Raw genomic sequence first — 230,686 nt, 5'->3', positions numbered from 1 at the left:
CGATTGACCATGATGTCGTACATGTTCGTGCTTTCAACATCGCGATATTGGCTGATTTCGGTGTAACCTGGGTTGGTCATCCCGATCTCTTCACCTTGGTAAACATAAGGCGTACCTTGCATCATGTGTACCGATGCAGCAAGCATTTTGGCAGACTCGACGCGGTATTGTTCGTCGTTACCTAACCGGCTCACAACGCGTGGTTGGTCGTGGTTACACCAAAATAGCGCGCCCCACCCTTTGCCATTTAAGCCGATTTGCCAATGGTTGAAGATCTGTTTCAGTTGGATGAAGTCAAACGGCGCTTTCGTCCACTTATCACCATTCGGGTAATCGACTTTCAAGTGGTGGAAGTTGAACACCATCGACAGCTCTTTGCCATCTTGCGCTGAATACTGCTGACAATGCTCTAGCGTGGTGGACGACATTTCACCCACCGTCACGCTGCCATATTTTTGGAACACGGCTTCACTGATCTCTTGAAGGTATTCGTGCACACGTGGACCATCCGTGTAGAAACGGCGACCATCACCAATATCGTCACTTGGAAAATCTTGCTGCTTGGAAATCAGGTTGATAACGTCAAGACGGAAACCATCCACACCTTTCTCTGCCCAGAAGCTGATGACTTCTTTCACTTCTTCACGCACTACCGGGTTTTCCCAGTTTAAGTCCGCTTGCTCTTTAGCAAAAAGGTGCAAATAGTACTGGCCCGTTTTTTCATCCAGTGCCCAAGCATTGCCACCAAACTTAGATTGCCAGTTGTTTGGCTCTGCGCCATCAACCGGATCTTTCCAGATGTAGTAATCACGGTATGGACTGTTTTTGTCACCCAGTGCTGATTGGAACCACTTGTGCTCTGTCGAAGTATGGTTGACCACGACATCCATGATGATTCGAATACCCAGCTGGTGAGCCTCCGCCAACAGGGTATCTAAATCTTGCATAGTGCCGAAATCTGGGTTGATCGCATAGTAATCGGAAATGTCATAACCGTTGTCGATCATTGGTGATTGATAAACCGGCGTCAGCCAAATCGCATCCACACCAAGGTGTTTTAGATAGTCCAGCTTAGAAATGATCCCTTTGATATCGCCCGTGCCTTTACTTCCACTGTCACAAAAGCTTTTTGGGTAAATTTGGTAGATGGTTGCGGTTTTCCACCAGCTCTCATCATGCTTGGTCATTGCCATTTCTAACGCTCACTTATCATTAAACGGAAACTTAAAAATCTTAAAAAATAGAGGAGATAAACGAGGCAGCCAAATCACTGCCTCAGTTTGAATTACGCGTTAGCGGTTTCTAACTCACCTTTCATCTGTGCGCGCTTATACAACACAAGCGTCAGCGCTACTGGGACGACAATCGCCACCAACATCGCCAGAGCAAATACGCCCCAGAACTGTGGTTGGATAGACAAGATGCCCGGCAAACCGCCCACACCAATACCATTCGCCATCACACCTGCGCTGCCACAGATAGCTGCAGCAATCGCACTGCCGATCATCGCGCTTAGCATTGGGAATTTGTATTTCAAGTTGATGCCGTACATCGCAGGCTCTGTCACACCAAGGTAAGCAGAGATAGCCGCAGGCACCGAGATATCACGCTCGCCGTGTTTTTTACTGATGATAATGATGCCGACTACTGCAGACGCTTGAGCAATATTTGAAAGTGCAATCAGAGGCCAGATTGGCGTGCCACCTAGCTCTTGCATCAGTTGAAGGTCAACCGCGTTGGTGGTGTGGTGAATACCAGTAATCACCAATGGCGCGTATAGGAAACCGAAGATGGTTGAGCCAATCATTGCGAAGTCACCCGTCATGGCTGCTTTTGCTGCGAAAGCAACGCCGTCACCCAACATGCGACCGAATGGACCAATGATAGAGTGCGCAAGAATCACAGACACAATGATAGAAACAAACGGCACGACCACTAGGTAAAGGTAAGACGGAATGATGCGCTTTAAATTGGTTTCTATGAACGCCAAGGCAACACCCGCTAACATCGCAGGAATCACTTGCGCTTGGTAGCCCACTTTCTCGATAGCGAATAAGCCAAAATCCCATACTTCAGGCACTTGCTTACCAATTAGGTAGGCGTTCATTAACTGTGGCGAAACCAGTGTGACACCCAATGTAATACCCAGAATCGGAGTACCACCGAGCTTTTTCACTGTCGACCAACACACGCCAACTGGCAGGAAGAAGAAGATTGCTTCACCAATTAGCCATAAGAAAGAGTGTACCGTTGCCCAAAACTGGCTGATTTCCGTGAGCGTTTGGCCATCAAACATCTTGATGTCGCCAATCACGTTACGGAAGCCAAGAATCAAACCACCAGTGATGATCGCAGGTAACAGTGGTACAAAGATTTCAGCAAGGTGGGAAATACCACGCTCAACGATGTTCATGTTTTGACGAGCGGCGTTCTTAGATTCATCTTTGCTCGCTTCACTTTTACCACTTAACTCGATCAGTACCTTGTATACCTCATCGACTTCCGTGCCGATCACCACTTGGAACTGACCTGCGTTGGTAAAACAGCCTTTCACCATAGGCAGTGCATCTAACTGTTTGGTATCGGCTTTATCTGTGTCATTCAACACGAAACGTAAGCGGGTTAAGCAGTGGCTAACACTGGCAATATTGTCCGATCCCCCGACCAGCTCAATAAGACGCTCTACATCTTGACGCGCAATCTTACTCATAACTTTGTCCACCCTGTACTGGATACATTCAATTCGTCGTATTATTTTTATTTTGGGAACATTCCCATTTGATAATTTTAATAATGCCAGCTCGCTTTAAAAAACAAAATGGGAACAGTCCCATTGATTGAGAATGATCACAGTATAATTTTAGAGCAGATTGTCGACAGGTGGATTAATGGCGGATCGGTTGCTGGGTAAAATGCACCACAGACTCATCACCGTTTAACTGATTGATCAGCATCTTAGCGGCTTTCTCACCGGCATGTGCATAGCCCGGATCCACGCTGAAGACATTTGGAAAAAGGAACGAGAGTAGTTCGTTGCCCCCCACACCAGTGACCACCACATCTTCACGTCCGATTTCTTGCAGACGTTTGATCACACCGAGAGCGATAGTGTCACTGGCACAAGCGATGGCTTGCGTATCGGGTTGAAGAACTTGATCCACCAGCTGGTAGGCGCTTTCGTGGCTAAGTTTGCCGGTTTGAAAACAAGGTTCAACACGCTTTTGCTCACACCAAGCGTGGTAAGCATTTAGACGAGCAAGGCCCGTTGTGCGATCTTCTGGGTCAACGCCGATGTAGGCAATACGAGAAATAGATTGCTGTTCCAGATGGGAGAGCGCCATGTCGATAACACCTTGGTTATCATAGTTGATCGAAGAAACCAATTGAGTGTCCATGGCGATCACGACAATGCGATTGCCCCACTCCGCTAACGCTTGCTCATCACACCCAGTAAAGCCAAACACGATCACCCCATCGACATTGCGACGTTTAAGAACGTCCAAATGCTCGTTGGTTTTATCGCGAGCGAACTGGCTCTCCATGATCACCACGTCGTACCCTGCCGAGTACAAAGCACTAAGCATAGTGCCAACGGCACGGTTTTCTGATGGGGAATCGAGACGAGAAATGATCACGCCGACCACTTTCTGGCTGCCACCACGCATCGATTGTGCTGATTTGGATGGCACATAGCCTGATTCACGAATGATTTGTTCAACCTTCTCACGCGTTTGCGGTTTTACCTTGGGATCATTGGTAAGTACACGGCTAACCGTCGATTTGCCCACGCCAGCCAATTTCGCGATATCAAGAATGGTGAGTTTTTTGCTCATAAGTGTTCAGACTAAAAGAAAGAATCAAACAAAAGGGAAGCAGCGGCTTCCCTTATCTCAATCAGTAATGAAGATTACTTGTTTAGGTACGCAGGCACATCGGCAATGCTATCAAGTACAGCCGTAGCAATCGCTTCGCCTTGTTCCGTTACTGGTTTACCAGTACGAACCAAAATCTTAGTGCCAACGCCTGCCGCCTCTGCTGCCATCATGTCTTCGGCTTTGTCGCCGATCATCACAGATTTCTCCATGTCGATCTTCAAGAAGTCACGCGCAGAAATGAACATGCCTGGTTTTGGCTTGCGGCAGTCACAATCTTGCTTGTACTCACCGATGCCATGCTCAGGATGATGTGGGCAGTAGTAAATGCCGTCGAACTCAACGCCATTGTCAGCAAAGTTCCAATCCATCCATTGAGTCAGAGACAAGAAACGGTCTTCGCTGAATTTACCACGTGCAATGCCAGATTGATTGGTCACAAGCACCAACAGGTAGCCTTTCTCTTTCAGCGCTTTTGTCGCTTCAAACACACCGTCAATGTACTCAAAATCATGTTCATCATGAACGTAACCGTGGTCAACGTTAATCACGCCGTCACGATCGATAAAAACAGCAGGTTTTGCCAAAACGTATTTCTCTATTTACTCGGTTTCATCAGATTATTACATACCTTATAAGCACTCACACTATCTAATTGGTGTAAGTTCGCGACAAAACAGTTGATTTGCCGTCCGAGAATCGGTAAATCTTAAGTATCCCTCTTAATTGCTTCCTTCTAGCGCACATCCTCTGTTTTACGCTTCCTGCAGAACATCCATACATTTAGACGTCTAGACGTAAAAATATCTATTGACTTACTACTGCTTAACCCATAGCATCAACTGAGAATTGAGATAGAGTTCAAAATTTACTCCTGTTAAAAGCCGTTTTTAACAGCGAAGTTCCCAGTATCTCTGTGCAGGTTGAAACATGATAGAAATAAAAAACGTCAATAAAGTGTTCTACCAAGGCAGTAAGGAAATTCTTGCCCTTAAGGACATTAACCTAGATATCGCGAAGGGCACCATCTTTGGTGTTATCGGTTCATCGGGCGCGGGTAAAAGTACCCTCATCCGTTGTGTAAACATGCTGGAAGCTCCAACTTCAGGTTCCATCATCGTAGATGGCGTTGACCTAACCAAATTAAGCAAAAAGCAATTGGGAGAAACTCGCCGCAACATCGGGATGATCTTCCAACACTTTAACCTGCTGTCGTCTCGCACCGTTTTCGACAATGTCGCACTCCCTCTTGAGCTAGCAGGTAAAGACAAAGCGCAAATCACAACAAAAGTGACTGAGCTTCTTAAGCTCGTTGGTCTTGCAGACAAGCATGAAAGCTACCCAGCAAACCTCAGTGGTGGTCAAAAGCAACGTGTGGCTATCGCTCGTGCATTGTCATCAGACCCTAGCGTGCTACTTTGTGACGAAGCAACCAGCGCGCTGGACCCTGCAACGACGCAGTCCATTTTAGAACTGCTTAAAGAAATCAACCGCAAGCTAGAAATCACCATTCTACTGATCACTCACGAAATGGAAGTGGTTAAGAGCATCTGTCACGAAGTGGCGATCATCGGTGATGGTGAGCTAGTAGAAAAAGGTACCGTGGGTGAAATCTTCGCGCATCCGAAGACCGCACTGGCACACGAGTTCATTCGCTCTACTTTGGATCTTTCTATCCCAGAAGATTACCAAGCACGCTTACAAACCACGCGCGTAGAAAACAGTTACCCATTGGTTCGCCTAGAATTTACTGGCGCTACCGTAGATGCCCCTCTGATGACGCAAATCGCTCGTAAGTTCAACATCGATGTGAGCATCCTAAGTTCCGATCTGGATTACGCTGGCGGCGTGAAGTTCGGCATGATGGTCGCGGAGCTGTTTGGTAACGAAGAAGACGATAACGCAGCGATTGAGTTCCTGCGTGAGCACAACGTGAAAGTAGAGGTACTTGGCTATGTCCTTTAATACGATTTCTGAATGGCTGAGCTTAAACAGCAACCTACTTTTTGGCGCAACATGGGAAACCCTTTACATGGTTGCGGTTGCAGGCATCGTTGGTTTTGCAGTGGGCATTCCACTCGGCGTCATTCTGCACACCACTAAAAAAGGTGGCTTGCTGGAAAACACCAAACTTAATCGCGTGCTTGGCGCCATTGTTAACATCGGTCGCTCGGTTCCTTTCCTAGTACTGATGGTTGCGATTATTCCAGTAACCAAACTGTTGGTTGGCACCTTCATCGGTACAACAGCAGCGATTGTTCCTTTAACCATCGGGGCTATCCCATTTGTGGCGCGTCTGATTGAAGGTGCACTACTGGAAGTACCGTCAGGTTTGGTTGAAGCAGCGCAATCTATGGGCGCGACACCAACACAAATCATCACAAAAGTTCTGCTTCCTGAAGCAATGCCGACTATTGTTAACTCAGTAACCATTACTCTAGTAACGCTAGTGAGCTACTCAGCAATGGCGGGTACGGTAGGCGGCGGTGGTCTTGGTGACGTAGCTATCCGTTATGGCTTCCACCGCTATGACGTAGTGATCATGGCAGTAACCGTCGTGATGCTGATTGTTCTAGTACAAATTATTCAGTCTATCGGTGATGCAATCGTACGCCGCGTAGACCACAGATAAGAATTGAAAATACCAATTATAAGGAGATAAAGATGAAATTTAGCCTTAAGAGTCTTTTGACTGTTGCAACTGCTGCTTCTGCACTGGTTCTTGCTGGTTGTGGTGACAAAGAAGTCGACGTGAACAAAGTAAAAGTTGGCGTAATGGCAGGTGCGGAAGCACAGGTTGCTGAAGTTGCAGCAAAAGTTGCGAAAGCGAAATACAACCTGGATGTTGAGTTGGTTACCTTTACCGATTACGTAACACCAAACGCAGCGCTGGATGATGGCTCAATCGACGTAAACGCGTTCCAACACAAGCCATACCTAGATCAGCAAGTAAAAGATCGTGGCTACAAATTAGTGACTGCTGGTAACTCTTTCGTATACCCAATCGCTGGTTACTCTAAACAAGTAAAATCAGTGGATGAAATCGAAGATGGCGCACGCATCGCTGTTCCAAACGATCCTACGAACCTAGGTCGTTCTCTTCTGCTTCTTGAGCAACAAGGTCTTATCGAACTGCGTGACGGCGTTGATCTACTGGCAACGGTACGTGACATCGTAGGTAACCCGAAAAACATCACAATCGTAGAGCTAGATGCAGCACAGCTTCCACGTTCTCTTGATGACGTAGCGATTTCTATCATCAACACAACTTACGCAAGCTCAATCGACCTAACGCCAGAGCGTGATGGTATCTTCGTTGAAGACAAAGAGTCTCCATACGTAAACCTAATCGTTGCTCGTGAAGACAATGTTCAAGCCGCTAACGTACAAAACTTCGTGAAAGCATACCAAACTGATGAAGTTTACGAAGCAGCGAAAGACATCTTCAAAGGTGGCGTAGTTAAAGGTTGGTAATCCCCTCTTTCTACAAAACTTGAAACTTAAAAAGGGTGCTCATCGGAGCGCCCTTTTTACATCTGTTTTGATTACTGCTTTACCGCTAGAACATCTGAACTTCGTTTTTCTCAACGTCCTTTTGCATCTGTTCTGGCTGCGAATCCAATTGAGGATGCTTGAACACATAAGGCGCTAGAAACGCAGTAAAAGGAATAGTCAGCACAATCCCCACACTACCCGCCAACGCGTTCACGACTGCGAGGCCCACCAGCGGCATATTCATAAACTGACTCGCCGGCATGTTAAGCCCCCACACCATCATGATAGTCGTCAACGAACCACCAGCAAACGCCAAGATCAAGGTGTTAGTCATGGTACCCATGATGTCTCGACCAATATTCATCGAGGCTTTAACCAGTTGTTTTGGTTTAAGCTTAGGATCGGTTTGTTTGAGCTCCGCGTACGCCGATGCAATCGAAATCGCCACATCCATAACGGCCCCAAGTGCAGCAACGACAATCGTCACGAACATCAACCAACGAATACCCATCTTCACCGACGTTAGGTAAATTACGTCTTCGCCTTTGTCGAGGTAAATACCCGACAAGTGCGCCATTTCGCCAAACCACTGCGCCATGACACCCGCAGCTATCACACCCAATAACGTGCCACCCATGGCGCATAAACTCTTCCGGTTATAGCCAGAGACGAGAATAAAGCTGACCACGATGATCACAACCATCAATAAGATGCTGACCAGCATTGGATTCCAACCTGCAAAAATACTCGGCACCAACACACCAACGATCAAGGCAGCAGTGAAATAAAGCGCGACCATCGAGTTGATGCCCTCTTTCTTACCAAAGCTCAGCAGCAGCGCACAAAACAGCGCAAGCATAAGGTAAATCGCGTCTGATCGTTTGTGGTTATAAGCCCAATAGACGGTGCCATTGGTGGTTTCGCGGATCATCATAATGAAGGTATCACCTTCACTGACATACACGTTGTGCTGACGACTAAGAGGATTGGTGACTTCCACCTCTAAGCCTTCGCTCTCTCCATCAAGGATTTTTGCCATGAAGACTTGTTTACCTGTCATCACATCTGGCACGAGCGGATCTGGCGCAACATGGTTTGAGATAGAACGCGTGACGGTTGCTTCAACAAACTCTTGTTGCTGATGAGATTTAGGACGGAAATCTTCACTCCACGAAGAAGAAAACTGAAAGATAAGCGTGGAGATAAGGGTAATCAGTAGGGTGAAACCCCATCGGTTATAGATTCTTTTGATCATGAAGCACTCTTCTACATCACTCACTAAACGGGCTTTGCCTCTGGTGAGTAAAATTAGGCGCGGTAAAGATTACCGCGCCCACATGCAGGATTAATGAGTTGGGTTACAACCTGCGACTTTCTCATCAAGGGTCGCTGCGTCTTTGTTAGGGTTAACAAAGTAGCTAGACGAATCATTGATGTTCACAGACTTAACAATCGCTGGGTATTTCGGGTTTTCTAAATCAATCGAGACACAGATTTCCATGTTCTTCAATTGTTCCCACAGCGCTTTACCTTCGCCTTCACGCAGGGTCGTGATATCACCACTTGGTAGGTATTGAGTGAACGACCAGTTACCAAGACTGCCACTGAAATCTGCCACGTTGATACCTTTGTGCCCTTCAACATAAGCCGTCAGCATGTCGCGAATTGCGTAAACTTGCTCGTTCACTGAGTCATAGAACACGTCGTCTTTGCTTGCCCAGCCATACTTCTGGATTTGCGAACCAAAGCGGTAGCTGTTCATCGCCACTTTGTAGGTCGCGTTTGGATCGAACTGCTCACCACCAATGCTGGTAATATTCACACGGCTACCTTCATTCGTTACTGCGTTGTTCTCATCCATCTCAAGAGACGGCTTACTCAGATCCACAGTGAACTCGATATCACCATCGAATTGATCGTAAAGATAAGCTGGCGCGCCTTTCTTGAACGATACGGTAATATCACCCGGTTTATATTGGTTGAAGTAAGAGTACGACCACTCAATGAAGCGTTTTAGGTTCGTACCTGTCATCTCTACGCCAAGTAAGGTGTTATCGTACTTGTACAAGTTGGTCGACTTACCTTTGGTGTAAACTTCGTTGTCGATTAAGTTAGATTGATCAGAGAACAACGACGCAGCAGAGACAATCGCACCATTACCCTCACCCATCGCCTCTTCAATTTTCTGCATTTGGATTTGGTTAATCACATCCATCAATGGCGTATCAACGACTTTCGCTAGGTGAATCGTCGAGTACAAACGCTCTGCGGTGTAATTGTAATCCGTTGCTGTCGCTTCGTCTGGGTAACCCGTTGCACTTGGTGTGAAGTTACCTGTCACACGCCCCAATTCACGAGTTGCGTCTTCAACCGAGATATCGTGCACGTATTGGAATTTCGCTTGCAGTGCTTGCTCTTCTTCAACTTTCTTCGTGCCAATGTTGGTCAATGTGGTGTCTTCCATCGTCCACTTGCCATCGACTTTCTTCAATTGAATTTCAGCTTTCGCTAGGTAAGCACCCCACTTGCCCGGCTCAATGATTTTCACGCTTTGCGCGCGATTGTCTTGGTTGTATTCGCCAGACTTCGCTTTATCTTCAATCAACGTATTTTCACCGCCAATTTCTGATGTGGATTTGCTGATTGGTGTAACCGTGCCGTCTGCATTCACTTGCTCGATATAGTTGGCGTGTTCGTGGCCCGCTAGAATAACGTCGAATTTATCCGCCATTGCTGACGCGATTTCGTAAACACCCACACCACCGTCTTCTTGGCGGCCAAGGTGAAGCGCACCCACAATCACATCTGGATTGTATTTAGACACCAGTTGGTCAACCGCTTCTTTGGTTGCATCCAATTCGTTCTCAAACTTCAAGCCTTTGAAGTGATCCGGCGCTGAAGCTTCCCAGTTCGGCACGTTCGATGGCGTTAGACCAACGATCGCCACTTTCACGCCTTCCACTTCAAACATTTGGAACGCGCGAATGTAGTTCACATCGTTACTTTCCCACTTGATGTTAGAAGACAGTACCGCACCATTAAAATGATCGAGGTTGCGATCGACAAATGAACGCTCAAAGTTGAATTCATGGTTACCTGGTACCCAAACGTCAAAGCCAAGAGAGTTCATGCTCTCGACCACTGGGTGAGTTGGATCATCGTTGAATAGTTGCGCGGAGTTGCCCTGAACCGTATCACCGATATCAATCAGGATCATATTTGGATGTGCCGCTTGTTGGTCAGCAAGCAAAGTGGCTACACGAGTAATACCAGCGTCATCGTCTTCCGCGTTCAACGCGTAGTCAAAACCAAACAAGCGACCGTGTAGATCCGATGTTGCTGCGATCGTAATGGTGACTTCATCCGCTTGTGTTGCTTCACCTTTCACAACTACGTCCGGCGTGTTGGTTAATGTTTTTCCTTCTGCAACCACCGGGCTGTAATCCGATGGAACCTCTACGTATTTGGTTTCATCATCACAGCCAGCCATCAAGCCGACAACAGCAATACAGACTAAGCTTCGTTTAAATAAAGTCATCTCAATTCCTTCCAGATTATTTTTTTATATATATTTTCGGAAGGGGCCCACTTCCCAAAACCTCAAAAAGGATATGGATGTTATTTGAAATTTTTGAGAAGCAAACGTTTCAATGCTTATAAACCATGCAACTAGGTTATATTTTTCTTTGAATATGAACAAAGATCACAAGCAGGGGGGTGAGAGGAATGGCTGACAAAAATACATTTCAAATCAAAGTATTGACTGTGTCAATAATGGGTGATTTTACTGAACAGGCTCGATTCATTTAGAGCGATAGAAAAAAGCTGGCATAGACGCCAGCTTTAAAAATGGACTACTTAATGTGATCCCAAGAGATATTGGAGACAATACGGCAATCGTCACACTTGAAGTAGAAGATATCGTGCAGCGGCTCGTCAAGTAACCATTCACCACCACATTTTGGACACTTACGCCCTTTTTCCGCTTCAAGCGACTCACCGCCAACTCGGTATTGGTAGTAGTAGGTCGGGATCTTAGTGATGTATTCAATACGACCACGTAAGTCCCAACCGCGGCGGAACAGCACACTGTCAGCATCGCAGATTTCATGCAGTGCAGCGTGTTCAGCACGGCAGCCACCCGCCATTTGGATTTCATCACACGCTTGCCATTCAGTTTGCCATTTCACCACCGCTTTGTGGTCACCATTCAGCGTCGCACCATTACGGTAAAGTGGGATTGGCAATAGCGTCTCGCCGCTTCGCAGTGGAGAACAAGTATGAACGTACGTGGTGTAAAGCACTTGCCAGCTTGGTGTTTCTTCTTCTGCCGCTTCTTCTGAATTCAAATCACGACCCAACATGCGCATTTTCGGCGCAAGCAACGACGCTTCCGACAAACGATTCATACACACTTTGACGAAGTCAGAATGGTAGCGAGGATGCAAACTGTCTTGCTCTGGGCAAACCACGCGAACATAAAACTCGCCATCCCCCATTACGATAGGAAATTCACGACCCAGAACTTGCCCGTTGTAACGCAGTGCATCCATCAGACCATTAATCGCTTTATCTACGGCGCTTACGGTAGTGTTATCAAAACACTCAAACTGCAACTCAACAACGTACATGCTTACACCGCTGCCTCTAGTTTGCTCAGAAACTCAGTCAGTGTCTCGGCTAGCACATCTCTCTTATCCGAACCTAGGCGTTCAAGAATCACATTACCGGTTAGGTTACAGATAGAAATCACATCCAGCTCTGCATCAGTCGCTGCAATAAATACTGTCGGTTTTAGCTTTAGACGACGCTGAGTGACTAAGTGACCAAGAATGTTCTCTTGCAGACGAGTAAAGTCATCATCACTCCATACTTGCAGCAACGTCAGCTCATTACCTTGCCAAGTCGCGTCCATATCAGCGCTGTACTGAGAACCGAAGAAAAGCTTGATGTCTTCATGCAGCGTCAGCTCAATTGCGTTCTCAACGTTAGTGAAATCCGCCATTTCTTCACGTGGGAATGCTTTCCACAGTACTGCCCCATCGCGCTTCTCTTCTACACACGGAGAAACTAGATCAGCAAGCTCTTCACTGCGTGGCAGTTCATTGTGCTTGTCTTGCCAAGCTTGTTGGTAGCGCAGGCTAAAGTCCTGTAGAGCCTGAGGAACGGTTTGGGTCATGAAGGTCTCCTGGTTTGTTTTTATCAGGTTGCGGTGTCTGCCGGATAGCAATTAAGCAGCGGATTCAGTAAAATTCCCGCCATTCTAATCGAAAATGACCACAAAGTATGAGCAAATATTCTGACGCTAAAGAGCTTGCTGGCCTGACACTTGGTAAAAAGACTGAGTACGCAAACCAATACGACGCAAGCTTGCTGCAACCTGTACCTCGCAGCCTAAACCGTGACGACTTAGAACTGGGCGACAGCCTGCCGTTTTTAGGTCACGACATTTGGACGCTGTACGAGCTATCTTGGCTAAACAACAAAGGCTTGCCTCAAGTGGCGGTTGGCGAAGTATACATTCCAGCGGCCAGCGCCAACTTGATTGAATCAAAGTCGTTCAAACTGTACCTAAACAGCTACAACCAAACCCGTTTTGCTACTTGGGAAGAAGTGACTGAGCGTCTAACGCAAGATCTATCGGCATGTGCAGGCGAAGCGGTACTTGTGGAAGTAAACCCAGTTAACCACTACACCAACCAACCAATCGTAACGATGGAAGGTGAGTGTATTGATGATCAAGACATTGAAATCACTAGCTACGATTTTGACGCTGCACTGCTTGAAGGTGCTGCTGGTGATGAGCAAGTAGAAGAAATTCTTCACAGTCATCTACTGAAATCGAACTGTCTAATCACCAATCAGCCAGACTGGGGCAGCGTAGAAATTCGCTACCAAGGCGCTAAGCTTGATCGTGAGAAGCTGCTTCGTTACTTAGTCTCATTCCGTGAGCACAACGAATTCCACGAGCAATGTGTTGAGCGTATTTTCACTGACCTGATGAAGTACTGCCAACCAACGAAACTTACGGTATTCGCACGTTATACTCGTCGTGGTGGTTTAGATATCAACCCTTACCGCTCAACGGAACAAGACAAGCCAGCACACAATAATCGCATGGCACGTCAGTAATCTGAGTAGGTAATGAAAGTATTTGAGTTCCATACTCAAACACTAATTACTTAAATACTCAAAAACGCCCAGCTATCTGTTGGATTGCTGGGCGTTTTTCTCTACTATTGATTATTCAAAAATACGTAAATAACGACACAGTTCAAGGGAACGAAAAGGATGTTTTGGGACAGTTCGCGTCTATTTAGGCTGATTGGCTTTCTTTGCTTATTGTTAGCACAGCCACTTCACGCGACCATTTTATCTTCCGCTTTGCTTAATGAAGCTCAGCAACTGGCTGAGATCGAACCTTCACAAGCCAAACAAGCGGCGAAAAACTACCTTTTGCAACGTGAACTGACTGAGCGCCAAGAGAACGGCAGCCCTTCTGCCATGTCTCGTGAAGAGACCGACCGTAGCATCCGCACACCAAGCAGCACGATTGAAGCGCATAAAATCATCGCGCAAGCCGACTACGCCATGGGCAACATTCGCTCTGCCATCAACAACCTTGATGAAGCAAAACGTCTCGCCAAAGAATACCAACTACCGTACATGAATCTGGATGTGCAACTGATGCGCAATCAAATGATTTGGATGTACGACAAAAACTACGCCGCAGCGGAAGAAAAACTCGACCAAATAGAAAAGCAGATTGAAGAAGCAGATCCGGTTTTACAACGCACTGACAGCGTTCGCTACCGCTTAGTGATGCAGCGTGCACTGCTGGCGGCTAACAGCGGTAATTCGGTAAACGCCGAGCGCTTGTACGCAAAAGCCAAAACCATGCTAGAGGACAATCGCTCAGACCTAACTCTGATTGATTACCACACTGCCGTCGGCGAGTTTTATCTCAACAATAAGAAGTACAACCTTGCCCTGTCAGAGCTGCTATATGGTTACTGGCAATCCATTGAAAATGACAGCGGCGCAAGACTGGCGAAGGTAAACCGTCTGTTAGCACGTCTATTCCAAGAGCGTCGTGTTTACGATAAAGCCATCGAGTACCTCTCTCAGGCGGCCGACTTTTACGACAGCTACCCAAGCTCACCAATTCTGGCTGATGTGTTAGAGCAAATGGGCGATATCTACTTCTACCAAGGTAAATTCAACCTAGCACTGGTGCATTACTTCAATGTGCTTGACCACGACAGCACCAGCAAGAACATCAATCGCATCATCAAGATCCGTTTGAGTCTCGCGGCAACCTACTTACAGCTCTATAACTACGCGCTGGCAGAGCAGTACTTAGCTCGTGCTAGGGACTTGTTAGAGTATGCAGATTTACCGCAGTTAGAAGCTAAAGCGGCGCTGCTACAATCTGGCTTGGCGTACCACCAAAACGACAGTAAAGACGTCATCGTCAATGCGAAGAAAGCGCTCGACCTAATAGAGAAAGCACCAGACGAGACGGGCTTTATCAAACAACAGTCCTACCGTTTGTTAGGCTTAGGCTACGAGCAAGCGGGCGAATATCAGCTGTCTCTACAAGCGTATAAAAAGTACACCAGTCTAGTTCGACTGGAACAAAAACAACTTAACCAAATCAGTGAAGATGCCTTCCGCCAGCAAAAAGAGTTTGCTGAGCAAAGCATCCATTATGTCGGCCAGGCAGAAAAGCTGATTCAAGTGAGTATGGAGCACCGCAAGTTCCAAAAAATCTCGTTCGCATTGTTCATTATCGTATTGGTGATGTTCCTCTTCATCATGCGCCGTGGTGTCATCATGCAGCGCCAAACGACTGAAATTAAAAAGCTGCGCGATGATCTGTTTACCCACTCCCGATCGCGTCTGCGGAATCTACGCATGCTCAACGCTAAGCTGTCGCGCTCTCTGAAAAAATCAAGCGATACGTTTGAGCAGTGGCAGATGGGCGAGCTGATTCACGAGCCACTCAACGACCGTTTGCGTTTCGTGATGATTGATTTGCCATTCCTACGCAGTATGTACGTTCAGCATGGTTATAAAGCAGGCTTAGAGTTAGAGCGTGCATTTGGTGAATTCCTAGCAGAACGCATCCAAAAGCCGACACGTTTGTATCATTTCTCCGATGCTAACTTGTTGTACATCGAGCCAAACGCCGATCGTGATGCTTCTGCAGAAGAAACGTTTAACAAGTTCCAAACTTGGGTGGATGAGTTCGCGACCAAGCACGATGTGAATCGCATCATTCGTATGGGCATCAGTGACTATCCATTCTTACCACGTGCATACACGGCGATTAACGATGAAGAGTTACTCGACCTGTTACTCCTTGCCACCCACATTGCCCGTGAGGTGAGCTTAAAAGACAGACACAGTCACTGGGTATTCTTGAAGGCAATTGATAACGCACCAGCCGCGAGCTTTGCAACTGGTGACATACGAACCGCGTGTCAACATGCCATCAATCAAGGATTAATAAAGATTCATTCTTCTTATAAGAATGAGGACGACATCAAAAAAATATTAAAAAACGGATAATTAACCAACGGTTGAGCACGATCAGTGATGACGCTATAAAGTTTTTTGTTATTATCAAATAATCGTCAGTAGTACATGGACTTAACCGTAGTCGCTTCATGGGAATCTTGGAATCCGATATTCAGTCGCAGCTTCATCAGCTGAGTTGTCAACTTGACCAACTCAGGCTGACTCATCGTGATACTTCGCTCAAATTTCAACGTGAGCAGCAAGTTCTAAAGCGAGTTGTGGCATCATTGTCTTCTGCTTGTCAGGGTTCAAACTCTCAAGTAACCAACTACCTGCTCGAAATTCAGCAAGAACTTGAACATCAAAAAGATGTCAGCACGCTGATCCCTCGTTTGGCAGTGCTAGAAAGAATGCTCAAACAGCAGTCTAAGACGATGGAAAAACAGACCGGTTATCTCGACGAACAAATCAAACACAGTGGTGAAACGCTTCAACGTATCACTGGCTTGCCTGCGCAGCTAAAACGCGAGTTGCGTAACCTAATGAGCTTTTCGGAAGTTCACGCCGGGACCAAAGTCGACCAAGCAACCAAACTGCTGAGCATCTACGAACGTGCGCTCAAGATCATCACTTCCAACTCACGCCTTAACCTTGGCGAACTAGAAAACGGCCCGGATAAATCTCAATTAGAGTGCCTTGCCAGCGATCTCCAACACACCATCACCGAACTCGACTTCGAGGGTGAATCCGGTGATCAACTGTTGGATATTCGCGCCAAGTTACTGTTGGGGGTGAATGCAGAATCGCTTATCGAACTGACGTTAAATACTCTTAAACTGGTCGTGGAAGCCACTAAGTACGAACGTAAATCGTCAGAACAGTTCCTAGAGCAGTTGAACACCTCGCTTTCGAGCAACCTTAAAACCATTCACCAGAACGTCGACCAACACCAAACCTACTTTGAACATCGCCAAGAGTTAAACTCTGAGATGACCTCCTTGGTGGAACGCAGCCAGGAGTCGGTCGAACAAGCACAAGATTTAGAAGAATTGAAAGGGGAAGTGTCACCACTTCTGGCCAAAATGGCGTCACTGACCGAACGCTTAAGAATGACGGAAGAGCGTGAACAAGCACTTCAGGAGCGCTTGAGTTACAGCAAGAATCAACTGGAAGCCGTATTCGAAAGCACACAAGACTATCGCCGACGTTTGGAAGACCAAGCTCAGCGAATACTGCTTGATCCGCTCACCAAGGTATACAACCGTGCAGCATTCAACGACCGATTGGAACTGGAATATCGTCGCTGGATCCGTTCACAGCAGAACCTACGCGTGGTGCTGTTTGATGTTGATAACTTCAAAGCAGTCAATGACAGCTATGGCTACACTGCTGGCGACAAAGCACTGAAGATCATCGCTCGTACCATGAATAAGCGTATCGCCGATACAGAAACCGTAGCTCGCTTTGGTGGTGAAGAGTTCATCTTACTGATCCCAGAACAATCAGAAGAGTACACGCTAGAACTGATGAAAAATATTCAGCGTGATATCAGTAAGCTGCCATTTAAATTCCGTGAACAAAACATCATGATCACGTTGACCGCCGTTTCGACTTCATTCAGAGAAGCAGACAACCCAGAATACGTCTTAGATCGCCTTGGTAATATGCTAAAAGATGCCAAACAGCGCGGTAACAACCAAGTCAACTGGACCTAAAAGCGTTCAAAAAACAACCAAACAAACCACTTTCACCCTCTGTTTTGTCATATTGCCTCAAAATTTCAACGAGTTATCACGTTTCTCCCCTCTTAGTCTGCTAAGCTGTTTAAACGCTATAAAACAAAGTCTGCCAACCACTTGAGTAGAACGACACGTATAAACTAAGTGGGTGTGTTGGTTTCTACCCTATAAAAATGCATTAGCAAGGAGGCCTTATGATTACCCATATAAGCCCCGCAGGTAGCATGGATTTGCTATCACAACTGGAAGTTGAACGTCTTAAGAAAACCGCATCAAGTGAGCTGTACCAGCTCTACCGTAACTGTACGCTTGCGGTCCTCAACTCTGGTAGCCATACCGACAACTCAAAAGAGCTGTTAGACAAATACCTTTCATTCGATGTGAATGTAATGCGTCGTGAGCGTGGTATCAAGCTTGAGCTTGCTAACCCGCCAGAGCACGCGTTCGTTGATGGCGAAATCATTAAAGGTATCCAAGAGCACTTATTCTCTGTTCTGCGTGACATCGTATACGTAAACATGCACTTGGCGGACAACCAACGCCTTAACCTCACTAACGCCACTCACATAACCAACCTCGTATTTGGTATCTTACGTAATGCCGATGCTTTAACGCCTGGCATTGAACCAAATCTGGTGGTGTGTTGGGGTGGTCACTCCATCAACCCAACCGAGTACCAATACACTCGCGAAGTAGGTAACGAATTAGGCCTGCGTGAGCTGAACATCTGTACGGGCTGTGGTCCGGGTGCAATGGAAGGTCCAATGAAAGGCGCAGCGATTGGTCACGCCAAACAGCGTTACACCGAGCAGCGTTACCTTGGTTTGACAGAGCCTTCAATCATTGCGGCTGAGCCACCAAACCCAATCGTGAATGAACTGGTGATCATGCCAGACATTGAGAAGCGTCTTGAAGCCTTTGTTCGTATGGCGCACGGCATCGTTATCTTCCCTGGTGGTCCTGGTACAGCCGAGGAACTGCTGTACATCTTGGGTATCATGATGCACCCAGAAAATGCTGACCAACCAATGCCAATCGTACTAACTGGCCCGAAAGAGAGTGAAGCCTACTTCCGCTCTATCGATGCTTTCATTGCTGACACCCTGGGTGAAGAAGGTCAGAAACACTACCAAATCGTGATTGATGATCCCGCAGAAGTGGCTCGCATCATGAAACGCTCAATGGAAGACGTTCGCCAGCATCGTAAAGAAAAAGGCGATGCGTACAGCTTTAACTGGTCACTGAAGATCGAGCCTGAGTTCCAACTACCGTTTGAGCCTACTCACGATGCAATGGCAAGCTTAAACTTGAACATCAACCAGAAACCACAAGTTCTGGCAGCAAGTTTACGTCAAGCCTTCTCAGGTATCGTAGCAGGTAACGTCAAAGCTGAAGGGATTCGAGAAATCGAACGTAAAGGCCCGTTCACCATCAATGGTGAGCCAGTCTTGATGAAGAAGCTCGACAAGCTATTGAAAGACTTTGTTGCTCAACACCGCATGAAACTTCCTGGCGGGACGGCTTACGAACCATGTTACCGCATCGCCCATCAGGAAAATGGTGGTCGATAGATAACTCAGCTTTGGTTACACTAGGGGCATTACGCCCCTTTTTTATTGCTAAGTCATTATGTCTATTCATCTTGTTATCATTGATGCCCTAAACCTGATCCGCCGCGTGCACTCAGCGCAACCCGATCCTACTGACATAGCAAGAACCATTACCACCACAGGCAGAACACTGACTCGCATCCTGTCTGAAGCGCAACCGACGCACATCATCGCGGTATTTGATCACCATGAACAAGATCGCGGCTGGCGCGCAGAAATTCTCCCGGACTACAAACAAAACCGAAAGCCCATGCCAGAGCCTTTGATGAAGGGCTTAGATGCGATCCAACAAGCGTGGTGGGAACAAGGTATTGATTCGCTGCTGTCTGAAGGCGACGAGGCGGATGACTTGGTTGCAACTCTGGCCACCAAAGTCGCCAGTCACGGAGAGAAGGTCACGATAGTCTCGACCGATAAAGGATACTGCCAGTTGCTGTCCCCGACTTTGCAAATCCGTGATTACTTCCAACACCGCTGGCTGGATGAGCCGTTTATCGAAAAAGAGTTTGGCGTAAAACCATCCCAGCTTGCCGACTACTGGGGCTTAACGGGCATCAGTTCAAGCCAAGTTCCGGGCGTTCCCGGTGTAGGTCCAAAAGCAGCAAAGGAAATTCTCACTCAGTTTGAGGACATTGAAGCGGCATTCGCAAGTGAAGAGCTGGTACCGAAGTATCGTAAGAAGTTGGATGAACACATTGAGTCTGCGCGTCTATGCAAGCGAGTAGCAGCGCTGAAATGCGATATCGATCTCGGCTTTAACCTGCAAGATATTCGCTTTACCGGACCAAATAAAGCCGAGTAAGCACATCTCTTTATGCCGTCAGTTTTGGGTTAGACAACACGTTTATAAAATTTGTTGTGTAACCCTTTACATTCACAGCAATGATATTTACCCCATTATTAACCTACAAGGTACTGATTAATTTATAAGCTAATTCACAGTCTTAGTAAGTAATTTCATTATTTTCAGATCTCCCTGTAACGGAGAAAAATAATGAAAAACATAATCTTAGTCTCTTTAGTAACACTCCTATCCCTCCCTGCTCTTGCTGAAACTTGCGGTCAACACCTTGATAAAGGCATGCCTTCAACCAACAGCGATCAGTTCCTTTGCCGAGATGGCTATGCGGTTGGGTACAACTATGACACCAAAAACGCAGACTGGGTTGCTTACCACATCACCGCGGAAAGCGTGAACATCACCAACAAACGCAGCAACGCCTTCAAAGAAGACTCCGAAATGCCGGATTACGCACGCTCTACCCTAGCGGACTACAAAGGCTCAGGGTACGACAGAGGACACCTTGCGCCATCAGCGACAATGGATTTCAGCCAAGAGTCAATGAAGCAAAGCTTTTTGATGAGTAACATGTCTCCTCAACTTCCGGGGTTTAACCGAGTTGGTTGGCGAGTTTTAGAAGAGCATGTTCGTGATCTCGCCAATGAATACAACGAGCTTTATGTGGTAACTGGGCCGATTTATCAAGGCAACGAGGGAACAATCGGTAATGGCGTGGTGATCCCAAGCGCGTTTTACAAAGTCATTCTTGATCCAAGCTTTGATGAAGCCATTGCGTTCATTGTCCCACACCGTGATGTTTCAAGCTCTGAGTTAGCCAACTTTATTACCACCATTGACGAAGTTGAGCGTCAAACTGGATTAGACTTTTTTGCTCAAACGCCAGATAGCATCGAAGACAACATGGAATCATTAAGATGGGAAGAAATGTGGCCTACCAGCAACTAAATAACGCTCACGGTTCTTAGACCGCAATAAAAAAGCGCCCTACTGTAGGCGCTTTTTTGATTCTGCTCTATCGCATAGTAACGCGTAGATTAGTGTGGAGAGATGTTAGACAAACACTGAATGTGAATCGTGATCTCTTCGCGGTCATGGTACAAGTGCTTCGCTTGCAGCTTGAATTTCACCTTGTTCTCAATCAGGAACGTTTTTAGGTTCTCAAGATCTTGCAGCACTTCGTCGTAGCGACCTTTCATTGGTAGCTTAAGGTTGAAAATCGCTTCTTTCGCCCAACCTTTTAGCAGCCACTGACCCATAAGGTGTGCAACGCGTGCTGGCTTCTCAACCATGTCACACACAATCCAAGTCACGTTTTTACGGTCTGGTTCGAATTTAAAGCCATCCACCATGTGGTGTTTAATTTGACCCGTTTCCATTAGGCTATCCGCCATCATGCCGTTATCCACACAGTGAACAAACATCGAACGTTTCACCAATTGGTAAGTCCAACCGCCCGGACATGCACCTAGGTCAACACCCCACATACCAGGAGCTAAACGCTCATCCCACTCCTCACGAGGAATAAAGACGTGGAACGCTTCTTCCAATTTCAGCGTAGAACGGCTTGGCGCGTCTGCAGGGAACTTAAGGCGAGGAATGCCCATAAAGAACTGCGAGTTGTTGCCCGGGTATGAGTAGCCGACGTAACAATGACCCGGAGCCACAAAGCAGATATGCAGCACTGGCTTCTTCGCGTTGTCTTTGTTCCACATAAGACCTTTACCACGCATCGCTTGACGCATTGGTACCGTGAACTTTCGGCAGAACTTCAGTAGTTCTTTCGCTTCGTTAGTGTCTGGGGTTTCAATACGCAGATCACCACAACGCGGGAATGCTTCAATTTCAGACAGTTCAGCCAAAATAGGGCTGATACGGTCATCGCTTGGTAGCGCTTCAAACTCAGCAGCCACTGCAAACATCTGACGTGCAAAAATCAGTGCGCTAAAGTCGATGCCTTTTGCTAGTTTGTCTGCGTCTCCATCTTGGTAACACTCGAAGACAACATAACCTGAGTTTTTCCTCACACGAGGGAAGCCATACACTTCCAGCTGTGTTGCTTTGTCCTGAATTTCACCAGCACACTCTTTCTCAAAGCCAGAACGGCAATAGAGCATTAGTTGTTTCACTAGGAGACCTCTTTGATATTAAACGCAGCAAAAAAGAACAGACACCAGCCGATCATGAACAACAATCCTCCCATTGGAGTAATTGGTCCAAACCACTTAATGCCCGTCAGCGCCAGCGCGTAAAGACTGCCGCTAAAACAAAAGATGCCGATGATAAAGCAAATCGCCGCGATGAAAAAATACTTTTGTGCTTTTTGTCCCAAATTGAGCAACAGCAAAATTGCACAAAATGCGATAGCCAAAGTATGGATGAACTGGTACAGAACGCCGGTTTCAAAGACGCCGAGCACATAAGGCGATAACTTCGCTTTCAAACCATGTGCAGCAAATGCACCTAGAGCTACTGATATCAAGCCAGAAAGACCAGTAAACGAGAGTAACCACTTACTTTTCACGGTACACCTCTTTAATAAATACCGCTAACTGCTCCACTGTCGAGGCAATGTTATCTGCTTCTGTATAACCTGATCTCTTGCGTGGCTTAAAACTGTGGTCACCGTCTGGCAGAAAGCTCACTGTAATCTGCTCTGATAATGCAAAGCCTTCGAACTCTTCGCGCTTACCGAATGTATCGCGCTCACCTTGTAGAATTAAGGTTGGCTTGTCGATGCTAGCTAAATGCTCACCTTTGTATTTCTCTGGCTTACCGGGTGGGTGAAAAGGAAAACCTAAACAAGCAATACCCGCCACCAGCGCATTGTCAGCAAGTAAGCTCGACATACGTCCACCCATCGACTTGCCACCAATCACGATAGGTCGAGTAGTAAAGTGAGCGATCACTTCTTCATAGGCTTCAAGAAGCTTTGGCGCACGATCTGGCGGACGCTTCTTACCGTCTTCCGCTCGCTTAACCATATAAGGGAAATTAAAACGCACCACGCGTATACCCTGCTCAACTAATCCTTTGGCAACAGCAGTCATGAAATCGTGCTCCATACCTGCCCCTGCGCCGTGAGCAAAAATAAACAGCGGTCCGTTTTCAGGTCCCTCAGCTATCCAATGGCTCATCCAATACTTCCTCTTGTTCTTTTCTCGCAGTAGCCAGCATCCAGTCTCTAAACGTCGCGATACGTCCCATGTCCGCTTGCTGTTCGTGGCACACTACGTAGAAGGCATTCTTCGACACCAACACTTCATCAAATGGCGCGATTAAGCGTCCCGCTTCCATTTCAGGTTTGGCGAGTACGTTGTTTCCTAGGGCGATACCTTGTCCGTGAGCAGCAGCTTGTAACACCATGGTCGAGTGGCTAAAAATCGGTCCATGATTCACATTGATGCCTTCGATGTTCTGCTGGCGAGCAAACTGCTTCCAATCTTTACGAGAAGTATCATGTAACAAGGTGTGTAATTTGAGGTCACTTAGAGATTCTAATGGTTTGTTACCCAAAAGTAACGAAGGTGAACAAAGTGGGATCAAAAACTCTTGGTAGAGTTTATCAGCACGTAAACCAGGCCAGTTACCTCGACCATAATAGATAGCCACATCAACATCATCAGTCAGTGAACCTTCATCCATATCAACCGCTTTGATACGCACGTCAATGTCTGGTTCTTGGGCATTAAAATCGGCCAAACGCGGCACCAACCACTGGATAGCAAAACTTGGTGGCAAACTGATGGTCAGCGCCCCTTTTTCACTACGTTCCAATACTTTATCGGTCGCTTCAGCTATCGAAGTGAAGATATCTTTGATGTCCAGAAAGTAACTTTGCCCCTCTTCTGTCAGCAACAATGAACGATTGCGACGACGGAAGAGTTTCAACGATAGGAACTCTTCAAGAGCCTTAATCTGATGACTTACAGCCGCTTGAGTAACAAACAACTCTTCAGCGGCACGGGTAAAACTAAGATGGCGAGCAGCCGCTTCAAAAACGCGAAGTGAATTCAACGGAGGCAATCTGCGAGACATTATGGGACCTCAAGTAGGATTAGTTTTTTTTATCTGAAACATTATAAAATGTCCGTTGCCGAACAGCCAGATAAATTCTATATTTCACCCCGCAACACGAGCCTGAACGGCTTGATTCAGTTTGTGAATCAATTGGCTTCGTTGTTGCGATGTTGTGTTTGCAAACTCGTATTTCGAGTTAGGTAGATTTCTACCATATGTTTTGTCCACACTCTCTGTGACAAAACAGATACTTCCTGTATTTATTTTGACCTGTCTGTCAAATTTCTTGCACCGCCTTATTAGGCGGTGTTTTTTTATCTGAAAAATCCCACCGTCCCTCTTCTCCAGGAATTGGTATCCACATCACCTTTTCAGCCGAACTTCGGATTAATTATCGTTATATCAATACCAATTACGAAGTGTGAGATTGAGTTCAATATTATCACTTTATAAAACAAAATTTTGCACGAGTTAAAACTAAAAAAGCGCAAGCTGATTTCTCAGTCTACGCTTTGTGATTCTCTGCTTTGCTACGCGGTTGAGAGCGCGCGATTAAGGGCGGTAAACCTTCACGTTGTTGAAGCCTTGCTCTTGCAAGTAAAGCGCTTGCAGACGGCTCATCACGCCACGGTCACAGTACAGTAGGTATGTCTTCGCTTGGTCTAGATCGCCAAACTGAGTACCCAGCTTGTAGAACGGAATGTGTTTTACTTCAACGCCATCGATTTCTAGTGAGTTATCGTCTTCCTCTTCAGGGCTACGAATATCCAGTACGATTGCGTGCTCTTCTACAGCTTGTACTTGCTCAACTTCTGGAGCCGCTTGCTTAGACTCTTTCGCGATATCACGGATGTCCATCATACGAGCGTCTTGAACCACTTGTTCAAGGATGCTGAAGTCGAATTTCTGCTCTTCTGCTTCGAGCTTGCCTTTCACCGCTTTCACAGTTGGCTTCTTAGAGATAACACCACAGTATTCTGGCATTGTCTTCGCGAAGTCTTCAGTGCCGATTTCACGCGCTAGGTTAACTATGTCTTCTTTGTCCCAGTTGATTAGCGGACGCAGGATAAGAGTATCTGTTACGTTATCGATGTGGCGTAAGTTAGTTAGTGTTTGACTTGATACCTGACCTAGCGCTTCACCTGTCACTAATGCTTCGATCTTCATCTTCTGAGCAATCATGCCTGCGGCACGCATGAACATACGCTTCAGTATCACGCCCATTTGGCCGTCATCAACTTTCTCCAGGATTTCAGCCACTACCGGTTCGAAATCAACTGAGATGAAACGTACTTTTGCTGAAGAACCGTATTTGTTCCATAAGTAGTGAGAAACCTGCTTAACACCGATTTCGTGCGCTGGACCACCTAGGTTAAAGAAACAGTAATGCACTTTAGAGCCACGTTTGATGTGTAGGTAGCTTGAAACACCAGAATCAAAACCACCTGAGATCAGGCTGAGTACGTCTTCTTGTGTACCTAGTGGGAAACCACCTAAGCCTTTGTGACTTGCCAATACTTGGTTTAGCCTGTCGTTAGTTACTTCAACGTTGATCGTTACATCCGGCTTGCTGAGCTTAACGCGAGCGCTTTCTACGGCTTGGTTAAGACCGCCACCTACGTAACGCTCTAGCTCAATAGAAGTAAAGTCGTGTTTACCACGACGCTTTGCGCGCACAGAGAAGGTCTTGCCTTCGATCAGTGAACCGCTTAGCTCTAAAACCTGCTCGTAAATATCGTGCAAGTCTTTGAATTCAGTTTGCTTTACTTCAAGGACGTGGCGAATACCTGGCGTGTGAGTCAGGATTTCTAAAACTTCAGCGTGGAACTCATCACTCTCAGAGGTCACTTCAATGTGATCACGACGGTTGAATACCGCGACAGATTCCGTACGGCTCTTAACGATGTTACGAATGTTGCACTCTAAAATCTTTGTGAAGCGCTTACGCACAGATTCACTTTTTACAAAAATTTCTGGATGGGGCTTTACAATAAATTTCATAGTCTAGTTCGCAGGTTAGTTTCGCAATCAACAATGAGTGAGGCTCCACCTAGATGCTTCGCACGCAGAAAAATTGCGTTTTGGTCATAAAGGTAGCCTGAGCTCACTTCAAAGGCGCAAGATTATACACCTAAGCGAAATGGAATGACAAAAAAAGCGAGCTAACGCTCGCTTTTAGTATAGAAACAAATATCCGCTTATTGAATTACGGGCACTTCTTCGCTGTAAAGTGGCTCACCTTGCATGATGCTGATTTCAACACGGCGGTTAAGTGCACGGTTCGCATCAGAATCGTTTGGTGCTAGCGGTTCGGTATCGGCCATGCCTCGCACTCTTAAGCGTTGGTGCGAGAAGCCTCTTACTTTCTCCATCTCTTGAGCAACAGACACCGCTCTTTGCGACGACAAATCCCAGTTAGAACGATACAGCTCAGAATCCAACGGTTGGTTGTCCGTATGTCCAGACACTCGAACAATGCCTGGTACGTCTTTGACCAGTTCGGCAATCTGGCGTACCAGCGGTCTGAACTTCGGCTGCAAGAACGCAGAGCCTTCAGGGAAAGCACCTTTCTCACGCATTCGAATCACGATCTGCTGACCGAGATTTTCGACCTCAATTGCGCCTTGCTCAATTTCACGCTCCAACGCTTTCTTGATGCTTTCCATCAAGGTTTCCATCTCTTGCGATGTTTGTTCAGACTGCTGTTGTTGCATGTCTGATTCCGCCGATTGGTTGTTATGCGTTGACGTTTCTGGCGATTGACCACCCGTTAGCTTACCTTGGTCTCGCTTAGTACCACCCGCTCGGTCAGATTCTCCTTCATGGAACTCCAACGTCTGCTGAGTGATGTCCATGGTTTGCTGCATGATGACATCAATAGGTGTTGGCTCTGGTCGGCCCGGTCGAAACTCTTGCGCAATGATGCTGGTGCCCTTTGGAATGTCCTTCACTTCAAGTTGGTTCTGAACACCAAAAGCAAACTTCATCGAACCCGCAATCTGTTTGAACTTCAGTACGTCCATTTCCGAGAACGAAAGCAGCAATACGAAGAAACACATCAGAAGTGACATTAAGTCAGCGAATGTCCCCATCCACAGCGGGAGGCCGGGTGGTGGACAATCACATTTATTATCTTCATCCATCAGATGACCTCCGGATTACTCATCGATCTCGAGAGCGCGTTTACCCTCGTTGAGGTAGTTCTTCAGGTAACTGTCGATAACACGTGGGTTCTGACCATCTTGGATTGCCAAAACGCCATCCATAATCAAACGACGGTTTAAGGTTTCTTGATCGCGGCGCAGTGAAAGCTTATCGGCAATTGGGAAAAACACCATGTTAGAAAGCACCGCACCGTATAGTGTGGTCAAAAGCGCTACCGCCATCGCAGGGCCGATCGCTTTTGGGTCATCCATGTTTGAAAGCATGGCTACCAGACCAACCAGTGTACCGATCATGCCCATCGCAGGAGTTACGTCACCAAACGCACGAAATACACCGGTACCTTGAGTATGACGCTCGTCGGTAAGTGCAATGTCTTTCTGTAGTGCCGCACGTACAACGTCGGCATCATGTCCATCAACCAGTAAGTCGATGCCTTTCTGCATAAAGCTGTTGTTGATTTCCATCTCTTCAAGAGCAAGGAAGCCACCTTTACGTGCCGCGTCTGCCATTTCAACAATCTTAGCGATCAGGTCTTCTGGCTCATCCGCTTTAAACATGAACGCTTTACCAGCGATCTTAGTCGCGCCAAAGAACTGCCCCATGGTGAACTTCATCAGCACAACAAATGCCGAACCACCAACTACGATTAGGATTGAGGTGACGTCTACGAACATGCCAATGCTGCCACCTAGCACCATCGCCATAATGACGAATGCAAAACCACCAATCAAACCTATTAGGGTTGCTAAATCCACAAAGCACTCCTTTCGCTATACTTAAATATTGCCTAGTCAGGCGAATTATTACTTGTATCGACAACTAGAACAGTTTTTTTAGAAAAATCTTGGTCAATACATCACAAAAAGATCGTTTAGGCTCGAACTAAATGATCGAGATTGTCTCATCAGACCCGTTGAGAGCTAATTTTGTGACAATTATATAAGGTTAAATTTGACCAACTTAGTAGGCTAAGGTAACTTGCGTGCATTCTATTAGAGGCTTGATTAAGGCAGATAAAAGATGGCGGTCAAGAAACCAGAAAACATGACCTTCGAAGCAACCATTGAAGAGCTAGATAGCTTGGTTGATCAACTAGAGAATGGCGATCTTGCCCTAGATGATGCCCTACGTAAATTTGAGCGTGGCATTGCACTGGCTCGTGCTGGTCAAACTAAACTGAGCGACGCCGAACAGCGCGTTAGCATTCTTCTTAGCGAAGATGATGAAGCACCACTGAGTGACTTCAACCCTGAGTCAGAATAATTATCAGTAGTGAGCAATGTGATGCAAGAGACATTGACGTCTTATCAACAAAGAAACAACCAACAACTCAATCAGTGGCTTGAGCAACTGCCTCATCAAGAACAGCCGCTGATTCAAGCGATGAAATACGGCCTACTACTAGGTGGCAAACGTGTTCGTCCTTTCCTTGTTTACATCACAGGTCAAATGCTGGGTTGTAAGCCAGAAGATCTTGATACGCCCGCTTCTGCAATAGAGTGTATCCATGCCTATTCTCTGATTCATGATGATCTACCAGCCATGGATGATGATGATTTGCGTCGCGGTCAACCAACTTGTCACATCAAGTTTGACGAAGCGACAGCCATCCTAACTGGTGATGCACTTCAAACGCTTGCCTTCACCATTCTTGCCGAAGGCGAACTGAATCCGAACGCAGAGAACCAGCGTATAAAAATGGTACAAGCTCTAGCGCAAGCCTCTGGTGCTGGCGGTATGTGTCTTGGCCAGGCGTTGGATTTGGGTGCAGAAAATCGTCGTGTATCCCTCGCAGATTTGGAAGAAATTCATCGCAATAAAACTGGTACACTGATTAACTGTGCCGTAAAACTGGGCGCGTTAGCCGCAGGCGAAAAAGGCCTAGAAGTTTTGCCACACTTAGAACGCTACTCAAAAGCGGTTGGTTTGGCGTTTCAGGTTCAAGACGATATTCTTGATATCATCAGTGACACAGAAACACTGGGTAAGCCTCAAGGTTCAGACCAAGAGCTGAATAAGAGTACTTATCCATCTCTACTGGGTTTGGAGGGAGCAATGGAGAAAGCTCACACTCTGCTACAGGAAGCGCTTCAAGCATTGGAAGCAATCCCATACAATACTCAGTTACTCGAAGAGTTCGCCCGATATGTCATCGAGCGCAAGAACTAAACTATAAGCGCGCATTTATATGACTCTTGATATTTCAAAGTACCCAACACTGGCGTTAGCAAATACACCGGAGGAGTTGCGTCTTCTTCCGAAAGAAACATTGCCAACATTGTGCGATGAACTACGCACGTATCTGCTAAATTCAGTGAGTCAGTCTAGCGGACACTTAGCGTCTGGCTTAGGCACAGTAGAGCTAACCGTAGCTCTGCATTATGTATACAACACACCCGTAGATCAGTTGATCTGGGACGTAGGCCATCAGGCGTACCCACACAAGATTCTCACTGGTCGTCGTGATCGAATGCCAACTATCCGTCAGAAAGACGGCCTTCACCCATTCCCATGGCGTGAAGAAAGCGAATACGACACCCTTTCTGTTGGCCACTCCTCCACTTCTATCAGTGCTGGTCTTGGCATGGCCATCAGTGCGCAAAAAGAAGGTGAAGGTCGTAAAGTGGTCAGCGTTATTGGCGACGGTGCAATCACCGCTGGTATGGCTTTCGAAGCGATGAACCACGCTGGTGACGTTCACCCAGATATGCTGGTGATTCTGAACGATAACGAAATGTCGATCTCAGAAAACGTAGGCGCACTGAACAACCACCTTGCTAAAGTCCTTTCTGGCAGCCTATACACCTCTATTCGTGAAGGCGGTAAGAAAGTGTTGTCTGGCGTTCCACCAATTAAAGAGCTGGTTCGTCGTACGGAAGAGCACCTAAAAGGCATGGTTGTTCCTGGCACGTTATTCGAAGAGCTAGGCTTCAACTACATCGGCCCTATTGATGGACACGATGTGAATGAGCTAGTCAAAACGCTGAAAAACATGCGTGAGCTGAAAGGCCCTCAATTCCTGCACATCATGACCAAGAAAGGCAAAGGTTATGAGCCAGCAGAAAAAGACCCTATTGGTTATCACGCTGTGCCAAAGTTTGCTCCCTCAAACAATAGTTTGCCGAAGAGCAGCGGTGGCAAGCCAACCTTCTCTAAGATCTTTGGTGATTTCCTATGTGACATGGCAGCGCAAGATCCTAAGCTGATGGCGATTACGCCAGCAATGCGTGAAGGCTCTGGTATGGTTCGCTTCTCGAAAGACTACCCAAGCCAATACTTCGATGTTGCCATTGCAGAGCAACACGCTGTGACTCTCGCGACAGGTATGGCAATTGCGGGCGATAATCCGATTGTAGCAATCTACTCTACCTTCCTACAGCGTGGTTACGATCAGTTGATTCACGATGTGGCGATCATGGACTTGCCGGTGATGTTCGCTATCGACCGTGCTGGTCTGGTTGGTGCAGATGGTCAAACTCACCAAGGTGCGTTCGACTTAAGCTTCATGCGTTGTATCCCGAACATGGTGATCATGGCTCCAAGTGACGAAAACGAATGTCGTCAAATGCTGTACACGGGTCATAAGCACACAGGTCCAAGCGCGGTTCGTTACCCACGCGGTAGCGGCATGGGCACAAACATCGAAAAAGACTTCACTGCACTTGAAATCGGTAAAGGTCGTATCGTTCGTAAAGGTGAAAAAGTGGCAATTCTTAGCTTCGGTACCTTCTTAGGTTACGCGCTAGAAGCAGCTGAAAACCTAAACGCAACGGTAGCAGACATGCGCTTTGTTAAGCCACTTGATGAAGCCTTGATCCGACAGCTAGCAGCTGAGCACGATGTGCTAGTTACGCTTGAAGAAAACGCGATTGCTGGTGGTGCTGGCGCGGGTGTGGTTGAGTTTATGATGCAAGATAAGATCATCATGCCTGTACTCAACCTTGGCCTGCCAGATCGCTTCGTTCCTCAAGGCACACAAGACGAGCTACACGAAGATCTTGGCTTAGATGCGAAAGGCATCGAGAAGTCGATCAACGATTACTTAGCTAAGTAAGCGTACGTAATACAACAAATTAAATACAGAAAAGGGATGCCGTAGCATCCCTTTTGTTTATTTGTCGATTGTCAGTACTATGCCACAAGTACTACGCGATAAGTACTACATCCAGCCTGCGTATTTCGCCAATAAAAACAGTGCGATACCCGCCATAATGCCTGCCACGATATCATCAATCATGATACCTAAACCGCCGTGAACACGTTTATCCAACCAACCTATTGGCCATGGTTTTACCATGTCAAAGAAGCGGAACAAGATAAAGCCAGTTAGTAGCCACTTCCATTCCGTCACTGGAATATTCAATGCTGGCACAAGGCTCATAGTGATCCAAAAGCCCGCAAACTCATCCCATACGATAGAGCCATGGTCGTGAACGCCCATGTCATCTGATGTCACTTGGCAAATCTTAATGCCAATCACGCAGGAGAAAAGCACGACAACCACATAAAGTGGAAAAGGCAGTTGTGCCAACAGGAGGAACAACGGCACTGCCGCAAGCGTCCCCATTGTCCCAGGCACTACTGGTGATAAGCCGCTACCAAAACCTGTCGCCAAAAGATGCCACGGGTTCTTTAATGAAATCAGAGAGAGAGGGTTGGTCATTTCCTTAAACCTATACTGCAAGTTTGGTATCAATCTTAGGCTAACGCCTAGCTCAGATTATTTAAAGTGGTCAAAGCCGCTGAGATCCCAATCAAGAGGTTGATTGTTATCGTGCAGCTCAAACGTGCCTCTTGGTCGAATCTGGCCAATACACGTGACTTTACATCCCGTGTGCGACAGTGCGCTTTGCAATGAACCGTGGTTCTGCTCTGGCACAGTAAAACACAGCTCGTACTCTTCACCACTTGATAAAGCATACTGCTGAGCGCTGACCTTATCATCTAAAAACTGAACTAATTCTGAAGATATCGGCAGCTGGGAGACATCCAGGCTAACCCCCACATCAGAACGTTTGAGAATGTGCTTGATATCAGAGATCAAACCATCAGAAATATCAATCGCCGACGATGCCAACCCAATCAGTGCTTGTCCGGCTAATACGCGAGGAGTACTGAGATAATGTGCTTTTTCAAGCTCTGGCGCTGCAATGCGTGAGCGCAGTGAATCATCCAAAATCACATCCAGACCAGCTTTGGCATCACCAAGGTTACCTGTCACATACACCCAGTCACCGACTTTTGCTCCAGAGCGAGTCAAAGCTTTGCCCTCTGGTACAAAGCCTTGCACCGTAAGTGTCAGGCTCAGTGGACCTTTGGTGGTATCACCGCCAATGAGTTGAATACCAAAGTAGTCTGCCAGCTCAAAAAATGCATCACAGAAGGGCGCAAGCCATGCTTCATCTGGCTCAGGCATGGTCAATGCAAAGCTCACCCAAGCTGGGGTTGCACCCATTGCAGCCAAATCACTGATGTTAGAGGCCAGCGCCTTATGCGCGACCCAAGCAGGATTGGCATCGGCAAGAAAATGAGTACCAGCCACCAGCGTATCGGTGCTAATGGCAATTTGTACGTTGTCTGGCGCTTTCACTAACGCACAATCGTCACCTGCCGCTAGGTGTACGTCTTTGCGCTGGTTTTGGCGTCCAACAAAGTACTTGTCGATCAGATTAAATTCACCAGACATTGTTCACTTACTGTTTGATGTAAAAGCTTTTGATACAAAAAAGGTCAGCATCTGCTGACCTTTTTAATGAAGAAATCGTTATTTCTTACGTACGTGTGGCGCCGCTTTATCTAGCACACCATTCACAAATTTGTGGCTGTCTTCTGCCGCGAATACTTTTGCAAGTTCAATCGCTTCGTTGATTACCACTTTGTAAGGAACATCTTCGCGACGAGTCATCTCGTACATAGCAAGGCGAAGAAGAGCAAGTTCCATCATGTCTAGGTCCTGCATTGGACGTGACACGTATGGACGGATTTTGCTATCTAGCTCAGAGTGGCTAAGTACAACACCGCTTAGTAGTTCACGGAAGTAAGCTACGTCTGTTTCTGGAGCAGCTAGTGCAGGCTCAGATGCGTGAAGTTCTTCTTCATCGTATTTGTCGCCAGACAAAAACTGTTCTTCGATCGTGGCAACATTGTCTTTAGTAATTTGCCATGAGTAGATCGCTTGTAGCGCGAATTGACGTGCGTTACGACGTGCGGCTGGTTTCACACTGGCCCCCATTAGGAATCAATTTCAGATAGTACGTTAATCATTTCAAGTGCGCTTAGTGCAGCCTCTGCACCTTTATTACCAGCCTTGGTTCCTGCGCGTTCAATCGCTTGATCGATAGTATCAACAGTCAGTACGCCAAACGCCACTGGAAGACTGTATTCCAGAGAAACTTGTGCAAGACCCTTGTTACACTCACTACAAACATAGTCAAAGTGTGGTGTACCGCCACGGATTACTGTACCTAAAGATACGATTGCATCGTACTTACCAGTCTTAGCAACACGTTGAGCTACTAGAGGTAGTTCTACGGCACCTGGACAACGAACAACAGTGATGTTGTCTTCGCTTACTTGTCCGTGACGCTTTAGTGTATCGATCGCACCAGATAGTAGGCTTTCGTTAATAAAACTGTTGAAACGAGAAATAACGATAGCAATTTTTGCATTTGGCGCTGGGAAGCCACCCTCGATCACTTTCATAAGCTTTCCTTTAACTCTATTTATAAGTGAAAATTGTTCATCAAGTGAGAATCGCCGGATTCTATCACAAATTTGTGAGCAATATCTAATGGAAATTGGAGACGAATCACGAGTTCCTAGCCTTAACGATGATAAGTACTCGCAAGACTAGGAACCTGTAAGTCAGTTGTTATTCGCAGACGTACTCAACTACGTTCAGGCCAAAACCGCCTAGCGCGTGGTACTTTTTGTTGGTCGAAGAAAGCAGACGCATATCGTGCACGCCTAGGTCAGCAAGAATTTGCGAACCAACGCCTACACGGCGAGAAGTGCCTTGTTTCTTCGCAAGTGTTGGGGCTTCACCTTTATCTTGCGCTTCAAACATCTTAACGCGGTGAACAAGTAGATCGGTTGATTCTTCATTGCCAAGTACAACCAATACACCACCCTCTTCGCCAATGCGCTTCATTGCCTTCTCTAGTGTCCAACTGCGCTCTGCATTGCGGTCACTACGAAGTACATCGGTAAAGACATCTTGTAGGTGGACACGAACCAATGGTGCATCTTTTGTTAGGTCATCTTTACACATAGCGTAATGTACTTGGTTATCGATAGTGTCTTTGTACGTCACCAGCGTAAACTCGCCGAACTCCGTTGGTAGTGCGCATTCTGCCACTCGCTCAATGGTCGTTTCTGTGTTGTTGCGGTATTCGATAAGATCCGCAATGGTACCCAGTTTCAAACCGTGCTTTTCAGCGAACACTTCTAAATCTGGGCGGCGCGCCATCGTGCCATCGTCGTTTAGGATTTCAACGATAACCGACGCAGGCTCAAGACCTGCCAGACGAGCCAAATCACAACCAGCCTCAGTGTGGCCTGCGCGAGTTAGAACACCACCATCTTGTGCTGCTAGAGGGAAGATGTGACCCGGTTGTACTAAGTCCGCCGCTTTTGCGTTTGGCGCGACTGCAGCTTGTACAGTGCGAGCGCGGTCCGCTGCAGAAATACCCGTTGTTACACCTTCAGCGGCTTCAATAGAAACCGTAAAATTGGTGGTGTATTGTGCGTTGTTGTCTTGCACCATTGGCGGAAGGCCAAGGCTCTCACAACGAGTTTTTGTCATGGTTAGACAGATTAAGCCACGGCCATGCGTAGCCATAAAGTTGATAGCTTCCGGCGTAATGTGCTCGGCAGCCATGATCAAATCACCTTCATTCTCGCGGTCTTCATCATCCATTAGGATGACCATTTTGCCTGCGCGAATGTCATCAATAATCTCTTGAGGCGTGCTGATAGGCATATTCTGTTTCCCGTTATTCAAAAATTTATTATTGCAGCAGCAATGCGTTTAACGTTTCGTTGAGTTACGTCTACTGGCTTGGGTCAGCAAAGCAGTTTGAAGCCAACCTTTATTAAGTCAATTAACCTGATAACGTTCTGTGATTGTGGTCGGTTTCGTTTAAGCAAAACCATTTTGCTGCAAGAAATCCATGGTAATTCGTGATTCTTGCGACTCTTCTTTTTGACCTTGTAGCAAACGCTCCATGTAGCGAGCTAACACGTCCACTTCGAGGTTCACTTTACGACCAACTTGGAACTGATCGATGGTCGTCTCTTCACTGGTGTGAGGAACAATCGTTAATTTAAAACTATTCTTACGTAGGTCGTTGACGGTCAGACTAATGCCATCCACTGTGATAGAGCCTTTTTCTGCCACGTACTTACAAATTTCAGCTGGCATCTCAACCCAAAATTCAATCGCACGGCCGACTTGATTACGTTCAACAATCACCCCCACGCCATCGACGTGACCAGACACTATGTGGCCACCAAAACGAGTGGTCGGTAGCATGGCTTTTTCGAGGTTCACTTTGTCACCAACTTGGTAAGCAGCAAAACCGGTTTTGTTCAGCGTTTCCAGTGACAAATCCGCACTGTAGTAGTGACTACCGAAGTCGACGACTGTCAAACACACACCATTGGTCGCGATACTGTCGCCTAACTTAACGTCAGACATATCCAGCTTGCCTACTTCTACCGTCACGGTGATGTCTTCGCCTTTTGGCGTAATAGCAGTCAGCTTACCAACTGCCTCTACAATTCCTGTAAACATAATGCTTCTTTCTAGCTTTGGTTGCGTTTGACGGTTGCGGTAATGCGAATATCCACACCCACCATTCGAACATCGGTAATAGTTAAATCGATAACTTGGGCCATCTCAGTTAACCCAAGTGCACCAATCAAGCCTCGTCCATCGCTGCCCATCAATTTGGGTGCAAGATAAACAATCAGTTCATCTACAAGGTTAGCTTTGATTAACGAACTCGCGAGCGTCGCTCCAGCCTCGACCCACAAGTGATTGATATGGTGTCCGCTTGCTACATTTCTTAGTGTCGCCGCTAAGTCAATTTGGCCGTTTTCACCCAGTTCAGGGACCATATCGCCACCTTGGCTGACAATGATACGCTCACCATCAGTATTGAATAGCTTTAGATCATCACTAAGTTGAGACTGGCGATCGAAAATAACGCGCGGAGGCTGACGGACATCCTCTTGGGGATATTGCGTTTGCACGCTTTTTGGCAAATCCTCCCAGCGAACGTTCAATGACGCATTGTCATCAATCACGGTTTTGCTGGTTGAGAGAATCCCACCGCTCAATGCACGATAACGCTGTACATCCTGGCGAGCCTTTGGGGAGGTGATCCATTGGCTTTGACCATTACTGAGTGCGCTTTGTCCGTCTAAACTGGCCGCCATTTTCAACTGAATGTATGGCATGCCCGTTTGCATGAATTTGATGAAGCCTTTGTTCAGTTCAATAGCTTCGCTTTCTAACAAGCCGACCTGAACTTCTACCCCTGCATCACGCAGCATTTGAAAACCGCGCCCAGCGACTTTCGGGTTGGGATCTTCCATCGCACAGACAACGCGCGCGACTTTGGCTTTGATGAGTCCTTCAGCACAAGGTGGCGTGCGGCCATAGTGAGAACAAGGCTCCAACGTTACGTAAGCTGTCGCACCTTGGGTTTTATCCCCCGCCATACGCATGGCGTGGACTTCGGCATGAGGCTCGCCTGCACGGTGATGATGACCTTCGCCAACTATCTCACCGTCACGGACAATAACACAGCCTACATTAGGATTCGGAGCCGTCGTATAAATGCCGCGTTTCGCCAGCATGAGCGCACGCGACATCATTTCGAAATCTTGAGAGGTAAATGGTGAAGAAGTGTTGTGTTGAGCCATGATTCAATCAGTCTTCTAGACGTGCAATTTCTTCGCCAAATTCACGGATGTCTTCAAAGCTGCGGTAAACCGATGCGAAACGGATATAAGCGACTTTATCCAGCTCTTTTAATTGGTCCATAACTAGATTACCAATCATCTCGCTAGGTACTTCACGCTCACCAGTGGCACGTAGTTGTGACTTAATCATGCTAATCGCTAGCTCGATAGAATCGGCACTCACTGGACGTTTTTCTAGGGCACGCTGTATACCACCGACCATCTTGTCTTCATCGAAGGGTTCGCGGTTACCGTTTGACTTAATCACTTTCGGCATCACCAACTCTGCCGTTTCAAACGTAGTAAAACGTTCGCTACATGCAAGACACTGGCGACGACGACGAACCTGATGGCCGTCCGCAACTAAGCGGGAATCAATTACTTTTGTATCGTTCTCAGAACAAAAAGGACAATGCATATCACCTCCAAATAGCGTGCGATTGGGTTCGTCCCAAAAGCAAGACTAGTGTAGCGGAATTGCTATGTTAGAGAAAACAAAAAGGGGCACTACTGCCCCTTTTTCAATCAATATCAGACGTTTTCTGTTAACTGCGTGCTAGGTAGTTTGCTTTACCAACCCATTTGTAGCTGGTTAGCTCTTCCAAGCCCATAGGACCACGTGCATGCAGTTTCTGAGTGGATACCGCTACTTCTGCACCAAGACCAAACTGAGCACCATCCGTAAAGCGTGTTGCCGCATTGACGTAGACTGCGGCAGAACCCACTGAGTTGATGAACAACTCTGAGTTTTCTAGGCTGTTAGTCATGATCGCATCTGAGTGACTCGCGTTGTGAACACGCATGTGATTGATCGCTTCTTTCACATCAGCAACCACTTTTACACCAAGCGTGTAACTTAGCCATTCCGTATCAAAATCGCCTTCACCCGCATCACGAATTTGCTTTGCTTGCGCCATGAGCGCTTTTGCTTTTGGCTCCGCAACGAAGGTCACTTTGTCGTTCATGCGTTCTACAATCATTGCTAGGAATTGCGCTGCCACTTTTTCATGAACAAGCAGAGTATCTAACGAGTTACATGCTGAAGGACGTTGAACTTTTGAGTTCTCAACAACATTCAATGATTTTTCTAGATCCGCAGACTCATCAACAAAGATGTGGCTAATCCCAAAACCACCAATGATCACTGGAATGGTGCTGTTCTCTTTACACATTTTGTGTAGACCAGCGCCACCACGTGGAATGATCATATCGACGTAATCGTCTAGTTTTAGCAGTTGAGAAACCAACTCGCGGTCTGGCTTTTCAATGTATTGAACAGAAGCCGCTGGCAAGTTAGCTTTCGCCAGCGCAGATTGAATAACCTTTACCAATTCCATATTAGAAAAGAACGTCTCTTTGCCACCACGAAGGATGCTTGCGTTACCTGTTTTTAGACACAGTGCAGCAATATCGATGGTTACGTTTGGACGCGCTTCGTAAATCACGCCAACCACACCAAGTGGTACGCGACGACGAGACAGAGACATGCCGTTTTCTAGCACTTTGCTGTCAATCTCGCTGCCCACAGGGTCATTTAGACTGATTACGTTACGCACGTCATTGGCAATGCCTGTTAGACGCTCTTCGTTCAATAGAAGTCGGTCAAGTAGAGCTTCGGTTAGACCCGCTTCGCAGCCCAGTTCGATGTCTTTTGCGTTTGCAGCCAAAATAGTTGCTGCGTTAGCTTCTAGCTCATCAGCAATGATCGCTAGTGCTTGGTTCTTTTGTGCGGTTGACGCTGTCGCCAATTCGAAAGCTGCATCTTTGGCAGCTTTACCCATATTCGTTAAATCCACGTTGCTTCCCTCAATTTCTATTCTTGGATGACGACAAGATCATCGCGATGAATCACTTCTGAGCCGTAGTCATGACCCAAAATAGAGATGATATCTTTACTGTGCTTACCGGCGATTTTCGCGAGGTCTTCACTTGAGTAGGCGCTGATACCACGAGCAACCAGTTTGCCGTGAGAGTTTGTTACGCGTGCCACTTCGCCACGAGCAAAGTCACCGCTTACCTTAATAACGCCTTTTGCAAGCAAGCTGCTACCTTTGCCAACAACCGCATTCACTGCACCATCGTCGACAATGATGTCACCAGATGCCGCAGGGCCCGCTAATATCCAGCGTTTACGGTTTTCTAGCGCTTCTTCACAAGGAAGGAAACGCGTGCCTTGTGGCTCTGAGCTCAATGAGTCAAAGATAACATTTGGTGCACTACCTGCTGCGATAATCACCTCAATGCCTGCACGTCGAGCGATGTCTGCCGCCTGAAGCTTGGTTGCCATGCCGCCAGTACCTAGCGTTGTGCCGCTACCACCCGCAATCTTACGCAAAGTATCATCGATGGTTTTCACTTCTTTGATCAGTTCGGCATTTGGATCTTTACGAGGGTCTGCGGTAAACAAACCTTTTTGATCTGTTAGCAGCAGTAATTTGTCTGCACCACACAAAATCCCCACCAAAGCAGACAAGTTATCGTTGTCACCAACTTTGATCTCGTTGGTTGCTACTGCATCGTTTTCGTTCACGATAGGAATAATGTCGTTTGCAACCAGAGCATTGATGGTGTCACGCGCATTTAGGAAACGCTCGCGATCGTCCAAATCCGCACGAGTTAGCAGCATCTGACCAATTTTGATGCCATAAATGCCAAACAAAGACTCCCATGTTTGAATCAAACGGCTCTGGCCCACAGCAGCAAGCAACTGTTTGCTCGCCATCTCGTTGGGCAGTGCGGGGTATCCAAGATGCTCACGGCCTGCTGCAATCGCACCAGACGAAACCATTACTACTGAATGGCCTTGTTTTTTTAGCTCAGCACATTGACGAGCCAGCTCTACCATATGAGCACGGTTTAACGCCAAAGTGCCGCCTGTCAGCACACTTGTACCCAGTTTCACAACGACGGTCTGTGGTTGCGAAACAACTGCATTCTGTTGATTCGTTGTCATGATGTCTTCTGAAATGAAAAACAAATAAAGAGTGGATGTTTTAGCAATCAAATGGGGATTTAACAAGCAGAAAAGGTGCGAAAACGCACCTTTTTGTCTTATCGAGGAGGAAAACAGCCAAATTAGGCGAAATCAAACGATTCAGTGTGATATTCAACTTCCAGTTTGAAATGCTCAGCTACTGTGTCTATCAGCTTCTGGTGGAAGGTACTCTGCGTCAGGTACACTTCTTCCGTCACCTTGGCGGGTAGTGGTTCTGAAGTCCAGTCCCCTTCTTTGTTGTATTTACCAATATGGTATTTTGCCGTAAAGCCACCTTCGATGGACTCCAAGTCCATCCACCAGCCCCAAAATTCACGTTTTTCAGGTGACTTTTTATCGTCTACACAGACTGATAAACAGTCAAAATAGTAGTGACCTTCTTGTGATTGTGGTTCGCGCAGGTATGGACCTATTGCCTTCAACTTTGACATCAAGCGAAAGTGAGTCGGTCCCTGTGTCGTCTCTGACATAAGAATCTCCGTTTCCATAGTAAGGATATTTAGCTATCCAAGAATGATTATTATTTTTAATTATCATGAGCTTATTTTTTGCTCACATATATCACTCTTAACTAAATTAGGAGCTTTGTCACCTTAATAATTCCTCCTCCAACCACTTTATGGCTAAATCGAGGGATTGCTCATACCCTTTTGTAATTGTCTTGGAACTGATTTTCTTCGCCTGTCCATACTGGCTAAACAGTGCAACAAGTTGGTTGTCACTATGAGGAGAAACTGGGTCACCTTCTAGGCTCAAGGCGAGAATAGGCACCTTGGTTTTACGGCTGGTCAGGAAGCCTTGCACCTTCAAAGACCACGCCATCATTTGGCCTGCCATGCTATTGATGTCGACAGCATTTTTACCTAAGCGAGAAGCGAGTAAATCTAGATACATCTTCGGCATTTGCTGCAACTTCTTCGGAGAAGTAAACACATCATGCACTGGCGCACCTAAAGCAACACACGCTTTGATCTTCTCTTGCTCAACGAAAGAAAGACGAATCATGGCATTGCCACCAAAGCGGAAACCAATCAAACCTACCTTATGATGATCAACCCAAGGCAGTGAGAACAGCTCATTCAAAACCGCTTGGTGAAGGCAACTGGAGTTTTCCGTCAAAGGCCAATGCGAGCTGTGACCAACCGAAGGCATATCAATGGTCAACATCGCAATGTCTTTTGGCGCAAGGTGATTGCGGAACAAACGCCACATATCCGTTTGTAAACTGTCCAAGCCCGCACTCACCATCACGACCGGTAACTGTTTGTCGGTGCGTGGCAGATGCAAGTTCGCGATGATCTTGCGCTTCTGGTAGGGAATCTCAATCTGCTTGATCACATATTGCGTTTTCTCAGAACCTTCGGTGTAGGCTTTGTTCGCGAGTACTTGCGCTTGCGTCGCCAAGTTGTCGTTTTTCAAGTGCGGATAGCCAGCGATACTGAAACATAATGAAGCGGTAAACAGCTCATCTGCCGCCTCTTCACCTTTCATCTCATTCGAGCGACGTTGGTGCTCCATACCCAGCTTGATCCACTCAAATGCCCAGTTACCACTGTGGTATCCCATAACAGTATCAAGCCACTTATCTTCGGTGCGAGAGTGCTTCGATGATGCAATTTTAGCGATCACCGCTTCCATTTCGATCGGTGATACCCCTTGCCACGCCCATTGAAGACGTCTCAAATGACGATACCAAGCACGCTCGCCATGTTCTTCTCGCTCATCAAGAATTTTTTGGCTGGTCGGCATGTATTGAGTAAGTGCAGAGGTTTCTTTCGCTTGCTTGTGTTTCACGAACAAAGTTTCGGAAAGGTTTTTACTGACGTCTTCTGACATAGGAAGAACTCTAAGCTGGTTGCAATAGCGTAATAATAATAAAAAAAATGCCCCTATAAAGGGGCATTTCTCAATATTCTTGTGCAAACTTATTTTTGTTTGCGATTCACTGGCTCAACAAACTGGATAGACATATCCCAAGGTTGCTCGATCCAAGTGTCTTGAGCGATATCTACTACGTAATCGTCTAGTAGCTCAACACCTGCAGGCTTAGCACATACTGCGATAAGCTTCGCTTTCGGGTACATTTCACGTAGCTTGCGTGCTGTGTCACCGCTATCTACTAGGTCTTCAACGATTAGGAAACCTTCGCCGTCACCTTCTGGTGCTTTAACTACTGTCATATCACGCTGGTGATCGTGGTCGTAGCTAGAGATACAAATAGTATCAACGTGACGAATACCCAGTTCACGCGCTAGGATTGCACCAGGAACTAGACCACCACGGCTTACCGCCCAAATACCTTTCCATTGCTCAGCTGGCATTTGCTTCTCAGCCAGTTCACGGCAGTAAGACTGCATCGCATCCCAAGTGATAATGAATTTTTTACTCATTGTAATAACCTAATAATTTCAAAATATGCATCCCCTCTGCTTAGTTGATGGCGCTGAATTGGACTCAACAAACTAAACTTTCCACACCAGAGGAAATGGGGGTTTCAAGCTACGCAAACGATTATTCTACCGAAAGCCATGGCTAATACCAACGCTGATATCAAATTTCTCCGTCTATTACGCAGAAAAATCGAATTCGGTGAACAACACAAAACAGAGAAGTGAATGAATTCACGTAGAAACGAGTCACAAACGATTCGTTCTTAAGAAGGTTCGTTCTAAAACGCTCCTTGCTCAAGCAATCCACTCTCAAAGAACTCGCAAACAAAAAGCCAGTGTGAGTTTTGGCTCACACTGGCTTTTTAAGATTACGGGAATTAGCCCAGAATGTACTTCGCGATGAAGATTGCAGACATCACCCACACGCTCATCGACACTTCACGGCCTTTACCACTGAACAACTTAATCGCAGCGTAAGCAATGAAACCTAGCGTGATACCTTCTGCAATCGAGAAAGTCAGAGGCATTACCAAGCACGTTACTACTACTGGCGCTGCTTCTGTTAGGTCACGCCAGTCAATACCCACAAGGCCAGAAAGCATAAGGATTGCTACGTAGAATAGCGCACCAGACGTTGCGTAGGCTGGAATCATACCCGCTAGTGGCGAGAACAATAGAGCTAGAAGGAACAATACACCAACAACCACAGCCGTGAGACCTGTACGGCCACCAGCTGCAACACCAGAAACACTCTCGATGTATGAAGTGGTGTTTGATGTACCTAGTAGCGCACCCACTGACGTTGCAGTTGAGTCCGCAAGTAGCGCTTTGTTTAGACGAGGAATGTTGCCGTTTTCATCAGTTAGGCCTGCTTTTTGCGAAACGCCAACTAGCGTGCCTGCAGTGTCGAACAAGTCAACGAATAGGAAAGCAAATACTACCGAGATCATGCCAACTTCAAACAGACCTGAGAAGTCTAGCTGCATGAAGGTTGGTGCAATGCTTGGTGGAGTCGACATGATACCGCCCCACTGAACGTCACCGAAGATAAGGCCAAGAATTGTCACACCTAAGATAGCAATCATAACCGCACCTTTCACACCACGGTGAACCAATGCAATCGTCATGAAAAAGCCAATCGCAGCAAGTACCGATTGCAATGACGTAATGTTACCCATTGAAACTAGCGTTGCTGGGTTATCTACTACGATGCCTGCGTTTTTCAGTGCGATGAACGCGAGGAAAAGACCGATACCGGCAGAGATACCTGTACGAAGAGAAAGCGGAATGGAGTTGATGATCCACTCACGGATTTTGAACACACTCAAGACAATGAATAACAAACCAGACACAAACACGGCCGCTAGCGCTAATTGCCACGTATAGCCCATACCCAACACAACAGAGTAGGTAAAGAACGCGTTTAGACCCATACCTGGAGCCTGAGCGATTGGGTAGTTTGCTACTAAGCCCATGATGAAACAGCCAATAGCTGCAGCAAGACACGTCGCAACGAACACGGCACCACGATCCATACCAGTATCTGCAAGGATAGCTGGGTTTACAAAGATGATGTAAGCCATAGTTAGGAAGGTAGTGATACCTGCGATGATCTCAGTGCGCACGTTGGTGCCATTTTCACTAAGTTTAAAGAGCCTTTCGAGCATGATCGAATCCTGTAAAAGGTAAAAGGTAAAAGGTAAACGGTTGCGTGATCGATTGGCTCGAATTATAAAGTTATCAAATAACAAATTCCAGATAGAATTTTCACTCTAATGGGATTTTTTTCGCTGGATATGAAACCTATTCGCTAGTGTTTTAAACAAGACAAGAATTTAGATCTTAATAAACAACAACTAACAGAATTGTATTTTGCTCGGCTCAACGTGTACAAACTGAGCAATGTATTAAACTTTCAAACGTAAACCTGAGGTTTTGGACGTTAAATACCCACAAATTAGTCAGAAAATGAAATAAGTTGAAGATGCGTTAGTAGAATGGAAGCTTGGTGGCGAGAAAGTAGTCGAAGTTTGATACTGCAGATAAAAAAACGCCACTCAATTTGAGTGGCGGTGAATCATGTCAGCACTATGCACTGAAAAAAAATTCCAATTTATAGGGGTGAACAAACTTGTTCGAGTCACATGCGTTGGCTTCAATTAGTAACCAAAGCTTGTTGGGTATACAAAGTTACCGGTGTAAATAGATTTGCTGTTCCAGAACATTGCACTTGGTAAACCTTTCATAAATATCACCTTCTAAATCAATTAATACTGTTAATTTGGTTGATTTCTCGGTTCCTTGGAGGCGATAAACGGACTCATCCTTTGAGCATTTCGTTCTTCTCTCAGAAGCTGGTTACAAATATACCACTGAGAAATTTAATTACAAGCATTTTAGTGACCAAAATCACAAAAAATTAATAAATTGATCTTCATCAAGAATTAGTTGTAATTAAATTACAGTTTAGTAAATTAAAAAATAGTCAAACTTTCAATTCATACTAAGTGCGTTGCATTAGTGTATTGCATTGTGTTCATAATCTGTGACAGTTCTAGGGCAAATCCTTTTCACCACAACTACTAGAACGGCTTTTGTGGTGGTATGCTGATGGCAATTTCAAGCCAATACCGATTAGCACTTACTGCTAAACACTCATTAAATTTACGGTTTAAATTTGGCAAAGCACATCAAAAGGAGTCTTCCGTGTCTGAATTCCATTCTGAAATCAGTACCTTATCACCTGCTCCACTTTGGCAGTTTTTCGATAAGATTTGTTCAATCCCTCACCCTTCTAAACATGAAGAAGCACTAGCACAGTACATTGTTACTTGGGCGACAGAGCAGGGTTTTGACGTACGCCGCGATCCAACTGGCAACGTGTTCATTAAGAAACCAGCAACGCCGGGCATGGAAAACAAAAAAGGCGTGGTTCTTCAAGCGCACATCGACATGGTGCCGCAAAAGAATGAAGATACTGATCACGACTTCACAAAAGATCCTATCCAGCCATACATCGATGGCGAATGGGTAACCGCAAAAGGCACAACACTTGGTGCGGACAACGGCATCGGTATGGCTTCTTGTCTTGCAGTTCTTGCTTCTACTGAAATCAAACACGGCCCTATTGAAGTGCTGCTAACGATTGATGAAGAAGCAGGCATGACTGGCGCATTTGGCCTTGAAAAAGGTTGGTTAGAAGGCGACATCCTTCTAAACACGGATTCAGAGCAAGAAGGCGAAGTCTACATGGGTTGTGCTGGCGGTATCGACGGCGCAATGACATTCAACATCACTCGCGATGCCATTCCAGCAGGCTTTGTTACTCGTCAGCTAACGTTGAAAGGCCTTAAAGGTGGTCACTCTGGTTGTGATATCCACACAGGTCGTGGCAACGCAAACAAACTGATTGGTCGTTTCCTTGCTGGTCACGCACAAGAGTTGGATCTTCGCCTTGTCGAGTTCCGTGGTGGTAGCCTACGTAACGCTATTCCTCGTGAAGCATTCGTTACGGTTGCTCTACCAGCAGAAAACCAAGATAAGTTAGCGGAATTGTTCAACTACTACACTGATCTACTAAAAACTGAGCTTGGTAAAGTTGAAACTGACATTGTGACTTTCAATGAAGAGTTCGCGACTGACGCACAAGTATTTGCAGTAGCAGATCAACAACGTTTCATCGCGGCGCTTAACGCGTGTCCAAACGGCGTAATGCGCATGAGTGACGAAGTTGAAGGTGTGGTTGAAACGTCACTTAACGTTGGCGTTATAACAACAGAAGAGAACAAAGTAACCGTACTTTGCCTAATTCGCTCACTGATCGACTCAGGTCGTAGTCAAGTTGAAGGCATGCTGCAGTCTGTGGCTGAACTTGCAGGCGCGCAAATTGAATTCTCTGGTGCTTACCCAGGTTGGAAACCAGATGCAGATTCTGAAATCATGGCTATCTTCCGTGATATGTACGAAGGCATCTACGGTCACAAACCAAACATCATGGTTATTCACGCAGGTCTTGAGTGTGGTCTATTCAAGGAACCTTACCCGAACATGGATATGGTTTCTTTCGGTCCAACCATCAAGTTCCCGCACTCTCCAGATGAGAAAGTGAAGATTGATACCGTTCAGCTGTTCTGGGATCAAATGGTTGCACTTCTAGAAGCGATTCCAAAAAAAGCGTAATCCTAACCAGATTCGATAAATACGAAAAAGGGTGCCGAGGCACCCTTTTTATTGCGAGCTCAGAAAAAGTCGCAACTTATGCACGAGTTTGCGCGTATGACGCTAGCTCATCTATAGAAGTCTTAGCAACAACTTCACCATCGATGTAGTAAGTAACAAACTCACCTTCACGAACACCCATTAGTGTCGCTTTTTCACCGTTGTTGTAAGTGATGTCCATTTGAACTGTGTTTTCGTCGATCTGTTGCATTTGACCTTGTTCGATAACACGGTTATTCGTAATAGGACCAACAGGAGCTGTCGTTAGAGACTTATCTAACTGGTGGTTTACGTCGATGTAAGTGTCCATCTTCTTATCAAAGATGTGTGGCTTACCGTTTAGCGGGTTTTTACCAGTCCAGAACTCTAGCGAGTTGAACACAATGTAGTCAGCCGCAATCGCAACACCGTAAACTGGCGCCATTAGCATGTTTAGACCACCACGAGCGTAACGGTTATCAACGGCTTTCAAGTTGAAGCCCATAACGTAACCCGTTACTGCGTTACTGCCTACACAGCCAGAAAGAGAAACTGCTACTGCAGTCAGTGCGCCAATTTTAGCGATCGCCTTTTTCATTAAAACCTCTAGTTAAATAGTATTAGGTCAAAAATTCGGCGGGGATAGTAGCGGATAAAAACAAGAGGTAAAAGACAGTTTTTCGCCAAAAAATATTAGTATTAAATTTAACACAGCCTTATTTTTTCTGTGAATATAACACATCAAAAACCAAGGCAAGGCTACTCAATCTATACTAGATTTCACCCAATAAACTTACACAAGCCATACATTCGGTGAATTTTTGATCTTTTCAATAAAAATTATTGTTCGTCACATCAAGAAGAATGATTAGTGTGATTTTGAACCAGTTGTTACATTGTTGCTAACGTATTTGACAGAGATGGTTTATGGCCAGAAGTAAAAAAAGCAAAGTATTTGAGCTGCTCGGGCACCAAGTACAACCAGGACAACGACTAGAAACCGAATTTGAAGCGGCACAGCTTTACACGCACTCGCCTCTTTCTATTCCTGTGGAAATTATCCACGGTAAACAGGAAGGCCCTGTTTTAATGGTAAATGCAGCGATCCATGGTGATGAGCTTAATGGCGTAGAGATCGTTCGTCAGATGATTAACCAATTGGATCCAGCCAAACTAAAGGGCACGGTGATTGCGGTTCCTATCGTAAACGTGTTCGGCTTTATCCATAAGTCGCGCTACCTTCCAGACCGTCGCGACTTAAACCGCTGCTTCCCAGGTAGTGAGAAAGGTGCGTTGGCATCACGTATGGCGCATGGTTTCTTCAATAACATCGCTAAACGTTGTGACTACATTTTGGATCTTCACACGGGTGCAATTCACCGTACTAACCTACCTCAAATTCGTGCGAACTTGAGCAACCCAGAAACACTGCGTATCGCAAAAGCGTTTGCAACACCAGTGATCGTTGACTCTGCTCTACGTGACGGTTCTCTGCGCAGTGAAGCTGAAAAGTGCGATATCCCTGTTTTAACGTATGAAGCAGGTGAAGCACTGCGCTTTGATCCACTGTCGATCAGCGCTGGTGTATTAGGTGTTCAACGTGTCATGCAAGCGATCGGCATGCTGCGCGCAAGCCGCAAAAAGCTACCAGAGCCAATCATTGCCAAATCCACCAGCTGGGTACGCGCATCTGGCAACGGCATCCTACGCACTGTCGTGAACTTAGGTGATAAAGTAGAAGAAGGCGAAACGCTCGCTTACATCAGCTCACCGCTTGGCCATGACGAACTAGAGCTGGTTGCACCAAAAGGCGGTATCGTGATCGGTCAGCAAACACTGCCTCTAGTTAACGAAGGTGATGCTATTTTCCATATCGCTTACTTCAAGCAAGACGACGAGATGGTTGAGCAGACGGTAGAGAGCTATATTGAAGAGCTAACTGAGTTTGATGTCGACCAAGTGACCACTGGCCAAATACCGCTAGAAACTCAGCAATAATTCTCAACGAATAAACTTAAGCCCAGATTCTCTATCTGGGCTTTTTTATATCCATACTTTTAAAAACAAAAGGTTGAACCAGAAGTTCACATAAAGCATTCACACAACAAATTAATTGCAATAATTCTCATTCACAACCAGGGTGTCTTCCTTTTGCTTGTGAACCACTATGAATAATACTTATAAACAACTTCTTATTGCAGGAGCCATCTTGCCCTGCTTAGCTCACGCTCAACCATCTGGAGAGATTGCTGAGTACTTACAAGAACAAAGTAACCAACATCAAATCGAAGATCACTATGCTCAAAAAGTCCACGATGGTTTAAATCTTGATGCTAAGCCAGATATGATTGCGTGGAAAAACGATGAAGCACTCACTGGATGCCAATATGCAAAAGGTGAGATTACCGAGGCAAGAGATTACGACTACGGTGAAGCTACTGATTTGTCAGATGGATTACGCCACATTGATTTGCAGCCAGTTCACACACCTAAAAAACTGCGCAAAGACCATACGTACAATACCGCTTCATCAGGAAGTTCCGTGACATTCTCTGTTTCCTCTGACTGCTTATAACGACACAAATAAAAATGCCCCGAGATTAACTCGGGGCATTTTCAAATTCATTGTCGATGGTTCCAATCACCATCAAACACACTGCGATTATTCTTCGTCAGTGTCTACGTCTGCTTCACGAGCTTTACGAGCTTCTTCTTTGCGAACTTTTGCCGCTAGTTGCTCTGCTTCGCGCTCTTGACGTTGTACTGCTTTACGCTCGTTACGAACTACTTGGTTTTGTACAAAACCTGCTAGTTCCTGCTCAGCCCAAGCTTGTGCTTTCTCTTCGCTGTCAAAACCAGTTTCACGTTTTGATACTACTACTTTACGAGAAGTCACCTGACGAGTGATCTCTGCGCTCCAACCGTTACGTTTTTCAGTTACGCGGATAGCAAATTTTGGATTTTTAGCCATTTCTTTCATTTCCTAAGGGATTAATCAGGGATTCGGTCAACTTGATAACTCCATCTAAGCTGAGCTGTTTAACACCATCCCTTGGTAAGCGCGGTATTAGAGCATAAAAGTTAGCGAAACGCTGCAAGTTTTTTATGGGAGACGGGAGACGGGAGACGGGAGACGGGAGACGGGAGACGGGAGACGGGAGACGGGAGACGGGAGACGGGAGACGATTTCATTTTGTCTATTTAGGAATTAATACTGTCAACACCTTATGAGTCCAACGCAATTTAATCGTCATCCTCAAGAACAAGGCACGAGTGAGTTGGGGATCTCTCCCTATTCATTGTTCAAAAGAGATTTCCTACTCCTTCCTTCGTCAGTCTAGGAAATGACGCCGCTATTTTTCCCGACTCTCGAAGCGCAGCGTCCTATAGGGCGAAGTCTATTCTCGATTCCCTAAAATAAAAAAGCGCCGGTCTCTCAACCAGCGCTTTACTATTTTCGTTAACCGTTGACTAAGTCATGGTTAGCCAATGTTCTTACGTGCGTTTTGGAACAAACGCATCCAAGCACCGTTCTCACCCCAACCTTCTGGAGACCATGAGTTCGCTACTGTGCGGAATACACGCTCTGGATGCGGCATCATGATAGTTACGCGGCCATCAGCAGTCGTTAGACCTGTGATTGCGTTTGGCGAACCGTTCGGGTTGTTCGGGTATTGCTGAGTTGGGTTACCGTGGTTATCCACGTAACGAACTGCAATAGTACCTGATGCTTCAATCGCCGCTAGGTGGTCTGCGTCACGTACTTCTACGCGGCCTTCACCGTGAGACACTGCGATCGGCATACGAGAACCTGCCATGCCGTCGAAGAATACAGAGTCAGACTTTTGTACTTCAACTAGGCTAAAGCGAGCTTCAAAACGCTCAGATTCGTTACGAACGAAGCGAGGCCATAGGTCTGCACCTGGGATTAGCTCTTTCAGGTTCGATAGCATCTGACAGCCGTTACACACACCTAGAGAGAACGTATCTTCACGCTTAAAGAAGCCTTCAAACTGGTTGCGCGCTTGCTCATTGAACAGGATTGATTTAGCCCAACCTTCACCCGCACCAAGTACGTCACCGTAAGAGAAGCCACCACACGCCACTAGGCCTTGGTATTCTTCTAGAACCGCTTGACCCGTTAGGATGTCGCTCATGTGGATATCCGTTGCTTCAAAACCTGCACGGTCAAAGGCTGCTGCCATCTCAACGTGAGAGTTAACGCCCTGCTCACGCAGAATTGCCATCTTAGGCTTCGCGCCAGTATTTACCATAGAACCCGCAATGTAAGGCGCTGCGATGTCTTCATTTACATCGAAGCTTAGCTTGACGTTTAGGCCTGGGTCAGAGTTGTCTTTCTTCGCTTCGTGCTCTTGGTCAGCACATACTGGGTTATCACGTAGACCTTGCATCTTGTGCGTTGTCTCTGCCCAGATAGTGCGTAGTTCAGTACGGTTACGCTCAAGAACTACTGTCTCACCAGAAGTAATCACTAGCTCATCAGATGCTTCTACAGAGCCAATTACGTGTGAACACGCTTCAAGATCGTTTGCTGCTAGCGTTGAAAGTACAGCGTCTAAATCTTCATTCTTAACCTGAAGGACCGCACCTAACTCCTCGTTGAATAGCGCCGCTAGTGCATCTTCGCCCTTCTCTTCTGAATAAAGGTCAGCGATGTCAGCTTTAACGCCACAGTGACCCGCGAATGCCATCTCAGCTAGAGTAACGAATAGACCACCGTCACCCTTATCGTGATAAGCCACTACTTGGCCGTTCGCTACTAGAGTTTGAACGCCCTCGTAGAAACCTTTTAGCTGCGCTGCGTTGTCTACGTCTGCTGGCTTATCACCAAGCTGCTTGTAAACCTGTGCTAGAGCCGTTGCACCTAGACGGTTCTGACCGTTACCTAGGTCGATAAGAACTAGTGATGTAGCACCTTTGTCAGTACGAAGTTGTGGCGTGATTGACTTACGCACATCTTCAACACGAGCAAACGCAGTGATGATTAGAGATAGCGGAGAGGTTACTTCTTTCTGCTCACCGTTCTCTTCCCACTTGGTCTTCATCGACATTGAGTCTTTACCCACAGGGATAGTCAGGCCAAGTGCTGGACATAGCTCTTCACCTACAGCTTTTACTGCTTCGTAAAGACCTGCGTCTTCACCCGGGTGGCCAGCTGGAGACATCCAGTTTGCAGACAGTTTAATGTGTTTGATATCACCGATGTTTGTCGCTGCAATGTTTGTGATTGCTTCACCAACCGCTAGACGAGCAGAAGCGCCGAAGTCTAGTAGAGCCACTGGTGTACGCTCACCCATCGACATCGCTTCACCGTGGTAAGTGTCGTAGCTTGCTGCGGTCACTGCGCAGTTAGCAACAGGCACCTGCCAAGGACCAACCATTTGGTCACGAGCAACTAGACCCGTTACTGTGCGGTCACCGATAGTGATAAGGAATGTTTTCTCTGCAACCGTTGGTAGACGTAGAACGCGATCCACTGCTTCGTTTAGCTCGATACCGTCACGGTTAACCGCTGGGTTGTTCGCTTTAAGCGTTTTCGCATCACGGTGCATCTTAGGCGTCTTACCAAGAAGCACATCCATTGGCATGTCGATTGGCGTATTCTCGAAGTGTGAATCTTCAAGTTTCAGTTCACGCTCTTCAGTTGCGATGCCTACTACTGCGTATGGTGCACGCTCACGCTTACAGATTGCGTCGAATACTTCCATATTCTCTGGCGCAACCGCCATTACGTAACGCTCTTGAGATTCGTTACACCAGATCTCAAGTGGGCTCATGCCTGGTTCATCATTTGGTACATCACGCAGTTGGAAGATACCACCACGTTCGCCATCGTCCACAAGCTCTGGAAGTGCGTTCGAGATACCGCCCGCGCCCACATCGTGGATAAATGCGATAGGGTTAGCATCACCAAGTTGCCAACAACGGTCGATCACTTCCTGACAGCGGCGTTCCATCTCTGGGTTTTCACGCTGTACTGAAGCGAAATCTAGGTCTTCGGCTGATTGACCAGATGCCATTGAAGAAGCTGCACCACCGCCAAGACCGATGTTCATTGCAGGACCACCCAGTACGATTAGGCTTGCACCTACTGGGATCTCTTTCTTCTGAACGTGCTCGTCACGAATGTTACCCATACCACCAGCAATCATGATTGGCTTGTGGTAACCACGAACCTCTTCACCTCCGTGAGAGTTAACTTTCTCTTCGTAAGTACGGAAGTAACCAAGTAGGTTTGGACGACCAAATTCGTTGTTGAACGCCGCACCACCAAGTGGGCCTTCTAGCATGATGTCTAGAGCGTTAACGATGCGACCCGGTTTACCGAAATCTGTTTCCCATGGCTGTTCAAAACCAGGAATACGTAGGTTAGAGGTTGTGAAACCAACTAGACCTGCTTTTGGCTTACCACCGATACCAGTCGCGCCTTCATCACGAATTTCACCGCCTGAACCAGTAGAAGCACCCGGCCAAGGAGAGATAGCAGTTGGGTGGTTGTGCGTTTCCACCTTCATTAGGATGTGCGCTTTCTCTTGGCTGTAACCGTACTGGCGAGTTTCTGGGTTCGGGAAGAAACGACCTACATCAGAACCTACCATTACCGCTGCGTTATCTTTGTATGCAGACAGTACGTTTTCAGGCGTAGTTTCGAATGTGTTCTTGATCATCTTGAACAGAGACTTCTCTTGCTTAACTCCGTCGATAGTCCAGTCTGCGTTGAAGATCTTGTGACGACAGTGCTCTGAGTTCGCTTGTGCGAACATCATTAGTTCGATGTCAGTCGGGTTGCGTTCTAGCTTATTTACGAACGCATCGTAGAGGTATTCAATTTCATCATCTGCAAGTGCAAGACCTAGGGTAACGTTTGCGTTTTCAAGCGCAGCACGGCCGCCTTTTAATAGGTCAACGTCTGCTACAGGCGCAGGTTCTGCCGCTTGGAATAACGCGTTTGCCGCATCAAAATCAGTAAATGTCACTTCCATCATGCGATCATGGATGAGTGCTTTTACATCAGCCATTTGAGCATCGTTAAGAGGCGTCGATGTCTCTACGTAGTATGCCGTGCCGCGCTCAAGACGTTTTACTTTGTCTAGGCCACAGTTGATGGCGATATCAGTAGATTTAGAAGACCAAGGCGAAATAGTGCCCGGACGAGGCGTAACAAGAAGTAGAAGACCTTCTGGCTCATGCTCTTCGATCGTTGGACCGTAAGTCAGCAATTTTTCCAGTTTTTCCAACTCTTGAGCATCAAGGTCAGACTTTAGATCCGCAAAGTGCATGAACTCAGCGTAAATGCCAGTGACAGGCAGATCTTGTTCACGACAAAGTTCCAGTAGTTTATTAACACGAAACTCAGAAAGAGCTGGGGAGCCACGCAAAATTCTCATGTGCTTAGGTCTCTTATTGCAAGTGATTAAGGTGATATTGGAATAAATTCAGTGGGTTATACTGTTTTCTTCGAAGCTATTCCCGAAGGTTTTTCAAACCTATGCCGATGCCACCTCTTCGTTGCGAGCGCATTATATAGCAATTGTTTTTGTGATGTAACACTAAAAGCAACCGTTTGCGTCATTTTTTTCGTCAAATTTGAATTCCGACTAAAATGTCGATAAATCACACAATGTCGCACTCTATCTGTCTGATTCACTTTGCCCCACCAGCTCGCTTTGATATAAAGGCAACTAGAAAATTATCGAGACGTACCGAATTAATGCAAATAAGTCAGTTCAACCGACTCAAGCGCAGCGCCCTACTTTTCGCCTCTGTGCTTTTACTCTCTGCCTGTCAGATTGAGTCGGAACCCAAAAGTGAATTCGAGCAAATCCAAGAGCGTGGTGTCCTACGTGTTGGCACGCTAAACAACCAACTCTCCTACTACATTGGTCCTGATGGTCCTGCTGGCTTGGATTACGAACTGGCGCGCAAATTTGCAGAGCAACTCGGCGTGAAGTTGGAAATCAGACCCGCTTTCCGCCAAGCAGAGTTATTCCCTGCTCTAAAAAAAGGCGATATTGATATTATCGCGACAGGTTTAAACCAAACTTCTCAAGCGGTTCAACGCTTCCGTCCCGGGCCTGCTTACTACTATGTGAGCCAGCAAGTAGTGTACAAAAAAGGCCAGCTTCGCCCTCGCGATGTAGACCAGCTCATCAAGTATCAAGAATCAAAAGATGAGAAAGCCGGAAACGAAGACAGCAATGCAGGAGCAGAGACGCTGCAAATTGTTGAGCAGTCACAATTTGTTCCGACATTAACCGCGCTACAGAAAGAACACCCAGAGCTGCAATTCGAAATTATTGGCGATGCCGATACTCGCGACCTCTTAAAACACGTATCAACAGGTGAGTTGCGTTTTACAGTAACTGACTCGGTGGAACTGTCTTTGGCGCAGCGCCTATACCCAGATTTAGCTTTGGCTTTTGAGCTCACCGAAGACCAACCTGTCTCTTGGTTTACTCGTCGTTCTGAAGATGAAAGCTTGTATGCCATGTTGATCGAGTTCTTTGGCAACATTAAACAGTCTGGTGAACTCGCGACACTCGAAGAGAAATACATCGGTCACATTGAAGCTTTCGACTACGTAGACACGCGTGCCTTTATTCGAGCTTTGGATAACACCCTGCCGAAATGGTCACCACTGTTCCAAAAGTACAGTGAAGAGTTCGACTGGCGCTTGATCGCCGCATTGGCTTACCAAGAGTCCCACTGGAAACCAAAAGCAAAATCACCGACGGGTGTACGTGGAATGATGATGCTTACATTGCCTACTGCGAAGAGCGTTGGGGTAACGGACCGACTTGACCCAGAACAGTCTGTTCGAGGTGGTGTGGAATACCTGCGTCGTATTGTCGCTCGTGTACCAGATTCCATTAATGAACACGAAAAGATTTGGTTTGCGTTGGCATCTTACAACGTTGGCTATGGTCATATGATGGACGCACGACGCCTGACTAAAGCGCAAGGCGGCGATCCGAACGCATGGGCAGATGTAAAAGAGCGTCTACCATTGTTGCGTCAGAAACGTTATTACAGCCAGACTCGTTACGGTTATGCCCGTGGTGATGAAGCACGTAACTACGTAGAAAACATCCGCCGTTACTATCAATCGATCATTGGCCATGTAAGCCAAAAGCCTGCTATCGACGAGGATACAGAAGACCTGCAGGTTATCCCGCCACTCGATCCTAATCTATTAGTTTCTGGTGCTGTGGAGACCTTGGCTGAACAGGTTTCAGGGGCAGTTGAAGTAACACCACCACCTGAAGAAAATGCGCCTCAAGAAGCAGAGCAAACACCAGTGCCAAAAGCAGAATAAAAACTTCGAAAATAGCGAGCCCTCAGCTCGCTATTTTTTTGAGTCAACAGATCAAGTTATCCAGAATCCAGTCTTTCGGGCTTATCTAGCTTGTGATGCTCATTGGTGCCATACCAATATTAGGCTTGCATAGCAGAGAAGTTCTTTTAGTCACTTCTCCTCAAACTGATGCCACCTTCATCCGTAGGCGTGCCTCATCAGAATGTCATCGATTGATAGTATGTCAGACGCTTTGCTATGCGAGTGTCGGAGAGTGTGTTCGTTGTCTGCAAGAGGTTCTGATTATGAGAAAGCGCAGAGTGCAGTCAAAACGTTTGAATAAGACAGTGGCTGCTAACCGCCGCAAGCGTAAGCTGACGAGTATGAAAAAGAAAGTCAGTGCACGTAACCGTGTTTTCGTTCACCTAGTGAATCACTGAGAATGTGAAGCAAACATCTACTCTTAGGTAGGTGTTTGCTAAAAATACTTCTAGCCGAAAAAACTAATTCTCCTTTCAACTTACTTATCTTTATTTTCCCGCTCGTTTTCCAACGCCTTTTGCGCTTGTTTCTTCGCTTTAATTTCTTTGCGGCGACGTTTAAAGAATGCTTGCAACTGAGAGCGGCATTCTTCTTCCAGCAGCCCATTTTCAACTGTTGCGTAATGGTACGCTGCTTGGCTTTCAAACAAGTTTAATACCGTTCCTGCAGCGCCTGCTTTTAAGTCAGGCGCACCGTAAACGACGCGTTTCACTCGGCTGTGTAACAATGCCCCAGCACACATTGGGCAAGGCTCTAGCGTGACATACAAAGTGGTATCAAGCAGTCGATAGTTTCCTAGAGCTTCACCCGCTTTACGCAAAGTTTGGATCTCCGCATGCGCCGTCGCATCATGAGCGCAAATAGAACGGTTCCAACCTTCCGCAATGATCTCTCCGTCTTTCACTAGAACAGCACCAACCGGCACTTCCCCTTCTGCTTCTGCTTGCTCTGCAAGCTCCATCGCACGGCGCATAAATAGTTCGTCTTGAGGGGAAAACTGAGAATCTGACAAAAGGAGGCTCCGGTATTTGGGATAGGTCGTAATTGAAAGTGGATTTTAACCTTCAAAGAGGGGAAGTGGAAGCGGATGCGGGATGCGGGATGCGGGATGCGGGATGCGGGATGCGGGATGCGGGATGCGGGATGCGGGATGCGGGATGCGGGATGCGATTTATTTTGTTTTTCTAGGAGCACATTCTGTCAACGCTATTTGAACTGAGTTTCTTTCACTAATCTTTCAGCACACACCTCTCGATTCCTAGAGCTGCGCGTTCCCGACTCTGGAAGCGCAGCGTCCTGTAGGACAAAGTCCGTTCTTCAATTCCCGAAAACAAAAAAAGCGCCAGTCTCTCGACCAGCGCTTTCTAAATTTACTTAATAGCTTTAACGTTCTTACATAGTGTAAGTGTATGGCGCTTGAATACCTAGAGGAATATTTAGCATCCAGTAAACCACTAGGAAGATAGACCAGCCGATTAGCATTGCAATCGAGAATGGCATCATTAGCGATGCTAGTGTACCGATACCTGTCGATTTCACGTAACGTTGACAGTAAACCACTACTAGAGGGAAGAATACCATCAGGGGTGAAATGATGTTCGATACAGAGTCACCTACACGGTAAGCCGCCTGAGATAGCTCAGGAGAGATACCCACAGCCATTAGCATCGGAACTAGGATTGGACCGATAAGAGCCCATTTCGCTGATGCAGAACCGATTAGAAGGTTTACAGAAGCTGTTAGAAGAATCATACCGATGATAGTTGCTTCACCTGGTAGGTTCATCGCTTTCAGGCCTTCAGCACCGTATAGCGCTAGCATCGTGCCGATGTTTGATTGCGCAAATGCAGATAGGAACTGTGCACAGAAGAACGACATTACGATGTATGCGCCCATAGTAGACATGGTATCCGCCATCGCTTTGATGACGTCGTTACTTGTCTTGAACGTGCCAGAAACTCGACCGTAAACGTAACCCGGAATGATAAACAGGATGAAGATCAACGGAACGATAGACTTCATGATTGGCGCAGAGAACGCAGTGATCTCACCCTCAGGTGAACGCAGTGCAGAGTTTTCTGGAATAAGCGCCACAACAAGAAGAGCGATACCCGCCATCATTGCCCAACCAGCGTAACGGAACGCTTTAGACTCAAGCTCAGTGAAAGAACCTAGATCTGGTGCTTTCTCTGCGTCTTCGTCGATTGGTGTGTTCTTTAGGCGTGGTTCGATGATTTTCTCAGTTACGTACCAACCGATAGCAACAATGATTACTGAAGATAGACCAGTAAAGAAGATGTTTGCTAATGGGTTAACCACGTACTCAGGATCTAGAACCTGTGCAGCTGTTTGTGTGAAACCAGCCAATAGAGGGTCAATACCTGAAGGAATAAAGTTAGCAGAGAAACCACCTGATACACCTGCAAACGCTGCTGCGATACCCGCTAGAGGGTGACGACCAGCTGCGTGGAAGATGATACCACCAAGAGGAATAACCAGAACGTAGCCCGCATCCGCCGCTGTGTGCGATACGATTGCTACAAGAATTAGCATTGGAGTAAGAAGTTTTGCTGGCGTGAAGTTCAGCATCTTCTTAAGGCCAGTCGTGATGAAGCCAGAAGAATCGGCAACACCTACACCCAACATCGCTACTAGAACGATGCCAAGTGGCGCAAAGCTAGTGAACGTTGTCACCATATTAGCAAGGAAGCTTGCCAGTGCTTCACCTGTTAGAAGGTTAGTAATAGTAAGAGCTTCGCCAGTTCGAGGGTTTAGAAGGTCGAAAGAAACATTCGACAAAAGTGCAGACGCAGCCCAAGTAATGATTAGTGCCCAGAAGAACAGAATCGCTGGATCGGGAATTTTATTACCTACTCGCTCGATAAAGTTCAGAAAGCGATCCATCCCGCTCGGCTTCGGTGATGGTGCCTTATTTACTGCTTGGTTACTCATGGTAACTCCATATGAATGATGTTGGTTCCATAGCCTATTTTCAGTAGAGCATTCTATTAAATAGATATTAAGAAAGCACAAGATTCTACGCTTTTTTCCATATTTGGAGACATATTTTGCAAAAATCCATATCAATTAAACATAAAAAAAACAGTAGTACACCATTGCATTAACAGTTGCAAAACCACTTATTAACCACCTAACCAAGCATAAAGGTTGTAGATACTTACGACAAAAGCAATTGCAAAAGGAATATAAAACACGTTAGTTTTCAAACTCACTGTAACGCGAAATCATTGTTTTTAGCTCAATCGATTGCGTTTCCCCCATCCTATCTTTCCAGCTAGAAGTTATCGTGATGGTCTTGAGAGATTCGGAGATCGTTGCTGCAGGCACTTCCCACTCAACGATATAAGATCCAGTAGCAGAAGATCCTGTTGCAATAGCAGCGAAACTGGCCGGTGTCATAGTAGACATTGCCTCAGAAGCACCTCGAGTGCGGAACAGCTCAAGTTGATTTTCGGCCAGTCGCAGTGCCTCGATACTTTGAATCACGTAATCCGATTCACGTTCCATGTAGATTTGTAGCTTAGTTAAACCAAGTGCGCCAATACCAAGCAGCAGAAACGAAATCAGCACCTCGATTAAGCTAAAGCCTTTTTGTTTAGAGATCATTCCAAGAACCCTTTTTCCATTTAATTTTCTTGTGATCATTGGGTACGGATGTGGAATCAAATTCCAAGTTAACTGCGGCACCAAAAACACTTAACCCACCAGGGGTGTCGAAAACATACCCACCTACAGGCTTGAAAGCGCCACGGGAAAAAAAAGTAAGTTTTTTTATTTCGTCTGTCGAGAGTCCTCCTATAAATGGAGTGACTGAGACATCTGATGTCCATCTTGCGGTCATGTCACTGACTGTAGAAGTAAACAATTGGTAAACAGTTCCGGGAAAAGAGTCAGCACCATTAACCGACAATAAGCCATTCTCGATAACAAGAAGCTTAGGGCTAGCATTAAGGTTGATTCCGATACCGGTTTCTAGGTCACAATCACCAACCACCCACACTTTATCGCTCACAGAAAACGCACTGATTATCCTGTCAACACAAGATTGAACTGTTGACGAGCTACTTGCCACACTCCCATCAATCACCACGAATCCATTTTTTATTTGAGTTAATTGGGAGCGAGGGTAACCAAAAAACGCTTCAAAAGGGTCAAGGTTTGGGTCATGAATAAAATCATGCTCAAACATCTTTTCGTCGCCAATATAATCTTGATTGTTACCAATGACTTTCACTTTATAGTCGTTTATGCCAGCAGAATCATCACAGTTAGAGTCACCAGAAACGCATAACCCTGAGCGCGCAGTATTCGTCATATGAGATGAACTACACGTTTTTCCAGAAGGGTGTGTAGTAACAAAAGCGCCCTCCATTGCTACTGAAGTCATAAATCGAACAGATACACAAGTGTCTGGCTCGACAAATTCCGGCGTAAAAAGATAGGACCCCATTAACTTCAAATCAGAGCGAGCCTGTATAGCACCAGTGGGTCTGCCAATTACTTCAATACTCTTGAAGGTCTCAACTCGGTTGTTTACGCTCGAAGATAGCTCGTAGAGTTTCGGGTCGACCAAAGATTGAGTTGCAGTAACGGTACTTTGCAAACAACTAGAGTAGTCTTGCGTATTTGGTGTGACCGACATATCCGCTTTATTTATCGCGTAGCCACACTCCAATCCCCCCTCAGCACGCCAGTGCTCTTGCCGCGCTTCAATTTGGTTATTGGCACGCTTGATCTGATAAAAAAGAGACTTGTAGCTACCAAGCGACATCATTAACGCAGCGACAAGTAATACACTGACAACCAGTAACGCTGCTGCACCTTGTTGTTTATTCATTATTGCCAGTTCCTTTGTTTCACAGTAAAGGACTTCTCCGTACGAATATTCGTCGCATCTTTCAATTCAGTCCCCAAGGTAACGGTTATTAGGGCACTCTTGGCGTCAGTGTTTTCTAAAACCTCACTCACAAGATCAAACCGATTAACGTGGATCGCCTTTTTGTCGAAGAGTGTGTTACACGTCCCTGTACCGGAGAGGTTGGCCACATCATTGATATTCCATATAGTGGCTTGCTTCTTTTGACACACAAAGAGCGATTCAGGCGTGCCATCCCGTTGCTCATACACCACGTTTTTATACAAAGACGTAGCTCCAGAAACCCCAACGTTATAAACGTATGCCATAAGCCCAGAGTCAGCGCCACTAATGGTATAAAGTGTGTTACTTGCACCGGATATTTTGACCGAATTTCTATCGCTACCATCAAATCCTGCTCGCTGAATATCGCTCTTCATCATCTGCAGAACACTGGCTGTGTTTTGCAGTAACATCAGCTCTTTAGAGCGCTCCATCGCCACCTTTTGGCCACTGATATAAAGCGAACCGACAATAGCGAGAGAGATCAGCCCCAAAGAAGAGGCAATCATAAACTCAACGAGGCTGGCACCTTTTTGGTTAAACATATTCATCCCTTAAGAACAGGTTGAGTACCCAAAGAACTCGGTATTGTTGTTATCACTACATACACGAACGCGAGCAGAAAGAGTGTGAGAGATGAGTTTGAGTGCTTTTGTAGATTCTCCTACCGGATAAAATTTGATATTACCGGAGGAAGGGCGACCATGAACGTCATCGAAACTGATTTGAGTCGATGAATAACTTGGCGTAACCACAATTCCGTTGTAAGCCTCTCCCGAAAATGACAACAAAACCGTACCAGCTCCTTCGGTTCCGTTATTAGTAAGTTCTATTCGCCAATTACCATCACTTGATGAAGCCCCAGACATAATAATGTGGGCCCAGAGTCTTTCTCTGCGTAAAATCGCTTCCGACTTACCTTGAAGAACAAAACCGTGTAGCTCACCAGCTAAGCGCTGCATTTTGTTGGTTTCAAAAACATTTTGGAAAGATGGTGCTGCCGCCGCCAGTAAAACACTCATTACAGCGATGGTGATCAGAAGCTCCAACAACGTAAACCCGCGAGGCATTTCCCAAATTCCTATGCAAACGGCAAAAGGGCCGTAATTCATCTTGCGCTGATGCTATCACCTAAGAAAAATAGGCGGAAAAGTGAAAAGGGAACTACTCGTCATGATTCGAATTTCTGGTTGTAACGGATACAACAAACGATTTAGAGGGATGACATTGATCGAATTACTAATAGCCGTTGTGATCGTCGGTATCATTGCCGCTATCGCCTATCCGTCTTATTCCAACCACGCGATCACTGCACATCGCACTGTTGCATTGAGTGACATTAGTCGTATTCAGTTAGAACTCGAAACCACTTACAACGGTGGCTATGACTGGAGCGGAATTATATCTGGGGGTAGTTGTACGATTTGTGATTCGGACGCAGACCGCTTCTCATTTTCCATCGCAAGCTCAGCAACAGCAGCATACACAATTACAGCAACTGCAAAATCTGATCGTGGACAAGATGGGGACAGCTGCTTTCCGAGCAGCCAAGATAAAAAAATAACCCTCACTTCAACCAATATTGAATCGCCAAGCGAGTGCTGGAACTGATTAAGCCACCTTCCCTTCTCTGGCTAAAAGAAAACAGATACGAAAAAGCCCGCATCAATGCGGGCTTCTTATTAAATTTTAACTTAGTCAGCAATTAGCTGGTTAAGTCATCAAAGAACTTCTTCACACCGTTGAAGAAACCTTCGGATTTTGGCTTGTGCTTAGTTGCAGCATCGCCACCACAAGACTCATCAAACTCTTTCAGCAATTCTTTTTGACGAGAACTTAGCTTAACTGGAGTCTCAACCACTAGCTTAACGATTAGGTCACCCACACCGCCGCCACGAACGCCTTTCACACCTTTACCACGCATGCGGAACATGCGGCCAGTTTGCGTTTCTGTCGGTACTTTAAGATTCACACGACCATCTAGCGTCGGAACCTCAACTTCACCACCTAGAGCTGCCATAGCAAAGCTTACTGGCACTTCACAATATAAGTTGTTGCCTTCACGTTCAAAGATATGATGCTCTCTCACGTGAACTTGTACGTAAAGGTCACCTGCTGGTGCGCCCATTTCTCCCGCTTCACCTTCGCCAGATAGGCGGATACGGTCGCCAGTATCAACACCAGCTGGGATCTTAACGTTAAGTGTCTTAGTTTTCTGCTTACGGCCTTGACCATGACATTCATTACATGGGTCTTTGATGATCTTGCCTTTACCGTGACAGGTAGGACAGGTCTGTTGTACTGCAAAAAAGCCTTGACGCATCTGAACTTGACCGTGACCATGACAGGTACCACACGTTTCAGCTGACGAGCCTTTCTTCGCGCCGCTACCATCACAAGTATCACAGTGAACAAGCGTAGGTACTTCGATCTCTTTTGATACGCCACGAACCGCCTCTTCTAGCGACAGTTCCATGTTGTAACGCAGGTCTGCGCCACGTTGCGCGCGTTGCTGACCACCGCCACGACGGCCGCCACCAAAAATATCACCGAACACATCGCCAAAGATGTCGCCGAAGTCAGCGCCACCGCCACCAAAACCGCCGCCGCCGCCGCCGAAGCCGCCACCGCCTTGTTCAAAAGCAGCATGGCCGTATTGATCGTACGCCGCTTTCTTTTGAGGGTCAGTGAGAATTTCGTACGCTTCTTTTACTTCTTTAAACTTGTCCGCTGCAGACTGATCACCCTGGTTACGGTCTGGGTGGAATTTCATCGCTAGACGCTTGTACGCCTTTTTGATATCGCGCTCAGAGGCATCACGGCCTACGCCTAATACTTCGTAAAAATCACGTTTTGACATGTTCTTCGTCACCAATTAATTACTGCAAACGGCATGATCTACCGCTTGGTGTTTGTATCGTTCTAGGTAAGTGCACTCATTGCAAAATACTTAACTAGAAAGACAGCTTGGACAAACAGACGGGCGTAAGAGTTACCCCAAACGCCCGCACACAAAAGTCTTATCGACTCTAGGCGACCATAAGTCGCCTAGTTAGAAATATTATTTCTTGTCGTCTTTAACTTCTTCGAACTCAGCATCAACTACGTCGTCTTCTTTAGACTGTTGAGCATCAGCGTCAGCACCTTGTGCTTGTTGCGCTTGAGCTTGTTGTTGAGCGATTTCCATTAGCTTTTGAGCTGCCGTCATTAGCGCTTGAACTTTAGCGTCGATCGCTTCTTTGTCATCGCCTTTACGTGCAGTTTCTAGCTCAGAGATAGCTGCTTCAATCTTCTCTTTCTCTTCTGCAGGCAGAGCTTCACCAGCTTCTTCTACTTGCTTCTTAGTACCGTGAATCATTTGGTCAGCTTGGTTACGTGCAGTTACTAGCTCTTCGAACTTCTTGTCCGCTTCTTTGTTAGCTTCTGCTTCTTGTACCATTGCTTCGATCTCTTCCTCAGACAGACCGCCTGATGCTTGGATAGTGATCTTCTGTTCTTTACCAGTCGCTTTATCTTTCGCAGATACGTTTAGGATACCGTCAGCATCTAGGTCGAAAGTTACTTCGATTTGTGGCATGCCACGTGGTGCTGGTTGGATACCTTCTAGGTTGAACTGACCAAGAGACTTGTTGTAAGTCGCTTGCTTACGCTCACCTTGTAGTACGTGGATAGTTACCGCGCTTTGGTTGTCTTCAGCTGTAGAGAACACTTGATCCGCTTTTGTTGGGATAGTTGTGTTTTTCTCGATTAGCTTAGTCATTACGCCGCCCATCGTTTCGATACCGAAAGATAGAGGAGTAACGTCTAGAAGTAGTACGTCTTTAACGTCACCAGCTAGTACACCACCTTGAACTGCAGCACCCATTGCTACTGCTTCGTCAGGGTTTACGTCTTTACGAGCTTCTTTACCGAAGAACTCAGCAACTTTAGCTTGAACCATAGGCATACGAGTTTGACCACCAACTAGGATAACGTCAGTGATTTCGCCTACAGATAGGTCAGCATCCGCTAGAGCAACTTTTAGAGGCTCAAGAGAACGTTGTACTAGGTCTTCAACTAGAGACTCAAGCTTCGCACGAGTCACTTTGATGTTCATGTGCTTAGGACCAGTCGCATCAGCAGTAACGTAAGGTAGGTTTACGTCAGTTTGAGTAGTAGAAGAAAGCTCGATTTTCGCTTTTTCTGCTGCTTCTTTAACACGCTGCATTGCTAGTGGATCAGTTTTAAGGTCGATACCTTGCTCTTTCTTGAACTCATCTACTAGGTAGTTGATCATGCGGTTATCGAAATCTTCACCACCAAGGTGAGTGTCACCGTTAGTTGAAAGAACTTCGAAAGTCTTCTCGCCTTCTACTTCATCGATTTCGATGATAGAGATATCGAATGTACCACCACCAAGGTCGTATACAGCGATAGTGCGATCACCGCCTTGCTTGTCTAGACCGTAAGCTAGAGCAGCAGCAGTTGGTTCGTTGATGATACGTTTAACATCTAGACCAGCGATACGGCCAGCATCTTTAGTTGCTTGACGTTGAGCATCGTTAAAGTAAGCAGGAACAGTTACAACTGCGCCAGTTACTTCTTCGCCTAGGAAGTCTTCAGCTGTTTTCTTCATTTTCTTAAGAACTTCAGCAGATACCTGAGGAGCAGCCATTTTTTGGCCTTGCGCTTCTACCCATGCATCACCGTTGTCAGCCTTAACAATATTGAAAGGCATGATTTCGATATCGCGTTGAACTTCTTCATCTTCAAAACGACGACCGATTAGACGCTTGATAGCGAACAGTGTGTTTTGAGGGTTAGTAACAGCTTGACGTTTTGCAGGTTGACCAACTAGCGTCTCGCCTTCTGTGTATGCGATTACTGATGCTGTTGTACGTTCGCCTTCAGCATTTTCGATTACGCGTGGTTTGTCGCCGTCAAGAACAGCAACACAAGAGTTAGTAGTACCTAAATCAATACCAATGATTTTACCCATCAGGCTATCTCCGAATAAATTCTATTTTCGTTTTGCTATATCCCCTATGTGGGGACGTAGAATCGGGTTTCAACCCTTACTCACAAACTAAAATAATGTTGTTTGCTTCTCTTATGCCCAATAGATAAGGGCTGCAAATGGCTTTTCAAGGGAGAGAGCAAAAAAAATTGAAAAAAGTTGCGCAAAAGGTGGGGCGGGATTCTCAAATCTCGGAGCGCAGCGTTCCATAGGACGAAGTCCGTTCCCGAAGCGAAGCGTCTCTAAAAAGAAAAAGCGAGGCCCTAAGACCTCGCTTTGAATTCGATTGAGTGAGCAATTATCAATTATGCACTTGCTTGTGCTGGCTCAGCATCCACGATTTCTTCTTTACCAATCTCGCCTTCAGACTTAGCAACAATCGTGTTTACTGCAGTGTCGCCGACTACGTTAGATGATGTACAGAACATGTCGTTAATACGGTCAACCGCAGCAACGATTGCTAGACCTTCTGGTGGTAGACCCAATTGGTGAAGGATAACACCAACCATTACTACACCACCGCCAGGAACACCGCCAGCACCGATAGACAGTAGCAGAACCGTGAAGCCTAGAGTCACTAGGTCAGATACCGCGATAGGCTGACCAAATGCGTTCGCACAGAATACCGCTGCGATTGCGATGTAGATTGAAGCACCTGCCATGTTCATCGTAGCGCCCAGTGGTACACCAAAACCAGCTACCGACTTAGACACACCGATCTTGTCAGTAAGAGTGCGCATCGTTACAGGAATCGTCGCATTTGAACTTGCTGTAGATAGAGAGAACAGCACTTGCTCACGCGTCTTACGAGAGAACTCACGTGCAGAGATACCTGTAAACATTTGAACCGCTAGTGGGTATACAACGAAGATCCAAAGCACCAGCATTGAAACCACAAGAGCAACATAACCTGCTACCGATGCAAGCGTGCCTGCATCCAGTGTTGCGCCAAGTTGAATCATCAGAGCGAATACACCGTATGGCGCAAGGCTCATAACAAGGCCAATCAGCTTCATCATGATTTCGTTCGCCATCTTAAAAGTACGAACCGCAGGGCCGCCTTTTGAATCAAGCGCTTGGATAGCAAGACCTGTCAGAATTGCCATAAAGATGATCTGTAGCATGTCGCCATTTGCAAACGCCTGTACCGGGTTGCTCGGAACGATGTTCACAACCATAGAGAAGATATCCGGCGTTTCTGTTGACTTAAGTGCCACAGAGTCAGAAATCGTACCCGCTAGGTTTGCGCCAGCACCAGGCTGAACAATCATAGCAACAGTAAGAGCAGCAATAATCGCAACGACGGTATTCAAAATGTAAAGAGTAAAGGTTTTACCACCTAAGCGACCAAAAGAACGAATGTCTTTAAGCTCAACAATGCCACATACAATTGATACATAAACCAAAGGAACAACCAGAAGTTTAATCAGCGAAACGAACATGCCGCCTGCCCCTTCTGCCGTACCTAGGATATAGGTATCAAAAATCGCAATACCGCTAAATAAGTACTGAATAGCTGTACCCAGCACAAGGCCGGCGAACAAACCAATAAAAATCTTACTAGAAAGCGATTTATCCATCATAAATCTCCGAAATGTTGTGTTTGCTATTTATATTTTTATAGTTACATCTGCTGATTTTTACGGCAGACATCGCGAATAATACACACCAGAGTTACAAAATAAAGACTTTCTTTACAGAAATGTTAATAGATAACATTAAAAGTAAATCACTAGATCCACATTCATATTCAGAATTAAATCTCGAAGGAAAGTCAGAACAGCCACTTATAGACACAGCATTCCATAAGTAAGCGATATAAAGAAAGGATGTATCCTATGAGAAAAATATTTCCCAATAAGAAAAACTTTGAAGAGGATCAAATTTCAAATTCATCGCATATTCAGAGGAGTGAATATGATGAGGGCATGTTTGAAACAAAAACGCCCGCTATTGAATAGCGGGCGTTTTAATATATTTATATCAATGGGTTAACTGATTACTTAGCAACCATAACCATTGCAGGACGTACAACACGGCCGTTTAGCTCGTAGCCTTTTTGCATCACAAACATCACTGTGTTCGAGTCGTGATCTGGGCTCTCTTGAATAGACATCGCTTGGTGGAATTCAGGGTTGAATGCTTCACCTTCTGGGTTGATCTCTTTCAAACCAAATTTCGATACTGCGTCTACAAATGTCTTATGCGTTAGCTCAACACCTTCAAGAATTGGCTTAACCACTTCGTGCTCTGCATCTGCAGCTTGGATTGCACGCTCAAGGTTATCGATAACTGGAAGTAGTTCTTCAGCGAATTTGTTCAGAGCGTACTTACGAGCTTTATCGATTTCTTGCTCAGTACGACGACGCATGTTTTCTACTTCAGCTTTAGCGCGAAGAACCGCATCTTGCTGGTCTTTCACTTTGGTTTCGCTAGACAGTAGTGCTGCTTCTAGTTGAGCAATCTTAGCGTCTTTCTCATCACCAATGTCTTCAAGTTCTGCTTCAGCTTCTTGTGCTGCTGCTTCTACTTTCTCCGCTTCTTCGATGATTTGATCAAGCTCTTCTTCTGTAACTTTGTTTTCTTCGTTGCTCATGATATCTCCAGAATTCAACTTAATGTCCTTAAAGCCACTCACGTTTTGCGGGCTTTAACCACATAAAAATTCGCATATTTAGGTAACTTGCCATTATTATGGGGATGAAGATTCCTGATTCAAGCCTCTTTAATGCGGAAATGCTATGAAAAACCCATGTAACGTGATCGCGATTATCGGAAAACCACGAGATCAGCAGGCAATACAAACTCATAGAGAGTTGTACGAATGGCTGACATCCGAGGGTTACCAAGTGTTTATCGATGATCGCCTTGCTGCAATTTTAGACGAAATCCCGCAAAGCCAATTTGCTAGCCTCGTTGAACTGGGTAAAAACGCGGATCTCGCTATCGTTGTTGGCGGTGATGGCAACATGTTGGGCGCTGCGCGTATTTTGTCGCGCTTTGACGTGGCCGTCATCGGTGTAAACCGTGGTAACTTAGGCTTCTTAACGGACTTAAATCCAGATGACTTCAAAGAAGCATTAAAGGCTGTACTGAAAGGCGAGTACATTGAAGAAGAGCGCTTTTTGTTAGAAGCAGAGATTCATCGCCACGGACAAATCAAAAGCCACAACGCGGCCTTGAACGAAGCAGTGCTTCACCCAGGGCAAGTGGCGCACATGATTGAATTTGAAGTCTACATCGATGACAGCTTTGCGTTTTCCCTACGTGCTGACGGCTTGATCGTATCGACCCCAACAGGTTCGACTGCCTACTCGCTTTCTGGTGGTGGTCCAATTCTGTCGCCAAGCTTAAACGCGATATCTTTGGTGCCAATGTTTCCACATACCCTTTCAAGCCGACCACTAGTAGTAGATGGTAAGCGCCGTATTAAGCTGATCGTGTCACCAGAAAACCGCGGAACACAAGAAGTGAGCTGTGACGGGCAAGTCTCCCTACCAGTGTCTCCGGGTGATGAAATACATATCTATCAAAGCCCAAACGTGCTCAAGCTAATTCATCCAAAAGACTACAGCTACTACCACGTACTAAGAAACAAACTTGGTTGGTCAAGCAAACTGTTTTAATAAACAAAGGTTGATGTGAAAGCATCAACCTTTTTGAAAAAAGCGGAAATAAGCGCTCAACTATCAGTTGTATGCCATCACTTTTCGAGTCACTAACCCAATTATCGATGCTATTCCCGATGCTCCGCCTATCACACCGGATGACTTTGTCGATAATTCTCCTTCCTGATGTAGGCACCTCTGAATGTCGCTCGCCTAGAAGCAACAACTAATACCGTAGCCGTTTTTGAGCCGCTCACAATTAATCCAAATCGACCGTAACTTATTCAATTTAAATAAATCGTTTTATTTTACGAGACCTATTTTTCCTTTATCCATCACAAAAAAGCGCTTCTTTCATAAAAAATACCGCCCCCACCTTTACTGTATAAAGAAACAGTATATACTGTTTTCTTATACAGTATTGTTCAGTTATACAGGTAAATAAAAATGCTGGCTCATCTAAGTGTTAATAATTTTGCGATTGTTAAGTCTTTACAGCTCGAGCTTTCAAAGGGCATGACCACCATCACTGGTGAAACAGGTGCAGGTAAATCCATTGCAATTGATGCTTTAGGTCTTTGTTTAGGCGGGCGTGCCGATGCAGGCATGGTGCGACAAGGCGAAGAAAAAACAGAAGTCAGCGCTGCCTTTTTACTGGACAACAATCTACACGCAACGCGTTGGCTAGAAGATAACGACCTGCTGGATGGCAGCGAATGTATCTTGCGTCGCATCATCACCAAAGAAGGCCGCTCTAGAGCCTTCATCAACGGCAGCCCAGTCCCACTTTCACAACTCAAATCTCTTGGGCAGTTGTTGATCAACATCCATGGACAGCACGCACATCATCAATTGATGAAAAGCGAGCATCAAATGGCCATGCTTGACCAATATGCAGGACATTTAAACCTATTGAAAAGCACACGCAGTGCTTACCAGCATTGGCGTCAGGCAGACAATAACCTTAAGCAGCTAAAAGAGAACAGCCAGCAAAACCAGGCACAAAAACAGTTGCTTGAATACCAAATCAAAGAACTGAATGAGTTATCGCTAGGTGAAGAAGAATTCGCAGAGCTCGAGCAAGAGCACAAACGACTGTCCAACAGCGGTGAACTTGCCGCTACCTGTCAGCAAGCCATCGAACTTATTTACGAAGGTGAAGAAGTCAATGCGCTTGGTATTTTGCAATCGGCCAATCACTCCCTAATACAATTATCGGAATTAGATGAGAAACTCGCTGAACTACCAAACATGCTGTCAGAAGCAATGATCCAGCTAGAAGAAACCAAAAACGAACTTCGCAGCTACCTTGACGGCATTGATGTCGATCCGGGTCGTATGGCTTATGTCGAAGAACGTTTTTCTAAAGTGATGTCGATGGCTCGCAAACACCATGTGATGCCTGATGAGCTATACCAGCACCACCAAGATCTGCTGGCACAAATCGAAGCACTAGATTGCTCTGATGAACGCTTAGATGAGTTAGCACAAGAAGTGGAGCAGAAATACCAAAGCTTCTTAACTCAAGCAGAAAAACTGCACAAATCACGCAGCCGTTATGCTAAAGAATTGAACAAGCTGATCACCCAAAGCATGCACGAGTTGAGCATGGAAAAAGCCGTGTTCAGTATCGAAGTGAACAACGAAAACGCGCATCCATCTCCGCTAGGCATGGACAGCGTATGCTTTTTGGTTTCAACCAATCCAGGCCAACCATTACAACCTACCGCTAAAGTCGCGTCTGGCGGTGAGCTATCACGTATCTCCTTAGCGATCCAAGTGATCACAGCGCAGAAAGTTGACACACCAAGCTTGATCTTTGACGAAGTGGATGTAGGTATCAGCGGCCCAACCGCCGCCGTAGTTGGCAAGATGCTGCGCAAACTGGGCGAATCAACCCAAGTTATGTGTGTTACCCACTTGCCGCAAGTTGCTGGCTGCGGTCACCAGCAGATGTTTGTAGCCAAACACACCAAAGGCGGCCAAACTGAAACACAAATGCGCTCACTAGATGAAGAACAACGCGTGGCAGAACTCGCTCGCCTACTTGGTGGCAGCCAAATCACTGACTCTACATTGGCAAACGCAAAAGAACTGCTTATCGCGGCTTAACAGATCGGCGAGGGATGAGAAATGGATATCAGAGCAATCAACAAAACCAACTGCTTAGATCTTGTCCCTATTTTTGTTGAGTTGGAGCAATACTATTTCAACGAGCAAGCTGCCTCCGAGAAAGAACTGACTCATTATCTCAAGTACAAAGTCTTTTCAGAGTACTCTGGTGTCAAAGTTATTGCTGCATACAATGACGACACCATAATGGGGTTTGCAACCTACACCGTGATGTTTCCTGCACCGAAACTCTCTGGTCAAATGTATTTGAAAGACCTATTTGTGTCCTCTTCTGCGCGAGGAAAAGGCGTAGGATTAAAGTTGATGAAATATCTCACGTCTCTTGCCGTCAATCATGGTTGCCATCGATTAGATTGGACAGCAGAAAGTACAAATCCTATCGCAGGTCGGTTTTACCAATCGATTGGCGCTGAGCGAGTCACCGAGAAAGAGTACTATCGCTTTTCCGGCGATACTCTACTTGAGTTTTCACAAGCCAAATAATCGCTGAACTTTCTCCCTCATTGGCCTGACAAAAATGCCATTATTTTGCGTGACAAACTGTTCAGCTCTAGGTTTACGCGAATTTGTGAGTCATGTTCCGTCATTTAGCGTGCAATATCGATGAATAAATGCAACTCAACTCAAAATTCGTTGTCAGAGTTCCTACCATACGACGCATAGCTTTTTACATCTGCGTCGAGCTTGTTTATTATCAGCGCAGTATTTTAAAGGTTACTAAGAAATTATTATGCAATTAAAGAAGTGGTTAGTTGCCGTACCATTAGCAATGACATTGCTGACAGGATGTTCGGTATTGGAAAAACTGGTTTATCGTATTGATATCAACCAAGGCAACTATGTAGAACAAAGTGCGGTTGATAAATTAAAGTTTGGGATGACTAAAGCACAGGTTCGCTACGTTCTTGGTTCACCTATGTTGATTGAAAATGGCTACCCAAATACGTGGTACTACATTTACCACCACACTCCAGGTCACGGTGAATCAGTGCAAAAAGATCTTATCGTTAACTTTAACGACCAAGGCACACTGGCAGACATCACTGGTGACTACCCGAAAAGCGATGCGTTTTACGAGAAGATTCAGTAAACAACCTTTATTTTCGCAGTATTCCTAAAGCCTCCGCACGGAGGCTTTTTTATTTCGGCTGACGCGCACAGAGCGAGAAAAGTAAGCTCCAAAAACAACAAAACCTCCCAGTTGGGAGGTTTTGTTTTATATCTTCAAGCATTATTCCGCTGATTTTCTCAAGGCGTTTGGCTTACCACCCGTCACAGGATCTGCGTTGCCAGCCACTTTTGCTTGCTCAGCTCGTTTACGACGAATCTCTTTTGGATCCGCCAATAATGGACGGTAAATTTCGATTCGGTCTTTGTCTCGAACTGTCGCATCTAGTCGAACGTTGCGGCTATAAACACCCACTTTGTTCTTCTTCAAATCAATCTCTGGGTACAGTTCAAGCACACCGGACTGGCGAATAATCTCTTCAACAGTGGCATGGTTATTCACCACCAAGTTAAACACTCGCTGCTCTTGAGGCAAGGCATACACCACCTCAACGTGAATCATGTCCGACTCAATACTCATAGCACTCGTATACCTGTTTCGCTCGATTGGTAAAAGCATTCACCATGTTACTGGTGAGCTCGTTGAAAATCTTGCCGAAAGCCATTTCGATCATTCTGCTTGAGAATTCAAACTCAAGCTTAAGCTCGACTTTACACGCTTGCTCGTCAAGTGCGGTAAAGATCCAGCCACCACGCAATGTCTTAAATGGTCCATCAACCAAATTCATCATGATAGCCTGGCCCGGAATAAGCTCGTTAGACGTGGTGAATGTCTTGCTGATACCTGCTTTTGCTACATCGACAGAAGCCACCATGCCCTCGCCCGAAGACTCAACGATTCTTGAACCTGAACAACCAGGTAGGAACTCAGGATACTTCGAAACATCATTGACTAGATCGAACATCTGCTCTGCACTAAAAGACACTAAAGCAGAACGGCTGATTTGCTTCATACACACTCCTATCGATACGCGTACATGTTTAAGACTTGTGCCAATTGTACTTTTATTCCACGATAGAGCAAATAAAAGGATTTCCTAACGTATATCCAACCCGTATAATGAGTTCATTATGGTAAAGAAAAAATCAAAGCAAAAAGCGGGTAGTAACACTATCGCGCTTAACAAAAAAGCTCGCCACGAATACTTCATTGACGATGAAATTGAAGCCGGCATGGAGCTACAAGGCTGGGAAGTGAAAGCACTTCGCCAAGGCAAAGCCAACATCGCTGAAAGCTACGTTTTCATGCGTGACGGCGAAGCTTTTGTCAGCGGAATGACGATCACACCTCTTAACCAAGCTTCTACTCATGTTGTCGCAAACCCTACACGTGTGCGCAAACTATTGATGAGTCGTCGTGAACTCGACAACCTTCTTGGTCGCATCAACCGTGAAGGTATGACGCTAGCCGCGTTGTCACTGTACTGGTCTCGCTCTTGGGTAAAGATCAAAATTGGTGTTGCGAAAGGTAAAAAGCTTCACGACAAACGTACCGATCTTAAAGAAAAAGATTGGGCTCGTGAAAAAGCGCGCGTAATGAAGAGCTCACTGCGTTAAACTTGACCACTTAGACGCATAGTACTGGACAGCCTAGACTTTTCTGTTACTATGCCGATATTACCTCTGGGGCTGATTTAGGATTCGACGGGAATTCAGAAGTCTGAGGTGCATGCCGAGGTGCGGTAGGCCTCGTTAACAAACCGCAAAAAAATAGTCGCAAACGACGAAAACTACGCACTAGCAGCTTAATAACCTGCTCAGAGCTCTCTCGCCCTAGCTTCCGCACGTAAGACGGGGACCAACGAGGGATCAAACCCAAACGCGCTAGCCCGGATTCTCCCGCCTGAGAGATGAACGGTGAATTTTAATTCAGGATAGTCATTTACTAGCGTGTCGGTTCGCAGGTGGGTGGTGAATTTAAAGATCGACTAAGCATGTAGTACCAATGATGAAAGGTTTTCGGACGCGGGTTCAACTCCCGCCAGCTCCACCAAACGTTTGGAAAGGGCCAACTCGAAAGGGTTGGCCCTTTTTGTATCTGCAGTTTGCATCCCCCCTCAACTCATCGCTTTGATTCCAAGCCAAAATCTCTTAGTCTGTGGTTAAGCATTCATCAATGGACGTGAGTTTATGCTAAAAGGCAGTGAATACCCTTCTATTCGTGCACTTAGAACCTTTGTTGCGGTTGCTAACCATCTGAGTTTTTCTAAAGCGGCAGAAAGTTTGTGCGTGACTCAAGGTGCCGTGAGCAAACAAATTGCGACGTTAGAGCAACTGGTTGGGCTGCCATTAATTCAGCGTGGTCTCAATGGTATTGAGCTCACAGAAGAAGGAAAACGTTACTTACCCAAGGTGACCGAAGCGTTGGAGATCATCCAACATGCCACGGCAAGCTTGATTCAAACCGACACAGAGCAAGAATTATTGGTGGTCGATGTCACGCCTTCTTTCGCCAGTTTGTGGTTGGTACCGAACATTGATGCCTTCCATCAAAACCATCCTGATATCCGCGTTAAAGTTCGTACCAGTGATGGTCCAATAAATCAGTTAGATGTAGACAGCGACATCACCATCCGTTGCCTTCCTCTTTCTAGTCACTACGAACATGGTCGATTGTTGCGTCAAGAAATGCTGCTGCTAACGGGCTCATCAAGTTCTTCAACGTGTAACGACAAACAGTCCATTGCGAATTTCGCTTTTATTCCTCAAACAACGCGCCCGCAGTTGTGGGAGCAGTTCAAACTAGAACAATCTCTGCAAAGCGCGATTCATTATCACCCTGTCGGTCATGAGCATTTCTATCTTTCTTATGAAGCGGTAAAGCTTGGCAAAGGGCTTGCCCTCCTGCCTGATTTTATGGTGCAACAGGCGATGTCGAGAGGTGAGGTCCACCACATCCAACAATTGAGTATGCATAGCCATTATGGCTATTACGTATTTGTGCCGAACTACCGTCTAGCGGCGCGAAAAGTCTCGCTGTTCAATGATTGGCTATTTACTCAGCTTGGAGAAGGCGTCGGTTAGATAACGACTCCGCCTCAATTTTTCAATCTGTGGTTGAAGCCAGCACATCAAAAGATATTCGCGTTACACTGAAGGTGTTGCCAACTGTAATGAGGGTTTATGACGTTATCTCCTGCCTTTCTGCGTAAAATCTGGTACTCCCCTTCAGTGAACCTTGGTCTGCGTGCCACCAGCGCGATTGTTCTGTTCATGGGGTTGGGTGTGCTATTCAACCAAATCAATCTCGCCATGACGGCTTTAATGACCATGCCTGCAGCATTGATCAGTGGTTTAGACACTGCCGGTCCTAGGCGTTGGACACGCTTTGCAATTACCGCTTTCACGTGGAGCATTACGCTTGTCATCAGTTATGCCCTGCTGAATATGGGCTTACCACTGTGGCTGACTTACGGCGCGATGGGAGCAGTATTGGCGAGTGCAGCAGTGAATGGTCCGTTTTGGGGACGCCTTGGCATGTCGAGCTTACTGATCGCGGTCGTGAGCTTGTCACTACATAGTTCCAGCGCGGTACTTGGTCTCTATCCTATGTTGGTGTTGGGACCACTCATTTTTGCGCTGTTCAGTTGGCTTTGGTTTGCCTTATGGAAACATTACGCGCTGCGTGTTTGTCTTTCTGCGATTTACGAGACGCTAGCGGACTATATTCAATATCGCCAAGCTTTCTTGCTTGGAAGCGAAAACGATGCCCCGAAACGACGCATCAAATATCAGTTGATTGAACTGTTTCAGCAAGCGCTGCAATCAGAATCTTTTCGCTCTAAACATGAAGATGCCAACTCTCTACGTCAGGCTTTGTTTTTAGCGCTCGATACGTTTGAAGTCATCTTGAGCAGTCATACCAGCAACCCTGATCTACTCAAGCAATTTCAATCCAGCAAATCGAAACGAGATCTACTCTTGGTTTGGAGCCAACATTGTCAGCAAAGATTAAGACACAAAGCCAAGCAGCTTTTGCATAACACGCATGAAGAGATGGAACACTTAAGCTCACTGGAGCAGGAAGCCCATGATTTGATTGAGGCAGTGAAGCTAGAAGACCAACCTCGTTTTCGCTACTGGGCATACGCGGTCAAGCATATTTCTCGTCGTATTGAGCTTAATGAACCTGCTTATGAACGTTCCTTTGAGGTACAACCATTCGAACTGTCTTTCCGTTTACCAAGTCGAGACAACCCGATTTGGCGCCACGTGACTCGCGTTGGTTTGATGTTTGCTCTTGGCGCTGGGATTGCTGAATACTTTGAATTGATTCGCCCGGATTGGGTATTAATTTCCATGTTGATGGTGATCCAGCCGAGTTTCTTGGCCACCCGCAGTAAGACTTGGCAACGCTGTTTAGGTACGGCGCTTGGGGTATTGTTCGCCACTTCATTGATTCATCTAGGCGTACCAACGAACATCCTGTTTGTGTTGATCGCAGTTCTATTACCTGTCGCAATGCTCAATATTATGCGTCATTATTCGCTGGCGATTGGCTGTATTACCGCACTGTTGATTTTGGTTTATCAGACCATGGCACACCAAGGGCTCGACTTTGCCGCTCCGCGCTTGATCGACAATGTCGTCGGTGGCGCAATTGTCTTGCTCGGTTATGGCTTATTGTGGCCGCAGTGGCGAGGTAAGGAGATTCATACCCAAGCATTAAAAGCGCTCGATAGTTCAAAAAGCTTATTTGTGTATTGCTATGAGCAGTTACAAGTCGACACTGAGCAACGTGATCACATGGCGCTCACTAAGCAACGTGCCGCTATGCTCACCGCTGAAAGTGACCTTGAACTGATTTACAACGAGATGCAACAAGAGCCAAGGCACACTCGTGCCGATCCACATTATTATGAAGATATGTTGAGCCATTATCGCTTGTTGAGTCACTACCTTTGCTTGCTGCTCCCTCTAGTGAGAGCGGGCACCTATTACCAAGGCTCACCGCAAGTCGAACGCCTTATTCATGATGCGATGGATGCGTTGATCAGTACGATTCGTGACAATCGCGTGCATGAACTGCCAGCGCTGAGCAATAAAACCGATGCCGATCATCCCTCCTCAAGGGCTGGTCAACGATCTGTCGAAGAGATCATCTGGTTAGCATTGATGACCATTAAACAAATGCACGACTTAGTAAGGCGTAACCTAAAAGACTAAATACGCAGCACTATTATCAACGGCGTGTCAGATTTTACTGACTGAGAACAACGTCGATTGACCAAGCTAACTAACAGGAGTATCACTCCAGCTTCGTTCCACTTTTGTTAGAGGAAAGCGTTTGGAACACATAAATGAACTATTGATGGCGATGAAGCCGCTGCTTGAGCAATATGGCTATCTCGCCCTTATCGTCAGCATCTTTCTTGAAGGCATTGGTATTCCGATGCCGGGGCAATCGCTGATGATTGCGGCGTCTATCATCTCATCAGAGCATGTCATGAACCTGAGCCTAGTGATGATAGTCTCTTGGTTGAGTTGCTTTTTTGGCAACACGTGCGGCTACCTGATTGGCTATTACTTTGAAGGTTGGTTAGATAAGAAAGGCTATATTTCTGGCCCCAAAATGCAGAAGCTACAAAGTACGATTCAAAAGTATGGTCCTGCTTGTTTAGTTGTCAGTCGCTTTATTGAAGGGATGAAGCAGTTTATGCCGCTTGCTTGCGGTATTGCTAAGATGCCGCGCAAAGAGTTCTTGTTGGGTAACGCGCTTGCAACCACCATTTGGGTTGCCGTGTTCAGTTTGCTCACCAACTTCACGTTTGAGCACTTGAGCGTCCTTAGCCAGTTCTATACCGATCATCGCTACGTGGTTTGGTCTAGTGCAGCACTGCTGTTCTCACTGATGATCTTCGCACTTCTCAAACGAAAAAAAGCGTAAATGCTCTAAACCAATGTAATTCCGCAAAGGCTCACGGTATCAATAAGATATGTTATGTGAGCCTTTTTTATTGGTCTTTTAGATTAAAAATAGCCAGCCATTTAGACGTCTAGACGTTGACAAGTCTTTGGTGTCAGATTAGTCTGCTCGCCTTATTTATTGATTATGTTGTCGTTCACATGTCTGGTTCTAAAAATTCTAATAAAGCAATCGCACCATCAGCGGTCGCACTTTTACCTTTAGTGTTATTCCTTGCGCTGTTTATTGGCGTAGGCACTTATCTTTCTTTTCAGGGTGTCGCTCTGGCATTCTATCAATTCCCAGCACCAATCGCTGCTTTGCCAGCGGTGATTCTCGCTCTTATTCTAAGTAAAGATAAGCTCAATAAAGCAATTGAACATTTTATGCAGGGTGTTGGTCATTCAGACATCATCGCCATGTGCATGATCTACTTGCTTGCAGGCGCTTTTGCATCGGTAGCAAAAGCATCTGGCGGTGTCGATGCAACGGTTAATTTTGGCTTGGCTACCTTACCCTCTGGCTTAATCTTACCGGGTATCTTCGTGATTTCTGCATTTATTGCGACCGCGATGGGTACGTCAATGGGCACCATTGCCGCTATAGCTCCAGTAGCATTGGGTATTGCGCAGTCTGCTGGCATGAGCATTCCTCTTACCGCAGGTGTAGTACTGAGTGGAGCCATGTTTGGTGATAACCTGTCGATAATTTCGGACACTACAATTGCTGCAACACGCTCTCAGGGATGCCAAATGAAGGATAAATTCAGAGAGAATGTCCGCATAGCAATACCAGCAGCCTTAGTCGCTATTGCAATTTTTACTTACTTTAGTACGGAAGCGGTATTACCAGAGACTGGGGCTATTGAATGGCTTAAGATTTTACCTTACATCTCTATTCTTGTACTAGCCGCTTCCGGAGTGAACGTCTTCGTCGTATTGACAATAGGGATAGGCTTAGCAGGAATTAGCTGCTTGACCTTTGTGAAAGATTACGCCGTTGCTAACCTTGCAAATGATGTTTATTCTGGATTCACTAATATGCAAGAGATCTTCTTACTTTCGATGCTAATCGGTGGTTTAAGTGAACTCATGCGCCGCCAGGGTGGCTTAGCATTTCTGACAAATCTTGTAAGTAACATGATAGCTAAATTTAGTTCAAAGCATTCTCTGAACGTCAGTAGCCGCGCAAGTGAGTTAGGTATTGCTGGCCTGGTTGCGATGGTGAATACCTGTACCGCCAACAACACCGTTGCCATCATTGTATCAGGTAGCGTGGCTCGTCAACTGGCAGAAGAGAACAACGTATCACCACGTCGCTCTGCAAGTTTGTTGGATATCTTCTCGTGTGTTATCCAAGGTGTATTGCCATACGGCGCACAAGTTCTGCTACTGGGCTCGGTATTTCACCTTTCTCCACTAGAAGTTGTCGCGAACTCTTACTACTGTTTCGCGCTTGCAATTGCAGCAATCGTGGCGGTGTTTATCAAGCATCCAGCGCGTCAGTCTGTAACTCAGACTGAAAGCTAAAATTAGATTTGAAGAAGGCTCCGATTGGAGCCTTTTTTATGTCCGTGACTAAATGGACTCTCGAAAACTTTCTGCATCATGCAGTGGCACATCGAGCAATTCAAAAATCTCTTTTAATCGCCGAACTTGCTCTGCATTGCTTTTTGCAAGTTGACCATCCGAACTCAAATGGTTGTTCTCAAAGCCTACCCGAACATCCAATCCCAGTAACATTGCATGGGTTAAACAGTCTTGTTCTCTCGCGCCAAACGCGCACACGGCACATCTAACCTTCTCTTCGATAAAGCGCTCTAAATGCATTGCTCGTAAATCCCATGGCGAAGATTGTTGAGCCTCATGATATCGACCAAGAACCACTAACGCGTGTTGGTTGTGCTTGGGTAAAACGCCTCGCTCTCGTAGGGAGAAATAGCGCTCGATGTCTGCCTGATCATACAAAATGATTTGACTGAGAATGCCCTGAGCAGCGACCCAATCGAAAAAGACAAAACCTTGCTCTTCACTCTGCTCATCAGGAATCAGTTCACGCAAAGCAAAGGAAGCGGCTTCTGGTTTTACCGCTTTAACCAGCGCCATTTGTTGTTGTGGTGAATACATTCCAACAGCCTCAGTCGTGAGCTGAACAATCATCGAATCCCCCACCGCAGCTTTCACCGCGTGGTAGATTTCTAAGTTGTCATCTAACTCTAGAGAATGTCTGCCTTGCGCATCTCTCGCGTGCAAATGAATCATGGTAGCCCCTACCGTTTGACATGCTTTCGCCTCGGCAACCATTTCTTCAGTATTCATCGGCAATTGAGCATGGTATTGCTTAGTTTTTCTCGCCCCATTGGGCGCAACAATAATCGCGATTCGAGCCCTTTTAGTTTGGGAGTTCACTACCATTTCTGCGACACCTCTCTAAGTGAACGAGTGAGCTTATCCACCAGCTCGTCAATATGGCTTCGTTCGATGATAAAAGGCGGTGCAAGAAGGATATGATGCCCATTTATACCATCAATCGTGCCGCCCATTGGGTAGCACATCAGTCCATTTTTCATCGCTTGTTGCTTGACCTTTTTGTCTGCCAAAGTTGAATTAGGCAGCGGGATTTTACTTACTTTGTCTGCTACAAGCTCAATGCCAAGAAACAGCCCTTTACCACGAATATCCCCAATATATGGGAAGTCTGAAAGCGCCGATTCGAGCTCTCTTTTTAACATCGCCCCTTGTTGATTGACGGCTTGCAAGAGCTTTTGGTCACCGATGGTTTGAATGGTTGCAACAGCTGCTGCGCACGCAACAGGGTGCGCCATAAAGGTATGCCCATGCTGAAAGAAGCCACTACCAGACGCGATTGCATGATAGATTTTATCGTTGGCAACAACGGCTCCGATTGGTTGATAACCCGCCCCTAAACCTTTCGCCATACAGACTAAATCTGGGACGGCCTGCTCTTGTTCAAAAGCAAAAAAGCTACCGCAGCGTCCAACACCACACATCACCTCATCCATGATCAGCAACACATCATAGCGATCGCAAATTTCTCGTATTCGTTTGAAGTGACCTTGAGTGGCAGGTACTGCACCAGCTGTTGCGCCAACAATCGGCTCTGCAACAAAAGCCATGACGTTATCCGAGCCCAGTTCTAAAATTTTAGCTTCAAGCTCATTGGCCGCTCTCAGTGAATAATCGAGTTCTGATTCGCCTTGCCTTTGATGACGATAGGCATAACACGGCGCAATGTGATGGCTTGGGTGTAAGATAGGTTTGAAAGGTTCACGCCGCCATTCATTTCCACCAACAGCCAACGCACCAAGTGTATTACCGTGGTAGCTTTGTTGGCGGGCAATAAACTGCTTTTTCTCAGGTTTGCCACATTCCACAAAGTATTGCCTTGCCATCTTTAGTGCAGATTCAACCGCTTCAGAGCCCCCACTGACTAAGTAGACATGATTGAATTGCGATGGCATTTGCTGGCAAATCAGCTCAGCCAACTGCTCACTTGCTTCACTAGTAAAAAAGCCAGTGTGAGCAAAAGATACTTTTTCGATTTGGTCGAGCATGGCTTGTTTAACAGCTTGGTGGCTGTGCCCAAGGTTTGATACGGCAGCGCCACCGCAAGCATCGAGATATTGGTTGCCTTGATTATCGAACAGATAAACCCCTTCCCCTCTGGCGATAGTGGGCAATTTGGCGTGGCAATGACGGTGAAACACGTAAGACATGAACGTCCCTTCCTAGTGACTATTTTCTAAGCATAGTCAGGAAGATACGATTTATAAGCAAGGTAAGAAAAGTGCACCGCCATGAGCATTTGGAATACCATAACCCAAATACTAAAAAAACCTTACAAATAAGAACCTTAGAAAAATATACTCAGCTTTATTCAAGGGAGGACTATAGGTGACCGAAAGCTATATTAATAACGGATTAAGCCACTTCGTTTCTCTTCTAAAACTAAGCTTCTAAAACTCAGTGCTTGCTAGCAAATTCCACATAAGCATCACTCATTTATCTGATCTGGATTAAAGATCAAATCAACATCGCAACGCTCTTCTTCAATGTGCACTAGATTGATTAAAGCATATGCCATAACGGCGCCTTTATATGAAATCAACATGGATTCCTTTCGCCCTCTCCAGTCTTGCACTAACGGGCTGTTTTTCAGACGAAACTAAACAAGCAGAAGCCGTTGCCGAGCCAATTAAAGTGACCGCTGCCGATAAGATATTCTTTGGTGGCGATATCCTCACGATGGCCGGAGATACCCCAGAATACGCCGAAGCGATTGCAACATTAGGAGAGAAAATTATCTATGTCGGCAGCAAAGAAGACGCAATGGAGCATAAATTTGGCAAGACCCAGTTGGTTGATTTAAAGGGGAAAGCTTTACTCCCTGGCTTTATTGATCCTCACAGCCATGTTTATGGTGTTGGCTTGCAGGCAATGGTGGCAAATGTGCTTCCTTCTCCTGATGGGCAAGCAGACGCAGTAAATGACGATTTGGCCAGCATATCAACACGTTGAGGAAACAACAAAAGGCAGTTTAGAAGTCGGTAAAAACGCTGATTTGATCATTTTAGATAAAAACTAACTAAAGGTAGAACCTGACACTTTGAAGGACTTAAAAGTCCAACAAACTATCAGCAGAGGTGAAACCGCTTATCAACGTTAAAGCTATCAAACGTTTGAATCAACACCGCCTCATCTGAGGCGGTTTTGTTAATCAGTCACATATCAATTAGCTCGTAATCTACACGAGAGAATGCGGCCCTTTGTTATCTAAACTAATATTTTAGCTAAACTTATTAGGACAAAAAACCAAGGCTAGGAAAGGCACATGACAAAAATCGCATCATGGATGATGGGAGCTCTGCTCTTGTTCTGCAGTCATTTAACTCAAGCAAGTGATCCTTTTCCACTTTCTCCCCCAAACCTTTCAACGCCACAACAAGCGATAATAAGCTTCAATGATCTAGTGGCTGAAGCGAATCAAGAGCTTAATCTTATACTGGCTGATCAAAAGCACAACACTGAGCCTAATCGACAGAAAGTGTATGCACTTTTCGATAAAGCAACTCAAGTCTTTGACTTAAGTGATGTGCCTGATTCTAGCCAAAATAAAGTGGCACTCGAGTCCGTGATGTTAATGAAAGAAATTCTCGACCGAGTGCCTCTCATTGAGCTTTCCAAAATTCCAAATAGCAATGCACTAGCACAGTGGAGAGTGCCAGAAACCAGCTTAGAGTTGGTGAAGCAGGCCGATGGTCAATATCGATTTTCCCAGCAAACCGTAAAAGGGTTGTATCGCGACTATCTTCTAGTCAAGCACTTACCGTCTCATTCCGAAGCATCCCTCGACTACTTTAAATACTACTCACTGAGTGCTGGACGTTTAATTCCGCCACACTGGTTTTATCTTATCGAAGCCTTGCCGAGCACATTTATGGTCGAATATTGGAACCAAGCCCTATGGCAATGGTTGGGGTTAACCATATTGTTCATTGTAATGAGCGGCGTTCTCATTCTTCTGTTCCACAATGTTAGTGCGCCTGTCACAAGATCAATTCTTGCCGTATTAACCTTGAGCGGTTTTCTATACCTTGCAGACTACCAACTTAATTTAACGGGCACGTTAATGTCGACGTTGAATATAGTTATCGAACTCATCTGTTGGCTCTTGCTCAGCCAAGTCGCTTACCTTGTTATCTATCAAGCTTGTCGCCTACTGATGAAGAAACAACGCTCGAAATCAACATTACGTCATAGCCTGGCACAAATTATTGGTACTCTTTTTGGCTCCATGGCTGCGATCGCTTGCCTTGGTTACGGTTTAAATCGATTAGGGGTACCTGTATACGGAATCGTAACAGGATTGAGTCTTGGAGGGATGGCCATCGCACTCGCAATTCGTCCCACAATGGAGAACTTAATTGGTGGTGTCATTTTGTTTTTGGACAAATCTTTGTCGGTTGGGGATTACTGCCAAATTGGTAATCAATCAGGCGTTATAGAGCAAATAGGAGTGCGCTCGACTCGTATCAGGGCAAAAGATAGAACCCAAATTACCATCACCAACGGGGACTTGATTAAGCATGAAATCATCAACTTTAGCCGTCGAGACCGTTACCCGTTCAAGACAACCATTGGGCTACGGTATGAGACCAGTATGTCTCAACTCCAAACGATCACGAAGAAGATAACAAACTTGCTCCAAGAGCACCCTAACGTTTTAGATTCACCTATTCGAGTACACTTTGATACCTTCAATGCCTACAGTTTGGATATTAAAGTTCTCGCTCATCTGAATACAACGAGTAAAGAGACATTTCTTAATTTGCAGCAATCGCTACTGATATCGATTAATCAGATTATTGAAGCGGAGGACACAAAGTTCGCCTTGCCTTCTCATACCACTTATCTCGCCACCGATTCTGTACAGCCGGCAGCTACAGCCCAAGTTCAAATTAAAGCTCAAGTAATAGATCAAAACACATAATGTAAAACCGCCTCAGACGAGGCGGTTTCTACGAGACTAGAGTGTGACTTTCCGTTTCCCCCAGCGGTAAACCTAAGTCCAATAACACCCAAAGCTATCTACTGTAGTCGTTATTACCCTTTATCTACACTCAAATTAAAGGTGATGAGTTTCATCATTGCGTAACGAACTTAATTATTCTCAAAATCCAAGATGGCTGGTTAAAAGAGCCTTTTTAGCTTTATTAGGGCTGACATTTTACTGATAAAAACTTTTCATCAGAATGACTTAAGAAAGCACTCTTAATGGAAGCATTACCCGAACGTAGTGGATGGCGTTCATTTCAGAATAATGACTATACTCTTCATTGCGTAGCTAAAAACACGAAAAAGATAAAAATGAGTAGATTAACGTTCCCAAATCACACAAAAAAGCTTTGCATTATTTTTACAACTCTCGCTCTTATGATTTCAGCAGGGTGCACTTCGACGTCAGCGGTCGGTAACTCTAAAACAAAAGGTTATGCTCAGTCACATGCTCTTAATGGCAAAGCGTCTTGGTATGGAGATAAGTTCCATGGGAAACTAACTGCAAGTGGTGAAACATATGATCTAAATGCCCTTACCGCAGCGCACAAAACTTTGCCTTTTGGCACTATCGTGCGAGTAACCAACACCGCCAACAACAAGTCTGTTAATGTAAAAATTAACGACAGAGGCCCTTTTGTGCGAGGTCGAGTAATTGATCTTTCACGCAAAGCTTTTGCAAAGATTGGCAACGTTGGACAAGGTACAATACCTGTAAGAATAGATATTGTTGATGACAGCAATACGTTTAGGTACAAACATTAACTCTCCTCCCAAGTTTAATCTAATCAGACTCTACGACAACGCTGTGATTCTCGGAGATGTTTAGGGCTGATCAACTAATCTACGTTGACTACTTGTTTCGTGCATTATCCAATATCTAAATCTCGCCGTCTGCTCACTTTGGTTGTTGATAATCAGATAGTAACCTGCGCTAGCATCCACAGGTTCAAATGGCGAGACTAGGCGACCAGATGCTAACTCGTCTTCCACCAGCGCCATGCGTGCCATTGCGATACCCACTCCGGCTTCGGCCGCTGACATTGCCATATCAGTACGATTAAAGAAGTGCCCTACATCTGTTTTAAAATCGAATCCCATACTTGATGCCCAATACAGCCATTCATAGTCACGCGGAGCCTTATCCCATGGCATAGCATCGTGCAGTAACGTCGCGTCTCGCCATTTTTCTGGCGACGCTTTAAGAGTTTTTAGCCACCCATGATCCTCAAGGTATTTTGGACTCATGACTGGCAAAAGTTGTTCATCGAGAATCCGCTCTGCACTTTTATCTCGATAGGGATGAGAACCGTAGTCTATCGCAACGTTATAGTCCTTTAGCTCACTATTCACTAGTGCTCCCTCTGCAAAAATCTGCACTTGGAGATCGGGGTTTTCTAGATGAAAGCTTTCAAGACGTGGGACCAACCATTTAAACGCAAAAGAAGGCGTCAGCTTGAGGCGAATTTCATTGTGGGGCTTTTCAACTTGTAGATCTTTAAGTGTCTTTCCTAGTTCTGAGAAGTGAAATTGCGTAGATTGAGATAATTGTAACCCTTTGGGTGTTAGTCGGATGCCACGCGAATGGCGTTCAAACAAAGTAAAACCTAGCTGCTCTTCTAATTGAATGATTTGCTGACTGATCGCACCGGTCGTCAAGTGCAATGCTTTTGCAGCACTGGTGAAACTGCTATGTTCTGCCACTTGGTTAAATAGCCACAGCCCGCTAACAACACTACTTTTCATTCTTGAGCCTATAGTTTTTCTAAACGCTGAATGTAATTTATATCGATTGTTAACAAAAGGTAAAGAAGACAAACTGCGCAACATAGAAAATGTGTGGAGTGCATCAATGGAAGTCATCGTGTTAGGCAGTGGTGTTATCGGTTTAACCTCAGCTTGGTATTTATCTCAGGCTGGCTATCAGGTCACCGTTATCGATCGCCAAGCAAATAGTGCGATGGAAACCAGCTTCGCTAACGCGGGACAAATCTCTTACGGTTATTCTTCACCATGGGCTGCGCCAGGGGTACCACTCAAAGCCATAAAGTGGCTCACTGAAGAACATGCACCACTTAAAATAAAGCCATCTCTCAGTCCAGAGCTAATTCGCTGGGCAACGCAAATGGTGTCGAACTGCACCTTATCCCGCTATCAGATCAACAAAGCAAGAATGCTCTCTATCGCCAATCACAGTCGCGCGTGTTTGGAGCAGTTACGCCGTGAGCATGCGCTTGAATACCAAGGACGCCAATTGGGCACCCTGCAAGTATTTCGCTCTCAACAGCAGCTCGATGCCATAGAAAAAGACCTTAAGCTGTTAGAGCAAAGCGGTACACGCTTTCAGTTAATGAATGTCGAACAGTGCATCAAGCAAGAGCCAGGATTGGCATTAGTAAAAGAAAAATTGGTCGGTGGGCTATATCTACCCGATGATGAAACGGGAGACTGTTTCCAGTTCTGTCAGCAGTTAACAGAGCTTGCGAAAGCCCATGGCGTCAGGTTTGAATTCAATACGGAGGTGAGTAATTGGGTTGCTGTAGGCAAAAAGATCATGGGTGTCCAAACGGACCGTGATTTGTTTAGAGCAGACCAATTTGTACTTGCCTCCGGCAGTTACTCGACAGCGTTACTCAAACAGCTTGAGATCGACATCCCTGTTTATCCCGTCAAAGGCTATTCACTGACGGTGCCGATTAAATGCGAGCAATTTGCGCCACGTTCTACCGTCATGGATGAAACCTATAAGGTGGCCATGACGCGCTTTGATGATCGCATTCGCGTCGCAGGAACCGCAGAGCTAGCAGGCTTTGATCCTTCGTTACCACAAAAGCGCAAAAATACGATTGAAATGGTGATTCGTGATCTGTTTCCGCAAAGTGCCGACTTCACTCAAGCCGAATTCTGGAGCGGTTTTCGCCCCATGACACCAGATGGTACGCCTATTATTGGTGCAACACCATACGAGAACTTATTTACCAACACGGGGCATGGCACCCTCGGTTGGACAATGGCGTGTGGCTCAGGGCAAATACTTGCAGACATCATGCTGAATTCGGATACCAAAGTAACAAATCACTCAGAATTAAGCTTGAACCGTTACGCCTAAACACCTGCAATCCATTTCAAATAGCGTATTACTCTACAAGTTGAATAAAATTTAGAAGATATGACTTTCTATATTAGCAGTAAATTTTCATGACAATATGCTGCATATTTAATCAACTCATTGCAACTTCCAATAAAAAACCACCCATATACATAACAAGAACCAACTTTTAACAATATTTAAGCATTCTGTGCCCACCATCACGCTACAAAGGATTCTCAGTCAAAAAAGTTAACAATTACATTACAAAAAAGGTTAATGTGTTGTATGAAAAACAACCACAAACATAACAAACAGGGAAAATACTCATGCAGTCATTAGTTGATTTTCTGAATGGAATTATCTGGAGTCCGGTACTAATTTATTTGTGCCTTGGTGCTGGTTTGTTCTATTCGGTCATGACGCGCTTTGTGCAGATTCGCCACTTCTTTGAAATGTGGCGCTTGCTACTTAATGGAAAGAGTTCAACCAAGGGGATTTCATCATTTCAGGCATTGGCCGTTTCACTATCTGGCCGTGTAGGTACAGGCAACATTGCAGGTGTTGCAGCTGCTATCGGTTTCGGTGGTCCAGGTGCGGTTTTCTGGATGTGGGTCGTTGCCTTCTTTGGCGCAGCAACGGCATACGCAGAGTCAACGCTCGCACAGATTTATAAAGAAGAAGACGAAGGCGAATTCCGCGGCGGTCCAGCTTACTACATTGAGAAAGCGATGGGTCAGAAGTGGTACGCATGGATCTTCGCAATTGCAACCATATTTGCATGTGGTGTTCTACTTCCTGGTGTCCAATCGAACAGTATTGGTAACGCTGTAGAGGCAGCCTTTGGCTCAGGTGACATGATTGAAACTGCTATTGGTACCTTCAGTTTCGCTAAAATTTTCACTGGTACGGTTGTCTGTGTCATTCTTGCATTCATCATCTTTGGTGGCGTAAAGCGCATCGCGAACTTCACTCAAATTGTCGTTCCGTTCATGGCGCTGGCTTATATCATCACCGCGTTCGTTATCATTCTACTTAACATCGGTGAGATTCCACGCATCGTTGGCATGATCATTGGTGATGCATTCACACCGATGGCTGGAGTTGGTGCTGCGATTGGTTGGGGTGTAAAACGTGGTGTTTACTCTAACGAAGCAGGCCAAGGTACAGGCCCTCACGCAGCAGCAGCGGCAAGTGTTGATCACCCAGCACAACAAGGCCTAGTTCAGTCGTTCTCTATCTACATCGATACGCTGCTAGTATGTTCTGCAACCGCGTTTATGATTCTTATCACTGGTGCTTACAACGTACAAGGTGCGGTGGAAGGAACATTCCTCGTACAAAACCTACCAGCAGACATCGGTGCGAACGGTCCTGTATTTACGCAAATGGCGATTGAAAGTGCCCTACCTGGCGTTGGTAAACCGTTTATTGCTATCGCACTGTTCTTCTTCGCTTTCACAACGATTCTGGCTTACTACTACATTGCAGAGACCAACATCGCATACATCCGCCGTACATTCAAAGTTAACGGCTTAATGTTCGCATTGAAGCTTGTGATTGTCACAGCCGTATTCTACGGCACGGTTAAAACAGCTAATCTTGCTTGGGCAATGGGTGATGTCGGTGTTGGTCTAATGGCATGGCTGAACATTGTCGGTATTATGATCATCTTCTTCATGTCGAAACCAGCCCTAAAAGCACTCGCTGACTACGAAGAGCAACAAAAACGCGGTGTGACTGAGTTTACGTTCAACCCAGTAGCACTTGGTATTAAAGGCGCGACTTACTGGGAAGAGAAGTACAAACGTAAGACAGGAAAAGCACCAACTGCGGACAGCGATGCAACAGAAACGGTAGAGCAACCATCTACCTAATGCTTCACTTAGCGTCCTCTCCCAACAGGTTAGCAGGTATATAAGAAAAAGCAGTGGTCCGAATAACGGACATTAAAAAAGGGTTAGCCAGTGGCTAACCCTTTTCTTTTGCATTCAAATCAGAGCGATTAAGCTGCGATTTCTTGCGTTGCAACTTGAGGCTTTTGCTTTTCGCCGATTGGAAGCACTGTACGACCGTATTCGTTGTTCAGTACTTGAGCCATTGCAAAGTAGATTGCGCTCGCGCCACAGAAGATACCTTCGAAGCCTGCGATAGTGCCGATAACTGTGCTGCCAGTGAAGTCACGTGCCGCAAGTAGGAAGAACAGGATAGTAAGAGAACCAAACACAACTTGCTTCGCTACTGGGTAACATAGAGAACCAATAAACATGAAGCCAGTGAAGATACCCCATAGTAGTAGGTACCAACCCATGAAGTGTGCTGGGCTAGCTGGTAGGCCCATGTATGGCATTACGATTAGACCAACTAATGTTAGCCAGAATAGACCGTATGAAGTAAACGCAGTTGTACCGAAAGTATCACCACGTTTGAAGCACATCATGCCAACAATAACTTGGCTAAGACCACCGTAGAAGATACCCATTGCTAGGATCATTGAGTCAATTGGGAAAAATCCTGCGTTATGGATGTTAAGCAGAATCGTGGTCATACCGAAACCCATTAGGCCTAGCGGCGCTGGGTTAGCCAGTTTAGTAGACATGTAAGCGTACCTGTTTTCAAAAATGTTGATAAAAATTGCGCGCGAATTTTAATGGACAAAAAATCAAAAGAGAAAAGACGTTATTGAAAACTTAGATTGCATAAACAGGCAAACAAACGAATAAAAAAAGACCCTGCTAAAAAGCAGAGTCTTTATAGTTACTTAGACTATTTATTGTTCAATTACTGGCAAGAGATCTCATCCCAGAACCAATTGCTCTGAGTTGGCGTTTCCCATACTCCTGGGCCATTTTTCGCAATAAAGCATTTACCTTGATAAGTCACTTTGTCGCCATTCGCTACTTGAGTGACACCCGGTTCCCATGCAATAAAGTCACCTGATACTGGTGGTTCAGGTTCTGTGACTGGTGGCTCTGTCACTGGCGGTTCAGTAACAGGAGGCTCAGTGGCCGGTGGTTCTGTTGCTGGCGGCTCTGTTGGTGTACCTGAAACTAACTTCCAAGGGTCTCCTTTCGTAGGCTCATTGCCTTGTGACCACCACTTCGCTTCATACACAGCACCTTGATAAGAAACTTGATCACCCGTGTTGTATACCTTGCCTGAATCCCAAGCAGCGATACCATCCACTGGCGGATCAACCGGATCGACTGGGTCTAATTTATCCACAACGCGAACTTCAGGCCAACCAGCATGAGATTGGTAGAAGTTGGTAACACATTTCTCGTAATCACCAGCAACCAGTGCCGAATACGCGGTTTGGAAACCAACCAACTCACATTCAAATGAGTGACCGCCCGGGCGATCTGAGTAGTATTTCCAGTTACCATCCCAGTTGGTGTAAAGAACGTCAGTCGCGCCGTTAAGGTTTAAGCTACCGTAAGGCGTTTGTTGCCAACAGGTATTGGTTTCATCAGCTTCGATAGGAATTTGATAGTGCGCCGCTAGACCTTCCCAGTAACGAATGCGGTTAACTGGCTGGCCTTTGTCTTTGTTCCGCTCACCACACTCAATACCGCCGTTGATGACGTTGATCGTAGTACCGAAGCCGTAACCAATGCCCGCATCAATTTCACGTTGCGATGGTACCCAAGTACGATCAATCACGTGCAGCATTGCTGGCTTGGGCGCTTGAGGGGTTAAGAAGAACCAAATCGCAGAAGCTAGGTTCAACCATGAGTCAGCGACTAAGCCGGGATTTTTCAACAACACCGATGCATCACCATCGAACATCACTTCAGAGAACGCGCCGTAGTTAAAGTGGTAAGAAAGCTGTTTTGCACCACGACCAAAATATCCCTGACCAGGCTCACAAGGCCAACGCTTGTTTTGCCAATCGTTCTGACCACAGCCTGTCGTGTAGCCTTCTTGACCTTCAGACCACCCCATTTCACGCACGTGAACCAATGCCTGTTGCCACTCTTCCAGTGCAAGCGGGTTGTCCGATAGGTTATCAACCGCAATGTGGCCACCGGTTTCCTGGGCAAAGTGCGCGAATGCTGTCACGATGGATTTCTTACAAATCGCGTCTGAATCACGCCCGTCTGTGTACTCACCACAGAATGCAGGGAACTTACCAATCGCGCGTAGGAAGCGAGTATATGTGTACTCTGGTGCAGCCATCTGAGTTAAGAAGTCCCACTCAGATTCAGGAAAAACACGCTCAACACGTTGAACGTTTTCTGGGTTACTTGCTGCGCCTGGAACAATAGCTTCAACAACCGTATTTGGACTAGTCTCTAGCGCTTGTGACCAGATAGCATACATAGGGTCAGAAGTCTTACTTTGCTCCATAGCTTGGATGTCGCCACGAGCAATCACGTAACCATTTGGGTTTTGTGGATCAGGTTGGATATTCATGCTGGCATGAGCTTGTGCAGCAAGTACACAACCTAATGCAAGAGGCAGATGTTTGAGTGCAAACATGTCTAATCTCCGTATTGAACAATACAATATACAAGGAATAACTAGACACATAGTGGATCATGTAGAAAAAACGCCGAGCGAAGTGAATTAATTCTGCGACGCAAATTTCATAAATAAATACTGTTACACAGCGAGTATCACAAAAACTGTTACCTCGACTCAAAAGAAAACGGGGGATAATCCCCTGATCTCATTTATTGCTATTGCTCTGCTATTACTTGCTCTGACAGGGGTGAAGATTGCTGCTTAGAGAGCACCAAATAAATGGCAAACTGCGCCACTATTGCCACCAGCACAATCAAAGGAGAAGCCATTACCCCCGCAACAAGGAAGCTTGTCAGGGCGATAGCGCCGTTGAGTACCGCATAAGGCAACTGGGTTCTAAAGTGCTCATACTGCTCACAACCCGCACCAGTCGAAGACAAAATGGTAGTTTCCGAAATTGGTGAACAATGGTCACCAAATAAACCACCAGATAGCACCGCACCAATACACACCAACAATGGCGCATCAATCGCGACAGCGGTTGGAATGACCAATGGCATCATGATGGCAAAAGTACCCCATGACGACCCTGTAGCAAAAGAGATAATACCCGCCAATAGAAAAGCCACGGCAGGCAATAACCAGTAAGGGAAGCCAGCTTGTGCTTGCTCTGCAATGTAAGCCGCAGCGCCAAGCTCTTTACCGACAGAACTCAGTGACCACGCCAACACCAAGATCACCGCAACAGACATCATGTTCGACATCCCTCTTAGGTAAACCTGAATGCCATCAGAGAGCTTTCTCACGCCATAAAACGCCATCAAACTAATCAGGGTAATTGCAGCAAAGAAATACGCCGACGACAATGCAGCACGGAAGGTGGAGCCTGAAACTTTCTGAAATGGAAAACCGTGAGGAACCAATATTGAACAAAGCACAACTAGCATGACGATCAGCGGTGCCCAGACAAAACTTGTTTTTGCATTTTTATGCTCAAAAACATTCAACGAATCTTGCACTTTTCCAAAATCAGAACCCTGCTCTGCAAGCTGTTCGGCTTTCGCCATTGGTCCAAAATCCAGTTTGAGGAAAGAGACAATCGGCACAATCGCGATCGCTAAAAAGGCATAAAACTGATAAGGAATCGCGCCAATAAAGGCATCCCAATCACTGATACCCACGTCTAGTGCTGCGAACTCTTTCTGAATCAGTCCCATAATGTAAACGCCCCAACCGATGAAAGGAATTAGGATAGCGACAGGTGAAGAGGTGGAATCGATGATAAAGGCAAGCTTCTGGCGAGAGACCTTCAGTTTATCAAAAAGAGGACGAAAAACAGGGCCGACAATCAACGGCGTACCAAGGTCTGAAAAGAAAATAACAACGCCGCCAAACCAAGCAGAGATCTGCGCTTGGCATTTACTGGCAACCCACTGTGTGACCTTTTTAGCGAACGCCACGCCACCGCCAGATTTCTCCATCAAGGCAACAAAGCCACCAATGAAAACCAAAAGAAGGATGACGCCCGCGTTGTAACTGTCAGTCAGTTGCGGCAACAGGTAACTTTTCATCAGCGCGCTAAACGAATCGAGCGGACCTTTGTCGACGAATGTACCTTCTAACATAGCCACACCGCTAACAACGCCGGCAAAAAGACCGACGACAACGTTTCTTGTGGTTAGCGCAAGAACTAACGTAATAATGATGGGGATGAGAGAGGTAACTTCTGCCTGTTCCATAGCAATACCAACTTTAATATCTAAACATCAAAAATGAATATACATTCAACAATATCGCATGTATATATTTTCTAATAAAAAAGTTGAGACCTGCGTTCACACTTTTCAGGCATAAAAAAACCAGCCCGAAGGCTGGTTTTCAATTTGGTATATCTAACAGGAAATTATTCCCATTCGATTGTCGCTGGTGGCTTACCAGAGATGTCGTAAACCACGCGAGAAATACCGTCAACTTCGTTTATGATACGGTTAGAAACCTTACCTAGGAAGTCGTATGGTAGGTGTGCCCAATGCGCAGTCATAAAGTCGATAGTTTCTACGGCACGTAGAGAGACAACCCAATCGTACTTACGACCATCGCCCATTACACCTACAGAGCGAACTGGTAGGAATACCGTGAACGCTTGAGATACTTTGTTGTATAGGTCTGCAGCGTGTAGCTCTTCAATGAAGATAGCGTCTGCTCGACGTAGCAAGTCACAGTACTCTTTCTTGATTTCACCAAGAACACGAACACCTAGACCAGGACCCGGGAATGGGTGGCGGTAAAGCATATTGTACGGAAGGCCAAGCTCTAGACCGATCTTACGAACTTCATCTTTGAACAACTCACGTAGTGGCTCAACAAGACCCATTTCCATGTCATCTGGAAGACCACCCACGTTATGGTGTGATTTGATCACGTGCGCTTTACCAGTCTTAGATGCAGCAGATTCGATAACGTCTGGGTAAATCGTACCTTGAGCTAGCCATTTCGCGTTTTTCAGCTTCTTAGACTCTTCATCAAATACGTCTACGAATACGTGACCGATTGTCTTGCGCTTCTCTTCAGGATCCGCTTTGCCTTCAAGTGCTTTTAGGAAGCGATCTTCAGCGTCAACTTTGATGATGTTCAAACCAAATTGGTCGCCGAACATATCCATTACTTGCTGACCTTCGTTTAAACGAAGAAGACCGTTATCTACGAACACACACGTTAGCTTGTCGCCGATTGCACGGTGAACTAGCATCGCTACTACCGATGAATCAACACCACCAGATAGACCTAGGATAACTTCGTCGTCACCTACTTGCTCTTTAATACGAGCAACCGCGTCTTCGATGATAGATTCAGAAGTCCATAGACGCTCACAGCCACATACGCCAAGAACGAAGTTCTCTAGCATTTGTAGGCCGCCTTTCGTGTGCGTTACTTCTGGGTGGAACTGAACGCCGTAGTATTTCTTCTCTTCGTTCGCCATCGCAGCGTACGGACATGTATCTGTCTCACCGACTTTCACGAAGTCAGCAGGAATTTCTACTACTTTGTCACCGTGGCTCATCCACACATCTTGAGTTAGCTCAAGATCTTTAAACAGTGCAGATTCACCAGAAACTTTAACTTGTGCGTAGCCGAATTCACGTTCAGTAGAGCCCGCTACTTTACCACCTAGCTGCTCAGCCATAGTTTGCATGCCGTAACATACACCTAGTACTGGCACACCAGAGTCAAATACGTATTGAGGAGCGCGTGGAGAGTTATCTTCCGTTACGCTTTCTGGACCACCAGATAGGATGATACCGTCTGGATTGAATTCACGAATATCCGCTTCTTCAACGTCCCAGCTCCACAGTTCACAGTAAACACCGATTTCACGTACACGGCGCGCTACTAGCTGAGTGTACTGAGAACCGAAGTCCAAGATCAGAATACGTTGGTCATGAATATTTTTAGTCATTTTGAGCAGTCTTATAAGCTAGGTTATTAAAACGGAGGCGAGTGTACTCGCCTCTTATTAATGCTTCAAGGAAAAAAGCAAACGTTTACGTCGGGTATATAGGTTTTATTTTTACAACAGTAAAAATTAACCGCGACGGTAGTTTGGCGCTTCCTTAGTGATTTGAACGTCGTGTACGTGTGATTCAGCCATGCCCGCACCTGAGATACGAACAAATTCAGCTTTAGTACGCATATCTTCAATCGTTGCAGAGCCAGTAAGACCCATGCTTGAACGTAGACCACCCATTTGTTGGTGTACGATTTCTTTTAGACGACCTTTGTATGCGATACGACCTTCGATACCTTCAGGTACTAGCTTGTCTGCTGCATTGTCAGACTGGAAGTAACGGTCAGATGAACCTTGAGACATCGCACCAAGAGAACCCATGCCACGGTAAGACTTGTAAGAACGACCGTTGTAAAGAATCACTTCACCCGGTGCTTCTTCTGTACCTGCGAACATTGAACCAACCATCACACAAGATGCGCCAGCTACGATTGCTTTACAGATGTCACCAGAGAAACGGATACCGCCGTCAGCGATAACTGGAATGCCGAATGAGTTCGCCACTTCTGCTGCGTCTGCGATTGCTGTTACTTGAGGAACACCAACGCCCGTTACGATACGAGTTGTACAGATTGAACCAGGGCCGATACCCACTTTCACTGCGCTAACACCCGCTTCGATAAGTGCTTTAGCACCAGCTCCTGTCGCAACGTTACCGCCGATGATGTCTAGATCTGGGTAAGCAGCGCGAGTTTCGCGGATGCGGTTTAGTACACCTTCAGAGTGACCGTGTGAAGAGTCGATAAGTAGAACGTCAACACCCGCTTCAACTAGAGCAGCAACACGCTCTTCGTTGCCAGCACCTGCACCAACGGCTGCGCCAACACGTAGACGACCGCGCTCATCTTTACATGCGTTTGGTTTACGTTCTGCTTTGTGGAAGTCTTTCGCAGTGATCATACCGGTTAGTTGGAACTCATCGTTCACAACCAATACTTTCTCAACGCGTGCTTCGTGCATCTTCTCTTGCACTTCTTCACGTGTTGCACCTTCTTTTACTGCTGCAAGTTTTTCTTTTGCTGTCATTACTGAAGACACCTTCTTAGAAAGGTCAGTAACAAAGCGCACATCACGACCAGTGATAATGCCTACAAGCTCGTTGTTCTCTGTGATTACAGGGAAACCAGCGAAGCCGTGTTTGTCAGTCAGTGCAACCACGTCAGCGATTGTCGCTTCAGGGTTTACCGTAACTGGGTCAGAAACAACGCCAGCTTCAAACTTCTTAACTTTACGAACTTCAGCAGCTTGCTGCTCAATAGACATGTTTTTGTGGATAAAGCCAATGCCACCCTCTTGCGCTAGCGCGATAGCTAGACGAGCTTCAGTAACAGTGTCCATAGACGCTGAAATCATTGGGATGTTTAGGGTGATGTTCTTGGTCAACTGGGTGCGAAGATCAGCTGTGTTTGGGAGAACAGTGGAGTGAGCTGGCACGAGTAGTACGTCATCGAATGTCAGCGCTTCTTTGGCAATTCTTAGCATTTGCAATATCTCACAATTAGAGGAGTAGAAAGAACAATCCAATCTCATCGTTTCGCATAATGAGGGTAACCAATTTTAGGTTGTTGGCTACATTTGGATTAGATATTGCGGAGGGATTATACGGTTAACGCAATCGCTTGACCACAATTTTTTTAATTTTTTTCTTGCAATTACCCCCTTGCTATGTATTATATTGCCGCTAATTTCCATACTCACGTCTACGGAATTAGCTGTGCTCTCCCAGACCAATCAAAACATCTTCACTGTTTCTCGTCTCAATGCCGAAGTGCGTCTGCTGCTCGAAAACGAAATGGGGATCGTCTGGCTTGTCGGAGAGATATCCAACTTCTCAGCTCCCGTCTCTGGTCACTGGTACCTCACTCTTAAAGATTCTCGCGCTCAAGTTAAATGTGCCATGTTCCGTGGTAACAATCGTCGCGTCACTTTCAAACCTGCTAACGGCAATCAAGTATTAGTTAAAGCCCGTCTGTCTCTGTACGAGCCACGTGGTGACTATCAATTGATCATCGAAAGCATGCAACCAGAAGGTGATGGTCGTCTGCAGCAAGAGTTCGAAGCACTTAAGATGAAACTGGCAGCAGAAGGTTTGTTTGCTCAAACCAATAAGCAGCCTTTACCTGAGCACCCAAAACGCGTTGGTGTGATCACCTCGAAAACCGGTGCCGCACTTTACGATATACTAGATGTATTGAAACGCCGAGATCCTTCTCTACCCGTGGTGGTTTACCCAACCATGGTGCAAGGTGAAGAAGCAGCCATTCAAATTGCGCAGGCAATCGGCCGTGCAAACAGTCGTGATGAATGTGATGTATTGATTGTTGGTCGTGGTGGCGGTTCGTTAGAGGACCTTTGGTGCTTTAACAACGAAATCCTTGCTCGTACTATTGCTGCAAGCCAAATTCCGATCATCAGTGCAGTTGGTCATGAAGTTGACGTGACAATTGCTGACTTTGTTGCGGACATGCGAGCGCCGACGCCATCAGCGGCGGCTGAATTGGTAAGCCGCGATAACAGCAACAAAGATCAAGCTTTGGTGACTCGCCAACATAAGCTAGCCAGTGCAATGCGTTACTACCTAGCGCAACAAAAACAGCAATCGGCTCAACTGATGCACCGTTTAGAGCGCCAGCATCCAAGCTATCAATTGCAGCGCCAGACACAACAACTTGATGAGTTGGAGATGCGCCTGCAACGCGCGATGCAACGATTCATCACGACACGCCAACAAGCGGTGGAACGCAAACATCATCGCCTACAACTGAACTCACCAGTAAAGCGCTTGGCTGAGCAGAAGTCGAAGCTTGACCGAGTTGAGCAAAAATTGCTGGATGCGATGGACCGTAAGTTACTGACCATGCGCCATCAACTGGCAATTGCAGCGGAGAAGTTAGATACGGTAAGCCCACTGGCAACGCTAAAACGTGGTTACTCGATTACTCAAACTGAGCAAGGTCAGGTTGTTACCCAGGCGAAAGATGTGAAAACGGGCGACGTATTGGTCACCCGCTTATCTGATGGTGAGCTTCGCTCTACCGTTAACTGATTTTTTGAAACTCAAATCGAACTCGTGATTTCGATTTGAGTTCATTACAACTGTTGCAAAAGTAGTTTGCTGCACCACAAGCTTGTAGCTTTTCCAGTTCAGCGTCGCAATCTGGACAAAATCCCACTTTCTTATAATCCGACTCACACTTATTGCAATGGTATTGCACTGACCATTCCAATTCGATGTCGCATGTTGGGCAAATATTCGGTTGCATGGTTACCCCTAAAAAAACGCGATTCATTGACTTACAGTCTAATCATAAGCCAGCTTAGTGCCTTGATCTTAATCACGCTCGTTTGGCGCGTTTGTTCTGATACATAGCAACATCGGCTTGTTGAATAAGCTGCTGTAATACTGCTCGCTCACTGGCAGTACTGCAAGCAGCACCAATACTGGCTTTTACTTTATACTCTTCAAGTTGACACACTTGGTTAAGCTCATCTTCTAAGCGCTCGACAAAAGATTGATAAATATGCTGGTTTGGGAAACAGCAGAAACCAACAAACTCATCGCCACCATACCGCCCTATTACGGAACATGAGCGAAACGCCTGCTTCAAGTACTCAGCCACTAGCACCAAGACTTGGTCACCAGTTTCATGACCAAAACGATCATTGATGTACTTAAACTCATCAATATCAACAAAGAAACATCCAACCACAGCATTGCGACCACATTTACCGTTAATTTTTCGGTCAACTTCCGTCAATAACGCTCGTCGATTGAAACAGTGCGTGAGTGGATCTCGACTGGCATGAAAATGCAGTTGCTCTTCTAAACGATACTTCTCTAATGCTACCGCATACAAAGCAGCCAACATTTCGAGCACTTCGAGCTCATAGGCATGCGGTTCAGAGGGCGTATTGCTGTATACAGCGAATGTCCCCAATACATAGCCATCCGAAGCAATGATCGGAACAGACCAACAAGCTCGGAGTTGAGCCTGCTGAGTCAGTTCAAGGAAAGGTGCCCAGTTAACATGGTGATCGATATCACTGACAACGACGGTTTGCTTCAAAAACGCGGCAGCGCCGCATGATCCTATTTGCGGCCCAATCGCAACCCCTTCAATCGCTTGATTGTAGAAATCAGGTAAATGCGGGGCAAATTCCAAATGCAATGTGTTGGTATCGGGGTGCAATCGTAAAATGGAAGCTTGCCTCTTCCCAAATAGGCGTTCACTTAACTTGATAACTTCATGATTGAGACTATCGCGTTCCATTCCCAGAGCAAGCTTACCTAAAAGACGATTGACTGCTCGGTGAGCATCTAACAGTCTATCTTTGTCCATTGTGGTGTATTCACATCGTTATTATGTTTGTTAGCCTGCAATATAATAAATCTATAAATATGGCACAGGTAACTAAATCACAATATACGAACGCGACACTATAAAAGATCGTGTGCTGATCTTCGGATATTTCCCTTTTGATCAGCGATCACCCCTTAAAAGAATATTTATATAACCACACACCGAAAGCATAAGTTACATATTCTGTCTTTCAATTTAAAACAGAACTAAAAACCACAAACCAAATACAAAACCAAGATGAGCAGGATTTAATAAAAAGATCAAAAGCTAAATTTAGCGTATTACATCAGTGTGCATTTCAATTGTCTGTGAGTCTATTTCCACCAGTGTTACTTGGATAGAACCAAAGTCACTTAAATGGCTCGCATGCGTTCCCCCACAAGGGATGACCGCGATTTCACCTTCACCTAAATCACACTGCCAGTAACGTGAATCGGTAAGGTGTTCACCATGACAATCGATGGTGATCGCCATGTCTCTTTTTAGCCAATCTTTCAACAGAACATTCACCTGTTGTTCGATGTATTTCAAGTCAGACAGCATATCTGCACTGTTTAGACCCCTTTTACGAAGAGTTTTGCCCAAACGATAGGTATCCAGACATTTATCCGGAGTAACAAAGCTGGTCTCTTGGGCGTAGCTATTGAAATCGTAATTACCGTGTGGGTCTTTGCGGTCAGCGTCTTTACGCCAATAGTTTTGCGCCAGCACCTTATTGAGCGCAAGGTATGCAATGTGCCCAGCGCTATGTCCACGGCTTAACGACAACTGGTACTCTTTGTCGACTTCCAATAATGCAGTATCACCAGCCTTTATAGCATCAGTTCGTGACAGTACGTGCACCACCACAAACGCCCACCCTTCCGTATCGCGTTTTACAGGAATTGCTGTACCGACATGCAATTCTCCACTTGCAAGCTCTACCACTCCAACTTGGCAATCCGCTACTTCATAGCTTATACCCTTGATAGTAAGGGTACCTTTGTCTGCAGGATGATCAGGCCAAATGTGGCTGACAGGATGGAAAGGTGTGATTTCTGTAAGTACATAAGTCACTTCTTCTGTAGAGTGAACAAGTTGCACTGGCGCTTCCAGTCGCCAAGTTTGATGACAGAAGCGCGTCTTGGTAGCTGTGATGGTCATGGTCTTCATACTTCTAATACATTGCTTAGAGCAAAATTCTGCTGATAAAAAAATACCCAAGTCGAGACTTGGGTATTCATAAAATCTTAGGCGATTACTTGTTGCGGTTCTTCACTGCAGACATCATACGCTTGCGCTTACGCTCTTGAGATAGCGTTAGCTTGTTTGTACGGTTCTCGTACGGGTTGTCGCTGTTCTGGAAGTTAATACGGATTGGTGTACCCATGATTTCCAGAGACTTACGGAAGTAGTTCATCAAGTAGCGCTTGTACGAATCTGGTAGATCGCGAACCATGTTACCGTGAACAACCACGATTGGTGGGTTGTAACCACCCGCGTGCGCATACTTCAGCTTAATACGGCGGCCACGAACCATTGGTGGTTGGTGATCGTCTGTTGCCATCTTCATGATACGAGTCAGAACAGAGGTACCAACACGTGTCGTTGCCGACTTGTACGCTTCTTGAATCGATTCGAACAAGTGACCAACACCTGTACCGTGAAGCGCAGAGATAAAGTGAATGCGAGCGAAGTCAACGAAACCTAAACGACGGTCGAGTTCTTTCTTCACGTTCTCTTTCACTTCGTTATCTAGACCATCCCACTTGTTCACTGCTAGTACGATTGAACGACCAGCATTCAATGCGAAGCCAAGTAGACTCAGGTCTTGATCAGAAATGTTTTCACGTGCGTCAATAACCAATAGAACCACGTTTGCGTCTTCTACGGCTTTCAGTGTTTTAACAACAGAGAATTTCTCTACTGTTTCGTTGATACGACCACGGCGACGTACACCAGCAGTATCGATCAATACGTACTCACGACCATCACGTTCCATTGGAATGTAGATTGAGTCACGCGTAGTGCCTGGCATGTCATATACCACAACACGCTCTTCACCAAGAATACGGTTTGTCAGTGTTGATTTACCAACGTTTGGACGACCAATGATCGCCAGTTTGATTGGCTGGTCTTGCAGACGTTTGAACTCTGCTTCTGCGTCTTCTTCGGTGTAATCTTCAACCGCTAGCTCTTCATCTTCGAACTCAGTCAGATCTTCAATCTCACCTTCTCCAGATTCACTTGCCAGCAGATCATCAAAGAATGGCGCTAATGCGCGTTCTAGCAATGCCGTCACACCACGGCCGTGTGCTGCTGCAATTTGGTACATATCGTCAACACCAAGTTGCCAGAAGTCGGCACAAGCTGCATCGGCATCAATACCATCGATCTTGTTTACTACCAGCATTGCTGGCTTTTCGATTTTGCGCAGGTGCGCAGCAATCGCTTCATCCGATGGCGTTAAGCCAGCGCGACCATCAACAAGGAATAGTACTACGTCAGCTTCATCAATCGCAGCGAGCGATTGTTCTGCCATCTTCGTTTCTACGCCTTCTTCTGTGCCATCAATACCACCGGTATCGATAACGATAAATTCGTGTTCTTCACCAAGGCGAGCTTGGCCATATTTACGGTCTCGCGTTAGGCCAGGGAAGTCCGCAACCAACGCGTCACGTGTGCGTGTCAATCGGTTAAAAAGTGTAGATTTACCTACGTTCGGACGCCCTACTAGAGCAACAACAGGTACCATAACAACCTCTACAATAATCTTTCTTCTGTAGTTATAGGTAACGACTTGCTCGATGCCAAATCAAACCAGCTTTTTACCTATAACCACGTCAGGAATAACGGTTAATAAATAATAATTTCAAACAACAAAACGGCTCCTAACTGTTACCAGCCAGGAGCCGAATGTGAATTATATCACGATATTATTCGTTAATGGTTAGTTTCTTTACATCGCCATTGCGAGTTGTAATCACGTAACCATCAGGCAATAACGTCGGACCAACAGCAAAACCACTGTCATCGACATATTGTTGTGCAACGAATTCGCCTGTAGAGCGATCGATCCAGTGTAGGTAACCCAATGTATCACCCACCACTAGGTAATTATCAACGATAACTGGAGCAGTAAGCTGACGGTATTCCAGCTGGCTGTTTTCCCAAAGCTCAGTACCACTGCGCGCATCGACTGCCACTACATGATCTTTCTCAGTGATCACGAAAATACGGCTACCATCTGTCGCGATATCGTTCGCCGATGAGTAGTTGCGCTTCCAAATTGGGTTTGCGCTGCGCAAGTCGATAGCAATAAGCTGACCGTTATAACCGATGGTGAAAAGAGTACCACCTAGAACAACCGGTGAAGAATCTACGTCTACCAGACGATCGATTTCCGTTGCACCTTTTGGAGTACCTACTGGTTGTTGCCAAATAAGCTGACCACGTTCAACAATCGCTGCCGCCAGTCGGCCGTTTGCCGTACCCCAGAATACACCACCACCGATCGCCGTTGGCGTACTATCACCACGCAGCGTCAGGTTTGGTACTTCGGTACTCAGTGCCCAGCGTTGTTCACCCGTGCTTTCATCTAACGCAATCAACGTACCACGGCTCGTGTTTACGATGATCATGCCCGAATCCGCAACTGGTCGTGCTAGAACTTCACCACCAACTTCGATACGCCAAATGATTTCACCAGTTTCTTGGCTAAGTGCAATGACTTCACCATTTTCAGAACCGATGTACAGGTTACCGTAAGCGGCAGTGATGCCACCAGAAAGACGCGCAATTACATCTTCTTCTAGGTCAATTTGCCATTTTTGCTTACCGTTTTCTGGATCCAGCGCTTTAACTAGACCATCACGGCTTGCAACAAACAAAGTGTCATTTGCCACAACAGGCGACAGTTTTGAGAAATAGTGCCCTACGCCATCACCAATCGACGTCGACCATTTCGCACTAGGCGTAAACTCGCTATCTACCTGAGGTAGTGGAGCCATGACAATGGTATCTTCCTCGCCAGCACAACCAGCTAGGATTCCCACTGTTAATGCCCCTAACAAGGCTTTCTTAAAGACTCTTTTCATCCAATGCGGTCCTTATTTCGCCAAGTCGTCCAATTTCATTTGTAGCGTTGGGCTAGCGTCTGCAGCTTGTTGAGCTTCAGTGTACGCTGCGTATGCTACTTCTTTGTCACCTTGACGAAGAGCGATATCACCACGCAGCTCAGCAATGCGACCAGTCCATGCTGCATCAGTCACTTTGCCTAACTCAGCGTTTGCTGCGTCAAAGTTACCCATTTCTGCTTCAATGCGCGCAATACGGTAGCTGATAAGTGGAGATAGCGCGGCATCTTTGGTGTTGCTTTGAGCCCATTTCAGTTGCTCAAGTGCAGCAGAAAGATCTTTCGCATCCACTTGTACTTTCGCTAGTTGAAGTGCTGCAAGTACTGAGTACTCTTTAACTTCGTTTGAGTCGATGAACGCTTGAATGTCCGCTTGTGCGTCTGCACCTTTGGTTTGCAGAGCGTTCATTACTGTTGTGTAGCTTTGAGAAGCTGCTTCACTCGCCTGAATCACAGAATCCTGGTAGTAACGCCAGCCAAATAGACCACCTAAACCAACAACCGCACCGATGATGACGGCTTTGCCGTTTTCCTTCCACCAGTCTTTAATGGCTTCAACTTGTTGTTCTTCAGTATCGTAAAGTTCCACTTCCTGTCCTCTTAAAACATGTAAATGACAGCGAGGCTGCCATTGTTCCTATTTCGGCGAAAGGCTCCTATCTTGGGAGCCTTACTATTACGAATTAGGATTTAATCTTTAGCTTATTAAAAGACTTAAATCAGTGCTGCGATCTTCTCAGCAACTTCTGCTTGGTTGTAAGTCTCTTGCTCACCACCCACCAAGTCTTTTAGTACTACGGTGTTTTCTGCAACTTCATTTTCGCCCAGAACCAATGCTACTACAGCACCCACTTTATCTGCGCGCTTAAACTGTTTCTTGAAGTTACCACCACCGAAGTGGCTCATCACGCGAACGCCTGGGATTGCTTCACGAAGCTGTTCTGCTAGCTTCATACCCACCATCATTGTGCCTTCGCCTGCTGTCACAACGTAAACATCGACACTTCGACGAACGTCTGTTAGCTCTAGTGTTTCTAGCATCAGTACAAGACGCTCTAGACCCATAGCAAAGCCAACAGCTGGTGTTGCACTGCCGCCTAATTGTTCTACAAGACCATCGTAACGACCACCGCCACATACTGTGCCTTGAGCACCTAGGCTCTCAGTGATCCACTCAAATACCGTGCGATTGTAGTAATCCAGACCACGAACTAGACGCTCGTTAACTGTGTATTCGATACCTGCAGCGTCTAAAAGTTCACATAGACCTGCGAAGTGTGCTTTAGATTCTTCACCTAAGTACTCAGAAAGACGAGGTGCATCAACTAAAATAGCCTGAACTTCAGGGTTCTTCGTATCCAGAACTCGCAGTGGGTTCGTGTGCATGCGACGCTTACAATCTTCGTCTAGTACATCGATATGTTGCTCAAGGAATGCAACCAATGCCGTGCGGTAGTCTGCGCGGTCTTCTTGAGAACCGATAGAGTTAAGCTCAAGACGAACATGCTCATTGATACCCAACTCACGCCATAGACGTGCTGTCATCATGATAAGCTCAGCATCAACATCCGGACCATTTAGACCGAACACCTCAACACCACACTGGTGGAATTGACGGTAACGACCTTTCTGCGGACGCTCGTGGCGGAACATAGGGCCCATGTACCATAGACGTTGTTCGTCACGGTTAATCAGGCTGTTTTGAATACATGCACGTACACAGCCCGCCGTACCTTCAGGGCGAAGTGTTAGGCTGTCTCCGTTACGATCATCAAAGGTGTACATTTCTTTTGAAACGACATCTGTCTCTTCACCAACCGCGCGGCTGAATAGGTTTGTTTCTTCAACGATTGGCATGCGCACTTCGTTGTAGCCGTATGCGCTCACAGTACTTTTTACTGCGTTTTCAAGTTTCTGCCACAGCGGAGACTGAGTTGGAAGGCAGTCGTTCATGCCTCGGATTGCTTGGATTTTCTTTGCCACAATTATTACCGTCGCTTAGTAACCCGAGCACACTTAGCGTGCTCAAGCTATGAGATTAATCTTCTTGTTTGATATCGATGCGGTTAGCTTGGTCTAATACAGACGCTTTCGCACGGATTTTCGCTTCTAGCTGGTTCACTAGATCATCGTTGTCGAAACGCTCTTTCTGACGTTTGCCGTCTTCGTAGAATGCGCTCTTCTTGTTGCTGCCAGCTAGGCCTAGGTGTGAAACCTCAGCTTCACCAGGGCCGTTTACGACACAGCCGATGATAGACACATCCATAGGTGTGATGATGTCTTCTAGGCGCTCTTCCAGTGCGTTCACTGTATTAATCACATCGAATTCCTGACGTGAACAGCTTGGACAAGCAATAAAGTTGATACCTCGTGAGCGAATACGCAGAGACTTAAGAATATCAAAGCCAACTTTGATCTCTTCTACCGGATCTGCCGCCAACGAGATACGCAGCGTATCACCGATACCTTCAGCCAAAAGCATACCTAGACCAACCGATGATTTCACTGAACCAGCGCGAGCACCACCCGCCTCGGTGATACCAAGGTGCAAAGGTTGGTCAATCTGTTTGGCCAATAGACGGTATGAATCCACCGCTAGGAACACATCTGACGCTTTCACACTAACTTTGAACTGGTCAAAGTTAAGACGGTCTAGATGATCCACATGACGCATCGCCGACTCGACCAATGCCTCTGGCGTTGGCTCACCGTATTTCATCTGCAGATCTTTTTCCAAAGAACCGCCGTTTACACCGATACGGATAGGGATGTTTTTGTCACGGGCACAATCAACAACAGAGCGAATACGCTCTTCGTTACCGATGTTGCCTGGGTTGATACGCAAACAATCAACACCGTACTCGGCCACTTTCAGGGCAATACGGTAGTCAAAGTGAATGTCCGCAACTAACGGCACAGACACTTGCTGTTTGATGAGCTTAAAGGCTTCCGCAGCATCCATAGTAGGAACAGAAACACGTACAATGTCTGCACCCACTTTTTCTAATGCTCGGATTTGTGCGACTGTGGCTTCCACATCAGTCGTGCGAGTGTTTGTCATTGACTGTACTGCAATTGGTGCACCATCACCAATTGGCACATCACCCACATAAATACGCGTCGATTTACGACGAATAATTGGAGATTCGTGTTGCATAATATTTATAACGGTAAAGTGAATCTAGCTACTTTGCCTGAAGTATACCCAGAAAGGTCGACAGGTTCACTTGCAAATGTCATTGTGACGCCTTCAGGTGCGCCTAATATCACTTTAAACGGTGCTTTTCCGGCAAGTTCTACGTCTTGGCCCGGTTTACGAGTACCGCTTACTAACGTTTTGCCATTCGCGTCTTTGACTTGAATCCAGCAATCCGCTTTGAATTTCATAGTTAGCAGTGTCATGCCTTCTGGCACAACTGGGGCTGCTGGTTCTTCTGCCTCTTGCGCGTCTTCAATCACCGCGACAGGTTCTTGAGTGGCTTCTTCTGTCACTCCTGCCGCTACTGCGGCAACGACTGGCTCAGTCACATCACCCGCCGCACTCATCGCCGTATCAGCTTCAGAAACCACGGTTAGCGCAGCCGATACTGGTGCAATCTCAGCAGGAGTGCTGGCAATAAGCTCATCAGCACTCATTTGGTCGATTTCTGCATCATCAGCAACTTGCTCTGTTTCCGCAGTTTCTGCACTTAACTGCGCAAGGCTGTTTTCTTGTTGGTTCTGCCACCACCATGCCCCCGAAATACCGGTGATCACGATAGCAATCGCCCAAGTGAGTAACATAATGCGGCTGTTGTGTTTCTCGTGTTTCGTTTTACGAGAGAAACTCTGCATCTCTGTCTCTTGTGGCTTAACATGCACTTCAGATGTCTGCTCTAAAGCTGCCAAAACAATCTTTTCATCAAGGCCAACAAGCTTGGCATACGAACGCAAGTAACCACGTGTAAACGTTGTTACCTGTTGCTCTTCAAATCGATTGTTTTCAATGTCTTCAATAACAGAAACGCGAAGTCTAAGGCGATCAGCAACGTGCTTCTGAGTCATGCCTAGAGATTCGCGTTTGTTTTTAAGTAACGTGCCCGCTTCCATCGAAAGTGGCACTTCATTCGTATTTTCGTGTTCTGTCATAATGGCGGTATTTAATCTGTTTGGTGGCTAACGCAGTTATTTATTTTCGTTTTTGTTCTAATTAAGCCTTACTTAAAGATAGCTAGCCTAAACGCGTTAACCAAAATAATCTTTTAGAAATTCTCAGTAGTCAGAGTAAGAATGCTCGTTTTGCAATGGTTCAGCAAAGCGTATTGGAAAAATACTGAGAATAGTCAGTGTCGTAGTTTTATCTCACTTACCATGATAAGCGAATGTTTAACGAAGACAAAAACTCTTTGCTCTCAAATTAACAGATAGCTCAAGCTTTTGTCCAAAAATTGACACAGTAACGCGAAATAATCGCCGATACGATTGTCAGTGTCAGATTACATTCCACCTTCGAGAAACAAAATAGCCAGAGCAAAAGGCTCTGGCTATTTTTCTATTCTTTGCGAATTACACCGCTTTTACGTCGATGGTTTCTGCACCACGTGCTGCTTTTAAAGCTGCGGTACGTTTTGTGCGGTCAATAACATCACCAACCAACTGACCACATGCTGCATCGATATCATCACCGCGCGTTTTACGAACCGTTACTGTGTGCTCGTATTGCATTAGCGTTTTCTGGAAACGGTCAATGCGCGAGTTACTTGGCTTCTTGTAAGGAGAACCTGGGTACGGGTTAAACGGAATCAGGTTGATCTTACATGGGGTATCTTTCATCAATTCAGCCAATTCACGTGCGTGGTCCATGTCATCGTTCACATGATCAAGCAGCACGTACTCAACGGTTACTTTACCGCGGTTCGCATTTGAAGACGCAATGTAACGACGAACAGACGCTAGGAAGTCTTGGATATCCCAACGGTCGTTGATTGGCATGATTTGGCTACGTAGTTCGTCGTTTGGCGCGTGTAGAGAAATCGCCAATGCGACGTCGATTTTGCCCGTCATCTGATCAAGACCAGAAACCACACCTGAAGTTGATACGGTTACACGACGTTTAGAAAGACCGAAACCCAGGTCATCAAGCATGATTTCTAGTGCTGGGATTAGGTTCTTCATGTTAAGAAGTGGCTCACCCATGCCCATCATCACTACGTTAGTGATTGGACGACGGCCTGTTTCTTTCTGCAAACCGATTTCACGTGCCGCACGCCATACCTGACCAATGATTTCAGATACTTTTAGGTTACGGTTGAAGCCCTGTTGTGCTGTTGAACAGAACTTACATTCCAACGCGCAACCTACCTGAGAAGACACACATAAGGTTGCTCGGTCATCTTCTGGGATGTAAACCGTTTCTACGTCTTGGTCACCTACCTTCATCGCCCACTTGATTGTGCCGTCTGAAGAGTGCTGAGCTTCTGCCACGGTAGGTGCTTTGATTTCACACTTGTGCTGCAGTTTTTCACGTAGCTTCTTGTTGATGTTCGTCATGTTGTCGAAGTCATCAACACCGAAATGGTAGATCCACTTCATAACCTGATCAGCACGGAACGCTTTTTCGCCTAGCTCATCCGCGAAAAATTGACGCATGCCCTTGCGATCAAAGTCGAGTAGATTGATTTTTTCAGTGGTCATGTTGCCTCTCAATGACTGAAACAAGAATAAGGGCGCGAATTGTACAGCCTTTATGCAGCTACAACAAGGGCTGTAAGACCCTGACTTCGCTAAGGCATTAAAATCTTAATGATTAAATTTTAGCCAATTATTCTTCTTCACTCTTTCTGAATAACGGATAATAAAAAGCCCCGGAAAAAACCGAGGCTTGGTAATCAAACTAGTACAAGATTAACGAGGGCAAATCTCTGACTCTGGGAAGAAAAACTCGATTTCACGAGCCGCTGATTCAGGACTGTCTGAACCATGAACAGAGTTATGACGCATGCTCAGTGCGTAATCAGCACGGATTGTACCGCATGCCGCTTCTTCTGGGTTTGTTTTGCCCATTAGCTCACGGTAACGAGCGATTGCATCTTCACCTTCAAGAACCTGAACCATGATAGGGCCAGATGTCATGAACTCTTTCAGTGCAGGGAAAAAAGGTTTGCCTTCATGTTCTGCGTAAAAACCGCTCGCCTGTTCTTCTGTCAGATGAACCATTTTTGCAGCAACAATACGCAGACCCGCCTTTTCGATACGGTGGTAGATTTCACCAATCAGATTGCGTTCTACAGCGTCAGGCTTAACAATTGAAAACGTTCTTTCTAGAGCCATAAGGTTTCCTTTTTGTACTTGTAATAATAGTTTTATATGAGTGACTTGCGTCTCTCTAAGTTATACCAGTACAGACAGGGGGTCTGCACTGGTAAAAGTGTTATTTTGCGGCTTGTTCGTTCAGGAAACGAGCAAGTGTGCGGACACCCATGCCTGTCGCGCCAGCAGCCCATTTATCAGACGCTGACTTACGGTACGTGCCTGCACAGTCAAAGTGCAACCAGCCTTTCTTGTAATCTTCAACAAAGTAAGACAAGAATGCTGCCGCTGTACTTGCGCCTGGCGAGTAATCACCAGAACTTATGTTAGATAGGTCAGCAAAGTTTGATGGCAGCATGCCACGGTGGAAATCAGCAAGAGGCAGTGGCCATAGACCTTCTTTCTCTTGGTTTGCCGCCGTTAGCGCTTGATGAGAAAGCTCATCATCAAAGCTCATCAGTGCATGGTAGTCATTACCTAGTGCATTCTTCGCTGCGCCCGTAAGGGTTGCACAGTCAATGATCAGCTCAGGGTTTTGCTCACTAGCGTAGATAAGACCATCAGCAAGAACCAAACGACCTTCTGCGTCAGTGTTCATGATTTCTACTGTCTTACCATTTTTGTAAGTGATGATGTCGCCAAGCTTAAGTGCACGACCCGAAACCATGTTTTCTGCACAGCAAAGGATCAGTTTTACACGCTTGTTAAGGCCGCGAAGAATAGCAAGACCAAGACCGCCGGTAATCGTACCTGAACCGCCCATATCCGCTTTCATTGCTGTCATGAAGTTTGATGGCTTAAGGCTGTAACCGCCTGAATCAAAGGTGATGCCTTTACCCACTAGACACGCAAACACTGGTGCGTTTTCATCGCCTGTTGGGTTGTAATCAAGTTGCAGCATTGCTGATGTGCGCTCAGAGCCGCGACCCACTGCATAAATGCCTTCCCAACCTTCTGAAAGCAGATCTTTATCTTTAACGATACGAGCCGTTACTGTGCCTTGTGGTGCGATTGATTTGATGAATTCAGCCGCCATGGTTGCCAATTGACGTGGCGCCACTTCTTCAGCTGTTTTGTTGATGATATCGCGAGTAAAGTCCGTAGAAGTGATACGAGCATGCAGCTCTGCTTGGTCTTGCTCAGAAAGCGCAACCCACTCTAGCGTGCCGTGTTTTTTCGGGTTGCGGTAACCTTGGTGGAATGCCCAAATGCTCTCCAAATCCCAGTTATCACTAGCAAGTAAAATTGAACGAATTCCTTGGCCATCGAGTTGACGCGCTGCACGTTGAATCGCACCAAGATCGTGACCTTCACCTAGGTGAATGGTTGTGCCATTCTCAGCGAAAGAAAGCAATGCTTTGTCGCCCCAATGTGGTGCCGCTGGTTCTTGGCTTAGAAATACAGACATCTGTGTAGACATGGTTTCTCCTTGTCTTATAACGGCGTTGCCTACGCCTCTTCTTTTTTAATAACTACCGGATGTTAGCATTATGTAGGGTAAAAATGTCAACTTGATAAAAAAACGGACCTTAAGGTCCGCTTTTTTTAGTGAGAATTGTTAACTCTGCTGCGTTTTACCGCCGAATCGAGCATTAATCCGCTTCATCCATCCAACATAAGATGACCGCTTCTAGAATCTTTTCATTACAATGGTTTGGCTCATCGTCAAACTCATCCAACTCCATGATCCATTGGTGAAGATCGGTAAAACGTACGGTTTTAGGATCTAAGTCGGGAAACTTGTCACAAAGCTCAATCGCGATATCGCGAGAATCTGTCCATTTCATTGCTCGTCTTCCTTTTGCTTCGCCCCTATATTGGGGAGATAGTATTAGTGATCTTCCGACGCGTGGTTTAGCGTGTATTTTGGAATCTCAACAACCAAATCTTCATCCGCTACTTTTGCTTGGCAACCAAGACGAGATTCAGGCTCAAGACCCCATGCTTTATCTAGCATGTCATCTTCTAGCTCTTCACTCTCTTCTAGCGAATCAAAACCTTCACGAATGATCACGTGGCAAGTCGTACATGCACATGACTTTTCACATGCGTGTTCAATACCAATGCCATTTTTTAGCGCAACGTCTAGAACGGTGTCACCAGTGTTTGCTTCCAACACTGCACCCTCTGGGCACAAATCTTCGTGTGGTAGTACAATAATCTTAGGCATAACTACTTATCTCTTATATATCATTAACTGACTGACCTGACAGTGCAGCTCGAATCGATTTATCCATACGGCGCGACGCAAAATCTTGGCTTGCTTTGTCGGTGTCTTTGATGCCTTGCTCGATGGCGTCGGCATCTTCGCCGTTGCGCAGTTCAATCAGCGCTTCAATCACTTTAACTAGGTCTTGTTTCTCTTGGTCTGATAGTAGTTCATCACCATCAGCTTGCATCGCCGCAATCAAGCCTTCAATCACACGATCCGCTTCTACACGCTGTTCAGCCAACGCACGAGCCTGCATATCTTCTTTCGCGTAAGTCATCGAGTCACGAAGCATGTTTGCGACTTCATCATCGCTTAGGCCGTAAGAAGGTTTCACTTGGATTTCAGCTTGAACACCCGTGCTCTTTTCCATCGCGGTGACAGACAGTAGACCATCAGCGTCCACTTGGTACGTCACGCGAATGTGCGCAGCACCTGCCGCCATTGGTGGAATACCTTTCAATGAGAAACGAGCCAATGAGCGGCAGTCATCCACCATTTCACGCTCACCTTGTACGGTGTGAACGCTCATTGCTGTTTGACCATCTTTGAACGTCGTAAATTCTTGTGCACGAGCCACAGGGATGGTGGTGTTACGTGGAATGATCTTCTCAACCAAACCACCCATGGTTTCAATACCAAGGGACAAAGGAATAACGTCCAGAAGCAACATTTCCGAGTCAGGCTTATTGCCCGCCAAGATATCTGCTTGAATACCTGCGCCGATTGCAACAACTTCATCTGGGTTAATGCTTGTCAGTGGTGTACGACCGAAGAATTCACCGACCATTTCACGAACAAGCAATGTGCGAGTTGAACCGCCAACCATGACCGCTTCAAGTACATCTTCCGCATCCACATCCGCATCTTTCAGCGCACGACGGCAAGACATTAGGGTTTTCTTCACTAGCGGACGAATCAGCTCTTCGAACTGTTCGCGAGTCACTGCACCTTTCCAGCCAAATACATCAACATCAACGCAGTCTTGCTCAGAAAAAGCAATCTTAGTTGCCGTTGCAATGTTCAGTAGTGCACGGTTTTTCTCAGCAGAAAGCGGCGCTTCTAGACCAGCCTGCTCCATGAGGTAATCCGCCAATAGGTGGTCAAAATCATCACCGCCTAGCGCAGAGTCACCGCCTGTTGCTAATACTTCAAATACACCTTTCGACAAACGTAGGATAGAGATATCGAATGTTCCACCACCTAGATCGTAAACCGCAATCACGCCCTCTTGACCAGAGTCTAGACCGTAAGCGATTGCTGCAGCTGTCGGCTCGTTAAGCAGACGCAATACATGAAGACCCGCCAATTTCGCCGCATCTTTTGTACCAGCACGTTGAGCATCATCAAAGTAAGCAGGAACAGTAATAACCACACCAGCTAACTCGCCACCTAGAGTCTCTTCTGCACGTTTGCCTAGTGATTTGAGAATGTCAGCAGACACTTCAATCGGGTTCTTGTCACCTTGCGCAGTTTGCAGAATAGGCAGACCGTTGTCGCTTTCTTTAAATTGGTAAGGCAAAGATGGGTAGCGAGCTTGAATGTCTTTTAATGAACGACCAATTAGACGTTTTACCGAAATAACGGTGTTTTCTGGTTCTTGCTCTGCTTTAGCTTTGGCCTCGTAACCAACTAACGTCGTATCTTGTGCGTAGTTCACCACAGACGGCAAAATGCTACGACCTTGGTCATCTGTCAGTGTTTTTGCGTCGCCGCTGCGAACAGATGCAACCAAAGAGTTGGTGGTACCTAAGTCGATACCCGCTGCTAACTTGTGCTCATGAGGTGCCGAGCTTTGGCCCGGTTCTGCGATTTGAAGTAGTGCCATGATGGGTCCTTGTCGCGCTAACTAGCCGAGGAGTTTATCTTCAACCAGTTCAATTTCGTTCTTTAGCTTGGCAATGAATTTGAGTTTACGAACTCGGTCTGCAGCTTCCGCCCAAAGACCTTGATCAAGTTCTTGTTCTACACTCGCCAAATGCTGTTTGTACATTTTGCTGACCTTAGAATCGAAGTCAAAAAGCGCTGATTCAGGATCAGAGCTGTCAGCAATGTCTTCCAGTTCTTCACGCAATTCCATTTGCTCCATTAAGAACATCGGGTCTTGCATGGTTTGTTGCTCACCACGAATTTCTGTGCCGTTTTCTGCCAGAATGTATTCAGCGCGAGAGATAGGATGCTTAAGTACTTGATACGCATCGTTGATTTGCGCTGCTTTTTGGACGGCCATCAAGCGGTCGCGCTCAGAGGCAGTCGCAAAATTGTCAGGGTGGAAGCGTTTTTGTAGTTCTCGGAACTGAGAAGAAAGAAGGCTACCATCCAGCTGAAACTGACTTGGTAGCCCAAATAATTCAAAGTGATTCATTAAGTTCGGGTCCTAGTAAAGCCTTCTGGACTCGTTTGCCCAGAAGGACAGTCAATTAGACGTTGAAGCTTTCACCACAACCACATTCACTTTTTGCGTTAGGGTTGTTGAATTCAAAACCTTCATTCAACCCTTCCTTAACGTAATCCAACTCAGTACCGTCTAGGTATACCAAGCTTTTCTTATCAATGATGATTTTCACTTCAGACAGTTCAAAAACTTCGTCTTCTTCGTTTAGATCATCCACAAACTCAAGAACGTAAGCCATGCCTGAACAGCCTGTCGTCTTCACTCCAAGACGCAAACCGATACCTTTGCCTCGGTTATCTAGGAATGCTTTTACGCGACTCGCCGCTGATTCTGTCATTGTGATGGCCATACTGCACCTTAGTCTGTCTAAATTACGTTTGGAATGGGAGCGTTTAAGAGCTCCCATTATATACGGAATAATTATTCCTGGTGTTTTTTCTTGTAGTCAGCAACTGCTGCTTTGATTGCATCTTCCGCTAGGATTGAGCAGTGAACTTTCACTGGTGGAAGCTCTAGCTCTTCTGCAATCTCAGAGTTTTTGATAGATGCCGCTTCATCGATAGACTTGCCTTTTACCCACTCAGTTACCAGTGAGCTTGAAGCGATTGCACTACCACAACCGTATGTTTTGAATTTCGCGTCTTCAATGATGCCTTCTGGCGTCACTTTGATTTGAAGCTTCATTACGTCACCACAAGCTGGCGCGCCAACCATGCCGCTGCCTACTGATGGGTCTTCTTTATCGAACGAACCAACGTTACGTGGGTTCTCATAGTGATCAATTACTTTTTCGCTGTATGCCATGATAAATTACCTCGAATCCTCTATTCAGTCCGTGAGATTAATGGTGAGCCCATTCAACAGTGCTCAGATCAACCCCTTCCTTGTACATATCCCATAGAGGAGACATGTCGCGTAGCTTAGTCACTGCAACGCGGATTTGTTCAATTGCGTAATCAATTTCTGCTTCAGTCGTGAAACGACCAAATGAGAAACGTACTGAGCTGTGTGCTAATTCGTCGTCTAGACCAAGAGCGCGAAGAACGTAAGATGGCTCTAGGCTCGCTGATGTACAAGCACTACCAGAAGATACTGCTAGGTCTTTCAGTGACATCAGTAGAGATTCGCCTTCTACGAATGCAAAGCTCACGTTTAAGTTGTGCGGAACACGCTGCTCTAGGTCACCGTTCACCGTTACAGCTTCTAGATCTTTAACGCCATCTAGAAGACGGTTACGAAGTGCTAGCGCGTGATCGTAATCTTTTTGCATGTCTTCTTTTGCTACGCGGAACGCTTCACCCATACCCACGATTTGGTGAGTTGGAAGTGTACCTGAGCGGAAGCCACGCTCATGACCGCCACCGTGCATTTGCGCTTCAAGACGGATACGAGGCTTACGACGTACGTAAAGTGCGCCAATACCTTTAGGGCCATATGCTTTGTGCGCAGAGAATGAAATTAGGTCAACTTTCATTTCTTGCACATCGATTGGCAGTTTACCCGCGGACTGTGCAGCATCCACATGGAACACAATCTTACGTTCGCGACATAGATCGCCAATTGCTGTGATGTCTTGAATGACACCAATCTCATTATTTACGTGCATGATTGAAACTAGAACAGTGTCTTCACGCATTGCTGCTTGAAGTTTGTTTAGATCAACAAGACCGTTTGATTCTGGCTCCAGGTAAGTCACTTCAAAGCCTTCGCGTTCTAGTTGACGACATGGGTCAAGTACCGCTTTGTGCTCTGTTTTACAAGTGATTACGTGTTTACCCTTTTTAGAGTAAAAATGTGCTGCACCTTTAATAGCAAGGTTGTCAGACTCTGTCGCACCAGATGTAAATACGATTTCGCGAGGATCTGCATTTATAAGGTCAGCAATTTGCTCACGAGCAGTATCTACAGCTTCTTCTGCCTGCCAGCCGTAACGGTGCGAACGCGAAGCTGGGTTGCCAAATGTGCCATCCATTGTCATGTACTGAACCATTTTTTCAGCAACACGTGGATCTACTGGACATGTAGCGGAATAATCAAGATAAATCGGCAGTTTCATTCTCTACTCCAATGTAAAATGCTGACCGCTAAGAGCGGACGTTTACACCGATGGGCGCGGCGGTTGTATTTTTGTTTGAAAGCCCATTAGTTACCGCCAGATCAATGTCCTGACGGTCAGAAATTTCTAAAACTTCGTTGTCTGTCATTAGCTCACCGAGCGTAATGTTGTTCAAGAAGTCACTAATACGAGAGCTCAGATCACGCCATAGTGTGTGAGTTAAGCAACGAGTGCCACCTTGGCAATCGCCTTTACCTTGGCATTTGGTTGCGTCTACTGACTCATCAACCGCAGCAATCACAGTGCCAATGGCAATGCTGTGCGCGTCTGCACCAAGTCGGTAACCACCACCAGGACCACGAACGCTGGCTACAAGGCCTGCTTTACGCAATTTTGAAAAAAGCTGCTCTAAGTATGAGAGCGAGATACCCTGACGCTCTGAGATATCTGCAAGAGGTACTGGGTTTTGTTGCGAATGCAGTGCCACATCCAGCATGGCTGTCACCGCATATCTTCCTTTAGATGTAAGTTTCATACCACACCGTATCCACATGGTTTGTAATGATTAGGATTTTTCCATACCCGACCAAAACGGTCAAGTATTTATTTGACTATTTTAGTCAGGTATTCATCCTTACACCTAAAGTGGTTATTATTTGTTCAGAGTTTCTTTTCGATCGCTGTCAAAACACCACGCAGAATATTCAATTCTTGCGCCTCTGGTCGTGCACGTGAGTACAAACGACGTAGTTTGTTCATCACCTGACCTGGCTGCTCTCTGTTGATAAATTGGGTATCAATCATCACCTTTTCAAGGTGCTCAAAGAACATTTCTAGCTCTTTATGGCGTGGGTACTCTTCAGGTTCACTTGGCGCGTATTGACTTTGCTCTAGGTTAAGGTGTGCAACACGAACTTCATAGCTCAGCGTTTGTACCGCCATCGCTAAGTTAAGTGAACTGTATTCAGGATTAGCAGGAATGCAAACGTGGTAATGACACTTCTGCAGTTCGTCATTAGTTAGGCCAGTTCTCTCACGGCCAAAGACTAATGCAACAGGGTGTTTTTGGCCTTCAACAGCAAATTTCTCACCACATTCGCGTGGCTCAAGCATTGGCCATTCAAGTGTGCGTGAACGAGCACTTGAACCGACGACAAGACCGCAGTCTTCAATGGCTTCCTCTAGCGTGCTTACGACTGTTGCGTTTTGAGCAATATCACCAGCACCAGCGGCAAGAGCAAGAGTTTGGTCATCCACTTCACATTGCGGATCCACCAATACAAGTTGGCTTAAACCCATGACTTTCATTGCTCGTGCAGCCGAGCCAATGTTGCCTGAATGAGAAGTCCCGACGAGTACGATTTTTACTTGATCCAACATCTGTGTTTGCTACCTGAATTAAAACCGAGGGATATTATCATAATTTTCTAATACACCCTAGAGCGAAGCGGGGTTCTATTCGCATTCTCATCAATTGTTTTCCTCTCTATCGAGAGAGCTATCACAACGCCTTTCTCTAACGAGCAAAAAATAACCACTTCCCTTTTGCTTTGACTCTGGTATACTCGCCGCCGCTTTAAATTGTTCTTTAACATCCGTTGGGAAATTCGTATGCATCCAATGCTAAATATTGCTATTCGCGCTGCGCGAAAGGCAGGCAATCACATTGCTAAATCATTAGAAAACACAGATAAAATTGAATCTACGCTAAAAGGCACTAATGACTTTGTTACTAATGTAGACAAAGAAGCAGAAGCTATCATCATCGATACTATCAAGCACTCTTACCCAGAGCACTGCATCGTTGCTGAAGAAGCTGGTCTTATCGAAGGTAAAGATAAAGACGTACAATGGATCATCGACCCAATGGATGGCACTAATAACTTTGTAAAAGGTTACCCTACTTTCGCAGTATCTATCGCGGTTCGCTTCAAAGGTAAAACTGAAGTGGCTTGTGTATACGATCCAATGCAAAACGAGCTATTCACTGCACAACGTGGTGCTGGCGCTCAGCTAAACAACGCTCGTATCCGTGTTACTCAACTTAAAGACCTACACGGTACTGTTTTAGCGACTGGTTTCCCATTCAAACAGAAGCAACACTCTGAGTCTTATATCAAGATCGTAGGCTCTCTATTCACTGAGTGTGCTGACTTCCGTCGTAGCGGTTGTTCTGCTCTTGACCTATGTTACGTGGCTGCTGGTCGTGTAGATGGTTACTTTGAGCTAGGCCTAAAACCTTGGCAAATGGCTGCTGGTGAGCTTATCGCTCGTGAAGCTGGCGCAATCCTAACTGACTTCGCTGGCGGTACTGAGTACATGAAGTCTGGTAACATTGTTGCTTCTAGCGCTCGTGGCGTGAAATCTATCCTTAAGCACGTTCGCGAAAACGGCAACAGCGCGCTCCTTAAGTAAGATTCTCAAGTCATACTAAGCCCGTCACGCTGATGACTTTTGAATAGCCCCGCTCATTGAGCGGGGCTTTTTTATATCTGAAATTCACTAGCCAGTTCAAACGCCACTTAAGCAAGTTTCTTCAGGCATAAAAAAACCGCTGACTGCTCAGCGGTTTTTGTTTTCGGTTCTCAATCTGCCTTATGGCATCTCGTCGAACTCTGCACCTTCTTTTTCTACTTGAGGTGGCATCAAGTGCTCTTTCTGGATGCCCAGTTTCAGCGCTAGTGCTGATGCTACGTAGATAGAAGAGTAAGTACCTACCGTGATACCAAGTAGAAGTGCGGTTGCGAAGCCGTGAATCATCGCACCACCTTGCATGAACAGGGCAATGACTACGAACAAGGTTGTACCCGACGTAATCAATGTACGGCTCAATGTTTGAGTGATTGATGCATCCATGATGTCTGAAGGTTCGCCCTTACGCATCTTACGGAAGTTTTCACGAATCCGGTCGAATACAACGATGGTATCGTTGAGCGAGTAACCGACTACCGTTAGTAGCGCCGCTACGATGGTAAGGTCAACTTCGATTTGCAGGAACGAGAACACACCCAGCGTGATGATGATATCGTGTGCTAGTGCCAATACCGCACCAGCCGCTAGACGCCATTCAAATCGCATTGATACGTAGATCAGGATACAGATCAACGATACAAGAATCGCTAGACCACCCGCTTCTGTCAGCTCATCACCAACGTTTGGACCTACAAACTCGATACGACGCATTTCTACGCTTTCACCCGTACCTTCTTTGATCGCACCAATGATTTGGTTGCCTAGCGTTTCACCTGAAACGTCGTCACGTGGACGAAGACGAACCATCACTTCACGAGCACTACCAAAGTTTTGTACTGTCGCATCACCGAAACCTTTTGAATCTAGCGCTGCACGAATCTCTTCAAGGTTTGCAGGTTGTTGAAAACCTACCTCAATGAGCGTACCACCAGTAAAGTCTAGACCCCAGTTCAACCATTTGGTTGATAGCGTGAAGATAGAGGCAGCGATCATAAAGATAGAGAATACGAACGCGACTTTCGACCAACGCATAAAGCCGATCGTGCCTTCTGCTTTTAGAATTTGAAACATATTAATTCCCAGCCTTAGATCGACAATTTATCAACGCGTTTGCCACCGTAAATCAGGTTCACGATACAACGTGTACCTACAATAGCGGTGAACATTGAAGTTAAGATACCGATAGATAGTGTTACTGCGAAGCCTTTCACCGCACCTGTACCCACTGCAAATAGAATGATCGCAGTGATAAGCGTTGTGATGTTCGCATCGGCAATAGTACTGAATGCGTTTGCGTAACCTTGGTGAATCGCTTGCTGAGGACTGCGTCCATCTCGAAGCTCTTCACGGATACGCTCGAATATCAGCACGTTCGCATCGACCGCCATACCGACGGTTAATACGATACCGGCAATACCAGGCAGCGTCATGGTAGCACCCGGAATCATCGACATAACACCAATGATAAGAACCAAGTTTGCCATCAACGCAATGTTAGCAATTAGACCGAAGCCACGGTAGTAAAGCAGCGTAAACAGCATTACCGCAACCATACCCCAGATACATGCTTGGATACCCATATCGATGTTTTGCTGACCCATTGATGGACCAATGGTACGTTCTTCAACGATAGAGATCGGTGCGATTAGAGCACCAGCACGTAGTAGAAGTGCTAAGTTGTGCGCTTCTGCTGCAGAGTCGATACCAGTGATACGGAAGTTACGACCAAGAGCCGATTGAATCGTTGCTTGGTTGATGACTTCTTCGTGCTTATCAAGGATAACTTTGCCTTCTGGCGTACGACGGCCACTGTCTTTGTATTCTGCAAACACGGTAGCCATTAGCTTACCGATGTTCTTCTTAGAGAACGCAGACATCTTGTTACCACCTTCGCTATCTAGCGAGATGTTAACTTGTGGGCGACCGTATTCATCAACACTTGAACTTGCATCCGTGATACTTTGACCACCAAGAATAACGCGCTTCTTAAGCACAACTGGGCGACCATCACGGTCCATCTTGATTTCGCTACCTGCTGGCGCACGGCCATTTGCCGCCGCTGATAGGTCAGCTTTATCGTCAACTTCGCGGAACTCTAGTGTTGCCGTAGCACCTAGAATTTCCTTCGCACGAGCGGTGTCTTGAACACCAGGCAGCTCAACTACGATGCGGCTAGCACCTTGACGTTGAACCAGTGGCTCAGCAACACCCAGTTCGTTAACACGGTTACGAAGAATCGTGATGTTTTGTTCAACTGCGTAGTTACGTATCTCTTGTAGACGTTGCTCGGTAAAGGTGGCAATCAACTCGTAACGGCCATTAGAATCTGAGTCGACAAAGTTCATGTCTGGGTGATTCTTTTCTAGCGTTGCTTTCGCTTCCGCTAGCTGCTCCTCATTACGTAGCAATACTTCCACACCTTCTGTACCAGAAGGACGGATTGCACGGTAACGAATCTTAGCTTCACGAAGTTCGCTACGGAAAGCTTCTTCTTGCTGACCAACCAGCTTCTCCATCGCCGCGTCCATGTCAACTTCCATTAGGAAGTGAACACCACCACGTAGGTCAAGACCCAGCTTAAGTGGCGACGCACCGATTGCTTCTAGCCAATCTGGCGTAGATGGAGCAAGGTTTAGTGCAACAATTTTATCTTTGCCAAGCGCTTCGCTGATGATATCGCGGGCACTGATTTGAGTGTCAGTGTCATTGAAACGAACAAGGATTGATCCATTCTCGAGAGCAATGGATTTATGAGAGAGATGCTCTTTATCAAGAGCTTTGGTGACAGCATCCAGCGTTGACATATCTACAGAGGCGCCACGCGCCCCTGTAACTTGAATAGCCGGATCTTCACCGTAGATATTTGGAAGTGCGTATAACGCAGCGGTGATGATGGCAAAAAATACCATCAAGTACTTCCATAATGGATAACGGTTTAGCACAGCGAGGATCCTTTAGCTGTTTTATAGAGACTTCAGCGTACCTTTTGGTAGCACTGCAGTTACGAAGTCTTTCTTGATTACAACTTCATTGTTTGCGTTTAGCTCAATTGAAATGAAATCGTTGTCTTCAGCAATCTTAGTGATTTTACCCACTAGGCCGCCGCTTGTTAGAACTTCATCGCCTTTGCCCATAGAAGACATTAGGTTCTTGTGTTCTTTAACACGCTTAGATTGTGGGCGGTAGATCATGAAGTAGAAGATCACCGCAAACATGCCTAGCATGATTAGCATTTCAAAACCGCCGCCTGCTGGTGCGCCTTCTGCTGCTGCGTGAGCTTGAGAAATAAACATTAAAACATCCTCATTATATTTTATTGATAATCCAACAAGTTGGGCTTTCGTAATTTAGATTCAAGTTTGAGATTAAGTAATAGAGATCACCTTCTCAAAAATAACGTACGTTAGCCTACTTTATTAGCAAAAGCCTCTGGCAACATGCCAAAGGCTTTAATTCTTTTAATCTGTTAATTACTGCTCTTTTGCTAGTGGTGGTACTTCACGACCACGACGCTCATAGAACTCAGTAACGAACTCATCGAAACGATCTTCATCAATCGCCTTACGAATGCTTTCCATCAGACGCTGGTAGTAGCGTAGGTTATGGATAGTGTTCAGGCGAGCACCTAGGATTTCGTTACAACGCTCTAGGTGGTGAAGGTACGATTTGCTGTAGTGCTGACAAGTGTAACAGTCACAGTGCGGATCTAGCGGAGTTGTATCCGTTTTATGTTTCGCATTACGGATCTTGATCACACCACCAGTCACAAATAGGTGACCATTACGCGCGTTACGCGTTGGCATTACACAGTCAAACATGTCGATACCACGACGAACACCTTCAACCAAATCTTCCGGTTTGCCTACGCCCATTAGGTAACGAGGCTTGTCTTCTGGAAGCTGTGGACACGTGTGCTCAAGGATACGGTGCATGTCTTCTTTCGGTTCGCCTACTGCAAGACCACCAACCGCGTAACCATCAAAACCGATTTCCGTCAGGCCTTTGATAGACACATCACGCAGATCTTCGTAAACACCACCTTGAACGATACCAAATAGGTTGTTCGGGTTTTCTAGCTTATCGAAGTGGTCACGTGAGCGTTGTGCCCAACGTAGTGACATTTCCATCGATTTTTTCGCTTCGTTGTGTGTCGCTGGGTATGGCGTACACTCGTCGAAGATCATTACGATGTCAGAACCAAGGTCTTTTTGGATTTCCATCGACTTTTCAGCGTCCATGAAAATCTTGTCGCCGTTTACAGGGCTACGGAAGTGAACACCTTTCTCAGTGATCTTACGCATTTTACCTAGGCTGAATACTTGGAAACCGCCTGAATCAGTAAGAATAGGACCGTGCCAGTTCATGAAGTCGTGCAGGTCACCGTGCATTTTCATCACTTCTTGACCAGGACGTAACCATAGGTGGAAAGTGTTGCCTAGCAGGATTTCTGCACCCGTGCCTTTTACTTCTTCCGGAGTCATGCCTTTAACCGTACCGTAAGTACCTACTGGCATGAATGCTGGAGTTTGAACAGTGCCACGTTCGAAGGTCAATTGACCTCGACGCGCATTGCCATTTTTCTTTTTAAGATCGAATGATAATTTCACGATGCCTCCGAGTGTCAGAGAAACAGTCTGACTATGTATCTTGGGGTTTCCCCCACTTTAAGGAGCGGTCGCTTTCCGTGCGAGAGACAAAGCAGAGGTTCTGCTCTGTTTCCTAGCCTACTGCTAGCACTCGTAAATCGTTAGCTTTCTAACCCTTCCTAACCTACCCCGTAACAAGGGAGGACTGGGAGGGGGTTATGCTGTCTTCTTTTTAATAAACATTGAGTCACCGTACGAGAAGAAACGGTATTTATTTTCCACCGCGTGCTTGTAAGCATTCATGGTGTTCTCGTAACCAGCAAACGCGCTCACCAACATAATTAACGTTGATTCTGGTAAGTGGAAGTTGGTGATCAAGCAATCCACCAGCTGGTACTCGTAACCAGGGTAGATAAAGATTTCAGTATCGCCAAAGAATGGAACCAATCCTGTCCCTTTCTTCAACGCGTCTTGCGCTGCACTTTCTAGTGAACGCACTGACGTAGTACCCACAGCGACGATACGACCGCCACGCGCTTTGGTTGCGTTAATCGCATCCACTACGTCTTGCGGAACTTCTACGTATTCTGCGTGCATATGGTGATCGTTGATGTCATCCACTTTAACTGGCTGGAACGTACCTGCACCTACGTGCAGAGTAACGTACGCAAACTCAGCGCCTTTCGCTTTGATTTTCTCAAGCAGATCATCATCAAAGTGAAGACCCGCCGTCGGTGCTGCAACCGCACCTGGCTTTTGGTTATAAACCGTTTGGTAACGCTCTTTATCCGCGTCTTCATCTGGGCGGTCGATGTATGGAGGAAGTGGCATGTGACCAATTTCTTCCAGAATCTCGAGTACCGTCTTATCAGAGTTAAATTTCAGTTCAAACAGTGCATCATGACGAGCGACCATTTGCGCTGAGTATTCATCGTTTTCACCAACCAAGATCGTTGTGCCTGGTTTTGGCGATTTAGAGCAACGAACGTGTGCCAGGATGCTTTTCTCATCGAGCATACGCTCCACCAGCACTTCTAGCTTGCCGCCTGACTCTTTGCGACCAAACAAACGCGCAGGAATAACGCGAGTATTGTTGAAAACCACTAGGTCACCGGCTTGAACTTGCTCCAGCACATCGGTAAACGTGCCATCAATAAGTTCACCAGTATTGCCGTCCATTTGCAGCAGTCGGCTAGCGGTACGCTCTGGTTGAGGGTAGCGAGCGATGAGTTCATCTGGAAGGTCGAAATGGAAATCTGATACTTGCATGTTACTTGTCTTATCTATTGGTCAAATCACGTCAAAGACGACGATAAAATTGCGACGAGTTTTTCGCAGCAGACTAGTATATGTTTACATGCTGCAATAGCAAGCAAATCCCCTTAGATTGACTGTAAAAGCTTTCACTAAGAGTGTAATAAAACGTGAAAGATGCAGAATAGACATACATAAGAAGAGTAGCGGAGTTTAATGTCCAAATTTGTGCGACGCATTTAACTCGGTCAGTCAGAAATATAGCCAAGACTAACTCAACGATCTCTTGCCCCCCTTAGCTAAAAACAAACTCATCAATAGCAAGTGCTATAGACTATATTGAAAGTGAGCATTTGCTCTTTAGACATTTATTGAGGTAAGTATGAAGATGTTAACTCTAGCGCTGAGTGCTGCCGTACTCGCGTTTTCATCTGGAGCAATCGCAAGTTCCAGCAATGATCGACTCAAAGTGTTGCAAGATGCCTGTTACCTAAAACAGGTCCCTCGCTTATGTGCCGTCAACCTGCCCGATAAAAGCTACATCGGTCGCTGTGTCGATGCGAAAGCTTATGGTCTTATCTGTGTGCATTTTAAGCAACGTTAAGAGTAACCAAAGCTAAGGTTTAAACGCCTTAGCTTTGGTTATTTATGATAGCGCTTACATCCTAGACTCACCCCGAACGAGTAGCTGGAATTATAGAAAACACCAGTCCATTTCACCTCTGATTGATCTCCATCTAATCGTTTATTTTATTAGTGAAAAACGAGTTAGCTCCCAGATATGCAGCAAAATATTCTCTATATTTAAGAGAAGGACAATGCCGCTGGAGGTCTCTATGATCAAGGTTGAAGACATGATGACTCGCAACCCTCATACTTTGCTGCGTGAGCACACATTACGTGACGCAAAAAGCATGATGGAAGTGCTTGATATTCGACATATTCCGGTTGTTGATGCCAATAAACACTTAAAAGGCTTGGTGACTCAACGCGATATTCTTGCTGCACAAGAATCCTGCTTGCACCCAGATGAGGCTGAACAATCTTTTACCCTCGATACTCCGCTTTACCAAATGATGCACACCAACATCATGACTGCCGAACCAAGAGCAGGCTTAAAGGAAAGCGCAATCTATATGCAAAAGCACAAAGTCGGCTGTTTGCCAGTGGTCAATAAAGGTCACTTGGTCGGCATCATTACCGATACCGATTTTGTAACCATTGCAATTAACTTGCTGGAATTACAAGAAGAGACCGAGCCGGAAGAAATCGAAGCGGATTAATACGCCACTACGTTTTTCTCGAATCGTAGACAAAAAAAGAGCGGCTCAATCGCCGCTCAAAGATGTCACTACTAACGTAGTAATTGTGGACTCAATGCTGATTAGAATTGGTCTTCTTCAGTAGAACCTGTCAGTGCTGTCACTGACGAGTTACCGCCTTGAATTGTGTTGGTCATTCTATCGAAGTAACCCGTACCAACTTCTTGTTGGTGCGCTACGAACGTGTAACCTTTTTCTGCCGCTTCAAACTCAGGACGTTGAACCTTCTCAACATAATGACGCATACCTTCGCCTTGAGCGTAAGCGTGTGCCAATTCGAACATGTTGAACCACATGTTGTGGATACCTGCTAGCGTAATGAACTGGTACTTGTAGCCCATGTTAGCCAGTTCTTGTTGGAACTTAGCAATGGTTTCTGCGTCTAGGTTCTTCTCCCAGTTGAATGAAGGCGAGCAGTTGTATGCCAACAGTTGGTCTGGGTACTCTGCATGAATTGCTTCTGCAAACTTGCGTGCTTCTTCTAGACATGGCGTTGCTGTCTCACACCAGATTAGATCCGCATATGGCGCGTAAGCTAGGCCACGAGAGATAGCTTGGTCGATACCTGCACGTACACGGTAGAAGCCCTCTGGCGTACGCTCTCCTTGAATAAAGTCTTTATCGTATGGGTCACAATCAGACGTTAGTAGGTCTGCTGCGTTTGCATCGGTACGCGCAATTACCAGCGTTGTCGTGCCTGCAACGTCTGCTGCAAGGCGAGCCGCTACCAGTTTTTGCACCGCTTCTTGAGTTGGAACCAGTACTTTACCGCCCATGTGGCCACACTTCTTCACTGATGCCAGTTGGTCTTCAAAGTGAACACCTGCCGCACCTGCGTCGATCATCGATTTCATTAGCTCGTAAGCGTTCAATACCCCACCAAAGCCTGCTTCCGCATCCGCTACGATTGGTAGGAAGTAATCAATACCGCCTTCGTCTTCTGGTGACTTACCTGCTGACCACTGAATTTGGTCTGCACGACGGAATGAGTTGTTGATGCGTTTTACTACCGACGGTACCGAATCTACTGGGTACAGAGATTGGTCTGGGTACATCGTCGACGCGGTGTTGTTATCCGCTGCTACCTGCCAACCTGATAGGTAAATCGCTTCAATACCCGCTTTCGCTTGCTGTACGGCTTGACCACCCGTTAGTGCACCAAGACAGTTTACGTAGCCTTTCTTTGAACTACCGTTGACCAGTGACCAAAGTTTGTCAGCACCACGTTGTGCGATTGTGTTCGCAGGTACCATAGAGCCACGCAGTTCTACTACTTCTTCTGCTGTGTAAGTACGCTTTACATTTTTCCAGCGTGGGTTGGTTGCCCAATCTTTTTCCAGAGCTTCAATTTGTTGGCGGCGAGTTAAGTTAGTCATTGGTCTATCCCTCTTATAATGTGCACTTGTGCATGTGCGTTGAGTTTTCCGTTCTCAGGCAGTACATCCTTATCTGCCTCGAATCCTTCACGTATTGGTTAAATAAACATGTATTAGTTAAATAAATGGAGTGTTCTAAATCTTTGGGTTAATCCAAGTAGTCGTAACCTGGAATGGTTAAAAAGTTGGTCAGTTCATCGCTTGTTGTGAGCCTAGCCATCAAGTCTGCCGCTTCTTCAAATCGACCGGCTTGGTAGCGCTGCTCGCCAATTTCTTGCTTCACAACTTCAATCTCTTCTTTCAGGTAGAGTTCGAACAGCTCTTTAGTGACCTTCAATCCGTTGTCGAGCGCCTTGCCGTGTTGAATCCATTGCCAGATAGAAGCGCGTGAGATTTCAGCCGTTGCTGCGTCTTCCATCAGTCCGTAAATCGGCACACAACCATTGCCAGAGATCCACGCTTCGATGTATTGCAGCGCAACGCGGATGTTGTGGCGCATACCTTCTTCTGAGCGTTCACCCTCGCACGGTTCAAGCAGCTCTGCGGCGGTGATTGGTGCGTCTTCTGAGCGGCTCACATCCAATTGGTTAGTGCGCTGCCCCAGTGTGGCACTGAACACTTCCATTGCGGTGTCTGCCAAACCAGGGTGAGCAACCCAAGTGCCGTCATGACCGTTGTTGGCTTCTAGTGATTTATCGTTGTGGATCTTATCCAGCACTTTTTGGTTTTCTTGTGGGTCTTTAGCCGGAATAAAGGCTGCCATGCCGCCCATCGCAAATGCGCCACGTTTATGACAAGTTCGCACCAACAATCTTGAGTAAGCGTTGAGGAATGGCTTATCCATGGTCACCACTTGGCGATCCGGAAGTACGCGATCTGGGTGGTTTTTCAGTGTTTTGATGTAGCTAAAGATGTAATCCCAGCGACCGCAGTTCAAACCAACGATGTGCTCTTTCAGAGAAAACAGAATCTCATCCATTTCGAATACGGCTGGTAAGGTTTCAATCAGTACAGTCGCTTTGATGGTGCCAGTATCCAAACCGAAATATTCTTCGGTGAAATGGAACACTTCGCTCCACCACTTCGCTTCATGATGCGATTGCAGTTTTGGAATGTAGAAGTAAGGACCGCTTCCCTTTTTCAGTAGCGCTTTGTAGTTGTTGTAGAAGTACAGAGCGAAATCGAATAGCGCACCTGGAATGATCTGACCGTGCCACGTTACGTGTTTTTCTTTTAGATGCAGTCCGCGAACACGGCAGATCAACACCGCAGGGTCTTCTGCCAGCTGATAGTGTTTACCATTGCCAGGGTTGGTGTAGCTGATGGTGCCATTAACAGCGTCGCGCAGGTTGATTTGACCATCTAGAACTTTACTCCACACAGGGGACATCGAATCTTCGAAGTCGGCCATGAACACTTTTACATTCGCATTCAGTGCGTTAATCACCATCTTGCGATCAGTCGGTCCCGTAATCTCCACTCGGCGATCTTGCAGATCTTGCGGGATTCCAAGGATCTTCCAGCTTCCTTCACGAATGTCTTGTGTCTCTGGTAGAAAGTCTGGCAGTTCACCTGCGTCGATACGTGCTTGCTTCTCCTCTCGTGCTTCCAGCAACTGCTCAACACGTCCGGCAAATTTTTCACACAGTAGAGATAAAAAGGTTTGGGCTTCAACAGGGAAAATTGCTTGATGTTCAGGAGCAACGACTCCATTCACCTCAAGCATGCATTGGGTTTGCTTTAGTTGTTGTGTTTTTTGTTCTGTCTGAGCAAGCATAATCATTCATCCTTAACGTGCTTTATCCATCTTGGGCAGTCAGCCTAAAGCTACATTTGTAAGTTATGAACAACAAATTACATCCTTCGATTTGGTGTTCACTTCGCTTCGTTATGTCTATACCTTGCGCAACCTAAATTGCTTTTTCAATCTAGACATAAGTCTTACAAGCCTTTAATTAAGCTAACCCAACAAAGGTTTAAGCGAAACCCCTCAAGTAAACAAAACGTTAAATTCAAAGTTTTATTCGGTATCAAACAAGTGTTTGATTTTTGCGTTCAATTTGCAAGTTATTACGTAATTAAATTACATAAATTTTACAGGTTATTTTTGAATTCAAACAAGTGTATGAATAGTAAGGCAGAAGAAAAACCCTTGTATTCACAAGGGCTAGGAAGAGGAAATTAAACACGACTTAAACGCGTTACACAGGCAGTTGTGTAAAATTAACATTGTGAAATTTCACTATTTTATGAAAGCTTCATGAAAGTTCATCTGTAAAATTTTACAAGTTAAAGTTCACGCGCAGAATAAAATGCTAAAAATCGCACTATTTCTAGTGCGCTTTTTGATGTTTGATCGGGAGTCGCAGGCTAATACTAATAGCTAAAGCAGTTCAGAGACGACTTCTGCCAATTGATTGAAAGTGTTTGATCTTGACGAGCTTGGACGCCAAACCAAACCAATATCGCGATACGCTTGCTGACCTGGAGGGTCGATCACCACCAAGTTCTGGTTGTGTAGCAAACCATGATCAATCGCCATTTGCGGGATAAATGTAGTACCTAAACCATTAGCAACCATCTGTACTAAGGTATGAAGACTGGTTGCGGTGAATGGGTTGATCTTCTCTTTGTCCGTCAACTTACACGCTGAAACCGCGTGCTCAGTAAGGCAGTGTTCTTTCTCTAATAAGAAGACGGATTCATCTGGCAAATCTGCATAACGGATCGGCACTGGTACGGAATCCGCTTGATTGGCACTGATCACCATGCGGAATGGGTCTTGTCCCACTACTCGGCTTTCCATTCCTTCTATCTCTACAGGCAGAGCAAGAATCAATACGTCCAATTCACCGTGGCGAAGTGCTTGAAGCAAGTTGGTCGTCGTGTCTTCTCTTAATAGAAGATTTAATTGAGGGAAGCGGTAGTTTACCTCTTGGACAAGCTCGCACAATAAGAATGGAGCAATGGTCGGAATACAACCTACTTTTAGCTGCCCTTCCATATCATCGCCTTGGCATAGACGACCAAGTTCAACAAGATCTTGCCCTTTAGCGAGCAGTTCACGACCTTGCTGCACGACCATTTCACCCGCTTGAGTGAAAACCAATGGGCTTTTCTTATCTTTCTTTTCGTAAAGTGGACAACCAATCAACTCTTCAAGGTTTTGGATGCCTTTACTCAAGGTAGATTGACTGACAAAACAACGCTCAGCAGCATCACTAAAATGTCGAGTTTCATGCAGAGTGACCAAATAGTGTAACTGCTTCAAGCTAGGCCATTTATTCATAATTCTATTTGTATCTATTGCTGTTCCAGTGATCGAGATAATAGTTTCGTTGTTATCGCTTTTTTCGATGAACTCAATCTATTTATTTCGCTTTTTTCAATACTACAATCTGTACTATAGTTTGTCTCGCACAAACAAGGACCAAACCTAAATAACTGAATATAGGTTTGGATCAAACCAAATTTTTTAGGAGCAAAAAAATGGTACTAGTAGGTCGTCAAGCCCCTGACTTTACTGCAGCAGCTGTTCTAGGTAACGGTGAAATCGTTGAAAACTTCAACTTTGCAGAATTCACTAAAGGTAAGAAAGCAGTAGTATTTTTCTACCCACTAGATTTCACTTTCGTTTGCCCATCTGAGCTAATCGCATTCGACAACCGTCTAGCTGATTTCCAAGCTAAAGGTGTTGAAGTAATCGGTGTTTCTATCGATTCTCAGTTCTCTCACAACGCATGGCGTAACACTGCTATCGAAGATGGCGGTATCGGTCAAGTTAAATACCCTCTAGTTGCTGACGTTAAGCACGAAATCTGCAAAGCGTACGATGTAGAGCACCCAGAAGCAGGCGTTGCTTTCCGTGGTTCTTTCCTAATCGACGAAGACGGTCTTGTACGTCACCAAGTAGTTAACGATCTACCACTAGGTCGTAACATCGACGAAATGCTACGCATGGTTGATGCACTAAACTTCCACCAGAAGCACGGCGAAGTATGTCCTGCACAATGGGAAGAAGGTAAAGCAGGTATGGACGCATCTCCAAAAGGTGTTGCAGCGTTCCTATCTGAGCACGCAGACGACCTAAGCAAGTAATAGACACTGCCGCCCAAGCTCAACGGGCGTGTTGGTTGGATGTATATAAAGCAAAAAGCTATAGCGGAAAAACCGCAAACGCCAATCAGTCTAAGTAAAGTCATAAAAAAGCCCAGAGTTCGCTCTGGGCTTTCTTTTTATCTGCGGTTTTGAAAAGCAAAAGAGGCAAGCATCGCGCAAAAAGTTTACCTCTATTTCCTTCGATCTCAGTACAGATTCTCCCCTTTCGTCCTGCTAGTATTTGCTGTAATTACAATAATTCAGGACAACCTCGTGAACACTCAACTTGAAGTCTGTATTGATAACATTGAATCTCTCCACAACGCGATTGCCGGTGGTGCAACCCGCATCGAACTCTGCTCTTCACTTGCTTTAGGTGGCTTAACGCCAAGCTATGGCTTTATGCAGCAAGCCGCTAAACGCTCTACTATTCCGGTTTACGCGATGATTCGCCCGCGCCAAGGTGACTTCTTCTACAGTGAGGAAGAAATCGAAATGATGCGCTGGGATATTGAAGCTGCCAAGCAAGCAGGCTTGAACGGTGTCGTGCTCGGCGTGCTCACTCAAGACGGCAACATTCATATGCCTTACGCAACTGCACTGTGTGAATATGCTCAAGCGCTTGGCTTAGGCGTGACCTTCCATCGTGCCTTTGATCAGTGTCGTGACGCTGAAAAAGCGTTAGAAGAAGTGATCAGCTTAGGCTGTGAGCGTATTTTGACTTCCGGCCTTGCACCTTCTGCACCGCAAGGGATCGATGTGCTTAAAGCCTTAGTTGAACAAGCTCAAGGACGCATTGCGATCATGGCAGGCGCCGGGGTGAATGCAGACAATGTTGGTCAATTGATTAAGCAAGCGAAAGTCGCCGAAGTGCATTTATCTGGCAAGACAACTCGCCCAAGTCACATGACCTTTATTGCCGAGCAAAGCAAAATGGGCGCTGCCGATGTGGATGATTTTTCGATTCCTGTCACCAACACCGATGCTATCGCGAACATGGTAACAGCTCTCAATTAAGCGCTTTCAAATCCCGTCTTTTGTTATTGAGTGCTAACATATTGATAACTAAGGACAGGAGGAAACATGGCGAAACTAAAGAAAAAGGAATACGAAGAAGCACTAGAACAGCTGCAAATTGAGTTGGTTAAGCTCCAAAAGTGGGTCAAACACAAAGGGCTTAAAGTCGTGGTACTGTTTGAAGGACGCGACGCTGCTGGCAAAGGTGGCACCATCAAACGCATCACTGAAAAACTCAACCCTCGTGTCTGCCGTATCGCAGCCCTTCCCGCCCCAACAGAGAAAGAGAAAACACAATGGTACTTCCAGCGCTACGTGGCACATCTGCCTGCTGCTGGAGAAATCGTGCTGTTTGACCGCAGTTGGTACAACCGTGCTGGCGTCGAGAAAGTCATGGGCTTTTGTACCCCAGAGCAATATGAGGAGTTTCTCCGCTCTTGCCCTGAGTTTGAACGCATGCTGCAACGCTCTGGCATTATCTTAATTAAGTATTGGTTTTCAGTCTCCGATGAAGAGCAAGAAAAGCGCTTTCTGGAACGCATCAATACCCCTATCAAACGCTGGAAGTTCAGCCCGATGGATTTAGAGTCACGTAATCGCTGGGCGGAATATTCACAAGCAAAAGACAAAATGTTTGCTTACACAGATACAAAAAACTGCCCTTGGTGGGTAGTGCCTTCTGATGATAAAAAGAAAGCACGTTTGAATTGTATCAGCCATCTGCTCAGTCAAGTCGAATACGAAGAACTTGAGCATCCAGTTATCGAATTGCCAGAGCTGAATAAGGAAGGCTACGTCCGAGCACCCATAGACGATCAAACCTTCGTTCCTGATAAATACTAGAGATGTACGATGGTAAAAGACCTGTTCCACCACCTTACTTGGGGTTATTTGAGTACGTCATCAATGCTTTGATCGCCAAGGTGGCGTACATCTTTCCCTTTCACGAAGTAGATAATGTATTCACAAATGTTCTGGCATCGATCACCTACGCGTTCAATGGCACGCGCTGACCACATCACTTGCAGAATATGTGGAATGTTTTTCGGATCTTCCATCATGTAAGTCATCAACTGACGAATCACCGCTTCGTATTCCGCATCCAACTTATCATCAAGCTTGTGTACTTCTGCCGCTGCTTCTACGTCCATACGCGCAAACGCATCGAGCACTTGGTGCAGCATTTGGATCGCTTGACGACATAAAGGCTCTAATGAGACTTGGAATTGACGCTCTTGCGATGACGGGCTTTCAATCGCCACATAGGCAATACGCGTTGCAACATCACCAATGCGCTCAAGATCTGTGATGGTCTTAATGATCGCCATGATTAAGCGTAAGTCTTTTGCCGTAGGCTGACGCTTAGCGATGATGCGAGTACAAGCGTCATCAATCGACACTTCCATCGCATTAACTTTGTGATCATCACGCACAACTTTACGCGCTAGTTCGATGTCTTCTTTGTGCAAGGCTTGAATAGCATACGACAACTGCTGTTCTACCAAGCCTCCCATGGTGAGTACATGGGTACGAATCGATTCTAGCTCTACGTTAAATTGTCCTGAGATGTGACGTCCAAAGTGCATGGCTTTCCTTTAATCCTTGAAAGGTCGCGGCTTAGCCGTAACGACCGGTAATGTAATCTTCGGTTTGTTTCTTCATTGGAGAGGTGAAGATCGAATCCGCATCCGAGTATTCAATCAGTTTACCCATATGAATGAATGCCGTGTGGTCACTGACGCGCGCCGCTTGTTGCATGTTATGAGTAACAATAACCACAGTATATTGAGTCTTGAGCTCGTTGATAAGCTCTTCAATAGTTAAAGTTGAGATTGGATCCAAAGCCGATGTTGGTTCATCCAATAATAGTACTTCAGGTTCAATCGCGACGGCGCGAGCAATCACCAAACGCTGCTGCTGGCCTCCAGAAAGTCCGAATGCATTTTCATGTAGACGATCTTTTACTTCGTCCCATAATGCCGCAGAACGCAATGAACGCTCGACCGCATCGTCCAACATGCGACTGTTCTTCACACCTTGTAAACGAAGACCGTAAACCACGTTTTCGTAAATCGACTTGGGGAATGGGTTTGGGCGCTGAAACACCATACCTACTCGGCGGCGCAGTGTTGCCACATCCACACTTGGGTTGTACACATTCTTACCGTGCAAACGTACTTGCCCCGTCACCTTACAACCTTCGACTAAATCGTTCATGCGGTTGATACAGCGCAGCAATGTGGATTTACCACAACCTGACGGTCCGATGAATGCGGTTACGCGCCCTTTCGGGATACGCATGGAGATATCATGCAGCGCCTGAGCCTGAACATAGAAAAGATTAAGGTTCTCGATCGAGATAGCCGTTTGTTCATCCGTCAGGTTGTGCACATCCAATGGCGGCTCATAACCCAATGTATTATCAAAGTTAAACATGCTTAATCTTGTCCTAAAGTTCGGTATTTCTCTCGCAGATTATTACGAATACTGATTGCTGTTAAGTTTAGTCCGACAATAACCGTCACGAGTAAGAAGGAAGTCGCGTAAACCAACGGACGCGCAGCCTCGATATTCGAGGTCTGGAATCCAACATCATAAATGTGGAAGCCTAGGTGCATAAACTTTCTGTCTAAATGCACGTAAGGGAATTGCCCATCCACCGGCAAGCTCGAAGCTAACTTCACGACCCCCACCAGCATCAAGGGTGCTACCTCACCCGCAGCGCGAGCAATTGCGAGAATCAAACCAGTGATTATCGCAGGGGTTGCCATAGGCAAAACCACTCGCCAAAGCGTTTCAAACTGTGTTGCCCCCAAGGCTAGCGAACCATGACGAACAGAGCTTGGAATGCGGGTTAAACCTTCTTCCGTGGTAACAATCACCACTGGTAGAGTCAAGACCGCTAGCGTCAATGCAGACCACAACAAGCCCGGCGTACCAAAGGTTGGAGCGGGTAATCGCTCGGCATAAAACAGGTTATCGATTGAGGCACCAATGGTATAAACAAAGAAGCCCAAACCAAATACGCCGTAAACGATAGAAGGAACACCTGCAAGGTTAATCACGGCAATACGGATCACCCGAGTTAGAGCATTATTCTTGGCGTATTCATGCAAATAGATCGCCGCAACCACACCTAATGGCATCACGATGATCGACATGATGATTACCAAGAAAACCGTACCGAAAATCGCTGGGAAAACACCACCTTCTGAGTTCGACTCACGAGGGTCTTCGGATAAGAACTTCCAAACCTGCTTCCCCCAATGGGCAACCTTTTCAGGCAATGACATTTGGTTTGGGTACCAGTAGTCCAAAATGTCTTCTAATGGAATCGAAACTTGAGTCCCAGTCATGTCTTCAACAATGAGAGCATAATCAGAGAAGCCTAGGCGCAACCCGTCAAGTTGCATGTCTAGCTTGGCTAACTCTGCTTCAATTTCTGCTTTGCGTTGGCTGTTATTTGCCAAAAACTCTTCAGTGATGGTGTCATTAAGCTCATGCTTGCGCTTGTCTAAGCGAAGCTGTTCTAGCTTCCAACCTAAGTCTTTTACTTGATCATCCACCAGCATATCAATTTCATGGTGCAAGGTTTCTGCATCATCGAGCTTCTGGTCCAAAAGCGCTGGAATGTTGTTTTCATAGCGCGTTTCGCCATCTTGAAAAGCAACAAACTTACCGAAGAAGTAGCCACCGCTGCTGCGTTCAATCACCGCCCATTCACCGGGTGTCGTCGGCTCATCCAACTGCATTTTCAGAACCGAGATAAAGTCAGCTGGATACAACTCACGGTTGGCAATTTTGATGTTCAAACGTGTCGCAAATTCTTCGTCATCCGCGAGTTTATTCGCCGCTTCTTCTGGTAGGTAACTTCTTGGCACAAAACTACGCTCGTAAACCTGACCAACCAGAATCGAGTTTTCATGCAGCACCTCGCCCTGCACCGGAGTCAGCGCAGCAACATTCCATTGATAAAGTGGCGCAGGCCAGAAGTAAGTCAGCCCCTTCCAGCCAATCAAAAGCAATAAACCGAGGACAGAAAGCAGACTGATGCTTACTGCTCCCCCGGTTAGCCAAATCCAAGGTGCGCCAGAACGAATCCAATTTAACACGCTATTACTCGCTCTTTCGTTAACTGATTACAACGCACGATATTTATCTCTTAGTCTTTGACGAACCCATTCCGCCAAGGCGTTCACCGCAAAGGTGAAGACAAACAAAATTAATGCCGATAGGAACAACAATCGGTAGTGCGAACTGCCTACTTCCGACTCTGGCAATTCAACCGCAATGGTCGCCGACAAGCTACGCAAGCCTTCTAGTACGTTCCAATCCATTAATGGCGTATTACCCGTCGCCATTAATACAATCATGGTTTCACCTACAGCACGACCAAGCCCCATCATGATTGCCGAGAAGATACCCGGACTGGCTGTCAGTAGGACCACATAAATCAGGGTTTGCCATGGCGTCGCACCCAGCGCTAATGAGCCATCCGATAAGTGCTTAGGTACAGAGAAAATCGCATCTTCTGCAATGGTAAAAATCGTTGGAATAACCGCAAAGCCCATCGCCAAGCCAACCACCAGCGCGTTACGTTGATCAAAGCCAATGCCATGGTCAGTCAGGAACAAACGCATGTCCCCGCCAAAGAAGGCTTGCTCAAGCATTGGTGATACCCACACACCCAAACCGATCAGTAGCAAAATCAAAGGCATTAAAACCAAAGCATGCCACCCGTTTGGCAGGCGATTACGTATCGGTTGTGGGATCAGTGCCCATAGGCCGCCCATCACCATAGTGCTCAAAGGCAAAACAAACAGCATCACCACAACGGTAATTAGATGGTCTTCCACAATCGGAGCGAACCAGAGCCCGGCAAGGAAACCAATGATAACCGTAGGCAAAGCTTCCATTAACTCGATTGATGGCTTCACCACACGACGCATACGTGGCGACATAAAGTAGGCGGTATAAATTGCGCCTAAAACTGCCAGTGGTACCGAAAACAGCATCGCGAACATCGCCGCTTTGATGGTACCAAACGCAATTGGCACTAAGCTGAACTTCGCTTCAAAATCGTCACTAGCTGAGGTGGATTGCCACACAAATTCGGGCTCTGGGTAACCTTCATACCAAACCTTCTGCCACAAGGAGGACAGAGAGACTTCTGGATATGGGTTATCAACAAATGCGACCGTCAGTTTGTCGTTTTGCCACGTAATCAGATAGCGCTCATTATTCGACATTGCAGCCATGGCTGGCGCTTGTTTATAGGCACGCTTAAACAGTACCAATTTCTCACTGGTGGTGTAGTGGCTTTGCAAAGTACCGTTGGTGTAAAAGCTGTAGAAACCTTTGCGGTGTGAATCGGGAAGTAAATACTTCAGCTCAGACGCCAACTTAAAGTCGCGAATGTGAGTCAAAGTACGCTTGTCGCCCTGCAACGTATCAAACCATTGTGATACACGACCATCGTTATGCGTAACGAGCAAAGAATACGCCCCCGCCAGCAAATCCATCGTTCTCACTGAGTGCTTTTTATCACCCTGAGTCAGATCGATAACCTCGCGCACTGAGAATTTATTGTCACCTTTCACCAAAACAATCAGCTCTGATCCATGTCGCAAATAAAGGTTATTACCATCTGGCGTCAGCAGCATTTGGTCTGGCGCATCAAAGCCCGAAGAGAAGGTGAAGTCATGGGTAACAGGTGATGCATCTAATAGTTGAGGAACTTGCCAACGTGCTTTTAGCACGCCGCTTTGTGTTTGCCAAACAAGGGTTGGAGCTTGTGTGGAAGTACTAAAAACAAATGTCTTAACTGGATCAGATGCATCTGTCAGTAGCATGTCCATTGAGGTTCTAAACGGCACCACTTCTGGTGGACGAGTGTTTTCGCGCAGCGTCGCGTTAAACTCCGGCTTGAAGATGTGCGCTTTACCTTGGCCATCGACTAAACCATACCAACCCAATCCTGGAGCAGACTGAGAAAATGCCACTGGGTTATTAGCTATCTGCTGAGTGTAAAGCGCGGGCTTGCTAGAATCATCAAGAGGTAGAAAACGCACTTCACCGGATTGAGTTAAAACCAAACCGATTTGGGAGTAATCATCAACGGAAATTGCGAGTGGCTTCCCGCTTTGGGTCGCACGAGCGGCATAATTGGTTTCGATCTCTGCATCAGAAAACAGAGGAATGATCACCATCGCAAGGTAAACAAAGATCAACACTAGAGCAGCAAGAACGCCTACACCACCTGATGTCACTGCAAAACGAACCAAACGATCTTTGATCAATCGTTTTTTATCTTTTTCCTGCAATGAAAACTCGGCTTGTGCCATTGATCTCTCTACCCTTTTTGACTTAGTACTAGAATATGTCGTTAAGATGACAATTATATTACAGATCACATTAAACAACTGAAAAGAATACAACTCTTATGCAGGCCGTGTTATGAAATAAAACTGTAACGTAAACCTCATAGTGTTCAGGCTCATCTTTTTTATCCCACAGATGAGTGCGGATTTACTTCATTTTAGGCTAGGTAAGGTTATGAGCGCAGAAAAACTCTATATAGAAAAAGAACTTAGTTGGTTGTCTTTCAATGAAAGAGTACTGCAAGAAGCCGCCGATAAAACAGTCCCTTTAATCGAACGTATTCGCTTTCTGGGGATCTTTTCCAATAACTTAGATGAGTTCTACAAGGTACGCTTTGCAGACGTAAAACGTCGGATCTTGATCAGCCAAGAACGAGGTGGAAGCGATAACTCTAAGCACTTGTTAACTAAGATGCAAACCAAAGCATTGAAGCTTAACGAACAATTTGACGAGCTGTACGGTGATTTGATCCGAGAGATGGCACGACGCCGCATTTTCTTGGTTAACGAAAACCAGCTGGATGACACGCAGAAACGCTGGATCACCAAGTACTTTCGCAAAGAAGTCATGCCACACATCACTCCGCTATTGATTAAAGATGACATCGATGTGTTGCAGTTTCTTAAAGACGAATACGCTTACATTACCGTCGATCTGCGCAAAGACGATCATTCCCAATATGCTTTACTCGAAATACCAACTGACCACCTGCCTCGCTTCGTTATGGTACCGGAGCAAAAAGGCAAACGCCGCAAAACCATCATTCTGCTCGACAACATTATCCGTTACTGTCTGGATGAGCTGTTTAAAGGCTTCTTCGATTATGACGAACTAAATGGCTACGCGATGAAAATGACCCGCGATGCCGAATACGATTTACGCCTAGAGATCGAATACAGCTTGCTCGAACAGATGTCTGAAGGAGTGAACCAACGCTTAACCGCTATGCCAGTGCGCTTTGTTTACGAACGTGAAATGCCGCAAGAGATGCTCGATTTCTTGTGCCGTAAACTGCAAATCTCCAACTACGACAGCTTGATTCCCGGTGGTCGTTACCACAACTTTAAAGACTTCATTGGGTTCCCAAATGTTGGTCGTGAGTACTTAGAAAACAAGCCCATGCCACCGATGAAGTGTGCCGACTTCGAAGGCTACGCCAACAGTTTCGATGCGATCAAAGCCAAAGACATTTTGCTCTACTACCCTTATCACACCTTTGATCACATCTCTGAACTGGTTCGCCAAGCTTCCTTCGATCCTAAAGTATTGGCAATTAAGATTAATATCTACCGCGTTGCCAAAGATTCGCGCTTGATGAACTCATTGATCGATGCGGTACACAATGGCAAAAGCGTAACTGTGGTGGTGGAACTGCAAGCCCGATTCGATGAAGAAGCCAATATCGAATGGTCAAAGGTTCTCACCGATGCGGGCGTACACGTTATCTTTGGGGCTCCGGGTTTGAAGATTCACTCAAAACTGCTCCTGATTAGCCGCCGCGAAGAAGGTGAAATAGTACGTTACGCACATATCGGTACAGGTAACTTCCACGAGAAAACCGCACGTATCTACACCGACTTCGCGCTACTAACTGCAGACCAAGAAATTACCAACGAAGTCCGTAACGTCTTTGGCTATATCGAGAATCCATATCGCCCAGTCAGGTTTAATCACCTCATCGTTTCACCACGCAATTCGCGTAAACAACTCTACCGTCTGATTGATGGGGAGATTGCCAACGCAAAAGCTGGCAAGAAAGCAGCGCTGACGATCAAAGTGAATAACTTGGTCGACAAAGGCATCGTCAATAAACTCTATGGTGCGAGCAATGCCGGGGTGAAAATAAATATGATTATCCGTGGTATGTGTTCACTCGTACCGGGTATTGAAGGTGTGAGCGAAAACATTCGCATCATCAGTATTGTTGACCGCTTCCTTGAGCACCCTCGCGTCGTCATCACTCACAATGATGGTGACCCACAAGTTTACATCTCCTCGGCGGACTGGATGACACGAAATATCGATCATCGTATTGAAGTTGCAGCTCCAGTTCGTGACCCACGTTTGAAACAACGCATTATTGATATAACCAACATTCACTTTACCGATACAGTAAAGGCTCGTTTGATAGATAAAGAGATGAGAAACAGCTACGTACCGCGAGGTAATCGTAAAAAAGTTCGATCACAAGTTGCCATCTACGACTATCTTAAAAATATAGAGAAACAAACAAGAAAACAAAAAGCAGATGCCTCAGATACTTGAACAAGATGTACGCCATATTGCAGCCATTGACCTTGGGTCGAACAGCTTCCATATGGTGGTGGCGAAAGTTGTTGGAAGTGACCTGCAATTAGTCAGCCGCCATAAACAGCGCGTGCGCTTAGCTGCCGGGCTCGATTCAGAATTAAACCTCAGTCACGCCGCGATGGAGCGAGGCCTTGAGTGCCTCGCGATGTTCGCCGAGCGCCTGCAAGGCTTTGAAACGTCAAACGTAAGAATTGCAGCGACCCATACCTTAAGGCGTGCCAACAACGCTCATCTGTTTATCAAACGAGCAAAAAAAGTGCTGCCTTTCCCAATTGAAATCATTCCGGGCGAAGAAGAAGCTCGCCTCATCTATCTCGGAGTCGCGCACACCCAAGCGGAGTCTAACTCCAAGTTAGTTGTCGATATCGGTGGCGGCAGTACCGAGATGATCATTGGTCAAGAGTTTGAGCCAGAGCTTCTCAACAGTAAACAAATGGGTTGTGTGAGTTTTACCGAACAGTTCTTCAATAATGGCAAACTGTCACGGAAGAACTTCAGCAAAGCAATTCTCGCCGCAGAGCAGCGTATTGAATCCATTTCTGTAAAATACCGCAAGAAAGGCTGGGATATTGCCCTAGGCTCTTCTGGTACGATTAAAGCGATTCGCGAAGTCTTGATTGGTTTAGGTCATGAAGATGGACTGATCACCAACAAGCGTTTGGGTAAGCTAATCGACACATTGTGCGAGTTTGAGTCCATTGATGATATCGAGCTTATTGGTTTGACCGATGAACGCAAGCCAGTCTTTGCAGCAGGTGTAGCCATTTTGGCTGCCATCTTCCAATCACTAAAAATCAACCAGATGTTTTTCTCGGATGGCGCATTGCGTGAAGGTCTCCTCTACGAGATGGAAGAACGCTTCGTTCGTTCTGATATTCGTATGCGCACCACAGAAAACCTAGCAAAAAAACATCGCGTTGATATCGAACACGCAGCACGTGTAAAAGGTCATGCAAGAGAGATGCTGTGCGATGTTCGTTCTGAACTTGGTATCAAGAAGAAGAGTGAGCTGTTTGATTTACTGGAATGGACGGCTTTGTTGCATGAAGTCGGCTTGAGCATCAGTCTGCGTGGCTTCCATCGTCACTCGTTCTACATTCTGCTGCATTCCAGCTTACCGGGCTTTAACCGCGAGCAGCAATTGGTATTGGCGACCTTAGCTCGCTTCCAACGTAAATCCCTTAAGCTGAATGAGTTCCCAGAGTTCAATCTCTACAAAGAGAGTGACATCATCAACTTAATTAAGATTCTACGTCTGGCCATTGTGGTCAACGGTCAACGCAATGATGACCCGCTACCAAAGCTTACACTGTCGATAAAAGAAGAGAAGTGGGTACTTACCTGTGTAGAAGAAGATTGGTTGGAGAATAACAAACTACTCGATGCCGATTTGCAGGAAGAACAACAACGCTGGGAAAGCGCAGGATGGGCATTGAGCTTCTAACTATAAACTCAGTTAACTATGAACTCAGTGAGACAAAGAAAAAAGTCGGCTTATAAACCGACCTTTTTTAGTTCCTCGGCAGCGAAATCAGCAGTAATCGGAACATAACCGTCTTTCGCGACCAGCGCTTGCCCTTGGGCAGAGAACATAAAGCGAATGAACTCAGCTTCAATTGGGCTTAGCGGATAATCCGGATGTTTATTCACATACACATAGAGGTAACGCGATAGTGGGTACTTACCTGAGATAATATTTTCACGTACTGGGCTAACATAGTCTGTGCCCGTTTTTGCAATTGGGACTAAACGAACACCCGCCACGCGATAACCCACACCGGAGTAACCAACACCGCTAATCGTTGATGCCACAGACTGCACTACTGATGCCGATCCTGGTTGCTCGTTCACACGAGTTTTAAAATCACCACCACACAAGGCATTACTTTTAAAGTAACCGTACGTACCTGATACCGAGTTACGCCCAAACAGCTGCAAGTTACGTTTTGCCCACTCAGCTTTGATGCCTAGCTCACGCCAGTTGGTGATGAATTCACTTTCGCCACAGCGTAAAGTCGCGGAGAACATCGCATCCAACTGATGGAAATTAAGCCCTTTGATCGGATTATCTTGGTGTACAAAAATACCAATTGCATCAATCGCAACACGAAGCGCCGTTGGCTTGTAACCATGCACCCGCTCAAATGCTTCGATCTCACGCATACGCATTGAGCGACTCATTGGACCGAATTGCGCAGTTTGTTCTGTTAGCGCCGGCGGCGCAGTCGATGAGCCAGAAGCTTGCACCTGGGCATTAATGTTCGGGTAGATAGATTTAAACTCTTCCACCCAAAGCGTGGTCATGCCCGCCAGTGTATCCGAGCCGACCGACAATAAGTTGCCCGCAATACCCGTTGTCTTTTGATAATTCGGCAGCGGTTCATCTTGTGCAACAGCCATGCTGGAAAGCACTAACGTGGCTAGAGTGATGTTCTTGATTGCTTTGGATACGACACTCATTACTTCACCACCAAACGACTTGGTAGGATGAAGGAGAACTTACTGCCGACACCAACTTCACTGTAAATTTCGAGGTGAGAGTCATGGTGGCTCAACGCGTGCTTAACGATGGCTAAGCCTAGGCCACTGCCACCAGTATCACGTGAACGAGCTTTATCGACGCGATAGAAACGTTCGGTCAATCGATGTAAGTGTTGTGGTTCAATACCGTCACCGCTGTCTTCAACCTCTAGACAAGCACCTTGTGCGGTTTGATACCAACGAACGTTAATGTGTGCACCGGGTGGTGTGTATTTCACCGCGTTGTACACCAAGTTAGAGATCGCACTACGCAGTTGGTCATCATCGCCAAGCACGCGCAGACTAGAATCAACATCGAACTTCAACTGATGCTGATCATCACCACTTAAGCTTACCGCTTCCTTCTCTAGCACTTCTAACATGCTAGGGACATTGACCACATCTTCCAACTCATGCATTGGTGCCGCCTCAATCTTAGACAGCGTCAGAAGCTGATTCACCAAGCTGTTCATGCGGTTGAGCTGCTCTGTCATCACCCCATGCGCTTTCGTCCACATCGGGCCAACAATCATGTCTGGGTCTTCCGTCATCTCAAGATAGCCTTGCAGTACCGTCATCGGTGTACGAAGCTCATGAGATACGTTAGCGAAGAAGTTACGACGCATACCTTCAAGCTGTTTAAGTTGACTCACATCACGCACCACCATCAGATGTTCCCCTTCGGTGTAAGGTACGATACGCAGTTCCAACATTCGCTCGACATTCAATGGTGAGCGCATTTCTAGCGGCTCTGAGAAGTCTTGTTTATTGATGTACTTAATAAAGTCTGGAGTACGGATGAGGTTAGAAATAGGTTGCCCAGAATCTTCCGGCCAGTGGAAACCCAAAAGGTGTTGTGCGAGCTTGTTACACCATACGATGTTACCTTCAGCACGAAACACCACCACCGCATCCGGCAGCGATTCAGCACCATTACGGAAACGGCGAATCAAATTGGTAAGCTCTTTACGCTTGCGACGCTGACGTTGTTGCAATCGGTATAAGCCGTTGAATAACGATTCCCAGTTGCCACTACCTGACGGTGGCGTAAGGCGCTTTTCATCCCACAACCAAGCCGACAAGCGCACCTGATTATGCAAATGCCATACAAGCTGCAAAGCCGTGGCCGCCAAAAGCAACCACGGCATGTAACCGAATATCCAACCTATGATCACCCAAGGGGTGTAAAAAAAAGCCAACTCCCAGGCCAGCTTTTTCCAAGTTAATCTTTCAACCACTCATTACTCCAGAAATGGTATTGATAAGCTGCTAGTGATGTTATGCCTTCGTCGAGAAACGGTATCCTGCGCCACGAACGGTTTGGATTAGTTTGTCGTGACCTGCCGCCTCAAGCGCTTTACGCAAGCGACGAATGTGTACGTCAACGGTACGGTCTTCTACATACACGTTGGTACCCCAAACGTTGTTTAGCAGTTGTTCACGACTGTAAACGCGCTCTTGGTGCGTCATAAAGAAGTGCAGCATTTTGAACTCAGTTGGTCCCATATCTACTGCTTCATCATTTGCAGTCACGCGGTGAGAAACAGGGTCCAACTTCAGACCTTGTACATCAATCACATCTTCAAGCGCAGTCGGTGTTACGCGGCGAATAACGGCTTTAAGACGAGCAACCAACTCTTTTGGTGAGAAAGGTTTGGTGATGTAGTCATCTGCACCAACTTCTAAGCCACGAACCTTGTCTTCTTCTTCGCCACGAGCTGTCAGCATCACAACGGGAATATTGCGAGTTAACTCTTCGCGCTTCATGTGTTTGATGAAGTTAATACCACTGCCACCTGGTAGCATCCAGTCTAGTAGCACTAAATCCGGGAAGGGTTCAGCCAGTTTGGTTACCGCAGAGTCGTAATCTTCTGCTTCTACTGCTTGATAACCTTTCTGTTCAAGCACGAAGCATAGCATTTCGCGAATCGGAGCTTCGTCTTCAACAACCAGAATCCTTCTAGACATAATTGAATAACCTTATGTGAGTTGAGCTAATGAATTTAAAGGACAAAGCGCCCCTCTATGCATAAGCATTATTACTACCAATTATGACACTTTTGTGACCTTTGAAAACAAATTTTCATATAAGTTTCTTTTGAGATTCATCATGATCTTTTTCAATTCAATTAGGACAACGCCGGGAAAATTCCCTATGATTAGTCCCTTGTCATCAAGCCTAGAGAAGATTTATGTGGTTTAAAAACTGTCTGGTATACCGCGTTAACCGCGAGGTTAACTTCAACGCCGATCAACTGGAAACTCAACTAGCCGAGTTCCGATTCACCCCTTGTGGCAGCCAAGATAAGCAAAAGTTTGGTTGGGTTAGCGCGATGGGTAGAAATGGCGACATGATGACGCACGTTTCTGAAAACCGCATTCTGATTTGCGCTAAGAAAGAAGAGAAAATGCTGCCAGCTTCAGTGATCAAAGATTCACTAAACGCGAAAGTAGAAGCAATGGAAGCACAGGAAGGTCGCCCTCTTAAAAAGAAAGAGAAAGACAACCTTAAAGATGACATCGTAATGGATCTGCTGCCTCGTGCATTCAGCCGCAGCAGCCACACTTACGTACTGATCATGCCAAAAGAAGGCTTCATCCTTGTTGATGCAAGCAGCTACAAAAAAGCAGAAGACGTATTAGCACTATTGCGTAAAACAATGGGTAGCCTACCTGTTGTACCAGCAATCCCAGAAGTTGCTATCGAAACGACGCTAACGGAATGGGTGAAAACCGGTGATACGCCACAAGGCATTTCTATGATGGACGAAGCTGAGCTTAAGTCTGTGCTAGAAGAAGGCGGCGTGATTCGTTGTAAGAAGCAAGAGCTGACAACCGATGAAATCCGCAACCACATCGCTGCAGACAAAGTAGTGACTAAGCTAGCACTGAACTGGCAAGATCGTATCGAATTCATCATAGCAGAAGATTCTGGCATCAAACGTCTGAAGTTCTCTGATGAACTAAAAGATCAAAACGATGACATCCCACGCGAAGATCAAGCTGCTCGCTTCGACGCAGACTTCTCTCTAATGTGTGGCGAGTTCAGCGCTTTCCTACCAAATCTATACGAAGCATTGGGCGGCCTGCCAAACCCTAACGCTTAATTTAGTACAAAGATTAATCATAACGCCCTTACTTTTTTTGAGGGCGTTTGTTCATCTAAACCATAATTCTCCTAGTCACAGGTCACATTTTGACGTAAAATTTGCGCCCCATTTCCATGAGGTGGAATTGGCCTGACTTGTGATCAGATATTAAGAGAATTGAGCAATGACAACAGAGAAAGCATTCGTACCAGAGCTACTGTCTCCAGCAGGTAGCCTTAAAAACATGCGTTACGCATTCGCCTACGGCGCAGATGCAGTATACGCTGGCCAACCTCGCTACAGCCTTCGCGTACGTAACAACGAGTTCAACCACGAAAACCTACAAATCGGTATCAACGAAGCACATGCCCTAGGCAAAAAGCTTTACGTGGTATGTAACATCCAACCGCACAACTCTAAGCTTAAAACTTTCATCCGTGACCTTAAACCAGTGGTAGAAATGGGCCCAGACGCACTTATCATGTCTGATCCAGGTCTTATCATGATGGTTCGCGAAGCGTTCCCAGAAATGCCAATCCACCTGTCTGTACAGGCGAACGCAGTAAACTGGGCAACAGTGAAGTTCTGGGCTGCTAACGGTGTTGAGCGTGTGATCGTTTCTCGTGAGCTTTCTCTAGAAGAAATCGAAGAAATTCGCGAGCACTGTCCTGAAACTGAACTAGAAGTTTTCGTTCACGGTGCTCTATGCATGGCTTACTCTGGCCGTTGCCTACTTTCTGGTTACATCAACAAACGTGACCCTAACCAAGGTACATGTACTAACGCATGTCGTTGGGAATACAAAGTTGAAGAAGGCAAAGAAAACGACACTGGCGATATCGTAGAAAAATTTGACCCAACGGAAGCGCAAGCAATCGAAGTTGCTGACGAGCGCCCTGAGACAACCATCGGTCGCGGCAAACCAACCGATGAAGTCGTTCTGCTTTCTGAAGCGCACCGTCCAGAAGAGAAGATGGCAGCTTACGAAGATGAGCACGGCACTTACATCATGAACTCGAAAGACCTACGTGCAATCCAACACGTAGAACGTCTAACTAAGATGGGTGTTCACTCATTGAAGATCGAAGGTCGTACTAAGTCATTCTACTACTGTGCTCGTACTGCTCAGGTATACCGCAAAGCGATTGATGACGCAGTTGCTGGTCGTCCATTTGATGAAAGCCTAATGGGTACACTAGAAAGCCTAGCTCACCGTGGCTACACAGAAGGTTTCCTGCGTCGCCATACTCACGACAGCTACCAAAACTACGATTACGGTTACTCTGTATCTGATGCTCAGCAATTCGTTGGTGAATTCACTGGCAAACGTCGTGGTGGCATGGCGGAAGTTGAGGTGAAGAACAAATTCATCGTTGGTGACAGCCTTGAGCTAATGACACCAAAAGGCAACGTAATCTTCACGCTAGAAGCGATGGAAAACCGCAAGTCAGAATCAATTGAAGACGCAAAAGGTAACGGACACTTCGTATTCATCCCAGTTCCAGAAGACATGGATCTAGAATATGGTCTGTTGATGCGTAACTTAAATGCAGGTCAGGATACCCGTAACCCAACTGGTAAGTAATAATGGCACTACTTATTACCGATAAGTGCATCAACTGTGATATGTGTGACCCAGAGTGCCCTAACGGTGCTATTACTATGGGTGACAGTATTTTCGAGATTGACCCAGCGCTCTGTACTGAGTGCAAAGGCCACTACGAGAAGCCAACATGCCAGTCAGTGTGTCCTATTACAAAATGCATTATTACCGACCCTAATCATGTTGAAACTGAAGAGCAATTGCTAGAGAAGTTTGTGATTATTCAAGGGTTAGCGTAATCAAAAGGGGTTCAACCTTGCAGTCAAAGTTGAACCTTTTTTTAACCCGATTTTTCGATAGGAATGATGTTGCAAAACAGTTCTTTCTCGAAATGATACTCTAACTTTTCGCGCCAGTTTTCAGCTTGAGATACCGGTATCAAATAAAAATTTTCACGGCTCGTATCAGTAACGAAAGCTATTCCGTACTGCATCAGTTCGTAATGCACATCATTAACAAAACCTGGATCAAAGCGCTGACGCCCTGTCAGGTGATTAACATCCTCTCGAGTCAAATAGACCCCTTTAGTATCACTGCTAAATCTGTGTCTTAACCACTCTGCAAATTCTTTTGCACAAATCATAGTCATGGTTTTGTCCTTGATTAACTCTTTGATGGGGAGACCGCCTCCTTTCCCACCTTAATACAGTAGTCTGCGTTGTCGTTTGTCCTTCACCAACCAACAGACATATTGCTAAGAAATCAGAGAATCGCGACGAAAAGATCTTTCTTGAAATTAAAGTTGCGAGTAAAGAAAGTGAACGCAACCTTCTGTTTATGTAAGATTTCTATAATATGCCACCAAAACTAATTAGGTTAGTTTTTGTACTGGTATTATTCACTGTAGACAAAAGAATGATCTTTCTCCAGTTTCATAAAAAGAACTGGAAAGGGCATATTTATAGATTAATGAGGGGCAAAGGTCTTTAGTTCTTAGTGATCAACGATTGACACTGTGCTGGTATCACCTTTTGTTTTTTCAGCTTTGGTGTCACCTTAGGCTTGTTCTTCGCCACTGGAGGCGGCGTCGCTTTAGGTTTCCAACTAGCCAATTCAGTACCACAGCCATCACCCACAGGAGGAGGTGCTTGGTTTACACAATTAGAGCTCGACTCAGGGCAAGTTAACCTGACATGAAAATGGTAGTGGTGTCCCCACCACGGACGCACCTTACGCAACCAAGCTCGGTCATTCTCTCCTTCCTGCTTACATAGCTGCTCCTTAATCACTGGATGAACAAAGATACGAGCCACGTCCTCACTTTGTGCCGCACTACGAATAAGCTCAAAATGCCGAGCCTCCCAGCGATGCTCTAGGATCTTGTATTTCTTGAGATCCACGACACTCATTGGCTTAGGAAGTTGAAGCTCATTATAGGACAGCGGTTGATCAGCCAAACGCAGCCAAATATCAATGTCTAATCCTGTTTGATGGCTAGAATGGCCAGAAGAGAAGCGCCCGCCTCTTGCTAGTGACAAATCACCAATAAGTAACGTTGTATTCAGATCTTGGTTTGCTTTCAGCGCCAACTCTTCAACGAAATTTATTGTATGGGGGTGCCCATAGTAACGTTTCGTTTTACTTCGTAGTACCTGATAACCAATACCATCAAGAGGGAGAGGAGAAGCGCCATCTAAGCAGCCGTTTGCATAACTGCCAATAGAAGAAGAAATGTTTTTTGTGGGACCAGAGACCTGCTCCCACGGGGATGCATAGAGTGAAGCTGAGAATAAAAAACTTAAACAAAAAGAAAGACCCAGCTTCATCACGCTCATTCCTAGTAGTGCTCACCATTATCATAGTAGCCTTTAGGAGAGAGTGCAGAGAAAATTACCGCAACGTCGATATCTTCACCTACGATGCCACGAACTTGCTTAGTAATTGCTTTGGCAACTTCGTCCTGAGTATCTTGTCCACGGTCGAACCACAACACCTCAACAAAAGGATAAGCGCTGCTTACTTCACCTTCACTGAAAAAAGTGGTGTAAATGTACTCAAACGTGAAATCTTCACGAGGGCAGTCCATTAATGGCTGCAATTCATCAGTAAGAGGTTTTGACAGTGCTTGAACCGTTTGAGGTTCTACCGCTCTAAATCGAAGATGTGGCATAGACTTGCTTCCTAATTATTAGAATTCAGCGCCGATAATAACAGGAAGTCACCTTCTAATCACGTTGAGCGCTAGCTATCCGCCACAAAACTGGAGGATACCGTAAAGCCATAGCGGTGATTCGAAAGCTGCGTCCCAACACTGCTATTTTGGTATTAGGGGGAGCCGCTACTCTTTTAACTAGGTTGATGCTCTTTTCTTCAGACGTAAAAGCCCCAGCATTTCTGCTGGGGCTTTAGAAAATGGCAGGGGTGGTTTGGACCAGCACTCTTGAGATTTAATAAGACTTGCAACCAAGCGGGTTGACACTCCAGCCGTCCAACTAGATTAGTACTCTTTTCTTCAAATACGAAAAAGGCTCTAGCATTTCTGCTAGAGCCTTAAATATGGCAGGGGTGGAGAGATTCGAACTCCCAACACGCGGATTTGGAATCCGCTGCTCTGCCAATTGGAGCTACACCCCTGTAGTTCGTGTTTAATGAGACGACTCTCGAATAAGTGGCGGAGCGGACGGGACTCGAACCCGCGACCCCCGGCGTGACAGGCCGGTATTCTAACCAACTGAACTACCGCTCCGCACTGGTTAGACCTAAAGTCTAAATTTAAAGCCTGGCGATGTCCTACTCTCACATGGGGAAGCCCCACACTACCATCGGCGCTAATTCGTTTCACTTCTGAGTTCGGAATGGAAATCAGGTGGGTCCAAATCGCTATGGTCGCCAAGCAAATTCTTTAATTCGGAAAGCTGTTTCAGTTCTTACACATTCAATTTTGTTCTTGCTTTGAGTCCATCAAAACCCCTTGGGTGTTGTATGGTTAAGCCTCACGGGCAATTAGTACAGGTTAGCTCAACGCCTCACAACGCTTACACACCCTGCCTATCAACGTTCTAGTCTCGAACAACCCTTTAGGATACTTAAAGTATCAGGGAAGACTCATCTCAGGGCTCGCTTCCCGCTTAGATGCTTTCAGCGGTTATCGATTCCGAACTTAGCTACCGGGCAATGCGTCTGGCGACACAACCCGAACACCAGAGGTTCGTCCACTCCGGTCCTCTCGTACTAGGAGCAGCTCCCTTCAATCTTCCAACGCCCACGGCAGATAGGGACCGAACTGTCTCACGACGTTCTAAACCCAGCTCGCGTACCACTTTAAATGGCGAACAGCCATACCCTTGGGACCGACTTCAGCCCCAGGATGTGATGAGCCGACATCGAGGTGCCAAACACCGCCGTCGATATGAACTCTTGGGCGGTATCAGCCTGTTATCCCCGGAGTACCTTTTATCCGTTGAGCGATGGCCCTTCCATTCAGAACCACCGGATCACTATGACCTGCTTTCGCACCTGCTCGAATTGTCATTCTCGCAGTCAAGCGGGCTTATGCCATTGCACTAACCTCACGATGTCCAACCGTGATTAGCCCACCTTCGTGCTCCTCCGTTACGCTTTGGGAGGAGACCGCCCCAGTCAAACTACCCACCAGGCACTGTCCGCAACCCCGATAAGGGGTCGACGTTAGAACATCAACACTACAAGGGTGGTATTTCAAGGACGGCTCCACTAATACTGGCGTACTAGTTTCAAAGCCTCCCACCTATCCTACACATGTAGGGTCAATGTTCAGTGCCAAGCTGTAGTAAAGGTTCACGGGGTCTTTCCGTCTAGCCGCGGGTACACTGCATCTTCACAGCGATTTCAATTTCACTGAGTCTCGGGTGGAGACAGCGTGGCCATCATTACGCCATTCGTGCAGGTCGGAACTTACCCGACAAGGAATTTCGCTACCTTAGGACCGTTATAGTTACGGCCGCCGTTTACCGGGGCTTCGATCAAGAGCTTCGACCGAAGTCTAACCCCATCAATTAACCTTCCGGCACCGGGCAGGCGTCACACCGTATACGTCATCTTACGATTTTGCACAGTGCTGTGTTTTTAATAAACAGTTGCAGCCACCTGGTATCTGCGACTCTCAATAGCTCCATCCGCGAGGGACTTCACCGTCGAGAGCGTACCTTCTCCCGAAGTTACGGTACCATTTTGCCTAGTTCCTTCACCCGAGTTCTCTCAAGCGCCTTGGTATTCTCTACCCGACCACCTGTGTCGGTTTGGGGTACGATTCCTTACAATCTGAAGCTTAGAGGCTTTTCCTGGAAGCATGGCATCAATGACTTCACTACCGTAGTAGCTCGACGTCGTGTCTCAGCCTTAAGAAGAGCCGGATTTACCTAACTCTTCAGCCTACACACTTGAACCTGGACAACCGTCGCCAGGCCCACCTAGCCTTCTCCGTCCCCCCATCGCAATTGTAAGAAGTACGGGAATATTAACCCGTTTCCCATCGACTACGCCTTTCGGCCTCGCCTTAGGGGTCGACTTACCCTGCCCCGATTAACGTTGGACAGGAACCCTTGGTCTTCCGGCGAGGAGGTTTTTCACCCCCTTTATCGTTACTCATGTCAGCATTCGCACTTCTGATACGTCCAGCATGCGTTACCACACACCTTCAACCGCTTACAGAACGCTCCCCTACCCAATGCACAAAGTGCATTGCCGCAGCTTCGGTTTACTACTTAGCCCCGTTACATCTTCCGCGCAGGCCGACTCGACCAGTGAGCTATTACGCTTTCTTTAAATGATGGCTGCTTCTAAGCCAACATCCTGGCTGTCTGAGCCTTCCCACATCGTTTCCCACTTAGTAGTAATTTGGGACCTTAGCTGGCGGTCTGGGTTGTTTCCCTCTCCACGACGGACGTTAGCACCCGCCGTGTGTCTCCCGGATAGTACTTACTGGTATTCGGAGTTTGCAAAGGGTTGGTAAGTCGGGATGACCCCCTAGCCTTAACAGTGCTCTACCCCCAGTAGTATTCGTCCGAGGCGCTACCTAAATAGCTTTCGGGGAGAACCAGCTATCTCCAGGTTTGATTGGCCTTTCACCCCTAGCCACAAGTCATCCGCTAATTTTTCAACATTAGTCGGTTCGGTCCTCCAGTTGATGTTACTCAACCTTCAACCTGCCCATGGCTAGATCACCTGGTTTCGGGTCTATATCCAGAGACTGAACGCCCAGTTAAGACTCGGTTTCCCTACGGCTCCCCTAGATGGTTAACCTTGCCACTGAATATAAGTCGCTGACCCATTATACAAAAGGTACGCAGTCACACCACGAAGGTGCTCCTACTGCTTGTACGTACACGGTTTCAGGTTCTATTTCACTCCCCTCACAGGGGTTCTTTTCGCCTTTCCCTCACGGTACTGGTTCACTATCGGTCAGTCAGTAGTATTTAGCCTTGGAGGATGGTCCCCCCATATTCAGACAGGATATCACGTGTCCCGCCCTACTCGATTTCACTTTAAATGCGTTGCCGGTTACGGGGCTATCACCCTGTATCGCACAACTTTCCAGAAGTTTCACCTGACGCATAAAAAGCTTAAGGGCTAGTCCAATTTCGCTCGCCGCTACTTTCGGAATCTCGGTTGATTTCTTTTCCTCGGGGTACTTAGATGTTTCAGTTCCCCCGGTTCGCCTCGCTGCGCTATGTATTCACGCAGCGATACTAGCTTATGCTAGTGGGTTTCCCCATTCGGAAATCCCAGACTCAAATGGTTTTTACTACCTAATCTGGGCTTATCGCAAGTTAATACGTCCTTCATCGCCTCTGACTGCCAAGGCATCCACCGTGTACGCTTAGTCACTTAACCATACAACCCGAAGGAGTTTCGAGTTGATGAACAAGTCACCAAAGTTGTCTGCAATTTTTATACATGATGCAGACTCGATTTTGCCGGACTCAAATATGTTTTGTTTTACTTAAACAGTAAGACAAAACCCAAGAACACTTGAATGTGTTGTTTGGAGTATTCAATTAAGAATACTTTGAGAACTTTACAAACAATCTTAAAGATTGTTTTGTCAGCTTTCCAAATTGTTAAAGAGCTAATCACTTCTTATGAAGTAACCATTTTTAAAAACTCTCAAGCGAGAATGTTTAAAGATGGTATCCCGTAGGGGAGTCGAACCCCTGTTACCGCCGTGAAAGGGCGGTGTCCTAGGCCTCTAGACGAACGGGACACTGTAGGTTGTTTCGCTAAAAGCAGAAACAATGTAGCTAGTGGTGGAGCTAATCGGGATCGAACCGATGACCTCTTCGCTGCCAGCGAAGCGCTCTCCCAGCTGAGCTATAGCCCCACATAAATCGCTTCAGCACTTTATGCAGAACCAATCTTTGCTCTGAAATTTAAACCATATCAATCTGTGTGGACACTCATCGTGAGTAATCATCGTATAAGGAGGTGATCCAGCGCCAGGTTCCCCTAGCGCTACCTTGTTACGACTTCACCCCAGTCATGAACCACAAAGTGGTAAGCGTCCTCCCGAAGGTTAAACTACCTACTTCTTTTGCAGCCCACTCCCATGGTGTGACGGGCGGTGTGTACAAGGCCCGGGAACGTATTCACCGTGGCATTCTGATCCACGATTACTAGCGATTCCGACTTCACGGAGTCGAGTTGCAGACTCCGATCCGGACTACGACGCACTTTTTGGGATTCGCTCACTCTCGCAAGTTGGCTGCCCTCTGTATGCGCCATTGTAGCACGTGTGTAGCCCTACTCGTAAGGGCCATGATGACTTGACGTCGTCCCCACCTTCCTCCGGTTTATCACCGGCAGTCTCCCTGGAGTTCCCGACATTACTCGCTGGCAAACAAGGATAAGGGTTGCGCTCGTTGCGGGACTTAACCCAACATTTCACAACACGAGCTGACGACAGCCATGCAGCACCTGTCTCAGAGTTCCCGAAGGCACCAATCCATCTCTGGAAAGTTCTCTGGATGTCAAGAGTAGGTAAGGTTCTTCGCGTTGCATCGAATTAAACCACATGCTCCACCGCTTGTGCGGGCCCCCGTCAATTCATTTGAGTTTTAATCTTGCGACCGTACTCCCCAGGCGGTCTACTTAACGCGTTAGCTCCGAAAGCCACGGCTCAAGGCCACAACCTCCAAGTAGACATCGTTTACGGCGTGGACTACCAGGGTATCTAATCCTGTTTGCTCCCCACGCTTTCGCATCTGAGTGTCAGTATCTGTCCAGGGGGCCGCCTTCGCCACCGGTATTCCTTCAGATCTCTACGCATTTCACCGCTACACCTGAAATTCTACCCCCCTCTACAGTACTCTAGTCTGCCAGTTTCAAATGCAATTCCGAGGTTGAGCCCCGGGCTTTCACATCTGACTTAACAAACCACCTGCATGCGCTTTACGCCCAGTAATTCCGATTAACGCTCGCACCCTCCGTATTACCGCGGCTGCTGGCACGGAGTTAGCCGGTGCTTCTTCTGTCGCTAACGTCAAATAATGCAGCTATTAACTGCACTACCTTCCTCACGACTGAAAGTGCTTTACAACCCGAAGGCCTTCTTCACACACGCGGCATGGCTGCATCAGGCTTGCGCCCATTGTGCAATATTCCCCACTGCTGCCTCCCGTAGGAGTCTGGACCGTGTCTCAGTTCCAGTGTGGCTGATCATCCTCTCAGACCAGCTAGGGATCGTCGCCTTGGTGAGCCCTTACCTCACCAACTAGCTAATCCCACCTAGGCATATCCTGACGCGAGAGGCCCGAAGGTCCCCCTCTTTGGCCCGTAGGCATTATGCGGTATTAGCCATCGTTTCCAATGGTTATCCCCCACATCAGGGCAATTTCCTAGGCATTACTCACCCGTCCGCCGCTCGACGCCGTTATCGTTCCCCGAAGGTTCAGATAACTCGTTTCCGCTCGACTTGCATGTGTTAGGCCTGCCGCCAGCGTTCAATCTGAGCCATGATCAAACTCTTCAATTTAAGATTTTGTCGGCTCAATGAATACTGAACATTACATAAGTAATGTTTGAATTGACTGTGCTGAATCCTTCGATTCAATGGTCACTTCGTTTCATTGAAACCTAATTTGAAGCCGAAGCTTCTAATTGGATTATCATCAACGAGTGCCCACACAGATTGATAGGTTCTTATTTTTAAAGAGCACACTCTGAAGTCCTCTTCAAAGTGGAGGGCCATTTTAGCGAGATAACTTATCGTGTCAAACACTTTTTTAAGTTATTTCTCTGTGAGTTACTTTCTAACTCACTGACCTTGTTATCTCGACTTCGCTTTGTTTGCTTTCCCGTGACAACGGAGGCGCATTATAGGGAGTTAGTTTAGGAACACAAGCCTATTTTTCAAAAAACTTATCTTTTTTGGTTTGTTCGTATAGAAAACAATCAAAACCCAATAAAAGTGCATTAAAAAGGGGGCTAACGCCCCCTAAAACTTGAACTTGATCTCACTTTTCAGTGCATTGATGCAATTACTGGTGAGCAATGATTTGGTCGTTGTTCACAATCAACTGTACTTTCTTGTCTGGTAAGATTTGGCCAGCCAAGATTGATTTCGCTAATGGGTTCTCAACATTCTGTTGAATTGCACGTTTTAAAGGTCGCGCACCATAGACAGGATCGAAACCAACTTGAGCAATCAAATCGAGGGCTTTCTCGGGTACCTCTAATTGATAACCTTTTTCTTCTAAGCGTTTCGCTAGACGCTCAAGCTGAATAGATGCAATCGACTTAATGTGCTCTTGACCAAGCGGGTGGAATACCACACTTTCATCAACACGGTTTAAGAACTCTGGGCGGAAGTGCTTGCTAACCACATCCATTACTTCATTCTTAATACCTTGGTAATCCAACGTCGCAAAGTTCTCCTGGATACGAGCAGAGCCTAAGTTCGAAGTCATGATCAATACAGTGTTACGGAAATCCACCGTTCTGCCCTGACCATCAGTTAGCCGACCATCATCCAATACTTGCAGCAGAATATTGAACACATCTGGGTGTGCCTTCTCTACTTCATCTAATAGGATGACAGAATAAGGTTTACGGCGAACCGCTTCTGTTAAATAGCCACCTTCTTCATAGCCAACGTAACCAGGAGGCGCACCAACCAACCTCGCCACAGAGTGTTTCTCCATGAACTCGGACATATCGATACGTACCATGGCATCTTCACTATCAAACATGAAGCTCGCGAGTGTCTTACACAGTTCGGTTTTACCTACACCTGTTGGGCCTAAGAATAAGAAGGAACCAATCGGTTTGTTCGGATCCGATAAGCCAGCTCGGCTACGACGAATTGCATTAGATACCACTTCAACCGCTTCTGCCTGACCAATCACACGTTTGTGCAGTACCTCTTCCATGCGGAGCAGTTTCTCTTTTTCTGCTTCAAGCATTTTTGAGACAGGAATACCCGTCTGCTTAGAGAGTACGTCTGCAATCTCGTTGTCGGTCACCTTGTTACGTAGTAGCGTCATCTCTTGCATTTCAGCTTGAGTCGCGAGGTCTAACTGCTTTTCAAGTTCTGGAATCCGACCGTATTGCAACTCAGACATGCGGTTTAAGTCACCAGCGCGGCGTGCAAAGTCCATATCCATTCGGGCTTGCTCTAACTCACTTTTAATATGTTGTGTGCCAGATAGTGCGGCTTTTTCTGCGTTCCACACTTCTTCTAGCTCTGCATATTCACGTTCTTTCTCGTTCAACTCGTCGTTAAGCACATCCAAGCGTTTTTCACTTGCTTCATCATGCTCGTTACTTAGTGCTTGCTGTTCGATCTTAAGTTGGATGATTTTACGTTCGAGCTTGTCTAAAGACTCCGGCTTGGAGTCGATCTGTAGACGAATGCTAGAGGCTGCTTCATCAATAAGGTCGATTGCTTTATCAGGCAATTGACGATCCGAAACATAACGATGCGACAAGCTCGCAGCTGCTACGATCGCTGGGTCGGTAATTTCTACGTGATGGTGAAGCTCATAACGCTCTTTCAAACCACGCAGAATGGCAATCGTATCTTCTACTGTTGGCTCATCCACCAGCACTTTTTGGAAACGACGCTCAAGTGCGGCATCTTTCTCTATATATTGGCGGTATTCATCCAATGTAGTGGCGCCCACACAGTGGAGTTCACCACGGGCCAATGCTGGTTTTAGCATATTACCGGCATCCATAGAGCCTTCGCCCTTGCCCGCGCCAACCATGGTATGAAGCTCATCAATAAATAGAATGACGTTGCCTTCTTCTTTGGCTAGTTCATTCAATACCGATTTCAAACGCTCTTCAAATTCACCACGGTATTTTGCACCTGCAACAAGTGCGCCCATATCTAACGAAAGTACGCGGCGACCACGTAGCCCCTCTGGTACTTCATTATTAATAATGCGCTGAGCCAAGCCCTCTACGATAGCGGTTTTACCCACACCTGGTTCACCAATGATCACTGGGTTGTTCTTGGTACGACGCTGCAATACTTGGATGGTACGGCGGATTTCATCATCACGGCCGATAACAGGATCTAACTTACCCTGCTCTGCGCGTTCCGTTAGGTCTATGGTGAACTTTTCCAATGCTTGGCGTAGTTCTTCCGCGTTCGGGTCATTGACCTTTTGACCACCTCTGATCTTTTCGATCGCTTGACTGACTTTCTGCTCGGTCAAGCCCATCTCTTTTAATAGCTGACCAAGTGGGCCACGGTCTTCTAATGCTGCAAGCAAAAAGACTTCGGAAGAGATGTAGGAGTCCTGACGCTTTTGAGCCACTTTGTCGCACAAATTGAAAACTGTCCCCATAGAGCTAGACAGCTGAACATCACCGCCGATGCCACTTACTTTAGGCAGCCGATCTAACATTTCGCTCAATTTAGAGCGTAGATGAGTCACGTCAACATCTAACATGGTTAGCAGTGGACGAATTGGGCTACCGTTCTGATCAAGCAATGCCACCATTAGGTGCACAGGTTCGATATATTGATGATCGCGCCCTAACGCTAGTGACTGAGCATCAGAGATAGCGATTTGAAACTTACTTGTGAATCTATCAAGACGCATATCTTTCTTCCTAACCTCAACTTAAGAAAATTCTTTTGACAGTTAGAAAGATGGATACGCAGAACGGGAATTTCAAGGGAGTGAATTAATAAAGATAGCTTTGCAAAAATGAGGCTATGCATCTCAACGCTTTTGCGTTGTAGTGATCAGTCTTCAATCCAAATAAAAGTGGCTTGTCGACCCGTCACACCATCGCGGCGATAGGAATAGAAGTCTTCTTTGTCTTGGAAAGTACACAGGCCTGAATCGAATACCTGAGCAATGCCAAGCTTATTGAGACGCTGAGTTGCAAGCTTGGACATATCCGCCAGCCACTTCCCTTCAACATCACGGGGAGTAAATGCTTGATGGGCTTGTGAGTCGAAATCCACAAAGGCTTGCAGGACATCTTCACCGACTTCAAATGCTTGAGGACCAATTGCAGGACCAAGCCACGCCATTACCTCACCAGAAAACAACTCGAGGGCGTTTTCAACGATACCATTTGCTAAGCCGCGCCAACCAGCATGAACGGCCGCAACTTGGGTGCCTTGCGTATTGGTTAATAAAACGGGCAAGCAGTCCGCTGTCATCGCTGAACAAACAACCTGACTTGAAGAAGTAAACACACCATCCGCATCGAGTACTTGCGTTGTTGGCTCACTAACTTGAGCAACCACTGTAGAATGGGTTTGATTCAACCAGATTGGCGCACTAGGCATCTTTGCTTCTTGCGCCAACCAGTCACGGTTCTTTTCTACGATGGACAAGTCATCCCCAACATGAGCACCAAGGTTAAGCCCTTGATAAGGCGCAGTCGAAAAGCCTCCGACTCTGGTAGAGGCGAAAGCTTTAACGTTTTTTGGTGCTGGCCAGTTAGGAATAATTGTCTTCATATTAGAACTCGTCAGGCAGACCGAACTCTTCTGTATCTTTACGTAGCGCTTCTGTCATTTCTACCATGTCATCCGGTACTGGAGCGTGAAACTCTAGCTCTTCACCAGTAACAGGATGATCGAAACGCAGCATTACCGCGTGCAGTGCTTGGCGGTCAAAACCACGGATCATTTCCGTTAGTTCCTCTGAAGCGCCTGTTGGGATACGAGCACGGCCACCGTATGCAGTATCACCTAGTAGCGGATGCTGTAGGTAAGACATATGAACACGGATTTGGTGCGTACGACCGGTTTCTAGGCGAAGACGGATACGCGTGTGTTCACGGAAGTGCTCCGCAACACGGTAGTGCGTTACCGCAGGTTTACCCATTGGAGCAACCGCCATTAGCGTACGTTTAGTAGAGTGACGACCAATTGGTTTATCCACTTTACCGCCCGCCGTCATACGACCGATTGCAATCGCTTCGTACTCACGAGTGATGTTACGTTTTTGCAGCGCGCGTACTAGACGAGTTTGTGCCGGGACAGTTTTCGCGACCACCATTAGTCCTGTAGTGTCCTTATCCAGACGGTGCACAATACCTGCACGAGGTACTTCTGCGATATCTGGGTAGTGATGCAGCAATGCGTTTAGTACTGTGCCGTCTGGCGTACCCGCGCCAGGGTGTACTACAAAATCACGAGGCTTGTTGATTACGATGATGTCTTCATCTTCGTAGACGATATCTAGCGGGATATCTTGTGCTTCCCAGCGTTCTTCATCTTCCAGCTCGGCTTGCAAGGTAATTTCCTCGCCACCCATTACTCTGGTGCGAGGTTTAGTGACAACTTCACCATTCACTTGTACTTTCCCTGCAAGCAACCACTCTTTCAAGCGAGAGCGAGAGAAGTCCGCGAATAATTCGGCGATAGCTTGGTCTAAACGTTGACCTAATTGGCTATCTTTTACGGTGTTGGTTAAAACAATCTGCTGAGCCATATCGAACTTTTTTAAAAACTGTGAGACTAATGCTCACGACTGTGGAAAAATAGACTATTACGTCATTGTATCTGTTACTGGAAAGAAAGTAACGGCAGCTTAAGAAATATTTAGATTCAAGGAACAGACTCCTGATATGAAACATCAGACTTTAACAGGCCTTTTAGCGGTATCCCTTCTGTTTGGCTGTGCAAGCAAAGAAGAAATCGTTCCTGATGTGCCACCTTCTGAACTGTATGCAGACGCGCAAACTTCTCTGCAAAGCGGTAACTGGCTTTCTGCCATCGAAAAATTAGAAGCTTTGGATTCGCGTTACCCGTTTGGTGCCTACTCTGAGCAGGTACAACTTGACCTTATCTACGCGTACTACAAAAACGATGACCTAGCATTAGGTCTGGCAACGATCTCTCGCTTTATGCGTTTGAACCCAACTCACGAAAAAATGGACTGGGTTTTGTACATGCGTGGTTTGAGCCACATGGCGCAAGACCGTAACTTCATGCATGACTTGTTCAATGTTGATCGTAGTGACCGTGATCCGGAGCCAGTGAAGAAAGCATTTGATGACTTCAAAAAACTGCTAGAGCGTTACCCAAACAGTCCATATGCGGAAGATTCACAGAAACGTATGGTGGCGCTAAAGAACCGTCTTGCAAACTACGATCTAGCGACGGCAGACTTCTACTTGCGTCGTGAAGCTTGGATTGCAGCGATCAACCGTTCTCAAGAGCTTCAAAAAGCGTTCCCTGATACAGAAGCGGCGCGCAAATCACTTGAGATTCAGTTAGAAGCCTACAAGCAATTGAAACTGGATGACGCCGTTGCAAGAACGGAAGAGCTTATCAAGCTTAACCCAGCAAACTAATCCTAAACCGCCATAGCCCAAACTGTGGCGGTTTTGTTTTCAACCCTCATCAATTTTGTCTTATCCTTTCTCGTTACCACATTCACTTACTTGATGGTTTTTTAAGCAACACATATGCTTAAAGTTCTCCTCCACCATTAACATGGATGTGAACGTGACCCTATCAAAGCTATGGGCGGGACTGTTGATCCTACTCTCCACTTCGAGTTTTGCGCTCGAACTGTCCCCTCTAAGACAACCTCCTTACACCGGCGATCTCGACATTATTAAAGAGAAAAATGTTCTGCGAGTTTTGGTGTCTGCCGATCTTGGTTTCTATTACATCGAAGGTGGGGAGCCAAAAGGCATTGGTGCAGAGTTACTGGCTCATTTCGAAAAAGATCTTCGTAAACTTAAACCTAAAATCAATATTCAAATCATTCCCGTTTCTAGAGATCAGCTACTTCCCTCACTAGAACAAGGCTTAGGGGATTTAGTCGTCGCTAACCTCACTATCACCGATGCGCGTAAGAAGTCAGTTAGCTTCAGCGATCCTGTTATAACTGGAATTCAAGAATGGGTGGTCACCGATAAAAACACACCAGCAATGACCAAGATTGAACAACTGAGTGGTAAGGAGATTTGGGTTCGTGCTAGCTCAAGCTATTTTGAGAGCATTCAAGCCTTAAATAAAAAGCTAAACAAAAAAGGCTTGCCCCCAGTTGTGGTGCATTTTATCGAAGAAACACTACAAGATTACGAATTGGTGGGGATGCTAAACAATGGCTATGTCAAAGCCATCGTACTAGATAGTCACAAAGCCAAGCTGTGGATGAACTTTATGGATGGCATCCGTACGCACACCAAGATTCCTATTCGCAAAGGCGGCGAGATCGCTTGGGCCATGCGCCATGACAGTCCTGAGTTAATGAAAATCGTAAATAAGTTCATTCGCACCGCCAAATCCGGAACCTTACTTGGCAACGTCATTTACGGTAAATACATCGACAATACCAATTGGCTCAATAAAGCGCTCAACCCAAAAAAGATTGCTCAACTTGAAAAACTCTCTTCTTTATTTTCTAAGTATGGCGAGAAATATGATTTCGATTATCTGCTCATTGCAGCGGTAGCGTATCAAGAGTCTGGGTTCGACAACAACTTAGCCTCCAGTCGTGGAGCAGTCGGCATCATGCAGATCTTACCAAGTACAGCGAGTGACCCTAATGTAAACATTAAGAACATTCGTAACTTAGAAAATAATGTCCATGCGGGCGTAAAATACATGGCGTTTCTACGTCGCTATTACTTCAGTGATGATGCCATCAGTAAAGAGAATAAGCTCTATTTAACGTTAGCGGCATACAATGCGGGGCCAGGGAATATAGAGAAAATGCGTAAGCGCGCGGCTCAACAAGGCTATGATCCGAATGTCTGGTTCAATAATGTGGAAGTGGTTACGCGGCGAAGTTTAGGAGAAACCGTCAGGTACGTGGCCAATGTGAACCGCTACTATGTGATCTACAAACAGTTAGAAAGCCTTGATCTGGCGAAAACACTCGACAGCGTTCTACTCGTGCCAGATGACCCCATCTTTATGACTCCCTTACGAAGAGTCAGTCAAACGCCCTAAGTAACAAACCTCAAGCCAAAAAACCAAAAACGCCGCTCAAAGCATGAGCGGCGTTTTTGAATCTAACTTACTGTGCACTTTAAGAGTGATCTGATTCACATCTTTGTTCTGGTTGATTTTTGACTAACTAGAATTACAGGCCGTATAACTCCCCTAAAAACGGGTTGGTTTTCAGCTCAGTACTCTATCCAATCTAATGATTTCGAATCCGATAACAAGCAATTTTCACATAAATCTGAGGAGATCTTGAGTGAGATCACATTCATTTTTCATCTCGAAAAACCCAATCAAAAACGTGATTTATATCACATTCTTTTCTCCTCAAAGCGGTAATCTGAATTCAACCCATGAGGGATGACACAGAGGAAAAACATTTATGACAATGAACATCACTGGTAAAAACATCGAAATCACCTCTGCAATCCGTGCTCATATTGAGAGCAAATTTAAAAAGCTGGAGAAATGGCAGGTAGACATCATCGGATGCCAAGCAACTTTCAGTGAGGAACCAAATAAACAGAAGAAATTCGAAGCCATTATTAAAGTTCCTAAAGGCCAGCTAATCGCCTCAGCAACTCACGAAGATCTTTACGCAGCTATCAATGAAGTGGAGCAAAAACTAGAACGACAACTGAATAAGCTGACCCACAAACCAGAAGCTCGACGTGCAAGTAAGCCTGAGCTAGTGGAAGAAGAAGAGTAAACGCCCCAGATTGAGGAAGTAGCGCCGAAAGGCGCTATTTTTTTGCTTGACGCTCCCCGCCTGCTTGCTTATTGTGTTTAAACACTCACAAATTAAGCACTATTTATGCATTCAACAAACCTGTTTCTTTTTGACTTCTTTTTCCTTCCATAGTTGGAGGGGCTAACTCGTTTGTGAAAGAAAAGTCAAAAACAAACAGAAAGCCTCCCACATCGGGGGGCTTTTTTTATAAGGAAAGAATTGATGACTGACCAACCTATTTCCCTGGAAGAAATTCGTTTACGTTTGAATGAGCTCGATGACGAGCTTTTGAGCCTATTATCTGAGCGCCGCAAACTCAGTATTGAAGTAGCAAAAAGCAAAGTTCAAACTTCGAAACCTGTTCGTGATGCAGTCCGTGAGCAACAACTTCTGGTAAAACTGATCACCAACGGCCGTGATAAATACGAACTCGATGCTCAGTACATCACCAAACTTTTCCACACCATTATTGAAGATTCTGTCCTTCTTCAACAAAGCTACCTACAAAACCTCGTTAATCCACTGCAAAGCCGTAAACCTCTTGCTCGTGTTGCTTTCCTTGGTGCCAAGGGCTCTTATTCACACCTTGCTAGCCGCGAATACTTCAGCCGCAAGAACACAGAGCTAATTGAACTTAACTGTGAACACTTCAAAGAAGTAACTCAAACCGTCGAATCTGGTCATGCTGATTATGGTGTTCTGCCAATTGAAAACACCAGTTCAGGCTCTATCAATGAGGTCTACGACCTACTGCAACACACGACGCTGTACATCGTTGGTGAATTAACTCAACCGATTGAGCATTGTCTCGTAGCGACTAAAGACATTCGTCTTGAAAACATCAAAACGCTTTACTCACATCCGCAGCCACACCAGCAATGCAGCGAGTTCTTAAGCCGTATGAAAGGTGTGAAGTTAGAGTCTTGTGCAAGTACTGCAGATGCGATGCAAAAGGTACAAGAGCTTAATCGTGATGACGTAGCAGCAATCGGCAATGCTTCAAGCGGTAAGCTTTACGGCTTGCAAGCGATTCAAGGCAACATCGCAAACCAAACTGAAAACCATACTCGTTTTATCGTCGTTGCTCGTAAACCGGTTGAGGTATCCACGCAGATTCCAGCTAAGACAACCCTGATCATGTCGACGTCACAAGAAGCAGGCTCACTGGTTCAAACACTATTGGTTATTCAGCGTTACGGCATCAATATGACCAAGCTAGAGTCACGTCCAATCATGGGGAATCCATGGGAAGAAATGTTCTACGTTGATCTCGAATCTCACCTTGGTTCTAACGAGATGCAACAAGCGATTGATGAGCTAACAAAAATCACTAAGCACTTGAAAGTACTGGGTTGCTATCCAAGTGAGAACGTAAAGCCAACTCAAGTAAAACTAAGCTAATTGACTATTGTAAGTAAAAAGAACATGGTAGGTAAAAAGATCATGGCAACCCAAAAAGTCGTTATCGCGTCCCTAAACCCAGCAAAAATCAAAGCGGTAGAGAGCGCTTTTCAAAGTGCTTTCTCAGAGCAAAGTTTTGAGTTTGTTGGTGTCAGCGTTCCAAGTGAAGTCGCAGATCAACCGATGTCGAATGAAGAAACTCATCTCGGCGCATTGAACCGAGTCCGTAACGCAAAAACAGAAATGCCGAAGGCGGATTTCTACGTAGGTTTAGAAGCAGGGATTGAAGGAAAAGTCACTTTTGCTTGGATGGTGATTGAGTCCGACACACATCGTGGGGAATCACGCTCTGCAAGCCTGATGTTGCCACCTGAGGTATTACAAAAGCTGGAACATGCCAATGAGCTTGGGGACGTGATGGATGCAGTGTTTGGTACCGACAACATCAAACAGAAAGGTGGTGCAATTGGTTTGCTGACTCAAAACCAACTAACGCGCAGTTCGGTCTACCATCAAGCTTTGATTCTGGCGTTGATTCCGTTTACCAATCCAGAGCATTTTCCGGCTAATCTATAGCAATAAGGCGCTTATTAAGAGTATTGCAGCTCATAAACCTGAAAAACATATATTAAAAAGGGCGGTAATTCCGCCCTTTTTGCTGTCTGTAACTCAGAGAGTTCGACCCAAAGATTATTGGGCACCCTGCTCTAGTAATGTCTTGAGTTTGTCTTTGTCCGTATCCGACTTCGACTTTAACTCATTTGAACCACGAGTGATGGTGGCAATACCCACTCCAAGCATTTGACTGATTTGGCGCTGAGAAAGCTCGCCCTTGAGCAGTTCATTCAGAATGTTGACGCGTGCAGTAAGCGACTCTCTCTCATCTGGCGTCATCAACATGGTTAACAACATCTCATGTTGCTGGTTATCCACGCTAGAACGGATCAGTTCGACAATCTGTTGCCAGTCTTTGTACTCAGGTTCGTGTGACATCAAGTTACCTCACTCAATACTTGGTATTGATCTCATTTGGGGTCAAGAACGAACCGTCTACACCTAAAAGGTCACGGTAGTATGTCTCAAACATCAAAATGTTCTGCACATAACCACGCGTCTCTTTAAATGAAATCGCTTCAATAAAGGAATAAGCGTCGACTTTTCCTTGAGTTCGCTCTCGCCACATTTTTACTCGGTTAGGTCCTGCATTATAAGCAGCGAGCGCGAAAATACGATTATTATCGTAATCCTCCATCAAACCTTGTAAGTAGTGACTGCCAATCTCAATGTTCTTACCCACGTTATAAAGGTCTTGTGTCCCTTGATATTTGAGCTTGTACTTGTTCGCCGTGTACTTCGCAGTCGCTGGCATAATTTGCATTAGACCACGAGCCCCCACTGGAGAACGCGCTTCCGAGTCCAAAGCACTTTCTTGTCGTGCTAACGACATCATCGTAATTGGATCGATGTTGTGCTTCTCAGCATAGAAGTTGAACCACCAGCGATGCGCCACCGGGAAACGTAGCGGGATGTTATCCCACATTTGTGCTTCTATACTCGCGATAACAGTAAGATTGTGCCAACGCTTAGATGCTGCATAGGCTGCTAGCTGAGCTTTCTCATCTTTACCGACACTGCGGAGTAAGTGCGCCCATTCGCTCTTTGCTGCCGCAATCTTATCAGTTTTAATCAACTCATGGATTCGGGCCAACGACTTTTGGTACGGCTGTATGACTTTCTTGTCTAGCTTAACCGAGCTTGATGGATACTTGATTGACTGACCTATCGTATTGGCAGCAGCGACGCTGTAAAAGTTACGCTGGCCAACCAGTTTTGCTAAACGTTGCTTACCTGCGACTTCATTACCAAGCGCAATCTCACTACGTCCTAGCCAGTATTGCCACCGAAGAGTCGCTTGCTCTTGTTCATTCAGTACCGCAATCCACTTCTGTACCCCTTTCCAATCGCCATTTTGAATCGACAAACGAATGCGGCTTTCAATCAGAGGCAGATCTTGGCTGGTTTTGGTTTTGTCATCACGCCACTGAGCAAGTGAATCTGACTCAGTACGAATCAAACGAATCGCAATGTAATCGGCTAATGCTTGCGCTTTTTCTGAAGAGAACTTTTGTCCTTTCACTACCGCCGCATAAGCCTCTTGTGCCTGCTTGGTGTTCTTACGTGCAAGTTTCTCGAGTGCATATTCACTCTGAGCGCGATTGAAATCATTCGCAGGTTGCTTCTTGGCAAATGCAGCGACCGTTTCTGGCTTATCAAACAACGCTTTCATTGCTTTAGCTTGTTGCTTCGCTTTAGCCGATTCAGGCAGTTTTTGCAGGTAGCTAATCAAGCCACCATTGCGCGCATCAAACGCCAACAACATGCGTTGCAGAATCAATTCATCGGTACGCTCCCCCGCTTTTTCCCAAGCGGAGAACAACGGATCACACTCGTCGGCGATGCTCTTTCCACGCAACCACATATGCTCAGCGCCTTTAAATGCGGCGACTTGCTTACCTTGTTTTAATTGAGCAACGTAGAAAATACATTGGTAACGCTCGCCACTTGGCTCCACTTTCTGGAACTCGGTAATGGTTTTCCAATCTTTCTGACGATAAAGGTTATCTAAGTAAGGGGCGCGAATTCGACGTGAGAATGGAAAAGCCTCGTGGTCACTAATAAATTCGTCTACCTGTTGTGGAGACTTACTCGATAATTGCCTCAGAAACACCCGATAATCCACATAAGGGGTGAGTGGATAACTGGCGATTTTAGAACGGATAGACAAATAGCCATCGATGTCATTCTTGTCCAATAAATCTTGAGCTTGTTCATAAACTTGGCGCTGTTTTTCTAGGCTCAGCGCAGCGTTTGCTGACACACTTACCGCACATAAAGCGGCTGCGTAGCATACTCTTTTAGCCAATTCCGATACGTTGAATCTCATGTGCGTCATTTTCCCCAGACGTTTCTCACTTCATTTCTCACCACTGGTGAATACAGGCGTGGCAAGTCATAAAGCATATACATCTATTTACACCGTATTAAGTTCTTATTGTAAAGCGACTTGATGTAATAAATGTTGTACTCGTAAAACTTTAGAACCCTTTAAGGCAAATAGATTCCAGACAATTCATCCATCCTGATGAACAGTCAGTGTTTGCATTTAAGGTGAACAAGAAAAGTGTATACCCTAAAGTTGTGAGTTTCCGGTCAGCAATGAAGAAGAAATCACACGAGATGCTAATTTCTTGCAATCCGGTAACAAAACTCAAGGAGTTGGTATAAAATAGACGCTTTGAATGACAGTTAATTTAGGAACGATCGGCAATGGCTGAATACGTATATACCATGTCGCGGGTGAGCAAAATCGTGCCACCTAAGCGTCAAATTCTTAAAGACATCTCTCTAAGCTTCTTCCCAGGTGCAAAAATCGGTGTTCTAGGTCTGAACGGTGCGGGTAAATCAACTCTGCTACGTATCATGGCGGGTATCGATACTGATATCGATGGTGAAGCGCGTCCACAACCTGGCCTAAACGTAGGTTACCTACCTCAGGAGCCAGTACTAGACGAATCAAAAACGGTTCGTGAAATCGTTGAAGAAGCCGTTGCAGATGTTGCTGGCGCACTTAAGCGCTTGGATGCGGTATACGCTGCGTATGCAGAACCAGATGCAGACTTCGACGCACTAGCAAAAGAACAGGGTGAACTAGAAGCGCTAATCCAAGCGAAAGACGGTCACAACCTAGATAACGCGCTAGAGCGTGCTGCTGATGCACTTCGCCTTCCTGAATGGGATCAAAAGATCCAACACCTATCAGGTGGTGAGCGTCGCCGTGTGGCTATCTGTCGTCTTCTTCTTGAAAAACCAGACATGCTACTACTCGACGAACCAACCAACCACTTAGATGCGGAATCTGTTGCATGGCTAGAACGTTTTCTAGTTGATTACACTGGTACTGTAGTTGCGATTACCCACGACCGTTACTTCCTAGATAACGCAGCGGGTTGGATCCTAGAACTTGACCGTGGTGAAGGTATTCCATGGGAAGGTAACTACACCTCATGGCTAGAGCAAAAAGATGCGCGTCTACAACAAGAAGCGTCGCAAGAAAAAGCTCGTCAAAAGACCATCGAGAAAGAACTTGAATGGGTTCGTCAAAACCCTAAAGGTCGTCAGGCGAAATCTAAAGCACGTATGGCGCGCTTTGAAGAGCTACAAAACACTGACCACCAAAAACGTAACGAAACCAACGAACTGTTCATCCCGCCAGGTGAGCGTCTAGGTGATAAGGTAATCGAAGTGAATAACCTGACTAAGTCATTCGACGGTCGTGTTCTTATCGATGACCTATCGTTCAGCATGCCTAAGGGTGCAATCGTGGGCATCATCGGTGCCAACGGTGCAGGTAAATCGACTCTATTCAAGATGCTGAGCGGCACTGAGCAGCCAGACTCAGGTACGATTGAGCTAGGTGAAACAGTGAAATTGGCGTCTGTTGAGCAGTTCCGTGACTCAATGAACGACAAGAACACGGTATTCCAAGAGATTTCTGAAGGCGCTGACATCATCAAGATCAACAACTTCGAAATCCCAGCTCGTGCTTACTGTTCTCGCTTTAACTTTAAAGGCTCAGATCAACAGAAAGTGATCGGCGAGCTTTCTGGTGGTGAGCGTAACCGTGTACACCTTGCAAAGCTGCTTAAAGCTGGCGGCAACGTACTGTTACTCGATGAGCCAACCAACGACCTTGACGTTGAAACACTACGTGCACTAGAAGAAGCACTACTAGAGTTCCCTGGCTGTGCAATGGTTATCTCGCACGACCGTTGGTTCCTAGACCGTATTGCTACGCACATCATCGACTACCGCGATGAAGGCCAAGTTAACTTCTACGAAGGTAACTACAACGAGTACATGGAATGGCTGAAGAAGACCCTTGGTCCTGAAGCAGCTGAACCACACCGCATCAAATACAAGCGTGTATCGAAGTAATTTCGGTTATAAGGTGTGTGTGCGGTATATCACCTTGCGCTCACCTCTGCTTGTAATTCGTACAAAGGTCGCTATCATAGCGGCCTTTGTTGTATGTGTTGCATAAATAGCTCGAAGCACCTCTCAAGTAGGTCAAGAGCATGACCATTAGCCAACCCAACTCTGTAGCTATCTCGACATTTTAAGAACAAAAATCGAACAAATTTTGTACTATTTGATATAGTCTTTCACTTGTTTGAATACTTTACGAGAAAGCTCTATGACGGAGAGACGACGCTTTTCACGCATCATCTACCAAGTACCTGCTCTAATTGAGCAAGGAAACTTGGCAATGCAAGCTACGATTCCAGACCTTTCATTGCATGGCTTGTTATTAAAAGTTGAAGATGCAAAACCGTTGGATTCATTACTTCCGGTAGAAGTGGGGTTCTCATTTATCCAATCAGAACAGATGATGCAGCTAAGTGCTGGTATCGTTTCGATTGCAGGCAATGAGATTCGGCTAAAGATAAGCAACATAGACATCGAAAGTATTAGCCAACTAAAACGATTTATAGAATTGAATGTAGGCAATAACGAGCTTCTGAATCGAGAGTTAGAGCATCTTTCCGATTTAGGAGAAAAATAAATTGAGCGCCTACTTTAGTAACAATAACCATGTCTAAAAAAATCATCATGCATATCCCGACAAAAGACGGGAATCAGCAGTTTCATTTGGGTCGCCTTTCGATCCTAACCATCTGTGCATCCGTTGTTGCATTGCCCGCAGTCGTCGGCGGCGCATGGTATCTGAACCAAAAGCAAGTTCATGATACGCAAACCCTTAGTCAGACCATCGCTAAGCTTGAAAGTGAAAAAGCAGAGATCACTGCGCTTTACGAAGAACAATTGGATACCAACCACTCACTGTCTCAATCTCTGACAGACAAAAACAACCAGATTCAACTGCTAGGCAAGCGTGTATTCGACGTGGAGTCTGTATTGGGTCTTGCTGATGAAGAGTTAGTGGGTGAAGAGAATAACCTCGCGTTAGAGGAACGTATCGATGCTGCCGCTATTGACTCGGCCGTTCGAGCCACCATGTTCCGTTTGATTCCCAACGATAGCCCGATGACATATCAGCGCATCTCATCGCCATATGGCAGCCGAATTAATCCAATTTCGGGTAAACGTCATGTGCACACTGGCATCGACTTAACCTGTAAGCGTGGCGAAGAGATTCTTGCGCCAGCGGATGGTGTTGTAGAGACCGTACGTCCAAGTAATCGCGGCTACGGCAACTACCTAACGTTACGCCACTCGTTTGGTTTCTCAAGCTCGTTTGCCCACCTCAATAAGTTCAGTGTGAAAAGCGGTGAGTTTGTCAGTAAAGGCGATGTAATTGCGAAATGTGGTAACTCGGGTAACTCAACCGGCCCGCACCTGCATTACGAAGTACGCTTCCTAGGTCGCACATTAAACCCACGTTACCTAATGGACTGGACACCGGAGAACTTCAACTCCGTGTTTGAAAAAGAGAAGATGGTAAAATGGGGCCCATTGGTTCAGTTAATTGACAATGTCGTTCGTCTGCAAATCAATCTAACCAACTCTCCATACCGTGATACCAGCATCAGCACAGTATCAAGTGAAGACAACAGTGGCACATCGACCAACTGATTTTTAAAAGCCTTCAGAATAAAAAAGAGCAGCCCGAGAGCTGCTCTTTTTGTATTTAAAACTGGTACTTATCCACGGTGGATGTTGTCGTTCGCTTGTTTGAGTAAGTTCTGACTCTCATTCATAAATTGCTGCGAGTAATCACCAAACCAGTCACTCACTTGTTCGAAGCTTTCGACAAACTCAGCCTTATCTTTACTGTCTAAAACAGACAACGCTTCACCAAAGCGTTGGTGGAAACGCTTAATCATGTCGATGTTTTCTTGTGATGAAAGAATGATGTCACCGTAGAGGTTTGGGTCTTGGCCAAACAGACGCCCTACCATCGCTAGCTCCAAACGGTAAATCGGCGAGCTCAGCTTTAATAGTTGTTCAATGTTCGGATTCTCTTTGCTTAAGTGCATACCGTAAGCGAAAGAAGTGAAGTGGCGCAGCGCCTGAATCAGAGTCATGCCATGATCGTGCTCTTGCGCATCGATTTGGCACAAGCTTGCGCCCCAAATTCCAAATTGTTGCAATAGCCATTGGTATTGATCATTACCACGACCGTCACAGTAGACAATCACCTGCTTCGCTAGGCTCGGTACATCTGGGCCAAACATTGGGTGCAAACCAACAACTGGACCTTGGTGCACATTTAACATTGCTTGCAGCGGCTTAGACTTGATAGAAGTCAGATCACACAGAATGCAGTCTTTTGGCAGGTTACCAAGTTTTTCAATCACACCTTCTGTTAGATGAATCGGCACAGTAACCACAACCAGGCCCGCATCTTTTAGAATGTCATCCGCGTGATCCCAATCTTTGCTGCCCAGCACCTTTACTTGGTAACCAGAGAGTTTGAACATTCGGCCAAACAGACCACCTAACTGGCCATTACCACCAATAATGACCACTGAGCGCAATTCTGGGTTCAAACACTTAAAACCGGAATCTTTCTCGCTGGCATAAGACTCACGCATGGTTCGACGAAGAATGTCTTCAATCAGCTGTGGAGGAATCCCCATTTTTTCAGCTTCAGCTCGTCGTGACGCCAGCATGGCAGCCTCACGATCTGGGGCGTAAATTGGCAAACCGTGTTCGCTTTTTACTTCACCCACTTTCTCTACTAGTGCTAAACGTTGTGCCAGTAGCTCCAACATTTGCTTGTCGACCGCATCAATTTGATCGCGTAATGCGTTAAGTTCAACTGCCATTGATGTTCCTTAAATAAGTTCCGTTTTAGCCTTTAAGGCGATTCTCTAAGAAAGGCACCAGCTCTTCGTGTGCATGACGTAATAGTGCCTCAGTTGAATCCCAATTGATACATGCGTCAGTGATCGATACGCCGTATTTCATCTCTTCAAGTGCTAGGTCTGAAGATTGGTTACCTTCATTGATATGACTTTCAATCATCAAGCCGATGATTGACTTGTTACCTTCACGGATTTGGTGAATCACGTCTTCGGCAACCAATGGCTGACGACGGTAATCTTTACGTGAGTTTGCATGGCTACAATCCACCATCAATGAAGCATCAAGGCCAGACTTCGCCATCTCTTGCTCACACTCGTTAACCGATACTGAATCGTAGTTAGTTTGCTTGCCGCCGCGCAGAATCACGTGACCATTCGGGTTACCTTGCGTCGTTAGTAGCGCTACTTGGCCCTCACGGTTAATACCCATGAAACGGTGGCTAGAAGAGGCCGCTTGCATCGCGTTAACAGCGGTTGCTAGGCTACCATCCGTACCATTCTTGAAGCCAATCGGCATAGAAAGGCCGCTTGCCATCTCACGGTGTGTTTGTGACTCAGTCGTACGAGCACCGATCGCAGCCCAGCTAAAGGTATCCGCAAGGTATTGCGGGCTGATTGGGTCAAGGGCTTCTGTTGCTAGTGGGATTTCCATCTCAGCCAATTCAACCAGCAGCTCACGACCAACATGCAGACCATGTTCAATGTCGAAGCTGCCATCTAGGTGTGGGTCATTGATCAGGCCTTTCCAACCAACCGTGGTTCGAGGCTTCTCAAAGTAAACACGCATTACAATATACAGTTGGTCGCTTAGTTGTTCAGAAAGAGCTTTTAGACGCTTAGCGTAATCCTTCGCTGCCTCTACGTCATGGATAGAACATGGCCCACATACAACGAGTAGACGATGATCTTTCTTGTGAATGATGTCAGCGATAGTTTGACGAGACTCTTGAATAAAACGACGCGCTTTTTCACTTAGAGGAAGCTTCACTTTTAGCTCCTCTGGCGTGATCAGTACTTGTTCTTCGCTGATGTTGATGTTGCTCAATTCACTTCTTTGCATAACCTTGACCTGTATATTTTTATTTACACCCAACCAATTCCTTGGTGAGGAAACTAAGCTTTATCGACAAGATAACAGGCTAAAAAAGAATTACAACCGTACACAATAAAAAACATTTGGTGTAAATTTTAATTTACATCAAAGAAAAAGCCGAAGTACAGAGCACTTCGGCCTTAAATGGATGTTTTTGGAAGTTTACGTCTCACCCTGAACAAACCATTATTCAGGGGTGAGATGGTTAGCCAATCAATCGCTTCATAGCTTCAGAAGCGTCTTTCCACTCTTGCGAACGTTTTAGCTCACTTAGAGAAAAGCTTTGCTTTTTCAATAAGGCATCAGCTAGAGGAACAGAAGTAATTGGTAGATTATCAAGCACCTCAACTTGCGCATCGCGCTTGTTACAAACCAGCAGCATATCGCAGCCAGCGTTTAATGCTTGTGCGCCACGCTGAGCTGGGCCACCCATGATCGCAGCGCCCTCCATGGTCAAATCATCAGAGAAGATCAAACCTTTAAAGCCAAGCTGCTGGCGCAGGATTTGTTTTAGCCAATACTCAGATCCACTTGCTGGTTGGTCATCATAATTTGGGAAAATCACATGAGCAGGCATCATCGCGTCTAAGATGCCAGCATCGATTTGCGCTTTGAAGATCGCCATGTCTTGCTCAAAGATATCGCTACGCTCATCGTATGGTGTCTCTAGGTGTGAATCAGCAATCACACCACCATGGCCCGGGAAATGTTTGCCCGTCGTCGCCATACCGACACTCTTCATACCCTGCATATAAGCGGTGCTGTGACGTAAAATGGTGTCCAGATCCTCACCAAAGGCACGGCTGTCAATCGCTTTACACTGGTGACCTTTATCTAGTACTGGTGCGAAGCTTAGGTCGATGTCATGAGCAATCAACTCAGCAGCCATCAACCAACCGCCCAGGCGAGCCAGCTCTTCACTATTTTGGTGTTTGGCGTATTCGTCTGCCGCAGGAATCAGAGAAAAACCTTCACGGAAACGCTGAACGCGCCCGCCTTCTTGGTCAACACCAATCAAAATCGGACGTTTCGCCGCTTTGCGGATAGATTGGGTAAGAGCTTGAAGCTGCTTGCTGTCGTGGTAGTTACGCGTAAATAAAATCAAACCACCAACCGTTGGATGCTCCAAAATTTCTCTGTCTTCTGCAGTCAGTTCATAGCCTGCAACATCAACCCATAACGGTCCCATTTTTTCTCCTCAAAATCGGCTGAATATCTCGTATTCGATGAGGTTATTCGCTTCAGAATTGCTTTACAATAAGTGAATCGAAGAATTGACGGAATTGGCTGTGAATCTTAACAAACTGTATATCGGTGTGATGTCTGGAACCAGTATGGACGGTGTAGACACCGCACTGGTTGAAATTGAAGATAACCGTGTTCGCTTGCTCGCACGCGATGATTACCCAATGCCCGCTCATGTTAAGCAGACGCTACTGTCGGTTTGCACTGGGCAAGACACGAACCTTAAAGCCATTGGTGAGCTCGACCATCAACTTGGCCATCTGTTTGCCGATGCGGTTTTACAGCTACTGGATAAATCCGGCTATTCCGCTGAGCAAATCCGAGCCATTGGCAATCATGGGCAAACCGTGTTCCACCAGCCAACAGGCGATCTGCCCTTCACCACCCAACTGGGTGATGCCAACATCATTGCCGTTAAAACAGGCATTGATACCGTGGCGGATTTTCGTCGTAAAGACATGGCGTTAGGTGGCCAAGGCGCACCGCTCGTCCCAGCTTTCCATAAAAGTATTTTTTCCATGCAAAATTCCACCACCGTGGTACTTAACATCGGTGGAATTGCCAATATCTCGGTACTTCATCCTGAGCAGGCGGTGATTGGCTATGATACCGGCCCGGGCAACATGTTGATGGATACATGGTGCGAGCAGCATACCGGACAAAGCTTCGACAAAGACGCGCGTTTTGCTCTGCAAGGTAACACCGATGCCGCACTGCTCACTCAGCTCTTAGCAGAACCTTACCTCACCATGTCGGCGCCCAAGAGCACTGGTCGAGAGCTGTTCAATATCGATTGGCTGCATCATCAGTTAACTGACCACAATACCTCAACACAAGATGTACAACGCACGCTGTGTGAATACTCGGCGAAAACCATTGCAAGCGAAGTAGAGAAATTCACTTATGGCCAGCAGCCACAGCTGTTGGTGTGTGGAGGTGGTGCGAGAAACCCGCTACTGATGCAGCGTTTAGCGGAACTTCTGCCGCAGTGGCAAGTCGCAACAACGGATGATAAAGGTGTTGATGGTGACTATATGGAAGCCATGGCGTTTGCTTGGCTTGCTCAGCGACATATTGACGGGCTGCCAAGCAACTTACCTGAAGTGACTGGTGCGAGCCGTCTTGCTTCACTGGGTGTGCTCTATCCTAAAAACTAAATTCGTTGTGCCAGATACAGCGACAAAAAATCGAAATCAGTATTCAAAGGCTTAAACCACTATGACAAATGACGCGCTTATTGCTGCTCTTGCCCATCTTGTATCAGAGGGGCGCAACCCAGATACGATGGATATCGATTTATTACCCTCTCTAGACATTGTTCAGAGACTGAATCAGCAAGATAAACTCGTACCGCTTGCGGTGGAGAAAGTACTACCAGAAATCGCACTCGCGGTAGATAAGATCACCGACGCGTTTAAAGTCGGCGGTCGTCTGGTTTATATGGGTGCAGGCACCAGCGGTCGTTTAGGTGTGCTTGATGCATCGGAATGTCCACCAACATTTGGCGTATCTGACAAGATGGTGGTTGGTCTGATTGCGGGTGGCCCAGAGGCGATTTTAAAAGCGAAAGAAGGTGCGGAAGACTCGCCTGTTTTAGGTGAGCAAGACCTAAAAGATATCGAATTCACAAACCTGGATGTTGTCGTAGGCATCGCTGCAAGTGGCCGAACGCCTTATGTCATTGGTGGTTTGGAATACGCAAACGAGATCGGTGCAACCACAATAGCGCTATCTTGTAATCCAGATTCTCCAATCGCCGACATTGCCGACGTCGCAATTAGCCCTGTTGTTGGCCCTGAAGCATTGACAGGCTCAACACGTTTGAAATCAGGTACCGCGCAGAAACTGGTTCTGAACATGCTGACTACTGCCAGTATGATCCGTTTGGGTAAGAGTTACCAAAACCTGATGGTTGATGTGAAAGCAACCAACAATAAACTCGTTGCACGCGCCGCACGTATCGTGATGCAAGCGACCGATTGCAGCAAAGAACAAGCAACCGAAGTGCTAAAACAAACGGATTATGAAGTGAAGCTGGCGATCTTAATGATCCTCACCGATCTTGATATTGAATCTGCTCGCGCGCATCTCCATCACCAAGACGGTTTCTTACGTAAAGCGGTGGAAAGCCATCAGCCTAAATAGTGAAATGATAGAGTCCAAGCAAACAAAAAGGAGACCTCAAGGTCTCCTTTCTTATTCTGATATCAAGATTTAGTCTTCATACAACCATTCATCAAACTCTTGGTTAAGCTTGTCATTTGCTTTGCGTTTGATGTGATCGGGGTTCGTTATGTTCTTCACGTTATCCACTTTATTGGTGTACTTACGCGTGGTTTGGTTTACTTCACGCTTAACCTGATTCTCCACATAAGTGCCATCGGTGATCTCTTTGATATTGCGCTTAGTGTGGTTGATGGTGTTGGTAATACGATGCTTGTCATGATCGCACTTACGCTTCATCTTAATCGACTCTTTCAACACGTTGGTCGCACCAACCGTTAAGGGCAACAATGCTAATGCGACCAAAAAATACTTCTTCATGTTTTCACTTCTGATTGAATCTGATATCACCAGTACACCAAAGCAATAAAATTCAAATGTCAGAAGATTAACAGGGAAAATTGCCGTCTTGATTATGAAACAGAACTAGTTACTGTATTCGTTCCAACCACGTTGCCATTCCATACGGAATTTTTGTGCCCCAGGCGTTCCCTCACATACACCTTCATAATTCTGCCCAGACAGACCCATTTGGTAAGCGAAATCTGGATTACAGTATTCTGTTACACCTTCTAGGTAGCCTTGGTCGTAGTCACCTTGCTTAGCATTACCGAGCTGATTGAGCTCTTTCACCGTACGAGAGGTATGCCCTGCAATACCATCTTGATAACCGATCTGATACCAATCACCAGATTGCGCCAATTCTTCCGTGGTTACCGCACATCCAGCGAGTAAAGCCAGCGCCAAGCCTAACGTTGCCTTTTTCATGATTCTTCCTTAACTAGTTGTTTTCCCAACAAGCTTATCACTAAAGCCTGTGCTTTGCCGCTGCTGTGTCGATTTTGCCTGCGAGTTTCTCCTACAACCACTCACGGTACATAACGACCACTGAGTACCGAATTTCACCGCTTAACGGATATCCCGACCACTGAACAAACGATAAAACCACTTAATCCTTATATCGACCACTCGCTTCTCTATTCGACCACTCATCCACAGAGCGAATGCGCTTAACAAAAGGGGCGCATAAGATACATCCTGAGCTTAAAAAATTACCTACCTATTAAACCAAGGACAATTGCTATGATGTGGTTTCTAACCTGTGTCGCAGCCCTCATCGGCGGATACTTCATCTACGGCGCTTTCGTTGAGAAAGTTTTCGGTATCAATGAGAATCGCCAAACGCCTGCCCATACTAAAACGGACGGTGTTGACTACGTTCCAATGTCAACCAAACGTGTTTACCTTGTTCAGCTACTTAACATCGCTGGTGTTGGCCCTATCTTCGGTCCAATCATGGGTGCGCTATATGGCCCTGCGGCAATGCTGTGGATTGTTGTAGGTTGTATCTTCGCAGGTGCGGTACACGATTACTTCTCAGGCATGCTTTCTGTTCGTAACGGTGGTGCATCAGTACCAACAATTACGGGTCGCTACCTAGGTAATGGCGCAAAACACTTTATGAACATCTTTGCCATTGTCCTATTGCTTCTCGTTGGTGTGGTATTCGTATCAGCACCAGCAGGTATGATCACAAACCTAATCAACGACCAAACCAGCTTTAGCGTTAGCATGACAACCATGGTTGTGTTGATTTTCGCTTACTACATCATCGCGACAATTGTTCCTGTAGATAAAATCATCGGTCGTTTCTACCCATTGTTCGGCGCACTACTGATCTTCATGTCTGTGGGTCTAATGACTGCAGTTGCGTTCTCTAGCGAGCACACAGTAATGGGCGACTTCCAAGTAAGCGATATGTTCACTAACTTGAACCCGAACGATATGCCTCTATGGCCTGCGCTATTTATCACTATCGCATGTGGTGCTATCTCTGGCTTCCACGCAACTCAGTCACCACTGATGGCGCGTTGTATGGAAAATGAGAAGAACGGTCGCTTCGTATTCTACGGTGCAATGATTGGTGAAGGCGTTATCGCGCTTATCTGGTGTGCTATTGCTCTGTCTTTCTTCGGTACACTTGACGGTCTTGCAGAAGCTGTGAAAAACGGTGGTCCTGGTAACGTGGTATACAGCGCGTCATTTGGCCTACTGGGTGTATTCGGTGGTGTGATTGCTTTCCTTGGTGTTGTTATTCTGCCAATCACATCAGGTGACACTGCATTCCGCTCAAGCCGCCTGATTCTTGCTGAATACTTCGGTATGGAACAGAAAACACTGCGTAACCGTCTTCTAATGGCTGTACCACTGTTCGTTATCGGCGGCATCCTGACTCAAGTAGACTTCGGTATCATCTGGCGCTACTTCGGCTTCGCAAACCAAACAACAGCAGTAATGATGCTTTGGACTGCGTCGGCTTACCTACTACGCCACAACAAGCTGCACTGGATTACGACAGTACCAGCCGTATTCATGACAACCGTATGTGTGACTTTCATTCTAAACAACAGCACACTAGGTTTCGGTCTGCCAATGCAAATCTCGACTATCGCGGGCGTTCTATTCGCACTAGCGGCAGCAGGTTACGTTATCAAGATTTCTAAAGGCAAAGGCGAGACAGAACTGGCTGACGAAGAGAAACCGCAAACAGCCTCAGAAACTGCATAATGAATACCTTCGCTTGCTAACCGATTCATTATCAATGTCTGGATAAACCAAGAGCCTGCCCAACGCAGGCTCTTTTTGTTTCTCTTCGAAGATTTAATTCACTTACAATAAAAACATCATTTTTAGGTTAGGTTCGCTATGGAACTGGTCATCTCCCTTTTACAACAAATGTGTGTTTACTTAGTGTTGGCTTACATGCTGAGTAAAACGCCGATCATTTTGCCTCTGCTGAGCATCTCCTCTCGCCTCAGCCATCGGCTCATTTGTTACGTGCTCTTCTCTGGCTTTTGTATTCTTGGCACCTACTTCGGATTACAGATTAACGACGCCATCGCTAATACACGCGCTATCGGAGCAGTAATGGGTGGCCTGTTTGGTGGGCCTGTCGTTGGTTTCGCGGTGGGACTAACGGGCGGTATTCACCGTTACACCCTTGGTGGTTTTACGGATTTAGCCTGCGCTATTTCGACTACAGCAGAAGGCTTGATTGGTGGCTTGCTGCATGTTTACCTCATCAAGCGCAACAAAGGTGCAATGCTGTTTAATCCAAGCGTGGTATTCAGTGTGACTTTTGTAGCGGAAATCGTACAGATGATTCTGTTGCTCGCCGTAGCCAAACCTTTCGACCAAGCCTATGAGCTGGTTTCAGCGATTGCGGCTCCGATGATCATTGCTAACTCCGTTGGTGCTGCTCTGTTTATGAGTATTTTGCAAGATCGTAAAACCATTTTTGAAAAGTACTCAGCGACCTTTTCCCGCCGCGCATTGAGCATTGCCGATCGCTCGGTCGGTATTCTGAGTACTGGCTTTAACAGCGAAAACGCCGATAAGATTGCCCGTATTATTTATGAAGAAACAAAGGTCGGTGCGGTCGCTATTACCGACCAAGAGAAGATTCTGGCTTTCGTTGGTATCGGTGATGATCATCATAGGCCAAATACTCCTATTTCATCGCAAAGCACACTCGATTCAATGGAGAAGAATGACATCATCTACCTTGATGGTAGCGAGCGACCATATCAATGTTCATTGGCGCAAGACTGCAAATTGGGATCTGCGTTGATCATTCCTCTGCGTGCAGGTAAAGAGGTAGTTGGAACCATTAAACTCTATGAGCCAAAACGCAAACTGTTCTCTACTGCGAACATGTCAATGGCAGAAGGCATTGCTCAGCTTCTATCGAGCCAAATCTTGTATGGCGATTATCAGCAGCAGCAAACCCTATTAGCTCAGGCAGAAATCAAACTGTTGCACGCTCAGGTGAACCCACACTTTTTGTTTAATGCGCTGAATACTATCAGTGCTATTACTCGTCGAGATCCAGATAAGGCGCGAGAGCTGATCCAAAACTTGTCGCACTTCTTCCGCAGTAACTTAAAGCAGAACATCAATACCGTAACGCTAAAGGAAGAGTTGGCACACGTGAATTCCTACTTATCTATAGAAAAGGCACGCTTTACTGATCGCTTAGAAGTTGAAATTGATATTGAACCAAAGCTTTTGGATATCAAGCTGCCGAGCTTTACTCTTCAACCGCTCGTTGAGAACGCCATCAAGCATGGTATTTCCAATATGTTAGAAGGCGGCAAAGTGAAGATTTACAGCCAAGCTCACCCACAAGGTGCACTGATTACGGTAGAAGACAACGCGGGAAGCTATGAGCCACCAAAAGAGAATCATTCTGGTTTGGGGATGGAAATTGTCGATAAGCGCTTATCGAATCAATTTGGGCGTGATTCAGCGCTAAAAATTACCTCTCAGCAGCACCAATTTACTAAAATGAGTTTTATCATTCCCCACTCGCGATAAGTACAGTGAAAACGCACAAAGGTAGTCTTGGATGTTAACCGCACTCGTCATTGATGATGAACAATTTGCTCGTGAAGAGTTAGCAGAGCTATTGGATGAAACAGGCCAGATTGAGGTGATTGGCGACGCGTCAAACGCCATCATGGGGCTAAAGAAGATCAATGAACTCAAACCTGATGTGGTGTTTCTCGACATCCAAATGCCACAGGTGACGGGCATAGAGCTGTTGGGCATGTTAGACCCAGAGACCATGCCTTACGTGGTGTTTGTGACCGCCTACGATCAATACGCTATCCAAGCCTTTGAAGACAACGCGTTCGACTACTTACTCAAGCCCGTTGACCCATGCCGTTTGACAAAAACCGTCAAGCGCCTGAACAAAGTAATGAGTCAATCCGCGCTCACTCAGCAACTATCAGCCATCGCGCCCGAGAGCCTAGACCAGATACCTTGCATTGGACACAACCGCATTGTGATCATGGCAACCGAAACGGTTGAGTGCGCTTACAGTGACATCAGCGGAGTACATGTACGCTCCACCAGCCAAACCGCCAGCACACAGCTCACGCTAAAAACCTTGGAAGAGAAAACCCCATTGGTGCGTTGCCATCGACAGTATCTGGTCAGTATTAAAGCCATCAGCGAGATTAAGCTACTTGAAAACGGGCTGGCAGAAATCATCACCAAAACCGGCTTTGAGATCCCGGTGAGCCGTCGTTACCTAAAGGTGCTCAAGGAGCTGTTAGGTATCAGCAGCTAAGCTCAGGCTCTGATGAACTCGTGTAGCAATTCCCAATGAAAAAGGCGACCTTGTGGTCGCCTTTTGATGTTTGATTGGTCTTAATCGACTTGCTTAATTTGCAGTTCTTTTGGTACTTCGAAGAACATGTTCTCTTCACGACCAAGCACTTCATCTACTGCCTCAGCACCAACCAGTTCTTTGATGCGATCTAGGATTTGGTTTACCAACTCTTCTGGTGCAGATGCGCCGGCAGTCACACCGACTTTTACCTTACCCTCAAACCACTCTGGCTTGATGTCTTCTGGGCAGTCCGTTAAGTAGCCCGGAGTGCCTAGCTTTTCAGCCAACTCTTTTAAGCGAGTAGAGTTTGAAGAGTTCTTAGAACCCACAACGACCATCACATCAACATCAGCAGAGAGCTCACGCACAGCATCTTGACGGTTTTGCGTCGCGTAGCAGATATCATCTTTACGAGGACCTTGAATCTCTGGGAATACGCGGCGTAACTCTTCAATTACGTCTGCGGTTTCATCGACAGACAATGTTGTTTGGCTTACGTAGTGCAGATCCGATGGATCTTTTACGATCGATTTTAGCTTCTCAACATCGGCTGGCGTTTCCACAAGGTACATACCGCCCGTCTCGCTAGAGTACTGGCCCATTGTACCTTCCACTTCTGGGTGACCAGCATGACCAATCAGTACCACTTCCATATTTCGACGGCTCGCGCGCGCTACTTCCATGTGTACTTTGGTTACCAGCGGACACGTTGCATCGAATACTGTTAAATCACGAGACTTCGCTTCTTGGCGTACGGCTTGTGACACACCATGAGCGGAGAAAATCACAATGTTGTTGTCTGGCACTTCGTGCAATTCTTCAACGAAGATAGCACCACGCTGCTTTAGACCTTCAACCACAAAGCGGTTGTGTACCACTTCATGTCGAACATAGATTGGTGGCTGATACATCTCTAGCGCACGCTCTACGATGCTAATCGCGCGGTCAACACCAGCACAGAAACCACGTGGGTTAGCTAACAGGATTTTCATTTCATTGCTCATGGAAGTTATCTTTAATTTGGTTCGCTATTCTACTGACAAAATTTCGACTTCGAAAGTCACGTCTTGTCCCGCGAGTGGATGGTTGAAATCCACTGTCACTGAGTCGCCAGCAATCTCAGTAATGATGCCCGGGATTTCCATACCGTCTGGACCGCTGAATGCCATGATCGTGCCGACTTCAACTTCCGCTTCGCCAACAAATTTAGTGCGGTCCATATGGTGGATATGGTCTGGGTTCGGCATACCAAACGCATCAGCGGCTTTTAGTTCGATCGCCTTTTCTTCACCTACTTGTAAGCCTAGTAGGCATTGCTCAAAGTTCTCACTCAAACTGCCATCGCCCATCACGAATTTAGCAGGCTTACCCATATTGTGTGTGCTGTCTGCTACAGAGCCATCTTGCATTTTGATGGTAAAGTGCAGCGTTACTGCTGAATCTTGATTTATTGTTGTCACGTTACTGCTTCCTTGTTCTTGGGTTGTCCAGCGTTCTGTCTGATCACGTACTGTGATTGCTTTTTATTGTACGAAGATACGCGGATTGCGCTCCAACATAATAAAAAGCGTCGTTCGAATCAACGGACGACGCTTAGGGTTATTCGGTATATCGCAAAAGATTACTTGTTAGCATCCTTTTTGCGGAAGCCGTCAAGAATGATCATTGCCGCACCAATACAGATAGTCGTATCCGCTAGATTGAATGCTGGCCAGTGATAGCTGCCCCAGAAGAAGTCAAGGTAATCAACAACAAAGCCGTGAACCACACGGTCAAACACGTTGCCCACTGCACCACCAATAATCAATGCATAAGCGATGTTGTTCCATTTTTCTTTGGCTGGAAGCTTACTCATCCAGTAAGTCAAAAGACCTGTCACAACAAACGCGATACCAGTGAACAACCAGCGTTGCCAGCCCGCTTGATCGCTCAAGAAGCTGAATGCTGCACCGTAGTTATGAACATAAAGTAGGTTGAAGAATGGCAGCACCTCAATTCGGTTCGCCCATCCGTAGCCCATGTTGTCCATTACCACCAATTTGATGCCAATATCGGCAATAAATACCAGAATTGCTAACCATAGCCAGCGAACTCCAGATTGCTTTAACGTCAGTGCTTTTTCACTCATTACTTTACCTACAAACAGCCCCAGTAAATACTGGGGCTGTTAATTTTAAAAAAAGTTCAGTCGTTCTAGGCAATTACGCGAATTTACGTACTTCACCTTCGCCGTCAACGTTAGACACACAACGACCACAGATCTTCTCGTGACCTTCGATTGTGCCTACGTCTGGCGTGTGGTGCCAACAACGGTCACACTTCTCGCCTTCAGCTGCTGCTACTTCAACAAATAAGCCTTCGATATCCGTCGCTTGTGCAGCATCAGTCTTCTCACCTAGAGGCTTAACTTTCGCTGCAGATGTTAGTAGAACAAAGCGCAGTTCATCTTCTAGTTTGTTGATTTTCGCCGCTAGAGCGTCATCAGCAAATAGCGTCACTTCAGCTTGTAGTGCACCACCGATAGTTTTCTCTTTACGCGCATCTTCTAGAAGTTTGTTCACTGCACCACGAACCGCTTGGATCTCAGTCCAGAATTCGTTGTTCAGCTCTTCGCCTTCAGCAAGACCGAATAGACCATCGAACCACTCACCAGTGAATACGAACTTGTCGCGTTGACCAGGCATTTCGTTCCAGATTTCATCTGCAGTGAACGACATGATTGGCGCCATCCAACGAACTAGCGCTTCTACGATGTAGTAAAGTGCTGTCTGACAGCTACGTTGAGCGTTGCCGCCACGTTTTGCTGTGTACTGACGGTCTTTAATTACGTCTAGGTAGAAAGAGCCCATTTCGATTGAACAGAATTGCATTAGACGCTGAGTCACACCGTGAGTGTTGTACTCTTCGTATGCTTTAACAATCTCTTCTTGTGCTGCTAGTGCACGACCAACCGCCCAGCGATCTAGCGCAACCATCTCTTCAACAGGAACAATGTCTGTTTCAGGGTTGAAGCCGCTTAGGTTAGCAAGGAAGAAACGCGCTGTGTTACGGATACGACGGTACGCATCTGCGCTGCGTTTTAGGATTTCATCAGAAACCGCAACTTCACCAGTATAGTCTGTTGAAGCAACCCATAGACGAAGAATGTCAGCACCTAGCTTGTTAGTTACGTCTTTTGGCGCAACCACGTTACCGATAGATTTCGACATCTTACGACCGTGACCATCAACCACGAAACCGTGTGTCAGTACTTGTTTGTACGGCGCTTCGTCTTTCATCGCGATAGATGAAATTAGAGAAGACTGGAACCAACCGCGGTGTTGGTCAGAACCCTCTAGGTATAGGTCTGCACTGTTGCCGTTGTACTCTTCACGAGCATCAACAACAGAGAAGTGTGTAACACCTGAATCGAACCATACGTCTAGTGTATCTAGTACTTTTTCGTATTGGTCAGCGTCAGCACCTAGTAGTTCAGCTGCATCGACATCCCACCATGCTTGGATGCCTTTCTCTTCAACCAGCTTAGCGACTTTCTCGATCAGCTCTAGCGTGTTTGGATGAAGTTCTGCTGTTTCTTTATGAACGAACAGAGCAATTGGCACACCCCAAGTACGTTGACGAGAGATACACCACTCAGGGCGACCTTCGATCATACCTTCGATACGGCTTTGACCCCACTCAGGCATCCACTCAACATTCTTGATTGACTCTAGTGCTTTAGCACGTAGGCCAGCTTGGTCCATAGACACGAACCATTGTGGTGTTGCGCGGAAGATGATCGGAGTCTTATGACGCCAACAGTGTGGGTAGCTGTGCTCGTATGCGTGGTGGTGTAGTAGTGCACCTTTTTCTTTCAGTACTTCTACTACTGCATCGTTCGCTTTAAATACGTGCTGACCAGCAAATAGCTCAGTGTCTGGTAGGTAAACACCGTTTGAACCAACTGGGTTTGCTACTTCTAGGTTGTACTTATTACCAACCGCGAAGTCTTCTTGACCGTGACCAGGTGCAGTGTGAACAACACCAGTACCTGAATCAGTTGTAACGTGATCACCAAGGATCGCCGGTACAGTGAAATCGTAGAATGGGTGTTGGAATTGAGAAAGCTCTAGGTCCGCACCTTTAGCAAAGCCAAGGTTGTGGAAGTGCTCGATACCTGCACGGTCCATTACGTCTTTCGCTAGCTCAGCAGCAACGATGATACGCTCAGCGTTGTCGCCTTCTGTTTGGATAAGCACGTACTCTAGATCATCACGTAGACATACTGCGCGGTTTGCAGGCAGTGTCCATGGTGTTGTTGTCCAGATAACGATAGATATGTCACCTTGGCCTTCGTGACCTTCAGTTAGCTCAAACTTAGATAGCAGTGCCGCTTCGTCAGCCGCTTTGAAGCGAACGTCGATAGATGGCGATACTTTATCTTTGTACTCAACTTCTGCTTCAGCAAGAGCTGAACCACAGTCTGTACACCAGTGAACTGGTTTAAAACCTTTCAGTAGGTGACCTTTGCTTGCGATCTTACCAAGTGCACGGATGATGTTCGCTTCAGTTGCGAAGTCCATAGTGCGGTATGGCTTGTCCCACTCACCCATGATGCCAAGACGCTTGAAGCTCTCTTTTTGACCTTCAACTTGACCTGCAGCGTACTCGCGACATTTCTCGCGGAACTCAGCTGCCGTCACTTTTTGGCCTGGCTTGCCTACTTTCTTCTCTACCATCAATTCGATAGGTAGACCGTGGCAGTCCCAGCCTGGGATGTAAGGTGCGTCAAAACCTGAAAGTGTTTTGGATTTAATAATAATGTCTTTAAGAATCTTGTTTAGTGCGTGACCAATGTGAATGTCACCGTTCGCGTAAGGAGGGCCATCGTGCAGTACGAATGACTTTTTGCCTTTCTTAGCTTTACGGATTTCACCGTAAAGATCTTCTTTGTACCAACGCTTAAGCATTTCTGGCTCACGATTGGCCAGGTTGCCGCGCATTGGAAACCCTGTTTCAGGTAAGTTCAGGGTATCTTTATACTCACTCATCGATTCTTAATTCCGTTATATTGGGCGAAAATTAGACATTATGTTGCACGGTGGAATAAACCGCTCAACGCTTAAGCTGACGCAGCCACACCCTCGCTGCTTCAGCATCCAATTCGATTTGTTGTTTAAGTGCTTCAAACGACTCAAACTTTTGCTCATCTCTGAGTTTATGCAAAAGTTCCACTTCTAGCTGCTTGCCATATAAATTAGCGTGAAAGTCGAATAAGTGTACTTCTAACTGCTGGCGAACACCATTTACTGTTGGTCGTTGACCAATGTTAGCGACGCCACCCACTGGCTTATCTCCTAAGCCAAGCGCTTGAACAACATAAACTCCGGAAACCGGAGATACACAGCGTTTCAAAGGAATATTTGCAGTAGGGAACCCGATGGTTCGACCTAGCTTTCTTCCGTGTGAAACACGACCGGCAATGCTGTAATCTCTTCCCAGCATCTCTTGCGCGGAATGCAAATCATCACGAGCCAGCGCTTTACGGATAGCCGTGCTGCTCACTCGTAATTGCTGTAAACAAAAGCTTTGGGTACTGACAACTTCAAAGCCGTACTTTTCCCCTGCTTCTTGTAACATCGCAAAGTTACCAGTTCGGCCTTTGCCGAAACAGAAATCATCGCCGATGACAAGAAACTTAACACCCAATCGACCAACCAACAAGTCACGGATAAACTCTTCCGCCGTTAGGTCAGCAAAATGACGATTGAAGTTAACACACAGCAAACGATCGATGTCGAGCTTACTCAGCTGAACAAACTTATCACGCAGTCGCGTTAACCTCGCAGGTGCCTTATCTCGAGCAAACAGCTCCATCGGCTGAGGTTCAAAGGTCATCACAACCGAAGGCAACGAAAGTTTCTCCGCTTGTTCAGACACTTGCTGCAATACTTGTTGATGGCCTCTGTGTACGCCATCGAAATTGCCAATAGTCAGCACGCAGCCATGATGGCGCGACTTGATATTGTGAATGCCTCTAATCAGTTCCATTGGATACTGCTTTATGCCTCTGTTTTTACTTTGCACTGTGTGAAACTGACGGATTATATACCAATCAACCTTATTCTGTCCCAGCTTTTAAGTCTTTTAAACGTATGCCGAGTAAAAACACAACGGCTAGGTAAACGACAGCACCAAGTCCAACCAACATTCCTAGTACGCCACTGCGGTGAGCAAAGCTCCAACCCAACCACACAGACATGTCTTCAAGTTGCCATAAGATAGCCGCAACCATCGCTGCGCCAGCTATCACCAAACGTATAATAAAGAGGACAGTTCGCTTAGTGATTTGGTACACACCAGCAATATGCAAACCGCGGTAAAGCAATGCCATGTTTACAAAAGCAGAAAGCGCCGTTGCAATAGCAAGACCAACGTAACCGTAGAAGTATGCAAAGATCGCGTTGAAGACCATATTCGTCACCATCGCAATGATGCCGTACTTCACTGGCGTTTTAGTGTCTTGACGCGAGTAGTAACCCGGAGCGAGAACCTTAATCAGCATGAAGTTAAGCAGACCTGATGCATACGCTAATAATGAGAGCGAGGCTTGATGTACGTCTTGCGGAGAAAACTCACCACGCATAAACAACACCATCAACATTGGCTTTGCGAGTACCATCAAACCAAGCATTGCAGGAATACCTAGTAAGGTAACCATGCGTACGCCCCAATCCATCGTATGAGCAAAACCTTCACTGTGAGCATCTACGTGCTTACGTGATAATGCTGGGAGAATCACCGTGGCAATCGCAATACCAAATAGGCCAAGTGGGAACTCCAATAAGCGATCAGAGTAGTAAAGCCAACTGATAGAGCCTGTTTGCAAGAAGCTAGCAATAAAGGTGTCAAACAACAGGTTGATTTGGCTTACCGACACACCAAATAGAGCAGGAATCATAAGGGTGCGGATCTTCACCACGCCCGGATCGCGCCAGCCCCATTTAGGCTTAACCATCACTCCCGCTTTAATAAGGAAAGGAATTTGGAATAAGAATTGAACCAAGCCACCAAGAAGAACACCGATGGCAAGACCGATTTCTGGCTGCGATAGCTGCGGCGAGATAAACCATGCAGCCAAAATGATCATCACATTGAGGAAGACAGGGGTAAAAGAAGAAACCGCAAACTTACCTAACGTATTGAGGATAGCCCCCGAAAGCGCTACAAAAGTGATGAACCATAAATAAGGAAAGGTAATTTTGAGCATCACGCTGGCAAGTTCGAACTTCTCCGCCGCCGGGCCACCATGCATCCAGTCCAAGAACCAACCAAAGCCAAAAAGTGCCGTTACGACGCCAGAGCCTAAAACCCCAAGAATGGTAACAATAGAGACAATCACACCTAACGTACCAGCAGCACGGGCAATCAACTCTCGGGTTTTGTCCATATCCCCTTGGGCGTGGCTTTCGGTTAGTACTGGTACAAAAGCCTGAGAAAACGCGCCTTCAGCAAACAGACGACGTAAGAAATTAGGGATTTTATTGGCAAAGAAGAAGACGTCGGCACTCGCGCCGGCCCCCATCAAGTTTGCTACTACTACATCACGAACTAAACCTAGGACGCGCGAAATTAATGTCATGGCACTGACGATCATGCCAGACTTGAGCAGTCGTTTACTCACTGTAACCTCGGAATATCACCAAAAGATAGCCAACCCTATTCCTCTAAGCCTTTGAAAGCTACAAATGGGCGTTAAAAATATATCCATTTATTGTCAGATCTAGGCGGATAATTATTAGCAATGGTCTAAAAATGCTGTTAGAATCCCCGCCATCTTAACCGCGATGACCTTTGTTACCAAAATTTGTTTTGGTTTCGATTGGTTTTTGCACAAATCATTTGACATTTAGGCGCAAATGAGGGATATTCCTCGCCCTTAAATTGTCATAGAAATAAGTTTTTGGGAGTTAGACCCTTGGCAAATAGTAAATCTGCTAAGAAGCGCGCTATCCAAGCTGAGAAACGTCGTCAGCACAATGCTAGCCGTCGCTCAATGATGCGTACTTACATGAAGAAAACTGTTGCTGCTATCGAAGCAGGCGACAAAGAAGCTGCAACTGCTGCATTCGCTGCAGTTACACCTATCCTAGACCGTATGGCGACTAAAGGCCTTATTCACAAGAATAAAGCAGCTCGTCATAAGTCTCGTTTCACTGCACAAATCAAAGCTCTTTAATAGAGAATTGATTCCACAGTGAAGAAAAAACCGGCTCAAGCCGGTTTTTTTATATCTAAAATTTAGTGTTACTAAATTGAAAGCATAAAAAAAGCTGGCAATGCCAGCTTTTTCTCATTTGTGACCTGTCATCACGCGGTAGCTACCTCACAATAGAGACCATGAAGTGTTTGAATAAGCTCTTTCACTTGATCACTCTTTAATGTGTAGTAGACCGTTTGCGCTTCTTTTCGCGTTGCAACCAATTCATCGCGTCGAAGCCACGCTAAGTGCTGAGACAGTGCCGATTGACTCAACTCTAGTTTTGCGCAAAGCTCCCCGACCGAAAGCTCTTGATTATGCAGCATGCAAAGGATTTGTAGGCGTCTTTCATTTGCCATCGCTTTAAGCAACACGACAGCTTTGGCGGAGTTTTTCTCCATTTCTTGTAGATTCATGTGCTGTACCTCTAGCTACAACTTACTTTCCCCAACCCTGGCCAGTTTGTTGTGTTACAAAGATTTTATAATTTCGAGTTATAATTTTGTCGATAGTAATCTATTTATTTGCGCAACGAAACTTGTTCATTCAAACATTTGGCTAAAATCTGCATCACAAACGTTCTTTACTGCTGGATGTTGTATCATTCGCTCGGCAAAGATGACGTAATACTCTTCCTTCAAATCGTCAACATGCCCAATTAATTGCAAATTGCGATCGTCCTCAATCTCGGACATGTACACCGTCGGTGCTAAGAAAATGACATCATCGCGATATCGAGCAAAGGCCTTCATTAACGCCACATCATCAAATTCACCCAACACATCTGGTTGCAATCCTTGACGATCAAACCACTGCAGTACTTTTCGCCCCATTGCCGTTCGGCTTGCTGGGATAAGTAGCTTTTTCTTCTCTAGGATTTCGGGGAACTTGACGTCTGGAATTTCTGACGAAGCAAAAAAGCTCATGCTGCTTTCACCAAGCTTTTTACTATATAGACCAGGGCTTTGCGTCGAATCTACTGGGCAGTCAGAAAGAATCATATCCAACTTGTGTTGCGATAAACGCTCTAGCAACAGTTCGTGAGTCGATTCATAACAACGTAAGTGAATACTGTTATCCTCTGGAACCGTGGTCATCAGCACTTTACTGACGAGACGTTTAGAGAGGGCATCGGCAACGCCGACTTCGAATAGGATATTGGAGTGTTGGCTATAGTTGACGATATCGAGCATTTCGTAGCTCAACCCAAACATGCGATCTGCGTACTTAAATACCAGCTGTCCAAGCTCTGTTGGCTCTACCGTACGACCATTACGTTTGGTCAACTTCCCCTTCATACGGTCTTCAAGTGCTTTAATCTGCCCTGTCACAGTTTGTGGCGTCAGGAATAATGCATCGGCAGCTTTTGTTACCGAGCCTTGTTTACACACCATCCAGAAGTAATAAAGGTGGTTATAGTTTAAGTGCGACATAGCCATTCCCTAGAAAGAAGATGACACTTTTTATATCAAATGTGACAACGACAAACAATAACCTCGACAAAACCTACACAAACATAAGAAAACAATAGTTTTACCGAAAATATCATATTCATACTGTCATAAAACTTGAAGCAAAACGCACTTTTTTAATCTGCTCTTAAAACTTATCAACAAAACAAAAGTGAAATTAAATCGTATAAAATCAATAATTTAATTTCATGTGAATTTTTCTTCACAGATAACTATCAAAAAGAATAATAAAAATTCTCCATAGAAACTGAACTGTCATATTACTGAAATATTTCATCTCTAACATCGCCCTCAGTTTCAACAACAGACCAAATAAACGAACTGAAAGGTCCACGGAGAAAATTATGATGAACCAAGCTACTTCTACAGCAGCACCAATCTCGAGCACGACTCGCTGGTTACGCTGGGCTAACTTGGCATTCATGTTGTATCTGCTTCTTCTAGCAGTATCTATGGTTGGTAGCGGCTTCAAATGGGCAACTGGCGATCAAGCTAAAGTACTCTTTGAATTTGCGTCTCACCCAGTCGCTGGTCTAATGATCGGTTTGGTAGCTACGGCACTGATCCAGTCTTCCAGTACCGTAACTTCTATTATTGTGGGCTTGGTTGCAGGTGGTCTACCTGTAGAAACCGCTATCCCTATGGTAATGGGTGCTAACATCGGTACAACCGTAACAAATACACTTGTTTCGCTTGGTCACGTTCGTTGTAAAGACGAATTCAAACGTGCATTCGCAAGCGCAACAATCCACGACTTCTTTAACCTACTTGCAGTACTGATCTTCCTACCATTGGAAATGATGTTCGGCATCCTAGAGAAAATCTCTCACTGGTTGGTATCGCCATTGCTAAATACAGGTGATATGAGCATGAAAGGCTTTGATTTCATCAAACCAATCACTAAACCAGTAGTAAGTGCAATCAAAGAGCCACTAGCAACATTTGGCGACACTATGGGTGGCGTAGCGCTAATCGCTCTAGGTATCGGTACTATCTTCGTAGCTATCACGGTTATGGGTAAGCTAATGAAGAGCCTAATGGTTGGTCGTGCACGTGACATCCTTAAGAACGCAATCGGTCGTGGTCCTATCCACGGTATCGTATCGGGCTCTGTAGTTACTGTTCTTGTTCAGTCTTCTTCTACGACAACAAGTCTAATGGTTCCACTAGTAGGCTCTGGTGTTCTAAAAGTACGTGACATCTACCCATTCACTCTAGGTGCAAACATCGGTACATGTATCACGGCTCTACTAGCAGCAACAGCGGTATCTGGCGAGTTCGCAGTATTCGCACTGCAAATTGCACTAGTACACCTAACGTTCAACATTCTGGCGACATTGTTCATCTTCGGTATCCCGTTCCTACGTGAGATTCCAGTGAAATGTGCAGAAGTGATTTCAGAACTAGCTATTAAGAATAAAGCGGTTGTAGCAGGTTACCTACTGGCAGTATTCATCGTGCTACCAGGCTCTATCCTTGCTCTGACAGCATAATAATAAGATTACCATCGCTTATTTGAGGCTCCACTTCGGTGGGGCCTTTTTTCGTTTTGGGGAAGCGAAAACGGGCTCGCCCTATGGAACGCTACGCTTCGGGATAAGGGATAAGGGATAAGGGATAAGGGATAAGACTCGATTATATCCACCTAGGACGGTAAGTTCTGTCAATACTCTCTAACCTTCACTGAGCTTCCAGCGCCACACTCTCGCTACCTACAGCAAAGTGCTTTCATTTCTTAATCACGCAGTAAACTGTGGTAAAAGAGATTACCGACAACGCTCCTTCGTCGCTTTCGGGAATGACACCGTTTAATTTCAGAGTGCTTGAACGTCATCCTCAAGAGCGAGGCGCGAGTGAGTTGGGGAGCTTTTATTCCCTATCACATCTCAGAGCGAAGCGTTCCACAGGGCGAAGCCCGTTCCCCCCTATTCCCACCCTCCGGGCATAAAAAAACCGCCCATAAAGGCGGCTTAGAAACTCAATATACTCGTTAAACTGAGAACGGGTACTGAATTGGGTCGTGATGCTCGTAGCCTTCCACCCAGAAGTCATCTAGGGTTACCCATGTTTCTAAATCTTCTAGAGATTTGATTTCTGGGTTAATGTGGAAGGTTGCCGCTTTTAGTGGCTCACGCTTCAACTGGATGTCACGCATTGGCGCAAGCTGATCTTCGTAGATGTGTGCGTTAACAATCTTATGGTAAGCCTGACCAGGTTTCTTACCTGTGATTTGCGCCATGATTGCCAAGAACACATACACTTGAACCATATTGAAGTTCAGACCCAGCGGAACGTCACAAGAGCGCTGCGTGCTGTTTAGGTATAGCGTGTCACCTAACAGTGAGAAGTGGTGGCTGTACATACATGGACGCAAACACCCCATATGGAACTCACCCGGGTTGTAGAAGTTTAGGATTTCACCACGGTCATCAACACCGCGCGTCAAATCATCCACAATCTTACGCAACTGGTCGACATGACCGCCATCTGGCTTCGCCCATGAACGACCTTGAACGCCGTATACGCGTCCCATGTCGTCTTCGCCCTTACGGAATGGGTTGTTCAACCATGCTTCATTTAGGTTTGCGTTCGCATCCCATGTTTTCGTACCTAGCTTACGGAAATCTTCAGCGTTGTCGTAGCCACGAATATAACCAAGTAGCTCAGCAACTGCCGCTTTCCAAAAGCTCTTACGTGTCGTTACTAATGGGAATTGGTTGTTAGCAACATCGTAGGTCAAGTCTGCGTTGATCACCGTTAGGCAACGTTTGCCTGTACGTTCGTTTTCAACCCAAGAGCCTTGGTCAACGATACGCTGACACAAATCTAAATACTGTTTCACACCAATTCCTTACTTCGTTTCTGCTTGGACTTTGTCTTGGTAAAGACCACGTTTGTACGCCCAAACCATCATAAGGATACCCAGAATGATCATCGGTGAAGATAGGATTTGTCCCATCGAAATGTAACCACCAAATAGACCAAGCTGTGCATCCGGTTCGCGAACAAACTCAACTAGGAAACGGAATGTACCATATCCAGCTAAAAATAGCCCTGATACCGCGCCTAAAGGACGAGGCTTTTTGATAAACCAGTTAAGGATAAAGAACAGCACAATACCTTCTAGGAACATCTCATAAAGCTGAGATGGGTGACGAGGCAATGGGCCACCGTTCGGGAAGATGATCGCCCATGGCACATCCGTTACACGTCCCCAAAGTTCGCTGTTCATGAAGTTACCCATACGCCCCATACCAAGGCCAAATGGTACTAACGGCGCGACAAAGTCCGCCACACCAAAGAAAGTGCGACCATTCTTATGTGCGTACCAGAACATGGCGGTGATAACACCTAGCAAGCCACCGTGGAATGACATGCCGCCAGTCCAGACTTTGAATAGGTATAGAGGATCGGCTAAGAACAAATCAAAGTTGTAGAAAATAACGTAACCAACACGACCACCAATCACTACCCCAAGGAAACCCGCGAACAACAAGTCAGAAACTTGCTCACGCGTCCAACCACTACCCGGCTTATCTGCGCGACGATTTGCCAACCATAGTGCGAACATAAAGCCGACTAGGTACATCAAACCGTACCAACGAACAGAAACAGGACCAATAGAGACTAAAACCGGATCAATATTGGGAAATTCTAAATATCCCTGAGACATAACTCATTCTCTTCTTATTACTAATAAAACAGGTGGACTTTACAGCAGCATGGTCGCTGCAACAAACATCAAGAACACGGCAAAGATCTTCTTCAAGACCGCCGTAGGAAGGTTGGTTGCCATCTTCGCGCCGACTTTCGTCGTGAGCATCGACGTCATCGCAATCGCCGCTAAAGCTGGCAGATAAACATAACCCACACTGTAGTCAGGTAGCCCTTCTACTTTGTAGCCATGTAAGATAAATCCAATCATGCCTGAAATCGCAATCACGCAGCCACACACGGATGAGGAGCCAACCGCTTTACGCATTTCAATACCATGCTTGTTTAAGAAAGGCACTGACAGTGAACCACCACCAATACCAGCAAGACTCGATACCACACCAATTCCCGTTCCGTACATCATAGTGACCGGACTACTTGGCATTGGCTTCTCGCTTTTCGTCTTAATTGAGCGAAACATTTGTACAGCTAGACACAGCACAATCACCCCAAAAACTTTCGGTAAGTAATGCGTTGGGATCCACTCGGCGATATTGGCACCAACAAAACCGCCAATCACCACGCCAGGCATCAGCCATTTGACGACGAACATATCGACGTTGCCAAGCTTAAGGTGGTTAAGTGCAGAAGAACCAGAGGTCACGATGATACTCGCCAATGACGTTGCTAACGCCATGTGCATGCTAATTTCAGGAGAGATACCAGCAAGAGGAAGAAGGTAAAGTAGCGCAGGTACGACAATCAGTCCGCCCCCGATACCAAGAAGCCCCGCCATCACGCCTACGAAAGCGCCTAGCGCGAGCAATAATATAAATAAAGAGATGGTCACTGTTACCTACTTCTTACCTGCACGAATAAAGCCGGCAAAGCCTTGCTGGATAAAGAAATCATGCATCATTTGATGAATTTCTTGCCCGTAAGAGCATGACATGGCTTTTTCGACGAGTTTTTCGAGTTCTTTTTGTTGGCTATGACGAATCAAATATTTCACCTTAGCCACGTTCGAGGTGTTCATACTCAAACTGTTGTAGCCTAAGCCCAACAGGAGCAACGCACCAAATGGATCACCAGCTAGCTCACCACAAATACACACAGGCACTTGATATTGGTGGCAAACATCGTGAATTTGTTTTAACGCTAACAACACCGCGGGATGCATGGATTCATAGACATCCGCAACACGTGAATTGTTCCGATCGACAGCCAACAAATATTGCGTTAAGTCGTTGGTACCGACAGAAACGAAGTCAACACGGTGAGCGATAGCTGGCAGCAAGTACACCATTGAAGGCACTTCGATCATCACTCCAACCTTCGGAGCTTGAATTCGCTCATCCAGCAACACCACCTCGCTGTAGGCTTGATTAATCAGTGCGACGGCGTCGTCGAACTCTTTAATGCCTGACACCATTGGCAATAAAATGCTCAAGTTGCCACTTTCCGCACTCGCCCTTAGCATCGCTCTCAATTGGATCAAAAAGATGTCTGGGTGATCCAAAGTAAAACGAATACCACGCCAGCCTAAAAATGGGTTGTCTTCATCAATAGGCAAATACGGCAATGGTTTATCACCACCGATATCTAGGGTACGCATTACAACGCGTTGATTCGGGTAACTGTTCAGAATCGCTTGGTACTGATGATACTGCTCATCTTCTGACGGAAAGTGATGCTGAAGTAAAAAAGCGATTTCCGTTCGATACAAACCAACGCCATCAACACCGGAGTTGATCGCGATATTGCTATCGGCACTCAAACCCGCGTTGAGCATTACTTCAACATGGCAATCATCTTGCGTGATCGCAGGCAGTGCTGAGTCTTTGTTCACCATGGCGAACAATTCAGACTCTTCACTAACAAGGCTACGATACTCGCGCAGAAGCTGCCTGTTCGGTTCTAAATAAATCTCACCAGTGTACCCATCAACAATGCCGTTCTTACCATTTACGACGCTGGTGTTGATGTTCGCGCCCATGATGGCAGGAACACCCAATGCACGTGAGAGAATCGCAGCGTGAGAGTTTGCAGCACCTTCCAATGACACCACAGCCAACAGATGTTGTTTTGGAATCGACGCTAATAACGTGGCCGTAAGTTCATTGGCAACCAAGATCACCGGACGATCAATCGAGGCATGCTCTTGCTCACTGTTGTGCAAGAAATACAGCAGACGTTGCCCTAACTCTCGAATATCTTGCGCGCGCTCACGCAGGTACACGTCAGACATACGCGCAAAGCGGTTCGAGTAGGTTTCAACAACTTGACGTAACGCCCAGTCAGCACGATCGCCCTTTTCAATCTGCTTCTTCAGATCGCCACGCAGCATTGGATCATTGAGTAAGTGAGTAAAAAGGTCGAAGATCGCCAAGGCGTCTTTATTGATTTCACTGTCGAACTTCTTGCGCATACGACGAAAATCACTCAGCGCCCTTTCCACCGCGACCGCAAGCAGTTCATGTTCTCGTTCTTTATCTAAGGCAGAGGCAGGGAAAACATCGCTCAAATTAGGCTGGGTATTGTCAAACCAAAACTCACCTATCGCGACCCCCGTTGAAGCTGGTAGCCCTTTAATCACCGTTGGTTTAGAGGCAAGTTGCCAATGACCGAGATTTTGCGCATGGGCAATCAGTATTGCAATCTGAGCGGACAAGGTAACAAGGAAAGACTCTTCCATCTCACTGAACAAACGCGGCGTTTTCTGCTGGATAACCAACACACCTAATACTTGCTTACGATGGATGATTGGGGTACCAAGAAAAGAGTGGTAAACCTGCTCACCCAATTGAGGAAAGAATTTGAAATCAGGGTGAGTGGAAGCCTCAGCCAAGTTTAACGGTTCTGCACTGCGCTTCACCAAACCGACCAAGCCCTCATTGAAGTTGATATGGATGCTATCGCCTTCAAAAGTAAGGCCTTGAGTTGCCATTAACTCAAGGCGCTGCATTTCTTCATTAGCAAGGTAAATAGTACAACACTCAGTGCATAGGGCGGCGCAAGTCTCTTTTACCAATATGTCGAGTGCCAGATGCACGTCATCGACTCTGGAGACTTTTTCAACTATTTCCCTTAGCTGACTGAGCATGTTAATCCTCTATCTACGTTGCTTTTTTCTTTTCCCTTTCGTCTTGCGCTCTCGAAAAGGCATGGCTAAAGATGCAAACTCTTTCATTGCTCGACGGTATACGTCACGCTTGAAAGAAACAACTTGCCTAACTGGATACCAGTAGCTTACCCAGCGCCAACCATCAAATTCAGGGGATTTCCCACGCTGCATATTAATGCGGGATTCATCGCATTCTAATCGCAGCAGAAACCATTTCTGTTTTTGGCCGATACAAACAGGCTTGGAGTCCCAACGCACCAATCGCTTTGGTAGCTTATATCTTAACCAATGACGACTTGTTGCGATGATCTTAACGTCTTTTTTCGTCAGACCGACTTCTTCATATAACTCCCTGAACATGGCTTGTTCAGGTGTTTCACCTTCGTCAATCCCACCTTGTGGAAATTGCCATGAGTGTTGCCCGTATCGTTTAGCCCAGAAGACCTGACCATGGTTATTACATATCACAATACCAACATTGAGTCGGTAACCATCGCCATCTATCACTGGCTAACCTCTATGAATAATTTTTTATTACCGTGATTTTTCCACATATCCCCATTACTAGCAAACTTACTGATGTGATATGAGCAAGATTTATTAGCTTTTGGCCAATTTTGGATATCTTTTGAGCAGACATTATTTTATCAACACAAGATTGAGACATAGCCCACATTTATTCACCTTTTCTGTGAATAACTTTGTGAAGAAAACGCTATCAACAAAGAATTTTGTTCAAAACCATCACAAGAGCCAATTTCAATAATGACAACAAAAAAACAGTAAATTATTGATAATAAATACATATATTTAGATTTTTTTGAATTAATGATCTTACTTTTCTTGATGATCTTTTCACCAAACACAGATCGGTCAAAGATCGCACAATCGGTTATTTATCCACATTGGACAGGTAGGACTTCATGACATCTCAATAAAATCAAGCCTCAATCATGTCTTAAACCCCTGTTTATTCATCCACCCCACATAGAGATCCTATTGGTCACTTCCTAATCTGTGGATAAGTTATGGATTGATCATTCTTAATTCAGCTCGATGAAATCTTCGACAGAGGATTTTATTTAAATTTGTTAGACTAGACGTTTTCCAATACCACCTTGTCATCATGAAACCAGAACCACAATCCGAAGCTGAACTGATGGAACGCGCGCAAGACATTGCTGGCTTAAGCTTTGCCGAGCTCGCTGAGGAAGCTGGCATGACCGTTCCTGCAAACTTGAAACGCGATAAAGGTTGGGTCGGTCAATTACTCGAATGGCACCTGGGTGCCCCAGCCGGCAGCAAGCCTCAGCAAGATTTCGCCAAACTTGGGATAGAACTAAAGAGCATTCCAATCGGGTATTCTGGCAAACCTTTAGAGACTACCTTTGTCTCTGTTGCCCCACTGACTGGCGTGCAAGGTTTAACATGGGAAACCAGCCATGTACGCAATAAACTATCCCGTGTGCTTTGGGTACCAGTAGAAGGTGAACGTGAGATTCCGTTGGCTGAGCGCCGTGTCGGCAGCCCGTTGATTTGGTCGCCAGATCAAGAAGAAGAGCAGATTCTGAAAAATGATTGGGAAGAATTGATGGAATTGATCGTACTAGGTAAGTTTGATCAAATTTCCGCCAGACACGGAGAAGCACTGCACTTACGTCCGAAAGCTGCAAACGCGAAAGCTTTAACGGAAGCGTACAGTTCGAACGGAAAACCGATCAAAACCCTGCCTCGTGGTTTCTATCTCAGGACACAGTTTACTGAGCAGATCCTACTGAAGCATTATATTAACGCCCAATCAGAGTGATTAATGCGTTACCAGTGACAGTTCAATGTCACAGTAAGAGGCTGCGCCATCGCTACCAAATTCATCGTAAGCGTTGTGCAGTCTCAAGTAAGCTTTATCAATCCCTAACCTAAGCAGTTCCTCTTTTACCAAATCTAACGACCCAAAATGAATCGGATCCTCGCCATCTTTGATTGGCTCTAGTTGGTGTTTGTACTCCACTGCTAATAGATAGTCAGAGACATCAGAACAACCTATCACAAAGACCTTCGGTGTTTTGTAAGAGTCCTTGTGGTGGCCATGCAACCACATGTCGAGTTGATGCTTCTGCATAATTCACCTCCTTCACAAGATCCTTTAAGTCTAGTTAGCGTATTGATAAGTTTCGAGTTAACGACAAAGAGAAACCTAAATCATTTGCGACCACGACTAAAAATCCCCTATATTGGAATGACTTATTCAGTCGGTAACTCTTCAAGGATGTGAAATGCAATATACAAAACTACCGCACTCATCACTCGAGATCAGTAAGATCTGCCTTGGCACTATGACGTTTGGTGAGCAAAATACCGAACAAGAAGCGTTTCAACAGCTCGACTTTGCCCTCGATCATGGGGTGAATTTCATCGATACTGCCGAGATGTATCCCGTTCCGCCGAAAGCTGAGACACAAGGACTCACTGAGCAATACATAGGTAATTGGCTAGCGAAAAGCGGTAAGCGTGAGAAAGTCGTATTGGCAACAAAGGTCGCAGGTCCACGCAACGTTCCCTACATTCGTGAGAACATGAGCTTAAACCGCCGACATATCCATACCGCGATTGATGACAGCCTTAAACGCCTACAAACGGATTATGTCGATCTATACCAACTGCACTGGCCACAACGTCAAACCAACTGCTTTGGACAGCTCAACTACCCTTACCCAGATAAGCAAGAAGAAGTCACGCTGATCGAAACACTTGAAGCACTGACTGAGTTAGTCAAAGCGGGCAAAATACGTTACATCGGAGTATCGAACGAAACCCCATGGGGCGTGATGTCACTACTGCGTTTGGCAGAGAAACATGATCTGCCGAGAATCGTTTCCATCCAAAACCCATATAACCTATTAAACCGCAGCTTCGAAGTTGGTTTGTCTGAAATCAGCCACTACGAAGGCGTTCAGCTACTGGCTTATTCGCCGCTGGCATTTGGTTGTTTGAGTGGTAAATACCTAAACGGAGCGAAACCTGAAGGCGCACGTTGCACCATTTGGGAGCGCTTTGCTCGCTACTTCACACCGCAAGGCGTAAAAGCGACAGAAGCGTATGTAAACCTAGCCCGTGACTACGGTTTAGATCCTGCGCAAATGGCGCTGGCATTTGTCAATCAACGCCCATTTGTGGCTTCCAACATCATTGGCGCAACTAACCTAAAACAGCTCAAATCAAATATCGACAGTATCGATGTTCATTTAAGTGAAGAATTGCTCAATGACATCCAAGCGATTGGCACCACTTACTCAAACCCGTGCCCGTAGCATTTGATTTCCCAATGGACCAAAAACAAAGAGGCTGACCACAATGGTCAGCCTCTTTGCATCAGTGAGTTAAACCCAAGTTGAACCGAATATATGTGAGTGACAGTTCCACTTGGGTTACTGATTACGTTGGTATTCGCGCAGTTAAAACACGGCGAAGATGACGAACTCGGCGTTCAACTTTGACAGCATCAGGCACACTGACATGATTTGTACGACCTTCTTTATCTAAGCCAATATCTTTTAACAAGTGCTCATTTGTCCAAGGGATTTGATGAGCATTACGGCGAACCATACGTTGCCATTGCTTTTCTTCACGTTTCAAATCAGCTTTCAAAAGCACGGTGGCCAATTTCAAATAGATAGAGTGACGCATAATTTTTCTCCAAATAGCGATAGATAATCGACTGGGAAAAATAGTGGGCTAATTACACAGAGAGATTCTGTCGAGACTAAGCCGCTACTTTTCCGCAGCCTAGAAATAAGAGGTAGGTTACGGATTAATTTAATCTAATGAGCCAGTGGCGTCTTGTTTGATCGCTTCGAAGGTTGAGCGAACATCAGACATACGATCAGCGCAAGCAGTGGTGTTAACAACGTAATGTTTCATCTTGCGCCTCCTAGCTAAAAAATTAATCCGTGATTGATGTGGTATAACTCATTGAGTTACGGTTGAATTGTAAGCAACAGAGGATATTTATCAAACCATTTTTGTATTTTTGCTTAAAAACAAACCATTAGCCTAAAATCAGGTTGCATATGGTTTTTTGAATAACATATTCAACTAAGGAATATATAAAAACTCGAGTTTTATAAATACTCAGCATTTACGCACAAAAAAGGAGCGACATTCCGCTCCTCTAATCTTGCTTCCAGATAGACGGTTTATACCGTCTGCTCTGAAATCAAGTTGTGTTTGTTCAGTAATCGATACATGGTAGCACGCGATACACCAAGCTCTTTTGCGGCATTCGATACCTGACCAGAGTGAGACTCCAACACCACCAGCAATGCATCTCGTTCGCTCTTCTCACGAATCGACTTCAGACTGCGTTTTGAGTCATTACGTTGAGGCAAGTCTAGTTGATGCTCTTCAATCATGACGCTATCAGACATCAGAACTGCGCGTTTCACTTGGTTCATCAACTCACGGACGTTACCTGGCCAGAAGTAACGCGTCAGCGCTTTCAAAGTGCCTTCCGAGAAGCTCTTTGCCTGTGAGTTGTACTCTTTTGAGAATTCCTGCAGGTAGAAACGCGCCAACAAAGCGATGTCACTAGCACGCTCTTTCAAGCTTGGAACGTTGATACGTAGTACGTTGATGTAATGGTAAAGTTCTTCATTGAAGTCACCATCGATTAGCGCTTTCTCAACGTCGGATGAGTTCGCAGCCAGAACACGCACATTAACGTTTTTAGCGCCATCGCGAGTCTCAATCGTGCCTTCTTGCAAGAAGCGCAAGAGATTCATCTGCTGCTCTTTCGAAATCGTTAAGATGTCATTGAAAAGGACGGTACCGCCATCGGCTTGCTCAAGTAGGCTTGGCCCCATCTCTTCATCGGCATCAATACCAAACACTTCCGCTTGGAAACGTTGCTCGTTGAGTGCACGACAGTTGATTGACAAAAATGGCTTGTGAGAGCGTGAAGAGACTTTATGAATCGCACGTGCAACGGCCTCTTTACCTGTACCGCTTTCGCCGTAGATAAGAATACTCACATCCGTTGGACCAATGCGTTTCACTTGATCACGCAGGCGCTTCATTGGGATAGATTCACCAATCAACCCCATGTCTAGGCTATTACCAAAGCTCGGCCAGACTTTCTTCTCTAGTTTTAGCATGCCCAATTGGTGGCCAATGGTGCTTAGCAGCTGCGCATCTGGGATTGGCGCAGTGAAGAAGTCGATACAGAAGTTCACGATGAACTGACAGATGGTATCAGTTCCAAGTTGAGATTCGCGGATGAACGCCAACCAACGCACGTGCTTATGAGAACTCACTAAGTTAGCTAAACCGTTAAGACTGAACTCATCATGGCTGAGGTCAACTATACCAATGCATGGTCCAATATCTTCTAACAATGTGTTGGCTTTACGTAAGTCACCCACTTGGTGACACTTCCATCCCACTTGTTCTAGTACTGATAACCAAGGTTCGTAAGTACCGCCAACTACGACTAGCGATCCCGGAATGGAATCCATCTTAAACTGCCCAGCCATTCTTTAACCCTTATTGATTGTTGATAGAAATTTCGCTCCACAAACCCATCTTTGCGAACGGGTAACATTATCGAGACTGTGCCTGACGAAATCTGTCTCAATATTAAGACTATGCAACAGATTGAGATTTGGCGAATGGTTATTTGACTATACCATCCGGACTTAAATGCAAATAGTTGAATTAGCTCAAATTAAAGTTACAAAAAAACCACCCGCAGGTGGTTTTTTCATTACTCAGCGAGGAGATTACGCTTGTGGGCGCATCGCTGGGAATAGGATCACGTCACGGATAGTGTGCGTGTTAGTCAGCAGCATAACTAGGCGGTCGATACCGATACCTTGGCCTGCTGTTGGCGGTAGGCCGTGCTCTAGTGCAGTGATGTAGTCAGCATCGTAGAACATTGCTTCGTCATCACCAGACTCTTTCGCTTCAACCTGTGCTTTAAAGCGCGCGTCTTGGTCTTCAGCATCGTTAAGCTCAGAGAAGCCGTTCGCTACTTCACGACCACCGATGAAGAATTCAAAGCGGTCAGTGAAGAACGGGTTGTCATCGCTACGACGAGCCAATGGAGAGATATCTGCTGGGTAACCAGTGATGAACGTTGGCTGCATTAGCTTAGGTTCTGCTGTTTCACCAAAGATCTCTTCAAGAAGCTGACCACATGTCCAGAAAGGTTCCACTTCAACGTGAACAGATTTCGCGATAGAAACCATTAGGTCACGGTTTTGAATGTCTTCTTCTGTTAGCGCTTGGATTTGCGCGTGGTCTGGGTTGTAGTGCTTGATTGCTTCGAACATGCTCATACGAGTGTAAGTGCCGCCAAACTCAACCGTGTCATCACCGTAAGGCATTGACGTTGAACCTAGAACTTCTAGAGCAACTGAGCTTAGTAGCTCTTCAGTTAGGTCCATCAGATCTTTGTAGTCCGCGTACGCCATGTAGAATTCCATCATTGTGAATTCTGGGTTGTGACGTGGAGAAAGACCTTCGTTACGGAAGTTACGGTTGATTTCGAATACGCGATCGAAACCACCAACAACTAGACGCTTCAGGTATAGCTCTGGTGCGATACGTAGGTACATTGGCATGTCTAGTGCGTTGTGGTGCGTGATGAATGGACGCGCACTCGCACCGCCAGGGATAACGTGCATCATTGGCGTTTCAACTTCCATGAACTGTTTAGTGATCATGAAGTTACGAATTGCAGACATTACTTTAGAACGTACTACGAATGCTTGACGAGAATCTTCGTTAACGATTAGGTCAACGTAACGTTGACGGTAACGCATCTCTTGGTCAGTTAGACCGTGGAACTTCTCTGGTAGTGGACGAAGTGCTTTGGTTAGCAATTCGAACTCTTCCATGTTCACGTATAGATCGCCTTTGCCAGATTTGTGCAGCGCACCTTTAACACCGATGATGTCACCGATATCTAGACCTTGGTATTTTTCTTTCAGTACTTTTTGTACCGCTTTATCAGCGTAAGCTTGGATACGGCCAGAAGTTTCTTGAATTACCAAGAATGGACCACGTTTAGCCATGATACGGCCAGCGATTGCTACTACGTGGTTAAGCTCTTCTAGCTCTTCCTTCGTCTTTTCACCGAACTCTTTCTGAAGGTCGCCCGCTAGTGCGTCACGACGGAAGTCGTTTGGATGGCCGTTCGCTTTGCAGCTCTTTCGGATTGCATCCAGTTTAGCGCGGCGTTCAGCAATTAGCTTGTTCTCTTCTTGTGCAGAGGCTTCTTGTACAGTTTCGTTTTGAACAGCATCAGTCATTTTCGATGTATCCTGTTTTTTGTCGGTGAAAAGCTTTATAGACCTGATTTCAGGCTAGCTTCAATAAATTTGTCCAGATCGCCATCGAGAACCGCTTGAGTATTACGGTTTTCAACGCCCGTACGGAGGTCTTTAATGCGCGAGTCATCCAATACGTAAGAACGGATCTGGCTACCCCAGCCAATGTCAGACTTAGCGTCTTCATTAGCTTGTTTTTCCGCGTTTTGCTTTTGCAATTCAAGCTCAAATAGCTTCGCTCGAAGCTGTTTCATTGCCTGATCTTTGTTCTTATGCTGAGAACGGTCGTTCTGACATTGCACTACTGTGTTCGTTGGAACGTGCGTGATACGTACCGCAGATTCAGTGGTGTTAACGTGCTGACCACCTGCACCTGACGCACGGTAAACGTCGATACGTAGGTCAGACGGGTTAATGTCGATATCAATGTTTTCATCAATCTCTGGGTAGATAAACGCAGAAGCAAATGAGGTATGACGACGGCCGCCTGAATCGAATGGCGATTTACGAACAAGACGGTGAACGCCTGTTTCTGTGCGTAGCCAGCCGTAAGCGTACTCACCAGAAATCTTCACAGTTGCGCCCTTAAGACCCGCAACTTCGCCTTCCGATACTTCGATCACCTCAGACTTAAAGCCTTTCGCTTCAGCCCAACGTAGGTACATACGTAGCATCATGTTGGTCCAGTCTTGTGCTTCTGTACCACCTGAGCCTGCTTGCAAATCGATGTAGCAATCAGAGCTGTCGTGGTCGCCAGAGAACATACGACGGAATTCAAGCTGTTCTAGCTTCTCTTCCAACTCAGCAAGTTCTGGTTCGATTTCGTCAAACGTTTCTTGATCTTCTTCTTCAACCGCAAGTTCTAGAAGACCTTCAACGTCCTCTACACCTTGTTCTAGTTGATCGATCGTCTCTACAACCGCTTCAAGAGATGCACGCTCTTTGCCTAGTGCTTGTGCACGTTCTGGCTCGTTCCATACATCCGGTTGTTCAAGTTCTGCGTTGACCTCTTCTAGACGCTCTTTCTTAGCGTCATAGTCAAAGATACCCCCTCAGGACATTCGTGCGCTCAGACACGTCCTGCAGACGGTTTTTAATTGGATTGATTTCAAACATGTTGGCTCAACATTTTAGAATAGAATTTAACCGAGAAATTCTACTCAAAAATGTGACGGAGATACAGGAAAATTTCGGGTGGGAAATCAGATTGTAATTAGAGAGAGCACGGTCATAAAATTTTTGCCCCACAAAAAGGTGACCGTACTCTATAAGAAGTGACTTTCTCGGTATTACTTGGCTTCGATGAGGTCAATCATTAGCTGTAATGATTGATTGCCACGAAACTCATTCACATCCAACTTATACGCTAGACGTACTGTTTTGACCGATGCATCTGGCCAACGACGCAAATCAACGTTAAACGCAATCCCATCAATCATCACATTGGTTGGATGGCCTTTGTAAAGCGGTTCTAACATCAGCTTAAGGTGCCTCTCACCCACCAGCTTTTGATGCAATACTTTAAACTCACCATCGAAAATTGGTTCAGGGAAGGCTTGACCAAAAGGGCCCCCCGAGCGCAGCTGCTCCGCGACATGCATGGAAAACTCTTCAGGCTTAAGCTCACCGTCAGACATGATCACGCCTTTCAGCGCAGCTTCATCCAACTCTTTCTTCACGACTTCATCAAACAAACGGCTAAAGCGTTCAAAGTCTTGCTCTTTGATTGTTAAGCCCGCCGCCATCGCGTGGCCACCAAATTTGATGATCAAACCAGGGTTTTGTGTATCGATGAAATCCAGCGCATCACGCATGTGAAGCCCCGGAATAGAGCGACAAGAACCTTTAATTGTCCCTTCACCACCATCAGCAAAGGCGATAACCGGACGATGGAACTTCTCTTTGATACGAGAAGCAAGAATACCAATCACGCCTTGGTGCCAATCACGTTGGAACAGTGCTAGGCCGTATGGCAGTTCACTGTTTTCACCAAACTGAAGACGCTCACAAAAAGCCATCGCCTCTTGCTTCATGCCTTCTTCAATCTCTTTACGAGTTTGGTTCAAACCGTCCAACTCACTCGCCATGCGACGCGCGGCATGGATGTTATTAGACATCAGCAGCTCGACACCGAATGACATGTCATCCAAGCGACCTGCGGCGTTAATGCGTGGTCCCAGAGCGAAACCAAAATCAGACGCGACCAAACGACGTGCATCGCGCTTCGCGACTTCAATCAAGGCTTGAATGCCCGGACGCGCTTTACCCGCACGAATACGCTGCAAGCCTTGGTGTACAAGAATGCGGTTGTTCTCATCGAGTGGCACAACATCAGCGACAGTGCCAAGTGCCACTAAGTCAATCAATTCCATTAACTTAGGCTCTTGCATGCCTTGCTGCGCGAACCAATTCTGTTTGCGCATGTACACACACAGCGCCATCATCAGATAGAAAGCCACGCCTACCCCAGCCAACGCCTTCGATGGGAAAGCACAGCTGTCTAGGTTTGGGTTCACCATCGCATCCACATCCGGAAGCACTTGCCCCGGTAAGTGGTGGTCAGTCACCAGCACCGTAATGCCGTTTTCTTTGGCATAACGGACACCCTCAATCGACGAGACCCCGTTATCCACCGTCATGATCATCTCTGCGCCAAGCTCTAAAGCTTGATCAACCACTTCCGGGCTCAGACCATAGCCATCCTCGAAACGGTTCGGCACCAAGTAATCCACGTTATTGCTGCCCAGCATACGTAAGGCAAGCACCGACAAAGCAGAGCTGGTTGCACCATCGGCATCAAAGTCGCCTACGACAATAATGCGCTTTTGCTCATTAATAGCTTGGAACAGCAGTTCAACCGCTTGGTCAATGCCACCCAACTGCTGGTACGAATGCAAACCGCGTGCAGAGGTCTCTAGTTGAGCCACATCCGTGATGCCACGGTTAATGTAAATGCGCTTTAGAATGGCAGGAATGGAATCAGGAAGAAGAGAAAGATCCGGTTCGGGACGTCGTTGAATTTCTATCATGTTTGAAAAGAGCCAGCGAATACTGCTGGCTCTGCTCCTTAAAGGATTATTGTTGCTCTAAACGTTTTAGCAGATCTGCTGGTGGAAGGTAACCACCTACTAGCTCACCGTTTGGTAGAAAGATCGCAGGTGTACCAGAAATACCAAGCTCACGACCTAGGTTGTAATGCGCTTGGATAGTCTCTTTACACTGCTTAAGATCTTTCGCTGGGTTATCAAATGTACGTTCCGCTTTTGCATTGTGCATAGCGGATTGAGGATCTTCTGCACACCAAATAGTTGCCATCTGCTCAGCGACTGGGCCTGTTGCGCCTTGACGAGGGTACGCCATGTAACGAACAGTAATGCCTAAGTCGTTGTAACCTTGCATTTGGCTATGCAGACGCACACAGTAACCACATGTGATATCCGTAAATACCGTCACCACATACTTCTCGTTGTCCGCTTTATATTCGATCACGCTGTCAGAGAACTTCGCGATTTTTGCTGCATTCAATGGGGCTTGACGTTCAGCAACGACGTCTTTGTAGCCGCCTTTATCATCGATGGCGTAAAGCGTACCGGCAATAAAGTGATTACCATCGTTTGATGCGAACAGCACACCACCATTGGTTTGAATTTCTAATAAACCAGCAACGTCTGATGGTTGGATATCAAGAATAGATACCCCCAACTTAGAGAACTTGGCTTTTAGTGCAGCCTCATCAAAATTCTGTTTTGCCGCTGGTGCGACTTGTTGTGCAGGAGTTTCCGTTTTTGCCTGACTTTCTTCAGCACCACAAGCGGTAACGAAAAACGGTAAAGTCAGCAGAGTTAGTCGGCGTAATACGCTCATTAAATTCACCTTAAAATTAAATCCTTTCATCCAATGAGACAATGGATGAACCAAACCATCATTATGCTCTTGGGTGGTGTTGACTGTGGATTTGTTTCAATCGCTCAGTCGCCACGTGAGTATAAATTTGCGTGGTCGATAAGTCACTATGCCCCAACAGCATCTGTACGACCCTGAGATCTGCGCCATAGTTCAATAAGTGTGTTGCAAAAGCATGGCGAAGTACGTGCGGCGACAACTGGTCAGTATCAATACCCGCTATCACAGCATAGTACTTGATACGGTGCCAAAACGTTTGGCGAGTCATCTGCCTAGCACGTTTACTCGGGAAAACCACATCTGACGTAGTCTCCCCCAATAAAGCAGACCGACCTTGTTGGATAAAAGTTTCAATCCAATCGACCGCGTTCTCTCCCATTGGGACAAGGCGTTCTTTACCACCTTTACCCGTCACGCGCACTACCCCTTGGCGCAAACTGACGTTTTCCATTGTCAAGCTGACTAGCTCTGTCACACGCAGACCTGTCGCGTAAAGCAGTTCTAGCATGGCTTTATCACGCAGCTCAACTGGGTCATTCGGATCTGGTGCATCTAGCAGAGCATCGACTTGCTCTTCACTGATGTCTTTAGGTAGGCGCTGTGGCAACTTTGGGCTGACCAATAAAGCACTCGGATCATCCGCGCGTACTTTTTCGCGGTGAATGTATTGGAACAAACGTCGAATCGCCGACAGCATACGTGCGCGGGAAGTCTGCTTGTAATCTAAATCTACCAGATAACTTTGGTATTCTTGCAAGCCAGACAGACTGATGAAATCCAGACGGTAGCTGTGTTGCTCCATCCACGCGAGCAGTTTCATTAAATCATTTCGGTAGGAAGCCAACGTGTTCTCTGATAGGCCACGCTCCATCCACATCGCATCTAAGAATTGCTCAACAAGGCCAAAATCTTGTTGATTGACAGGCTGTTGTGCCGTCATGAATGCTTCCTTATCTGTTTATATTTACAGTATTGAGAGTAAGGCAAGAGCCCAACCAATACCATAAAAAAATCATCTCCCGCGGGATATTCGCTGCAATCTTCCCCGTTTTATGGTTAGAATCTGCCACAACAGCAACATAAAAAACGACGAATATAATGAAAATCGGACTCTTTTACGGCTCAACTACCTGCTACACAGAAATGGCAGCAGAGAAAATTCGCAATATCATTGGTGAAGACCTTGTCGACATTCACAACGTGAAAGAGACACCGCTGTCACTGATGGCAGACTACGATTTACTGCTGATTGGTATCTCGACTTGGGACTTCGGTGAAATCCAAGAAGATTGGAGTGCAATCTGGGAAGACATTGCAACGACACCGCTAAAAGGCAAAGTTGTTGCTCTGTTTGGCTTGGGTGACCAAGAAGGCTATGGCGAATGGTACCTTGACGCGATGGGTCTCCTGCATGACGAACTCAAAGCTACTGGTGCGCAATTCATTGGCTACTGGCCAAACGAAGGTTATGAGTTTGAAGCGTCAAAAGCATTGACTGAAGATAGCAGCCAGTTTGTCGGCTTAGCGCTGGATGAAGATTCCCAGTATGAACTGAGTGACGAACGCATCGAGAAATGGTGTGAGCAAGTGTTAGTGGAGTTTCACGACACGCTATAAGTCAGCAATAGCAGTGACGATACAACAGACAAACAAAAAGCCCGGTGAATCACTTCACCGGGCTTTTTTAATCTTGCGAGTCAGCAATTATGCCGCTTCTTCAGTCAACTCTGGTTGTGAAGATTTAGCAATAAAGAACATGCAAACAATCGCTGCAAACGTTGGTAGAACCCAACCCATGCCCACTTCGAATAGTGGCAGCATGTCGAATGCAGATACGTCTAGGCCCGCTACTTTCGCAGCATCAATCAATGCAAACAGTAGAGATACTAGTAGTACAGTTCGGTATGCCACACGTGGGTTTGGCAGCTTGCTGCGAACAAACGTTAGCGCAACCAATGCAACCGCTACAGGGTAAAGTGCAAATAGCACTGGCACTGATAGAGAGATCAGTTGAGCTAGACCAACGTTAGCAATTAGAGCACAAGCCGCACCGTTAATAATAACCCACTGCTTGTAAGTCAGTTTTGTCTTTGAGCTAAAGAAATCTGAACATGCCGAGATAAGGCCGATCGCTGTCGTCAAACATGCCAACAGTACAATGGTTGAAAGAACAATCTGACCGTAAGGACCAAATAACGCTTGAACGTACTGGCTCAGTACTGCACCACCGTTGTCTGCACCCGCTGCAATAGTTGCACTCGTCGCGCCTAGGTAGAACAATGAGATGTATACAAACGCAAGACCCGCAGCGGCAATACAACCAGCGCAGATTAGGTATTTCGTTGTTGCCGCGCGCTCAGTGATGCCTTTGCTACGAAGTGCATCCACCATTAGCATACCGAACATCAACGATGCGAACGTATCCATGGTGTTGTAACCTTCAAGGAAGCCCTTGGTTAGCGGCTGAGTTAGGTACTCGCCATGCGCGCCCATCATTTCGCCTTGCGGGTCAACAAATACAGCAATCGCAAGAACGACAAGACCAAGGAACAGTACTGGCGTTAGCACTTTACCAATCAAGTCAATCAAACGACCTTGGAACCAAGCGAAAGCCATTGCTACCGCGAAGAACAAGATTGAGAATGATGTTAGATGCGCTTGTGATGCATCTAAGAAGAATGGTTTGATAGCCATCTCGTAAGCCACAAGGCCAGTACGAGGTGCAGCAAATGCAGGACCGATGATGATGAAGATCAACGCCGCCATCAGCACTGCTGCTTTCTTAGGAAGATCTTGAGTCAAATGATCCCAAGAGCCGCCTGCTACAGCAATAGCAACGATAGTAATAAGAGGTAGACCTACCGCTGTTAGCAAGAAACCGAACATTGCTGGCATCAGATGATCACCCGCTAGCTGACCCGCTAGTGGTGGGAAAATGATGTTGCCGGCACCCAAAAAGAACGCAAATAGCATAAAGCCTACTGCGATAATATCTGTTAGTTTTAACGTCTGCTTCACAGATAACCCTTTTTCTGAATTAATGAATGTTGTGTATGCATCGACCACTTTTTGTATACCCAAATAAAATGAGTACATGTGGTTCAATCTATAAATTTTCCGCCGCATAATGACGAAAGACCCATCATTTGGCAACCTTTAAGAAAAAAACACCATATTAATTTAGTTCGCTAACTTAAAAGCAGTGAATATCACTACCCTAGGTTTTATGACCAGTTCTTTATATTGAAGAATTAGAGATACAATTTAACAACCAACAAGATAACAATCTATACAATCAAGAAACAATAGAGCATTTCTCTCTATTATTGAGTAAATATAAAACAATCATGAAGAGCGAAAGAATTCAGACTAAAGGCTTCAAGTTCAAGCAATTTTCCATTTACGGTGGCGAAAGTGGCATGCCTGTCAGTACCGATGGTGTGATGCTTGGTGCTTGGGCAAATTGCACACAACAGAATAAAATTTTGGACATCGGTACGGGCACAGGTTTGCTAGCCTTAATGTGCGCACAGCGATTTCCTTCAGCGCAAATCACCGCCCTTGATATCGAAATCACAGCGATCGAAGCGGCAAAACAAAACTTCGCTCAATCACCATGGTCAGACAGACTCAGTCTTCACCACAGCGATGTATTGCAGTTTGAACCTGAGCATCGTTTTGAACGCATTATCTGTAACCCACCCTACTTCAACAATGGTGAGCAATCGAAACAAAGCCAGCGCGCAACCGCCAGGCACACAGATACCTTGCAGCACAGCGCATTACTCAACCGATGTCATGAACTGCTGACTGAGGAAGGGACAGCCAATTTCGTCCTGCCGATTACCGAAGGCGAGCAATTTATTACTATGGCGCTGCAACAGGGGTGGCACTTGTCACGTCTGTGCCGCGTGCAACCATCACAGAAAAAGCCCGTGCACCGTTTACTGTTTGAATTAGCCAAACAAGCTTGTGATACTCAAGAAACGTATTTGATCATCCACTCGAGCGAGGGCTACAGCGACGACTTTATCCAACTAACTCGCGAGTTTTACCTTAAGATGTGAAATAACATGTGATCCTTGTCACCAATCACTTTATAATGTTCGACCTTTTTATATTCTATGCTGCTGTGGCGAACCATTAACCAAGCTTTGCTTGTGGAGAACTCATTGTGATCAGAACCTTTGCTGAACTTGATCTAGACCAAAACCTACTTGAAGCCATTGATGAGATGGGCTATGAACGCCCAACTAAAATTCAGGCCGAAGCGATTCCGCAAGCGTTAGATGGTCGTGACATTCTAGCGTCAGCACCAACTGGTACTGGTAAAACGGCAGCGTTCGTCCTGCCAGCACTGCAATACCTGCAAGATTTCCCACGTCGTAAACCTGGGCCTGCACGTATTCTGATCCTAACGCCAACTCGTGAACTTGCGATGCAGGTAGCGGATCAAGCGCGTGCACTGGCGAAAAACACCAAGCTAAACATCTTCACCATCACTGGTGGCGTTCAATACCAAGAACACGCAGACATCCTAGCAACCACACAAGACATCGTAGTAGCAACACCAGGTCGTCTACGTGAATACATCGACGCAGAACGTTTTGACTGTCGTGCGATTGAATGGCTAATCCTTGATGAAGCAGACCGCATGCTAGACATGGGCTTTGCGCCAACGGTTGACCGCCTGTCTAACGAATGTCGCTGGCGTAAACAAACCCTTCTGTTCTCAGCAACACTAGAAGGCAAAGGCGTAGAAGGTTTCACAGCAGACCTACTGAACGAACCAGCAGAGATCGACGCGAAGTCCCCACTGCGTGAGCGTAAGAAGATTGCACAGTGGTACCACCGTGCTGATGACGCAGAGCATAAACTTGCCCTACTAAAACACATCATTACAGAGCAAGCAGAACGCACTATCGTGTTTTTGAAGACTCGTGAGCGTTTAGCAGAGCTTCGTGCACAACTAGAGAGCGCACAGATTCCATGTTCTTGGATTCAAGGTGAAATGCCTCAAGATCGTCGTAACAACGCAATCTCTCGCTTCCGTGAAGGCACAGTTAACGTACTACTAGCGACAGACGTAGCGGCGCGTGGTATCGACCTTCCAGACGTATCACACGTAATCAACTACGATATGCCGCGCACAGCTGACGTATACCTTCACCGTATCGGCCGTACGGCTCGTGCTGGTAAGAAAGGTAACGCTATCTCAATCGTAGAAGCACACGACCAACCAATGATGGATCGCGTTGCTCGTTACGTAAAAGAAGACATCAAAGAGCGTTTCGTGAAAGAGATGCGCCCTAAACACAAAAAACCTGTGTTTAAGAAGAAAAAGAAAAAAGACGACAAGAAGAAAGTAGCTAAGAAGAAAACCGCTAAGAAGAAGTAGTCACGTCTGATTAATTCCAAATCTAAAAGAGCCGCAATCGCGGCTCTTTTTGTTTTTCATGTTTACAGCTGATGGGCTGGAAGCGTTTTGTCTTCATAGTCATCCGCGAAGCCATGGTTACGGTCACGGTGCCCCGCTTCATCTTCTCGAATCCGCAAAATCACATCTCTTAGCATCGCATCAGCAGGCAGCTTATAGTAATCAACCGCCAGAGTCGGAGCTGGTACGTTCTCCACTTCCCCACTATCAATTTTCTCTAGGTACTCTGTGTAGCTATTACATGCTTCTTCTTCGAAGTAGCCCACAACACGGTGAGCGATTTTAGAAGATAGTAGATAGATGAAGCTATACACGAGAATAAACACGCCTTGCCCAAGCAGCACGAGCAAACGCTCAATCAAACTCGGCTTGGCAATATCGAGGAAAATCATCAGGTGCATGCGCTCGTTCTCGGCCTCGTCGAGGAGTTCTCGGATCCAGCCTTCATCATCTTTCATTCGACGTAGCGCTTTGAGGTGGTTGAACATACCCGCAACCATACCGGGCACAGCTGCGATCGTTTCAAGAATCACCGCTCGCTTTGCGTATTTCTTACCGTAGAAGATGTTCAGAGTGAATTTCAGCAACTTGGTAATACGCAGTGCAACGTACTCTGATAACTTAGAGGCTTTTTTGTGTGTGAGCTTGAAGTCTGACATAGGAGAACTCCTTTATTTTTAAAGTTGCATTTAAAATACAACTTTAACTCTTCTTACTCAACTATTTTTTAATAACTAAATTTTTTATGTAATAAATGAAATTAAGATCAGTGTTCGATGAAATAAAAAAAGCCGGATAACTATCCGGCTTTTCGTTTGAATTGTTTAGCAGAGCTGAAGCTTAACTTCGCTCAATCAGTTTTGCTCTTCTCGTTTAAACACCAAGTCTGTTGGTGTCGACTCTTCTTCAACGAAGTAGTAACCCGCAAAATCAAACTTAGTGAGGTCAGCAACGCTTTCGATACGGTTTTCGATGATGTAGCGAGCCATCATGCCGCGCGCTTTCTTCGCGTAGAAGCTGATCACCTTGTATTGACCATTCTTACAATCTTTGAAGATTGGTGTGATCACTTGTGCATCTAAGTTCTTTGGCTTCACCGCTTTGAAGTATTCGTTCGATGCTAGGTTGATCAGTACGTTGTCGCCTTGCGCAGTAATCGCTTCATTCAGCTTATCGGTAATGACATTGCCCCAGAACTGGTAAAGGTTAGTGCCCTTTTCGTTCGCTAGCTTAGTGCCCATCTCAAGACGGTATGGCTGCATCAAATCAAGCGGCTTAAGCAGACCGTAAAGGCCAGACAGCATTCGTAGATGATCTTGCGCGTAATCGAAATCGGCATCTGAAAGAGTTTCCGCTTCAAGACCAGTGTACACATCACCTTTAAACGCAAGAATCGCTTGGCGCGCGTTGTCGGTAGTGAAGGTTTCACTCCACTCTTGGAAGCGACCAACGTTCAAATCAGCGATTTTGTCGCTCACTTTCATCAGTGATGACACATCGGCAGGTGTTAATTTACGGCATACCTCGATCAGCTCTTTTGAATAGCTAACCAAGTCTGGCTGAGTAAACTTCTCGGTCGCGAGTGGTGATTCGTAATCGAGCGTTTTAGCTGGAGAAACTACGATAAGCATGACTTTAACTTCCCTAATTTTGTTTTCTATTAGGGTACAAAAAAAGCCATGCATTGTCTGCATGGCTTTTTGAATCGTGTTGATAGCTTTCAACGATGATTGGACATCAATTAGCTATCTTTCTTGTTGTTGTCCCAAATACCTTCTTCTAACTGAGATTTCAGCTCAGGGAAGTCATTCGGATCAAACGTAGGCACTTTGCCTTCGCTTAGCTGACGGTTGTAGTCTTTCGCCAACTTAATCACGATGCCTGATAGCAAGATAATCGCCACCAAGTTCACAATCGCCATCAGACCCATAGAAACATCGGCCAATGACCAAACCACTGGTAGAGAAGCTAGCGCACCAAACATAACCATACCTAGTACAACGATACGGAAGATACCTAGACCCGCTTTGTGGTTGTGCTCTAGGAAGATTAAATTCGTTTCTGCGTACGAGTAGTTTGCAATGATAGAAGTAAACGCGAAGAAGAAGATTGCTACAGCAACAAAGATGCCGCCCCAATCGCCGACTTGCGAGCTCAATGCACGCTGAGTTAGCTCTATACCTGTCACTTCCGTCGCTTGGCCTACATATTCACCTGACATCAGGATGATAGCCACAGTCGCCGAACAGATAACAATAGTATCCATGAACACGCCTAGCATCTGAACATAACCTTGAGATGCTGGGTGTGGTGGGTAAGGCGTTGCTGATGCCGCCGCGTTTGGCGCAGAACCCATACCAGCTTCGTTCGAGAATAGGCCGCGTTTGATACCGTTGATCATCGCCTGTGCGATTGCGTAACCAAGACCACCAGCCGCTGCTTCTTGCAGGCCGAATGCGCTCTTGAAGATAAGCATCAGTACATCAGGAAGTTTGTCTAGGTTAGAGAACATAACGAACAGTGCTAGCACTAGGTAAGCAAGTGCCATCACAGGAACAATCAGCTCTGCTACTTTCGCAATACGCTTGATACCACCAAAGATAATGATAGCTGACAACGCGGTTACAATAAGCCCAATGATAAGCGCTGCTTTCGATACCTCTAAAGCTGGACTTTGAATTAAGCCGAATCCAAGATCAATCGTACTTCTAGGTAAGTCAAACGCATTTACCATCGCGTTTGCGATAGAGTTTGCTTGAACGGCGTTGAATACCAAACCAAAAGCGATGATTAGGAAAACCGAGAACAACACGCCCATCCAGCGCATGCCCAAACCCTTTTCCATGTAGTAAGCGGGACCACCACGGTAGTTGCCATCATCATCTTTGGTTTTGTATAGCTGCGCTAGCGTACTTTCTGCAAACGACGTCGCCATACCAAGCATTGCAATCAACCACATCCAGAAGATTGCTCCAGGGCCACCCGCAGTTAATGCAACTGCAACACCCGCCATGTTACCGGTACCTACACGTGCAGCAAGACTAGTACAAAGCGCTTGGAAAGAAGAAATACCAGCTTTGTCTGCTTTACGGCTGTTCTTAAGAACAGAGAACATGTGACCGAAGTGACGGAATTGGATGAAACCCAATCGAACGGTGAAGTAGATTCCTACACCAACAAGAAGATAAACCAGAATCGACCCCCAAAGGAGATCGTTCATCAAATTGATTAAGTCTGTCATGTGTACCTCAAAGTGAGTTGCGCCGGTCTTTGCTTCCGAGCCATCCACCAGATTGCCTGCTAAGTGTCAAAGTGTGCTTAGCTTTTTGAGTAATGTTTATTGTGCAATCTAGAATCGTAAATGTCGCTTCATGCATCCATTTTACGTACCAGCGTATTTTTTGACGGGCGGATAATGCAGCCTCGAAAGGCAAAAATCAATATGCAACAAGTAAAATAATCTTGTTGTTTTTCACTATAAAGTCACCAAAAGTTAACATAAAAGGAAAACTTAACGCTCACAAACAGCAACATCTTGTTTATCAAAATTCAACATAACTAACCCCCTCAAAATTAACAAGACGACGTATCGTTTATTTTTAATAAGGCTAGTAATCACAAGGTATCCGACAAATATTTCCTGTGTCGGTTTGTTACCATTGGATACATTTTCATCAAAGCGATGCTATGCAACCTTAGTATTCAAAAATTGAGTGAAATCTGCCCTTCGAATTAACATACCAAATCTCTTCATTTAACCGTTTTCGTGAGATCGTTCGCTTATTTTTTGTTCATTTTAAATGCATGCAAAATGTGATTCTGTGAGTATTTTTGCACGAAAATGTCATGTTACCGACACAAATGCGAAATATATCATGGTTATCCTCACGGCTATTGTGGTACTAAAAAAAACTCCACAAGGACTGGATATAACAGTTTAGATAGAAAAAGGTAAAGGTGGCTTATGGAAGGCTTTCAACTCGATGACCTATTTGGTCTGGATACTACCTCAACAACCAAATCTCGTTCGAAACCAGTGAAGCGTAAGTGGCGAGAAATTGAAGAAATGAACGATAGACGCACTTTACTCAAGGAACTGCGTGAACTCGATGTCTGCAACGACATCACTCTGGATGACATCAAACTATAATTTGTACAAAAGGCACCTAGATGGTGCCTTTTGTCTTTTATGGATAGCGAAAAAATGGGAGGATTTTGAAGCTGACTCTATTGGCATAACACCAATTCTTACCTGTTGAGAATTTCCCTCAGTTTTTACTCATAGCAATAGCCAAACAATTTCCTAGAGATTCCCACTGGATAAGAAAGTGACGAAACAAACCCTGCTTACGCAATCGTTTACTTCGCCATTTTTATGATTTAGACAAACTCAGCGTCACTCTGACGTACTCGATCGGCGAGCTGCTTGTCACGATCGCTGTACTATTTTTTCTTTCTTTATATTAAGAGGAAAAGTGGGCTTTATACCGTCATTGGCAAATGCCAATTGACCACTTCTTTCCCTTGCTGAACAAGAATCTGGTTTGCTTGTGAGAATGGCTTACTGCCAAAGAATCCTCGGTGAGCAGATAATGGTGACGGGTGCGGAGCCGTTAACACGTGATGTTTATTACGGTCGATAAAACGCCCTTTTTTCTGCGCGTGTGACCCCCATAACAAGAACACCACACCTTCTTGATGCTGGTTAATTGCTTCAATAACGCGGTCAGTAAACGTTTCCCAGCCAGTTTTCGAATGCGAGTGCGCTTTACCCTGCTCTACCGTCAATACAGTATTCAGTAGCAACACCCCTTGCTCTGCCCAACTTTGCAAAAAGCCATGCTGAGGAATTTGGAAACCTTCAATGTCCTGTGCCAGCTCTTTGTACATGTTCACTAAAGACGGCGGGGTTTTGATGCCTGGTAATACAGAGAAGCACAAACCATGTGCTTGGTTAGGGCCGTGGTAAGGGTCTTGTCCTAGAATCACAACCTTAACGTCATTGAACTCGGTAAAACGAAACGCGTTGAACACGTCTTTGGCTGGCGGATAGATAGCTTTGCCCGCCTCTCGCTCTGCTTCAACAAAATTCAAAGTGTCGACAAAGTAGCTCTGCTGTTTTTCTTCGCCGATTACATCGTGCCAAGTGGGTAACTGATTCATGGAAGGTTCCTATCCTAAAGTTTCCCTCTATTCTAACGAGCGAAACCAAAACAAACAAAAACTTACCACCAGCTTGAGACGGCTTCTCAAAAACGGATACGCGAACTGTATGCGTTGACCGGTGCGACACCTAATACAGCCTTAGATAACTAGTACCGCTAATTGCGCTGCGGCGTTCGATAGTGCCCCTGCCCTGATATATGGCGATTTGGGGTTGGTAAACGTAATACTCGTCGAGTGTGTGTCACTGGGCTCAAAGAAACTGGTCGAGACATGCTGTCATCCTCCTAACTAGCTTCGCCTAAATACCACTCTGGATTCAGGCATTTAAAACAAGCGCGAATGGCTCATGTATCTAGCTAAGAAAGAAGGATGCCAACTTCGCTGTTTCGTTACGAATTAGCGATCTCTTCGATATGGAATTTGCGCAAAGTATTGATTTCTTGCTGCCAAATATCGGGATCAATTGTCTCTAAAATCAGAGGTATACGATCAAAGCGCGGATCTTTAGCGATGTACTCAAAACAACTCCAACCGATCTCGCCTTTACCTAATGAATGATGGCGGTCAACCTTGCTAGCGAATTCAACTTTTGAATCATTTAGATGCATTGCTCTTAAATAGTGCATCCCAACAATACGATCGAATTCAGCAAAGGTATGCTCACAATCCTCTTTAGTACGCAGATCGTAGCCGGCGGTAAACGTGTGGCAAGTATCGAGACATACGCCAACACGCTCTTTGTTTTCCACTTGATCGATGATTTCAGCAAGGTGCTCAAACTTCCAACCTAGGTTTGTCCCCTGACCAGCTGTGCTCTCAATCACAGCGATCACATTGGGCACCGCTTTGTGCGCAAGATTGATCGACTCGGCGATCGTCGCTAAGCACTCTTGTTCCGACACTTTCTTTAGATGACTGCCAGGATGGAAATTCAGCAGCGTTAACCCAAGTTGATTACAACGCTCCATCTCATCAATAAATGCCGCGCGGGATTTATTCAGCTTTTCTTCTTCCGGCGCACCTAGGTTAATCAGATAAGAATCATGGGGAAGAATATGCTCTGCGCCAAAGCCAAGCATTTTGCAGTTCGCTTTGAATGCGCTAATGGTTTTCTCTTCAAGCGGCTTCGCAACCCACTGACGTTGGTTCTTGGTAAACAAAGCAAATGCATTCGCACCAATTTCGCGAGCGCGAAGAGGCGCTTGGTCAACACCGCCCGCAGCCGAGACATGAGCACCAATAAATTTGTTTCCAAACGTGTTTTTTATGTTTGTCATTTAATCACTTTAGACTTTCAGTATGGCTACCTAAATACAGGCAGTTGCGTTAGCAAGGTTAAGTTTTGAGCTCATATTGTAGTAAATTTACAACAAAACTAACTATTAAATATTTTTTATATTATCAAATAAATTGTAAATAGTATGTTTTCAAAAGTTTTATTGATTTAGCGCAAGAAAATTACCTTCAAAAAATTAAGGTTTTTGGTTGTTTTTTGACTTAAATCAATATTAAAACAATGGATATTCGCTATATAATACTTAGCTCGACAAAAATTCGAAAATTAACACCAATAATCACCACGTAAGTGGTCTAGGAGATAGTGATGATCCAAGGTATCCAAATTACTAAAGCAGCTAACGACGAACTACTAAACTCAATCTGGCTACTAGATAGCGAGAAGAACGAAGCGCGTTGTGTTGCTGCAGCATCAACTTATGAAGCAGACCAAGTTATCGCAATCAGCGACCTAGGTGACTACGAAAGCCGCGAAGTAGCAATCGAAACAGCTCCTCGCATTGAAGGCGGTCAACACCTAAACGTGAACGTTCTTAAGCGTGAAACTCTAGAAGATGCAGTTGCACACCCAGAGAACTACCCACAGCTAACTATCCGTGTTTCTGGTTACGCAGTACGTTTCAACTCGCTAACTCCAGAACAGCAACGTGACGTAATCGCTCGTACTTTTACTGAGTCTCTATAATCTCTCAGTAAACTAGCTTGCTAGAATTTAAAAAGCTTGGTCAGCAATGACCAAGCTTTTTTTGTTTCTGGATCCTTCGAGTCCCCTCCGATAGTGGCGAACTCATCTTTCTAAGGTGCGTTTCTTTGCGAAGGATCTTTCTTGAACGCTTGTGCCAACGAAGTTGGATCAAGCCTCTCTCTTTGCAATGACGCCCCTTCTGCCCACCAAATCAGTTGATGCAAAGTGCGATTCATATAGCTATCCCACTGCGCCTGATCCGACTCATCCGCAACAACACCGTGCTCATCAAACACCTCTTGTGCTTTCGGAATATGGATCATTGCCGACACGGGTAAGCATCCCAACTCGGATAAGAAAGTGCGCATCGACACTGCAGCACGAGCGCCGCCCCATTGCCCTGCAGAATAGGTCACGATAGCACTTGGCTTATAGGAAAACAGCGAGCTGCCAAAGTGATTAAGCATGTTTGCCAAAGCAGGACTCATCGAATGATTGTACTCCGGGCTAACCATCACATACCCATCCGCATGTTTGATTTTATCTGCCAACTCGCTGAGGTGCTCCGGCACTTTTGAGCGGTGATAAGCAAACTCGGGCTTAAACACATCACCAAAGTCGTAGTTCAATGGGTCAATGATTTCGACCGTATGTTGTGAGTGCTGACTCGCGATAAGTTTTTCACACGCTCTACTGACTCGCATTCCTAAACGCGCTGGTCGTGGTGGCGTACTGTCTCTGACTGAGCCAAGAAAAATCAAAAAATGCATGCTGCTCTTTCCATCTCATGTAGTTAAGTTCGTTTTTCAATCTTAAAGAGAGTTAAAACTTACTAGCAATAAAAAAGGTGAATGATTACTCATTCACCTCTCGTTATTTCTGTTTTTGCTACTTACTGTACTTTTGAAGCTTACTGCACGCGGCGCAGTACTTGTTTCAATGCGTCAAAGTCAGCGTCGAGATCTTCCGATAGCAGCTCCATCGCAGCGTGCTTCGCTAGTGGTGCAGGAAGGTCGATGTCGGATTCTAGAATATCATCCACAACTTCTTTGAACTTCGCTGGGTGAGCAGTACATAGGAACAGACCTGTTTCACCCTCTTGCAGCTGCTCTTCAAGAACGCGGTAAGCAATCGCACCGTGTGGCTCACATAGGTAGCCAAGTGCGTATAGGTCTTTCACCGACTGAGCGCTTTGCTCATCAGACACTGCACCTTTACCTAGCGTCTCCAAGCCCCACTCTTTCACGCGGCATAGCTCTTCGATACGAGGCCAATTATTTGGTTGGCTCACGTCCATTGCGTTCGATGTTGTTGCAACCGTTGGTTTCGGCGCCCACTGACCCGTTTCTAGGTAACGTGGCACAGTGTCATTGGCATTCGTTGCAGCGATGAAGCGCTTAATAGGTAGACCCAGTGCTTTTGCCAATAGACCAGCAGTTAGGTTACCGAAGTTACCGCTTGGTACTGATACCACTAGGTTTTCACGCTCTTGTTTGCTCATTTGCGCAGCTGCTTCAAAGTAGTAACAGATTTGCGCCATCAAACGGCTGATGTTGATTGAGTTTGCAGAGTTAAGACCGATCTCTTCACGCAGTGCAGAATCATCAAAAGCTTGCTTAACCAGAGCCTGACACGCATCGAAGTCTCCATCGATCGCGACAGTATGGATGTTCTTACCAAGCGTACAGAACAGCTTCTCTTGCAGTGGGCTGATTTTGCCTTTCGGATACAGAATCACAACGTTGATGTCTTCCATACCATAGAAAGCGTGCGCAACGGCTGCGCCAGTATCGCCAGAAGTTGCCGTTAGGATAGTGATCTTGCCACCGTCCGAAACTGCAGCAAGAGATTGCGCCATAAATCGACCACCAAAGTCTTTAAACGCAAGCGTTGGACCATGGAAAAGCTCCAGAGCGTAAACACCGTCTTTTACTTGGTTGATTGGCGCTGGGAATTGGAATGCAGCGTCAACCAATGCGTTAACTTGCTCTTCCGCCAGCTCATCGCCAATCAGTGCTGATAGGATTTTCGTGCTACGAGAGACAAAGTCTTCTGCCAGCAGCGCATCAACATCTTCAAATTTTGGTAATTCCGATGGGAAAAATAGACCTTGGTTACGGCCTAATCCTTGGCGAACGGCTTGGCCAAAGGAAACTTGTTCATCATTTTCTTTTATATTGTAAAGCTTCATAGCTCACTTCCTGTTACTTTCGAACCCTGTTTATCTAGACGACAAACGTGGACGAATCCTTCTTCGTTTTGTACGTAGTTCTGTTCTAACCAGCGAGCAACTCGCTCAGCGACATCTTTCTCTTTGCAAATACTGAACAGTGTCGGACCACTGCCAGAAATACCGGTTGCCAATGCACCCGCAGACGCTGCGTATTGACGTGCATTCGCAAAACCCGGAAGCAGTTTCTCACGATACGGTTCTGCGATCACGTCTTTGATCATTTTTGCAGCAAGTTCTGGCTGGCCAGAATGACACGCATGAATAAAGCCCGCAAGGTGACGACCATGAGCAATGATATCTTGTCGGCGGTATTGAGATGGTAGGATCTCACGCGCTTCTGCTGTTGATACTTTGATACCCGGATACGCCATAACCCAGAACCAATCATCAAAGCAAGGCACTTCTTGGCTGATGATACCCAACTCTTCAAGCATCAATTGCACACCACCAAGGTAACACGGCGCGACGTTATCGTAGTGAATACCACCAGAGATCTTACCTTCCATTTCTCCCATCAGCGCCAGTAACTCTGTCTCGTTAAGCGGCTGACCATGGAATCGGTTTAATGCATCTAATGCAGCAACAATAGAACATGCACTTGAGCCTAATCCTGAGCCGATTGGCATGTTCTTTTCTAGCGTCATTTCAAGTGGCTTTAGCTCAACACCTTTTTTGTCTAGCTCACGAGCAAACACCACCCAACAGTCGTAAACGATGTTCTCTTTCGACTCGGTTGGCAGCTTCTCAACAAAATCACCCGCCGTCTTTAGGCTGAACGGCTCAGCCCCAGACTTAACCAATACTCGGTCACCCAATAGTTTACCATCGACTGGAGACACCGCCGCCCCCAGAACGTCGAAACCTACGCTTACATTACCAATTGATGCTGGGGCATAAACCACTACATCCATATCACCTGAACTCATTGTCGTTATACCCCTAGCTTCCAACCTAAAGTACGCATCACATCCGAGAATACGCCAGCAGCCGTAACTTCAGTACCCGCACCGTAACCACGCAATACCAGTGGAATTGGTTGGTAGTAGCGGCTGTAGAATGCCAGTGCGTTTTCACCATCTTTGATCTTAAACATCGGGTCGTTTTCATCGACTGCAGCGATGCTTACCGTGCATTTACCATCGACAATTTCACCCACGTAGCGCAGTACTTTGCCTTCTTCTGCCGCTTTAGCTGACAGCTCTTTAAAGTAGGCGTCCGCTTCTGGTAAGCGCTCCATAAACTCTTCAACACTGCCTGAGTCGTCAAAACCTGGTGGCAGAGCTTGGTCAACCACAACGTCTTCTAGTTCTAGAGACATGCCAGCTTCACGAGCAAGGATAAGTAGCTTACGCGCCACATCCATACCCGATAGATCGTCACGAGGATCAGGTTCAGTAAAGCCATTTTGCTTGGCGATGTTGGTTGCTTCACTTAGGCTCATACCTTCATCTAACTTACCGAAGATGTATGACAGAGAGCCAGAAAGGATACCGCTGAAGCGCTCTAGTTCATCACCCGCTGAAATTAGGTTTTGTAGGTTTTCGATCACCGGTAGACCTGCGCCTACGGTTGTTTCGTACATCAGCTTACGGCGAGAGCTGCGCGCAACATCGCGAAGCTGATGGTAGTAAGACATGCTGGCTGTGTTTGCTTTCTTGTTTGGTGTAACTACGTGGAAACCAGCCGCTAAGAAATCAGCGTATTGGTTCGCGATATCTTCACTTGAAGTACAGTCCACCAATACTGGGTTGATGATGTGGTTACGTTGAACCAAAGAAATCAAACGCGCTAGGCTGAACTCTTCTGTCGCTGCCGACATACGGTCACGCCAATGCTCTAGTGGCAGACCTTCGCTATCAAGCAGAAGACCTTTACTGTTTGCCAAGCCACACACGCGAATCACGATACCTTTTTCCGCAAGCTTGGCTTGTTGACGCTCAATTTGATCCACCAGCTCACCACCAACGCCGCCAATACCAACCACGAAGACGTCTAGGAAGTGCTTAGAGTTGAATAGGTTCTCGTGACACGCTTTGATCGCTTCAGAGATTTTGTCTTCAGGAATTACGGCAGAGATAGCACGCTCAGACGAGCCCTGTGCGATAGCTACAATGTTTACGTTCACTTCAGCAAGAGATGAGAAGAAGCGAGATGCAACACCGCGTGAAGTACGCATACCATCACCAACCAAAGTGACAATAGACACATCATCAATAAACTCGACTGGTTCAAGTAGACCGTCTTTTAGTTCAAGTTCAAACGCATCCGCCAATACTTGTTGTGCTTTTGCTTTGTCTTGCGCTTCGATACAGAAGCTGATGCTGTACTCAGAAGAAGATTGAGTGATCAGAACGATAGACACACCTGCTGATGACATTGCACCAAATACTCGACTTGCCATGCCAACCATACCCTTCATACCCGGGCCAGACACGTTAACCATCGTTAGGTCGTTCAGCGTCGTGATGCCTTTGATAGCGAGGTTATCTTCGCCAGTGTCTTGACCAATCAGCGTACCCGCACCTTGTGGGTTAAAGCTGTTTTTGATCAGACAAGGAATATGGAATTGTGCGATTGGTGCGATGGTTTTCGGGTGCAGAACAGAAGCACCGAAGTAAGAAAGCTCCATCGCTTCTTGGTAGCTAAGCGATTTAAGCAGACGAGCATCTTCTACTAAGCGAGGGTCACAGTTGTACACGCCATCAACGTCTGTCCAGATTTCACAGCAATCTGCGCGCAGACACGCCGCAAGAACCGCTGCTGAGTAGTCTGAACCATTACGACCTAATGTAACTAGTTCACCTTTCTCGTTACCTGCGGTAAAGCCCGGCATAATATTCACATGGCCCTGAGGAAGAGGGTTCTGACGGAAGTTCTGAGTTGAAACTTCAACATCGACCATGGCTTCTAGGTGATCGCCTTTTGCGTAGAGGTATTCAACTGGGTCGATAAGATGCGCTGGTTGCCCTTTCGCTTCCAATACCGCTTTCATCAGCTGAATCGAAACGCGTTCACCTTTACTAATGATGCGTGCATTGACGTTGTTTGGGCACATGCCAAGAAGATTGATGCCATGAACGAGCTGGCGAAGTTGAGAAAGTGAGGTTTTAACT

General features: G+C 46.0%; 198 protein-coding genes, 4 tRNA genes, 3 rRNA genes, 1 other RNA gene, 1 pseudogene and 1 other annotated feature (2 of these 208 only partly in view). Of the genes and pseudogenes, 68 read left to right on the top strand and 139 right to left on the bottom strand.

Annotated features, from left to right (window positions below):
• The 4 genes from treC to gmhB form a co-directional block, all read right to left on the bottom strand.
• Positions 1-1,193, bottom strand: the 5' portion of a protein-coding gene (gene treC / locus A8140_RS03840) for an alpha,alpha-phosphotrehalase (RefSeq protein WP_005530698.1). The gene continues 493 nt to the left of window position 1, outside the view; the window shows 1,193 of its 1,686 coding nt (coding positions 1-1,193); the start codon lies at positions 1,191-1,193; its stop codon lies beyond the left edge, outside the window.
• Positions 1,194-1,285: 92 nt separating this feature from the next.
• Complete coding sequence (gene treB, locus A8140_RS03835) at positions 1,286-2,710, bottom strand: PTS trehalose transporter subunit IIBC (protein WP_005530695.1); 1,425 nt, start codon at positions 2,708-2,710, stop codon at positions 1,286-1,288.
• Between the two features lie 175 nt (positions 2,711-2,885).
• Positions 2,886-3,833 carry a trehalose operon repressor TreR gene (gene treR / locus A8140_RS03830; protein ID WP_005530693.1) on the bottom strand — a complete coding sequence of 316 codons (948 nt, stop codon included), beginning with the start codon at positions 3,831-3,833 and terminating at the stop codon, positions 2,886-2,888.
• Positions 3,834-3,907: 74 nt separating this feature from the next.
• Positions 3,908-4,459: a D-glycero-beta-D-manno-heptose 1,7-bisphosphate 7-phosphatase gene (gene gmhB, locus A8140_RS03825; RefSeq protein ID WP_005530691.1), complete on the bottom strand. Its 552-nt coding sequence runs from the start codon at positions 4,457-4,459 to the stop codon at positions 3,908-3,910.
• 343 nt (positions 4,460-4,802) lie between these two features.
• On the opposite strand from gmhB, the gene metN reads away from it, so the two are divergent.
• Genes metN through A8140_RS03810 form a run of 3 tightly spaced genes read left to right on the top strand, consistent with a single transcriptional unit; the run spans position 4,803 to position 7,346 of the window.
• Complete coding sequence (gene metN, locus A8140_RS03820) at positions 4,803-5,837, top strand: methionine ABC transporter ATP-binding protein MetN (RefSeq protein ID WP_005530689.1); 1,035 nt, start codon at positions 4,803-4,805, stop codon at positions 5,835-5,837.
• Positions 5,827-6,504: a methionine ABC transporter permease gene (locus A8140_RS03815; protein ID WP_005530687.1), complete on the top strand. Its 678-nt coding sequence runs from the start codon at positions 5,827-5,829 to the stop codon at positions 6,502-6,504. Before metN ends, A8140_RS03815 begins: the two co-directional genes overlap by 11 nt.
• Positions 6,505-6,536: 32 nt before the next feature.
• The gene (locus A8140_RS03810; protein ID WP_005530685.1) at positions 6,537-7,346 is read left to right on the top strand and encodes a MetQ/NlpA family lipoprotein; all 810 of its coding nucleotides are present in this window, start codon (positions 6,537-6,539) and stop codon (positions 7,344-7,346) included.
• A gap of 85 nt (positions 7,347-7,431) precedes the next feature.
• On the opposite strand, the gene A8140_RS03805 is transcribed toward A8140_RS03810, so the two are convergent.
• The 4 genes from A8140_RS03805 to syd all read right to left on the bottom strand — a co-directional run bounded on the left by A8140_RS03805 (position 7,432) and on the right by syd (position 12,546).
• Positions 7,432-8,622, bottom strand: coding sequence for a YibE/F family protein (locus A8140_RS03805; protein WP_005530683.1), 1,191 nt, complete (start codon positions 8,620-8,622; stop codon positions 7,432-7,434).
• A 90-nt stretch (positions 8,623-8,712) separates the two neighbouring features.
• A complete protein-coding gene (locus A8140_RS03800) occupies positions 8,713-10,905 on the bottom strand; it encodes a bifunctional metallophosphatase/5'-nucleotidase (protein WP_005530681.1) in 2,193 nt (730 codons plus the stop codon).
• Positions 10,906-11,221: 316 nt separating this feature from the next.
• Positions 11,222-11,998 carry a Zn-ribbon-containing protein gene (locus A8140_RS03795; RefSeq protein WP_005432677.1) on the bottom strand — a complete coding sequence of 259 codons (777 nt, stop codon included), beginning with the start codon at positions 11,996-11,998 and terminating at the stop codon, positions 11,222-11,224.
• A 2-nt stretch (positions 11,999-12,000) separates the two neighbouring features.
• Positions 12,001-12,546 carry a SecY-interacting protein gene (syd, locus tag A8140_RS03790; protein WP_005530679.1) on the bottom strand — a complete coding sequence of 182 codons (546 nt, stop codon included), beginning with the start codon at positions 12,544-12,546 and terminating at the stop codon, positions 12,001-12,003.
• Positions 12,547-12,653: 107 nt separating this feature from the next.
• On the opposite strand from syd, the gene queF reads away from it, so the two are divergent.
• From queF to A8140_RS03760, 6 genes are all read left to right on the top strand, one after another.
• Positions 12,654-13,499 (top strand): NADPH-dependent 7-cyano-7-deazaguanine reductase QueF, encoded by an 846-nt coding sequence (gene queF, locus A8140_RS03785; protein WP_005530677.1) that lies wholly within the window; start codon positions 12,654-12,656, stop codon positions 13,497-13,499.
• Between the two features lie 159 nt (positions 13,500-13,658).
• Positions 13,659-15,941 (top strand): tetratricopeptide repeat protein, encoded by a 2,283-nt coding sequence (locus A8140_RS03780; protein ID WP_005530676.1) that lies wholly within the window; start codon positions 13,659-13,661, stop codon positions 15,939-15,941.
• A 98-nt stretch (positions 15,942-16,039) separates the two neighbouring features.
• The gene (locus A8140_RS03775) at positions 16,040-17,605 is read left to right on the top strand and encodes a GGDEF domain-containing protein (protein WP_005530673.1); all 1,566 of its coding nucleotides are present in this window, start codon (positions 16,040-16,042) and stop codon (positions 17,603-17,605) included.
• Between the two features lie 218 nt (positions 17,606-17,823).
• Positions 17,824-19,200, top strand: coding sequence for a nucleotide 5'-monophosphate nucleosidase PpnN (ppnN, locus tag A8140_RS03770; protein WP_005530670.1), 1,377 nt, complete (start codon positions 17,824-17,826; stop codon positions 19,198-19,200).
• Between the two features lie 58 nt (positions 19,201-19,258).
• Positions 19,259-20,041 carry a flap endonuclease Xni gene (gene xni / locus A8140_RS03765; RefSeq protein ID WP_005530669.1) on the top strand — a complete coding sequence of 261 codons (783 nt, stop codon included), beginning with the start codon at positions 19,259-19,261 and terminating at the stop codon, positions 20,039-20,041.
• Positions 20,042-20,233: 192 nt separating this feature from the next.
• A complete protein-coding gene (locus A8140_RS03760; protein ID WP_005530666.1) occupies positions 20,234-20,986 on the top strand; it encodes a DNA/RNA non-specific endonuclease in 753 nt (250 codons plus the stop codon).
• Positions 20,987-21,075: 89 nt separating this feature from the next.
• Here the strand turns inward: A8140_RS03760 and rlmM are convergent, their stop codons facing one another.
• From rlmM to pomA, 7 genes are all read right to left on the bottom strand, one after another.
• Complete coding sequence (rlmM, locus tag A8140_RS03755; RefSeq protein ID WP_005530665.1) at positions 21,076-22,167, bottom strand: 23S rRNA (cytidine(2498)-2'-O)-methyltransferase RlmM; 1,092 nt, start codon at positions 22,165-22,167, stop codon at positions 21,076-21,078.
• Positions 22,167-22,562, bottom strand: coding sequence for a DUF423 domain-containing protein (locus A8140_RS03750; RefSeq protein ID WP_005530663.1), 396 nt, complete (start codon positions 22,560-22,562; stop codon positions 22,167-22,169). Before A8140_RS03750 ends, rlmM begins: the two co-directional genes overlap by 1 nt.
• Positions 22,552-23,175 carry an alpha/beta family hydrolase gene (locus tag A8140_RS03745; RefSeq protein ID WP_005530661.1) on the bottom strand — a complete coding sequence of 208 codons (624 nt, stop codon included), beginning with the start codon at positions 23,173-23,175 and terminating at the stop codon, positions 22,552-22,554. The genes A8140_RS03750 and A8140_RS03745 overlap by 11 nt, the downstream gene beginning before the upstream one ends.
• The gene (locus tag A8140_RS03740) at positions 23,156-24,076 is read right to left on the bottom strand and encodes a transcriptional regulator GcvA (RefSeq protein WP_005530659.1); all 921 of its coding nucleotides are present in this window, start codon (positions 24,074-24,076) and stop codon (positions 23,156-23,158) included. Before A8140_RS03740 ends, A8140_RS03745 begins: the two co-directional genes overlap by 20 nt.
• A gap of 534 nt (positions 24,077-24,610) precedes the next feature.
• The gene (gene thiI, locus A8140_RS03735; RefSeq protein ID WP_005530656.1) at positions 24,611-26,059 is read right to left on the bottom strand and encodes a tRNA uracil 4-sulfurtransferase ThiI; all 1,449 of its coding nucleotides are present in this window, start codon (positions 26,057-26,059) and stop codon (positions 24,611-24,613) included.
• A gap of 197 nt (positions 26,060-26,256) precedes the next feature.
• Positions 26,257-27,201, bottom strand: coding sequence for a flagellar motor protein MotB (locus A8140_RS03730; RefSeq protein WP_005530654.1), 945 nt, complete (start codon positions 27,199-27,201; stop codon positions 26,257-26,259).
• A 15-nt stretch (positions 27,202-27,216) separates the two neighbouring features.
• Positions 27,217-27,978, bottom strand: coding sequence for a flagellar motor protein PomA (gene pomA, locus A8140_RS03725; RefSeq protein ID WP_005530650.1), 762 nt, complete (start codon positions 27,976-27,978; stop codon positions 27,217-27,219).
• A 265-nt stretch (positions 27,979-28,243) separates the two neighbouring features.
• Between pomA and xseB the strand changes: the two genes are divergently transcribed.
• Genes xseB through dxs form a run of 3 tightly spaced genes read left to right on the top strand, consistent with a single transcriptional unit; the run spans position 28,244 to position 31,277 of the window.
• A complete protein-coding gene (xseB, locus tag A8140_RS03720) occupies positions 28,244-28,486 on the top strand; it encodes an exodeoxyribonuclease VII small subunit (RefSeq protein ID WP_005427560.1) in 243 nt (80 codons plus the stop codon).
• A 21-nt stretch (positions 28,487-28,507) separates the two neighbouring features.
• Positions 28,508-29,392: a (2E,6E)-farnesyl diphosphate synthase gene (ispA, locus tag A8140_RS03715; protein ID WP_005530648.1), complete on the top strand. Its 885-nt coding sequence runs from the start codon at positions 28,508-28,510 to the stop codon at positions 29,390-29,392.
• A gap of 19 nt (positions 29,393-29,411) precedes the next feature.
• The gene (gene dxs, locus A8140_RS03710; RefSeq protein WP_005530647.1) at positions 29,412-31,277 is read left to right on the top strand and encodes a 1-deoxy-D-xylulose-5-phosphate synthase; all 1,866 of its coding nucleotides are present in this window, start codon (positions 29,412-29,414) and stop codon (positions 31,275-31,277) included.
• Between the two features lie 105 nt (positions 31,278-31,382).
• Here dxs and pgpA read toward each other — a convergent pair whose 3' ends face one another.
• From pgpA to A8140_RS03640, 14 genes are all read right to left on the bottom strand, one after another.
• A complete protein-coding gene (pgpA, locus tag A8140_RS03705) occupies positions 31,383-31,886 on the bottom strand; it encodes a phosphatidylglycerophosphatase A (RefSeq protein WP_005530644.1) in 504 nt (167 codons plus the stop codon).
• Between the two features lie 57 nt (positions 31,887-31,943).
• A complete protein-coding gene (thiL, locus tag A8140_RS03700) occupies positions 31,944-32,909 on the bottom strand; it encodes a thiamine-phosphate kinase (RefSeq protein ID WP_005530642.1) in 966 nt (321 codons plus the stop codon).
• 78 nt (positions 32,910-32,987) lie between these two features.
• Positions 32,988-33,455 carry a transcription antitermination factor NusB gene (gene nusB, locus A8140_RS03695; RefSeq protein ID WP_005440182.1) on the bottom strand — a complete coding sequence of 156 codons (468 nt, stop codon included), beginning with the start codon at positions 33,453-33,455 and terminating at the stop codon, positions 32,988-32,990.
• Positions 33,455-33,925, bottom strand: coding sequence for a 6,7-dimethyl-8-ribityllumazine synthase (ribH, locus tag A8140_RS03690; RefSeq protein ID WP_005440184.1), 471 nt, complete (start codon positions 33,923-33,925; stop codon positions 33,455-33,457). The genes nusB and ribH overlap by 1 nt, the downstream gene beginning before the upstream one ends.
• A gap of 169 nt (positions 33,926-34,094) precedes the next feature.
• Positions 34,095-35,204, bottom strand: a complete 1,110-nt coding sequence (gene ribBA / locus A8140_RS03685) for a bifunctional 3,4-dihydroxy-2-butanone-4-phosphate synthase/GTP cyclohydrolase II (protein WP_005530639.1) — start codon at positions 35,202-35,204, stop codon at positions 34,095-34,097.
• Between the two features lie 159 nt (positions 35,205-35,363).
• A complete protein-coding gene (locus tag A8140_RS03680; protein ID WP_005530636.1) occupies positions 35,364-36,017 on the bottom strand; it encodes a riboflavin synthase in 654 nt (217 codons plus the stop codon).
• A gap of 11 nt (positions 36,018-36,028) precedes the next feature.
• Positions 36,029-37,153: a bifunctional diaminohydroxyphosphoribosylaminopyrimidine deaminase/5-amino-6-(5-phosphoribosylamino)uracil reductase RibD gene (ribD, locus tag A8140_RS03675; protein WP_005530635.1), complete on the bottom strand. Its 1,125-nt coding sequence runs from the start codon at positions 37,151-37,153 to the stop codon at positions 36,029-36,031.
• Positions 37,154-37,160: 7 nt separating this feature from the next.
• Positions 37,161-37,610 (bottom strand): transcriptional regulator NrdR, encoded by a 450-nt coding sequence (nrdR, locus tag A8140_RS03670; protein WP_005424846.1) that lies wholly within the window; start codon positions 37,608-37,610, stop codon positions 37,161-37,163.
• Positions 37,611-37,737: 127 nt separating this feature from the next.
• The gene (locus tag A8140_RS03665) at positions 37,738-38,988 is read right to left on the bottom strand and encodes a glutamate-5-semialdehyde dehydrogenase (protein ID WP_005530633.1); all 1,251 of its coding nucleotides are present in this window, start codon (positions 38,986-38,988) and stop codon (positions 37,738-37,740) included.
• Between the two features lie 17 nt (positions 38,989-39,005).
• Positions 39,006-40,145, bottom strand: a complete 1,140-nt coding sequence (proB, locus tag A8140_RS03660) for a glutamate 5-kinase (RefSeq protein WP_010648200.1) — start codon at positions 40,143-40,145, stop codon at positions 39,006-39,008.
• Positions 40,146-40,267: 122 nt separating this feature from the next.
• The gene (crl, locus tag A8140_RS03655) at positions 40,268-40,657 is read right to left on the bottom strand and encodes a sigma factor-binding protein Crl (RefSeq protein ID WP_005530631.1); all 390 of its coding nucleotides are present in this window, start codon (positions 40,655-40,657) and stop codon (positions 40,268-40,270) included.
• A gap of 118 nt (positions 40,658-40,775) precedes the next feature.
• Positions 40,776-42,023 carry an esterase FrsA gene (frsA, locus tag A8140_RS03650; protein WP_005530629.1) on the bottom strand — a complete coding sequence of 416 codons (1,248 nt, stop codon included), beginning with the start codon at positions 42,021-42,023 and terminating at the stop codon, positions 40,776-40,778.
• Between the two features lie 89 nt (positions 42,024-42,112).
• Entirely contained in the window at positions 42,113-42,577 is a 465-nt protein-coding gene (gene gpt, locus A8140_RS03645; protein WP_005424848.1) for a xanthine phosphoribosyltransferase Tet(34), read from the bottom strand.
• Between the two features lie 377 nt (positions 42,578-42,954).
• Positions 42,955-44,244 carry an NCS2 family permease gene (locus tag A8140_RS03640; RefSeq protein ID WP_038863457.1) on the bottom strand — a complete coding sequence of 430 codons (1,290 nt, stop codon included), beginning with the start codon at positions 44,242-44,244 and terminating at the stop codon, positions 42,955-42,957.
• A 1,039-nt stretch (positions 44,245-45,283) separates the two neighbouring features.
• On the opposite strand from A8140_RS03640, the gene A8140_RS03635 reads away from it, so the two are divergent.
• On the top strand, positions 45,284-46,756 hold the full coding sequence (locus A8140_RS03635; RefSeq protein WP_005537098.1) for an aminoacyl-histidine dipeptidase: 1,473 nt from the start codon (positions 45,284-45,286) through the stop codon (positions 46,754-46,756).
• 76 nt (positions 46,757-46,832) lie between these two features.
• On the opposite strand, the gene A8140_RS03630 is transcribed toward A8140_RS03635, so the two are convergent.
• A complete protein-coding gene (locus A8140_RS03630) occupies positions 46,833-47,372 on the bottom strand; it encodes a DUF3332 domain-containing protein (protein ID WP_033000796.1) in 540 nt (179 codons plus the stop codon).
• A 329-nt stretch (positions 47,373-47,701) separates the two neighbouring features.
• Between A8140_RS03630 and A8140_RS03625 the strand changes: the two genes are divergently transcribed.
• Positions 47,702-48,772, top strand: a complete 1,071-nt coding sequence (locus A8140_RS03625; RefSeq protein ID WP_005533705.1) for a succinylglutamate desuccinylase/aspartoacylase family protein — start codon at positions 47,702-47,704, stop codon at positions 48,770-48,772.
• Between the two features lie 169 nt (positions 48,773-48,941).
• A complete protein-coding gene (locus A8140_RS03620; protein ID WP_005533706.1) occupies positions 48,942-49,349 on the top strand; it encodes a hypothetical protein in 408 nt (135 codons plus the stop codon).
• Positions 49,350-49,436: 87 nt separating this feature from the next.
• Here A8140_RS03620 and A8140_RS03615 read toward each other — a convergent pair whose 3' ends face one another.
• On the bottom strand, positions 49,437-49,745 hold the full coding sequence (locus A8140_RS03615) for a DUF3622 domain-containing protein (RefSeq protein ID WP_005424867.1): 309 nt from the start codon (positions 49,743-49,745) through the stop codon (positions 49,437-49,439).
• 511 nt (positions 49,746-50,256) lie between these two features.
• Positions 50,257-54,183 carry a phosphoribosylformylglycinamidine synthase gene (gene purL, locus A8140_RS03610; RefSeq protein ID WP_005533707.1) on the bottom strand — a complete coding sequence of 1,309 codons (3,927 nt, stop codon included), beginning with the start codon at positions 54,181-54,183 and terminating at the stop codon, positions 50,257-50,259.
• A gap of 323 nt (positions 54,184-54,506) precedes the next feature.
• On the opposite strand from purL, the gene mltF reads away from it, so the two are divergent.
• The gene (mltF, locus tag A8140_RS03605) at positions 54,507-56,111 is read left to right on the top strand and encodes a membrane-bound lytic murein transglycosylase MltF (protein ID WP_005533708.1); all 1,605 of its coding nucleotides are present in this window, start codon (positions 54,507-54,509) and stop codon (positions 56,109-56,111) included.
• A 284-nt stretch (positions 56,112-56,395) separates the two neighbouring features.
• Positions 56,396-56,530, top strand: coding sequence for a hypothetical protein (locus A8140_RS25815; RefSeq protein ID WP_005424864.1), 135 nt, complete (start codon positions 56,396-56,398; stop codon positions 56,528-56,530).
• A gap of 80 nt (positions 56,531-56,610) precedes the next feature.
• On the opposite strand, the gene tadA is transcribed toward A8140_RS25815, so the two are convergent.
• From tadA to A8140_RS03570, 6 genes are all read right to left on the bottom strand, one after another.
• The gene (gene tadA / locus A8140_RS03595; protein WP_033000363.1) at positions 56,611-57,144 is read right to left on the bottom strand and encodes a tRNA adenosine(34) deaminase TadA; all 534 of its coding nucleotides are present in this window, start codon (positions 57,142-57,144) and stop codon (positions 56,611-56,613) included.
• A gap of 380 nt (positions 57,145-57,524) precedes the next feature.
• Positions 57,525-59,084: an AbgT family transporter gene (locus A8140_RS03590; RefSeq protein WP_005533710.1), complete on the bottom strand. Its 1,560-nt coding sequence runs from the start codon at positions 59,082-59,084 to the stop codon at positions 57,525-57,527.
• A gap of 264 nt (positions 59,085-59,348) precedes the next feature.
• A complete protein-coding gene (locus tag A8140_RS03585; protein ID WP_005533711.1) occupies positions 59,349-59,759 on the bottom strand; it encodes a type IV pilus modification PilV family protein in 411 nt (136 codons plus the stop codon).
• The gene (locus A8140_RS03580; protein WP_038862960.1) at positions 59,749-60,990 is read right to left on the bottom strand and encodes a hypothetical protein; all 1,242 of its coding nucleotides are present in this window, start codon (positions 60,988-60,990) and stop codon (positions 59,749-59,751) included. Before A8140_RS03580 ends, A8140_RS03585 begins: the two co-directional genes overlap by 11 nt.
• Positions 60,990-61,616, bottom strand: coding sequence for a PilW family protein (locus tag A8140_RS03575; protein WP_005533714.1), 627 nt, complete (start codon positions 61,614-61,616; stop codon positions 60,990-60,992). The genes A8140_RS03580 and A8140_RS03575 overlap by 1 nt, the downstream gene beginning before the upstream one ends.
• A gap of 9 nt (positions 61,617-61,625) precedes the next feature.
• Positions 61,626-62,141 carry a GspH/FimT family pseudopilin gene (locus A8140_RS03570; RefSeq protein ID WP_005533717.1) on the bottom strand — a complete coding sequence of 172 codons (516 nt, stop codon included), beginning with the start codon at positions 62,139-62,141 and terminating at the stop codon, positions 61,626-61,628.
• 103 nt (positions 62,142-62,244) lie between these two features.
• Here A8140_RS03570 and A8140_RS03565 point away from each other — a divergent pair, with 103 nt between their 5' ends.
• Positions 62,245-62,682, top strand: a complete 438-nt coding sequence (locus tag A8140_RS03565) for a type IV pilin protein (RefSeq protein WP_005533719.1) — start codon at positions 62,245-62,247, stop codon at positions 62,680-62,682.
• A gap of 94 nt (positions 62,683-62,776) precedes the next feature.
• On the opposite strand, the gene dnaJ is transcribed toward A8140_RS03565, so the two are convergent.
• From dnaJ to grpE, 4 genes are all read right to left on the bottom strand, one after another.
• The gene (gene dnaJ, locus A8140_RS03560; protein WP_005533720.1) at positions 62,777-63,931 is read right to left on the bottom strand and encodes a molecular chaperone DnaJ; all 1,155 of its coding nucleotides are present in this window, start codon (positions 63,929-63,931) and stop codon (positions 62,777-62,779) included.
• A 201-nt stretch (positions 63,932-64,132) separates the two neighbouring features.
• Positions 64,133-66,049, bottom strand: a complete 1,917-nt coding sequence (dnaK, locus tag A8140_RS03555) for a molecular chaperone DnaK (RefSeq protein WP_005533728.1) — start codon at positions 66,047-66,049, stop codon at positions 64,133-64,135.
• A gap of 323 nt (positions 66,050-66,372) precedes the next feature.
• Complete coding sequence (locus tag A8140_RS03550) at positions 66,373-67,647, bottom strand: dicarboxylate/amino acid:cation symporter (RefSeq protein WP_010648318.1); 1,275 nt, start codon at positions 67,645-67,647, stop codon at positions 66,373-66,375.
• Between the two features lie 419 nt (positions 67,648-68,066).
• Complete coding sequence (grpE, locus tag A8140_RS03545) at positions 68,067-68,663, bottom strand: nucleotide exchange factor GrpE (RefSeq protein ID WP_005533732.1); 597 nt, start codon at positions 68,661-68,663, stop codon at positions 68,067-68,069.
• A 145-nt stretch (positions 68,664-68,808) separates the two neighbouring features.
• On the opposite strand from grpE, the gene nadK reads away from it, so the two are divergent.
• The 4 genes from nadK to bamE all read left to right on the top strand — a co-directional run bounded on the left by nadK (position 68,809) and on the right by bamE (position 72,898).
• Positions 68,809-69,693 (top strand): NAD(+) kinase, encoded by an 885-nt coding sequence (gene nadK / locus A8140_RS03540; RefSeq protein ID WP_005533734.1) that lies wholly within the window; start codon positions 68,809-68,811, stop codon positions 69,691-69,693.
• Positions 69,694-70,122: 429 nt separating this feature from the next.
• Positions 70,123-71,787, top strand: coding sequence for a DNA repair protein RecN (gene recN / locus A8140_RS03535; protein WP_005533737.1), 1,665 nt, complete (start codon positions 70,123-70,125; stop codon positions 71,785-71,787).
• 21 nt (positions 71,788-71,808) lie between these two features.
• On the top strand, positions 71,809-72,291 hold the full coding sequence (locus tag A8140_RS03530; protein WP_005533738.1) for a GNAT family N-acetyltransferase: 483 nt from the start codon (positions 71,809-71,811) through the stop codon (positions 72,289-72,291).
• Between the two features lie 247 nt (positions 72,292-72,538).
• On the top strand, positions 72,539-72,898 hold the full coding sequence (gene bamE, locus A8140_RS03525) for an outer membrane protein assembly factor BamE (protein WP_005533746.1): 360 nt from the start codon (positions 72,539-72,541) through the stop codon (positions 72,896-72,898).
• 141 nt (positions 72,899-73,039) lie between these two features.
• Here the strand turns inward: bamE and A8140_RS03520 are convergent, their stop codons facing one another.
• Both A8140_RS03520 and A8140_RS03515 read right to left on the bottom strand, forming a co-directional pair.
• Entirely contained in the window at positions 73,040-73,396 is a 357-nt protein-coding gene (locus A8140_RS03520) for an RnfH family protein (RefSeq protein WP_005533748.1), read from the bottom strand.
• Positions 73,386-73,829, bottom strand: coding sequence for an SRPBCC family protein (locus A8140_RS03515; RefSeq protein ID WP_005533750.1), 444 nt, complete (start codon positions 73,827-73,829; stop codon positions 73,386-73,388). Before A8140_RS03515 ends, A8140_RS03520 begins: the two co-directional genes overlap by 11 nt.
• A 118-nt stretch (positions 73,830-73,947) precedes the next feature.
• Here A8140_RS03515 and smpB point away from each other — a divergent pair, with 118 nt between their 5' ends.
• The 6 genes from smpB to A8140_RS03485 all read left to right on the top strand — a co-directional run bounded on the left by smpB (position 73,948) and on the right by A8140_RS03485 (position 80,310).
• Positions 73,948-74,433 (top strand): SsrA-binding protein SmpB, encoded by a 486-nt coding sequence (gene smpB / locus A8140_RS03510; protein WP_005424760.1) that lies wholly within the window; start codon positions 73,948-73,950, stop codon positions 74,431-74,433.
• Positions 74,434-74,501: 68 nt separating this feature from the next.
• Positions 74,502-74,869, top strand: a transfer-messenger RNA (tmRNA) gene (ssrA, locus tag A8140_RS03505).
• Between the two features lie 137 nt (positions 74,870-75,006).
• A complete protein-coding gene (locus A8140_RS03500) occupies positions 75,007-75,900 on the top strand; it encodes a LysR family transcriptional regulator (RefSeq protein ID WP_005533752.1) in 894 nt (297 codons plus the stop codon).
• Between the two features lie 99 nt (positions 75,901-75,999).
• A complete protein-coding gene (locus tag A8140_RS03495; RefSeq protein WP_005533753.1) occupies positions 76,000-78,042 on the top strand; it encodes an FUSC family protein in 2,043 nt (680 codons plus the stop codon).
• Between the two features lie 145 nt (positions 78,043-78,187).
• Entirely contained in the window at positions 78,188-78,763 is a 576-nt protein-coding gene (locus tag A8140_RS03490; RefSeq protein WP_005533755.1) for a DedA family protein, read from the top strand.
• Between the two features lie 179 nt (positions 78,764-78,942).
• On the top strand, positions 78,943-80,310 hold the full coding sequence (locus A8140_RS03485; protein WP_012127116.1) for a Na+/H+ antiporter NhaC family protein: 1,368 nt from the start codon (positions 78,943-78,945) through the stop codon (positions 80,308-80,310).
• 48 nt (positions 80,311-80,358) lie between these two features.
• On the opposite strand, the gene A8140_RS03480 is transcribed toward A8140_RS03485, so the two are convergent.
• Both A8140_RS03480 and A8140_RS03475 read right to left on the bottom strand, forming a co-directional pair.
• Entirely contained in the window at positions 80,359-81,195 is an 837-nt protein-coding gene (locus tag A8140_RS03480; protein WP_005532559.1) for a beta-keto acid cleavage family enzyme, read from the bottom strand.
• Positions 81,189-82,517, bottom strand: a complete 1,329-nt coding sequence (locus A8140_RS03475) for an aspartate aminotransferase family protein (protein ID WP_005532560.1) — start codon at positions 82,515-82,517, stop codon at positions 81,189-81,191. Before A8140_RS03475 ends, A8140_RS03480 begins: the two co-directional genes overlap by 7 nt.
• A gap of 382 nt (positions 82,518-82,899) precedes the next feature.
• Between A8140_RS03475 and A8140_RS03470 the strand changes: the two are divergent.
• The 4 genes and pseudogenes from A8140_RS03470 to A8140_RS03460 form a co-directional block, all read left to right on the top strand.
• Positions 82,900-83,286, top strand: a pseudogene (locus A8140_RS03470) (amidohydrolase family protein); the annotation flags it as partial.
• A gap of 1 nt (position 83,287) precedes the next feature.
• The gene (locus A8140_RS25965; protein WP_113643700.1) at positions 83,288-83,386 is read left to right on the top strand and encodes an amidohydrolase family protein; all 99 of its coding nucleotides are present in this window, start codon (positions 83,288-83,290) and stop codon (positions 83,384-83,386) included.
• Between the two features lie 246 nt (positions 83,387-83,632).
• Positions 83,633-85,291, top strand: coding sequence for a mechanosensitive ion channel family protein (locus tag A8140_RS03465; RefSeq protein WP_005532564.1), 1,659 nt, complete (start codon positions 83,633-83,635; stop codon positions 85,289-85,291).
• 377 nt (positions 85,292-85,668) lie between these two features.
• On the top strand, positions 85,669-86,121 hold the full coding sequence (locus tag A8140_RS03460) for a septal ring lytic transglycosylase RlpA family protein (protein ID WP_033000220.1): 453 nt from the start codon (positions 85,669-85,671) through the stop codon (positions 86,119-86,121).
• 60 nt (positions 86,122-86,181) lie between these two features.
• On the opposite strand, the gene A8140_RS03455 is transcribed toward A8140_RS03460, so the two are convergent.
• Positions 86,182-87,102 (bottom strand): LysR substrate-binding domain-containing protein, encoded by a 921-nt coding sequence (locus tag A8140_RS03455; RefSeq protein WP_005532567.1) that lies wholly within the window; start codon positions 87,100-87,102, stop codon positions 86,182-86,184.
• A gap of 106 nt (positions 87,103-87,208) precedes the next feature.
• Here A8140_RS03455 and A8140_RS03450 point away from each other — a divergent pair, with 106 nt between their 5' ends.
• Both A8140_RS03450 and A8140_RS03445 read left to right on the top strand, forming a co-directional pair.
• Positions 87,209-88,465, top strand: coding sequence for a D-amino acid dehydrogenase (locus A8140_RS03450; RefSeq protein ID WP_005532568.1), 1,257 nt, complete (start codon positions 87,209-87,211; stop codon positions 88,463-88,465).
• A gap of 308 nt (positions 88,466-88,773) precedes the next feature.
• On the top strand, positions 88,774-90,321 hold the full coding sequence (locus A8140_RS03445; protein WP_005532569.1) for an alanine/glycine:cation symporter family protein: 1,548 nt from the start codon (positions 88,774-88,776) through the stop codon (positions 90,319-90,321).
• A 128-nt stretch (positions 90,322-90,449) separates the two neighbouring features.
• Here the strand turns inward: A8140_RS03445 and A8140_RS03440 are convergent, their stop codons facing one another.
• The 5 genes from A8140_RS03440 to guaB all read right to left on the bottom strand — a co-directional run bounded on the left by A8140_RS03440 (position 90,450) and on the right by guaB (position 97,958).
• Positions 90,450-91,043 (bottom strand): acetate uptake transporter, encoded by a 594-nt coding sequence (locus tag A8140_RS03440; protein WP_005532570.1) that lies wholly within the window; start codon positions 91,041-91,043, stop codon positions 90,450-90,452.
• A gap of 182 nt (positions 91,044-91,225) precedes the next feature.
• Positions 91,226-92,926 carry a chitinase gene (locus tag A8140_RS03435; protein WP_005532571.1) on the bottom strand — a complete coding sequence of 567 codons (1,701 nt, stop codon included), beginning with the start codon at positions 92,924-92,926 and terminating at the stop codon, positions 91,226-91,228.
• Between the two features lie 200 nt (positions 92,927-93,126).
• Complete coding sequence (locus A8140_RS03430; protein WP_005532573.1) at positions 93,127-94,650, bottom strand: Na+/H+ antiporter NhaC family protein; 1,524 nt, start codon at positions 94,648-94,650, stop codon at positions 93,127-93,129.
• Between the two features lie 164 nt (positions 94,651-94,814).
• Complete coding sequence (gene guaA / locus A8140_RS03425) at positions 94,815-96,368, bottom strand: glutamine-hydrolyzing GMP synthase (RefSeq protein ID WP_005532574.1); 1,554 nt, start codon at positions 96,366-96,368, stop codon at positions 94,815-94,817.
• 126 nt (positions 96,369-96,494) lie between these two features.
• On the bottom strand, positions 96,495-97,958 hold the full coding sequence (gene guaB, locus A8140_RS03420) for an IMP dehydrogenase (RefSeq protein WP_005532575.1): 1,464 nt from the start codon (positions 97,956-97,958) through the stop codon (positions 96,495-96,497).
• Positions 97,959-98,190: 232 nt separating this feature from the next.
• Between guaB and xseA the strand changes: the two genes are divergently transcribed.
• A complete protein-coding gene (xseA, locus tag A8140_RS03415) occupies positions 98,191-99,522 on the top strand; it encodes an exodeoxyribonuclease VII large subunit (RefSeq protein ID WP_005532576.1) in 1,332 nt (443 codons plus the stop codon).
• On the opposite strand, the gene A8140_RS03410 is transcribed toward xseA, so the two are convergent.
• From A8140_RS03410 to trmJ, 21 genes are all read right to left on the bottom strand, one after another.
• A complete protein-coding gene (locus tag A8140_RS03410; RefSeq protein WP_005532577.1) occupies positions 99,515-99,739 on the bottom strand; it encodes a zinc ribbon domain-containing protein in 225 nt (74 codons plus the stop codon). The genes xseA and A8140_RS03410 overlap by 8 nt on opposite strands.
• Before the next feature lie 72 nt (positions 99,740-99,811).
• Positions 99,812-100,816, bottom strand: a complete 1,005-nt coding sequence (locus A8140_RS03405) for a GGDEF domain-containing protein (RefSeq protein WP_005532579.1) — start codon at positions 100,814-100,816, stop codon at positions 99,812-99,814.
• A 294-nt stretch (positions 100,817-101,110) separates the two neighbouring features.
• The gene (locus A8140_RS03400) at positions 101,111-101,980 is read right to left on the bottom strand and encodes an alanyl-tRNA editing protein (protein ID WP_033000221.1); all 870 of its coding nucleotides are present in this window, start codon (positions 101,978-101,980) and stop codon (positions 101,111-101,113) included.
• Between the two features lie 94 nt (positions 101,981-102,074).
• Positions 102,075-103,571, bottom strand: coding sequence for a ribosome biogenesis GTPase Der (der, locus tag A8140_RS03395; RefSeq protein ID WP_005532581.1), 1,497 nt, complete (start codon positions 103,569-103,571; stop codon positions 102,075-102,077).
• Between the two features lie 181 nt (positions 103,572-103,752).
• Complete coding sequence (bamB, locus tag A8140_RS03390; protein ID WP_005532582.1) at positions 103,753-104,913, bottom strand: outer membrane protein assembly factor BamB; 1,161 nt, start codon at positions 104,911-104,913, stop codon at positions 103,753-103,755.
• A gap of 12 nt (positions 104,914-104,925) precedes the next feature.
• Entirely contained in the window at positions 104,926-105,540 is a 615-nt protein-coding gene (locus A8140_RS03385; RefSeq protein WP_005532583.1) for a YfgM family protein, read from the bottom strand.
• 125 nt (positions 105,541-105,665) lie between these two features.
• Positions 105,666-106,934 carry a histidine--tRNA ligase gene (gene hisS / locus A8140_RS03380; RefSeq protein WP_005532584.1) on the bottom strand — a complete coding sequence of 423 codons (1,269 nt, stop codon included), beginning with the start codon at positions 106,932-106,934 and terminating at the stop codon, positions 105,666-105,668.
• Positions 106,935-106,989: 55 nt separating this feature from the next.
• Positions 106,990-108,108 carry a flavodoxin-dependent (E)-4-hydroxy-3-methylbut-2-enyl-diphosphate synthase gene (gene ispG, locus A8140_RS03375; RefSeq protein WP_005532585.1) on the bottom strand — a complete coding sequence of 373 codons (1,119 nt, stop codon included), beginning with the start codon at positions 108,106-108,108 and terminating at the stop codon, positions 106,990-106,992.
• A 5-nt stretch (positions 108,109-108,113) separates the two neighbouring features.
• Entirely contained in the window at positions 108,114-109,079 is a 966-nt protein-coding gene (gene rodZ, locus A8140_RS03370) for a cytoskeleton protein RodZ (protein ID WP_033000218.1), read from the bottom strand.
• A 417-nt stretch (positions 109,080-109,496) separates the two neighbouring features.
• Positions 109,497-110,624: a dual-specificity RNA methyltransferase RlmN gene (gene rlmN, locus A8140_RS03365; protein WP_005532587.1), complete on the bottom strand. Its 1,128-nt coding sequence runs from the start codon at positions 110,622-110,624 to the stop codon at positions 109,497-109,499.
• Positions 110,625-110,834: 210 nt separating this feature from the next.
• Positions 110,835-111,260: a nucleoside-diphosphate kinase gene (gene ndk / locus A8140_RS03360; protein ID WP_005532589.1), complete on the bottom strand. Its 426-nt coding sequence runs from the start codon at positions 111,258-111,260 to the stop codon at positions 110,835-110,837.
• Positions 111,261-111,360: 100 nt separating this feature from the next.
• On the bottom strand, positions 111,361-112,659 hold the full coding sequence (gene pepB, locus A8140_RS03355; RefSeq protein ID WP_005532590.1) for an aminopeptidase PepB: 1,299 nt from the start codon (positions 112,657-112,659) through the stop codon (positions 111,361-111,363).
• Between the two features lie 172 nt (positions 112,660-112,831).
• Positions 112,832-113,026, bottom strand: coding sequence for a Fe-S cluster assembly protein IscX (gene iscX, locus A8140_RS03350; RefSeq protein WP_005424887.1), 195 nt, complete (start codon positions 113,024-113,026; stop codon positions 112,832-112,834).
• A 44-nt stretch (positions 113,027-113,070) separates the two neighbouring features.
• Positions 113,071-113,409: an ISC system 2Fe-2S type ferredoxin gene (gene fdx / locus A8140_RS03345; protein ID WP_005424889.1), complete on the bottom strand. Its 339-nt coding sequence runs from the start codon at positions 113,407-113,409 to the stop codon at positions 113,071-113,073.
• 13 nt (positions 113,410-113,422) lie between these two features.
• Positions 113,423-115,276, bottom strand: a complete 1,854-nt coding sequence (hscA, locus tag A8140_RS03340) for a Fe-S protein assembly chaperone HscA (RefSeq protein WP_005532592.1) — start codon at positions 115,274-115,276, stop codon at positions 113,423-113,425.
• A gap of 21 nt (positions 115,277-115,297) precedes the next feature.
• On the bottom strand, positions 115,298-115,813 hold the full coding sequence (gene hscB / locus A8140_RS03335; RefSeq protein ID WP_005424897.1) for a co-chaperone HscB: 516 nt from the start codon (positions 115,811-115,813) through the stop codon (positions 115,298-115,300).
• A 55-nt stretch (positions 115,814-115,868) separates the two neighbouring features.
• A complete protein-coding gene (iscA, locus tag A8140_RS03330) occupies positions 115,869-116,192 on the bottom strand; it encodes an iron-sulfur cluster assembly protein IscA (RefSeq protein WP_005440317.1) in 324 nt (107 codons plus the stop codon).
• 71 nt (positions 116,193-116,263) lie between these two features.
• Complete coding sequence (iscU, locus tag A8140_RS03325) at positions 116,264-116,647, bottom strand: Fe-S cluster assembly scaffold IscU (RefSeq protein ID WP_005424883.1); 384 nt, start codon at positions 116,645-116,647, stop codon at positions 116,264-116,266.
• 37 nt (positions 116,648-116,684) lie between these two features.
• Positions 116,685-117,899 carry an IscS subfamily cysteine desulfurase gene (locus A8140_RS03320; RefSeq protein WP_005532593.1) on the bottom strand — a complete coding sequence of 405 codons (1,215 nt, stop codon included), beginning with the start codon at positions 117,897-117,899 and terminating at the stop codon, positions 116,685-116,687.
• Positions 117,900-117,927: 28 nt separating this feature from the next.
• Positions 117,928-118,434, bottom strand: a complete 507-nt coding sequence (gene iscR, locus A8140_RS03315) for a Fe-S cluster assembly transcriptional regulator IscR (protein WP_005532595.1) — start codon at positions 118,432-118,434, stop codon at positions 117,928-117,930.
• Between the two features lie 125 nt (positions 118,435-118,559).
• Complete coding sequence (trmJ, locus tag A8140_RS03310) at positions 118,560-119,279, bottom strand: tRNA (cytosine(32)/uridine(32)-2'-O)-methyltransferase TrmJ (RefSeq protein ID WP_005532596.1); 720 nt, start codon at positions 119,277-119,279, stop codon at positions 118,560-118,562.
• Positions 119,280-119,510: 231 nt separating this feature from the next.
• Between trmJ and suhB the strand changes: the two genes are divergently transcribed.
• Positions 119,511-120,314, top strand: coding sequence for an inositol-1-monophosphatase (gene suhB / locus A8140_RS03305; RefSeq protein WP_005532597.1), 804 nt, complete (start codon positions 119,511-119,513; stop codon positions 120,312-120,314).
• A 180-nt stretch (positions 120,315-120,494) separates the two neighbouring features.
• Here suhB and secF read toward each other — a convergent pair whose 3' ends face one another.
• The 5 genes from secF to queA all read right to left on the bottom strand — a co-directional run bounded on the left by secF (position 120,495) and on the right by queA (position 126,226).
• Positions 120,495-121,442 carry a protein translocase subunit SecF gene (gene secF / locus A8140_RS03300; protein WP_005532598.1) on the bottom strand — a complete coding sequence of 316 codons (948 nt, stop codon included), beginning with the start codon at positions 121,440-121,442 and terminating at the stop codon, positions 120,495-120,497.
• A gap of 14 nt (positions 121,443-121,456) precedes the next feature.
• A complete protein-coding gene (gene secD / locus A8140_RS03295; protein ID WP_005532599.1) occupies positions 121,457-123,313 on the bottom strand; it encodes a protein translocase subunit SecD in 1,857 nt (618 codons plus the stop codon).
• Between the two features lie 21 nt (positions 123,314-123,334).
• Positions 123,335-123,664 carry a preprotein translocase subunit YajC gene (yajC, locus tag A8140_RS03290; protein ID WP_005424903.1) on the bottom strand — a complete coding sequence of 110 codons (330 nt, stop codon included), beginning with the start codon at positions 123,662-123,664 and terminating at the stop codon, positions 123,335-123,337.
• A gap of 177 nt (positions 123,665-123,841) precedes the next feature.
• Positions 123,842-124,978 (bottom strand): tRNA guanosine(34) transglycosylase Tgt, encoded by a 1,137-nt coding sequence (gene tgt / locus A8140_RS03285; RefSeq protein WP_005424899.1) that lies wholly within the window; start codon positions 124,976-124,978, stop codon positions 123,842-123,844.
• A gap of 195 nt (positions 124,979-125,173) precedes the next feature.
• Positions 125,174-126,226 (bottom strand): tRNA preQ1(34) S-adenosylmethionine ribosyltransferase-isomerase QueA, encoded by a 1,053-nt coding sequence (gene queA, locus A8140_RS03280; RefSeq protein WP_038862944.1) that lies wholly within the window; start codon positions 126,224-126,226, stop codon positions 125,174-125,176.
• 367 nt (positions 126,227-126,593) lie between these two features.
• Between queA and A8140_RS03275 the strand changes: the two genes are divergently transcribed.
• Together A8140_RS03275 and A8140_RS03270 are read left to right on the top strand one after the other, a co-directional pair.
• Positions 126,594-126,815 carry a hypothetical protein gene (locus A8140_RS03275; RefSeq protein WP_010648399.1) on the top strand — a complete coding sequence of 74 codons (222 nt, stop codon included), beginning with the start codon at positions 126,594-126,596 and terminating at the stop codon, positions 126,813-126,815.
• Positions 126,816-127,047: 232 nt separating this feature from the next.
• Positions 127,048-127,494, top strand: coding sequence for a CBS domain-containing protein (locus A8140_RS03270; RefSeq protein WP_086015985.1), 447 nt, complete (start codon positions 127,048-127,050; stop codon positions 127,492-127,494).
• A gap of 101 nt (positions 127,495-127,595) precedes the next feature.
• Here the strand turns inward: A8140_RS03270 and aceA are convergent, their stop codons facing one another.
• The 3 genes from aceA to A8140_RS03255 form a co-directional block, all read right to left on the bottom strand.
• Positions 127,596-128,909 (bottom strand): isocitrate lyase, encoded by a 1,314-nt coding sequence (gene aceA, locus A8140_RS03265; protein ID WP_005424793.1) that lies wholly within the window; start codon positions 128,907-128,909, stop codon positions 127,596-127,598.
• 148 nt (positions 128,910-129,057) lie between these two features.
• Positions 129,058-130,686: a malate synthase A gene (aceB, locus tag A8140_RS03260; protein ID WP_005534119.1), complete on the bottom strand. Its 1,629-nt coding sequence runs from the start codon at positions 130,684-130,686 to the stop codon at positions 129,058-129,060.
• A 606-nt stretch (positions 130,687-131,292) separates the two neighbouring features.
• Positions 131,293-132,198: a hydrogen peroxide-inducible genes activator gene (locus tag A8140_RS03255; protein WP_005534117.1), complete on the bottom strand. Its 906-nt coding sequence runs from the start codon at positions 132,196-132,198 to the stop codon at positions 131,293-131,295.
• A 200-nt stretch (positions 132,199-132,398) separates the two neighbouring features.
• On the opposite strand from A8140_RS03255, the gene A8140_RS03250 reads away from it, so the two are divergent.
• The 3 genes from A8140_RS03250 to ppk2 all read left to right on the top strand — a co-directional run bounded on the left by A8140_RS03250 (position 132,399) and on the right by ppk2 (position 134,867).
• The gene (locus A8140_RS03250; protein ID WP_005424820.1) at positions 132,399-133,007 is read left to right on the top strand and encodes a peroxiredoxin C; all 609 of its coding nucleotides are present in this window, start codon (positions 132,399-132,401) and stop codon (positions 133,005-133,007) included.
• 273 nt (positions 133,008-133,280) lie between these two features.
• Positions 133,281-134,024 (top strand): copper homeostasis protein CutC, encoded by a 744-nt coding sequence (locus A8140_RS03245; RefSeq protein ID WP_005534116.1) that lies wholly within the window; start codon positions 133,281-133,283, stop codon positions 134,022-134,024.
• 66 nt (positions 134,025-134,090) lie between these two features.
• On the top strand, positions 134,091-134,867 hold the full coding sequence (gene ppk2, locus A8140_RS03240) for a polyphosphate kinase 2 (RefSeq protein WP_005534115.1): 777 nt from the start codon (positions 134,091-134,093) through the stop codon (positions 134,865-134,867).
• Positions 134,868-134,911: 44 nt separating this feature from the next.
• Here the strand turns inward: ppk2 and phoU are convergent, their stop codons facing one another.
• Genes phoU through A8140_RS03220 form a run of 4 tightly spaced genes read right to left on the bottom strand, consistent with a single transcriptional unit; the run spans position 134,912 to position 140,368 of the window.
• Positions 134,912-135,610, bottom strand: a complete 699-nt coding sequence (phoU, locus tag A8140_RS03235; protein ID WP_005424791.1) for a phosphate signaling complex protein PhoU — start codon at positions 135,608-135,610, stop codon at positions 134,912-134,914.
• 31 nt (positions 135,611-135,641) lie between these two features.
• Complete coding sequence (gene pstB, locus A8140_RS03230; RefSeq protein ID WP_005534114.1) at positions 135,642-136,460, bottom strand: phosphate ABC transporter ATP-binding protein PstB; 819 nt, start codon at positions 136,458-136,460, stop codon at positions 135,642-135,644.
• Positions 136,461-136,462: 2 nt separating this feature from the next.
• Positions 136,463-138,136 (bottom strand): phosphate ABC transporter permease PstA, encoded by a 1,674-nt coding sequence (pstA, locus tag A8140_RS03225; protein ID WP_005424815.1) that lies wholly within the window; start codon positions 138,134-138,136, stop codon positions 136,463-136,465.
• A 27-nt stretch (positions 138,137-138,163) separates the two neighbouring features.
• Positions 138,164-140,368 (bottom strand): ABC transporter permease subunit, encoded by a 2,205-nt coding sequence (locus A8140_RS03220; protein WP_005534113.1) that lies wholly within the window; start codon positions 140,366-140,368, stop codon positions 138,164-138,166.
• A 211-nt stretch (positions 140,369-140,579) separates the two neighbouring features.
• Here A8140_RS03220 and ppk1 point away from each other — a divergent pair, with 211 nt between their 5' ends.
• A complete protein-coding gene (gene ppk1 / locus A8140_RS03215; RefSeq protein WP_005534110.1) occupies positions 140,580-142,670 on the top strand; it encodes a polyphosphate kinase 1 in 2,091 nt (696 codons plus the stop codon).
• Positions 142,654-144,159, top strand: coding sequence for an exopolyphosphatase (gene ppx, locus A8140_RS03210; RefSeq protein WP_038862941.1), 1,506 nt, complete (start codon positions 142,654-142,656; stop codon positions 144,157-144,159). Before ppk1 ends, ppx begins: the two co-directional genes overlap by 17 nt.
• A gap of 50 nt (positions 144,160-144,209) precedes the next feature.
• Here ppx and A8140_RS03205 read toward each other — a convergent pair whose 3' ends face one another.
• From A8140_RS03205 to phoB, 3 genes are read right to left on the bottom strand one after another with little or no spacing between them, the layout of a single operon-like run.
• Complete coding sequence (locus tag A8140_RS03205) at positions 144,210-145,175, bottom strand: PstS family phosphate ABC transporter substrate-binding protein (protein ID WP_005534108.1); 966 nt, start codon at positions 145,173-145,175, stop codon at positions 144,210-144,212.
• Positions 145,175-146,473 (bottom strand): phosphate regulon sensor histidine kinase PhoR, encoded by a 1,299-nt coding sequence (phoR, locus tag A8140_RS03200; RefSeq protein WP_005445279.1) that lies wholly within the window; start codon positions 146,471-146,473, stop codon positions 145,175-145,177. Before phoR ends, A8140_RS03205 begins: the two co-directional genes overlap by 1 nt.
• A 40-nt stretch (positions 146,474-146,513) precedes the next feature.
• Positions 146,514-147,203 (bottom strand): phosphate regulon transcriptional regulator PhoB, encoded by a 690-nt coding sequence (gene phoB, locus A8140_RS03195; protein ID WP_005424836.1) that lies wholly within the window; start codon positions 147,201-147,203, stop codon positions 146,514-146,516.
• Between the two features lie 224 nt (positions 147,204-147,427).
• On the opposite strand from phoB, the gene rdgC reads away from it, so the two are divergent.
• The 3 genes from rdgC (at position 147,428) to A8140_RS03180 (ending at position 150,166) form a co-directional block, all read left to right on the top strand.
• Complete coding sequence (rdgC, locus tag A8140_RS03190) at positions 147,428-148,342, top strand: recombination-associated protein RdgC (RefSeq protein ID WP_005534106.1); 915 nt, start codon at positions 147,428-147,430, stop codon at positions 148,340-148,342.
• Between the two features lie 166 nt (positions 148,343-148,508).
• Positions 148,509-149,909, top strand: a complete 1,401-nt coding sequence (trhP, locus tag A8140_RS03185) for a prephenate-dependent tRNA uridine(34) hydroxylase TrhP (RefSeq protein WP_005534105.1) — start codon at positions 148,509-148,511, stop codon at positions 149,907-149,909.
• 2 nt (positions 149,910-149,911) lie between these two features.
• On the top strand, positions 149,912-150,166 hold the full coding sequence (locus tag A8140_RS03180) for a YfhL family 4Fe-4S dicluster ferredoxin (protein WP_005445273.1): 255 nt from the start codon (positions 149,912-149,914) through the stop codon (positions 150,164-150,166).
• Positions 150,167-150,207: 41 nt separating this feature from the next.
• Here A8140_RS03180 and A8140_RS03175 read toward each other — a convergent pair whose 3' ends face one another.
• The 13 genes from A8140_RS03175 to rluD form a co-directional block, all read right to left on the bottom strand.
• On the bottom strand, positions 150,208-150,516 hold the full coding sequence (locus tag A8140_RS03175) for a hypothetical protein (protein WP_005534102.1): 309 nt from the start codon (positions 150,514-150,516) through the stop codon (positions 150,208-150,210).
• Between the two features lie 337 nt (positions 150,517-150,853).
• Positions 150,854-151,693, bottom strand: a complete 840-nt coding sequence (gene mepA, locus A8140_RS03170; RefSeq protein WP_005534100.1) for a penicillin-insensitive murein endopeptidase — start codon at positions 151,691-151,693, stop codon at positions 150,854-150,856.
• A gap of 11 nt (positions 151,694-151,704) precedes the next feature.
• Positions 151,705-152,037, bottom strand: coding sequence for a DUF1904 domain-containing protein (locus A8140_RS03165; RefSeq protein ID WP_005424824.1), 333 nt, complete (start codon positions 152,035-152,037; stop codon positions 151,705-151,707).
• 387 nt (positions 152,038-152,424) lie between these two features.
• Positions 152,425-152,501, bottom strand: a tRNA-Trp gene (locus tag A8140_RS03160).
• A gap of 35 nt (positions 152,502-152,536) precedes the next feature.
• Positions 152,537-152,613: transfer RNA gene (locus A8140_RS03155), tRNA-Asp, on the bottom strand.
• A gap of 31 nt (positions 152,614-152,644) precedes the next feature.
• A 5S ribosomal RNA gene (rrf, locus tag A8140_RS03150) occupies positions 152,645-152,761 on the bottom strand.
• An 88-nt stretch (positions 152,762-152,849) separates the two neighbouring features.
• A 23S ribosomal RNA gene (locus A8140_RS03145) occupies positions 152,850-155,738 on the bottom strand.
• Positions 155,739-156,032: 294 nt separating this feature from the next.
• Positions 156,033-156,108: transfer RNA gene (locus A8140_RS03140), tRNA-Glu, on the bottom strand.
• Between the two features lie 41 nt (positions 156,109-156,149).
• Positions 156,150-156,225: transfer RNA gene (locus tag A8140_RS03135), tRNA-Ala, on the bottom strand.
• Positions 156,226-156,322: 97 nt separating this feature from the next.
• Positions 156,323-157,875 (bottom strand): 16S ribosomal RNA (locus A8140_RS03130).
• The 16S, 23S and 5S rRNA genes sit together here with 4 tRNA genes alongside, the layout of an rRNA operon.
• A gap of 505 nt (positions 157,876-158,380) precedes the next feature.
• Positions 158,381-160,954, bottom strand: a complete 2,574-nt coding sequence (gene clpB, locus A8140_RS03120) for an ATP-dependent chaperone ClpB (protein ID WP_005536553.1) — start codon at positions 160,952-160,954, stop codon at positions 158,381-158,383.
• A 146-nt stretch (positions 160,955-161,100) separates the two neighbouring features.
• Positions 161,101-161,829: a peptidoglycan editing factor PgeF gene (gene pgeF, locus A8140_RS03115; protein ID WP_005536552.1), complete on the bottom strand. Its 729-nt coding sequence runs from the start codon at positions 161,827-161,829 to the stop codon at positions 161,101-161,103.
• A 1-nt stretch (position 161,830) separates the two neighbouring features.
• The gene (gene rluD / locus A8140_RS03110) at positions 161,831-162,808 is read right to left on the bottom strand and encodes a 23S rRNA pseudouridine(1911/1915/1917) synthase RluD (RefSeq protein WP_005425317.1); all 978 of its coding nucleotides are present in this window, start codon (positions 162,806-162,808) and stop codon (positions 161,831-161,833) included.
• A 136-nt stretch (positions 162,809-162,944) separates the two neighbouring features.
• Here rluD and A8140_RS03105 point away from each other — a divergent pair, with 136 nt between their 5' ends.
• From A8140_RS03105 to yjjX, 5 genes are all read left to right on the top strand, one after another.
• Positions 162,945-163,673: an outer membrane protein assembly factor BamD gene (locus A8140_RS03105; RefSeq protein WP_005425318.1), complete on the top strand. Its 729-nt coding sequence runs from the start codon at positions 162,945-162,947 to the stop codon at positions 163,671-163,673.
• Between the two features lie 142 nt (positions 163,674-163,815).
• A complete protein-coding gene (locus A8140_RS03100) occupies positions 163,816-165,285 on the top strand; it encodes an MltF family protein (protein ID WP_033000683.1) in 1,470 nt (489 codons plus the stop codon).
• A 376-nt stretch (positions 165,286-165,661) separates the two neighbouring features.
• Positions 165,662-165,988, top strand: coding sequence for a ribosome hibernation-promoting factor, HPF/YfiA family (gene hpf, locus A8140_RS03095; protein WP_005425319.1), 327 nt, complete (start codon positions 165,662-165,664; stop codon positions 165,986-165,988).
• Between the two features lie 108 nt (positions 165,989-166,096).
• Positions 166,097-166,218 (top strand) — a sequence feature (Phe leader region).
• Between the two features lie 13 nt (positions 166,219-166,231).
• Complete coding sequence (gene pheA, locus A8140_RS03090; protein WP_005533293.1) at positions 166,232-167,410, top strand: prephenate dehydratase; 1,179 nt, start codon at positions 166,232-166,234, stop codon at positions 167,408-167,410.
• Between the two features lie 42 nt (positions 167,411-167,452).
• Positions 167,453-167,986: an inosine/xanthosine triphosphatase gene (gene yjjX, locus A8140_RS03085; RefSeq protein WP_033000294.1), complete on the top strand. Its 534-nt coding sequence runs from the start codon at positions 167,453-167,455 to the stop codon at positions 167,984-167,986.
• A 114-nt stretch (positions 167,987-168,100) separates the two neighbouring features.
• Here the strand turns inward: yjjX and trpR are convergent, their stop codons facing one another.
• On the bottom strand, positions 168,101-168,403 hold the full coding sequence (gene trpR / locus A8140_RS03080) for a trp operon repressor (protein ID WP_005425333.1): 303 nt from the start codon (positions 168,401-168,403) through the stop codon (positions 168,101-168,103).
• Between the two features lie 13 nt (positions 168,404-168,416).
• The gene (locus tag A8140_RS03075; RefSeq protein ID WP_033000290.1) at positions 168,417-170,363 is read right to left on the bottom strand and encodes a transglycosylase SLT domain-containing protein; all 1,947 of its coding nucleotides are present in this window, start codon (positions 170,361-170,363) and stop codon (positions 168,417-168,419) included.
• A 374-nt stretch (positions 170,364-170,737) separates the two neighbouring features.
• On the opposite strand from A8140_RS03075, the gene ettA reads away from it, so the two are divergent.
• From ettA to A8140_RS03060, 3 genes are all read left to right on the top strand, one after another.
• Positions 170,738-172,405: an energy-dependent translational throttle protein EttA gene (ettA, locus tag A8140_RS03070; protein ID WP_005425335.1), complete on the top strand. Its 1,668-nt coding sequence runs from the start codon at positions 170,738-170,740 to the stop codon at positions 172,403-172,405.
• Positions 172,406-172,664: 259 nt separating this feature from the next.
• Positions 172,665-173,033, top strand: a complete 369-nt coding sequence (locus A8140_RS03065; protein ID WP_033000289.1) for a PilZ domain-containing protein — start codon at positions 172,665-172,667, stop codon at positions 173,031-173,033.
• Positions 173,034-173,062: 29 nt separating this feature from the next.
• The gene (locus A8140_RS03060) at positions 173,063-174,064 is read left to right on the top strand and encodes a M23 family metallopeptidase (protein ID WP_005533285.1); all 1,002 of its coding nucleotides are present in this window, start codon (positions 173,063-173,065) and stop codon (positions 174,062-174,064) included.
• Positions 174,065-174,132: 68 nt separating this feature from the next.
• Here the strand turns inward: A8140_RS03060 and tyrA are convergent, their stop codons facing one another.
• The 3 genes from tyrA to nagZ form a co-directional block, all read right to left on the bottom strand.
• Positions 174,133-175,260, bottom strand: coding sequence for a bifunctional chorismate mutase/prephenate dehydrogenase (gene tyrA, locus A8140_RS03055; protein WP_005533283.1), 1,128 nt, complete (start codon positions 175,258-175,260; stop codon positions 174,133-174,135).
• Positions 175,261-175,285: 25 nt separating this feature from the next.
• Positions 175,286-176,359 carry a 3-deoxy-7-phosphoheptulonate synthase gene (locus A8140_RS03050; protein WP_005425327.1) on the bottom strand — a complete coding sequence of 358 codons (1,074 nt, stop codon included), beginning with the start codon at positions 176,357-176,359 and terminating at the stop codon, positions 175,286-175,288.
• A gap of 238 nt (positions 176,360-176,597) precedes the next feature.
• A complete protein-coding gene (gene nagZ / locus A8140_RS03045) occupies positions 176,598-177,581 on the bottom strand; it encodes a beta-N-acetylhexosaminidase (RefSeq protein ID WP_005533282.1) in 984 nt (327 codons plus the stop codon).
• 100 nt (positions 177,582-177,681) lie between these two features.
• Between nagZ and A8140_RS03040 the strand changes: the two genes are divergently transcribed.
• Both A8140_RS03040 and murQ read left to right on the top strand, forming a co-directional pair.
• On the top strand, positions 177,682-178,794 hold the full coding sequence (locus A8140_RS03040) for an anhydro-N-acetylmuramic acid kinase (RefSeq protein WP_005533280.1): 1,113 nt from the start codon (positions 177,682-177,684) through the stop codon (positions 178,792-178,794).
• Positions 178,795-178,855: 61 nt separating this feature from the next.
• Positions 178,856-179,782 carry an N-acetylmuramic acid 6-phosphate etherase gene (gene murQ, locus A8140_RS03035; RefSeq protein ID WP_005533278.1) on the top strand — a complete coding sequence of 309 codons (927 nt, stop codon included), beginning with the start codon at positions 178,856-178,858 and terminating at the stop codon, positions 179,780-179,782.
• A 69-nt stretch (positions 179,783-179,851) separates the two neighbouring features.
• Here the strand turns inward: murQ and A8140_RS03030 are convergent, their stop codons facing one another.
• Positions 179,852-180,181, bottom strand: a complete 330-nt coding sequence (locus tag A8140_RS03030; protein WP_005533276.1) for a hypothetical protein — start codon at positions 180,179-180,181, stop codon at positions 179,852-179,854.
• A gap of 105 nt (positions 180,182-180,286) precedes the next feature.
• Complete coding sequence (locus A8140_RS03025) at positions 180,287-180,628, bottom strand: DUF2799 domain-containing protein (RefSeq protein WP_005533274.1); 342 nt, start codon at positions 180,626-180,628, stop codon at positions 180,287-180,289.
• A 315-nt stretch (positions 180,629-180,943) separates the two neighbouring features.
• On the opposite strand from A8140_RS03025, the gene A8140_RS03020 reads away from it, so the two are divergent.
• The 3 genes from A8140_RS03020 (at position 180,944) to btsR (ending at position 184,997) form a co-directional block, all read left to right on the top strand.
• Positions 180,944-182,428, top strand: a complete 1,485-nt coding sequence (locus A8140_RS03020; protein WP_005425329.1) for a carbon starvation CstA family protein — start codon at positions 180,944-180,946, stop codon at positions 182,426-182,428.
• 138 nt (positions 182,429-182,566) lie between these two features.
• A complete protein-coding gene (locus A8140_RS03015) occupies positions 182,567-184,237 on the top strand; it encodes a sensor histidine kinase (protein WP_005533271.1) in 1,671 nt (556 codons plus the stop codon).
• Positions 184,238-184,268: 31 nt separating this feature from the next.
• Complete coding sequence (gene btsR / locus A8140_RS03010; protein ID WP_005425324.1) at positions 184,269-184,997, top strand: two-component system response regulator BtsR; 729 nt, start codon at positions 184,269-184,271, stop codon at positions 184,995-184,997.
• A gap of 80 nt (positions 184,998-185,077) precedes the next feature.
• On the opposite strand, the gene ispH is transcribed toward btsR, so the two are convergent.
• The 6 genes from ispH to murJ form a co-directional block, all read right to left on the bottom strand.
• Complete coding sequence (gene ispH / locus A8140_RS03005) at positions 185,078-186,043, bottom strand: 4-hydroxy-3-methylbut-2-enyl diphosphate reductase (protein ID WP_029388716.1); 966 nt, start codon at positions 186,041-186,043, stop codon at positions 185,078-185,080.
• 24 nt (positions 186,044-186,067) lie between these two features.
• Positions 186,068-186,499 carry an FKBP-type peptidyl-prolyl cis-trans isomerase gene (gene fkpB, locus A8140_RS03000; RefSeq protein ID WP_005533267.1) on the bottom strand — a complete coding sequence of 144 codons (432 nt, stop codon included), beginning with the start codon at positions 186,497-186,499 and terminating at the stop codon, positions 186,068-186,070.
• Positions 186,500-186,660: 161 nt separating this feature from the next.
• A complete protein-coding gene (gene lspA, locus A8140_RS02995; protein ID WP_005533266.1) occupies positions 186,661-187,167 on the bottom strand; it encodes a signal peptidase II in 507 nt (168 codons plus the stop codon).
• A gap of 73 nt (positions 187,168-187,240) precedes the next feature.
• Complete coding sequence (ileS, locus tag A8140_RS02990) at positions 187,241-190,069, bottom strand: isoleucine--tRNA ligase (protein ID WP_005533264.1); 2,829 nt, start codon at positions 190,067-190,069, stop codon at positions 187,241-187,243.
• A gap of 64 nt (positions 190,070-190,133) precedes the next feature.
• Complete coding sequence (gene ribF, locus A8140_RS02985) at positions 190,134-191,069, bottom strand: bifunctional riboflavin kinase/FAD synthetase (RefSeq protein ID WP_005533261.1); 936 nt, start codon at positions 191,067-191,069, stop codon at positions 190,134-190,136.
• A gap of 70 nt (positions 191,070-191,139) precedes the next feature.
• Complete coding sequence (gene murJ, locus A8140_RS02980; RefSeq protein WP_005533259.1) at positions 191,140-192,702, bottom strand: murein biosynthesis integral membrane protein MurJ; 1,563 nt, start codon at positions 192,700-192,702, stop codon at positions 191,140-191,142.
• A gap of 294 nt (positions 192,703-192,996) precedes the next feature.
• On the opposite strand from murJ, the gene rpsT reads away from it, so the two are divergent.
• A complete protein-coding gene (gene rpsT / locus A8140_RS02975) occupies positions 192,997-193,257 on the top strand; it encodes a 30S ribosomal protein S20 (RefSeq protein WP_005447926.1) in 261 nt (86 codons plus the stop codon).
• A 131-nt stretch (positions 193,258-193,388) separates the two neighbouring features.
• On the opposite strand, the gene A8140_RS02970 is transcribed toward rpsT, so the two are convergent.
• Complete coding sequence (locus A8140_RS02970; protein WP_005533257.1) at positions 193,389-193,694, bottom strand: ArsR/SmtB family transcription factor; 306 nt, start codon at positions 193,692-193,694, stop codon at positions 193,389-193,391.
• Positions 193,695-193,820: 126 nt separating this feature from the next.
• Complete coding sequence (nhaR, locus tag A8140_RS02965; protein WP_005533256.1) at positions 193,821-194,711, bottom strand: transcriptional activator NhaR; 891 nt, start codon at positions 194,709-194,711, stop codon at positions 193,821-193,823.
• 386 nt (positions 194,712-195,097) lie between these two features.
• Here nhaR and A8140_RS02960 point away from each other — a divergent pair, with 386 nt between their 5' ends.
• Positions 195,098-196,243, top strand: coding sequence for a Na/Pi symporter (locus A8140_RS02960; protein ID WP_029388715.1), 1,146 nt, complete (start codon positions 195,098-195,100; stop codon positions 196,241-196,243).
• A 497-nt stretch (positions 196,244-196,740) separates the two neighbouring features.
• On the opposite strand, the gene A8140_RS02955 is transcribed toward A8140_RS02960, so the two are convergent.
• From A8140_RS02955 to rppH, 5 genes are read right to left on the bottom strand one after another with little or no spacing between them, the layout of a single operon-like run.
• Positions 196,741-197,592 (bottom strand): thymidylate synthase, encoded by an 852-nt coding sequence (locus A8140_RS02955; protein WP_005533252.1) that lies wholly within the window; start codon positions 197,590-197,592, stop codon positions 196,741-196,743.
• Positions 197,593-197,601: 9 nt separating this feature from the next.
• A complete protein-coding gene (gene lgt, locus A8140_RS02950; protein ID WP_005428620.1) occupies positions 197,602-198,423 on the bottom strand; it encodes a prolipoprotein diacylglyceryl transferase in 822 nt (273 codons plus the stop codon).
• A gap of 39 nt (positions 198,424-198,462) precedes the next feature.
• On the bottom strand, positions 198,463-199,254 hold the full coding sequence (locus tag A8140_RS02945; RefSeq protein WP_005533250.1) for a sulfite exporter TauE/SafE family protein: 792 nt from the start codon (positions 199,252-199,254) through the stop codon (positions 198,463-198,465).
• 6 nt (positions 199,255-199,260) lie between these two features.
• The gene (gene ptsP / locus A8140_RS02940) at positions 199,261-201,507 is read right to left on the bottom strand and encodes a phosphoenolpyruvate--protein phosphotransferase (protein WP_005533248.1); all 2,247 of its coding nucleotides are present in this window, start codon (positions 201,505-201,507) and stop codon (positions 199,261-199,263) included.
• 9 nt (positions 201,508-201,516) lie between these two features.
• A complete protein-coding gene (gene rppH / locus A8140_RS02935; RefSeq protein WP_005434895.1) occupies positions 201,517-202,035 on the bottom strand; it encodes an RNA pyrophosphohydrolase in 519 nt (172 codons plus the stop codon).
• 619 nt (positions 202,036-202,654) lie between these two features.
• Between rppH and mutH the strand changes: the two genes are divergently transcribed.
• On the top strand, positions 202,655-203,335 hold the full coding sequence (mutH, locus tag A8140_RS02930; RefSeq protein ID WP_005534141.1) for a DNA mismatch repair endonuclease MutH: 681 nt from the start codon (positions 202,655-202,657) through the stop codon (positions 203,333-203,335).
• On the opposite strand, the gene A8140_RS02925 is transcribed toward mutH, so the two are convergent.
• Positions 203,336-203,647 (bottom strand): DUF6482 family protein, encoded by a 312-nt coding sequence (locus tag A8140_RS02925; protein WP_005447906.1) that lies wholly within the window; start codon positions 203,645-203,647, stop codon positions 203,336-203,338.
• A 154-nt stretch (positions 203,648-203,801) separates the two neighbouring features.
• Between A8140_RS02925 and A8140_RS02920 the strand changes: the two genes are divergently transcribed.
• Entirely contained in the window at positions 203,802-204,836 is a 1,035-nt protein-coding gene (locus A8140_RS02920; RefSeq protein ID WP_005534143.1) for an NADP(H)-dependent aldo-keto reductase, read from the top strand.
• Positions 204,837-204,960: 124 nt separating this feature from the next.
• Here the strand turns inward: A8140_RS02920 and A8140_RS02915 are convergent, their stop codons facing one another.
• From A8140_RS02915 to xerD, 7 genes are all read right to left on the bottom strand, one after another.
• On the bottom strand, positions 204,961-205,212 hold the full coding sequence (locus A8140_RS02915; RefSeq protein WP_005534145.1) for a hypothetical protein: 252 nt from the start codon (positions 205,210-205,212) through the stop codon (positions 204,961-204,963).
• A gap of 509 nt (positions 205,213-205,721) precedes the next feature.
• A complete protein-coding gene (gene vpsR, locus A8140_RS02910) occupies positions 205,722-207,056 on the bottom strand; it encodes a cyclic-di-GMP-binding transcriptional regulator VpsR (RefSeq protein WP_005534149.1) in 1,335 nt (444 codons plus the stop codon).
• Positions 207,057-207,302: 246 nt separating this feature from the next.
• Complete coding sequence (lysS, locus tag A8140_RS02905; protein WP_005534150.1) at positions 207,303-208,835, bottom strand: lysine--tRNA ligase; 1,533 nt, start codon at positions 208,833-208,835, stop codon at positions 207,303-207,305.
• 35 nt (positions 208,836-208,870) lie between these two features.
• A protein-coding gene (gene prfB, locus A8140_RS02900) for a peptide chain release factor 2 (RefSeq protein ID WP_100208484.1) occupies positions 208,871-209,969 on the bottom strand; the annotation gives its coding sequence in 2 pieces (ribosomal slippage) (positions 208,871-209,893 and positions 209,895-209,969; 1,098 coding nt in all).
• 173 nt (positions 209,970-210,142) lie between these two features.
• Complete coding sequence (gene recJ, locus A8140_RS02895; RefSeq protein WP_005534153.1) at positions 210,143-211,882, bottom strand: single-stranded-DNA-specific exonuclease RecJ; 1,740 nt, start codon at positions 211,880-211,882, stop codon at positions 210,143-210,145.
• A gap of 46 nt (positions 211,883-211,928) precedes the next feature.
• Positions 211,929-212,717: a bifunctional protein-disulfide isomerase/oxidoreductase DsbC gene (gene dsbC, locus A8140_RS02890; protein ID WP_005534154.1), complete on the bottom strand. Its 789-nt coding sequence runs from the start codon at positions 212,715-212,717 to the stop codon at positions 211,929-211,931.
• Positions 212,718-212,778: 61 nt separating this feature from the next.
• Positions 212,779-213,696: a site-specific tyrosine recombinase XerD gene (gene xerD / locus A8140_RS02885; protein ID WP_005434910.1), complete on the bottom strand. Its 918-nt coding sequence runs from the start codon at positions 213,694-213,696 to the stop codon at positions 212,779-212,781.
• A 158-nt stretch (positions 213,697-213,854) separates the two neighbouring features.
• Between xerD and fldB the strand changes: the two genes are divergently transcribed.
• Positions 213,855-214,373: a flavodoxin FldB gene (fldB, locus tag A8140_RS02880; RefSeq protein WP_005534155.1), complete on the top strand. Its 519-nt coding sequence runs from the start codon at positions 213,855-213,857 to the stop codon at positions 214,371-214,373.
• An 87-nt stretch (positions 214,374-214,460) separates the two neighbouring features.
• Here the strand turns inward: fldB and brnQ are convergent, their stop codons facing one another.
• Complete coding sequence (gene brnQ, locus A8140_RS02875) at positions 214,461-215,774, bottom strand: branched-chain amino acid transport system II carrier protein (protein ID WP_005534158.1); 1,314 nt, start codon at positions 215,772-215,774, stop codon at positions 214,461-214,463.
• A gap of 329 nt (positions 215,775-216,103) precedes the next feature.
• Here brnQ and A8140_RS02870 point away from each other — a divergent pair, with 329 nt between their 5' ends.
• Entirely contained in the window at positions 216,104-216,823 is a 720-nt protein-coding gene (locus tag A8140_RS02870; RefSeq protein WP_005534160.1) for a tRNA1(Val) (adenine(37)-N6)-methyltransferase, read from the top strand.
• Between the two features lie 107 nt (positions 216,824-216,930).
• On the top strand, positions 216,931-218,154 hold the full coding sequence (gene srmB, locus A8140_RS02865; RefSeq protein WP_005447883.1) for an ATP-dependent RNA helicase SrmB: 1,224 nt from the start codon (positions 216,931-216,933) through the stop codon (positions 218,152-218,154).
• A gap of 62 nt (positions 218,155-218,216) precedes the next feature.
• On the opposite strand, the gene A8140_RS02860 is transcribed toward srmB, so the two are convergent.
• The 3 genes from A8140_RS02860 to A8140_RS02850 all read right to left on the bottom strand — a co-directional run bounded on the left by A8140_RS02860 (position 218,217) and on the right by A8140_RS02850 (position 221,434).
• Complete coding sequence (locus tag A8140_RS02860) at positions 218,217-218,852, bottom strand: alternative oxidase (protein WP_005534163.1); 636 nt, start codon at positions 218,850-218,852, stop codon at positions 218,217-218,219.
• 195 nt (positions 218,853-219,047) lie between these two features.
• Positions 219,048-219,824: a peroxide stress protein YaaA gene (gene yaaA / locus A8140_RS02855; RefSeq protein WP_005534166.1), complete on the bottom strand. Its 777-nt coding sequence runs from the start codon at positions 219,822-219,824 to the stop codon at positions 219,048-219,050.
• A 110-nt stretch (positions 219,825-219,934) separates the two neighbouring features.
• Positions 219,935-221,434 (bottom strand): alanine/glycine:cation symporter family protein, encoded by a 1,500-nt coding sequence (locus A8140_RS02850; protein ID WP_005534169.1) that lies wholly within the window; start codon positions 221,432-221,434, stop codon positions 219,935-219,937.
• Positions 221,435-222,157: 723 nt separating this feature from the next.
• Between A8140_RS02850 and A8140_RS02845 the strand changes: the two genes are divergently transcribed.
• A complete protein-coding gene (locus A8140_RS02845) occupies positions 222,158-222,343 on the top strand; it encodes a DUF3545 family protein (protein WP_005426455.1) in 186 nt (61 codons plus the stop codon).
• Between the two features lie 332 nt (positions 222,344-222,675).
• Here A8140_RS02845 and ung read toward each other — a convergent pair whose 3' ends face one another.
• Complete coding sequence (ung, locus tag A8140_RS02840) at positions 222,676-223,356, bottom strand: uracil-DNA glycosylase (RefSeq protein WP_005534170.1); 681 nt, start codon at positions 223,354-223,356, stop codon at positions 222,676-222,678.
• A gap of 392 nt (positions 223,357-223,748) precedes the next feature.
• On the bottom strand, positions 223,749-224,636 hold the full coding sequence (gene nfo, locus A8140_RS02830) for a deoxyribonuclease IV (RefSeq protein ID WP_005534172.1): 888 nt from the start codon (positions 224,634-224,636) through the stop codon (positions 223,749-223,751).
• A 326-nt stretch (positions 224,637-224,962) separates the two neighbouring features.
• Here nfo and grcA point away from each other — a divergent pair, with 326 nt between their 5' ends.
• Complete coding sequence (grcA, locus tag A8140_RS02825; RefSeq protein ID WP_005426458.1) at positions 224,963-225,340, top strand: autonomous glycyl radical cofactor GrcA; 378 nt, start codon at positions 224,963-224,965, stop codon at positions 225,338-225,340.
• Positions 225,341-225,450: 110 nt separating this feature from the next.
• Here the strand turns inward: grcA and A8140_RS02820 are convergent, their stop codons facing one another.
• The 4 genes from A8140_RS02820 to thrA form a co-directional block, all read right to left on the bottom strand.
• Positions 225,451-226,110, bottom strand: a complete 660-nt coding sequence (locus tag A8140_RS02820; protein WP_005534175.1) for an NADPH-dependent FMN reductase — start codon at positions 226,108-226,110, stop codon at positions 225,451-225,453.
• A gap of 140 nt (positions 226,111-226,250) precedes the next feature.
• The gene (thrC, locus tag A8140_RS02815; RefSeq protein ID WP_005534177.1) at positions 226,251-227,531 is read right to left on the bottom strand and encodes a threonine synthase; all 1,281 of its coding nucleotides are present in this window, start codon (positions 227,529-227,531) and stop codon (positions 226,251-226,253) included.
• Positions 227,528-228,484, bottom strand: a complete 957-nt coding sequence (thrB, locus tag A8140_RS02810; protein ID WP_005534179.1) for a homoserine kinase — start codon at positions 228,482-228,484, stop codon at positions 227,528-227,530. The genes thrC and thrB overlap by 4 nt, the downstream gene beginning before the upstream one ends.
• Before the next feature lie 20 nt (positions 228,485-228,504).
• A protein-coding gene (gene thrA / locus A8140_RS02805) for a bifunctional aspartate kinase/homoserine dehydrogenase I (protein WP_005534182.1) crosses the window boundary here: on the bottom strand, positions 228,505-230,686 show its 3' portion. 278 nt of this gene lie beyond the right edge of the window; the window shows 2,182 of its 2,460 coding nt (coding positions 279-2,460); the start codon falls outside the window, past its right edge; it ends in the stop codon at positions 228,505-228,507.

This window comes from Vibrio campbellii CAIM 519 = NBRC 15631 = ATCC 25920, from assembly GCF_002163755.1.
In the GTDB taxonomy this organism is placed as follows: Bacteria; Pseudomonadota; Gammaproteobacteria; order Enterobacterales; family Vibrionaceae; genus Vibrio; species Vibrio campbellii.
The sequence above is the reverse complement of the archived record's forward strand: the minus strand, read 5'-3'. Positions and strand labels throughout refer to the sequence as shown.

What these genes read in the sequence shown, in the direction of transcription:
- ppk1 (WP_005534110.1), top strand. Translation starts at nt 140,580, where the DNA reads ATGAGCGCAGAAAAACTCTATATAGAAAAAGAACTTAGTTGGTTGTCT.
- phoB (WP_005424836.1), bottom strand. Translation starts at nt 147,203, where the DNA reads ATGTCTAGAAGGATTCTGGTTGTTGAAGACGAAGCTCCGATTCGCGAA.
- trpR (WP_005425333.1), bottom strand. Translation starts at nt 168,403, where the DNA reads ATGTCACACGAACCTGAGTACAAAGACTGGCAACAGATTGTCGAACTG.
- yjjX (WP_033000294.1), top strand. Translation starts at nt 167,453, where the DNA reads ATGGCAACCCAAAAAGTCGTTATCGCGTCCCTAAACCCAGCAAAAATC.
- aceA (WP_005424793.1), bottom strand. Translation starts at nt 128,909, where the DNA reads ATGACTAACTTAACTCGCCGCCAACAAATTGAAGCTCTGGAAAAAGAT.
- thrC (WP_005534177.1), bottom strand. Translation starts at nt 227,531, where the DNA reads ATGAAGCTTTACAATATAAAAGAAAATGATGAACAAGTTTCCTTTGGC.
- A8140_RS03015 (WP_005533271.1), top strand. Translation starts at nt 182,567, where the DNA reads ATGGAACTGGTCATCTCCCTTTTACAACAAATGTGTGTTTACTTAGTG.
- treB (WP_005530695.1), bottom strand. Translation starts at nt 2,710, where the DNA reads ATGAGTAAGATTGCGCGTCAAGATGTAGAGCGTCTTATTGAGCTGGTC.
- A8140_RS03030 (WP_005533276.1), bottom strand. Translation starts at nt 180,181, where the DNA reads ATGAAGAAGTATTTTTTGGTCGCATTAGCATTGTTGCCCTTAACGGTT.
- A8140_RS02920 (WP_005534143.1), top strand. Translation starts at nt 203,802, where the DNA reads ATGCAATATACAAAACTACCGCACTCATCACTCGAGATCAGTAAGATC.
- yaaA (WP_005534166.1), bottom strand. Translation starts at nt 219,824, where the DNA reads ATGCTTATCGTAGTTTCTCCAGCTAAAACGCTCGATTACGAATCACCA.
- A8140_RS25965 (WP_113643700.1), top strand. Translation starts at nt 83,288, where the DNA reads ATGACGATTTGGCCAGCATATCAACACGTTGAGGAAACAACAAAAGGC.
- nrdR (WP_005424846.1), bottom strand. Translation starts at nt 37,610, where the DNA reads ATGCATTGTCCTTTTTGTTCTGAGAACGATACAAAAGTAATTGATTCC.
- fldB (WP_005534155.1), top strand. Translation starts at nt 213,855, where the DNA reads ATGAAAATCGGACTCTTTTACGGCTCAACTACCTGCTACACAGAAATG.
- A8140_RS03440 (WP_005532570.1), bottom strand. Translation starts at nt 91,043, where the DNA reads ATGTCTACTAAACTGGCTAACCCAGCGCCGCTAGGCCTAATGGGTTTC.
- A8140_RS03020 (WP_005425329.1), top strand. Translation starts at nt 180,944, where the DNA reads ATGATGTGGTTTCTAACCTGTGTCGCAGCCCTCATCGGCGGATACTTC.
- A8140_RS03805 (WP_005530683.1), bottom strand. Translation starts at nt 8,622, where the DNA reads ATGATCAAAAGAATCTATAACCGATGGGGTTTCACCCTACTGATTACC.
- ileS (WP_005533264.1), bottom strand. Translation starts at nt 190,069, where the DNA reads ATGAGTGAGTATAAAGATACCCTGAACTTACCTGAAACAGGGTTTCCA.
- thiI (WP_005530656.1), bottom strand. Translation starts at nt 26,059, where the DNA reads ATGAAATTTATTGTAAAGCCCCATCCAGAAATTTTTGTAAAAAGTGAA.
- murQ (WP_005533278.1), top strand. Translation starts at nt 178,856, where the DNA reads ATGACAAATGACGCGCTTATTGCTGCTCTTGCCCATCTTGTATCAGAG.
- pheA (WP_005533293.1), top strand. Translation starts at nt 166,232, where the DNA reads ATGACTGACCAACCTATTTCCCTGGAAGAAATTCGTTTACGTTTGAAT.
- ppk2 (WP_005534115.1), top strand. Translation starts at nt 134,091, where the DNA reads ATGGCGAAACTAAAGAAAAAGGAATACGAAGAAGCACTAGAACAGCTG.
- A8140_RS03630 (WP_033000796.1), bottom strand. Translation starts at nt 47,372, where the DNA reads ATGAAAAAGGCGATCGCTAAAATTGGCGCACTGACTGCAGTAGCAGTT.
- lgt (WP_005428620.1), bottom strand. Translation starts at nt 198,423, where the DNA reads ATGTCTCAGGGATATTTAGAATTTCCCAATATTGATCCGGTTTTAGTC.
- clpB (WP_005536553.1), bottom strand. Translation starts at nt 160,954, where the DNA reads ATGCGTCTTGATAGATTCACAAGTAAGTTTCAAATCGCTATCTCTGAT.
- A8140_RS03810 (WP_005530685.1), top strand. Translation starts at nt 6,537, where the DNA reads ATGAAATTTAGCCTTAAGAGTCTTTTGACTGTTGCAACTGCTGCTTCT.
- nhaR (WP_005533256.1), bottom strand. Translation starts at nt 194,711, where the DNA reads ATGTCGCACTTAAACTATAACCACCTTTATTACTTCTGGATGGTGTGT.
- recN (WP_005533737.1), top strand. Translation starts at nt 70,123, where the DNA reads ATGCTGGCTCATCTAAGTGTTAATAATTTTGCGATTGTTAAGTCTTTA.
- tyrA (WP_005533283.1), bottom strand. Translation starts at nt 175,260, where the DNA reads ATGGCAGTTGAACTTAACGCATTACGCGATCAAATTGATGCGGTCGAC.
- A8140_RS03180 (WP_005445273.1), top strand. Translation starts at nt 149,912, where the DNA reads ATGGCACTACTTATTACCGATAAGTGCATCAACTGTGATATGTGTGAC.
- thrB (WP_005534179.1), bottom strand. Translation starts at nt 228,484, where the DNA reads ATGGATGTAGTGGTTTATGCCCCAGCATCAATTGGTAATGTAAGCGTA.
- iscA (WP_005440317.1), bottom strand. Translation starts at nt 116,192, where the DNA reads ATGGCCATCACAATGACAGAATCAGCGGCGAGTCGCGTAAAAGCATTC.
- guaA (WP_005532574.1), bottom strand. Translation starts at nt 96,368, where the DNA reads ATGACTAAAAATATTCATGACCAACGTATTCTGATCTTGGACTTCGGT.
- A8140_RS02925 (WP_005447906.1), bottom strand. Translation starts at nt 203,647, where the DNA reads ATGCAGAAGCATCAACTCGACATGTGGTTGCATGGCCACCACAAGGAC.
- ndk (WP_005532589.1), bottom strand. Translation starts at nt 111,260, where the DNA reads ATGGCTCTAGAAAGAACGTTTTCAATTGTTAAGCCTGACGCTGTAGAA.
- nadK (WP_005533734.1), top strand. Translation starts at nt 68,809, where the DNA reads ATGAAAAACCCATGTAACGTGATCGCGATTATCGGAAAACCACGAGAT.
- ribD (WP_005530635.1), bottom strand. Translation starts at nt 37,153, where the DNA reads ATGGCTCAACACAACACTTCTTCACCATTTACCTCTCAAGATTTCGAA.
- ppnN (WP_005530670.1), top strand. Translation starts at nt 17,824, where the DNA reads ATGATTACCCATATAAGCCCCGCAGGTAGCATGGATTTGCTATCACAA.
- phoU (WP_005424791.1), bottom strand. Translation starts at nt 135,610, where the DNA reads ATGCACTTTGGACGTCACATCTCAGGACAATTTAACGTAGAGCTAGAA.
- A8140_RS03565 (WP_005533719.1), top strand. Translation starts at nt 62,245, where the DNA reads ATGATTCGAATTTCTGGTTGTAACGGATACAACAAACGATTTAGAGGG.
- A8140_RS03625 (WP_005533705.1), top strand. Translation starts at nt 47,702, where the DNA reads ATGGCCAGAAGTAAAAAAAGCAAAGTATTTGAGCTGCTCGGGCACCAA.
- A8140_RS03640 (WP_038863457.1), bottom strand. Translation starts at nt 44,244, where the DNA reads ATGCTCGAAAGGCTCTTTAAACTTAGTGAAAATGGCACCAACGTGCGC.
- lysS (WP_005534150.1), bottom strand. Translation starts at nt 208,835, where the DNA reads ATGACTGATGCTGTTCAAAACGAAACTGTACAAGAAGCCTCTGCACAA.
- nagZ (WP_005533282.1), bottom strand. Translation starts at nt 177,581, where the DNA reads ATGGGACCGTTATGGGTTGATGTTGCAGGCTATGAACTGACTGCAGAA.
- hscA (WP_005532592.1), bottom strand. Translation starts at nt 115,276, where the DNA reads ATGGCACTACTTCAAATCGCAGAACCGGGCCAAAGCTCGGCACCTCAT.
- A8140_RS03025 (WP_005533274.1), bottom strand. Translation starts at nt 180,628, where the DNA reads ATGAAAAAGGCAACGTTAGGCTTGGCGCTGGCTTTACTCGCTGGATGT.
- ppx (WP_038862941.1), top strand. Translation starts at nt 142,654, where the DNA reads ATGCCTCAGATACTTGAACAAGATGTACGCCATATTGCAGCCATTGAC.
- xni (WP_005530669.1), top strand. Translation starts at nt 19,259, where the DNA reads ATGTCTATTCATCTTGTTATCATTGATGCCCTAAACCTGATCCGCCGC.
- pgpA (WP_005530644.1), bottom strand. Translation starts at nt 31,886, where the DNA reads ATGACCAACCCTCTCTCTCTGATTTCATTAAAGAACCCGTGGCATCTT.
- dxs (WP_005530647.1), top strand. Translation starts at nt 29,412, where the DNA reads ATGACTCTTGATATTTCAAAGTACCCAACACTGGCGTTAGCAAATACA.
- thiL (WP_005530642.1), bottom strand. Translation starts at nt 32,909, where the DNA reads ATGTCTGGTGAATTTAATCTGATCGACAAGTACTTTGTTGGACGCCAA.
- ispH (WP_029388716.1), bottom strand. Translation starts at nt 186,043, where the DNA reads ATGAGCAATGAAATGAAAATCCTGTTAGCTAACCCACGTGGTTTCTGT.
- A8140_RS03165 (WP_005424824.1), bottom strand. Translation starts at nt 152,037, where the DNA reads ATGCCACATCTTCGATTTAGAGCGGTAGAACCTCAAACGGTTCAAGCA.
- treR (WP_005530693.1), bottom strand. Translation starts at nt 3,833, where the DNA reads ATGAGCAAAAAACTCACCATTCTTGATATCGCGAAATTGGCTGGCGTG.
- A8140_RS03060 (WP_005533285.1), top strand. Translation starts at nt 173,063, where the DNA reads ATGTCTAAAAAAATCATCATGCATATCCCGACAAAAGACGGGAATCAG.
- A8140_RS03430 (WP_005532573.1), bottom strand. Translation starts at nt 94,650, where the DNA reads ATGGAACAGGCAGAAGTTACCTCTCTCATCCCCATCATTATTACGTTA.
- smpB (WP_005424760.1), top strand. Translation starts at nt 73,948, where the DNA reads ATGGTAAAGAAAAAATCAAAGCAAAAAGCGGGTAGTAACACTATCGCG.
- rlmN (WP_005532587.1), bottom strand. Translation starts at nt 110,624, where the DNA reads ATGACCACTGAAAAAATCAATCTACTCGACTTTGATCGCAAGGGCATG.
- bamE (WP_005533746.1), top strand. Translation starts at nt 72,539, where the DNA reads ATGCAATTAAAGAAGTGGTTAGTTGCCGTACCATTAGCAATGACATTG.
- A8140_RS02845 (WP_005426455.1), top strand. Translation starts at nt 222,158, where the DNA reads ATGGAAGGCTTTCAACTCGATGACCTATTTGGTCTGGATACTACCTCA.
- lspA (WP_005533266.1), bottom strand. Translation starts at nt 187,167, where the DNA reads ATGAGTGAAAAAGCACTGACGTTAAAGCAATCTGGAGTTCGCTGGCTA.
- ettA (WP_005425335.1), top strand. Translation starts at nt 170,738, where the DNA reads ATGGCTGAATACGTATATACCATGTCGCGGGTGAGCAAAATCGTGCCA.
- frsA (WP_005530629.1), bottom strand. Translation starts at nt 42,023, where the DNA reads ATGTCAGAAGACGTCAGTAAAAACCTTTCCGAAACTTTGTTCGTGAAA.
- A8140_RS03740 (WP_005530659.1), bottom strand. Translation starts at nt 24,076, where the DNA reads ATGTCTCGCAGATTGCCTCCGTTGAATTCACTTCGCGTTTTTGAAGCG.
- A8140_RS03075 (WP_033000290.1), bottom strand. Translation starts at nt 170,363, where the DNA reads ATGACGCACATGAGATTCAACGTATCGGAATTGGCTAAAAGAGTATGC.
- purL (WP_005533707.1), bottom strand. Translation starts at nt 54,183, where the DNA reads ATGAGAATTTTGCGTGGCTCCCCAGCTCTTTCTGAGTTTCGTGTTAAT.
- A8140_RS03255 (WP_005534117.1), bottom strand. Translation starts at nt 132,198, where the DNA reads ATGAATAAATGGCCTAGCTTGAAGCAGTTACACTATTTGGTCACTCTG.
- A8140_RS03100 (WP_033000683.1), top strand. Translation starts at nt 163,816, where the DNA reads ATGGATGTGAACGTGACCCTATCAAAGCTATGGGCGGGACTGTTGATC.
- recJ (WP_005534153.1), bottom strand. Translation starts at nt 211,882, where the DNA reads ATGATAGAAATTCAACGACGTCCCGAACCGGATCTTTCTCTTCTTCCT.
- A8140_RS03515 (WP_005533750.1), bottom strand. Translation starts at nt 73,829, where the DNA reads ATGAAGCAAATCAGCCGTTCTGCTTTAGTGTCTTTTAGTGCAGAGCAG.
- A8140_RS03410 (WP_005532577.1), bottom strand. Translation starts at nt 99,739, where the DNA reads ATGCAACCGAATATTTGCCCAACATGCGACATCGAATTGGAATGGTCA.
- A8140_RS02860 (WP_005534163.1), bottom strand. Translation starts at nt 218,852, where the DNA reads ATGTCAGACTTCAAGCTCACACACAAAAAAGCCTCTAAGTTATCAGAG.
- A8140_RS03405 (WP_005532579.1), bottom strand. Translation starts at nt 100,816, where the DNA reads ATGGACAAAGATAGACTGTTAGATGCTCACCGAGCAGTCAATCGTCTT.
- A8140_RS03480 (WP_005532559.1), bottom strand. Translation starts at nt 81,195, where the DNA reads ATGGTAGTGAACTCCCAAACTAAAAGGGCTCGAATCGCGATTATTGTT.
- A8140_RS03580 (WP_038862960.1), bottom strand. Translation starts at nt 60,990, where the DNA reads ATGAATAAACAACAAGGTGCAGCAGCGTTACTGGTTGTCAGTGTATTA.
- ung (WP_005534170.1), bottom strand. Translation starts at nt 223,356, where the DNA reads ATGAATCAGTTACCCACTTGGCACGATGTAATCGGCGAAGAAAAACAG.
- A8140_RS03275 (WP_010648399.1), top strand. Translation starts at nt 126,594, where the DNA reads ATGAAGATGTTAACTCTAGCGCTGAGTGCTGCCGTACTCGCGTTTTCA.
- A8140_RS03490 (WP_005533755.1), top strand. Translation starts at nt 78,188, where the DNA reads ATGGCGATGAAGCCGCTGCTTGAGCAATATGGCTATCTCGCCCTTATC.
- A8140_RS02970 (WP_005533257.1), bottom strand. Translation starts at nt 193,694, where the DNA reads ATGAATCTACAAGAAATGGAGAAAAACTCCGCCAAAGCTGTCGTGTTG.
- A8140_RS03065 (WP_033000289.1), top strand. Translation starts at nt 172,665, where the DNA reads ATGACGGAGAGACGACGCTTTTCACGCATCATCTACCAAGTACCTGCT.
- secF (WP_005532598.1), bottom strand. Translation starts at nt 121,442, where the DNA reads ATGTTTCAAATTCTAAAAGCAGAAGGCACGATCGGCTTTATGCGTTGG.
- rluD (WP_005425317.1), bottom strand. Translation starts at nt 162,808, where the DNA reads ATGGCTCAGCAGATTGTTTTAACCAACACCGTAAAAGATAGCCAATTA.
- bamB (WP_005532582.1), bottom strand. Translation starts at nt 104,913, where the DNA reads ATGAAAAGAGTCTTTAAGAAAGCCTTGTTAGGGGCATTAACAGTGGGA.
- A8140_RS03050 (WP_005425327.1), bottom strand. Translation starts at nt 176,359, where the DNA reads ATGCAAAGAAGTGAATTGAGCAACATCAACATCAGCGAAGAACAAGTA.
- A8140_RS03455 (WP_005532567.1), bottom strand. Translation starts at nt 87,102, where the DNA reads ATGAAAAGTAGTGTTGTTAGCGGGCTGTGGCTATTTAACCAAGTGGCA.
- A8140_RS03105 (WP_005425318.1), top strand. Translation starts at nt 162,945, where the DNA reads ATGAAACATCAGACTTTAACAGGCCTTTTAGCGGTATCCCTTCTGTTT.
- rodZ (WP_033000218.1), bottom strand. Translation starts at nt 109,079, where the DNA reads ATGACAGAACACGAAAATACGAATGAAGTGCCACTTTCGATGGAAGCG.
- A8140_RS03575 (WP_005533714.1), bottom strand. Translation starts at nt 61,616, where the DNA reads ATGTTTAACCAAAAAGGTGCCAGCCTCGTTGAGTTTATGATTGCCTCT.
- A8140_RS03475 (WP_005532560.1), bottom strand. Translation starts at nt 82,517, where the DNA reads ATGTCTTACGTGTTTCACCGTCATTGCCACGCCAAATTGCCCACTATC.
- A8140_RS03760 (WP_005530666.1), top strand. Translation starts at nt 20,234, where the DNA reads ATGAAAAACATAATCTTAGTCTCTTTAGTAACACTCCTATCCCTCCCT.
- ptsP (WP_005533248.1), bottom strand. Translation starts at nt 201,507, where the DNA reads ATGCTCAGTCAGCTAAGGGAAATAGTTGAAAAAGTCTCCAGAGTCGAT.
- suhB (WP_005532597.1), top strand. Translation starts at nt 119,511, where the DNA reads ATGCATCCAATGCTAAATATTGCTATTCGCGCTGCGCGAAAGGCAGGC.
- mutH (WP_005534141.1), top strand. Translation starts at nt 202,655, where the DNA reads ATGAAACCAGAACCACAATCCGAAGCTGAACTGATGGAACGCGCGCAA.
- A8140_RS02820 (WP_005534175.1), bottom strand. Translation starts at nt 226,110, where the DNA reads ATGCATTTTTTGATTTTTCTTGGCTCAGTCAGAGACAGTACGCCACCA.
- pepB (WP_005532590.1), bottom strand. Translation starts at nt 112,659, where the DNA reads ATGTCTACACAGATGTCTGTATTTCTAAGCCAAGAACCAGCGGCACCA.
- A8140_RS02870 (WP_005534160.1), top strand. Translation starts at nt 216,104, where the DNA reads ATGAAGAGCGAAAGAATTCAGACTAAAGGCTTCAAGTTCAAGCAATTT.
- A8140_RS03400 (WP_033000221.1), bottom strand. Translation starts at nt 101,980, where the DNA reads ATGACCATCACAGCTACCAAGACGCGCTTCTGTCATCAAACTTGGCGA.
- metN (WP_005530689.1), top strand. Translation starts at nt 4,803, where the DNA reads ATGATAGAAATAAAAAACGTCAATAAAGTGTTCTACCAAGGCAGTAAG.
- A8140_RS03175 (WP_005534102.1), bottom strand. Translation starts at nt 150,516, where the DNA reads ATGACTATGATTTGTGCAAAAGAATTTGCAGAGTGGTTAAGACACAGA.
- gpt (WP_005424848.1), bottom strand. Translation starts at nt 42,577, where the DNA reads ATGAGTAAAAAATTCATTATCACTTGGGATGCGATGCAGTCTTACTGC.
- fdx (WP_005424889.1), bottom strand. Translation starts at nt 113,409, where the DNA reads ATGCCTAAGATTATTGTACTACCACACGAAGATTTGTGCCCAGAGGGT.
- A8140_RS03250 (WP_005424820.1), top strand. Translation starts at nt 132,399, where the DNA reads ATGGTACTAGTAGGTCGTCAAGCCCCTGACTTTACTGCAGCAGCTGTT.
- A8140_RS03745 (WP_005530661.1), bottom strand. Translation starts at nt 23,175, where the DNA reads ATGAGCCATTGGATAGCTGAGGGACCTGAAAACGGACCGCTGTTTATT.
- A8140_RS03795 (WP_005432677.1), bottom strand. Translation starts at nt 11,998, where the DNA reads ATGTACGTTGTTGAGTTGCAGTTTGAGTGTTTTGATAACACTACCGTA.
- crl (WP_005530631.1), bottom strand. Translation starts at nt 40,657, where the DNA reads ATGTCAGAGACGACACAGGGACCGACTCACTTTCGCTTGATGTCAAAG.
- guaB (WP_005532575.1), bottom strand. Translation starts at nt 97,958, where the DNA reads ATGCTAAGAATTGCCAAAGAAGCGCTGACATTCGATGACGTACTACTC.
- A8140_RS03435 (WP_005532571.1), bottom strand. Translation starts at nt 92,926, where the DNA reads ATGTTTGCACTCAAACATCTGCCTCTTGCATTAGGTTGTGTACTTGCT.
- A8140_RS03780 (WP_005530676.1), top strand. Translation starts at nt 13,659, where the DNA reads ATGTTTTGGGACAGTTCGCGTCTATTTAGGCTGATTGGCTTTCTTTGC.
- der (WP_005532581.1), bottom strand. Translation starts at nt 103,571, where the DNA reads ATGGTACCTGTTGTTGCTCTAGTAGGGCGTCCGAACGTAGGTAAATCT.
- rdgC (WP_005534106.1), top strand. Translation starts at nt 147,428, where the DNA reads ATGTGGTTTAAAAACTGTCTGGTATACCGCGTTAACCGCGAGGTTAAC.
- ribH (WP_005440184.1), bottom strand. Translation starts at nt 33,925, where the DNA reads ATGAAAGTGATCGAGGGTGGCTTCCCAGCGCCAAATGCAAAAATTGCT.
- yajC (WP_005424903.1), bottom strand. Translation starts at nt 123,664, where the DNA reads ATGTTTATTTCTCAAGCTCACGCAGCAGCAGAAGGCGCACCAGCAGGC.
- grpE (WP_005533732.1), bottom strand. Translation starts at nt 68,663, where the DNA reads ATGAGCAACGAAGAAAACAAAGTTACAGAAGAAGAGCTTGATCAAATC.
- nfo (WP_005534172.1), bottom strand. Translation starts at nt 224,636, where the DNA reads ATGACAAACATAAAAAACACGTTTGGAAACAAATTTATTGGTGCTCAT.
- hpf (WP_005425319.1), top strand. Translation starts at nt 165,662, where the DNA reads ATGACAATGAACATCACTGGTAAAAACATCGAAATCACCTCTGCAATC.
- xseB (WP_005427560.1), top strand. Translation starts at nt 28,244, where the DNA reads ATGGCGGTCAAGAAACCAGAAAACATGACCTTCGAAGCAACCATTGAA.
- A8140_RS03815 (WP_005530687.1), top strand. Translation starts at nt 5,827, where the DNA reads ATGTCCTTTAATACGATTTCTGAATGGCTGAGCTTAAACAGCAACCTA.
- vpsR (WP_005534149.1), bottom strand. Translation starts at nt 207,056, where the DNA reads ATGGCTGGGCAGTTTAAGATGGATTCCATTCCGGGATCGCTAGTCGTA.
- A8140_RS03730 (WP_005530654.1), bottom strand. Translation starts at nt 27,201, where the DNA reads ATGGATGAAGATAATAAATGTGATTGTCCACCACCCGGCCTCCCGCTG.
- ribBA (WP_005530639.1), bottom strand. Translation starts at nt 35,204, where the DNA reads ATGCCTATCAGCACGCCTCAAGAGATTATTGATGACATTCGCGCAGGC.
- dnaJ (WP_005533720.1), bottom strand. Translation starts at nt 63,931, where the DNA reads ATGTCAAAACGTGATTTTTACGAAGTATTAGGCGTAGGCCGTGATGCC.
- aceB (WP_005534119.1), bottom strand. Translation starts at nt 130,686, where the DNA reads ATGCTTGCTCAGACAGAACAAAAAACACAACAACTAAAGCAAACCCAA.
- A8140_RS03570 (WP_005533717.1), bottom strand. Translation starts at nt 62,141, where the DNA reads ATGCCTCGCGGGTTTACGTTGTTGGAGCTTCTGATCACCATCGCTGTA.
- syd (WP_005530679.1), bottom strand. Translation starts at nt 12,546, where the DNA reads ATGACCCAAACCGTTCCTCAGGCTCTACAGGACTTTAGCCTGCGCTAC.
- A8140_RS03550 (WP_010648318.1), bottom strand. Translation starts at nt 67,647, where the DNA reads ATGGATAAATCGCTTTCTAGTAAGATTTTTATTGGTTTGTTCGCCGGC.
- queF (WP_005530677.1), top strand. Translation starts at nt 12,654, where the DNA reads ATGAGCAAATATTCTGACGCTAAAGAGCTTGCTGGCCTGACACTTGGT.
- A8140_RS02850 (WP_005534169.1), bottom strand. Translation starts at nt 221,434, where the DNA reads ATGACAGACTTAATCAATTTGATGAACGATCTCCTTTGGGGGTCGATT.
- pgeF (WP_005536552.1), bottom strand. Translation starts at nt 161,829, where the DNA reads ATGAAGACAATTATTCCTAACTGGCCAGCACCAAAAAACGTTAAAGCT.
- iscR (WP_005532595.1), bottom strand. Translation starts at nt 118,434, where the DNA reads ATGAAACTTACATCTAAAGGAAGATATGCGGTGACAGCCATGCTGGAT.
- iscU (WP_005424883.1), bottom strand. Translation starts at nt 116,647, where the DNA reads ATGGCATACAGCGAAAAAGTAATTGATCACTATGAGAACCCACGTAAC.
- A8140_RS03800 (WP_005530681.1), bottom strand. Translation starts at nt 10,905, where the DNA reads ATGACTTTATTTAAACGAAGCTTAGTCTGTATTGCTGTTGTCGGCTTG.
- hscB (WP_005424897.1), bottom strand. Translation starts at nt 115,813, where the DNA reads ATGAATCACTTTGAATTATTTGGGCTACCAAGTCAGTTTCAGCTGGAT.
- A8140_RS03220 (WP_005534113.1), bottom strand. Translation starts at nt 140,368, where the DNA reads ATGGCACAAGCCGAGTTTTCATTGCAGGAAAAAGATAAAAAACGATTG.
- A8140_RS03585 (WP_005533711.1), bottom strand. Translation starts at nt 59,759, where the DNA reads ATGATCTCTAAACAAAAAGGCTTTAGCTTAATCGAGGTGCTGATTTCG.
- A8140_RS03520 (WP_005533748.1), bottom strand. Translation starts at nt 73,396, where the DNA reads ATGAGTATTGAGTCGGACATGATTCACGTTGAGGTGGTGTATGCCTTG.
- mltF (WP_005533708.1), top strand. Translation starts at nt 54,507, where the DNA reads ATGCAAATAAGTCAGTTCAACCGACTCAAGCGCAGCGCCCTACTTTTC.
- A8140_RS02960 (WP_029388715.1), top strand. Translation starts at nt 195,098, where the DNA reads ATGAACCAAGCTACTTCTACAGCAGCACCAATCTCGAGCACGACTCGC.
- dnaK (WP_005533728.1), bottom strand. Translation starts at nt 66,049, where the DNA reads ATGGGTAAAATCATTGGTATTGATTTAGGTACTACTAACTCTTGTGTT.
- A8140_RS03320 (WP_005532593.1), bottom strand. Translation starts at nt 117,899, where the DNA reads ATGAAACTGCCGATTTATCTTGATTATTCCGCTACATGTCCAGTAGAT.
- btsR (WP_005425324.1), top strand. Translation starts at nt 184,269, where the DNA reads ATGTTAACCGCACTCGTCATTGATGATGAACAATTTGCTCGTGAAGAG.
- A8140_RS03485 (WP_012127116.1), top strand. Translation starts at nt 78,943, where the DNA reads ATGTCTGGTTCTAAAAATTCTAATAAAGCAATCGCACCATCAGCGGTC.
- mepA (WP_005534100.1), bottom strand. Translation starts at nt 151,693, where the DNA reads ATGAAGCTGGGTCTTTCTTTTTGTTTAAGTTTTTTATTCTCAGCTTCA.
- A8140_RS03270 (WP_086015985.1), top strand. Translation starts at nt 127,048, where the DNA reads ATGATCAAGGTTGAAGACATGATGACTCGCAACCCTCATACTTTGCTG.
- grcA (WP_005426458.1), top strand. Translation starts at nt 224,963, where the DNA reads ATGATCCAAGGTATCCAAATTACTAAAGCAGCTAACGACGAACTACTA.
- A8140_RS03450 (WP_005532568.1), top strand. Translation starts at nt 87,209, where the DNA reads ATGGAAGTCATCGTGTTAGGCAGTGGTGTTATCGGTTTAACCTCAGCT.
- proB (WP_010648200.1), bottom strand. Translation starts at nt 40,145, where the DNA reads ATGACAACGAATCAACAGAATGCAGTTGTTTCGCAACCACAGACCGTC.
- A8140_RS03460 (WP_033000220.1), top strand. Translation starts at nt 85,669, where the DNA reads ATGAGTAGATTAACGTTCCCAAATCACACAAAAAAGCTTTGCATTATT.
- A8140_RS03775 (WP_005530673.1), top strand. Translation starts at nt 16,040, where the DNA reads ATGGGAATCTTGGAATCCGATATTCAGTCGCAGCTTCATCAGCTGAGT.
- A8140_RS03620 (WP_005533706.1), top strand. Translation starts at nt 48,942, where the DNA reads ATGAATAATACTTATAAACAACTTCTTATTGCAGGAGCCATCTTGCCC.
- A8140_RS02915 (WP_005534145.1), bottom strand. Translation starts at nt 205,212, where the DNA reads ATGCGTCACTCTATCTATTTGAAATTGGCCACCGTGCTTTTGAAAGCT.
- A8140_RS03465 (WP_005532564.1), top strand. Translation starts at nt 83,633, where the DNA reads ATGACAAAAATCGCATCATGGATGATGGGAGCTCTGCTCTTGTTCTGC.
- trhP (WP_005534105.1), top strand. Translation starts at nt 148,509, where the DNA reads ATGACAACAGAGAAAGCATTCGTACCAGAGCTACTGTCTCCAGCAGGT.
- ribF (WP_005533261.1), bottom strand. Translation starts at nt 191,069, where the DNA reads ATGGAACTGATTAGAGGCATTCACAATATCAAGTCGCGCCATCATGGC.
- nusB (WP_005440182.1), bottom strand. Translation starts at nt 33,455, where the DNA reads ATGGGGGCCAGTGTGAAACCAGCCGCACGTCGTAACGCACGTCAATTC.
- iscX (WP_005424887.1), bottom strand. Translation starts at nt 113,026, where the DNA reads ATGAAATGGACAGATTCTCGCGATATCGCGATTGAGCTTTGTGACAAG.
- A8140_RS25815 (WP_005424864.1), top strand. Translation starts at nt 56,396, where the DNA reads ATGAGAAAGCGCAGAGTGCAGTCAAAACGTTTGAATAAGACAGTGGCT.
- ispG (WP_005532585.1), bottom strand. Translation starts at nt 108,108, where the DNA reads ATGCAACACGAATCTCCAATTATTCGTCGTAAATCGACGCGTATTTAT.
- A8140_RS03615 (WP_005424867.1), bottom strand. Translation starts at nt 49,745, where the DNA reads ATGGCTAAAAATCCAAAATTTGCTATCCGCGTAACTGAAAAACGTAAC.
- xerD (WP_005434910.1), bottom strand. Translation starts at nt 213,696, where the DNA reads ATGACGGCACAACAGCCTGTCAATCAACAAGATTTTGGCCTTGTTGAG.
- ispA (WP_005530648.1), top strand. Translation starts at nt 28,508, where the DNA reads ATGCAAGAGACATTGACGTCTTATCAACAAAGAAACAACCAACAACTC.
- A8140_RS03500 (WP_005533752.1), top strand. Translation starts at nt 75,007, where the DNA reads ATGCTAAAAGGCAGTGAATACCCTTCTATTCGTGCACTTAGAACCTTT.
- A8140_RS03205 (WP_005534108.1), bottom strand. Translation starts at nt 145,175, where the DNA reads ATGAGTGTCGTATCCAAAGCAATCAAGAACATCACTCTAGCCACGTTA.
- queA (WP_038862944.1), bottom strand. Translation starts at nt 126,226, where the DNA reads ATGCAAGTATCAGATTTCCATTTCGACCTTCCAGATGAACTCATCGCT.
- pstB (WP_005534114.1), bottom strand. Translation starts at nt 136,460, where the DNA reads ATGTTTAACTTTGATAATACATTGGGTTATGAGCCGCCATTGGATGTG.
- A8140_RS03680 (WP_005530636.1), bottom strand. Translation starts at nt 36,017, where the DNA reads ATGTTTACAGGAATTGTAGAGGCAGTTGGTAAGCTGACTGCTATTACG.
- trmJ (WP_005532596.1), bottom strand. Translation starts at nt 119,279, where the DNA reads ATGTTGGATCAAGTAAAAATCGTACTCGTCGGGACTTCTCATTCAGGC.
- A8140_RS03530 (WP_005533738.1), top strand. Translation starts at nt 71,809, where the DNA reads ATGGATATCAGAGCAATCAACAAAACCAACTGCTTAGATCTTGTCCCT.
- A8140_RS03495 (WP_005533753.1), top strand. Translation starts at nt 76,000, where the DNA reads ATGACGTTATCTCCTGCCTTTCTGCGTAAAATCTGGTACTCCCCTTCA.
- A8140_RS03445 (WP_005532569.1), top strand. Translation starts at nt 88,774, where the DNA reads ATGCAGTCATTAGTTGATTTTCTGAATGGAATTATCTGGAGTCCGGTA.
- A8140_RS03590 (WP_005533710.1), bottom strand. Translation starts at nt 59,084, where the DNA reads ATGAGTAACCAAGCAGTAAATAAGGCACCATCACCGAAGCCGAGCGGG.
- dsbC (WP_005534154.1), bottom strand. Translation starts at nt 212,717, where the DNA reads ATGAGCGTATTACGCCGACTAACTCTGCTGACTTTACCGTTTTTCGTT.